Genomic DNA, 230686 nt, shown 5'->3' on the forward strand with positions numbered 1-230686 from the left:
ACGCCAGCGCTTCGGGGGTCAGAATGGCTTCGTATTCGGGACGGATATCAGTGGCGTCGACATGCAGTTGCATGCCTGGGGGCAGACTCAAAGGCATCAGGGATCTCCAACAGCTTGTTTATGTTCGGAAGCACGCCGCAAGGAAGGGACTTCAGGGGCTTTGCACAGGGCCCTCACACCTCATCGGGCGTGTAGGACGCGCACTTCCGTCAATGCCGGGGGGATCGCGCGATCCGACAGCATTGCCCGCCGATTTTATTATTGATGCCGATCATCATAAAGATGCATAGAAATCACTTTATCTATGACTTTTTAGTACATAATCGCGATCATGGATCGCTTCAAACAAATCGAAACGTTCGTTGCCGTGGCCGCCAGGGGCAGTTTATCCGGGGCTGCGGCGCTGGAAGGCGTGGCCCCGGCCGTGATCGGACGGCGTATCGACGCGCTCGAATACCGGCTGGGCGTGAAGCTACTCGTACGCACCACCCGGCGCGTGACGCTGACCTTCGAAGGCTCCGCCTTTCTGGAGGACTGCCAGCGCATTCTCAACGAGATGCACAACGCCGAAGCGGCCGTGTCGGCCGGAGGCGTGAAAGCCAGCGGGCATTTGCGACTGTCTGCCCCCGCCGGGTTCGGGCGACGCCACGTCGCCCCGCTGCTGCCGGTGTTCATCGCTTCGCATCCGGACGTCACCGTCACCCTCGATCTGTCGGACCGGCTTGTGGATCTGGTCAACGAGGGCTTCGACTGCGCCATCCGGCTCGGTGAGTTGCCCGACTCCAGCCTCGTCTCACTGCGTCTCGGCGACAACCGGCGCGTGTGCGTGGCGTCCCCCGACTATCTCGCTGCGCACGGCCGTCCCGAGTCGCTCGACGACCTCGCCGATCACAATTGCCTCGCGTTCGGCTCGACCGCCAACCAGCAGCGCGGCTGGACCTTTGCGAAAGACGGCAAAGTCGTCACCATTCGCGTGAACGGGACGATGGAATGCACCGATGGTGCGGTGCTGCACGATTGGTGCCTGGAGGGCTACGGACTGGCGTGGCGCTCGTGGTGGGAGGTGGGCGACGACATTCGCGCTGGCCGGCTGACGACGGTGCTCGATGCATTCGCCGCGCCGCCCATCGGCATCCACGCCGTGTTTCCTCAGCGCCGTCACCTGCCGCTGCGTGTGCGCCTGTTCATCGACCATCTCAGGCATCACTACGGCAGCTCGGCGTACTGGCAAGACGACGCGTCTCAAAATTTGCACGAAAGCGTGCACCAAAGCGCGTAGACGCACGCATCCGCGCGCGTCGATTTGACGCATGACGCGAGACGCCCGGCCAGCGGGGGCGCGGACTGCAGGCCAGTCCTCGACGAGATACGTACGAGGAACGTTTGCTGCGGATAGCCCCTCTCAATATCGGGTTTGCCCCCGTTGTTGCGTCGCGCCAAAGCCATAAAATCGAAGCGAAGGGTCCGCAGGCGATGCTCGGCAGGCATCGGAAGCTGCAAGACAGCGGACTGGGTGCAAGACCGTGATACCTGCGCGAGCCTGTGAACGCGTGTTCAGCAACGCCAACTGCGGGAGGTCATATGTTGTTTACCCACATCCTCATTCCGACTGACGGCTCGGAGCTATCCCAAAAGGCTGTGACGGGCGGGCTCGAACTGGCCCGCGCCCTGAACGCCAGAGTCACCGGCTACTGCTGTCTCGCCGAATATCCCTACTCCCCTTTCAGCGAATACGTGCTCGAAGCACCGGCTACGTTCAGCGAACGCATTGCCGAAGAAGCCTGCGCGCATCTCGACAGTCTCGCCCAGGCGGCCGCCGCAGCGGGCGTGCCCTTCGACCGCGACAGCTCGACCTTCCCCGCCCCTTATCTGGGCATCATCGACGCAGCGGAACGTCACGGGTGCGACGTCATTCTGATGGCCTCGCACGGGCGGCGTGGCCTCACCAGTCTGCTGCTCGGCAGCGAGACGCAACGCGTGCTCGTGCACTCGAAGATTCCGGTCCTCGTGTACCGTTGATTGCGTTGATGAAGCGGATGGCCCCGACGCCATCGACATCGTCGACACGATGAAAAAAGGCCCGTGAGCGGGATACGCTCACGAGCCTTTTCTCGTTCAGGCGTGCAGCGCAGTCAGGACGACGACGGGAACGCCGCCCCAACTGCCCCGGCCGGATAAGCCGGACGCGCGGTCCTGACGCGATACTGTTCCGCCAGCGTACGACGTGCCCCCACGCGCATCGTCGCTGACGGGCGCATCGCGCCCTCCCTCAGCCCTGTCAGGCTGCCTTGACCTGCGCCTTCTTTTCGTCGAAGAACTGTTCGTCCTCCGTCGAACCCTTCAGGGCCGTGGTCGATGCGTCGCGCTCGATCGTTTGCGTGACGGCATCGAAGTAGCCCGTACCCACCTCGCGCTGGTGCTTGACCGCCGTGAAGCCCTTGTCGGCAGCGGCGAATTCGGCTTCCTGCAACTCCACGAAGGCGCTCATCTGACGACGGGCGTAACCGTGCGCCAGGTTGAACATCGAGTAGTTCAGGCTGTGGAAGCCGGCCAGCGTGATGAACTGGAACTTGTAGCCCATTGCACCGAGTTCCTTCTGGAACTTGGCAATGGTCGCGTCGTCGAGGTTCTTCTTCCAGTTGAACGACGGCGAGCAGTTATACGAGAGCATCTTGCCCGGGAAGTGCTTGTGGATGCCTTCCGCGAATTGCTTGGCGAATTCGAGATCCGGCTTGCCCGTTTCGCACCACACCAGATCGACGTACGGTGCGTAGGCCAGACCGCGAGCGATGGCCTGATCCAGACCGTTACGCGTGCGGTAGAAGCCTTCGACGGTGCGCTCGCCGGTGCAGAACGGCTGGTCGAGCGGGTCGACGTCGGCCGTGATCAGGTCGGCCGCTTCGGCATCGGTACGAGCGATGAGCACGGTCGGCACGCCGAGCACGTCAGCCGCCAGACGCGCCGCAACGAGCTTCGCGACAGCTTCACGCGTCGGCACGAGCACCTTGCCGCCCATGTGGCCACACTTCTTGACCGAGGCCAACTGGTCTTCGAAGTGAACGCCACCGGCACCGGCTTCGATCATTGCCTTCATCAGTTCGAAGGCGTTAAGTACGCCGCCGAAGCCAGCTTCCGCGTCGGCCACGATCGGTGCGAAGTAATCGATGTAACCTTCATCGCCCGGGTTCTTGCCTTCCGACCATTGAATCTGGTCAGCGCGCGTGAAGGTGTTGTTGATGCGGCGCACGACCTGCGGCACCGAGTTGGCCGGGTACAGCGACTGGTCCGGGTACATCTCACCAGCGAGGTTGGCGTCGCCAGCGACTTGCCAGCCCGACAGATAGATGGCTTCAAGACCCGCCTTGACCTGCTGCATGGCCTGATTGCCGGTGAGCGCGCCGAGCGCGTTCACGAACGGCTTCTCATTGATCATGTTCCACAGACGCTCGGCGCCACGGCGGGCCAGCGTTTGTTCCGGCTGGATCGAACCACGCAGGCGCACCACGTCTTCGGCCGAGTAGCCACGCTTGATGCCCTTCCAGCGCGGGTTGTTCGCCCAGTCCTGTTCGAGTTGCTTCACTTGCTCTTGGCGCGTCGTCATGATGATCTCTCCTGGTTTCTCGATACAAATAAAAGGGGGTGACTCTTTGCTGCCCTGGGATCGCCGGCCCCGCGGTTGACCGCGCTCAGCGTCTCCAAATCGGCAGGTCTTGTATAAGAGTTTAGGGATTTCTCACGCAACGCAACAGAACGAATCTGCGTTCAATCACATCTTTTTTATTTATATAAATCAAATACATAACAAAATAATTTCTTAATATGAAACGCTGTTTTCCTTCCTGAAATCATCATGTTGTGCCAAGCAGCGCAAATTTTTACGCACCGCAAAGACATTCCACATCATGAAAAAAGGCCGATGACACAGGTCATCGGCCTTCGAGAGCGGAATGCGGACAGGACTTATGAGGCAGCGCGGCTCGTCGACGGTAGCGCCTTCGGCGGCTTACATACCAACCAGACGGCCAGCGCGATAAAACATCCGCCGAAGAAGTGAGCCATTGTGACGGCTTCGTTCAGGAACAATGCGCCCCAGAGCACGCCGAACGGCGGAATCAGGAAAGTGACGGTCAGCGAGCGCAACGGTCCGAGATCGGCGATAAGACGGAAGAACAACATATAGGCGACGGCGCTGCACAGGAAGCCGAGCGCTGCCATGGCGGCCCACACGCCACCGGTCACGGGTCCGGGAATGCCTGACGTCGCCGACACGTAGCCAAAGAACGGCAGCAGGACGACGGCCGCGCCGAGTTGGCTGCCGAATGCCACGAGCTTCGCATCGAGACCCCCGCGCTCGGTGATCCAGCGCTTGGTCAGGTAACCGGCAAGGCCGTAGCACGACGTGGCGACGAGACACGCCAGCGCCCCCATCAGAACGGGTCCGGACATCGTGACCGGGCCGGTGCGCGTGAGCACGGCCACGCCGATCAGCCCCAGCAGCACGCCCAGACTCTTGGCACCCGTCAGACGCTCACGGAAAAACAGCGCGCCGATCACAACGCCCATCAGCGGCGTGGTGGCATTGAGAATCGCGGAATATCCGGCGGGAAGCACGCGCGCGGCAAGGCAATACATGACGAACGGAATGCCCGAATTGATAACGCCGAGCACCATCGCGGCCCCGAGCAACCCTTTGAATTCCCAACGAACGCGCATCGCCAGCAGAATGACCGCTAGGCCGATAGCCCCGAGCGTCACGCGAAAGAACGCGGTAGGCAACGGCCCGAGCGCAGGCACGATGATGCGCATGAAAAGAAAGCTGGCTCCCCAGATGGCGGAGAGCGCCAACAAACGGGCGATGTCGGATGAACGCATGGTCGGACTGACGGCCCAAGCGGCCGCCACGAAAGGATCGGAATGCCTGAATCCTCCCACATCGGAACGGGGAGCGCTGGTCATAATCGGACATGGCGACGTCGCCCGACGAAGGTGCTGCGATGGGTCGCCACCATCAAATGGTGAATCACCCCATCCGCTTTTCGGAATCCGCGCATTGAAGGGCCAAAACGTCGTGCGATATGGTCGTGAGTCGAACCTCCGGAGCTTCACACGAAATGACGTATCGAAATTTGCAGGCGCTCTCTCATCGAACGACTCTCCACCCGATTCCCCGATCCCGTTTGCAATATCGCCCCCCCGCAAGCACGAACGTCCCGCGAGGATACGACCTGTGGAATCACTATGAAGTCAGTTGGATGGACATGCACGAGCGCCCCCAGATCGCCGTTGTGGAAATGGTGATTCCGTGCGACTCGCCTTACACACTGGAGATGGCAGATGCACAGCGCTATTTCCTTGCGCTTCGAGAGTGTCGTTTCGAATCGCCGGAAGCACTGGAATCGCATATCGCGTCGGAGTTGTCGCGATCTCTTCAGGCCTATGTCCTCGTGCGTAGCACGCCGGTGCGCCAGGCGGTGCGAACGACCGCCGCATGTGGGCCGGTAGCGCGATCGCTGGATACTGAGCCCGTTGGCGTGATCCGAGGTGGCGTCGATGCCCATCTGTTGCGCATCCATCGCGACGCCACGACCTTGCCAGCGTCACCGGCCCGCGAATGTCTGACCTCGGATCTGTTGAGCGTACGATGCCCGCTTAGCGGGGGCGTCGACTATGGCACGGTATGGTTTGACTACACGGGCCTGCCAATTTGCTCACGTTCGCTTATGGCGTACGTTCTCTCGTTTCGGGATAGCGAGATGTACATCGAGCAATGCGTGGAGACGCTCTTTGCCGATATCCTCACGCAATGCACGCCGTCACGCCTGTCCGTTCGCGCACGCTTTACCCGGCGCTACGGGCTTGACATCAATCCCGTACGCTCAACGCACGGCGTCGCCATCACCAATCAACGCACCGTTCGCCAATGACCGTATGACTGATCTTGCTTCGACGCTGTCTGCCGAGAGCCTCGTTCCGTCGCAACAGGCGACACACATCACACCGGCCGTGATTGTGCTGGCCATCGGCTTTGTCAGTTTTCTCCTGATATCGAATGCGCTGGGCGCGCGCGTGTGTGAAGTCACGCTGCCATGGACCGTCGCGGGCGAGCCGTTCCGGCTCACGTTTTCTGCCGCGCTGATCAGTTTCCCGTTCGCCTATCTCTTCTCGTCGGTACTGACCGAGGTCTACGGTTATCGCATCAGCCGGGTTGTGATCTGGAGCGGCCTTGCCGCAAATCTCGTGATGCTTGTATTCCTGTGGTTGACGGCCATGCTGCCGACCGACCCCACATGGGCCGCCCAAACCGGCTTCACGGACGAGGTACAACGTCACTGGTTCGAGTCGATCGCACACATGTTCCTGGCGTCGGTCTCGGCCTGTCTCGTGGGTGAATTCGCCAACGCAGCAACGCTGGCCCGTATGAAGATCGCGATGCACGGCAGACTGGCGAGCCTTCGATTCATCGTCGGCAGTGCGTTGGCGGCATTGCTCGATTCCGTCGTCTTCGTGGTTGTGGCGTTCGCTTACGTGCTCGACCTCGACGCCATGACGCGCATGGCCGGGCTCGAATTCGTCTTCAAATGTGCCCTGCAATGGCTCGTTTTGCCGATGACGGTCGGCCTCGCCCGATGGCTCAAACGCACAGATGGTATCGATCATTACGACATCGGCACGTCGCTGAACCCGTTCGGCTTTCGCTTGTCACGCACGAAAGCCTCGGGTAGTCGTCAATAGCGGCGGCCTCGCCAACTACGCTGCGTCGGCGTCCCGTGCCCGGCGATAGGCGATCCAGTCGCCGCCCGGGATACGAGGCAACTGGCTGACGGCTGCTGCATCCACCGGATAGACGATGCACGCGTACGTGGCACCGGCGCACGCGACGTCCAGCATCTCTCGCACGAATAGGCCTGCCTCGCCCGGATAGACGGCTTCGATTTCGTCGAGCACGGGGATAAGCGCCGCATCTATCCGGTAGACGTCACCGGTCACGCGCTCGTCCATGCCTACGCCCAACACCATACCCGGATAGCTACCAAAGTCGTAAAGCTGCCCGCCTAGCGTCGAAGTGCCGACGTACGTCGGTGCCGCAATACCGTGACGCTCCGCCGCGCGCATCATGTCGTTGATCTCTCCCGCGCGCAACGTCCCGTAGACGAAGACGTACACGGCATCGGTTCGCGCATCGACCGGCACGGATTCGACAGACACCGCTGGAGCAGAGGGCGTAGCGGGCGTAACAGGCGCATCGGGCGCGAGGTTAGGCATGGCATGCATCCGGTTCGAAAGTGACAGGCAACGAGTTTACACTTACAAAATTCCAATTGTCGCCATCACACGTCATGCCGACCCTCATGTCCGCGCCAGCCGGTCCGATGGATACCGAGGCGCCGGGCCTCGGCCCCCTGCCCGCCGCTCAGGCCGAGTTCGACAACTACGTCGTACCGGACACCTTCATGCCGACACCGTCGCGCCCGGTGCGTTTGCGCGCCCGGCCGTTACGCGATGGCATCCGCGTTCCGAATCATCGCCACGCATGGGCACAGGTCGCTTACACCCCGCGAGGCGTCATCCAGATCGCCGTGGCCGACGCCGCGTGGATCGTGCCGCCCTCACGGGCCATCTGGATTCCCCCCGACATCGAACACAGCCTGCTGGTCAACGAGCCGTCGTATCTGCGCACGCTGTACGTGCATCCCGACGTGATCCCGTCGGGTCTCGATCAGTGTCGCGTGGTGGAAGTGTCCGCGCTGCTGCGGGAGTTGATCGCCGCGATCGATGTGCCCAGCCCGGATCTCGATCCGCCGCGCGAGCAATTGCTCGGCGCGCTGATTCTCGACGAACTGCGACGCGCCTCCCCGCTGCCGCTGGAAGTCCCGCTTCCCCGCGACAAGCGCCTGCTCACGTTATGCACGGCGATGCTCGCCGATCCGGCCCGCGCCTGGACGCTCGATCAATGGGCGCGCTTCGCCGGTGCCAGCCCGCGCACGATCGGACGCCTGTTCCGTCAGGAACTCAATATGAGCTTCGTGCAATGGCGTCAGCAGGCGCTGCTCGCGCAGGCGATTCCGCTGGCGTCCAAAGGCTATCCGCTTTCGCGTATCGCGCGCGAACTCGGCTATCGGAGCCAGAGCGCCTTCTCCGCGATGTTCAAGCGCACCTTCGGACGTACGCCGACCGACTTCTTCGCCACGGCCCCCGACACTACATTTGTCGGAACAGATGAGCGTACTGACGACTGACCGCCACGCGGTCTTTGCGGCGTTTGAGTTTGAGTGTCAGGCGTCCGAGCGGCGTATGCTGCGCGCTCACGACTTCCCCCACATTGACGACCGTACTGCGATGCACCTGCCAGAATCGCGACGGATCGAGCTGCGGCAGTAGCTCGCGCAGACTCGTGCGGATGAGCAGGTCACCTTCGACCGTTGCCACCACGACATACTTGTCCGCCGCTTCGAAAAAGCAAATTTCTTCGACGGGCACAATCCGGATTTCGTCGCGCACCGATGCACGCACGAACTGGAGATATTCGCGGGGCTTCTGTCCATTTTGATTCGCCTGTCCCGCAGGCGCGCTCTCGGATGACGCGGACGGCCGCCCTTCTCCCGCATCCAGATGCGTACGTAATGTCGTCAACAACTTCGATAGCGTATCGCCCGTCGGCGCGGCCAGCCGTTCGCGCACGCGCGCAACCGTGCGCGCCAGGCGCTCAGGCGCCACCGGCTTGAGCAGGTAATCGACGGCCGCCGCGTCGAAGGCCTCCAGCGCGAACCGGTCGAACGCCGTCACGAACACGATCTGAGGCGGTCGGTTCATTCGCGCACACGCCTGCGCAACCTCAATGCCGGTCGCACCCGGCATCGAGATGTCGAGAAACACAACGTCCGGTTGCGATCGGGCGATGGCCGCAATCGCCGACGTGCCATCGGGTGCAATGGGCAGCATCTGCAAGTCGGGCCAGGCCTGCGCGAGCATGGCGCGCAACGCGTCGGCAAGCAATGGTTCGTCTTCGGCGATCAGGGCGACGGGGGATGTCATGCACTCCACTCTCTGCGACTAGAAACCTGTGCCATTTGCGCTGCCCGCCTCGGCTCCCTGCCCGGGCAACGCCACAGGCAAGCGCAGTGTGGCAACGACGCCTCGCGGTACGCCCTCGGTGAGCGTGAGTCGTGCGTCGTCGCCAAAGAGCACCCGCAGGCGCTCCCGGATATTCGTCAGGCCGATGCCGAACGTACGTCCCGCCGCATCGCCGCCAGCATTCGTACCTGCGACGGGAAAGCCTGCACCGTCGTCCGTCACGCGCACCACGATCTGGTCCACGCCGGAGGCCGTCCGTTCGCACCAAGCGCTCACCGCCACGCTTGCGCCACCCGACAGCGGTTCGACGCCGTGCTTCACCGCGTTCTCCACCAGCGGCTGCACGAGCATAGGGGGCACACGCACAGCGCGACATTCGTCAGGCAACTCGAACGTGTAACGCAGACGCTCACCGAAGCGCACCTGCTGAATGGCCAGTAACGCTTCGAGCAACGCAAACTCGTCTGCGAGCGGCGTTGTCTCCGAGCGGGTCGCTGCCAGCGATGCACGCAAGAAACGATTCAGGTGCCCGAGCAGTACTCGCGCCCGGGCCGGGTCGCTCGCGATCAACGAATCGAGATTCGCCAGCACGTTGAACAGGAAGTGCGGCTCCAGTCGCGCCTGAAGCGTCCGCAGTTGCGCGTACACCAGTTGACGGTCGGCCGCGGCCTCGCGCAACGCCTGATGCGCCGTCTCTTCACGCAACTGTGCGATGCGCGCCCGCGACCAGCCGTGATAGGTGCCAATCGCCGTCGCGATCAACGCGATCAGCAGGACGATGGGCATCGAATGGCCGTTGACCGGACGCCACATCGTGATCGGCAGACCGAGCAGCATCGTCCCCGTCGCAATGCCGAGCGCCAGACCAGCGGCGCAACCGAATGCGACGAGCAGCAGGAACCCCGCCATCGACGGCCGCGCATCACGCCAGATCAACCGGCGTCCGCCGTCGATAAACACCGTGATGGCAATGCCGATGCACTGCGCAAACACCAGATTCTGGATGAACGAGCCGCCGAAGCCGATGAACCAGAGCGCCAGCGCGATGGCCGTATTGAAAAGCAGCACACCTACAAGTTCACGCACAAAACGAAGCCACAGGCCACGCGTCTCGATGACGCGGCCCGCCTGAGTGGTCTGAGCGGCTTGCGATGATTTCATTGTCGACGTCATTGTTGTGCGCCTCCGGCTTCGCCCCAGCCCGATCCTGCGATCATGGCGAGCAGGCCCGGCCCGGACTTCGGCCGCGTGGGTGCTATATCGAGTATCTCGTCGTGTGCTTCGGCTAGCGGATTGCTTTGCGCCCGGCGAAACACTGCACTGCGCTCGTCATCCACCGTCTCTCTTTGCGTCTGTTTTAGTGTCCCTATCGGCCGTGCGTCATGTTGCCACATCTGCGCGAACGCGTTGCTGAGCGTGCGCCCGGGCACCCCCACAGCCGCAACGCCCGCGATGACCAGCCCGGTAAAGAGCCCCATCATCTGCCGCCGGTGCGCCATCACGTCGCCGCGTCGAATCGCCAGCACGGCGAGCGCCAGCCCGACCAGCACGTACACCGAAAGCGCATGCAGCCACGAAAAGTTGCCGTGCCCCAATTCGCGGATGCCGAAGCTCGTCGCCGCCGTCGCCGTCATCGCCGACACCCACAGGCGTCCCGCCCACCGGTGCCGGGGCGTGCCGCGTCGCATGAGCAGAATGCCCGCGCCTAACAAGACGGCAGCCGTCGCTACAGCCACGTGGATCGCTACTATCGTCGTCATGACGTCCTCACAGGGTTCGAATCATGACCTGACGATAAGCAAGCACGGCGCGACTCGCAGCCCGCTTGCGACGAACGGTTTGCCGTCGACGCCAACCGCAGCCTCTCCGGCGCGAGCGGTGCCCGGTTTGTCGCGCCAGCACCCGCCCACCTGGAAGGCGATGCGGTGGTCGCGCATTTTCGCCGACGATTGTGACAGGACGACGCATCGCCTCACACACGAAAAAAATCCCCGCGCCTCTTGCGAAACGCGGGGATGGTTCGGCCAGTCAACCGGTAAGGCTTACTCGGCGGCGGCCTCGGTCGCCTTGTTCACCTGCGCGGCGGTTTCGCCATCGAAGGTGAAGCGGCCATTGCGCCAGTCGACCGGGATCGTGTCCTTCGGGCCGAACGTGCCGGCGAGCACCAGCTTGGCGACCGGGTTCTCGATCTCCTGCTGGATCGCGCGCTTGAGCGGTCGTGCCCCGAACACCGGGTCGAAGCCTTCGCGCGCCACATGCGTGAGCGCCGCCTTGCTGACTTCGAGATTCATGTCGAGCTTCGCCAGACGCTGACGCAGGATCTCGATCTGAATCGTGGCAATCGACTCGATATGCTTCTGATCGAGTCCGTGGAACACCACGACTTCGTCGATCCGGTTCAGGAACTCCGGACGGAAGTGATCCTTGATCTCCGTCCACACGGCGTCCTTGATCCGTTCCTGCGGCTCGCCCACCATCGACTGAATCATCGACGAACCGAGGTTCGACGTCATCACGATCACCGTGTTCTTGAAGTCCACGGTGCGCCCCTGACCGTCGGTCATACGGCCATCGTCCAGCACTTGCAGCAGCACGTTGAAGACGTCCGGGTGCGCCTTCTCAACTTCGTCGAGCAGAATCACGCTGTACGGCTTACGACGCACGGCTTCCGTCAGATAACCGCCTTCTTCATACCCGACGTAGCCCGGAGGCGCTCCGATCAGACGCGCCACGCTGTGCTTCTCCATGAACTCGCTCATGTCGATACGGATGAGGTGATCCTCCGAATCGAACAAGAACATCGCGAGCGCCTTGCACAGCTCGGTCTTGCCCACACCGGTCGGCCCGAGGAACAGGAACGAACCGTACGGACGGTTCGGATCCGCCAACCCGGCACGCGAACGACGGATGGCGTCGGCCACGGCCGTAATGGCCTCGTCCTGTCCGATCACGCGCTCGTGCAGCTTGTCTTCCATCTTGAGCAGCTTCTCGCGCTCGCCCTGCATCATCTTCGACACCGGAATGCCCGTGGCACGCGAGACGACGTCCGCAATCTCTTCCGTGCCCACCTGCGTGCGCAACAGACGCGGTTGCGACTGCTGCCCCGCCGCTTCGGCGGCATCGGCATCCTTCAACTGCGCTTCGAGCTGCGGCAGCTTGCCGTATTGCAACTCGGCTACCTTGTCGAGCTTGCCTTCGCGTTGCAGCTTGGCGATCTCGGCACGCACGCGGTCGATCTCTTCCTTGACCTGCGCACTGCCCTGCACCGCCGCCTTTTCAGCCGTCCACACCTCTTCGAGGTCGGCGTATTCACGCTCCAGACGCGAAATTTCTTCCTCGATCAGCGCCAGACGCTTCTGCGACGCCTCGTCCGTTTCCTTCTTGATCGCTTCGCGCTCGATCTTCAACTGGATGAGACGACGGTCGAGCTTGTCCATCACTTCCGGCTTCGAGTCGATTTCCATCTTGATCTTCGACGCAGCTTCGTCGATCAGATCGATGGCCTTGTCCGGCAGGAAACGATCGGTGATGTAGCGCTGGCTGAGTTCAGCCGCCGCGACGATGGCCGGGTCGGTAATCTCCACGCCGTGGTGCAGTTCGTACTTCTCTTGCAAGCCGCGCAGAATCGCAATCGTCGCTTCGACGCTCGGCTCTTCGACCAGCACCTTCTGGAAGCGACGCTCCAGTGCGGCGTCCTTCTCGATGTACTTGCGATATTCGTCGAGCGTGGTGGCCCCGATGCAATGCAACTCGCCGCGCGCAAGCGCCGGCTTGAGCATGTTGCCCGCATCCATCGCACCTTCGGCCTTGCCCGCGCCGACCATCGTGTGAATTTCGTCGATGAACAGGATCGTGCGGCCTTCGTCCTTGGCAATGTCGTTGAGCACGCTCTTCAGGCGCTCTTCGAACTCGCCGCGGAACTTCGCACCGGCCAGCAGCCCGGCCATGTCGAGCGCCAGCACGCGCTTGTTCTTGAGCGACTCCGGCACTTCGCCGTTGACGATACGTTGTGCGAGCCCTTCCACAATGGCCGTCTTACCCACCCCCGGCTCGCCGATGAGCACAGGGTTGTTCTTGGTACGGCGTTGCAGGATCTGGATCGTGCGACGAATTTCGTCGTCGCGGCCGATCACCGGATCGAGCTTGCCGGACGCGGCGCGCTCGGTCAGATCGAGCGTGTATTTCTTGAGGGCTTCGCGCTGGTTCTCGGCATCCTGACTGTCGACGGATGCGCCACCGCGTACGCCTTCGATGGCAGCTTCCAGCGATTTACGGGTGAGGCCACGGCCGCGCGCGAGCTTGCCCGTGTCGCCCTTGTCGTCGGCGAGCGCGAGCAGGAACATTTCGCTGGCGATGTAGCTGTCGCCATGCTTCTGCGCTTCCTTGTCGGCCTGATTGAGCAGGCCCGCGAGTTCGCGGCTGACCTGCACATTGCCGTCGGTGCCTTGCACCTGCGGCAACTTCGCGATGGCCGTTTCGATGTCGTGCGCCAGCGGCTGAACCTGCACGCCTGCGCGCTGCAACAACGAGCGCGCAGCGCCCTCGGGTTGTGCGATCAGCGCGGCGAGAAGGTGCAGCGGCTCGATGTATTGCTGGTCGCGACCGACTGCCATGCTTTGGGCATCAGCCAGCGCTTCCAGGAACTGCGTGGTGAATTTGTCTTGTCGCATCTAGTGCTCCGGTAAGAAATCTCTCTGGATCGGATGTGCGGACAAGCCCCTGTGGTTTCAAGGGGCATTACAGCGCGACGTTTGACATTTCGCGCAATGCCTGACGAGACGCCGGCTTCAGGCTTGCCGGGCGGGGAAGACGACGGAATCGCTCCCCTGCGCCGGACGCGTGGTGCGTTGGAACAACCGCAGGACACGCCCGGGTTTGAGGCTCATAATAGCTACTTTCAGCACGCCGCACCATGCGTCATCCGGGCGCCTAAACATCCCAAATGACGTCGCCGTCGGCCCCCGTACCTGCCGAAATGTCCGCCGAATCCACGCTTCCGACGACCTCGAGATCTGCCAGCCAGGCCGTCATCGACCCACTGGAATGGCCGACGGCCCCTGTCACCCGTATTGCCGATATCGACGAGGATGCCGTACGCCTGCTCGTCCACACGTTCTACGGACGCGTTCGCGACGACGACCTGCTCGGCCCGGTATTCCGGCAGGCTCTTGAAGGCCGCTGGGACATGCATCTGGAAAAGATGGTCGCGTTCTGGTCGAGTATCGTGCTCGGGGCCAAAAGGTATCGCGGCAATGTGACGCAGGCGCATCAGCCATTCGGGCATCTCAGCGGCGAGCACTTCAGCCGCTGGCTCGCGCTCTTCTTCGATACGCTCGACAAGCTGTTCGAACCGCAAGCGGCGTTCGCCTTCGCGGAACCGGCCATCCGCATTGCGGAGAGCCTTCAATTAAACCTATTCGGATGGGAATACACGTTGCCGCCCGCGCAGCGCGCCTTGCTCGACAGCATCAAGCAAAGACGGCCGACTCGGCAGCACGATTGATACGATCGACGAAAATAAGAGCAGTTCGACGACGTTATTTGATGTTCCAGCGCTCGCGGGCAGCCGTGTCGGTCTCACGGGCGTCGACCCAGCGCTCGCCTTGTGGCGTGGATTCCTTCTTCCAGAACGGCGCTTCGGTCTTCAGATAGTCCATGATGAACTCGCAGGCGGCAAAGGCGTCGCCCCGGTGCGCCGACGTGACCGCGACCAGCACGATCTGATCGCCGGGTCCAAGGTCGCCGTAGCGGTGGATGACCAGCGCGTCGAATAGGCGCCAGCGCTCGCGCGCTTGCACGACAATCGCCTCCAGCGCCTTCTCCGTCATGCCCGGGTAGTGTTCGAGCGTCATGCGCGAAACGTCCTTCCCGTCATTCAGATCGCGCACCGTTCCGACGAAGGTCGCCACCGCGCCAACGCGCAGATCGTCTGCACGCAAGCGCCGGACTTCCTCCGACAGGTCGAAATCCTCGGTCTGCACTCGAATCGGCATGGAATGACGTCTCCTTGGCTATGGACCGCGCGCGTGGCTCAGCCGCCCGTTACCGGCGGGAAGAACGCGACTTCGCAACCTTCCGTCAGGCGGGTAGACGCGGGCACCATCGTATGATTGAGCGCCATGCGCAGCGAGCGCTGCGGGCCGAGCGTCTCGGCCCAGACCGGGCCGCGCGCGCACAGCCATTCCCGCACGTCTCCCACCGTGGCAATCCCGGCAGGCAGCGCGTCCACGCGCTCCTCGGCGACGTTGAGCGCCTCACGGACACTGGCGAAAAAGCGAAGATCGATCTGCATAGTCTGTCCGGTGCATGACCCGAGATGTCGCGCCATGCACCTGTCTCTCAATATAGAAGGTCGGAGAACGGCAGGAACGCCACCGTCTGCCCCGCTTCGATGCGATGTCCCGGCGGGTTATCGATGAGGCCGTCGCCCCACACGGTCGACGTGAGGACTGCCGAACTTTGGTTCGCAAAGGCGTCGAGGCCGCCCTGATCGTTCAGGCGCGCCCGCACGAATTCGTTGCGACGATCGGCCTTCTTCTGCGTGAAATCGGCGCGCATCGCGATGCGGCGCGGCGTCACGTCCGTCACCCCCTGTAAACGCAGGATGAACGGGCGCACGAACAGCAGGAACGTCACGAAACTCGACACCGGATTCCCCGGCAGGCCAATGAAGTGCGCCGTGCCACCGCCCATACGGTTGACCTCGCCGTACGCGAGCGGCTTGCCCGGCTTGAGTGCGATCTGCCACAGGTTCAGACGCCCCTCGGCTTCCACCGCCGGCTTGACGTGATCCTCCTCGCCCACCGACACACCGCCGGACGTGATGATCAGATCGTTGCCGCGAGCCGCGTCGCGCAGAATCGCGCGTGTGGCCGCCAGATTGTCGGGCACGATGCCGTAATCGGTCATCTCGCAGCCCAGATTCTCCAGCAGGCTGCGCAGCACGAAGCGGTTGGAGTTATAGATGCTGCCCGCGCGCAACGGTTCACCGGGCATCGTCAGTTCGTCGCCCGTGAAGAACACGGCGACGCGCAAACGCCGGGCCACCTGAAGCTTCGCGATGCCGACGGATGCCGCCAGCCCCAACGATTGCGCGCGCAGCCGGGTACCGGCCGCCAGCACCACGCTGTCGCGACGAATGTCCGCGCCCTGACGGTTCACGAACTCGCCCGCTTCGGGGGCGTGACGAATCACGACCGTCCCATCCTCACGCGCCTCGCACTGCTCCTGCATCACAACGGCGTCAGCCCCCGGAGGCACCGGCGCCCCCGTGAAGATGCGCGCTGCGGTGCCGCTGGCGAGCGGGTCGGGCGCGTGCCCGGCGGGGATACGCTGGGAGACGGGCAACACGGTGGCGTCGCCCGTCAGATCGGCCGTGCGAACGGCGTACCCGTCCATCGCGCTCGTGTCCATCGGCGGGACGTCGAGCGTAGCGACAACGTCGGCCACCAGCACGCGTCCGTTGGCCGCGAGTGTGTCGACCGTCTCACGCGCGTCGAGCGGATGCGCCGCCGCCAGCACGGCGTCAAGGGCTTCTTGTGTACTCAGCATGCAAATGGCCCGGGAGTCAGTAAGCGCAGAATGCGAAGCACCGTCTTACAGGCCGGTATGCTCTGCGATGTAAGCCTTCACGCGTTCCACGTCGTTCGGCACGGTCTCGAAGCGCTGCGGCAGCGATTCCAACTGCTCGAAGCCCGCCGGACGCGGCGGCTCGCGATGCAACGCCTCGCGAATCGTTTCGGCGAACTTCGCCGGCTGCGCCGTCTCAAGCACGACCATCGGCACGCCGGGTTCGAGCGCTTCGCGCGCGACCTTCACGCCGTCTGCGGTGTGCGTATCGATGACCACGTCGTAACGCTTGGCCACGTCCTGAATCGTCGCCAGACGATCCGCGTGCGTGCTGCGGCCCGACACGAAACCGAACTTCGCGACGCGCGCAAACGCCTCGCTGCCCGACAGATCGAAACCGCCTTCGCGCTCGACCTTCTTGAGCAGGTCAGCCGTTGCCGTGGCATCGCGGCCCAGCAGATCGAACAGGAAGCGCTCGAAGTTCGATGCCTTCGAGATGTCCATGCTCGGGCTGCTCGTGTGAAACGTCTCAGCCGACTTGCGCACGCGGTAACGGCCGGTGCGGAAGAACTCGTCGAGCACGTCGTTTTCGTTGGTCGCCACGACCAGCTTGCGAATCGGCAGGCCCATCATGCGCGCGATGTGACCGGCGCAGACGTTGCCGAAGTTGCCGGACGGCACCGTGAACGATACTTCGCCATCCTGCCCGGACTTGCCGCCCGTGGCCGCGAAATAGCCCTTGAAGTAGTACACGACCTGCGCCACAACGCGCGCCCAGTTGATCGAGTTGACCGTGCCGATCTTGTAGCGCGCCTTGTAGGCGTGATCGTTCGAGACGGCTTTGACGATGTCCTGCGCGTCGTCGAACACCCCTTCGACCGCGAGGTTGAAGATGTTCGGGTCTTGCAGGCTGTACATCTGCGCCGTCTGGAATGCGCTCATCTTGCCCGCAGGTGAGAGCATGAAGACGCGAATGCCTTCCTTGCCGCGCATGGCATATTCCGCCGCGCTGCCGGTGTCGCCGGAGGTCGCACCGAGAATGTTGAGCGCGTCGCCGTGCTGCGCCAGCGCGTATTCGAACAAGTTGCCAAGCAGTTGCATGGCCATGTCCTTGAACGCCAGCGTCGGGCCGTTCGAGAGCGCGAGCAGCGACAACTGCGTGTCGCCCTCAACACCCAACGGCAGCAACGGCGTGATGTCCGCCGCGTCTTCGCCCGGACGCACGTTGCGGTACACCTCGGCGGTGTACGTACGCTTCGTAAGATCGGCCAGGATCTCGGCCGGAATGTCGCCCGCGAACTTGGCCAGCACCTTGGCGGCCAGTTCGGCGTACGACAGCTGACGCCAGGCACGCAGCTCGTCGGCCGTCACCTGCGGGTACTCTGTCGGCAGATAAAGACCGCCGTCCGGGGCGAGGCCGCCGAGCAGAATGCTGGAGAACGACTGCGGTTCGCCAGAGGTCAGGCCCGCGCCGCGCGTGGAGATGTATTTCATGGGGATCGTGTCCTGTGGTATCGGTGACCTGTACCGCTCAGCTCAGCGCTTCCATACGGATGCGGGTGACATTGGACAGCACCGTGTCCATCGCCTCGATCTTCGCGATGGCCGCGTTGATGTGCTTCTCGAGCGTCTGGTGCGTCAGGATGATGATGTCGGTCTGGTGCTCGCCTTCGCGCGATTCCTTTTGCAGCAGCGCATCGATGGAGATGTCCAGGTCGGCCAGAATGCGCGTGAGTTCCGCCATCACACCGGCACGGTCCACCACCCGCAGACGCAGGTAGTAGCTCGTCGTGACTTCGTCGATCGGCAGCACCGGCGTGTCGGACAGCGAGTCGTGCTGGAACGCCAGATGCGGCACGCGATGTTCCGGGTCGGCCGTCTGCAGACGGGTCACGTCGACGATGTCGGCCACCACGGCGGAGGCCGTCGGCTCAGCGCCCGCGCCCTTGCCGTAGTAGAGCGTGGCACCCACGGCGTCGCCCTGCACCAGCACGGCGTTCATCGCGCCTTCCACATTGGCGATGAGGCGCTTGGCCGGGATCAGCGTCGGATGCACACGCAGTTCGATGCCGTTTTCCGCGCGGCGCGTGATGCCCAGCAGCTTGATACGGTAGCCGAGTTCCTCGGCGTACTTGATGTCGAGCGCCGACAGCTTGGTGATGCCTTCGACGTAGGCGCGGTCGAACTGCACCGGCACGCCGAATGCGATGGCGCTCATCAGCGTGAGCTTGTGGGCGGCGTCGACGCCTTCGATGTCGAACGTCGGATCGGCTTCCGCGTAGCCCAGACGCTGCGCGTCGGCGAGCGCCACGTCGAAGTCGATGCCCTTGTCGCGCATCTCCGAAAGAATGAAGTTCGTGGTGCCGTTGATGATCCCGGCGATCCACTGAATGCGGTTAGCCGTGAGGCCTTCGCGCAGCGCCTTGATGATGGGGATGCCGCCGGCGACGGCGGCTTCGAACGCCACCATCACATTGGCTTTGCGGGCCGCCGCGAAGATCTCGTTACCGTACACGGCCAGCAACGCCTTGTTGGCGGTGACCACGTGCTTGCCGTTCTCGATCGCCTTCAGGACCAGTTCCTTCGTGAGATCGTAGCCGCCGATGGTTTCGACCACGACGTCGATGGCCGGATCGTTCACAACCTCGAACGGGTCGCCCGTGACGACCGCCGCGTGGCCCACAAGACCCTTGGCCCGCTCGACGTTACGCACCGCGACCTTCGTAATTTCAATACCCCGGCCGGCGCGACGTTGGATTTCTTCCTGGTTGCGAGCCAGTACCTGGAAGGCGCCGTAGCCTACGGTGCCCAGGCCCAGCAGGCCCAATTTGATCGGTTTCATGCAGTTTTACTCAAAAGTCGGAATCGGTTGGCGCGCATCACTTGCCGTGGCGACGGCGATAACCGTCCAGGAAGCGGGCAATGCGACTGATGGCGTCTTCCAGGTCGCCCTCGTGAGGCAGGAACACTACTCGGAAATGGTCGGGGTGCATCCAGTTGAAGCCGCTGCCCTGCACCAGCAGGACCTTTTCTTCGAGCAACAACTGGAGAATGAAGTCCTGGTCGTTGGCGATGGGGTACACCGCCGGATCCAGACGCGGGAACAGATACAGCGCCGCCTTCGGCTTCACGCAGGTCACACCGGGGATGTCGGTGAGCATGCGGTGGGCGATCTCGCGCTGCTCGTACAGGCGTCCGCCCGGCACGATCAGGTCCTTGATGCTCTGGTAGCCGCCCAGCGCCGTCTGAATGGCGTACTGACCGGGCACGTTCGGGCACAGGCGCATCGAGGCGAGAATGTTCAGCCCTTCGATATAGTCGCGCGCCGGACGCTTGTCGCCCGACACGACCATCCAGCCCGCGCGGTAGCCGCACGCACGGTAGCTCTTGGACAGGCCGTTGAAGGTAATCGTGAGCACGTCTTCGGAAAGCGAGCCGATGGAGGTGTGCTCTTCGCCGTCATAGATGATCTTGTCGTAGATCTCGTCGGCGTAAATGATCAGCTTGTGTTCGCGGGCGAGCGAGACGATCTCCTTGAGGAGTTCGTCCGAATACAGCGCGCCGGTCGGATTGTTCGGATTGATGATGACGATCGCGCGGGTGTTGGGCGTGATCTTCTTGCGGATGTCCGCGAGATCCGGCTGCCAGTCTGCCTGCTCGTCGCAGACGTAGTGCACCGGAGTGCCGCCCGAGAGACTGACGGCGGCCGTCCACAGCGGATAGTCGGGCGCGGGCACAAGCACTTCGTCGCCGTCGTTGAGCAGCGCCTGCATGGCCATCACGATCAGCTCGGACGCCCCGTTGCCGAGGTAGATGTCGTCGAGCTGAACGTCTTTGATGCGCTTTTGCTGACAGTAGTGCATGATCGCCTTGCGCGCCGCGAACACCCCCCGCGAGTCCGAGTATCCGGCCGAGTTCGGCAGATTGCGGATCATGTCCTGAACGATCTCGTCAGGCGGTTCGAAGCCGAACGGCGCCAGATTGCCGATGTTCAGTTTGATGATGCGATGACCTTCGTCTTCCATGCGCTTGGCATGTTCGAGCACGGGCCCACGAATGTCGTAGCAGACATTCTGCAATTTCTGCGATTTGAGGATCGGTTTCACGGCGGTTGTGGTCTTGACGGGCGGCGCAGCGATCCGGACGGGCCGGCAACAGGCGGGAACGCACGGCGAACCCGCGGGAATTATCGAGCGCGTACGATCAATCGGTCGATCGGTGCGTCGGTGTGCGATAAATGCGCGTGTAAAACGCACATGACACCGCATTTTTCCTGGATTCGGCGTAACAAATGCCGCACTGCAACGGTTTTGCCGTGCTGCGTACGGCAAAAAGCTATAATTTAGCCAATTATGACAGACTTCGGCAATGCATCATTGACGGTTTGCGGCACGCAGGGCAAGATGCCCGCCCGTTAAACGATCTGCCGATCGCTCAGCCACCACTGGGTAGGGAATCTCCGAAAGTGAAACTGCATCAAGATCCGTCACAAGCGGCATTGAACACGGTCACCGGCTACGGCCCCGGCTATGTTGAAGTCAACAAGGTTCGTTACAACCACAGCGTGATGATTGCCCCCGAGGGCGATGTGACGCCGTGGCCGGTGTCGCGCTTCGAAGCGCTCGACACGTCTCACTTCGACCTGCTGCGCGCGCGCGAACCGGAAGTCGTCATCTTTGGGAGCGGCGAGCGTCTGCGCTTCGCCCACCCGCGTCTGACCACGGCCCTGACGAGCCAGCGGGTCGGCGTCGATTCCATGGACACGCAGGCCGCATGCCGCACGTACAACATTCTGATGACCGAGGGGCGCCGCGTCGTCCTCGCAGTGCTCATCGAAACCGAGGCGACTGAGTGAGCCGCCGCCCGCTCGCTCCCGGCCTGATGGCCGCAGACCCGATCGCGTCGCCTCCCCCGCCTCCTGTGCCCACGCTTTCCGCCGCCGGCACACCGTCCGTTGCCTATCCGCTGTCCCCGGCCGCCTTCTGGCTGCTGCTCCTGGCGTTTGCGCTCGTCTGGTTCGGCGTGCTCGACTATCGTCACCTGATTTCGAGCGACGAAGGCCGCTACGCCGAGATGGCGCGCGAGATGTGGACGACCGGCGACTGGATTACGCCGCGCTACAACGGCTACAAGTACTTCGAGAAACCGCCGCTGCAAACCTGGATGAACGCGCTGACCTTCGCCGCCTTCGGGCTGGGTGAGTGGCAGGCCCGGCTCTGGACCGCACTGACCGGCTTTGCAGGCGTGCTGATGGTCGGTTTCACGGGACGACGCGTATTCAACGCCCGCGTGGGCCTGTTCGCCGCCGCAGCGCTGGCTGCAGCTCCCCTGTGGTCGCTGCTCGGGCACTTCAACGTGCTCGACATGGGCCTGTCCTTCTTCATGGGGCTGTCTTTGTGCGCGCTGTTGCTCGCGCAACGCCCCGGGCTCGAACGCTCCGCCGTGCGGGGCTGGATGTGGCTGTGCTGGGCCGCCATGGCGCTGGCCGTACTGAGTAAAGGCCTCGTCGGCATTGTGCTGCCGGGGGCCGTGCTCGTCCTTTATACGCTCGTCACGCGCGACTGGGCCTTGTGGCGACGTCTTTATCTTGGCAGCGGCCTGATCGTCTTCTTTGCCGTTGCTGCGCCGTGGTTCGTGCTCGTGCAGATGCGCAACCCCGAGTTCTTCGACTTCTTCTTCATCAACGAGCACTTCCGCCGCTTCGCGATGGAGGGCCACAACCGCGACGGCGCGCCGTGGTACTTCGTGCCGGTCTTCATCGTCGGCTTCCTGCCATGGCTGTCGATTCTGCCCGGCACAGTGCGCGCCACGCTACGCATGCCGCGTCAGCCCAACGGATTCGCCCCAACGGCCCTGCTGTGGGTGTGGTCGGTGTTCATCTTCGTGTTCTTCAGTGCGTCGCACTCGAAGCTCATCTCGTATTTGCTGCCGATCGCCCCGGCGATGGCGCTCCTGTTCGGGCTGTATCTGGCGCAATTGCGCCGCGATACGGTGCGCGTTCATATGGCGGGCTATGCCGTCTTCCTGATTGCCGCGCTCGTGATGGTCGCCATCTTTGCCGGTCGCGCTGGCAGCGTGCGCAACCCCAACGAGCTGTACAAGGCCTTCCAGGTCTGGCTGTACTTCGCGGTAGGTGCAGGTCTTGTCGGCACGCTCATTGCATGGCGCCTCGCGCGCCACAGCGCCCGTCGCGCCTTGCTGGCGTTCTCCGCTGGCATGCTGCTGCTCGTGACCATCGGGGGGATGGGACATGAAGTCTTCGGACGCCAGAGCACCGGCGTGCTGCTCGTGCCCGCCGTCAAGGCCGAGATGCAGCGCCTCGGGCCGAACGTGCCGTTCTATTCGGTGAACGTGCTCGATCACACCATGCCCTACTACCTCGGGCAAACGATGATCATGGTGCAACATCCGGACGAACTGGAATTCGGCGTGAAGCAGGAACCACAAAAATGGGTGCCGACGCTCGACGACTTCTATGCACGCTGGCGTGCCGATCCGAAAGCGCTCGCGCTGGTCGATCCGGACACGTTCGGCAAGCTCGAAGCGGCGCATTTGCCGATGCGTATCGTCGCGCGCGACGCCCGCCGTGTCGTAATCTCGAAACCGCAGCCCGAAGACAACGTAAAATAGCGCGCTTGGGGTTTCCCGAGACCATTTGCGGCATCCATAATTATTCACAAACGTTCACAAACGTTCCATGAATCTCGCGACGTTTTCCCTTATTCTCACCGGCGTGCTGCTCAATGCGTGCGCCCAGCTGTTGCTCAAAGCGGGCGCCAATGCCATCGGCGCCCTGGAATTCACGCGCGCCAACATTGTGCCCATCGGTATCAAACTTGCCACGCAGGTGCCGATCATGGGCGGGCTCGTCTGCTATGCCATCAGTGTGGTCGTCTGGATTCTGGCGCTCTCGCGCGTAGAAGTCTCGATTGCCTACCCGATGCTCTCCCTGGGCTATGTCGTGAACGCGTTCGCCGCGTGGTATCTGTTCGGCGAAACGCTGTCCATGCAGCGCGTGGTGGCCATCGGCATCATTCTTGTGGGTGTTTATATTCTGGCGCGCAGCTAAGTCTGCCGTCAGAGGAAATCGCCGTACGCGCGCCCCACAGGGCTTGCGCGCTTTCCATGCACATTCGAGCTAACTTGAGGCTTAGTCATACATCATGAGCGACTCGGCAACCTCCCAACCGAATCAACCGTTCATCCCGTTCACGCGCCCGAGCATCGACGAAGCAACGATCGCCGGCGTGACCGAAGTGCTGCGCTCGGGGTGGATCACCTCGGGGCCGCAAGTACAGGCTTTTGAAAAGGCGCTTTCCGAATATTTCGGCGGACGTCCGGTACGCGTCTTCAATTCGGGCACGGCCACACTCGAAATCGGCCTGCGTATCGCTGGCGTGCAAAGCGGTGACGAAGTCATCACCACGCCGCTGTCGTGGGTCGCCACGTCCAACGTCATTCTGGAAGTGGGCGCCACACCGGTGTTCGTCGACGTCGATCCCGCCACGCGCAATATCGACCTCGACCTGCTTGAGAAGGCGATCACGCCCAAGACCCGCGCGATCATCCCCGTCTACCTCGCCGGCCTGCCGGTCGACATGGACCGTCTGTACGACATCGCGCGCCGCCACAAACTGCGCGTAGTCGAAGACGCCGCTCAGGCCATGGGCGCGAGCTGGAACGGCAAGCGCATCGGATCGATTGGCGATCTCGTCTCGTTCAGCTTCCACCCGAACAAGAACCTCACCTCCATCGAAGGCGGTGCGCTGGTGTTCAACACCGACGACGAAGCGCGTCTTGCCGAGAAGTACCGCCTGCAGGGCGTGACCCGTTTCGGTCTCGACGGCATGGATGTCGACGTGCTGGGCGGCAAGTACAACCTCACGGACGTGGCCGCGCGTGTCGGCCTCGGCCAGATGCCTCACCTGGCGGCATTCAACAACCGCCGCACCGAACTGGCACGCCAGTATTTCGACAAACTCGCGGGCGGCGCCGCCGTCAAGCTGGGAGTGGGTTTGCCGCATGCTGATTTCAAGAACTCGAACTGGCATATGTTCCAGATCGAACTGCCGCTGGCGCAGCTTACGATCGACCGTGCGGGCTTCATGGAACAGTTGAAGGCGCGCGGCATCGGCAGCGGCGTGCACTACCCCGCCATCCACCTGTTTACAATGTATCGTGCGCTGGGTTTCAAGGAAGGCCAGTTCCCGCATACTGAACGTCTGGGCCGTGCCATCCTGACGCTCCCGCTGTACCCCGCCATGACGGATGCCGACGTTGCGCGCGTCTGCGAAGCCGTAAATGCTATTTGCGCTGATCACAAAAAATGAATCGACCACAACTCTCCGTCGTCATCCCGGTATACAACGAAGAGGCTGGCCTCGCCGCCCTCTTCGCACGGCTTTACCCGGCGCTAGATAAGCTGGGTGTGACCTACGAAGTGGTGTTCGTCAACGATGGCAGCCGCGACCGTTCGGCGGCCATGCTTGCCGAACAGTATCGCGCGCGCCCGGACGTCACGCGCGTGGTGCTGTTCAACGGCAACTACGGCCAGCACATGGCCATTCTGGCGGGCTTCGAGCACACACGCGGTGAATGGGTCGTCACGCTCGACGCCGACCTGCAGAACCCGCCGGAAGAAATCGGCAAGCTCGTGGCGCAACTCGCCGCAGGACACGACTACGTGGGCACGGTACGTATGAACCGTCAGGACACGTGGTTCCGTCGTAATGCCTCGCGCGCCATGAACCGTCTGCGCGAACGCATCACGCGCATTCGTATGACCGATCAGGGCTGTATGCTGCGCGGCTACAGCCGCCACATCGTCGACACGGTCAACCAGTGCCGCGAGATCAACACCTTCATTCCGGCGCTGGCTTATACGTTTGCCCAGAATCCGACGGAAGTGGACGTCGCCCACGAAGAGCGTTTTGCCGGGGAGTCGAAATACTCGCTCTATGCGCTTATTCGCCTGAACTTCGATCTTGTCACGGGCTTCTCGGTCGTACCGCTGCAATGGCTCTCGGGCGTGGGCATCACGCTGTCGGCCGCCTCGGGCGTACTGTTTGTCGTGCTGATGGCGCGACGCTTCCTGTTCGGCTCGGAAGTCCAGGGCGTGTTCACCCTGTTCGCCGTGACGTTCTGCCTGCTGGGTGTGATCCTGTTCGGTATGGGCCTGCTCGGCGAGTACATCGGCCGTATTTATCAACAGGTTCGCCAGCGTCCCCGCTATCTGGTGCAAGCGGTGTTGCAGGCCCACGAATCGCATGACGCCCACCCCGTTTCCCATGGCGACAAATCGGGCTCGCAAAGCGCCACACTGAGCACCGGCGCGACCGAGCTGGGGTCGCACACGTCATGAGCAATACGCCCGTAACGTCGGCAGCCAAAGCGGTTGTCTTCGCGTATCACAACGTCGGCGTTCGCTGCCTGCAAGTGCTGCTCGCACGCGGCGTCGACGTCGCACTCGTCGTCACGCATCAGGACAACCCGAACGAGAACATCTGGTTCGGCAGTGTCGCGGGCGTCGCCGCCGAGCACGGTATCCCGGTCGTCACTCCCGACGATCCGACCGATCCCACGCTCGCCGAGCGTATCCGCGCCATCGCGCCGGACTTTATTTTTTCGTTCTACTACCGCCATATGATCCCGGTGGCCGTGCTGGAAATCGCGCCGCGCGGCGCTTTCAACATGCATGGTTCACTGCTGCCGAAGTATCGCGGGCGGGTGCCCGTCAATTGGGCGGTTCTGCGAGGCGAAACAGAAACGGGTGCCACGCTGCACGAAATGGCGCTGAAGCCGGATGCCGGGGCGATCATCGACCAGACGTCGGTGCCGATCCTGCCGGACGACACGGCGGGCGAAGTGTTCGAGAAGGTCACGGTCGCGGCCGAACAGACGCTCTGGCGCTGCCTGCCGGGCCTGATCGCCGGGAGCGCCCCTCGCCTGACCAACGATCTCGCCGCCGGCAGCTACTTCGGAGGGCGCAAGCCCGAAGACGGCCGCATCGACTGGACGCAGTCGGCGCAGAGCGTCTACAACCTGATCCGAGCCGTCGCACCGCCCTATCCGGGGGCCTTTACCGATGTCGGGGAGCGCCGTTTCGTGATCAATCGGGCCCGTCTGTCCCGCTCGCCCGCCCCGGCCGGTTTGCCCTGCGGACTGCAAGTAGTGGATAATGCGCTCCTCGGCATTTGCGGCGACGGAAATGCCATCGTCATTCATGAACTAACGCTGGACGGCAAGCCTCTCGCGCCGGCACAGTTTTCCCAGCTCAATCACTGACCGTAATATGAAAAAAGTCCTGATTCTCGGTGTCAACGGGTTCATCGGCCACCATCTGTCGAAGCGCATCCTGGAGACGACCGACTGGGAAGTTTATGGCATGGACATGCTCACCGATCGCCTCGGCGATCTGGTCAACCACGAGCGCATGCACTTCTTCGAAGGCGACATCACGATCAACAAGGAATGGGTCGAGTACCACATTCGCAAGTGCGACGTGATCCTCCCGCTGGTCGCCATCGCAACGCCGGCCACCTACGTGAAGGCCCCGCTGCGCGTGTTCGAACTCGACTTCGAAGCGAACCTGCCGATCGTGCGCTCGGCCGTGAAGTACGGCAAGCATCTGGTGTTCCCGTCGACCTCCGAGGTCTACGGCATGTGCACCGACGGCGAATTCGATCCGGAAAACTCGCCGCTGATCTACGGCCCGATCAACAAGCCGCGCTGGATCTACGCTTGCTCGAAGCAGCTCATGGACCGTGTGATCTGGGGCTACGGCATGCAGGAAGGCCTGAACTTCTCGCTGTTCCGTCCGTTCAACTGGATCGGTGCCGGCCTCGACTCGATCTATACGCCGAAGGAAGGTTCGTCGCGCGTGGTCACGCAGTTCCTCGGCCACATCGCCCGTGGTGAGAACATCAGCCTGGTCGACGGCGGCAACCAGAAGCGCGCCTTTACCGACATCGACGACGGTATCGACGCGCTGGTTCGCATCATCGACAACAAGAACAATGTTGCGAGCGGCAAGATCTACAACATCGGCAATCCGACGAACAACTTCTCGGTGCGCGAACTCGCCAACATGATGCTCAAGCTGGCAAGCGAGTATCCGGAATACGCCGAAACGGCCAAGAAGGTTCAGCTCATCGAAACGACGTCTGGCGCCTACTACGGCAACGGCTATCAGGACGTGCAGAACCGCGTGCCGAAGATCGAGAACACGATGCAGGAACTCGACTGGAAGCCGACGACGTCGATGGAAGATGCCCTGCGCAAGATTTTCGAAGCGTATCGCGGTCACGTTGCCGAAGCTCGTCGTCTGGTCGAGGGCGAATAACGCCAGTGCCTGCGCCAGTCTGCTGCTGCGACACGCTCGCGACATGGCGGCATGACCGGAACACCGCACGACACGCCCGGTGCGCCCTCGGCGCATCGGGCGTTTTTGACTCAGCAGTTCGACTGTGTAATTTGATTCGACATTCGAGACATCGCGCACCTCGGCGGCGATGGCTTCGATGTACTACTCAAGGGCGGCTATGGCCAAGATTGTCTTGAAGATCGACGTCGACACGCTGCGCGGCACCCGCGAAGGCGTGCCCAATCTACTCGCCGCGCTGGCCGAACACGAGGCAATGGCGACGTTCCTGTTCAGCCTCGGACCCGATCACACCGGCTGGGCGCTCAAGCGTGTCTTCCGTCCCGGCTTTCTGAAGAAGGTCTCGCGTACGTCGGTGGTCGAGCATTACGGCTTCAAGACGCTCATGTACGGCACGCTGTTGCCCGGCCCGGATATCGGCAAGCGTGCAGCGGATGTCATGCGCACCGTGCAAAGCGCTGGCCACGAGACGGGCATCCACACCTGGGATCACACGTACTGGCAGGACAACGTGCGCACGCGCGACGCGGCATGGACGCAGCATCAGATGGCGCAGGCGCATGCACGCTTCGCGCAGATATTCGGTGCGCCCCCGCTCACGCATGGTGCGGCAGGGTGGCAAATGAACAACCACGCTTTCCGTCAGATCGACGCCTGGGGCATGAAGTATTCGTCGGACGGACGCGGTGACGCCCCGCACTACCCGATCGTCGACGGCGTGCGTCTGAACCATGTCCAGATGCCCACCACCCTGCCGACGGTAGACGAGCTGCTGGGCGTCGACGGCCGCGACATCAACGGTGTGGCCGAGCATCTGCTTGCCCTGACCCGCGATCCGGCGCAAGATCACGTGTTCACGCTTCACGCAGAACTCGAAGGTCAGAAGCTGGCGCCGCTGTTCCGTCAGTTGCTTGCCGGTTGGCGTCGACAGGGCCACGATCTGGTCACGATGGGCGACTATTACGCGACGCTGGATCTGGCCGCACTGCCCGCACATCCGGTCGTGTGGGGAGAAATTCCGGGCCGCTCCGGCGATCTGATTCTGGAAGGCCAGGCCGCCTGAACCATCCCCCGTATTCGAAAAACTTTCCGAACCGGCCCTACGAGGCCACCCAAGGAGACCATAGTGACGGTAGCCATCGACACTCCCGTGCCCGATTTCACCGCACCGGCCACCGGCGGCGATTTTTCGCTCAAGGCCCATCGCGGCCAGAAGGTGGTGATCTACTTTTATCCGAAGGACAACACGCCCGGCTGCACGACGGAAGGCATGAACTTCCGCGACAGCTACGACCAGTTTCAGGCGGCCGGCGCACAGATCGTCGGCGTGTCGCGCGACAGCCTGCGGTCACACGAGAACTTCAAGAACAAGCTCGAACTGCCCTTCCCGCTGATCTCCGATGGCGATGAAGCGGTCTGCAAACTGTTCGGTGTCATCAAGCTGAAAAAACTGTATGGCAAAGAACATCTTGGGATCGAACGCAGCACGTTTCTGATCGACGAGAAAGGGGTTCTGCGCAAGGAATGGCGTGGTGTGCGTGTGCCCGATCACGTGGCGGACGTGCTGGCTGCCGTGCAGGCGATCTGAGTCGGCAAGCGCGCGCGACACTCGCATGAGGCGGGTCGTCGGGCGCGCGTACGAGCGCTATTCGGGCCGGTGTTGCGCAGGGGCCGATAGCGACCGCCAGTGAGGGCATTCGACGCTATACAAGCACGGCAAGAGACGTTATAGTCGGCCGTAATGATCAAGCGCATTGAACGAGACTATTGCAGGCGTCGCCACGGCGGCGCCTTCAGCCAAGCCGCCTCTCCGGTGCGTCCGGGCAGGCGGCTTTTTTGTTGCCGGGACGTGATGTATTGCCGTTTGTCCCGGCCGAGTAGTGTTGTGTTTTCTTGAACGGGAAATCTATGCCATTGCCATCGGCGCCGACCAAACCGGGCTCGCTGCTAGCCCCGGAACAATTCCCCACTCGCCTCAAACCTTCGCGCACGGAGGCCAAGAAACCGATCCCCTCGTCTGAACAACAAGCACTGGGCGAAACGTCCGGTGCCTCGGGAGCCGCCAGCGCGACTGAGTTGAAGGTCGTCCCCAAAACCGCTCCGGCGACGCAGACTGCACCACAGCCGTCGCCTGCTGCACGTTCGCCCCAGTCGCCGCCTTCGGCAGACTCCAGCGGCGCCAGCCCGTCCCTCAAGGCCGTGAAGTCGACGGCGACGGGCCAGGGTTCGAAACGTACACGCGGCAAAGATCAGGAACCGGCGAAGCTTTTCGTACTCGACACCAACGTGCTCATGCACGACCCGAGCAGCCTGTTCCGCTTCGAAGAGCACGACGTCTATCTCCCGATGATGACGTTGGAAGAGCTCGACAATCACAAGAAGGGCATGTCGGAAGTGGCGCGCAATGCGCGTCAGGTGAGCCGAACGCTCGACGGGCTGGTCGCGGAAAGCGGCTCGAAGTCGATGGCCGAGGGCATTCCGCTCTCGCGACTCGGCAACAAGGACGCCATCGGGCGTCTGTACTTCCAGACCGATCTGCCCGACGTTCCGCCGCTCGAAGGTCTGCCGCAAGGCAAGGCCGACAACCAGATTCTGGGTGTCGTGCGTGCGCTGCAGGACAAGTTCCGCGATCGTCAGGTCGTGCTGGTGTCGAAAGACATCAACATGCGCGTCAAAGCGCACGCGCTCGGTCTGCCCGCAGAAGATTACTTCAACGACAAGGTGCTCGAGGACAGCGATCTGCTCTACTCGGGTGTGATGGCTCTTCCGCCTGACTTCTGGACGAAGCACGGCAAGGGCATGGAGAGCTGGCAGGACAACCGGACCGGCACCACGTTCTATCGAATCACCGGGCCGCTTTGCGCGAGTTTCCTCATCAATCAGTTCGTCTATCTGGAAACGAACAATGGTGAGGCACCTTTCTACGCACAAGTGCGGGAGATCAACGGCAAGACGGCGTTGCTGCAAACGCTGCGTGACTACGGCCATCACAAGAACAATGTGTGGGGCATTACGGCACGCAACCGCGAGCAGAACTTCGCGCTGAACCTGCTGATGAATCCGGAGGTGGACTTCATCACCCTGCTGGGACAGGCAGGCACCGGCAAAACGCTGCTGGCGCTCGCCGCCGGTCTGGCGCAGACGCTCGACGAGAAGCGTTACAACGAGATCATCATCACGCGCGCGACCGTGCCCGTTGGTGAAGATATCGGCTTCCTGCCGGGCACTGAGGAAGAGAAGATGCAACCGTGGATGGGCGCATTCGACGACAACCTCGAAGTGCTGCAAAAGACCGACGACTCAGCTGGCGAATGGGGCCGTGCGGCCACGCAGGAACTGATTCGCTCCCGACTCAAGGTCAAGAGCATGAACTTCATGCGCGGCCGTACGTTCGTGAACAAGTTCGTCATCATCGACGAGGCGCAGAACCTGACGCCGAAGCAGATGAAGACCCTCGTCACGCGCGCCGGTCCCGGCACCAAGCTGATCTGCCTGGGCAACATCGCGCAGATCGACACGCCGTACCTGACCGAAGGCAGCTCCGGCCTCACCTACGTGGTGGATCGCTTCAAGGGCTGGGGACACAGCGGACACGTTACGCTCGCGCGCGGCGAACGTTCGCGTCTGGCGGACTACGCAGCAGAAATTCTCTGACGCCAGTCCATGCCATCGAGCGCTTCGACGCTCCACGCAACGGCGCCTTCGGGCGCCGTTTTTTATAGCCAGGACACTACGTGCAACACCCCATAATGCATCGGCTCAAGATGGCAAAATCGTCCGGCAAGCGGCGAATTTGTGACGTCGATGCCACAGAACGCCCGGATTTGGGCACTTTTGCGATGCATTCGTGCGCTAAGCGTCGTAAACTCGGCGCATGCGAATCCAGCGCCCTCTGAGCATGTCTCGAACTCCGACTCGTCCGATGGCCCGATGCACGACGCAGCTCGCAACGTCCGCCCAGACTGCATGGGTGCCGTGGCGTTCGGCGGGGGTACTGGCGCTCACGCTGCTGGTCGCCGCATGCTCCTCCGGCCCGACGGTCCGGCAAGGCGGCAACGCGAACTTCGGCAATCGCACGGTCGGCCCCGAGCGCAGCGCAGGTCAGGAGGAGATCACGCTCGAAGCGATGAGCCTCGTTGGCATTCCTTACCGCTACGGCGGCAACACCCCCGACTCCGGATTCGATTGCAGCGGCCTCGTGCGCTATGTGGTGGCGCGCGCAGCTGGCGTCAATCTGCCGCGCACGACCGCCGACATGAGCGGCATCGGCACCGTGCTCGAACGCGACGACCTCGCCTCAGGCGATCTCATCTTCTTCAATACGACGGGACGCGCCCACTCGCATGTGGGCATCTACGTGGGACAGGGGAAATTCGTGCACGCGCCGAATTCGGGCGGCACGGTGCGGCTGGAGAGCATTTTCATCCCGTATTGGGCGAAGCGTATCGACGGTGTACGACGCGTCGCGGCCAACAAGGCGCCGGCGGGCAATACGACCTACGTCAATCGCTCGGCACCCGAGACGGTTGCGGTGACGCCAGCAGCGACCGCGGCACCGACGCTCACGGCGACACCGGTCAGCCCTGCACCGAACCGTCCGCTAACGGCAGCGACGCCCTCACCGCTTGGCGCACCGCAGACGGCATCCCCGAGCAGCACGGCCAATCTCACGTCGCCGCCGTCGCAGGACGACGATCCGATTGCCCGCTTCGCCAACAGCGCGATGTAATCACTTCCGCCCGACGAGATACTGCACGCCCGCCGGACCATAACGTTCGGCATGCGGCTCTCCGGCGGCCAGATGGAAGACGTCTCCCTCGCCATATCGACGCTCGACGTCGCCCACCCGAATCACGATCGCGCCGGACAGAATCAGCGCCTTCGCTTCGAATGGATGCGTATGCGTGTCGAGCCCGCCTGCTTCTCTCGTCACGGTGACGAACGCCGTGAAGCCTTCATTGGCAAGTTCTCGCTCGAATGCGTCGCGTTGCATACGCCCTCCGTTCTGGCGGCTGCGATGCGCCGGGGGATCAGCGCAGATGGCCAAGCAGCGTTGCCGCACCACCGATATTAATGGCAGCGCCCATCAGTATGCTCAGCGGACGGTGGCGCAAGGAGTGGATCAATGTCGTCATGGTAGCCTCCGATGTGATTGAATAAAACACTATGGAAAAATGATAATCAATCGCAATAATCTATTGAAATTGATTCTCCCGATGGCATCGATTGGCGCTTTCAATCCTCCCGGCCAGCACTTGGCACAGACGTAAAAAAAGCGGCCGAAGCCGCTTTTTCTATTCCGTAGCCCGATCCGTCAGAGGATCTGCTTGCCCACCCACCAGGCGATGGCGGCGATAAATGCCGATGCCGGGATCGTCAGCACCCAGGCCCAGACGATGTTGCCTGCCACGCCCCAGCGCACTGCCGACAGCTTGCGGGTCGCGCCCACGCCGACGATGGCACCCGTGATGGTGTGCGTCGTCGAGACCGGCACGCCGAGCCACGATGCGAAGAAGAGCGTGAACGCCCCGCCCGTCTCGGCACAGAAACCACCGACCGGCTTGAGCTTCGTGATCTTCTGCCCCATCGTGCGCACGATACGCCAGCCACCGAACATGGTGCCCAGACCGATCGCCAGATAGCAGCCGATGATCACCCACAGCGGCGGCTCGGCAGCTTCCTGCGGCCACATGCCCGCAGCGATCAGCAGCATCCAGATGATGCCGATGGTTTTCTGCGCGTCGTTGCCGCCGTGGCCGAGGCTATACATACCGGCGGACACCAGTTGCAGGCGACGGAACCAGCGGTCCACGCGCGCAGGCGGCGTGCGGAAGAACAGCCACGACACGAGCAGCATGAAGAACGAACCGAGCACGAAACCGAGCAGCGGCGAGACGAAAATGAATGCCACGGTTTGCAGCAGGCCACTCGCCACGAGCGAGCCCGTGCCCGCCTTTGCCACCGCCGCGCCGACCAGACCACCGATCAGGGCGTGCGACGAACTCGACGGAATACCGTAGTACCAGGTGATGATGTTCCAGGCGATAGCGCCCACGAGCGCGCCAAAGATCACATAGTGATCGACGATCTCGGGGTGCACCGTGCCCTTGCCCACCGTCGCCGCGACTTTCAGGTGAAAGACGAACAGCGCGATGACGTTGAACATGGCGGCGAAAGCCACCGCCTGATGCGGTTTGAGCACGCCCGTCGAGACCACCGTAGCGATCGAGTTGGCGGCGTCGTGAAAACCGTTCATGAAGTCGAACAGGAGCGCCAGTGCGATCAATAGTCCGACCAGCCAAAGGCTGATGTGCAGCGTTGCCATCGAAAGTCTCCGCTCAGGCGTTTTCCAGCACAATGCCTTCGATGATATTGGCAACGTCCTCGCATTTGTCGGTCACCGACTCGAGCAATTCGGACACAGCCTTCTGCTTGATCAGCTCTTTCACGTCAGCCTCTTCACGGAAAAGCTTCGACAGCGATGCGCGCAGCAACCGGTCGGCTTCCGATTCGAGACCGTCGATCTCTTCGCAGAACTTCAGAATTTCGCGGGCACGATCCATGTCGTTGAGCAGTGCGACGGTGCTTTGCACACGTTCGCAGCACTTCACACAGATTTCGCCCAGCATGCGGGCTTCAGCCGGCACGCTCTTGATGTCGTACATCCACACGGCCGTCGCCACGTCTTCCATCAGATCCAGGATGTCGTCCATCGTGCTGATCAGCTTATGGATCTCGTCGCGGTCGAAAGGCGTGATGAACGTCTTGTGCATCAAGTCGATGGTCTCGTGCGTGATGCGATCCGCTTTCTTCTCGTTGTTCTGCACGGCAACGGTGCGTGCCTCGGCGTTTGGCAGGTCGTTGAGCATGGCTGACAGCTCGCGGCTGCCTGCGACCATGCACGCCGCGTGCTGGTTGAACAGGTCAAAGAACTTGCCCTCGGTGGGCATGAAGCGACCGAACATTATGAGGAAACTCCGGGTATTAATAGGGGACGGGTCGACACAAAAACGTCACATTCTACCTCGTCGGAGGCATGCGATGCCGCATGCGCATCCGAACAGATAGAAATCGAGGCGTCAGTATTGCGGACCGGCCAGATTATCGAACTTCGTGTAGGCACCGATGAACGCCAGACGGACGTGGCCGATAGGACCGTTACGCTGCTTCGCGATGATGATTTCGGCCGTGCCTTTGTCTGGGGTGTCGGGGTTATAGACTTCGTCGCGGTAGATGAACAGGATGATGTCCGCATCCTGTTCGATAGCGCCCGATTCGCGCAAATCCGACATGACCGGACGCTTGTTCGGGCGTTGTTCGAGACTTCGGTTGAGCTGCGAGAGCGCGATCACTGGCACGTTCAGCTCTTTGGCAAGGCCCTTGAGCGAACGCGAAATTTCGGAAATTTCGGTCGCACGGTTTTCGCCGCCGCCCGAACCGCTCATCAGCTGCAAGTAATCGATGATGATCAGACCGAGCTTGCCGCACTGACGTGCCAGACGTCGCGCACGCGCACGCAGTTCCATCGGGTTGAGCGCGGGTGTTTCGTCGACGAACAGTTGCGTCTCGTTCATCTTCTGCATCGCGTGCGTGAGCTTGGGCCAGTCTTCGTCGACCAGCTTGCCGGTGCGCAGACGATGCTGATCGAGGCGCCCCACCGAACCCAGCATACGCATGGCCAGCTGCGTCCCCGGCATTTCCATCGAGAACACGGCAACGGGCAAGCCCTCTTCCACCGCGATGTGCTCACCGATGTTCATCGAGAAAGTCGTCTTACCCATCGACGGACGACCGGCCACGATGATCAGATCGCCGCCGTTGAAACCGGACGTCATGCGATCCAGATCGACGAAGCCCGTCGGAATACCGGTAATGTCGCTGCCGCCTTCACGGTGGTATAGCTCGTCGATACGCTCGACCACTTGCGTGAGCAGCGGTTGCAGTTCGAGGAAGCCGTTGGTGCTGCGCGAGCCCTCTTCCGCAATCGCGAAGACTTTCGCCTCAGCCTCGTCGAGCATCTGACGCACTTCCTTGCCCTGCGGATTGAAAGCATCCGAAGCAATTTCGTCGGCGACCGTCACAAGCTTACGCAGCACGGCCCGGTCGCGCACGATTTCCGCATAACGGCGAATGTTCGCCGCACTCGGGGTGTTCTGCGCGAGGGCGTTCAGGTAGGCCAGCCCGCCCACGTCCTCGGCTTTGCCGGCAGAAGTGAGCGATTCGAAGACGGTGATGACGTCGGCAGGTCGGTCGCTGGAGATCAGACGCCCGATGTGCTGATAGATCTGACGATGGTCGTAGCGGTAGAAGTCCGATTCGGACAAGAAGTCGCCGATACGATCCCAGGCGCCGTTATCGAGCAGCAGACCGCCGAGCACGGATTGTTCCGCTTCGATGGAGTGCGGTGGCACCTTGAGCGAATCGAGCTGGGGATCGGGGGCGTTCATGCCGGGCATTATACCGTCCCCGCGATCCCGGTCAGTCCCGGCAAAATCGCGCTTGCGCGACGACTTTTCAGGACGTTGTTTGTTCAGCAGTTTCCCTGGAGGCAGCATAAGGTGGCGCTATCGAACGATGACTTGGATGGAAGGGAGAGCGAGCAACCGGGAGGCGGTCGGCGTACGGCAATGCGAGACCGGCGACCGGATATTCCGGCAGCCAACACAACGGAACGGACAGACATAAAAAAACGGAAGCCGGTACTCCGACTTCCGTCTTTTAATCGCGTCGGGAAGCTGACGCGGGTACGACTTAGGCGTGCTCGCCCAGCACCGACACGGTGACGTCGATCACGACGTCGGTGTGCAGCGCCACTTGAACCGGGAAATCACCCACGGTCTTGAGCGGGCCGTTCGGCAGACGCACTTGCATCTTCTCAACCTTGAAACCTTGGGTACCCAGGGCTTCGGCGATGTCGAAGTTGGTGACCGAACCGAACAGACGGCCGTCAACACCAGCCTTCTGCGAGATTTGCACGGTCAGACCCGACAGCTTTTCGCCTTCGGCTTGAGCAGCAGCCAGCTTGTCGGCGGCAGCCTTTTCCAGTTCGGCGCGGCGAACTTCGAATTCGGCGATCGCGTCCTTGGTGGCGCGGCGAGCCTTCTTCGTCGGGATCAGGAAGTTACGTGCGAAACCATCCTTGACCTTCACGATGTCGCCCAGGTTACCCAGGTTGACGACCTTTTCCAGCAGAATCACTTGCATTATCTATTCTCCTTCGTCGACTGGCGATTAAGCACCGTGCAGATCGGTGTACGGCAGCAGCGCGAGGAAACGCGCGCGCTTGATAGCCGTATCGAGCTGGCGCTGGTAGTGCGCCTTGGTGCCCGTCAGGCGAGCCGGGGTGATCTTGCCGTTGTCGCCGATGAAGTCCTTCAGCGTTTCGACATCCTTGTAATCGATCTGCTCGACACCAGCGACGGTGAAGCGGCAGAACTTCTTGCGCTTGAACAGCGGGTTTTGCTGTTGGCGGCGGCGATCAAACTTCTTGTTTTTACCGTTAGGACGCGGCATGTTCAACAATCCTTTTCAAATGCTTGCAATGCTGTGATGTGAAACACCAGGGTGCGACTATTGCGATGCTTCTTAGCCAGAAACCCTGCCCACTGGGCCGGTTTCTCGAGTCCCAGCGCCATGACTTTGGCACTCATCGGACCGATCGCAACTGCGGGTATCGAGAACTCGACCTGACGGGCCACGCCCGCCTCTTCGGCTGTTCCCTCGTGCGCCAGCGTGACATCGATCACGGGAAGCCCGGCCGGGGTATAGCGCAGCGTGCCGATTTCGACGATGCTGGCCTCGAGCCGTAAGCGATTCACGCGTTCAATGTTTCTGTTGGCACCCTGATGCGTTCCGGTGCGCTAATTACGAAGCGGCAGCTTCGGTCGCGGGCACGGCGGCAGCCTTCTTGGCTTCTTCGCGGGCCACTTCCTTCATCATCGGCGACGGTGCGGTCTCAGCCTTCTTCATCTTGACGACGAGGTGGCGCAGAACGGCGTCGTTGAACTTGAATGCGTGTTCCAGCTCGTCCAGGGTTTCCTGGTCGCATTCGATGTTCATGCAAACGTAATGAGCCTTAGCCAGCTTTTCGATCATGTAGGCCAGTTGACGACGGCCCCAGTCTTCGACGCGGTGGATCTTGCCCTGACGGGTTTCGACCGTGCCACGATAGCGCTCGATCATTGCAGGCACTTGCTCGCTCTGATCGGGGTGAACGATAAATACGATTTCATAATGACGCATAGGGTGCTCCTTATGGACAAAGCTGCCTGGGCGTCAGAACCAGTGCAGCAAGGTTGCAGAACCCGCGATTCTAGCGGATTTCGTGTCGAGCATCAACTCCCTCTCCATCAACCGTTCTCCAGCCAGTAATTCGGGCGCGCATAAATCTGCCGCAACTGTTCGATGAACAGCCGCACCCGCGCGGGCTGGAAGCGCTGTTGCGGATACACGGCGAGGATGTCGTAATCGGGCAGCGCGTATTCGTCCAGCACAGTCTCCAGCTCCCCGGACTGCAACTCGCGCTGGATTTCCCACGTCGAGCGCCAGCCGAGCCCCAGCCCTTCGAGCGCCCATCGGTGCAGCAACTCGCCGTCGTTGCAGTCAAGACTACCGGCTACGCGGATCGTCACGAGCTTGCCCTGCCGCTTGAAGTACCACCCGCGCTGTTGCCCGCCCTGAAGGTTGAACGCCAGACAGTTGTGCTTGGCCAGATCCTCCAGGGTCTTGGGACGGCCGTGACGCGCAAAGTATGCCGGTGTGCCGCACACCACGCGCCGGTTCTGCGCGAGTTTGACGGCCACGAAGTTCGGGTCGACGGAGCCGCCGATACGAATCCCCATGTCGTAGCCCTCGCGCACGATATCCACCACACGATCCGTCAGGTTGAACGAGATCTGCACTTCGGGATGTAAGCGCAGGAACGCCGGTGCGTGCGGGGCGACATGCTTGCGGCCGAACGCCGCCGGGGCTGAAACGATCAGGTGACCGGACACAGCATGTCGGCCTGCGCTGATTTCGTTCTCTGCCATCTCCCAGTCGCCGAGCAACTGCTTGCAGCGCTCCAGAAAAGCGCCGCCCTCTTCCGAGAGCGCCAGTCGGCGCGTCGAACGGTACATGAGCTTGATGCCGAGACGCTTTTCGAGCGCATCGATGCGCCGCCCGAGAATCACCGGCGACACCCCCTCCTTGAGCGCCGCCGCGGCCAGACTGCCGGCTTCGGCCACCTGCACGAAGGTTTCGATCTGTTTGTAGCGGTCCATCACGTCTCCATTCGATACTTTTTGTTCTTAAAAAAACGATCTTTTGTGATCTTATCAAACAAATCGTACCGGCTTAAAGTGACCTCCAACAAGATTCATCCCTATAAGTCCCGTATTCGTCATTACCCATTGGAGGAGTCACATGGCCAAGATGACCGCCGTAGAGGCCGCCGTCCGCGTGCTGGAGAAGGAAGGCATCACTACCGCATTCGGCGTGCCCGGCGCCGCCATTAACCCGTTCTACTCGGCCCTGCGCAAGGCGGGCAGCGTCGAGCACGTGCTCGCCCGCCACGTCGAGGGCGCATCGCACATGGCCGAAGGCTACACCCGTGCCGAGGCCGGCAATATCGGCGTTTGTATCGGAACGTCGGGCCCCGCAGGCACGGACATGATCACCGGCCTGTACTCGGCACAAGCCGACTCCATCCCTATTCTGTGCATTACGGGTCAGGCTCCGCGCGCTCGTCTGTACAAGGAAGATTTCCAGGCCGTCGACATCGAGTCGATCGCCAAGCCGGTCACGAAGTGGGCCGTGACGGTCCGCGAGCCGGCCCTCGTGCCGCGCGTGTTCCAGCAAGCGTTCCACCTGATGCGCTCGGGCCGTCCGGGTCCGGTGCTCATCGATCTGCCGTTCGACGTGCAGGTCGCCGAGATCGAATTCGATCCCGAGACGTACGAACCGCTGCCGGTGTACAAGCCTGCCGCGACGCGCGCTCAGGCCGAGAAAGCCATTCAGATGCTGGTCGCGTCGGAGCGTCCGCTTATCGTGTCGGGTGGCGGTGTGATCAACGCTGACGCCGCCGATCTGCTCGTCGAATTTGCCGAGACGGTGAACGTGCCGGTCGTCCCCACGCTCATGGGCTGGGGCACCATCGCCGACGACCATCCGCTCATGGCCGGCATGGTCGGTCTGCAAACGTCGCACCGCTTCGGCAATGCCACGATGCTCGCGTCCGACTTCGTGATGGGCATCGGCAACCGCTGGGCGAACCGTCACACCGGTAGCGTGGATGTCTTCACGCAGGGTCGCAAGTTCGTGCACGTCGATATCGAACCGACGCAAATCGGCCGCGTGTTCGGCCCCGACTACGGCATCGTCTCCGACGCCAAGGCCGCGCTGACGCTGTTCGTCGAAGTCGCCAGGGAGCTGAAGGCCGCCGGCCGTCTGCCGGACCGCTCGCAATGGGTTACGGACTGCCAGAAGCGCAAGCGCACCATGCTGCGCCGCACGGACTTCGATCAGGTGCCGATCAAGCCGCAACGCGTGTATCAGGAAATGAACGCCTTCTTCGGCCGCGACGTGCGCTACGTCTCGACGATCGGTCTGTCGCAGATCGCCGCCGCACAGTTCCTGCACGTGAACAAGCCGCGTCACTGGATCAACTGCGGTCAGGCAGGCCCGCTGGGCTGGACCGTGCCGGCCGCCATCGGTGCGAAGGTCGCATCGCCGTCGTCGGACGTCGTGGCCATCTCGGGCGACTACGACTTCCAGTTCATGATCGAAGAACTGGCCGTGGCTGCACAGTTCAAGGTGCCGTACATCCACGTCGTGGTGAACAACTCGTACCTGGGCCTGATCCGTCAGGCACAGCGCAACTTCGACATGGACTACTGCGTGCAGCTCGCGTTCGAAAACGTGAACTCGCCGGAAGTGAACGGTTACGGCGTCGATCACGTGAAGGTGGCTGAAGGCCTCGGCGTGAAGGCGATCCGTGTGTTCCAGCCGAACGACATTCAGCCCGCGTTCGCTCAGGCACGCAAGCTGATGGCCGAGTTCTCCGTGCCGGTGATCGTGGAAGTGATTCTCGAGCGTGTGACGAACATCGCGATGGGCACTGAAATCAACAACGTCAACGAGTTCGAAGAAATCGTCGACGTCGTGGAAGAAGACGACGCAGTGTCGGCATAAGCCGGCCAGCACTGTCAACGGTTTGCGGGGCGCATGCGTCCCCTCCGCTTTCGGCTAGACCCCGTGAAACGGCCAAAGCATGCGCTCCGCAACCTTGCAGTACCTCGCATGACCTTAGCTTCACCCAGCATTCACCCTTGCATCGAATCGTCGAAACCACCCCCTAAAAAAGAGAGAGAGGAGTCAGCGCAATGCCGAAATTTGCCGCCAATCTGACCATGCTGTTCAACGAGGTGCCGTTCCTCGACCGCTTCAAGGCGGCCGCCGCAGCGGGCTTTCGCGGCGTGGAGTTCCTGTTCCCGTACGCGTTTCATCGCGACCAGATCGCCGACAAGCTGAATCAGTATCAGCTCGACCTCGTGCTGCACAACCTGCCCGCCGGTAACTGGGACGCAGGCGAGCGCGGCATCGCCATCCTCCCCGATCGCGTGGCCGAATTCCGCGACGGCGTTGGCGAAGCCATCACCTACGCCAAGGCGCTGGGTGTGAAGCAACTGAACTGCCTCGTCGGCAAGCAAGGCGCCGATCTGTCGACGCAAGCCGCCACCGAAACGCTCGTGGGCAACCTGCGCTTCGCCGCCGACGCGCTCAAGGCCGAAGGCATCCGCCTACTGGTCGAGCCGATCAACACATACGACATTCCGGGTTTCTTCCTGAACCGTACGAAGCAGACGCTGGAAGTCTTCGACGCCGTCGGCTCGGACAACCTGTTCCTGCAGTACGACATCTATCACATGCAACGCATGGAAGGTGAACTCGCCAAGACCATCGAGACGAATCTGGCGCGCATCGCTCACGTGCAGCTCGCCGACAATCCGGGCCGCAACGAGCCGGGCACGGGCGAGATCAACTACGCCTACCTGTTCGCGTTCCTCGACCGCATTGGCTACTCGGGCTGGATCGGCTGCGAGTACAAGCCCGCGACGACTACCACCGACGGCCTCGGCTGGTTCAAGGCGGCAGGCCTGCGCGAAGCTGCATAAGTCGGCTTAAGCCGACTTAAGCCGACTTAAGCCGACGCAAGTCAGCGTAACCCTCGCAACAACCGACCGGGTTTCGACGAGGAAGGGCCCCGCCGGCCGCATGCAGGGGGCATGCGGCCGGAGCACGGGGGATGCGTGAACGCTCATTGCCTGTAGCGCTAACGCAGCCATGCCCTGCCCGTCCAACGGTCGGCAACAACAACTTCAAACTTTGGCAATAAGGAGTCTCGAAATGGCACAACTCGGTTTTATTGGTCTGGGCATCATGGGCGCGCCGATGGCGAAGCATCTGCAAAACGCCGGTCACAAGCTGTTCCTGTACGAGCGTCGCACGCCCCCGCAAGACCTGATCGACGGTCAGGCCACCGTTTGCACGTCGGCCAAGGAAGTCGCCAAGCGCGCCGATATCGTGTTCGTGATGGTGCCGGACACCCCTGACGTCGGCGCGGTGCTGTTCGGCCAGGACGGTCTGGCAGAGGGTCTGACGGCGGGCAAGATCGTCGTCGACATGAGCTCGATCTCGCCGATCGAAACGAAAGAATACGCCAAGAAGATCAAGGCACTCGGCTGCGAATACCTCGACGCCCCGGTCTCGGGCGGCGAAGTCGGCGCGAAGGCCGCGTCGCTGTCGATCATGGTCGGTGGCTCACAAGCCGCATTCGACGACGTGAAGCCGTTCTTCGAACTGATGGGCAAGAACATCACGCTCGTGGGCGAAAGCGGTGCGGGCCAGACCTGCAAGGTCGCCAACCAGATCGTGGTGGCACTGACGATCGAAGCCGTGGGCGAAGCCCTGCTGTTCGCGTCGAAGGCCGGTGCAGATCCCGCGAAGGTGCGTGCAGCCCTGATGGGTGGTTTCGCTTCGTCGCGCATTCTGGAAGTGCACGGCGAGCGCATGGTCAAGCGCAACTTCGAACCGGGCTTCCGCATCGCGCTGCACCAGAAGGATCTGAACCTGGCGCTGCAAACGGCGAAAACTCTCGGTGTATCGCTGCCGAATACGGCCACGGCGCAGGAACTGTTCAATGCCTGCGCAGCCAATGGCGGCGCAGCATGGGATCACTCGGGCATGGTCCGCGCGCTGGAAATGCTCGCGAACCACACGGTCGCCTGAGACTGAAGGACAGGCCCCGCCGCGACGTCGTGTCGCGGCGCGAAGCCGCACCGCGTATTTCGCGAGAAGACGAAGAAAGCGGCCACAAGAAAAGCCGCAAGTCATAGCAGGCAGAGGAGAAAGACGGGGCGAGCGCGTCGACAGACGCCACGCCGAGCGTCACGGCGCCAGTCAAGCGAAAGCGGGACTCGCGCCGTATTTTTTTGCCTCGATCAATATTCGTCGAAAAGACTCTGCATGCGCTCACGCGGCACGCCCGCTTGCAGCGCCAGCATCAGCAGTACGCGCGCCTTGTACGGATGCAGGTTGCCGGCGCTCACGAAGCCGTACTGATCGTCCGGCGCAGCGCCGTTATGCATCACGTGACCGCTACCCACGCGCGACGCACGCACCACCGTCACACCGCGTTGTACCGCCTCGGCCAGCGCCTGTTGCAACAGCGAGTGCAGCGAGCCGTTGCCGGTACCTGCGACCACAATGCCCTGCACGCCCGCTTCCACCAGCGCGTCAACCGCGATGCGCGACACGCCCGCGTAGCTCGATACCACTTCCACCGCAGGCAACTCGCCGGACAGCCCGACGAATTCGCTCTCGACAGTGTGGTACTGGAGCGGCTCGCGCTGAAACGCCACGCGCTCGTCCTGCACCCAGCCGATCACGCCGATTTCCGGCGAATGGAAGGCGTCGACCTTGTAAGTGCTCGTCTTGATGACGTCGCGCGCGCAGTGAATCTGATTGTTGATAGCGACCATCACACCGCGTCCGGCCGAAATCGGATCGGTTGCCACCCGCACGGCGTTGAGCAGATTGAGCGGGCCGTCGGCCGAGAGTGCCGTCGCGGGCCGCATGGCTGCCGTCAGGACGACCGGCTTGCGGCTGTTGATCGTGAGATGCAGGTAATACGCCGTCTCTTCGAGCGTATCGGTGCCATGCGTAATCACGGCGCCGGCCACATCGGGCTGCGCCAGCAAAGCGTTCACGCGGGCGGCCAGCTTCTGCCACAGCGAAACGCTGATGTCCTTGCTGTCGATCTGCGCGACCTGTTCGGCGTGAATATGGGCCACGTTACCCAGCGCGGGCACGGCGGCGAGCAGATCCTGAACACCGAGCGCTCCGGCCTGATAACCGGCGGTGCGCGTGGCGTCGGCCGCGCTGCCCGCAATCGTGCCGCCTGTGGCGAGCAGCGCGATGCGCGGCAATTCGCCCGAGGACACCGTGTAATGAGGAATCGGGTTGAATGAGGTCAATGTCATGCCAGCGATTGTATCCAATACTGCCGCGCTTCCCAATCCTCCCGACCCTCCCAATGGCTGAAAACATCGATCCCGCCACCAGGGCGGGATCGGCTCAGCAGCATGCCAACATCCGGCGGGAAACGTCAGGCCGCAAACTCCAGCGCCTCGCGCAACTGCGTCGAGATTTCCTGCTCCTTGAGCGCAGGCGCAAGCATTTCGATGAAACGGTACGCGTACGAGCGCAGGAACGCACCGCGTCGCAGGCCGATGCGCGTCGTGCTCGGCTCGAACGCATTTTCCAGTTCCAGCACGGCCAGATCCTGATCCTTGCGCGGATCGACCGCCATCGCCGCCACAATGCCGATGCCCAGCCCCAGTTCGACGTACGTCTTGATGACGTCCGTATCGAGCGCGGTGAGCACGATATCCGGCACCAGCCCCTGATCGGTGAACGCCTTGTCCACGTGCGAGCGGCCCGTGAAATCGCCGTCATACGTGATGATCGGGTATTCGGCGATGTCGGCGAGCGTCAGGTTCTCGCGTCCGACCAGCGGGTGCTCCTTCGGCACGACAGCCACGTGATGCCATGAATAGCACGGGAACGTGACGATATCGGGAAAGCGGTCGAGCGCCTCGGTCGTAATGCCGATATCCGCTTCGCCGTCGATGACCATCTGCGCGATCTGACGCGGGCTGCCCTGGCGCAACGCCAGATGCACCTTCGGAAAGACGCTCGTGAACTGCTTGATCACCTGCGGCAGCGCGTAGCGCGCCTGCGTGTGCGTGGTGGCGACCACAAGGTGCCCGCTGTCCTGATCGGCGAACTGACGCGCCACGCGGCGCAGGTTCTCGGCATCGAGCAGCATGCGCTCGATCAGTTGCAGCACCGCCTTGCCCGGTTCGGTCAGGCCCGTGAGACGTTTGCCGCGGCGCACAAAGACATCCACGCCGAGCTCGTCCTCCAGATCCTTGATCTGCTTGCTCACGCCCGATTGCGACGTGTACAGCGCACTGGCCGCTTCCGTCAGATTGAGGTTCTGCCGAACCGCTTCGCGCACGTAGCGCAATTGCTGGAAATTCATGATCTAACTCCGCCCTGTTACTTGTCTGTCCGTGACGCCTATGGATGAAGTACCGCTTGTAGTTTTGACGTGTACCGCCTGGACCGCCTGGACTGCACGTACCGCTCGTTATGCCTGCGCCGAAAACACCCGCAACTGACGCGGCACTGCGCGCAGCGTCGTGCCCGCATCCGCGCCGAGGGCCTTCCAGCCCGAGCGCGTGAGTTCGGCTTCCCACACGGCGTCGCCGGGTGCGGCAAGCTCAACGCGCACCGTGCCACCCAGCGGAATCGCGCGGCGCACCGCCACGTCGATGCCCGGGCCGCCAGCGCCTGCCGGGACCAATGCCAGATCGTGCGGACGCACATACGCAATCGCGCGCCCGTCCTGCGGCACGGCAGGCAGATCGTCCTTGTGTACGGTGACGCGATACTTGCCCGCGTCCGCAATGAAATCGTGCGTCTGCAACTCGCCCGACAAGCGGTTCGCCGCGCCGAGAAACTCATACACGAACGCACTCTCCGGGGTGTCATAGACGTCCTGGGGTGCGCCGATCTGTTCAACCTTGCCGCGATTCATCAGCACGATGCGATCGGCCACTTCGAGCGCTTCTTCCTGATCGTGCGTGACGAAAATCGTCGTGATGTGAAGCTCATCGTGGAGACGGCGCAGCCAGCTGCGCAACTCCTTGCGCACCTTGGCATCGAGCGCGCCGAACGGCTCATCGAGCAACAGCACCTTCGGTTCGACAGCCAGTGCACGTGCGAGCGCGATACGTTGACGCTGCCCGCCCGACAGCTCAGCCGGATAGTGATCGGCCAGCCAATCGAGTTGCACGAGGCCCAGCAACTCATGCACCTTGGTGCGAATCTGCGCGTCCGAGAGGCGATCGCGACGCGACTTCACGCGCAGACCGAACGCCACGTTCTCGAACACCGTCATGTGACGGAACAACGCATAGTGCTGGAACACGAAACCGACCTGACGCTCGCGCGTGCCCACCGAAGCGACGTCCTCGCCGTTGAGAACCACGCGCCCCGCGTCAGCAAATTCCAGCCCGGCGACGATACGCAGCAGCGTCGTCTTGCCGCACCCCGACGGCCCGAGCAGCGCGACCAGTTCCCCCGTGGGGAATTCGAGACTGACGTCGTCGAGTGCGGCGAAATCGCCGAAATGTTTGGAAACCTGTTGTACCTGGATGCTCATTTGTCTTGCTCCTCGATGCTGTTCGACGCGACGTGTCTGCTGTGCGTATGTACCCGCTCAGTACCCGCTCAGTTCCCGCTCAGGCCTGCACAGCGTCTTCACGACGCGCAGCCTTGTCCTGCGCCAGCTTGTGCTCCGCCCAGAGCTTCAACCCGAGCGTGGCCAGTGCAAGCAGCGCCAGAATCGACGCCGCCGCGAATGCGCCGACCGTGTGGTAGTCGTTGTATTCAATTTCTACGTGCAACGGCAGCGTGTTCGTCTCGCCGCGAATGTGCCCCGAGACAACCGACACCGCCCCGAACTCGCCCATTGCACGGGCGTTACAGAGGATCACGCCGTACAGCAAACCCCACTTGATCTTCGGCAGCGTGACGCGCGTAAATACCTGCCAACCGCTCGCGCCCAGCACGCGGGCCGCTTCTTCTTCCTCGCTGCCCTGCGCCTGCATCAACGGAATCAGTTCACGCGCCACGAATGGGAACGTGACGAAAACCGTCGCAAGCACCAGTCCCGGCAACGCAAACACGACCTTCAGGTTGTGCGCGTCGAGAAAGTCCCACAGCGGCCCCTGACGGCCAAAAATCAGCAAGAAGGTCAGGCCCGCAACGACCGGCGACACCGAAAACGGCAGGTCGATCAGCGTCGTGAGAATGCTCTTGCCCTTGAACTCGAAACGCGCGATCGCCCACGACGCCGCCACGCCGAATACCAGATTCAGCGGTACGGCAATCACGGCGATCAGCAACGTCAACCGAATCGCCGAAAGCGCATCGTCGTTGGTCAGCCCGTCCCAGTATGCGGCGAAGCCCTTGCCCAGCGCCGTGACGAAGACCGACGCGAGCGGCAGCAGCAGAAACAGCGTAAAGAACAGCAGGGCCACACCGATGAGGATGGCTTTGACGAACGCGGGCTCGTCGGTCGGATCGGATTGGCGGACCTTGGCGACTTGCGGCAAGGCCCGCGACAGTGCGAGTGAATCGGACATGATCGAAACGTTCTCTTCGTTGTTTTCTCGTGCGCCTGGTGGCTTCGTTCTGCTGGCTTCGTAACGTCACGCGCCGCGGGTGCGACGCCCCGAATGACGGCGTTGCAGCCACCATTGCAGCGTATTGATGAGGAGCAGCAGCACGAACGAGATCAGCAGCATCACCACGGCCAGCCCCGCCGCGCCTGCAAAGTCGTACTGTTCGAGCTTGGTGATGATCAGCAGCGACGTGATTTCGGAGACCATCGGAATGTTGCCCGCGATGAAAATCACCGAGCCGTACTCGCCGACTGCACGCGCAAACGCCAGCGCAAACCCGGTCAGCAATGCAGGCAGCACCGCCGGAAGAATCACGTGACGCAACGTCTGCCAGCGCGTCGCGCCGAGGCATGCCGCAGCCTCCTCCTGCTCGCGCTCGAACTCTTCGAGCACCGGTTGCAGGGTGCGCACCACGAACGGCAGGCCGATGAATGTGAGCGCCACGAAAATGCCCAGCGGCGTGAAGGCGATCTTGATGCCGAGCGGCTCGAACCAGCGTCCGATCCAGCCGTTCGGCGCGTAGATGGCGGCCAGCACGATGCCCGCGACCGACGTCGGCAAGGCGAACGGCAGGTCGATCAGCGCGTCGACGAAGCGCTTGCCCGGGAACGTGTAGCGCACCAGCACCCACGCCAGGATGAAGCCGAAAAATGCGTTCAGCGTCGCCGCCGCGAGCGAGATACCGAACGTGAGGCGATACGACGCCAGCACGCGCGGCGAACCCACTGCGGCGACGAAGCTCGCCCAGTCGAGCGAGCTTGCCTTGATGAAGACCATCAGCAACGGCACCAGCACCACAAGGCTCAGGTACGCGACGGTGTAGCCCATCGTCAGGCCAAAGCCCGGCAAGGCACTTGGCTTGCGCCACATTGGAAAGAGTGCGGTACTCATGCGATGGTCCCTGCCCTTACTTCTTGGTGTAGATCTGGTCGAAGATGCCGCCGTCGGCGAAATGCTTCGCCTGCGTCTTCGTCCAGCCGCCCAGATCGGCGTCCACCGTGTAGAGCTTGAGCTTCGGATACTGCGACTCGTACTTCTTAGCGATCTCCGGCGAGCGCGGACGATAGAAGTGCTTCGCCGCGATCTCCTGACCCTGCGGCGAGTACAGCCATTGCAGGTAGGCCTCGGCGGCCTTGCGCGTGCCGTGCTTGTCGACGTTCTTGTCGACGATGGCCACCGGCGGTTCCGTCAGGATCGACGACGACGGCACCACGATGTCGAACTTGTCCGGACCGAGGTCCTTCACCGACAGCAGCGCTTCGTTTTCCCAGGCGATCAGCACGTCGCCGATACCACGTTCCACGAAGGTCGTGGTCGCGCCCCGCGCGCCCGAATCCAGCACGCCGACATTTTTGTAAATGGCCTTCACGAAATCCTGCGCCTTTTGCTCGTTACCGCCCGGTTGCTTGAGCGCGTACAGCCATGCTGCGAGGTAATTCCAGCGCGCGCCCGCCGACGTCTTCGGGTTCGGCGTCACCACGCTGATGCCCGGCTTGGCGAGGTCGTTCCAATCCTTGATGCCCTTGGGGTTGCCCTTGCGCACCAGCAACACGATGGTCGACGTGTACGGCGTGGCGTTGTCCGGCAGACGCTTCTGCCAATCCTTGTTCACGAGACCGGCGGCGGCCAGTTCGTCGATATCGGCGGAGATACCGAGCGTGACGACGTCAGCCGGTGCGCCGTCGAGCACGGTACGGGCTTGCTTGCCCGATCCGCCGTGCGAAGCCTTCACCGTCACCGTGTCGCCAGCGACTTGCTTGTAGTGAGCCTCGAAGGCCTTGTTGTAGTCGGCGTACAGCTCACGCGTCGGGTCATACGACACGTTGAGCAGCGACAGGCTGGCGGCCTGCGCCTGAATCGTCATGCCAGCGGCCAGCGCCAGACCACCCAGCGCGACTGCCAGCTTCTTAGCTTTCCATCCCCGTGCTGCTTTGTTCATGACTTGCACTCCTTGTTTGCTTCTCGTGTGTAGGAGGCCAGTCTATGGGGGCGTCTAAATAATTAAAAATAATATTTTTTCTTTTGTTTATGCCGGAATAAGGATTAGAGAAATTGTGCTGACGGGGTGGCCATCAGACGTACGGAGTGCCGTCCAGTGCAGCGGCAACGCCTGCACACCCCCGGTCTACAAGGCTCAGGAAGGTTTTCTGTGCGGCAGCGGTGTCCTGTGTCAGGCCGAACGTGCGATGGGCGTTGAGGAAGGCGACCGTCCATGCGGCGAGCCATAACGCTGCGGCCAGTTGGGCGTCAACGTCCGGCGCCGGTCGGTCGACCGTATCGGCAAGCGCCTGCGCCACAACCTCGGCCAGTTCGTCCCGGATCGCCCGGGCGCGCGCCTTGAGCGTCTCGCTACCCTCGATCGTCCGGATGAAGTCCTGGCTCTGGGCCGAAAAGTTCACGAAGGGGCTGTTCTGCGCCACCAGACGGTGCGCCAGCCCCCGCAGCGCCTCCACGGGCGAAACACCCGCATCCCGCTCATGGATGGCTTGCCGAAGCGCGTCGCGCCCCTCTTCGTCCCGGTCGAAGAACATGTCTTCCTTACGGGGAAAGTGATTGAAGACGGTCATGCGCCCGACATCGGCGGCCGCCGCGATCTGGTCGACCGTCACATGATCGAAACCGTGTTCGTGGAAAAGCCGTGTCGCGGCGTTGGAAATGCCCTGCCGGGTGGCGAGGCGCTTTCTCGATCTCAAATCGGTTGGCGTTGACATGAGGTTCCTGATGGCCTAGTTTACATGTACTCAGTACATATTTATACGAAGTATATGACAAACTCCATTGATGTTGTAGTGGTCGGTGCCGGTCCCGTCGGGCTGCTCGCCGCCATCGAACTGACGCTCGGCGGGGCATGCGTGCTCGTGCTCGAACGGCTGGCGTCGCCAAGTCAGGCGATGAAGGCGTTGTCCTTCGGGCCACTTGCGGGCGAAGCGCTGTTGCGTCGTGGCATGCGCACCGCCATCGACGACGCACAGCAGCGCAGCGCACAAGCCATGCAGGCGTTCACCCAACAGACGGGTGCGGATCTGCGCGTCCGTGCTTCGAAGTTTAATGGCCATTTCGCCGGGCTTTCCCTCATTCGGCGCGATGCACAGGTCGACCCCGACAGGCGGCCACGTCACGTCGATCAGCCTGCGCTGGAAGCGATGCTGGCTGCGCGGGCGCTGGCGCTCGGCATCGAGGTGCGGCGCGAACATGAGATCACCGGGATTGACGCGGATGACCACGGCGTCGAAGTCTCGTGGATGTCGCCAGACGGACCGGGCCGGGTCAAGGCGGCCTACCTCATCGGCTGTGACGGCGGCCGTAGCACCGTGCGCAAGACGTGCGACTTCGCGTTTCCCGGGACCACGCCAACGCTCACCTTCTATCAGGCGACAGCCGATGTCGATCATCCGGAGCGCTTGTTGCCGATCGGCTGGAATCGCACCGAGCGGGGCGTATTCTGCTACGGCCCCGTGCCCGGACGTCTGTTCATGCTCGACTTTTCCGGGCCGCCTGAGGACCGGCAAGCGCCCGTCACGCGCGAGGAGATCGAAGCGGTTCTGCGCCGCACCAGCGGTCAGGAGGTGCGCTTGAACGCGCTGCATGCCGCCAGTCGCTGGGCGGACAACACGCGCCTCGTCGACACCTACCAGCAGGGACGCGTGTTCCTCGCAGGCGACGCCGCACACGTTCACTCGCCCTTCGGCGGTCAGGGCCTGAGCCTCGGCCTGCTCGACGCCGCCAACCTTGGCTGGAAACTCGCCGCCGTCATTCGCGGCGATATGCCTGAAAGCCTGCTCGCTACTTACACGGCCGAGCGTCGCCCGGTCGCCGAAGCGGTGCTGGCGAACACGCGGGCGCAAGTCGCCATACTGCGGCCGGACCCACAATCGGGTGCGATGCGCGATCTCATCGCGAAGCTGATGGATTTCGATGACGTGAACCGCTACATCGGCGAGATGATGACCGGCGTGTCGACGCGTTATGACCTTGTGGCGTCTGAGGGCTCGCACCCGGATATCGGACGTCTGGCGGCCGATTGGCAACTCCCTGACGGCATGTACCTTTTCGACACTATGCAAGACGGGTGCGGTGTTCTGCTCGACGGATCGAGGGACCGGCGAGCATCGCAGCGCGTGACATCTATGACGCCACGGGTACGCTGCATCCCTGTTGCAGAAGGCCCGTCCTGGTTGTTGCGACCTGACGCTTGCATTGCATGGCGCAGTGAGCCGGATTGCGCCGACGAACTCGTCGGGCTGGAAGACGCGTTGCACCGTTGGTTTGCCGTCTGAATCAGCCCCGTGGATGAACGACGTAGCGATACACGACGACGCACTCGGTGTCTCAATATTGGCGCTATACTCCGCGACGTGAAACTGCTTCGTCTCATTCTCGTGCTGCTGTTGTGTGCCGTGCTTCCCCTTAGCGGGCTGGCGGCGAGCGGTATGGCAGGCGATTGTCCGATGCAAATGACCTCTGCGTCGGACGATGCCCCCGAGATGGCCGCCATGCCAATGACGACGACAGCGGCGCCCTCTACCATGGCGCCATCGGCGACGCCGACACTGACCATGGATCACTGCGACGGCATGCCGATGCCAGCCGGAGGAAAGCTCAAGGGCCCCTTCTGCAAGGTGACGGCGCAATGCAACCTCGGCAGCCTCTACCACCCGGCGATCACGCCTGAAGTCGCGCGTCCGGTGAGCATCGCTCGCAAGACCGGCTTCCACTACACCGACTCCCTGCGTTTGCGCGCTCCCGACGGCCTCTGGCGCCCACCCACCTCGCTGTAACCCTCCGCAGGCGTCTGTCCATCTCGTTCGACCGTGTCACGCACAGCCTCGCCGGCTGACGGCGCGCACGCGCCGACGCCATCGACAGCCCCTGCCCGTCTCCGGGTTCGCCGCTTCAGCGGCGAGATCGTCCTGATGAGGACGCGAATGCCACACGGCATTCGTACGCGTGGGGTTTCACATGCACTCGATTTTCAACGCGCCGGGCTACCGGCGTGTCAGCGCACGCACATGCGCCGTCTTAGTTTTGTTATGCGTCACTGGCACGGCCAGTGCCGCCTCGGCGCAGGAAACGGGGTTATCGCTCGATGCGTCCCTGCAATCCGCGATGGACCATTCCGCCGCGCTGCAAGCAGCGCAGGCATCAGTACGTGCGCGCGCGCAAGCCGCGGCGCGCGTTGGCCAGTTGCCCGATCCGACCCTCAAGGCAGGCATCGACAATCTGCCCATCAATGGCGATCAACGGTTCGCAGTGGGCAGCGACTTCATGACGATGCGGCGCATCGGCATCGAACAGGAATGGGTATCGTCGGATAAACGGCGCTTACGCTCCGATCTGGGCGAGCGCGTCGTCGACCGGCAGCGCTCCGGCTATCTGGCCCAAGTCGCCAATGTTCGTCAGCAAACGGCCATCGCCTGGCTGAACGCCCTCTATGCCAAGAAGTCGGCCGCCGTCGCTCAGGCGCTGGTCGAGCACATGACGCATGAGCTGGACGCGACCACTGCGTCGTATCGCGGCGCGAAGACCACAGCTTCCGATGTCACACAGGCGCGCCTCATGCTCGCGCAGGCACAGGATCAGGCGCTCAAGGCGCAGCAGGCCGAGCGCGCTGCGCTCATCGGCCTGACGCGCTGGACGGTCACGCCGGTGAGCGATGTCTCCGGCGAGCCGCCGTCGCTCGAGAGCACCGTCCCGTCGCTTCCCCCCGATCAGTTGGCGCGCGTACAACCGATGCTCGTGACGGGGGCCGACGACATTGCCATGGCCAACGCGGACACCGCAGTCGCCACCAGCAACCGCTCGTCGAACTGGACCTGGGAAGTGGCGTATCAGCAGCGGGGTCCACAGTTCTCGAACATGGTGTCCATCGGCGTCAGCATTCCCCTGCCGATCAACCGTTCGCAACGTCAGGACCGCGATGTCGCAGAGAAAGCCGAACTCGCCGAGCGTGCACGCCTGAGCTATCAGGACACACAACGCCAGGTGGAAGCCGACATCCGCACGCTCGGCACGTCGCTCACGAACGGACGCGAACGCATTGCGAATCTGCAAGGTTCACTGCTGCCTGCGGCGACACAACGCGTCGCCCTTGCCAACGCAGCCTACCGCAGTGGGACCGGCGCACTCGCCGACGTTTTCGCCGCGCGTCGCAGCCTGCTCGACGCTCAACTGCAAGTCCTCGATCTCCAGCGCGACGTGTCGCTGATCTGGGCGCAGCTTGAGTATCAGGTGCTCCCTCCCTCGCTGGCCGCCCGTTAATTGAGATTCCCCATGACAAAGAAGACTGTGATTTACGCCTGTACGGCATTGTTCTCCGCTTGCGCCTTGCTTGCGCTGGGCTATATCGGCGGACGGTATTTTGTGACGGGAGACGTCGGCACGAGCGCCCCCTCAGCAACAGCTGAAGCTGGCGGCGCCACGGCGGGCGCCACGCGTCGCGTGCTGTACTGGCACGACCCGATGATGCCGAATCAGCACTTCGACAAGCCCGGCAAGTCGCCCTTCATGGACATGCAACTGGTGCCCGTGTATGCCGACGAAGCCAGTACCGACGGTGTCCGGATCGATCCGGGCCTGCAACAGAACCTCGGCATCCGATACACGAAGGTCCGACGCGCTAACGTCTCACCGGGCTTCGATGTCGTCGGTACCACGCAATTCGATGAATCGCTGGCCGATGTCGTGCAATCGCGCGTGACCGGTTACATCGATCGTCTTTACGCAAACGCGCCGATGCAGCACGTCGCGCAAGGTGCGCCGGTTGCGTCTCTGTTCGTGCCCGACTGGCTCGCGCCGCAAGAGGAATATCTCGCGCTCGTGCATAGCCAGATGAGCGGTGCGCTGCTCGACGCCGCACGTGCCCGCATGCGCGCCCTCTCGATACCGGACGCCCTGATTGCCAACCTTGCGCGCACCGGTCAACCGCAAACGCATGTCGTGCTGAGTGCGCCACGCGCGGGTGTGGTGACGGAACTCAACGTGCGCAACGGCTCGATGGTTTCGCCGGGGCAGACACTGGCGAAGGTGGCGGGCCTGTCGAAGCTCTGGCTCGTCGTCGAGATTCCCGAGGCAATGGCGCTACGCGTGCGTGCCGGCATGAAGGTCGAGGCCACGCTCGCCGCAGACGACACGCAGCACATCGTCGGACGCGTGCGCGAAATCCTCCCCGGCATCAATTCCGGCAGCCGGACCTTGCAGGCGCGTCTTGAACTGGACAACACCGGCGAGCGCCTCACGCCGGGCATGCTCGTGCGCGCCCACATGAGCGACGAGAAGGCGGTGTCGCAACTGCTCGTGCCGTCAGAAGCGGTGATCGCCACCGGCAAGCGCAGCGTCGTCATCGTGCGCAATGCAGACGGTGGCCTGCAACCCGTCACGGTGACGACCGGCAACGATGTCGGCGCAGACACGGTAGTCCTTCAGGGATTGACGCAGGATCAGGAAGTCGTCGCGTCGGGACAGTTCCTGATCGATTCAGAGGCCAGTCTGAAATCGGTGTTGCCGAAGATGGGCACCAGCGGAGGCACCCAATGATCGCCCGCCTCATTCGCTGGTCGATACACAACCGGTTGCTGGTGCTGCTCGCATCGTTGCTCCTGGCGGTGTGGGGCGCTTACTCGCTCACACAGACGCCGCTGGACGCCCTGCCGGACCTCTCTGACACGCAAGTCATCATCAAGGCATCGTATCCGGGCAAAGCGCCGCAGGTCATCGAAGATCAGGTGACCTATCCGCTGACCACGACGCTGCTCGGCGTGCCCGGTGCGAAGTCGATCCGCGCGTATTCGTCGTTCGGCGATGCCTTCGTCTATGTGCTGTTCGACGACAAGACCGATCAGTACTGGGCGCGCTCACGCGTGCTCGAATATCTGAATCAGGTGCAGAGCCGTCTGCCGCAAGGCGCGAAGGTCTCACTCGGGCCGGACGCCACGGGGGTCGGCTGGGTCTACGAGTACGCACTCGTCGATCGCACCGGGCGTCACGATCTCGGGCAACTTCGCGCGCTCAACGACTGGTTCCTGAAGTTCGAACTCAAGGCAGTGCCCGACGTCGCAGAAGTCGCATCGATCGGCGGCATGGTGCGTCAGTACCAGGTCGTGCTCGATCCCGACAAACTGCGCGCGTTCGGCATTTCGCAGGCCACCGTCGCCGATGCGCTTTCGAAGGCAAACCAGGCGTCCGGCGGCTCGGTCGTCGAGATGGCGGAATCGGAATACATGGTGCGCTCGACGGCGTATCTGCACTCGCTGGACGACTTCCGTCGCGTGGTCATTCGCACGGATGCCAGTGGCACACCGGTGTTGCTCGGCGACGTTGCCCGCATCCAGATCGGTCCGGAAGCACGCCGCGGCGTGGCGGAACTCAACGGTCAGGGCGAAGTGGCGGGCGGTGTCGTGGTGATGCGCTCGGGCAAGAACGCCCTCACGACCATCGAAGCCGTCAAGGCGAAGCTCGCCGACCTCCAGCGTTCGCTGCCGCCCGGCGTCGAGCTGGTTACGACGTACGACCGCTCGCAGTTGATCGAGCGCGCCGTGGACAACCTGAAGGACAAACTCCTTGAAGAGTTCGTCATCGTCGGGATCGTGTGCGCCATCTTCCTGTTCCATCTGCGCAGTGCGCTGGTCGCCATCTTGTCGCTGCCACTCGGCGTGCTCACCGCGTTCATCGTCATGCGATATCAGGGTGTGAACGCCAACCTCATGTCGCTTGGAGGGATTGCCATTGCCATCGGCGCGATGATCGACGCGGCCATCGTCATGATCGAGAACGCGCATAAACACCTCGAAGCGTTCGCGCACGCGCATCCCGGAGAGACGCCGAGCGCATCGCGGCGTTGGACGCTCATTGCCGAATCGGCGGCGGAGGTCGGCCCGGCCCTGTTCTTCTCGTTGCTCATCATTACGCTGTCGTTCATCCCTGTCTTCTCGCTCGAAGGACAGGAAGGCAAATTGTTTTCTCCGCTCGCCTTCACGAAGACGTACACAATTGCCGCCGCCGCTGGGTTGTCGGTGACATTGGTGCCTGTGCTGATGGGCTACCTGATTCGCGGACGCATCCCGGAAGAAGCGGCCAATCCGATCAACCGCGCGCTGATGGCGATGTACCGCCCGCTGCTCGACGCGACGTTGCGGCGTCCATGGATCGCGCTCGGTGCGGCACTCGTGGTGCTGGGACTCACCGTGATTCCCATCTCACGCCTTGGCGGCGAGTTCATGCCACCGCTCGACGAAGGCGATCTGCTCTACATGCCGACGGCATTGCCGGGGATCTCGGTGGAGAAAGCCTCCGAGCTGTTGCAGCAGACCGACCGGCTCATCAAGACGGTTCCCGAAGTGGAAACGGTGTTCGGCAAGTCGGGACGCGCCGACTCCGCGACCGATCCCGCCCCACTGGAAATGTTCGAGACGACCATCCGGTTCAAGCCGCGCAGTCAGTGGCGCGCAGGGATGACGCCGCAAAAGCTGATCGACGAACTCGATAACCGCGTGAAAGTGCCCGGGCTATCGAACGTCTGGGTGCCGCCTATCCGCAACCGTCTGGACATGCTCTCGACCGGCATTAAGACGCCGGTCGGGGTGAAGATCTCCGGGCCCGATCTTGCGGGCATCGACAAGATCGCATCACAGATCGAGGCGACCGTGAAGCATGCACCGGGCGTGACGTCGGCACTCGCAGAGCGACTGAACGGCGGAAGGTATGTCGACGTCGACATCGACCGGCTTGCCGCGGCACGCTATGGGCTGGCGATTGCCGACATTCAGGCGGTTGTCTCGTCGGCGGTCGGCGGCGACAACGTGGGCGAAGTCATTGCCGGACGCGAACGCTTCCCGATCAGCCTGCGCTATCCACGCGACTTCCGCGACTCGGTGCAGGCACTTCGTGACCTGCCGATCGTGACGGATCGCGGGTCTCAGATTCGCCTTGGAGACGTCGCCACGCTCCACGTCGAAGACGGACCACCAATGATCCGGAGCGAAAACGCTCGTCTATCCGGCTACGTCTACATCGATATCCGCGACACCGACTTGCAAACGGTCGTGACTGGCATGCAACGTCTTGTGGCCGACAAAGTCGTCGTCCCGGCAGGGTATTCGATTGCGTGGTCAGGGCAGTTCGAGTACCTCGAACGCGCAGCGGCAAAGTTGCGCACGGTGATTCCGATCACACTCGCCGTGATCTTCGTGCTGCTCTTCCTGACATTCAACTCGGCGGTCGATGCGCTGATGCTGATGTCGACGATCCCCTTCGCACTCGTTGGGGGCTTCTGGCTGATTTGGGGCCTGGGTCACGCCGTGTCAGTGGCGACTTCGGTAGGCTTCATCGCGCTGGCGGGTGTGGCGGCGGAGTTCGGCGTCGTGATGCTGCTGTATCTGCGTGGCGCGCTGGAAAGGCGATTGGCCGACGGCGAGACGCTCGACGAAGCGCTGATCGTCGACGCGATTCGTGAAGGCGCCGTACTGCGCGTGCGGCCCAAAGCGATGACGGTCGCGGTGATTCTTGCTGGCCTCATCCCGATCATGATCGGTCACGGCGCAGGCTCGGAAGTCATGCAGCGTATCGCCGCGCCGATGGTCGGCGGCATGGTTACCGCGCCCCTACTTTCGATGTTCGTCATTCCCGCCGCCTGGCTGCTGTTGCAGCGGCGGCGTCTCAAGCGCTCGGTGTCGGTCGATCCGGTGGATCTGCCGAATGCCCACGCATCTGCGGTTGTCCCCGCTGTTGTTTCACACGGCACCGATGTGCCATCCACTTCTTTTGGAGAAAAACAATGAAGCAAGTCCTTATCGTTTCCGGCGTTCTTTTGGCTGCCTCGGGTATTGCGGCATCGTCGGCGTTCGCGGCCGGAGACATGAACAATATGGCGATGTCGGGCAAGCCCGCCGCTGACGTCGACGCTAACGCGGCACTGACTGACGCGACGGTCAAAAGCGTCGACACCTCGACCGGCATGGTCATGCTCGCCCACGGCGCGATGAGCAACATCGCCATGCCTGCCATGACGATGGCCTACAAGGCGAAGGACGTTGCCATGGCAAAAAGCGTGCACGCGGGCGACAAGGTCCGGGTACGCGTGGAGAACATGGGCGGAACGCTGACGATCGTTCGTATGGATAAGTAAGCGCGACCGTTGTACTGCGCCGGGCGACAGGCTTCCCGTGACGGAAAGCCGGTCGTCCGGCCCGCGACGGCGGGGACATGTGGCGGAAACTTCACGCAGTACATGAAGTTTTCCCTTGCGTTTTTGCAAACACTGTACAAAAATACAGCCACCTGTGCTTCCATACAGTGATGCCATGATCAAACTTACCGCCCGTCAACAGCAGGTCTACGAACTGGTTCAGCAAGCGATCGAGCGCACCGGCTTTCCGCCGACGCGCGCGGAGATTGCCGCAGAACTGGGCTTCTCCTCCGCCAATGCCGCCGAGGAGCACCTACGGGCACTGGCGCGCAAAGGTGTCATCGAGCTTGCCGCAGGTCAATCGCGTGGCATTCGTCTCAAGCGTCTGGACGACGCGGGCGGCACGCATCAGTTCACGCTGCCGCACATGGGCCTCATGCAGTTGTCGCTGCCGCTCGTCGGCCGTGTCGCTGCAGGCAGCCCGATCCTGGCGCAGGAACATATCGAACGCAACTTCCAGTGCGATCCGAACATGTTTGCGCGTCAGCCCGATTACCTGCTGAAGGTGCGAGGAATGTCGATGCGCGATGCAGGCATTCTCGACGGCGATTTGCTTGCCGTGCAGAAAGCTGCCGACGCGCGCGAAGGTCAGATTGTCGTGGCACGTATTGGCGACGACGTGACCGTCAAACGTTTTCACCGCGTGAAGGGCGGCGTAGAACTGATTGCCGAGAACCCCGACTTCGAGAACATCAATGTCGATGAAGGGAGCGGTGATTTCGCGCTGGAAGGGATTGCAGTCGGTCTGATCCGCAACAATGATCTATGAACGATCTATGAGCGGCCGCTGACGGTCGCCCATCGCGAACCGGGGTAGCGCGACACAGCGACTTGCCCCGACCCCTGAAGATTTGCATTTGATTGCGCCGGGCTGGGTCCGGCGCCCGTGCCCTGCTGCGCCTGCGATTTGTGACATGAACGCCGTTCGCAGCAAGACACGTCCCTCCGACCCGCTTTGAAAGAAGGATCGCATCATGGCTCGACTCTTTGGTTTGCTGCGTACGTCTCTCGGTCAATCGCACGTTCGCGTGTCATCGCAGACGCGACTCTCCGCGGTATACGGTCTCTCGGCGCTCTCTGGACCGTTCGCTTCGGCACCCGCCATCGCCCGCTCCTACACCGTGCCCACCCGCACTCGCACGACCACGCTGCCGCGCACGATTGCAGCCGCCGTCGCTTCGGCGACCCGCCGGGGCTGCCCCGCAGGAAAAGCTGTGAAAGCGTCGCGCAACGTTCGGGAACAACAGGCACGTCGTGACGCGCATGACACGCAGGAGGGTCACGATGTGCGCGTCTATCGAGACAGATCGCACATCGTGATGGTCGGCACGTTTGCCGACATCTGCCGCAAACTCGATCAGGCCGTTGGCGAACATTTCTGCCAGGCGGCGGTTTGATGTTTTGTGCTGGCCCGTCAACGCATTGCGCGAAGACGGGCTGAAACTAGCAGAGCGTGCTGGTTCCTGCGGCTTATTCGCTACGACCGGCATACAGGCTCACTTGCCTTGCAAGGCGCTCGCCGTGAGTCACTGCCCCAGCGCAAGCAGCGGATTATCGGCACTGTGACGCTCACCATCGAAGAAGCGCGCAACGTCTTCCGGCTTCACGGCTTCGATGTTCGCGTGCTGCCAGCGCGGCTTGTGGTCTTTGTCGATCACCATCGCGCGAATACCCTCGACGCCTTCGGCACCGGTGCGGCCGTCGAGGTTGAAGACGCTGCGCATCATTAACCACTCTTCACGCAGTTCGTCCGCGAGAGACAACTTGCGGGCACGACGCACCTGCTCAAGCGCCACGCATGTCATCAGCGGCGACCGCTTGGTGCGCAGCAGGTCTTCCGTCTCCTCTGCCCAGCCCGAGTATTCACAACGCGCTTCGAGTTTGAGGCCCTTCAGAATCGCGGGCATGTCTGCGAGACCGAAGTGCTCATCGATCACGCTGCGCAACGGTGCGAGCTTACCGGGTGCGAGACCACTCGGCGGCAGACTTTCGCGCGCGAACGTACGTGCAGCGTCGAGCACGGCATCGCTATCCTGCCAGTCGCCATTGGCCAGCCGGTCGCACAACGCGGGTAATGACGCGCGCGGCACAACCACGTCCGCCAAGCCGATTTCACACGCGTCGACGGCGCCAAACACGATCCCCGTGGTGCCAAGGTACTCACCGAGATGCCCCGCGAGGTTCGCCAGGAAGAACCCGCCGCCGACATCCGGGAACAGACCGATAGCCGTCTCTGGCATCGCCATGCGCGTCGCCTCGGTGACGATGCGCAACGTCGCGCCTTGCGAGATACCCATGCCGCCGCCCATCACCACGCCGTCCATCAGTGCGATATACGGCTTCGGATAAGACGCGATCGTGTAGTTGAGCCGATACTCGTCGGTGAAGAAATCCATGATGTCGGTGCGGCCTGCACTGATGGCCTCATGGAAGTAGCGAATGTCGCCCCCCGCGCACAGTCCCTTCTCGCCCTCACCTTGCAGCACGACACCCAGCACCTTGGGATCGTCGCGCCACTGATCGAGCGCGGTGGCCATCGCACGAATCATGTCGTGCGACAACGCGTTGAGTGCCTTCGGGCGCGTCAGCGTGATGAAGCCGATACGGCCACGGATTTCGGTTCGAACAAAATCGGTCATGTCAGGCAAGGACTCCGGAAACGTCAACGGATTGGGGGATGAAAGTTCGGGATAACAAATGCAAAAAGCCGGCGCATGGCACCGGCTTTTCTTCCAACAGACAGATCCCGCAGCGCGACGGACTTCTCATCCGTTGCGCCGCGCTTCCATCGCCGGCTTTACTTCTCTTCGCGCGAGGCGCGCTTGCGCTCGTGTTCGATCAGGTGACGCTTGCGCAGGCGAATCGTCTGCGGCGTGACTTCGACCAGTTCGTCGTCGTCGATGAACTCCACGGCGTATTCGAGGCTCATCGCGATCGGCGGCACCAGACGCACGGCTTCGTCGGTACCCGACGCACGCACGTTCGTGAGCTGCTTGCCCTTGATCGGGTTGACCACGAGGTCGTTATCGCGGCTGTGAATACCGATGATCATGCCTTCGTAGAGGGCGTCACCCGGCTTCACGAACATGCGACCACGATCCTGCAACTTCCACAGTGCGTAGGCCACGGCATCACCGTTGTCCTGCGAGATCAACACGCCGTTACGACGCTCACCCAGCGAACCATCCTTGACCGGTGCGTAAGCATCGAAGATGTGGCTCATCAGGCCCGTACCACGCGTCATCGACAGGAAATCGCCCTGGAAGCCGATCAGGCCGCGAGCCGGAATGCGGTATTCAAGACGCGTACGGCCACGGCCGTCCGACACCATGTCCAGCATTTCGCCCTTGCGACGACCGATTTCTTCCATGACGCCGCCCTGGTGTTCGTCTTCCAGGTCGATGGTCAGCATTTCGTACGGCTCGTGCTTCACGCCGTCGATTTCCTTGATCACCACGCGCGGACGCGACACGGCCAGTTCATAGCCTTCGCGACGCATGTTTTCGATCAGAATCGTCAGGTGCAATTCGCCACGGCCCGACACTTCGAAGACCGAGTCGCTGTCGGTGTCCTTCACGCGCAGCGCCACGTTGTGATTCAGTTCCTTGTCCAGACGGTCGCGGATCTGACGGCTCGTCACGAACTTGCCTTCACGGCCGGCCAGCGGCGACGTGTTCACGCAGAAGTTCATCGTGAGCGTCGGCTCGTCGACGGTCAGCAGCGGCAGCGCTTCCGGCGCATCCACGTCGCAGATGGTCACGCCGATACCGACGTCTTCAATACCATTGATCAGCACGATGTCGCCGGCTTCGGCGCCTTCGTCCGACATCACGCGCTCCAGACCCTTGAAGGTCAGGACTTGATTGATCTTGCGCTTGAGAATTTCACCGTCCGGGCCCGAACGCATCACCACTTGCTGGCCCGGCTTGACGCGGCCACGCGTAATACGGCCAATACCGATACGGCCGACGAACGTCGAGTAGTCGAGCGAGCTGATTTGCAGCTGCAGCGGCGCATCCGGATCGGCAGCGCGAACCGGAACGTGTTCCAGAATCGCATCGAACAGCGGCTTCATCGTGCCTTCGCGAACGTTCGAATCGAGGCTCGCAAAACCGTTCAGGGCCGAAGCGTAGACGACCGGGAAGTCGAGCTGCTCGTTGGTGGCGCCGAGTTTGTCCATCAGGTCGAACGTCTGGTCGATGACCCAGTCCGGACGTGCGCCCGGGCGGTCGATCTTGTTGACCACGACGATCGGCTTCAGACCGAGGCCCAGGGCCTTGCGGGTCACGAAGCGCGTTTGCGGCATCGGGCCTTCGACGGCGTCGACCACCAGCAGAACGCTGTCGACCATCGAGAGCACACGCTCCACTTCACCGCCGAAGTCCGCGTGTCCCGGGGTATCGACGATGTTGATGTGCGTGCCTTCGTATTCGACGGCGCAGTTTTTGGCGAGGATCGTGATGCCGCGCTCTTTTTCGATGTCGTTCGAGTCCATCACGCGTTCAGCGACTTGCTGATTTTCGCGGAAGGTGCCCGACTGGCGCAGCAACTGGTCGACGAGCGTGGTTTTGCCGTGGTCGACGTGCGCGATGATGGCGATATTACGGAGAGCGCGGGTCATGAAAGGGGTGCTCGAAAAAGCCTTTGAGGAATCCGCGATTCTACCACTTGCGCATGTCTCGCGTCATGGCCTTTCTGCATTGCAACAACGACATGCACCATTGATTCGCCGATTGACCCACATTCGTCACGAAACAGACCGGCGAATCTCCCCGCTTCCCGTCCCCGCGTTTTCGATGCCACGCACCAAATTAGAGCAATTCGTCTAATTTCCATCGAAATATTTGCCTAGTCAACTATTGCATCGACTTGAATTTAATTAAGTAACCGCTATAATCGTGACAAGTCAACTATTGCAGCTGCACGAAAATGTCCGATCCTTCCGTCACTTTCTCCGCGACCGCGCCGACGTCTCAGCCGGAAGCGCCGCAAGCCGATCCCCCGCGCAACGGTTACAACATCGACGATTCCCTTGGGTATCTCGTGGCGCGTGTGCGTCAGCTGATCCTGGCGGAACTGACGAAGGAAACCTCGCAGTACGGCCTCACCAGCACGCAGGCCACCATGCTTTACAAGGTGGCGACAGGCAAGAGCAAGACGGCAGCGGACCTCGCCCGTGACTACTGTATCGATGCGAGCGCGGTCACCCGCCTGCTCGACCGGCTTGAAGCCCACGGATTGCTCGTTCGCGAGCGCAGCACGAGTGATCGCCGCACCGTGAACCTGAGTGCAACGGAGGCTGGCAATGCAATGGCCGACCGCATGCCCGACATCTTCACCCGCGCAGCCGACCACTTGATGGGCGGCTTCAGCGTCGAGGAAATCGGGTTTCTGAAGAGCCTGCTGCGACGGGTGATCGCCAACGGCGAAGGCGGATGACGGCGCGAGCGCCCGAGAAATCCGCCCTAAATGCCTTGATTCCCGTTCAGAAAAGCTTGTCGAGTCCACTATTGCAAGTCCTCGTCAGCCCTGATTCCCGATTACTGTCAGTACAAGACTTCACTCGTAAAGGTTTTGCGATGAAAGTGGCCTCACCGTTCCTCCCGCACCTGCGGGCCCGCTCAGCGATTTCCGCCCTCTGTCTGGCGGCTGTGACGCTGGGTTTTGCCGGTTGTGCGAACTTCGCCGGCATCCATAGCGACAAGCAGATCACCACGCCTGAGCACTATCAGACCCAGCGCAGCCTGCCCTCCGAGGGCGGCCAGTGGCCGGGCACCGATTGGGCCCAGCGCTTCGGCGATCCGCAACTCGTCTCCCTGATCGACGAAGCCCTCGCCGGCAACCCCGATCTCGCCATGGCCGCCGCCCGTCTGAAGGCCGCGCAGGCGCAGACGGAAGGCGCCGCAGCCGCGCTGCTGCCGTCGGTCAATTTCAACGGCGACGTGTATCGCGAGAAATTCACCGAAAACACCATCTACCCGCCGGGCTACGGTGGCACGTGGTTCACGCAGGGCGATCTGAATGCGTCGCTGTCGTGGGAGCTCGATCTGTGGGGCAAGAATCGTTCGGCACGGGCGCAGGCCACGTCGGCCGAGCGTGCCGAAGAAGCTGAAGACCAGGAAGTGCGCCTCGCGCTGTCCACGGCCGTCGCCCGCTCCTACAACCAGCTCGCCCAGCAATACGCGTTGCACGACGTGCTCGACCGTATCAGCAAGCAGCGCCAGAACCTTGGCAAGCTCACGGCCGATCGCGTGCGCGCCGGTCTCGACACGCAAGTCGAACAGAAGCAGGCCGACAGCAACAGCGCCGACATTCAGACGCAGATCGCACAGCTCGACGGCCAGATTCTGCTCACGCGTCACCAGCTCGGTGTGCTGTTAGGCAAGGGCCCGGATCGCGGTCTGGAAATCGCACCGCCGAAGCTCGCGCAGCTCGCTACGCCGGCCTTGCCGGACAACCTGCCGCTCGCGCTGCTCGCCCGCCGCCCGGACATCGTCTCGGCTCGCTGGAGCGTGGAATCGCAACTGCAAGGCGTAGACGTCGCCAAAGCGCGTTTCTATCCGGACGTGAACCTGAATGCCGCGTTCGGCTTCTCTACCTTCGGGCTGGGCAAGCTGATCGATCCGAGCAGCCAGACCATCCAGGCCGGTCCGGTGATTACATTGCCGATCTTCGACGGTGGTCGTCTGCGCGCCAACCTGAAGGGTCAGTACGCCGCGTATGAAAGCGCCGTAGCGAACTACGACTCGACACTTAACAAGGCGCTCGGCGATATCGCGGACCGCATGTCGTCGATCCGTTCGGCCGACAAGCAGATGGTGTCGCAGCGCGTGGCGCAAGAAGCCGCACAACGCGCCTACGACCTCGCCATCGACCGCTATAAGGCGGGGCTGACGCCGCAACTGACCGTGCTGACGGCCGAGTCGTCGCTGCTGGCGCAGGAACAAGCCCGGGTGAACATCGACAGCGCACGTCGCGACCAGCAAATCGGCCTGATCAAGGCACTGGGCGGCGGATTCGACGCGCAGTCTGCGGGACTGGTCGTGGGCCAGGAGCGCCCGGCAAAGACAGATGCAGACGCGGCCAACGCGCAAACGCACTAAACGTCACGCAAAACAAGACAAACGTCAAAAGCACATTGAGAGATTAGTACGGAGCAAATGATGAGCGACAACCAACAACAAGCGCCTGCCCAACCGGCACCGAACAATGGCAAGCGCCGCCGCATGATGCTGACGCTGACCGCCGTGATCGCCATTGCGGCTATCGGCTACGGCGCCTATTACGCGCTGTATGCGCGCTACTACGAAGACACCGACGACGCGTATGTCGCCGGTAACGTCGTCCAGATCACGCCGCAAGTGGCCGGCACCGTCACCGGCGTGAAGGTCGACGACACGCAGATGGTCAAAGCTGGCCAGCCGCTGGTCACGCTGGATCAGACGGATGCCCGCGTCGCCCTGCTGCAATCCGAGGCCAACCTCGCGCAGACCGTGCGTCAGGTCCGTACGTACTTCGTGAATAACGATGCGTACGCCGCCACGGTCGCCATGCGTCAGTCGGAACTCGCGAAGGCGCAGGCCGACGTAAAGCGCCGTGAAATGGCTATCGCCACGGGCGCAGTGTCACGCGAAGAACTGGCCCACGCACAAGATGCCGTGAAGTCGGCACAGGCCGCGCTCGAACAGGCGCGTGCACAACTGGTGTCGAACAAGGCGCTCACCGACAAGACGTCGGTGACCACGCATCCGAACGTGCAACAGGCGGCCGCGAAGGTGCGTGCGTCGTACCTCGACTACGCCCGTACGTCCATCCCGGCGCCGGTCGACGGCTACGTCGCAAAGCGCTCGGTGCAGGTCGGCCAGCGTGTCGCCACGGGCGCACCGCTCATGGCGCTGGTGCCGCTCAACGAAGTGTGGGTCGACGCCAACTTCAAGGAAGTGCAGATCTCGCACATGCGCGTTGGCCAGCCGGTCACGCTCACGGCAGACGTGTACGGCTCGTCGGTGGAATACAAGGGCACGGTCGCCGGCTTCTCGGCCGGTACGGGCAGCGCCTTCTCGCTGCTGCCGGCACAGAACGCCACGGGCAACTGGATCAAGGTGGTGCAACGTCTGCCGGTGCGTATCGCGCTCGACCCGAAGCAGTTGCAGCAGCATCCGCTGCGCGTGGGTCTGTCGATGCAGGTCAAGGTCAACGTACGTAATACCGACGGCAAGGAACTGGGCGAAGCGCCGACCCTGCCGGTGTATTCGACCGACGTGTACGACAAGGTCGGTCACGACGCCGACGACATCGTCGCCAAGATCATCACCGAGAACGCCGGTGCCGCGGCTGCCAATGCAGGCGCGAACGCAGGCGATGCCAACGACACGCGTAACCAGCCGGCCCGCGCTCGTCCCCTGTAAATCGGAGGGGGGTGCCCCCCACCCCCTTTGACAACTCATGGCAACTCAAAACGCTCCTGCCCCGCTCTCGGGAGGGCAGCTGGTACTCGGCACCATCGCGTTGTCGCTCGCCACGTTCATGAACGTGCTCGACACTTCGATTGCCAACGTATCGATTCCCGCCATCTCCGGCGACCTCGGTGTCTCGTCGAGCCAGGGAACGTGGGTGATTACGTCGTTCGCCGTCGCCAACGCCATTTCGGTGCCGCTCACGGGCTGGCTTACCGAGCGCTTCGGTGCGGTGCGACTGTTCATCACGTCGATCCTGCTCTTCGTGCTGGCCTCGTGGCTGTGCGGCATGGCACCCACGCTCGAAATTCTGCTGGCCGCCCGCGTGTTGCAAGGCGCTGTGGCCGGTCCGATGATTCCGCTGTCGCAGTCGCTGCTGCTCTCGAGCTATCCACCTGCGAAGAGTTCGATGGCCCTCGCTTTATGGGGGATGACGACACTCGTTGCCCCCGTAATGGGCCCGATTCTCGGCGGCTGGATCTCGGACAACTACCACTGGCCGTGGATCTTCTACATCAACATTCCGGTGGGTATCGCGGCCGCTTACGTCACATGGATGATCTACAAGAAGCGTGAAACGCCGACACAGCGCAAGCCTATCGACACCGTCGGTCTGGCCTTGCTCGTGTTGTGGGTCGGCTCGTTGCAGGTGATGCTCGACAAGGGTAAGGAACTCGACTGGTTCAACTCGTCGACGATCGTCATCCTCGCGCTCGTTGCGCTGGTGTCGTTTTGCTTCTTCGTCGTCTGGGAAATCACCGAGAAGCATCCGGTGGTCGATCTCACGCTGTTCAAGCGAGTCAACTTCACCGGTGGCGTGGTCGCCATCTCGGTCGGTTACGGGTTGTTCTTCGGCAACCTTGTGATCCTGCCGCAGTGGTTGCAGATCTATCTCGGCTACACGGCAACGGAAGCCGGTCTCGTGATGGCCCCGGTCGGGTTGTTCGCGATCATCTTGTCGCCGATCATCGGCAAGTTCCTGCCCAAGCTCGACGCCCGCTGGGTCGTGACCGTCTCGTTCCTGTTGTTTGCGCTCGTATTCCTGATGCGCTCGCACTTCAACACGCTCGTCGACACGCGCACGCTGATGATCCCGACATTCCTGCAAGGGGTGCCGATGTCGATGTTCTTCATCCCGCTGACAGCCATCATTCTGTCGGGTCTGCCGGGGCATCGCATTCCGGCGGCGGCGGGGTTATCGAACTTCGTGCGGATTACATGCGGTGCGGTCGGCACCTCGATTGCGACGACCGTGTGGGATAACCGGATTTCACTGCATCACGCACAGCTGACGGAGAATCTGACGCCCTACGATGCCACGTTCAACAGCTCGGTCCAGTCACTCAATCAGCTCGGCATGTCGACCCCGCAGGCTCACGGTTACATCGACCGGCTGGTCACGCAACAGTCGGCGATGCTCGGTGCAAACGATATTTTCTGGATCTCGGCGGTGCTGTTCGTGCTGATGATCGCGATGGTGTGGATCACGCGACCGATTCGAGGTGGCGGTGGCGGCGGCGCAGATGCCGCGGCCGGTGCCCACTGAAGTCAAGGCTTCCCCCCGAGTGCCCGGCCCTGCTCTGTACTACCGGGCACTTCTTGAACCCCGCTGAAGTTAGCGGGGTTTTTTTATGTGCGCTGAACTATTGCGCCGAATTATGTGGGCCGAGAAATGAGCGGCCGTGCAGTTCACAAGGGGAAAGACAGATCGACGCCTAGCCGACGAGATAACGCAATGCCCCTGTCGCCACGATGCTGATGACTACGGTAGGCAATAGCGAAAAGCGCAGCGCGACGAGCAGCGTCACAGCCAGCGCCAGCAGATCGGCTGGGCGGTCCGATACGAAGGATGGCGCAATCACCGAGATAAGCACACAACCCGGCAAGCTCTCCATCACCGAGCGCGTGCGCGGACTCAGCACGCGATCGCGCAACAACAGGAAGCCGACGATACGCGTGGCATACGTCGTGGCCGCCATCAACGCCACCGTTGCAATGGGCAGGAACACTGCGGCATCAATCATGGCGCGGCTCCATCAGCACGGCGGCCAGCAAGCCCGCGACCGCACCGGCGGCCACGTACCACGACCCCGGCACATACAGATACGTCAGCGCAGCGGCGACAAGGCTCACCAGCCACGGCAGACTCTTGCGCATGCCGCGCCACATCCCGCGAAGCAGCACGAGGAAAACGGCGGTAAACGCCATATCTAACCCGTACTGTTCGATGTCGCCGAGCACTGGTCCCAGCACCGCACCGAGCGCCGTGAAGGCAATCCACGCTAGCCAGAGATTGACGGCGACGCCGAGGTAATACGGCAAGCTGATACGGTCGGACCTGCGCGCTTGAGTGTCCGCCAGCGCCATCGCCCATGCTTCGTCGCACATGAGAAACAGCGACGGCAGCGCACGACGCAGCGGCACATGACGCAGCAAAGGCGCGAACGCAGCCCCCATGAGTATGTGACGCGAATTGACCAGGCACGACATGGCGACGATCAGCGCGAGATGCGGCGGCGACGTCCACAAATGGACTGCGGTGAACTCGGAACCACCAGCGAAGTTCATGCCGGTCATGAGCGGCACGAGCCACGCGGGCATACCCTTCTGGGTGGCCTGTGCGCCGAGCACCATCGCGAACGGCACGAACCCCAACATCACCGGCAACGAAGCGCGCATCCCGCGCGCAACTTCGAGTTTGACATCGGACTGCGCTGACGACGCAGCCGAAGAAGACATTCCAGACACAAATACTCCTGCAATAACGACCAATTACGACCAATAGCGACTGTTAACCACTGGCATCGCAGGATAGCGAACCCGGCTTGCCGTCGTCTTGTACGTTCTTGCTGTTTTGAGGTGGATGGCTCGGCGTTTTGGGTTCGTCACTGATCCGGGAGATCACGTGCGTCGACGTAGACACTCTGAAGCGCGTCCGGGTCAATGTCGCCACGCTCGCCCACGTCAACGTCGTCACCACCGCCAGCCTCTGCCTGCGCAGGCTTCACGAGCGACTCGGCGCTGGCCGCCGCCAGCTTTGTCGCGGCCCCCGCCTTCTCCAGCCACGTGTAGAAATCCACCAACCCTGCGGGCAGCGACACCGTGTCGTCGCTGAACGGCAAACGCGCAATCAGAATCACGAACGCCGCAGCAGACGCCTGTCGAATTTGCCTCGCGATGGACTTCTGCCATGCGGGATCGTCGTGATGTGCCAGCGTGTTGCGAAGTTCGTCGCACAGCGCCGATACCGCGCGCTTCGGTAGCGAGATCTTTGCGGGCAATTCGTCTCCTGTGCTCCCATGCGTTCCCGGCCCTAACACATCCAGCACCTTCGCAAATCCGCCACGCGAATTGATCCATGCGATCAGATTCGCCAGACTGTCGCCCTGGAACGGCTGGCTGCCGGGATTCCGGAATTCCTTCCCCCAACAGACCAGGTCGCCTAACGCGAGCACAGCAAAATACGGCGCCACCATCATCCCTGGGGTAAATACCGCGTTACCGACGCGCAGCACCTTGCAACTCGCCTCTCGGGCCACCCGCGTTTTCTCCGGCCGCACCAGTTCGCAGACCATGACGTTTGCCCACCGCGAGAAGAGATCGGGCGCAATGTACGGTGACAGGCAGCTCAGCAGTTGACTCGCCAGATTGGCGACGTGGGTCACCACCACAGTGGTCCCGAGCAGCCTGGAATAGCTGACCGGCGTTGCAACGAGAGCGGGTTCCGATGGCGCGACAGGTGCGGGAGCGTCTGCGGGCGGTGACAACGACGGCAGGGATGCGCCCGAACCCGCGCCCTCGACTTTCGAATTGTTGACGCTGCCCTTGGAATGCAAGGCGGTCGCGGCAAATTGCTGCGACATCACTTCGCGCAGAATTCCCCCCATCCCCGCTTCGATATCCGCCATCGAACAATCGTCGCCAAACTGCGCATAGGACGTTGCAGACGTGCTGGCGTTGCGCGCAAGTTCGAAGTCGTTGAGCAAGGGGACGATCGCAGCGTCCCGCTCATTCGACAGGTCCTCGGACGCAGACGCCTGCCGACACTCGATCGGAATGCAAACGTGTGGCGAACCACCTGGAGTCTGGATCATGACGTAACGCCCTGCTCGTTGGATTCGTCCCTCACAGGCATCGCACCGAATAAAGCCTGCGTTGGCACAACCGCGACACTCTGCGCCGCGCGCCGCACCGAGCGCTTGCGGAATTCGCTCCCGGGCGCTGAGTCGGGAAAACGTGGATCGGGCCGGGCATCGGCAGGTGTCGCGCAATCGCAGTATCATTGCGGATCCCCCGACCCGGCGCCCCCACGGTCAGACACCGTTCGAAGGCCGGGAAAGTACTATCCGTCAGCAAAAACAAAACACCATGAATACCCCGCAGAACCCGATCGAACGCTCCGAAGTCACTTTCCGCTTTCTGGCAGAGCCTGCCGCCGTCAACTTCGGCGGCAAAGTGCACGGGGGCTCGCTGATGAAGTGGATCGACGAAGTGGCCTACGCTTGCGCCGCCACATGGTCGGGCCGCTATTGCGTGACGGTCAGCGTGGGCAATATCCGCTTCCGCCGCCCGATTCTGGTGGGTAATCTGGTGGAACTGCGCGCGCGCATCGTGGCGACGGGCCGCACGAGCATGCATATCCACGTATCGGTTCACGCGGGCGATCCGAAGTGGGGCGAACTGCGTCAGACGACCGACTGCCTGATGGTGTTTGTCGCGGTCGACGAGAGCAACCATCCGGTGGGCGTACCGTCCTTCGAGCCGAAAACCGACGAACAGAAGGCATTGGCGAAATATGCGATGGACGTGAAGGCCGCGCTGGACGCCATCGTCGAACTCAAGCCGGAAAACGTCGCCAGCTGACGCGTCCGATCAGGCCATGCGGACGCCCCATCGTTCGCACGGCAGGTATGCCGACCGTGGTGCGGCAATAGCAGATTCAGGCATCGGGTTTCGATTTGTCGCTTCGAAGGAGAGCAAATCATGCCGCGCGGAACCGTCAAGGATTACTACCCGGAAAAGGGGTATGGATTCATCACGCCGCATGGAGGCGGAGAAATCGTTTTCGTTCATGAAAGCGAGATTTGCACGCCCGGTGCATCAGCGCTTCAGACGGGTCAGATCGTCGAGTATGAAACGACCCGCGGAGACGCCTACCTGCTTGCGACAAACGTTCGCAACGCGTCCAACCCCGACTAAGGCCACCGAGCCGTCTACCTGTCAACGTTGACAGTAACCCGCCACACTCCCCAGTGATCGAATGCCCGTGAGCGCACGCAAGTCGTGCGCGGTGGCCGCTCGTCTCGACAAGGATGTCGACGGTGGGTTCTGTCGCCCCACGCTGAGCGCCACCACACCAGGCTTCACCAGGGCCGGGATCAACGACTTACGAAGGTATCGACTGGTGGCAAGGCGCACGTAGGCTGTCGTGACCTATAGGCGACTTGCAGGCGGTGCGGCTCCGTTGTGCTTCGCCGTCGCACTTTTCCTCAACGCGTGATTGTTTCTGACCGGCTACCGTCGGCAACGCCGTCCGCCCACCGCTCCCGCCTCACCCACCCCGTCGCGCGCAGACTTCATTCTGAGCGACACGATTACCGCTGTTGAACAGGGCAAAACCGATGAATTTCGGCGCAGTTATTGCGTCTTCAGCAACCGTTGCGGTGTGAGCAGCGCTTCGCCGTCCAGTCGGGCGACGCCCAACAGTCGGGCGGTCGCATCGGCGGTGGCTTCGGCGTAGACCTTCACCTCGATGCCGTCATGCGACGCAGCGCACTCGCGCAGCGCTTGCGGGCATCGCACCTCGTCAAGACGCAAACGCTGGCCGTGACTGAACCGCTTAGCTAACGTCTCGTCGAGCGACACCACCGGGAGCGTCTTGAGTAATGCATCGACCGGCGCGAGCTTCTCCACACGTTGTGCATGATCAAGCACGCTCAGGTCATCGAGCGTCACCGCGCCATCGAGCGTCAGCGGGCCGACCGCCGTGCGGCGCAACGCGCGCAGATGGGCGCCACATCCCAACGCTTCGCCGATGTCTTCCGCCAGCGTGCGCACATAAGTGCCCTTGCTGCACGTCACGCGGAAGGTGAATTCGTTCTCGTCCGGCAATGCGCATGCCGTCATCTCCAGCAAGTGGATCGTGACGTTGCGGGCTTCACGTTCGAGCGTCTGCCCAGCACGCGCATATTCGTACAACGGTTTGCCGTCGCGCTTAAGCGCGGAATACATCGGCGGGACCTGCGAAATCGGACCAGTAAAGCGCGGCAGTACCGCACGAATCGCCGCTTCGTCCACCGTCACCGGACGCGCTTGCAGCACCTCCCCTTCCGCGTCGCCCGTCGTCGTCGTCTCACCGAGACGCACGCGCGCTTCGTACGTCTTGTCGGCTTCGAGCAAGTCCTGCGAGAACTTCGTCGCCTCGCCAAAACACAACGGCAGCAATCCCGTCGCGAGCGGATCGAGCGTACCGGTATGCCCCGCCTTCAACGCCTGAAGCAGACGCTTGGCCTTGATCAGGGCATCGTTGGACGACAGGCCCAGCGGCTTGTCGAGCAACAACACGCCGTCGAGCGGGAAACGAGGAAGTTTTTGGCGGGGTGCCTGCGAACGCGGGTCCGTCATGTGCGGGAGTACTTGAGAAATTCTTGTGGGATGTTGCCAGGCCTCCGTCGCGGAGGCGCAGGCATCGCAGGCCTACCGGGCACGCTTCGCGTGGGCCCGGTCGGTCCGGCAGGCGACATCGTGGACGAGCGGCTTACTTGCCTTCGTCCTTGTTGGCGCTGCCATCGTCGCTATCGACGTCGTCACCGCCTTCGCCCGCGGCCGCTTCCGCGTCTTCCTTCGCGCGGGTCGCGTTAGCCGTGTCGATCAGACGCGACATTTCGATGGCACGTTCAATCGACTGATCGAAGTGGAAATGCAACGTCGGCACCGTATGGATGTGCAACCGCTTGAACAGCAGATTGCGCAAATAGCCGGCCGCTTCGTTGAGCGCTTCGCCGGTCGCTTTCGGATCGCCGGTGAGCGTCGTGTAAAACACTTTCGCATGCGCGTAGTCGGGCGTCACTTCCACGCTTTGCAGCGTGACCAGACCAATGCGCGGGTCCTTCACTTCGCGCTGAATCAACTCCGAAAGATCACGCTGGATCTGATCGTTGATGCGAAGATTTCGACCGGGAACGCCACGTTTCTTTGCCATAACAAACTCGCTAATAATGCAATGGCCCACGCCACCGGTTTCCCGGCTTGGTGGGCCATTCCACATCTGTTGTGCAAATCGCGTTACAGCGAGCGCGCAACTTCCGTGATTTCAAACGCTTCCAGTTGGTCGCCTTCCGTAATGTCGTTGAAGTTCTTCACCGACAGACCGCACTCGAAGCCTGACTTGACTTCCTTGACGTCATCCTTGAAGCGCTTGAGCGAATCGAGCTCGCCCGTGAAGATGACCACGTTGTCGCGCAACACACGCACGTGCGACGAACGCTTGACGAAGCCGTCGAGCACCATACAGCCGGCCACCGTACCGACCTTCGGCACCTTGAACGTCTGACGCACTTCGACCATACCCGTGATTTCTTCCTTCTTCTCCGGCGCCAGCATGCCCGACATTGCTGCCTTCACCTCATCCACTGCGTCATAGATGATGTTGTAGTAGCGAATATCGATACCGTTCGACTCGGCCAACTTGCGGGCCAGTGCATCGGCACGCGTGTTGAAGCCGATGATGACCGCCTTCGAAGCCGTCGCCAGGTTGACGTCGCTTTCGCTGATGCCACCGACCGCAGCGTGCACGATCTGCACGCGCACTTCCGGCGTCGAGAGCTTGTTGAGCGACTGAGCCAGTGCTTCCTGCGAACCCTGAACGTCTGCCTTGATGATGAGGGGCAGCGTCTTGACTTCGCCTTCGGCCATCTGCTCGAACATGTTCTCGAGCTTCGCAGCCTGTTGCTTGGCCAGCTTCACGTCGCGGAACTTGCCCTGACGGAACAGCGCGATTTCACGTGCCTTGCGTTCGTCCTGAACCACCAGCACTTCTTCACCGGCGCCCGGCACTTCCGACAGACCCTGGATTTCGACCGGGATCGACGGACCTGCGTCCTTCGTGTTCTTGCCCGTTTCGTCCAGCATGGCGCGAACGCGACCGTAAGCCTGACCTGCCAGCACCATGTCGCCGCGCTTGAGCGTGCCCGACTGAACCAGAATCGTGGCGACCGGACCCTTACCCTTGTCCAGCTTCGCTTCGATCACGATACCCTTGGCCGGGGCTTCCACCGGTGCCTTCAACTCCAGCACTTCGGCTTGCAGCAGCACGTTCTCGAGCAGATCGTCGATACCCGTGCCCGTCTTGGCCGACACAGGCACGAACGGCGAGTCGCCACCGTACTCTTCCGGCACGACACCCTCGGCCACCAGTTCCTGCTTCACGCGGTCCGGGTTGGCTTCCGGCTTGTCGATCTTGTTGATCGCCACCACGATCGGCACACCGGCCGACTTCGCGTGGGCAATCGCTTCCTTCGTCTGCGGCATCACACCGTCGTCCGCCGCGACCACGAGAATCACGATGTCCGTTGCCTGCGCACCGCGAGCACGCATGGCCGTAAAGGCCTCGTGACCCGGCGTGTCGAGGAACGTCACCGTACCGCGCGGCGTGTCGACGTGATACGCACCGATGTGCTGCGTAATGCCGCCGGCTTCGCCCGACGCCACCTTGGCGCGACGGATGTAATCCAGCAGCGAGGTCTTGCCGTGGTCGACGTGACCCATCACGGTCACCACCGGCGGACGCGGCAGCGCTTCGGTTTCCGTCACATCGTTGCCCAGGTCGAGCAGCGTTTCCGGATCGTCCAGCTTGGCGGCGATTGCGCGGTGGCCGAGTTCTTCCACCACGATCATCGCCGTTTCCTGATCGAGCACCTGGTTGATGGTCACCATCTGGCCCATCTTCATCATCAGCTTGATGACTTCAGCGGCCTTGACCGACATCTTGTGCGCCAGATCGGCAACGCTGATCGTTTCCGGCACGTGCACGTCGCGCACCACCGGTTCGGTCGGTGCCTGGAATGCATTGCGATCGTCCTGCGAATGACGGTCGCCACGACGGCCGCCACGGCCACCGCCACGCCAGCCATCCGAACCGCCGCTCGCATCGCCACGCGTCTTCATGCCGCCACGCTTGTTGCGGTTGTCCGTATCCTTCTGCCACGCGCCCGGCTTCTTGTCCTTCTTGTCCGCTGCGCCCGCCGTCGTCGACGCCGGTGCGGCGGCCGGCTTCTTGTCTGCCGGTTTTGCTGCGGCACCTTCCGGCTTGGCCGGCTTGTGCAGCGTGCCCTTGGCGGCGTCCGCCTTGGCCGGTGCGGCCGCAGCAGGTGCCGGCTCCGGTGCCTTAAGCACGCGGCGCGGGGCGTTCATCATTTCGCGAATGGCGCGCGCTTCGGCTTCCGCCGCGGCACGACGCTTGCGAATCGCTTCCTCTTCGGCGCGGGCCTTGTCGGCAGCAGCGCTCGCCTTTTCGGCGGCAGCGCGGGCTTCCTCGCTGGCCTTGCGGGCCTGCTCGCGCTCGGCGTCGGCCTTGGCAGCCGCAGCCTTGTCGGCTTCCGCGGCCTTTTCGGCGTCGGCCTTGGCGACCTTGTCCGCTTCTTCGCGGGTTTGCTGCACCTGCTTCTCGGCTTCGGCGTCGGCCTTGGCTTCCGCCTTGGCCTTCTGCTCTTGCGCCGCCTTCTCAGCGGCTGCAGCGCGCTCAGCTTCCTCACGCGCACGGCGCTCGGCAGCTTCCTTCTCTTCGCGCTCGCGACGCTCGGCTTCTTCGCGCTCCAGTTGTTCCTGGCGACGCTTCAGTTCGGCCGCTTCCGCAGCCAGACGCTCCGCTTCGCGGCGTGCGTCTTCCTCACGCAAACGAAGCGCTTCGTCTTCTGCTGCGGCAGCAGCGTTGTCCGCGCCTTCGGCGACGTCGTCACGCTTGACGAAGGTGCGCTTCTTGCGCACTTCGACCTGAATCGTACGCGCCTTACCGGTCGCGTCGGCCTGCTTGATTTCCGAGGTCTGGCGACGCGTCAGAGTAATCTTCTTTTTGTCGCCGTCGCCAGCGCCGTGCGAACGGCGCAGGTGCTCCAGCAGACGGGCCTTGTCGGCTTCCGTCACGGAATCGTCGGCGCTGAGTTTGTCCACGCCGGCGGCTTTGAGTTGCTCCAGCAACACGCCGGCCGACATTTTCAGTTCTTCAGCAAATTGGGCTACGTTGATGCTCGCCATTCAAACCTCTTCAAGCAAGGCCAGGCGCCTTGCGGTTAACTTCAAAGTTCACTGTTCCATATGCATGCCGGGGCAGGTCATCATTGGAACCAGTGCTCTCGCGCTTTCATGATCAGGGCCTTTGCGGCTTCCTCGTCGACGCCGGTCATTTCGGTCAGTTCGTCGACGGCCAGCTCGGCCAGATCATCGCGCGTCTGAATTTCATGCTCGGCCAGCTTGGCCAGCAACTCGGGCGTCATGCCGTCGAGGCTCTTCAGATCGAGCGCAACGCCCTCAACCCTCTCCTCGGTGGCAATCGCCTGCGTCAGCAATGCGTCGCGTGCACGATTGCGCAGCTCATGGACCGTGTCCTCGTCGAACGCTTCGATTTCAAGCATTTCGTTCAGGGGCACGTAGGCGATCTCTTCCAGGCTCGAGAAACCTTCCTCGATCAGGATGTCCGCCACTTCCTCGTCCACATCGAGACGCTGCATGAACAACGTGCGCAGCGTGCCGCGCTCTTCGTTCTGCTTCTCGGCCGATTCGTCCGGCGTCATGATGTTGATCTGCCAGCCAGTCAGTTCCGACGCGAGACGCACGTTCTGACCGCTGCGACCGATCGCCACCGCCAGTTCGTTCTCGTCGACGACGACGTCCATGCTGTGCTTCTCTTCGTCCACGACGATGGACTGCACCGCCGCCGGCGCCAGCGCGCCGATCACGAATTGCGCGGGGTCTTCCGACCACAGCACGATGTCGACGTTCTCGCCACCGAGTTCGTTACGCACAGCCTGCACACGCGTGCCGCGAATGCCCACACAGGTGCCGATCGGGTCGATACGCTTGTCGTAAGCCACCACAGCGATCTTGGCGCGCATGCCCGGGTCACGAGCCGCCGACTTGATCTCCAGCAGACCTTGCTCGATTTCCGGCACTTCCATGCCGAACAGCTCGATCAGGAATTCCGGCGCGGTACGCGAGAGTTCGATCTGCGGGCCGCGTGCCGTGCGGTCCACCTTCACGATGTACGCGCGAACGCGGTCACCGATACGCAGGTTTTCCTTCGGGATGAGTTGATCGCGACGCAGCAGTGCTTCCACACGGCCCGACTCGACGATCAGGTTGCCCTTGTCGAGACGCTTGACCGTGCCGGTCATGATCTTCTCGCCGCGCTCCAGGAAGTCGGAGAGGATCTGCTCGCGCTCGGCATCGCGAATGCGTTGCAGAATCACTTGCTTGGCCGCCTGAGCACCGATACGGCCGAACTCGACCGATTCCACCGCCTCTTCGACGAAGTCGCCGACTTCGAGGGACGGATCGTCTTCCTTGGCTTCGAACGACAGAATCTGCTTGTCCGGCTCCTGCAGACCCGCTTCGTCCGGCACTACCAACCAGCGACGAAAGCTCTCGTGCTCGCCCGACTCACGGTCGATGTGCACGCGAATGTCGACGTCTTCGCTGTAGCGCTTCTTCGTGGCCGAAGCCAATGCCGCTTCAAGCGCGCCGAACACGACATCCTTGTCGACGTTCTTTTCGCGCGCGAGCGCATCGACCAACAGCAATACTTCGCGACTCATCGTTTGCGACTCCTAAAATCAATCTGCGGCACAAGGCGCGCACGGTCAATATCCGCGAGGGTGAATTCGAGCAGCGCCGGGCCGCCCTTGCCTTCGAACTCAAGGCTCAAGTTTTCGCCTTGCGGTGCCTGCAAAATGCCGCGGAACTGCTTGCGGCCTTCAAGCGGCACACGCAACGTGAGACTTATTTCGACGCCGGCAAAACGCTCGAAGTCACGCAGCTTGCGCAGCGGACGGTCAAGCCCCGGCGACGACACTTCAAGTCGGTCGTAATTGACGTTCTCGACCATCAGGACGTGCGAGAGCTGACGGCTCACCGTCTCGCAGTCATCGATAGAGATGCCTTCCGGCTTATCGATATACACGCGCAGCAGTCCGCCGCCCGCGCGCTCAAGATCGACCAGCTCGTAACCCAGGCCTTCGACCGTGGTCTCGATCAGTTCTGGCAATTGCAACTTTGCTCACCCTAGAAAAACTCGCGCGCATCAGCAGCGCCCGACATGTCTGCGCGCCCCGCATGGGACGTCGCACGATACCTGCCTCGACCGTCCGGGCCGGTGTGCCTGAGTCGACACACCCACTCCCCGACGTGGCGGCATCGGCCGCGCTAAACGCTCGCGGCAAAAAAAAATGGGCGAAACGCCCATTTCTTACAGCCTCATTGCGCATGAGGTGCGCATCGCAGCAGAACGCCCGACACGCAAACCAGCTTATTCGTTGATTTTATATGGTTTTGGGCCGATTTGCAACGCTTGACGCCCGAAATGCCTGAGGAACAGGCCACAGTGTCACATTGCCGCAATGCAAGATCGGCACCCTTTAGCGAGAACGGTTGCCGCCGCGATTGCCACGGTTGCCCTGGCCTCCGCCGCCCGTCCGGCTGCCGCCACGGCTGCGATTGCCGTTAGCGTTGCCACCACCATAACCTCCGCTTCCGCCGTTGCCGCCGCTGTTACCACCGCGCGACTGACCGCCGAAACCGCCCGTGCTGTTGCCACCACCGAAGCGGCGACCTTCGCCACGCGGCGAAGGCGTCTGCCCCGGATAGCCGCCGCTCGGACCGACGAACGCGGTCAGCGGATTGGGGCGCGGACGACGCGACTGCCCCGGCTCGCGAGCGAACACGCCCAGCGCCGTTTGCATCGGATCCGGCTGACGGCGCGGCTCCTTCGCGGCGCCGGCCTTACCGCCACGGCCACCGTTTGCGCCATTGCGCGCACCCTTTTCATCCGAAGCTGCGCCGGGCATCTTCATGCCGACGGCGGCGAACAGCGAACGCACCTGCGCTTCGTCCATCTCTTCATAGCGACCGCGCTTGAGGCCGCGCGGCAGCGTCAACGGGCCGTAACGCGTGCGGATCAGACGGCTCACCATCAAACCGGCCGCATCGAACATGCGACGCACTTCGCGGTTGCGGCCTTCGGCCAGTGCGACGTGATACCAGTGGTTCGAGCCTTCGCCGCCGCCATCTTTCAGGCGCAGGAAGTTGGCTTCGCCGTCGTCCAGCTTGATGCCATGCAACAGTTGCTGGCGCGACGCTTCGGTCAGTTGCCCCACGGTGCGCACGGCGTATTCACGCTCGATTTCGTAACGCGGGTGCATGAAACGGTTGGCCAGATCGCCCGACGTCGTCAGGATCAGCAGACCTTCCGTGTTGAAGTCCAGACGTCCGACGGCGAGCCACTTGGCCGTCTTCATCGGCGGCAGACGGTCGAACACCGAGCTGCGGCCTTCCGGATCGGCATGGCTGACGATTTCACCCGCAGGCTTGTGATAGAGGAGCACGCGCGGCGGCTTGCTGGTGATCCGACGCTTAACGAGCTTGCCGTTGATGCGAACCTGATCGGTCGGCAAAATGCGCTGCCCGATGTGTGCCGGCTCGGAATTCACCGACACGCGACCAGCGAGAATCAGTTCTTCCATCTCGCGACGCGAGCCCATACCCGCCTCGGCCAGCACCTTATGCAGCTTCGGCGCTTCGTCGTCGGGTGAGAGCACGCGACGATCGGCCGGACGGCGACCGCGCTTGGCGGCTGCGTTGTCGCCCTCGGCGTCGTCACCATCGAAACCACCGGAAGTCACGAAGGCGAACAAATCGTTGTCGCCCGCATTCCCTGCGCCACCCTTGCCACCGGCACCGCTGCGAGCCCCGCCGGCCGGGCCCTTGCGGCCACGCCCCTGCGTCGTCTTGTTCGCGGCACCCTGGCCGCCTCGATCACCCTGCGCATTTTGGGCGCCCTGAGCACCGCGTCGCTGACGGCCACCCGGCGCAGCACCGCCGGCCTGTGCCGGTTGCGCAGCCTGCTGGGCGTCGTCACGCTTGCCGCCACGCGGCTTGCGCGTATTGGCACGGCCTCGTGGCTGCGCGGCAGACGGCGCGCCTTCGGCACCTGAAGCCGGGCCTTGCTGAGCCTCGGGGGAAGATTGACCTGACGCGGCGTCCGAGCCAGCGAACTCGCCGGTGTCGTCGCCTTCGCGCTTGGCTTGCTGAGCCGCACGGCGGCGCGCAATCAGACTGCGCGGGCCACGGCGCAAACCGCGGCGCGACGCCTTTTCATCGCCACCCTCGCCTTCCGGCGAACGCGCTTCGGCACCGGCATCGCGTGCGTGCAGGTCCTGGGATTCTTCGTTTTGTTTCAACACAACCTCATTGGAAAACGGGATCGTCGTGGGCAGGCTTAGGTCGCTGCCCTGATCCGTGTTCGCACCATGAATGCGCGGCAAAAGCCTGCCGCGACTTCGTTCTTATCGCTAACGGCCCCGAAGGTGTGCGTGGCGCAGAGCGCCACCGCCTCAGGTACCAGTGACGAGACTCTTGTCGTCCCCGTCGTTCTCGTCGTCATCCATCGCACCGGGCGTCGGCTGCCCGGCGGCGGCTTCGTTCGCTGCCGGGTCGACAGCGTGCGGGGAAACCTCTTGCGCCAACGACGCTGCGGGATCTGCCGACTGCGTCGCACCTTCTTGCGCGCCTTCTTCTATACCGACGCTCTGCACATCTTGCGGCGAATCGTCACCGGTAGGCGCCGCAGATTCCGATACTTCGGAAAATTCCTCGTGTTGCGCATCGACAGACACCGCCGATTCGATGACGATGTCATCGCCCAGCGCTTTGACGGTTACGGCAGTTTCGGCATCACGGGTTGCGAACGATGCATCGTCCTCCCCATCTTCCTTGCTGCGCACCGTCTCATCGGCGTCGCCCTGCTCACTGACGTGCCCCGTGTCCGCGAGTTCCGCCACATCGGACGAAATCTCTGTCGATGCATCGGCGTCGAGCGCCACAACATCGGTGGATGCCTGCACTTCGCCTTCGGCCAGCACGGCATCGAGCAGCGCGTCTTCCGACAGTGCGTCGCCGCCGACCGGTAGCGGGCGCTGGCCTTCCGGCAGCCCCTGCGCGAGCGGCAGATCGTCGGCACGCGATTGCGCCAGACGGGCCAGCGCCTCGGCATCGGCCACCGGCGCGTCGTCCGAGGCTTGCGCTTCGCCTTCTTCGCCCTCGGCACGCTCACCGAACTCGATGTTCTGCTGCGCCAGCAGATCGATCTGCGCCTGCGCGGCCGGGTCTTCCAACGGCGGCAACGCATCGAGCGCGCGCAGGCCGAGGTCGTCAAGGAAGTCCTTGGTCGTCGCGTACAGACCGGGGCGTCCCGGCACGTCGCGATGACCGATCACTTCGATCCAGCCACGATCTTCGAGCTGCTTGATGATCTGCGTATTGACCGTCACGCCGCGAATCTCTTCGATATCGCCACGCGTGACCGGCTGACGGTAAGCAATGATCGCCAGCGTCTCCATCACAGCGCGCGAGTACTTCGGCGGCTTCTCCGGATTGAGGCGGTCAAGGTATTCACGCATGCGCGGACGGCTTTGGAAACGCCAGCCGGTGGCCAACGCCACCAATTCCACACCTCGGCCATCCCATTGCACGCGGATTTCCTCGAGCAGCGCACGCACCGTGTCACCAGACACGGCGTCATTGAAGAGCTTACGCAGATCGCCGACCTTGAGCGGCTCCTGCGCGCAAATCAACGCGGTCTCGAGGACGAGTTTCGCCTCTTGGGTATTCATGTGCGACTATGCAGACCGGGGGCTTGGCAACCCGGTATCAGGAATAAATGGATGCTTGGAACCAGAAAACGGTCGTCGATAGAAGACTACCGTTTCGCATAAGCGCGCGCCCTATTGTGTTCGGTCGTAGTGACGGCGGCGCGACCAGAATGCTTCGAAACGACCTGCCGGGAAAACGCCCAGGCCGATAGTGCGGCAAGACGGACGTCCGGTATGTGCGCAATTATTACTGAAACATCCACGCCCGTAAAGCGCCGTCACAAACCTTGACGTCCCGGCTGCCGAAACGAAGGGTCGACGCCTCATGGTAAACTCTCGAAATAACTTCAGGGGCCTCCATGACCACCGACATCGGTCGCATTCCCGGCAACCCCATCCCGGTTGCCCAGCCTCGTTGTTCCACGTGCTCGCTGGGGCAGTTCTGTCTGCCCGTCGGCATCCCTGAGCCGGAGCTGGAACGACTTGACGCACTCGTGAGCGAGCGCCGCCGCCTCAAAAAGGGCGAAGTGCTTTATCACGCCAACGATGACCTCACCGCCGTCTACGGCATTCGTTTCGGGTCACTCAAAAGCTGTGTCACGGCCCCCGACGGCCGCGAACAGGTCGTCGGCTTCCACCTTCAGGGCGAACTGATCGGCCTCGACGCCGTGGCCGACAACCATCACCCGAGCACCGCTGTGGCGCTCGAAGACAGCGAACTGTGCATCGCCCGCTTCGGCGAGCTTGAGACGCTCTCACGCCAGGTGCCGTCGCTGCAACGCCAGTTGCATCGTCTGATGAGCCAGGAAATCCGCAACGAGCACCAGCAACTGCTCGCCCTGGGGACGATGCGCGCCGAGGAGCGTCTGGCCGTCTTCCTGCTGAACCTCTCCGAGCGCCTGTCCGCACGGGGTTACGCTGCCAACGAATTCGTGCTGCGTATGAGCCGTGAGGAAATCGGCAGCTTCCTGGGTCTCAAACTGGAAACGGTCAGCCGCCTGTTCTCGCGTTTCGCGCAGAATGGGATGATCGAAATCCGTCAACGCCACGTCAAGATCATCGACGGCGCCGCCCTGCGCGAACTCGCCGGCGTGCAGCACTGCTGATCCGGTTGCCGGGGGTGCGGAGCGCCCCCGCTCACACATCCCCACACAACCCCGCACCCTCTGCGCTGCGACTTTCTCGCGTTGCCGATCTGTCGCCAATTCGCTACTGATCCGTTACCGATAAGCTACCGGCCCGGCCCTCCCGGTGCCTTGCGCCAGATCAAAAGGACCGACGTTCGACAAGCATCGGCAAACGCTCCATAATCGGCGCGTTCGCCGCCCCGCCTGTCGGTCGAGGGCGACCACGCATACGACACGCGCTTGTATCCGATGGAGGACGCCGTTATGCCCGCTGCCATATTTCTCAGTCCGGAAGACGCCGAACATGCGTTCTACGAAGCCCTGCGCGCTGGCGATACGGACTTGCTGATGGATGTCTGGTCGGAAGACGAGGAAGTCGTGTGCATTCACCCTGCGGGGCCACGGCACGTCGGCCCGGCGGCGGTCAGAGCAAGCTGGCAAGAGGTCCTCGCCAAAGGCGGCTTGCAAGTGACGGCGAATCAACTTCAAGTGGCCCACAATCCGTTGTGCGCCGTTCACAACGTTCTTGAGCAGATTCAGGTCGAGAGTCGGCCGGAAGCGCGCTTCGCTTTCGTGCTCGCCACGAACGTCTATCTGAAAGAAGCCGACGGTTGGCGATTGGTGCTACATCATGCCAGCCCGGCCATCGGTCACGAAGACACCGGCTCGCAGTTGCCGAGGACGCATCGGCTCCATTGAGCGGGCCTAATGGGCATTCGTCGGCATTCATCAGCCCCCCCGTCAGCCCTCATCGGACCTTAATCCCCCGCCGCAGGCCACTGCGCCTCCCAGTACGGCACCGGACTGAAGCGCGCCTGCAGGAACTCGATCATCGCCTGCGTCTTGGGCGGCACGAACACCCGGCTCGGATAGACGGCCCAGATGGCGACCTCCTCCGCGAGCGGATACGCTGGCAACACTGGCACCAGTTCTCCGCGCTGCAAATGGGCCGCAACATCCCACGTCGACTTCAGCGCAATACCCAACCCTGCCAGCACGGCGTCGCGCAGTACCTCCCCGTTATCCGACACCAGACGCCCGGACACGCGCACGCTCATCGGGCCGCCCGGCGTCACAAACCGCCAGTCGCGCTGGTCGCCGAGCGTCAGACACTCGTGCTGCGCGAGATCGCCGGGATGCTTCGGTGCGCCATGCGCCGCGAGATACGCGGGCGACGCGCAAAGCGTGCGCCGGTTGGCCGCGAGCTTGCGCGCGATCAGCGTCGAATCGCGCAGTGCCCCGACGCGAATCGCCATGTCGACGCCCTCTTCCAACAGATCGACGACACGGTCCGTCAGTCGGAAATCCAGCGAAATACCGGGATAACGGGCCAGAAACTCAGGCAATGCGGGCGAAATATGCTGACGCGCAAACGACGACGAACACGACACCCGCAACAGGCCCTGCGGCGCGGCAAATCCCTGCCCGACGCTCGCCAGCGCCTGCGCCTCTGCGGCGAGCAACGTCTGCGCCTGCGCGAGGAACACCTCCCCCTCCTGCGTCAACGCCACGCGCCGTGTCGTGCGGTGCAGCAGTCGAGCACCCAGCACAGCTTCGAGTTGTACAAGCCGTGTGCTGGCCGTCGCCGGTGACAGCCCCCGCTCGCGCCCGGCCGCCGACACATTCCCCAGCGCGGCAACCCGAACGAACAACGCTACGGTATCGAGGTCCAATGCCATTTGATGGATTTTCCAAAAAATCTTTTCCGCATTATCCGAATTATCAAAGCAATCGACTAGCCGTAATCTCTCGCTATCGCATCCGGTGCGCCGCCCAATGCCCCTACGCGGGCGTTGCACCCCACTTTCAGGAGAAAACGATGAAAGCCATTGCACTGACCCGATATCTGCCGATCGACGACCCGAAGTCGCTCGAAGACGTTGAACTGCCCACGCCGACCCCGGCAGGGCGTGATCTGCTGATCAAAGTCGAGGCCATTTCCGTGAATCCGGTCGACACCAAGGTGCGCGCCCCGAAGGACAAGGTCGAAGCGAGTCCGCGCGTGCTGGGCTGGGACGCCGCAGGCACCGTCGCGGCGGTCGGCCCCGACGTCACACTCTTCAAGGTCGGCGACCCCGTGTACTACGCCGGCAGCATCACGCGCCCCGGCGCGAACAGCGAGTTCCATCTGGTGGACGAACGGATCACTGGCCATATGCCCGCGTCGCTCGACTTCGCGAACGCCGCTGCCCTGCCACTCACGACGATCACCGCGTGGGAAGCCCTGTTCGACCGCCTCGGCGTGGCGCCCGATGGCAGCGACGAAGGCAAGTCGGTCCTGATCGTCGGTGGTGCAGGCGGCGTGGGTTCCATCGCCATTCAGCTCGCACGACGTCTGGCCAAGCTCACCGTCGTCGCCACAGCCTCGCGTCCGGAGTCGGCCGACTGGTGCCGTCAGCTCGGCGCGCAACACGTCATTGACCACTATCAGGACATGCCGACGCAGCTCAAAGCCATCGGCTTGCCACAAGTGGACTTCGCGCTGTGCCTGAACGACACCGATACGCACTTCCCGGCGATGGCCGAGGCCGTCGCACCGCAAGGCAAGATCTGCTCGATTGTGGAGAACGCCGGGCCGCTGGAAATCGGTCTACTCAAGAGCAAGAGCGCCACGTTCGTCTGGGAGTTCATGTTCACGCGCGCCATGTACGAGACGCCGGACATGATTGCGCAGCACACGCTGCTGACCGAAGTCGCCCGTCTGGTGGACGCGGGCACGTTGCGCACGACGGTCGGCCAGGTCATCGGTCCGATCAACGCCACGAACCTGCGTCGCGCCCACGCGCAACTGGAAGGCGGACGCACCATCGGCAAGCTCGTGCTCGCCGGATTCTGACCGGGTTCCGACGCCAGGGCCGGGCAGCGCCTCTTCCGCGCCTGCCCCTTCCCGTCGCGCCACTGCGCAAACGAAAACGGCGCTTGCCCGCAAAGGCAAGCGCCGCTTTGTCGTCGATGAGTCGATGAGGCGTCGACGGGACGTCGGTGGGGCGTCTATGAGGCATTTGTCAGACACCTCAACGCACCGCCATCACTTCGCGGACGGCACCGTCCCCTCCGGCAACGCCACCGCCTGCGCCGGATGGATGATCTCGCCACCGAGCGCCTCTACACCGGCGATCAGTCGCTCGAAAGCCGCGCCCACCAGCGACGGGTCGCCCTTCACGCCGAGATCGATGTGGCGACGCGCATACACCGCGCCGCGCTCGGCATCGCCCACGCTCGGCAGGCTGAACACCTTGATGCCGTCGTACTCGGCTTCGATGGCTTCCATGAGCGGCGTGAGCGTCGATTCGGCCAGTCCGAAGACCAGCACCGAGCGTTCGGTGTGTTTCGTCAGGTGATGCAGATCCGCGTAGTACGTGTCGAGCACCCACGCCATCATCGGCCACGCCATGACCGGGAACCCGGGCATGAAGTGGTGTTGCTCCACGGAGAACCCCGGGATCTTGTTGTACGGATTGGGCAGCACGCGCGCGCCGACCGGAAATTCGCCCATCTTCAGACGATGACGGTTATCGGCCTGCGTCATGTCGGCGCGGCCGTCAGGGCTCGTGTCGGCGATGCGCTCCATGATCAGCGCCTCGGCTTCGGGCGTGAGCACCAGCGGCACATTGAGCGCCGCCGCCGCGCATTGGCGCGTGTGATCGTCCGGCGTGGCCCCGATGCCGCCCGTCACGAAGACGATATCGTCGCTCGCGAACGTACGGCGCAGCGTGGCCGTAATACGCGCCGGATCGTCGCCCACATACTCCGCCCAGCCGAGCTGCATGCCGCGTTCGGTGAGCAATTCGATGAACTTGGGCAGATGCTTGTCGTGACGGCGTCCCGAGAGAATCTCGTCGCCGATGATGATGATGCCGACCGCCATGATGCTTCCTTTTCTCTTGTCGTCAGACCGTGGGGGCCCCGGATGCCCCGGGTGAAATTGCGGCGCTGCCCGACGGCAGCGCGCAGTGTGACGATTGTGCCACTTTCAGGGCGAACCGTTCGGCGACCCCGACGACTCGGAAGGCCCCGGCAGCAGCGGCGGCAAATCCTCGCTCTCCGGCTGCGGCGCACCCGCCTCGGGCAGGACGGTCGCGGCGAAGGTCGGTTCCCGATGCGCGTCCTCAGCACGCATGCGCGACAGTGCGCGCAGGCAATAGTGAGCGAACCACAGTGCCGAGAACACGAAGATCACCACGTAGAGCCAGATCGCGAGCAGCGCAATGACCGGGAACAGCACGATCATGACGACGGACGAGACCCACAACAGGGTCGGCAGCGAGCCGAGCAACCCGGTCGCCACGCCGATCACCAGCAACGGCAGCCGCTTCTCGCGCACCAGTCGACGCCGCTCCTCCGGACTCGCGTGATACGCCAGCGCGTCGTACGTCATTACGCGGTACGTCAGCCAGCCCCACAGCAGTGGCGGCACGATGGCGAAGAACGGCGGCACGAGCCACAGCGGCAGCGTAATGAGGGCCGCAATCAGGAAGACGAGCGTCGCGCCGAGCGATTGCCCGAGGCTGCCCCAGAACGAGCCGCCCTGACGCGCCTCAAGATGAATGAAATGCCGCCGTGAGAGATGGCGCAACACCGCTGGCATCGACCATCCGGCAATGAGTAGCAGTGCGGTGACGACAATCAGTGGAACGAGCAGCGCAACGAGAATGAAAGGCGCGAGCGCCATGCGCACGCTGTCGACGCCAAAATAGCCGAAGAAGCGGTAAATCCACTGCGTGAATTCCCACTGTTCGAGCCAGACGCGAAGGAAATCGGTGAACGGTTCCCATCCGAACCAGATCACAGCGCCCCAGAGAAGACCGGAGACGATGAAGGGCATTGCGGTGAGCCAGAGCATGCGGGGATGCAGCAGACTCACGAGCGCGCGGCCAAGCGCGCGAAGTATATCGTTCATGCAGGTGCGGTACGAACCGGTCCGGGTGTCTGCGCGACGCCCGGACGGTCAGGCCTTGGAAAGTAAGGCCTTGATGTTACAGCACCGGCGCGCGGTCGTAGAAATAGATCCCGTGGGGGAGCGTCCGACCGGAATGGTGTTGATCAGCTTGCGCGACGCCAGATCGATGATGCCGACCTTGCGCGCCCAACGGAACGTCACCCACAGTTGCTTCTTGTCGGCGGTCAGTTCCATATCGTCCGGTCCCGGCAGCAGCCCGGTGATGTTGCCGACATTGGTCAGCGACTCCTGATCGATGATGCTGATCGTGCTCGACACGCGGTTCGAGATCAGCACATGCTTGCCGTCGGCCAGCGAACGGAAGTTGTGCGCGCCCTTGCCCGTCGGAATCGTCTTCACGACCTTCTGGTTACGCCAGTCGACCACGGCCGCGTAGTCCGCACCGGTCATGCCCACGAGCAAATACTTGTCGTTCGGCGTGAGCCACACACCGGCCGGGCTATCGCCGACCTTCATCTTCCAGATCACCTTTTGGGTCGCCAGATCGATGGCAGCGACTTCATTCGATTCCTGCAACGAAATGAAGACAAGCTTGCTGTCCTGCGTGAACACCAGATGGCTCGGCATTTTCTTGATCGGAATGCGCTGCGCCACGCTCAGATTCTTGCCGTCGAAGCGATAGACGTCCACCCGGTCCAGACGCAGCGCGTTCGCCACGAACCACTTCTTGTCCGGCGAAAAACCGATCTGGTATGGATCTTCGATGTTCTCGATCTTGCGCTGGATCTGCCCCGTCTTCGGATCGAGGAAGACGAGATTGTTACCGACCGAGTTGGCAACGATGAGCGACTGGTTGTCCGGCGTGGCCATCAGGTGGTGCGGCTCTTTGCCGACGGGGAACGTCTGAACGACCTTCTGCGTGGCCTTGTCGATCAGGCTGACACTCGCATCGGCCGAATTGAGCACGACCACGACGCTGTCGGGCGCAGGCGTCGCAGCCCGCACGGGACCGGCCAGCGCCGCCAGACCGAAGGAAGCCGCCAGACTGGCAGCGATCAGAAGTTTGCGCATTACGGAGTCTCTCGAAAATCGCTCGGAAAAGTCCCGCTATTGTAGGCCGGGAACGCGCTACCAACCCGCATCCTGCGGACTTTTTTGATCAGGCGAAACACAATTCCAACACTTCATGACGCAACGCAAACGGTCGCGAAGATTGGAGACGAATCAGTGACAAAAATGGCGTCCGGCACGACTGCCAGACGCCACAGAATGTCCACGTCTCACAGCCCTCAGCGCTGCAACGCTTCCCAGACCTTGTGCAAACGTTTCACCGACACCGGCATGGGCGTGCGCAACTCCTGCGCGAAGAGCGACACCCGCAGCTCTTCGAGCAGCCAGCGGAACTCGTCGAGCCGTGCGTCGTGCGAGTCACGGCGTTGAGAGGTCGCCCGTTGCCAGTTCTGAAGCAGCGGCCCGAGTTCGCTCATGGCGCGGGCGTCGCGCGTCGGATCGGCCTTGAGCTTGTCGATGCGCCCCGCCATCGCCTTCAGATAACGCGGGAAGTGCGCCAACTGTGCATAAGGCGTGTCGATGAGAAAACGCTTGCCGATCAGGCGTTGCAACTGCGCCGTCATATCGGCGTGCGCCTGCGCGAACGGTTTGGCCTGCGCCAGCTTCTTCTGGAGCGCAGCGTACTCGGTGAGGATCTGTCCGGCGAGCCGGGCAATTTCCTGTGCGAGCAACGTCAGACGGCCCCGCCCTTCGTCCTTGCGCGCGACGAACGACGCGTTATCGCCCGGCCACGGCAGTTGCAGGCAGGCCCGCTCCAGCGACAGATCGACGATCTGGTCGCGCAGTTCTTCCTGCGTACCCAGCCCCATGTACTGCATCGCCATCTGCTGCAAGCCGGGGATGTTCTTCTCGAGATACTTCACCTGTTCGCGCAGTTGAATGGCGAAAAGACGTCGCAGCCCGGCGCGATGCTGGCGCTGCGCCTCGTCCGGATCGTCGAAGACCTCAAGATCGCAATGGTCGCCACGGTCGACCAACGCCGGGTAGCCGAACAGCGTCTGCCCGCCCCGACGAATCTCCAGCATCTCCGGCAACTCGCCAAAGCTCCAGGTGGTGAGATTGTCGTAGCGACCGGGTTCGACGGCGGCGGCCGGGGCAGCACCTTGCACCGGCGACTTGCCACCCTCCTTGCCTGCCTTGCCCCCTTCGGACGCCTGTCCCCCCTTCGGCACGCCGCCCGCTTGCGACTCGGCGGCGACGTTGCCCGTGGGCGTCGCGCCGCTCCTGGCTGCGATTTGCTGGAACGTGCGTTGCGCCTGCTGGCCGAGTTCGGCCCGCAGTTGCGCCAGATTGCGTCCCATGCCGAGCTGACGGCCGTGCTCGTCGATCACCTTGAAGTTCATCGACAAATGCGCCGGGAGCATTTCGAGCTTGAAGTCGCTCGACTTGAGCATGACGCCGGTCAACTCACGCGCGTCGGCCATCAGCGCATCGAGCAGCGCGCCCTGACCGAACGTCGCCCGGTCGAGGAAGCCCGCAGCGTACTCCGGCAGCGGTACGAAGTGGCGACGCAGCTTCTGCGGCAGCGACTTCATCAGCAGATGCGCCTTTTCCTTGAGCATTCCGGGCACGAGCCACTCGCAACGGCGTGCATCGACCTGATTGAGCGCATAGAGCGGCACAGCGAGCGTCACGCCGTCGCGCGGCGAGCCCGGCTCGAAGTGGTAGGTCAGCGCCATCTCTACGCCTGCGATAACCGTCTTCTTCGGGAACAGATCGGTCGTCACCCCTGCCGCCTCGTGACGCATGAGATCGTCGCGCACGAGGTAGAGCAGCTTGGGCGATCCCTTGGCCGTCTCCCGATACCAATGCTCGAAACTCGCGCCGTCGTACAAATCGGCGGGCACGTGAGCGTCGTAGAACGCGTAGATCAGTTCGTCGTCGACGAGCACGTCCTGACGGCGCGACTTGTGTTCAAGCTGTTCGATGTCCGCAATAAGCTTGCGGTTATGAGCGAAGAACGGGAGCTTCGTCTCCCATTCGCCTTCCACCAGAGCACTGCGCAGGAAGATTTCCCGCGCGCGACGCGGATCGCGCGGACCGAAGTTCATGCGTCGACGCGCGTAGATCGTCAGGCCGTACAACGTGCCACGCTCATAAGCGGTGACCTGCGCGGGCTTCTTCTCCCAGTGCGCGTCGGACAGCGACGTCTTCACCAGATGCTTGCCCACGCGCTCGATCCACTCGGGCTCGATGCGAGCAATGCAGCGCGCGTAAAGACGACTGGTCTCCACCAACTCGCCTGCCATCACCCAGCGTCCAGCCTTCTTCACCAGCGACGAGCCCGGCCAGATGTGAAACTTGATGCCGTGTGCGCCGAGGAAGTGCGGATCGTCGTCGGCCTTGCAGCCGATGTTGCCGAGCAGACCCGCGAGTAGTGCCAGATGCACTTGCTCATAGGTGGCTTCCGATTCGTTCAGACGCCAGCCCTGCTCGCGCACCACGGTGAGCAACTGGCTATGGACGTCGCGCCATTCGCGCAGACGCAACTGCGACAGGAAGTTCTCCCGGCAGGCTTGCGCCAGCAGCCGGTTGGACTTTTTGTGCGCAATCGCCTCTTCGAACCACTTCCAGATCTTGATCCACGACAGGAACTCGGACTTTTCGTCGGCGAACTTCTTGTGCGCGTTGTCGGCGGCGTCCTGCGCTTCGATGGGCCGATCGCGGGGGTCCTGTACCGCCAGACCGCTCGCGATGATGAGCACCTCGCGCAGCGACTGCTGGTCGCGCGCGGCAAGAATCATGCGGCCCACGCGCGGATCGAGCGGCAGACGCGCCAGTTCGCGCCCAAGTGGCGTCAACTGGTTGGTGTCGTCGACCGCACCCAGTTCGTTCAGCAGTTGGTATCCGTCGGCGATGGCGCGCCCCGGCGGCGGTTCGATGAACGGGAATTCCTCGACCTTGGCCAGTCGCAACGACTGCATGCGCAAAATGACCGCAGCCAGCGACGAGCGCAGGATTTCCGGGTCAGTGAAGCGCGCACGCGACTGGAAGTCGGTTTCGTCATAGAGACGGATGCAAATGCCGTCTGCGACACGACCGCATCGCCCGGCCCGTTGGTTGGCCGCCGCCTGCGAGATCGACTCGATCTGCAGTTGCTCGACCTTGTTGCGGTACGAGTAGCGCTTCACGCGCGCGGTACCGGCGTCGACCACATAGCGGATGCCGGGCACGGTCAGCGACGTTTCCGCAACGTTGGTCGCGAGCACGATGCGTCGCGCGTTGGATGGCTTGAACACGCGCTCCTGATCGGTCGCGGACAGACGCGCGAACAGCGGCAGAATTTCGGTGTGCGGCGGATGGTGCTTGCGCAGCGACTCAGCCGCTTCGCGAATCTCGCGCTCACCGGGCAGGAAGACGAGCACGTCGCCCGAGCCTTCGCGACAGAGCTCGTCGACCGCGTCGACGATGCCGTCCATCAGATCGCGCTCCCGGTCTCTCGCGCTGGCGCGGCTGCCCTCGCGGCCTTCGGCGTTGGCAATGCGCACATCGTCCTGAATCGGGCGGTAGCGCACCTCCACCGGATAGAGACGACCGCTCACTTCGATGACCGGCGCGGGACGCAGCGTCTCGCCCTCGCCTGAGCCGAAATGGCGGGCGAAACGGTCGGCGTCGATGGTCGCCGAGGTGATGATGACCTTCAGATCCGGGCGACGCGGCAGCAGTTGCTTGAGGTAGCCGAGCAGAAAGTCGATGTTCAGACTGCGCTCGTGCGCTTCGTCGATGATGAGGGTGTCGTACGCACGCAACAGCGGGTCGGTCTGCGTCTCGGCGAGCAGAATCCCGTCCGTCATCAATTTGACGGACGCGCCGTTGGAAAGCGTGTCGTTGAACCGGACCTTGAAGCCGACGATTTCGCCCAGCGGCGAGTTCAGTTCGTCGGCAATGCGACGCGCGGTGGCCGATGCAGCAATCCTTCGCGGCTGGGTGTGGCCGATGAGACCGGTGCCGCCTGCGCCCAGACCACGCCCGAGTTCGAGACAGATCTTGGGCAACTGGGTCGTTTTCCCCGAGCCGGTTTCCCCACTGACGATCACGACCTGATGGCCAGCAATGGCGCGGGCGATCTCCTCGCGCCGGCCGGAGACCGGCAGCGCTTCGGGGAACTGAATCTCGGGCACGCGGTTGGCGGCGGCCTGTCGGGCGGCAAGCCGCTGCGCGTCAAGCGCGGCGCGCTCAGCGGGCGACAAGCGGCGCGAGGCGTCGCCCCGGCCACCCTGCTCGCCCTGCCCGCCCGGTTGGCGCGCACTGCGTCCACCGCCCTGTGCGGCGTTCGTCGCCGACGTTTGCGGCTTGCGCGGCTCGGCCGGATTGACCGATTTTTTGGGGTTATGAGTTTGCGCGGTGCCCGATGTTTGGGCACGCGTCTGCCCCGGCGCCGTCACTTTCGGCTTCGGGGGCTTAGATTGTCGATTTCGTTCATCACTTGCCATGGGCGCGCATTATATAATCTGCGCATGTTTGCGCACGTACACCCATGCTGACCGAACCCGACCCCGCCCTACAAGACGAAGAGACCGCCCATCAAGCCCAGTTCGTGGACTGGCTGCGCTCGGTCGCTCCTTACATCCATGCCTTCCGTGACAAGACCTTTGTGGTCGCCTTTGGCGGCGAACTGGTCGCGGCCGGTGGACTCGACTCCCTGATTCAGGACGTCGCGCTGCTGTGCGCCATGGGCATGCACATCGTGCTGGTGCACGGCTCGCGACCCCAGGTCGAGGAGCAGATGCGCCTGCGACATATCGAATCGCACTTTGCTCAGCAGTTGCGCATCACGGATGCCGCTGCGCTCGAAGCGGTGAAGGAAGCTGCGGGCGAACTGCGTCTGGATATCGAGGCATCGATCAGCCAGGGGCTGCCAAACACGCCCATGGGCAACGCGCGCATCAGCGTCGTGTCGGGTAACTTCGTGACCGGCCGCCCGGTCGGCATCGTCGACGGCGTGGACTTCCAGCACACGGGCGTGGTCCGCAAGGTCGACGCCGAGTCGATACGCCTGTCGCTCGCGAACGGCAAGATCGTGCTGCTCTCGCCGCTCGGCTTCTCGCCGACCGGCCAGTCGTTCAATCTGACGATGGAAGACGTGGCATCGTCCGCTGCCATCGCTTTGCGCGCGGACAAGCTGATCTTCATCACCGAGACGCCTGGCGTTCTCAACGAATACAACGAGTTGCAGCGCGAACTGACGTTGGAAGACGCCCAGCGCATGCAGTCTCAGGGCACCATCGACCGCGACTCGGCCTTCTATCTGAAGTACGCCACGCGCGCCTGCCGCGCCGGCGTAGGCCGCGCCCACATCGTACCGTTCTCGCTCGACGGCAGCATGCTGCTCGAACTCTTCTCGCACGATGGCGTGGGCACGATGATCTCGTACGAGAATCTGGAAAGCCTGCGCGAAGCGACCATCGACGACGTCGGCGGTATTCTGCAACTCATCGAACCGCTGGAGTCGGACGGCACACTGGTGCGCCGCGGCCGCCATCAGCTCGAACGCGACATCGACCACTTCTCGGTCATCGAGCACGATGGACGCCTCTTCGGTTGCGCAGCGCTCTATCCGTACCCCTCCGAGCGCATCGGCGAGATGGCCTGCCTGACGGTCGATCCGGAAGCGCAAGGCTCTGGCGACGGCGAGCGTCTGCTCAAACACATCGAGCAACGCGCCCGCGCCCGAGGTCTGGAACGCCTGTTCGTGCTTACGACCCGCACGGAACACTGGTTCCTCAAACGCGGTTTCGTCAAAGCAGGTGTCGACGATCTGCCCGCCGACCGCCGCCGCCTCTACAACTGGCAGCGCCGCTCGCTGGTGCTCATCAAGAAACTGTAAACAAGGCGGGCAGGTCCCGCGTGACGCTCGGTCCAATCCCTTGCATCCCGCGCCCCTGCCCCCATATCCGGTTTTCGGCCGCCGCCGTTGGTCCTCGGGACGTGACTTTCGCGAGTTTCCGCTCGCCCCCTCCCGTGAACAACGCGCTGCCCCCATTCACACTACACTCGACGATCACGAAGGAGTTCCCTCATGGCCCGCATGGTTCAATGCATCAAACTCGGCACCGAAGCCGAAGGTCTCGATTTCCCCCCCATGCCCGGTGAACTCGGCAAACGCCTGTGGGAAAGCGTCTCGAAAGAAGCCTGGGCCGGATGGCTCAAGCAACAAACCATGCTCATCAACGAGAACCGCCTGAACATGGCCGATCCCCGCGCCCGTCAGTACCTCGTGAAGCAAACCGAGAAGTACTTCTTCGGGGACGGCGCCGATGTCGCGCAAGGCTACGTGCCGCCGCCCTCCGAGTGAGCCAAAACCTCCCTCCGGGCAGATCGGCACCCTATTCCGGCGCTCAGACATAGACCCAACTCGCTCCAGAACAGGGTACCGATCCGCCCCTCATACGTCCTCAGTGCTTCCTCTCGGGACGTATGGGACAACGACAAAGGGCACATGCCGTCACTCGGCATGTGCCCTTTGTCTATGCCGCTGATCACCCGATGTGCGGGTGTCGGCAGTCCATCTCTGCCATCTCAGCGTTATGCGGGATTCGCCTGCGATTGCGGATCGGCATTCACGCCCGTCGACCGCGCGCCACACTGATGGCAGAAATGCGCAAACGCATTTTTGCGCGTCTTGCACGTGCCGCAATGGTCGAAAAGACAGATGCCGCAGTGCACGCAGTAGTCGCGCGTCGGATCGTCCAGTTTCACCGCCCTCTCACACCCCGGACACACCGACTTCGCCAGCCTTGCCTGCGCCAGATCGTATGACAGTGTCTTGCGACGCTGCTCGTCCGGCAACTGCTCTTCCGCCTTTTGTCGCGCCAGATATCGCTGCAGCGAAACAATGGCGTATCGACCAATCAGCACCGTCAGCACTATCCCGACGAGATACCGCACATAGCCGCCATAGTCCGGCAGGTACGGCACCAACTCGACGAAGAACGCGAACAGCGCGAAGAAGATGAAGCCCCAGACGAATGGCCACCACGTACTCTTGCGCTGACGCACGAATAACCAACCACCAATCGCCAGCAATGGCAGAGTCAGCGCCAGGCGGATACCGAAGACCTTGAGCTCCTGCGAGCGCTGAATCGCCGCCAGTTGCTCACCTGCCGTCACGTCGAGTGCGACGCGCGCTGTACGGGCGGCCTGCACGGCACGCTGAGCATCCAACTGCTTCGATTCGAGCGTGTCGACCTGCGTTTGCGCATCGCGCTCCGCTGTCTTGAGCGCATCGAGGGCACGGGTGCGGGAGACGAGTTCGGCGTCCTGACTGGCCTGCGCCGTCGCGGTTCGCGTTGCCACCCAGTCGTTGAACGACTCGCGCGCATTGCGATAGGCGGTACTGCGCGCCTTGAGCTGCAAACGCGCGGTCTCCAACTGCGCGCCGACGTCTTCCTGCTTCGTCTGCGCCTGTTTGATCGCGGCGTCGGCACGTTCGGCCTGCGCCCGGTCAATGAAGGAATCGAGTGTCGGCGCGGGTGCTACGCCCGGCAATTTGTCGACGACAAGACCGCCCAGCCCGATGAGGAACGCCGCGAACAACACGGCGATCAGCCATAGGCCACGGCGGAACCAGGTTTCGGGGAGACGACGCGATCCAGCCATCCTGCCCTCCCGGGATCAGTTCTTATAGTCGATGGTGCGTACGCCTTCGGGCGTACCCATGAGCGTAATATCCGCGCCGCGTTGCGCAAACAGACCGACCGTCACCACGCCGGGAATCTGGTTGACCTTGGTCTCGAACGCGACCGGGTCGAGAATCTGCAACCCATGCACGTCGAGAATAGCGCAACCGTTGTCGGTCATGTACGGGCTGCCGTCGGCACGCACGCGCGCCTGCGGCTTGCCGCCCAGCGCTTCGAGCGCGCGAGCGACACTTGCCTGCGCCATCGGAATCACTTCGACCGGCAGCGGGAAGACGCCGAGCACGGCGACCTCTTTGGAGGCATCGACCACGCAGACGAATTCCTTCGCCACCGAAGCGACGATCTTCTCGCGCGTAAGTGCGCCGCCACCGCCCTTGACCATGTGGCCGAGCGCATTGATTTCGTCGGCACCGTCGACGTAGACGGGCAGGCTGTCGATCTGGTTGAGATCGAACACTTCGATGCCATGCTTGCGCAGACGCTCGGTGCTCGCTTCGGAACTGGAGACCGCGCCGCGATACCGGCCCTTATGGGCGGCGAGCGCGTCGATGAAGCAATTAGCGGTGGACCCGGTGCCCACGCCGATCACGCTGCCCTCGGGCACGTGTTGATTCACATAGTCGGCAGCAGCCTGGCCGACCAGGCGTTTGAGTTCGTCCTGGGTCATGGGGAATTCCGGCAAAGTTTGGTAAAGTCGGAAGTTTACCGGAGTCGGGCGTGACGCGCCGTTTTTCGTCATCCCGTCGCCGTCTTGCTGTTCCGGCCCCGCGCCGGATGTCATGTCACGCAGTGCTTATCTCGCAAGGCCGCTCTCATGAATCTGCTCGATCAACTCAAGCGTCACACCATCGTCGTTGCCGACACTGGCGACTTCCAGGCGATGGATGCCTACAAGCCCCAAGACGCCACCACCAATCCCTCGCTGATCCTCGGCGCCGTCCAGAAGGACGCCTACCGCCCGATCCTCACGCGAGTGGTCGGCGAGCATCGTGCCGCGTCGATGGACGAGATCATCGACCGTCTGCTGATCGCCTTCGGTAAAGAGATTCTGGATATCGTGCCGGGCCGCGTCTCCACGGAAGTGGACGCCCGCCTGTCGTTCGATACGGCAGGCACCGTCGCGCGCGCCCGCAAGCTCATCGCCATGTACGAAGCCGAAGGCATCGAGCGCGATCGCGTGCTGATCAAGATCGCCTCGACGTGGGAAGGTATTCGCGCCGCCGAAATTCTGGAGCGCGACAAGATTCGCTGCAACATGACGCTGCTGTTCTCGCTGGTGCAGGCCGCCGCGTGCGCTGAAGCCGGGGCCCGGCTGATTTCGCCGTTCGTCGGGCGCATTTACGACTGGTACAAGAAGTCCGCCGGTGCGAACTGGGACGAAGCGGCAAACGCCGGCGTCAACGATCCGGGCGTTCGTTCGGTATCGGCGATCTATCGCTACTACAAGCACTTCGGCCACGACACGGAAGTGATGGGCGCGAGCTTCCGCTCCACCGGCCAGATTCTGGCGCTCTCCGGCTGCGATCTGCTGACGATCAGCCCTGCCCTGCTGGAACAACTGCGTACGACCGAAGGCGAAGTCAAACGTCAGCTCGATGTGAAGGACGCACGCTCGGCCGACATCGCGCGCGTCAAAACGGACGAACCGTCGTTCCGCTTCGCCCTCAACGACGATGCGATGGCGACCGAAAAACTCGCGGAAGGCATTCGCGCGTTTGCGGCCGATGCCATCAAGCTCGAAGGGCTGATCGACGCCGCACGCTAAGATCCGGCGGGCCGCGGTCGACGAACGACAGCGGCCCGTCTTCGACGTCAGTGCGCGTTATGGGGCAGGCAAGACGGTGCGTCCCGATGACGTCACATTGCTGCCGGATTGCGGACTGCGCAAATTTGCAAATCTGCGCTCAATTTGGCTGGTCGACGGTATTCCTCTTAGCGCATCCAGTCTCTCCTGAATTGCCTGATCTGTCGGATTTGCTCTCAAGGCATTCAGCCGCGCATACATGCTCTTGATGTCTCGATCGAACTGAGCGGCCGCCTCTTGTTTGAATTGGTTTCTCGTCATCGCCAGCGCAGATTGCCTCGCCTGTTGCGCCGCCGACTGCCGGGCGCGCGTCGCCGCATCGCGCCGCACCTGCGCAGACACTTCGTGTTTGAGTTGCGTCTCCACTTTCTGCTTCGACGCTTTGCATGCTTCGGTATAAGCCTGAAGCGATGCCGCTCTTGCAGCGTCCAGCGCCATTTGCTTTGCCTGACGTCCGGCGGCGTTTTTTGCCGCGCGACTCGACGCCTGTTCGGCCCGAGATTGCGCGGCTGCCGCCGCCCCGTTTCGGGCCGCGAGCGCCGCATCTTCGGCTTGCTGTCGAATCTTCTGTCTGGCTAGCGTCGTTTTCGCACTTTGCGCCGCCTGACTTGCGGACGCCGTCAAATTTTCCGATGCAGTAGCGCTTGCGCCGGAAAGCACCGCCCGATATGCCTCCCGTGCCGCCTGGACCTGCGCCTCGAACACGTCCCGAAGCGCTTTCTGAGTTGCCGTGGGATTACGCTGTTGGAAATCCGCGTAGGCTGCGGTTCGCTGCGCGATGATGGCGTCAACGGCAGCTTTGCGACTACCGATGAGCGCACTGCCGTACGATGGCCCCAGATCTTCGATCAGAGATTGGGCAATGTGTGACGCTGGCTGAGTGTTGGGCAGGACCTTTTGCCACGCCTCGTTCAGCGTGTCGTGAATCATCTCGCGAAACTCCCGCTGCTCCCCGACCGTGATGGTGGGCATCACCTCCCGCAGTCGATTGGCGAGTCGCTGGTTGTCTGCGGCGTTGAGTGCGGACATGGAAAGCGCATCGCGCGCCTCGACGAGGACCTTCTTGAGCGGGACATGGTTGAACTCAAGGCATTTCGTCGGCTGAATTTGAATGCGCAGACGTGTTGCCAGTGTTAGCGCCCGACGCAAACTGACATAGTGTGACAACTCTTTGATGCCTGGAACGAGGTGGGCCTCTTTGAGCCACGCGACCAGCGGGTCTCGCCCATCGCGCGGCGCATGCGGCGCGCGTAGCAGTTCTACATAGAAGCACCGTGCAGAGCCGGTCGGCTTGCTTAACATGACTTCGAGCAGCGTACCGCGAGGCACCCCGGCTTCCTTGAGTTCATGCAACAGACTGGCCCATGCCTGAGCAAGCATGGGATTGGCGGCGACACGTCTTCCAAGCATCGATACGTAGGCACGACCTTCCGGGGATAGCAGTGCATCGGTGACGTTGTCAGGGCGCACCACTTCCGTTCGCGTCAACACGCCCAACACGCGCAGATAGTGACCATTGCCGAAGATCCCCAATTGCGTCGCATTCATGTAGCTGCCACTCTCCCCAAGAAGACTGTCCGTCAATGCAGCGAGCATCTCCGGTGTCGGCAGGCGGAGGCCGGTTTTGTACATTTGCGCGTAATTGCCCGTAATGAGATGTCCGTGAAGCTCGTTGATCGAGGCGCCGAATTCCTGCATGACGCGCACTACCGGATTCCGGCTGTTTACTGCCGTGACACCATAATCGCTGTGATAAACGACGCGGACCGACTGCTTCGTTTGTGTTTGCAGCATCCCCAGCGTACCGGCGCAGGAATCGCGGGTATCGAGCAGCGTGTTGACGTGGATGCTACCGGTCAGAGGATGCTCGCGCGCTTCGTGCGCGATGATCGCCGCGAGAATCTGCCCCGCGTCGTATCGGCGGTTGATGTTCGTGTTGCACTCGGTGTCCAGCACCGGCAAGTTCGTCTGCACACCGGACCCACTCGATGTGCCTGGCTCACTGCGGGTGTACTTTGCCAGACGGCGCCTGGCATCGATAAATGTGAGATGGCCGATACGGATCTCGTCGGCCTCGCCCATCGAATCGTGTATTGCGAGCTTCAGGCCGTCTGTTCGAGCACCTCCGGACAACGAGAAATAGACTTTACGCCCTGCGGTGGTATCGGCGGTGGCAAATGCAAAGTTGTTTTCGCGCAAACTCGCTTTCAGATCCGCAACCCCTGCGGGGTTCCCGATGTTCCACTCGCCCCCCGTTTCAAACACTCGCTCCGATCCGAGCACCGTTCGATAGACAGTCAGATCGAAGTCGTCGCGCTCGGCGTTGAATAGCTCACGACGCGACAGGCTGGCCTTGCTGCCTTCCACGACGGTTCGCTGCGCTTGCTCCGAGGTGAAAATCCGGCAGGCGTCGTCGCTAACAACGGATAACGGCCTTGTTTTTCCCGAGCGAATTTGTTCAGCCTCGGGTTGATGAACCACGTTACGAACGCTGTTCGTGGGATCGGTTTCGGCGACATCAGCCTCGACCTGATGCCTGATCTCCCGAAACCGGTCGATCAGACGCGCGTCTTCCGGCACGTCGGGATCCAGCCACTCGAAGGTCACCTGCCCGGCAGGGTCATGCCGCAAATGTGAGGCATGAAAGCGATTCGGCTCCACCTGGACAACCACGGTCGACCTCGCACCGGGAATGCGCGCGCCGACGACTTTTTTTTCGAATGGCACACCCTGCACGATGTCGGAAAGGAGAAGCGGCAGCAACAACGACGCGGGACGCCATACCCCTTCCTCTTCCATCGGGCCAAGATCGGTGGGACTCGGCGTAGGTCGCTCGCCAAAAAGCCTCCCCTTGATCGAATCGCTGAAAGCCATTGTTCGCGCAGCACCGTGCGCGCTGGTGTCCACCCAAGGGAATGCGCTAAGACGAGCGCTTGCGGGATCGACCTTGATGTATTGCTGCTTGTGGACAGAAGGACCCATCGGATTCGCATGGCTATCGCCGTTCATTGCGACGCCATGAGATGGGCCAGGTCCTATCTCAGATGTTGACAGCGGGGGAATTACCGGGCTGACACGGAAACGCGACAATGCCGACGCGATGTTGGTCGGGGCGGGCGGCGCAAAGCGCTGATGCGTCGCTGTGGGCAGATTGGGTGGCGTGGATGCTTTTGGCCGGAGACCAAAATCGCTGATCTTTCGCGGCGTCTTATTCGTGCTCAATGTCGGCCACTCGGGCGGGCGGTAGCGCGAGGCGGCATCGGTGGGTGGCCGGACAAACTCACTCAAATCCCGGGTCCCGGTGGATATCCGTGGGGTGTCGTCTTGTGGATGATTGTCGAGCGTGCGGGCGGTCGTCGGCTGCGCCGAGGGCGAGACCACTGCTGAGTTTCGATTAGTGGAAAGCAAAATGTCAGCGCCGCTTTTCGGCTCGTGGGTGGAGGTACTTGTGACACTAGTACCGCTCAAGGGCAGAGCCTTCCATAAATCGCTGTGCGAATTGGTATAAGCGCGGCACGAGAGAAGATGTGAAGCCTTCCGATGCACGATCCGCGGCAGCGCAGACCCGATCGCGAGCTGATCGCGGCCAGGCGTCCGGGCAATTTTTGAAAGTCACCGCTCGGACCGAGGCAGACATTGGCGTTGTTCGCAACTCATCGAGCGCCATGGAACTGCCCGGTGACAGCAAGCTGCTTTCGAGCAAGACTCGAAGCCAGCCTGTCGCGGGGCGCAGGGCGCCAAGCCGTTCATGCGCCCAGGTTTGATCAACAACCGGCTTCCGGCGCCCGTGCGCGAATCGTCTTCAGATGATGTCGACGGCCCACGCCCCCGGACTCGTTCAAGCAGCGACTTCATTGCCGTCGGTAGGTCATGGGACGGCGCGTCCGCCTCGACACGGACCTGGCCGCGCTTGACCGCAAGTAACTCGCACCCGCGTCTGAGCGAGCTTCTTCATGCTTATGACGCCTCCAGCGAACCCGATGTGGCCACCAGCAACGACGACCTTCCCGAGCGTCTGTTCCGCACGCGCTCGTCGATCTCGGAAGTCAGCGTTGTCCCCGCCTCGATACCTGAGCAGACACGTCCTGTGCCGCACAGCGGTATGTCGAGAGCCAAACGCCACACAGCGCGCGCCTTCTTTGCCAGCGAGGGACTGTTCGCCACGGTGTCGGAGGAGGACTTACAGCCAAGCGCATTATCCGCACGCGGTGCGCGACGTTTCGGACTGTCCTCTAAGCCCGATTACCATCCCCACATCATCGGCGTCGTCTCGGCAAGAAACGCTCCGTTGAGCAAAGCGCAAGGCGATGCGGCGCTCGTTCGCGTGGAACTGTCGGATATCGTCGACGGCGTACCGTTTGAAAAATCGGTGGTCGGCGTACAGCTCACGAACACCGGGCACATCGTTGTTTGTGCCGATGCAAACGCCTTTTACGCCACGAGTACGATTCCCCCCAAGGCCACGCAGGTGCGCTTTCGGCGTCTGGACGCGGGCAACCGGGACGACCAGCTAAAAATCGATGAATACCTGGCGCATAAGCGTCAACTCAAGGCCGACGCCATGGTGAACAATCCGCCGCTCACGGCAATGAACGTGGCGCGCACGTTAACGCGACGCGCCGGCAGCCCCGACAAAGAGACCGTCCGCACAGCCTTAGACACACTCATCTCTCCCGTCGAACTGACGAGCTACGTCGAGAACTGCCGTGCACAGCTACGTAGCCGTAAACGCTTTGACGCCCATTTCCACAAACGCGATCTGGAGATCTACAGGACGTTGCTGGGCAACGACCTGGTGTTCAAGGAGAACGGTCAATGGAACATTTCCCACGATGCAGGCATTGCTGACCTACGAATGCATTTGATGTCTGGCAACCTCGCGTTTGCGGTGGTCGGGGCCGAATCCGGCGTCAACGTCTACTTCGCAACCTCGGACAGTGAACGCCTCGAAGGCTTGCGGCTGCATATCCACGAAGCCATGGGCGACGCAGATGCCGTCGATATCGGTGACACCACTTTCATCGATGCGAAGCGGCGACTCGCACGGATCGCGACACTCTCCAACGCGCCGGGCCCCTCGCGGGCACGTGTCAATCTGCCCACCCTCGCGCCGCCCGGCGCCCGGCAACCCGAGCGATGTCGCGACGCCGAGCAGATTCTGGCGGCGGCTATCGAACACGATATGCGAGAGGACCCCATCATCACCGGCATTCACGTGAACAGTCTTCTCGATACTTGCGACTCTTGCGCGGTGGCACTCCCCATACTCGGACAGATCACCGGCCAGGACATCACATTTGTCTATCACCGCGACTACGGCGTCACGAGCGCGATCAGCGAAGATCGCCGAATTCGGATGCTGAAGATGCTGGCGACAACCGGCAACCAGCTGCGCGGTGCACTCGTGAACGGCGATCACCCGACACTGCGCCGTGTGTCGAACGCCCTGCTGGTGCCGGAGATGCTCGGCGTGATTGCGAGCACGCTTCACATCTCGTCAAGGTCGGAAGCACACCCGAAAATCTATCCCATAGCCAATGCGTTGTACCTGCACTTACTCGCCTCGCTCATCCGTGAGGATGCCATCTTCGGCAACGATACCGTTGCCATGCTTCGTTCCAACGAAGGCAAAACCTACGTCGCGCTGATCGGTTATCGGATTCGTAACGACCCATATCTGGCACGCGCCTGGTGCACCTTGATGCGAGAACTGACACTTGCGGGCGTCCCGGCTGAAGCGTTGCGAGCGATTCTGCTCGCCAGAGCGAACCAACACCTTCGCAGCTTCTGGCTCGAGCTGTTGAGCGCGCGCTCGACCACGCGTGAGAATCATTTGGATCAGGTTTACCACCTCCTGAAACAGGACGACCTGAACCCATCGCTCGCGAATTCACGCCGTGAGTGCGGCCTTCTGGATGCACTGCGGATTCGGGCGCTACGTTACCTGAAAATCTCACGTCGGGCGCCCGTCAAAGAAGATCGATCCCAGGGGGTCGGAAGTCCGATTCCCGAAGTGCTCGAAGCGATCCGAACGGTGATCTCCGAGCGTAGCGTGATTGAGTTGGAGCAGGAACGTCTGCAAAACGAGCTGCGCGAGGCAATGCCGACGATGACACTAGGTGAACAGCGCGAGTTGAGAAACATGATCACGAGCCTGGTCAACGAGGCATGGCGGGCTGAGCTTCCTGGAGAATCGCCGCCGTCCGATATCGTGCAAAGCGTGCTCGCGAGCGTTGGGCCAGGACTCGGCAGACATCTAAGCGCATACCGAGGGCCCGCCATTCGTGAAATCATCGATGCGACGATTGAGCGCTACGGAAAGCATTTGTACCGATACGCCGATGCGACGGAAGAAGAGATGGCTGCGGCGTATCGCGAGCACGTGAAATCAGCGAGTACGCAATATGAGGCATTGCTCGCCGACAAGGTGAGTTCCGACACGCAGAGTTCCGGTGGCGTACAGACTGGGATTCAGGCTCAGGTTAGCGCCGAGGCCCGTATCGTCAAGGAAAGGCTGGATCGTAAAGCGGCGAAAACCGCCCAACAGACGGCTGCCAGAGCGCGTAATGAGGCTCAGCGAGCGACGTCTTCCGCATCGAATCGCGCCAGAGCACAGGCACAGTCACGCGCCAGGGAGGAGATCCGCCGGGCCGCGATGTGGGCGACGAGCGACGCAACTCGCACGTTGCTGGAAAACGCCAAAAAGGAGGCGTACCTCAAAAGTCAGCGCGAAGCCCGCGAGGCCGCGGCAAGAATTGCGGGAGATCAGATCCGGGCGGCAACCGCAGCCGCGAAACGAGACGCGCGCATCCGCGCCGAGACGGTTGTCAAACAGAGAATCGCCGAAAGGCGGCAGACCAGCATCGAAGCCACGCAAAGCCGGGGGCGGCCTGCGCATGACAAGTGCGCCGACGCGCGACTTCAGTTCAGGCTGGACGTGCTACGGCTCGAACGACTTCCCGTCGAATCCAGCCCCGTCGGTGAGGCCAACAACGCAGGCGAGTCCTCCAGAGCGCGCTCAAGAGTGACGCAGGCGTCGACACAGTGACGCCAGTCCGCAAGGCAAAGCCGCCCCCGGCTTCACGCTTGCCGGAGGCGTGTACAACGCTTACTTGCCCTTGACCGCGACCTTGCGCTGACGCACGGCCTCGTAAAGACACACGGCGCTCGCGACCGACACGTTCAGGCTTTCGCAGCCGCCGGCCATCGGAATACTCATGAGTTCGTCGCACGTCTCGCCCACGAGGCGGCGCATGCCCTCGCCTTCCGCGCCCATGACGATCGCCATCGGGCCGGTGAGCTTCGTACCGTAGATATCGGCAGGTGCGTCGTCGGACGTGCCGACGACCCAGATACCGCGCTCCTTGAGGTCACGCAACGTGCGGGCGAGATTCGTCACCATGATGTACGGGACCGTCTCAGCCGCACCGCTCGCGACCTTGGCCACAGTGGCGTTCAGACCGACCGCGCGGTCCTTGGGGGCGATCACGGCATGCGCGCCCGCACCGTCGGCCACGCGCAGGCAGGCACCGAGGTTGTGCGGATCTGTTACGCCATCGAGGATCAGCAGCAACGGGTCACCCGAGATGCCGTCGAGCAGCTCATCGAGATTGAGCGCAAGCGAGATTTCCTCCGCCTGTGCCACAACGCCCTGGTGGCGCGACGTGCCGGTCATCCCGTCGAGACGCTTGCCATCCGCCTGAACCAGCTTGATCTTGACGCCCGGTGCATTCTTGTACGACTCCACGGCCTTGAGGAAATCCGTCATGCGACGGTCGCGACGGGTCGGGTCGTAGTAGATCTCTTTGACGCTGGTGGCGTCGTGTCGCAGGCGTGCGGTCACGGCATGGAAGCCGAACAGCATTTTCAATTTACTCATTTCATTTCCTCAAAATAGCGTGTGCCGTGGCGTCTGTTGCCGTGACGGGGGATGTTGCCGCTTGTCACGCACAACTGTCGTCGCCTAAAGCACGACGGCGGCGGGAGCCACATGGGCCACCGCCGCCGCAATCCATCGCGGGTACCGGATGCCGGTGATTTCCGGCAAAGGCGCCCATCTTACTGCAAACCGCTCACTGCGCCGTCGTTCGATGCATCGTGCCGTGCGCAGCGCGGGGGCTGGGCATGGCACGGGCATCGATTAACGACGCGGCTTCTTCGTCTGACCACCGGGGCCGCCCTGACCGCCCTGACCGCCTTGCCCGCCCTGTCGCTTTGCCGGTGCCTTGCCGCCGCCGTGTTTCGCGGGGGCTGCGCCGCGCTCGGCACGCGCGGCTTTCACCTTCGCGGACTTGGGCTTCGCGGGCCGTTTGCCAGCCGGTGCGGGTTGCACGCCGTTGAGCAGTGCGCCGCCCTTGGGCAGTTGACGGATGGTCGGGCCAGCGCTGGCGGAGCCTGCGATGCCGGGCGTGCCGGCGGCGGGCGTCGGCACCGGAGCACCGCCGCGTTCGCTACGGCCGGACGTCTTCGCGAGCGAGCGGGCGTTCGGTTCGCGCACGAGTCGGAAGTCGATCTTGCGGGCGTCCAGATCCACGCGGCTCACTTGCACGCGCACGCGGTCGGTGAGTCGATAGCGGATGCCAGTGCGTTCGCCGCGCAGTTCGTGACGCACTTCGTCGAACTGGAAATAATCGCTGCCCAGTTCCGTGACGTGCACGAGACCTTCGATAAAGAGATCGTCGAGTTGCACGAAGATGCCGAACGATGTGACGGCGCTGACTGTGCCGCCGTACTCTTCGCCAAGCTTGTCGCGCATGAAGTAGCACTTGAGCCAGGCTTCGACGTCGCGCGACGCTTCGTCTGCGCGGCGTTCGTTAGCGGAGCAATGCAGGCCGAGTTCGTCCCAGATGGCGTCGCGCTTTTTCGCGCTCGGCGACTTCTTGTTCTTGTCGTCGTCCTTTTGCAGCTTGCGTGCGTGGGGCGAGAGGCCCGTGGTCAGCTCGACACCGGCGGGAATTTCCGGCTCATACTTCTTGCCCGCGAGAATGGCCTTGATGGCGCGGTGCGTGAGCAGGTCCGGATAGCGGCGAATCGGGCTGGTGAAGTGGGTGTAGGCCGGGTACGCGAGACCGAAGTGGCCGATGTTGTCCGGGCTGTAGACGGCCTGCTGCATCGAGCGCAGGAGCATCGTCTGGAGCATGGGCGCATCGGGCCGGGACTCGATTTGCGTCATCAGTTCCGAGTAATCGGACGTGGCCGGTTCGTCCCCGCCGCCAAGCGTGAGCCCGAGGGTTTTGAGGAACGTGCGCAGTACCTGGAGGCGTTCGCCCGAGGGTCCGGCGTGAATACGATACAGCCCGGGTTGTTTGTGACGCTTGAGGAAGTCGGCCGCACAGACGTTGGCTGTGAGCATGCATTCCTCGATGAGGCGGTGGGCGTCGTTGCGCGTACGAGGAAGGATCTGTTCGATCTTGCCTTGCGCGTTGCAGACGATGTACGTCTCCGTCGAATCGAACTCGATGGCGCCGCGCGACTTGCGCGCCTTGGCGAGGATCTTGTAGAGGTCGTACAGATTCTGCAGGTGCGGCAGCAGCGTTGCGCGGCGTTGTGCTTCGGCGCCCTTCGTATTGCCGAGGACGGCGGCGACTTCCGTGTAGGTCAGGCGCGCGGCGGAGTGGATGACGGCCGGATAGAACTGATAGGCCTTCACTTCGCCATTCGGTGCAACGAGTGCGTCGCAGACGAGTACGCAGCGGTCGACGTCCGGGTTAAGGGAGCACAGGCCGTTTGAGAGCTTTTCCGGGAGCATCGGGATGACGCGTCGCGGGAAGTAGACGGAGGTGCTGCGCGTGAGGGCGTCGGCGTCGAGCGGGCCACCGGCGGCGACGTAATGCGAGACGTCGGCGATGGCGACAAGCAGGCGGAATCCGTTGGTACGACCGACCTTCGCGGGTTCGCAATAGACGGCGTCGTCGAAGTCGCGGGCGTCTTCGCCGTCGATGGTGACGAGGGGGACATCGCGCAAGTCGATGCGGTGTCGCAGATCGGGGGCGCGGACTTCGTCGGGGAGTGCCCCGGCGGCGGCGAGGGCTTCGGCGGAGAACTGATGGGGCACGCCGTACTTGCGCACGGCGATTTCGATTTCCATGCCGGGGTCGTCGATATCGCCGAGGACTTCCGAGACGCGGCCGATGGGCTGGCTATAGCGGCTGGGGTAATCGGTGAGTTCGACGGAGACGACCTGTCCGACCTTCGCTTTACCTTGGGCACGGGGTGGGATCAGGATGTCATGGCTGATGCGTTTGTCTTCGGGCGCGACGACCATGACGCCGTTCTCGTTGAGGAGGCGGCCGATGACATGGGTATTGGCGCGACTGACGACTTCTACGATATGGCCTTCGGGGCGACCGCGGCGATCATAGCCGGCGATACGCAGGAGGACGCGATCGTTGTGCATGACCTTCTTCATTTCCTCGGTGGGGAGGAAGAGGTCATCGCCGTCATCGTCGCGCACGGCGAAGCCGTAGCCATCGCGGTGGCCGATAACACGGCCTGCGATGAAATTGGACGGGTGGGTCAACTGATAGTAACCGCGGCGGTCGAGACGAATTTGATCGTCGCGCTCCATGGCGGCAAGACGTTTGAAGAAGCCTTCGCGTTCCTGCTTTTTAATGGCGAGGGCTTCGGCGATATCGTTGGCGGACAGCGCGGAGTCTGCGGTGCGCAGCACACCGAGGATCTCTTCGCGACTCGGGATCGGATAGGGATATTTGCTCAAAGGTCGGTAGCGTTACTGTGCCGGTTGAGTCCGGCCGAGTGGCGCACCATGCGCCCGACGGTCCGTGGGGTTGTAAGGATGCGCGGATAGCGACGTCTTACAGTCAGGGACAATCATACGGCAAACCTCACGAAAACTGCCACCTGTGCGGAATTTGAGCGTGGTGGTGGAGGTCGGTGAGAGAAACGAAAATTTTTTGTGCGAAAGTGTTGACACTCCCGCGTCGCATCCGCATAATCTCACTTCTTCGCAGCGAGCAAGCAGTAAGCGAGCTGACGGGGCCCAGATGGCGGAATTGGTAGACGCACTAGTTTCAGGTACTAGCGGGTAACACCGTGGAGGTTCGAGTCCTCTTCTGGGCACCAAAAAAATACAAAAAAAGCCGATGATCGAAAGATCATCGGCTTTTTTCATGCTTGCCCAGAAAGCAATGTGCCGGTGCACATTGCGTGGGGACTCGAAAGGCATCGCTTGCAAGCGATGCCGGGGTCGCGGAACGTGACCGAGTCCTCTCGGCGCCGGGGGCGCCGTATGGGAATGCAGGGGCACTGCTGAGGCAGGGCCTCATCGATGTTGTCGACGGTTTACCTCCTCAGCCCTCAGCCCCCCCCTACCCTTCCACAGCTTCTTTCAGCACTCCCTGCAGCCGGATCGCTAGCGGATTCCCCGAGCGTTTGCGGTGCCATCCTATGGCCGTGGTAAACGTCTCCGGCAAAGGATGCAACTGTAGCCTGGTCAGTTGAAACGCATTGGCGATGGCTGAGGGTAAAAACGCGACCACGTCATTGAATTCAAGATACGGTTTAAGCGAGATTTAGAGAGATATAGCGAGCGTTTCAACGGGACGGATCAGTGCGTCATGCGAATAGCTGGCGCCATCTGCGCAATCGACGCGAGGAAACATCGCGACATCGGTGACATTACGAAGCCCGCCGACAATCCCAAACGTCGCAATAAACCTCGGCAATATGAGAAGTTGCGCGTGTTCATTCGCAACAATCCCAACACTCCGCGCCATCGCCGTCGGATCGAAATCCGCGAGTACCACGTCATCCACATCCGAAAGAATCCGCTCAAACTTCGTAGCAATATCGAGCGCGAAGTCCGTGGGTTCGATTCCAGTATTGGGCCGAACAAATATCTCATGCAGCAGTGCTGCCGCGAAGTCTTTTCAAATATCCGCCGATTGGCTGCGGCGACACGCCCAATTCTGTGACAACTATGGATGCGCCTCTTTCACGCACCAAATTCGATGCAGTGGTGAGTGCCAGAGGGCATTGCGGAAGCCACGACGGGTGACGCGATCGATACGTTCGTCAAATGCGTCACGCAAGAATTTCCGCACGGCATTCGCCTTACCGCCGTCAATCCGACGGTCATCGCAGAAGCCTGGTGGGTGTATGGCGAGATGATGCCGAGTTAACAACCGGCGCCTGGTGCGCTAGTTGGCAAGGCATTCGAGCGATGCGTCGACAGCCTCATCATGGGGCAGGTCATTTTCGTGGACGCTAAATCCGTCGTCCATTCCGCCCTTGTTGCACGCCAGAATCCCATCGATCGAAGACACACGCATCGGCGGTGCTGCAGAACGAAACAGCCAAGCCAATGCGTAGTGAGAATGTGTAGCGTTTCCGTCACGACGGCTATGGCGTCGCTCCAGGGCATAGGGAAATCGGTAGAATTTACCTCATAAAAAATTGAATATTGTTCAACGGACACTTAATTCGTTGAGCTTGTCGGGTGTTTTTGGTTTTTGTTGCTTGATACTTGTTGGGAAATACATGCCTGCCTTCACTCGCGGCGAGCTTGCCGATTTGAACGTGTTTGTCACCATCTGCCGCCGGCAGAGTTTCCGGGAGGCCGCCACTGAGTTGGGCGTGACGACCTCTGCCTTGAGTCATGCGATGCGCAATCTTGAGGCGCGTCTGGGCGTGAAGTTATTGAATCGCACGAGTCGTTCCGTGTCGCCGACGGCGGCGGGATCGGCCTTGGCGAAGGAATTGGAGCAGGGCCTTGAGCAGATCGCGTCGGCGATTGGTGCATTGGACCGATATCGCGCATCGCCGGCGGGCCGGTTGCGTCTGAACGTGCCACGCGATGCGGCCCGATTGCTGTTGGATCCTATCCTGCCCCGCTTTGTCTCGTCATATCCGGACATTGAGCTGGATGTCACAGTGGATGACCGGATGCTGGACATTGTGGCGGAGGGGTTCGATGCGGGGATGCGTTACGGCGACACGGTGCCTGGCGACATGATTGCGACGCCGTTGACGCCGGCATTGAAGTGGATCGTGGTGGGTTCGCCGGCGTACATTGCGCGTCATGGCCGACCGAAGGTGCCACAGGATTTGATGTCACACAATTGCATTCGGATGCGGCTGGGCGATAACACGTTGTACAAGTGGGAGTTGGGCAATGGGTCGACGGCGGTGGAATTGGATGTGCCGGGGGCATTGAGCATCAACGAGAGTGACGGCGTGATTGCGGCGGCCGTGGGTGGCTTGGGTTTGGGATATGTGTTGGAGCGCAACGTGGCGGCCGAGTTGGCGAATGGCACGTTGGAGGCGGTGTTGACGGAATGGGCAGTGGATGGGCCACCGTTGTCGATGTATTACCCGAGTCGGCGTCAGACGTTGCCGGGGTTACGGCATCTGATCGACATGATTCGCGCTGAGCATATGGGGCGGGCTGCTTGAGGTTTTTTGGGGGGGGGGTGTTGGGGTGATTCGTGAAAGTTTTTTGAATTTTTTAGCCCCCCAGTATTGACAGCATGTAACACCCTCGGCATAATCTCACTTCTTCGCAGCGAGCAAGCAGTAAGCGAGCTGACGGGGCCCAGATGGCGGAATTGGTAGACGCACTAGTTTCAGGTACTAGCGGGTAACACCGTGGAGGTTCGAGTCCTCTTCTGGGCACCAAAAAAATACAAAAAAAGCCGATGATCGAAAGATCATCGGCTTTTTTCATGCTTGCCCAGAAAGCAATGTGCCGGTGCACATTGCGTGGGGACTCGAAAGGCATCGCTTGCAAGCGATGCCGGGGTCGCGGAACGTGACCGAGTCCTCTCGGCGCCGGGGGCGCCGTATGGGAATGCAGGGGCACTGCTGAGGCAGGGCCTTTTCGATGTTGTCGATGTTGTCGATGTTGTCGATGTTGTCGATGTTGTCGATGTTGTCGATGTTGTCGATGTTGTCGATGTTGTCGATGTTGTCGACGGTTTGCGTTTTCTCTGACGCATCCAATCCCCCGCCTTGCGCCCGACCGACCGTCCCAACCCACCCAGCCCCATCCCCATCCCAGTAATAAGCATCCAACGAAAAAATAGTTGTCTGCGGGAATGTCGGTGGGGAGGATGTTTGTTTTGCCGTTGAGGGCACGACAGCGTGGAGCGGGTTATGTTGCAAGAGGTGTTGGGAGCGAACGAGACCGACCGCGTTGCCGACTGGTTGCTGGCGGGATTGGAATTAAAGAGCACGTTATTCCACGTGGGCGAATACTGCGGTGTTTATCAGGCGTCGACGGGTGGGCATCAGCGGGCGAGCTTCCATGTGGTGCTGGATGGCGGGTGCTATTTGCATGTCGGTGCAGATGGGGGCCGTGAGGCGAGCACGACCGAATTGAATGCAGGGGATGCTGTGTTTCTGCTTTCGGACGTCCCGCACGCGCTGACGCCATCCGCGACACCTCCGGCGGACCTAAGCGTCAGATTGGGCAAGATGACCCCCCTGCCGCCCAAGCCTCGCGCAAGCTCGGCGACCACCGGAGCCGCAAAACCTTCCGTCGCCCTTGCCTGCGGCTTTTTCGAATTTCGCACCGATCTCGACACACTGGTACTTGGCTTGCTGCCGAACCCGATCATTGCGCGTCATGCGAGCGGTAGGCTCGATGGCATGACGCAGGTTTTCGCGCTAATCCAGGCAGAGGCACGTCGCCCCGGCGACACGCCCTCCCCACTACTCGCCCGCCTCACCGACCTGCTCTTCTACTACGCGTTACGTGAGGCGGTACACGCGGAAGATGTCGCCCCGGGGATGTGGCGTCTGATGCGCCGCGACGCCTTCGGTCGGCTGGCCGCAGCGATCATCGAGTCCCCGGGCGAGCGTTGGACGACGGATAGCATGGCGGACTTCGTGAACATGTCGCGCGCGCGATTCTGCAAGCAATTTGCGGAGGTTGGCGGGCAACCACCGGCGCACTTCGTGACGTTGGTCAGAATGAAGACGGCGGCTGCGCTGCTGCGCGCAGGCGTCTCCCTACCCGAGGCGGCCGAGCAGGTGGGCTACCAATCGGAGTCGGCCTTTGCGCAGGCTTTCAAACGTGTGACTGGAATCCAGCCAGGGGCGTGGCGTCGTCAGGCGGCCAGCGCGGGTGCTCAGCCAGCTGCAACCGCCTTGGCCACGTACCCGGTGCACTAACACCAGCGAAGGCCATCACCGGCAAACACTCGCCCACCTTGGCTTTACGTGTAATGGCTTGCCCACCTTCTCATCCGGGACACGCGTACGCTTCGGGAGTGCTCCCCGCCTACCTCGGAAATTTCCGTCCCCCGATGAGACGAATCCGCAGAATTTCCAGACGAGCGCGCATTGAGCAAGCGCCCGGCCTTGCGCACAATGGAGGCTCGACTGTAAGGAGCCCGATATGAGCCGACTGCCATTGCACACTGTTGAGACCGCCCCGGAGGCGAGCCGTCCGTTTTTGGAGAAGTCACTGGCGGCGAATGGTTTTCTGCCGAATCTGGTGGCGTCGCTGGCGAATGCACCGACAGCACTCGAAACGTATCTGACGGTGGGCGCGATCAACGGTCGCGCGAGCCTGACACTGGCCGAGCGCGAGGTCGTACAGATCACGGCGGCCGGGATTCACGGGTGTGGCTTTTGCGTCGCCGGTCATACGGCTGTGGCGCTGAAGAAGGCACAACTTCCCGAAGCCCTCGTGAATGAAATCCGTGATCAGGGCAAACTCTCCGATGCCCGCCTCGACGCCGTTGCCAATTTCACGCGTGCCGTGATCGCCACCCGCGGCGCAGTGTCGGATGCCGAATTCACCGCTTTCAAATCGGCGGGTTTCGACGATGCCGCCGCCCTCGAAGTGGTGCTTGGCGTATCGCTCGCCACGCTGTGCAACTTCGCGAACAATCTTTCGCAAAACGAACTGAACCCGCAACTGGCGGCTTATCGCTGGGAACCGAAGGCGCACGCGGCATGAGCACCACCGCCAGCCAGCAGGGACTCACCGCCCGCGCTCCGGCACTTGCTTCGTGGCTTGACGCCCACGCGGAGACGCTCGATACGGACGCCACGCTTAGCGGCGAGGTCGTACCGCAGCTCGCCAGCGCGGGATTACTGCGCGTTGGCGTTCCGGTTGAGCTGGGCGGTACTGGCGGCACAATCGGCGATGCGATCGACAGCGTTGCCGACGTTGCCGCGCATTCGTTCGCCGCGGCCTTCGTCCTTTGGGGACAGCGCACGTTCATCGAGTACTTGCTGCAAAGCCCGAATCAGGCGTTGCGCGATCGTCTGCTGCCTGCATTGCTCTGCGGTGAACTGGCTGGCGCGACCGGCCTGTCGAACGCGATGAAATACTTGTCGGCCATCGAACCGTTGCAGATCCGGGCGACGGACGTAACCACCTTATCGTCGTCTGGCGTAGGTGGCGGCGACACATCATCGTGGCGCGTGAACGGTGGCCTGCCGTGGATCACGAACCTGCGCAAGCAAGGCTTCGTTGCCGCCGCCGCCGTCGACCACGAGGCAGGGGGGCCGCCGTCGATCTTCGCCATCGCGCACGACGCGCCGGGCGTACACCGCAGCGACGATCTCGATCTGATCGGTCTGCGCGGCACCAACACCGCCGCGCTTCAGATGACCGACACGCCGCTGCGCGAAGACGACCGTATCACCGACAACGCACCGGCGTGGCTCGTGCGCGTGCGACCGGCCTTCCTGGGGCTGCAATGCGGCATGTCGCTGGGCCTTGTGCGGCGTAGCCTCGACGCCACGAACGAAGGCGGCCCGGCAGCCCGTTCCGCAGTGGCAGACGACGTGGCCGCGTTGACCGATCAGCTCGCGTCTCTCACGACGCGTCTGAAGTCTGGCGTCCTGCGAGGCGAATTTGTCGACACGCCCGCAAGCCTGTTCAAACTGCGCATCTCGCTCGCGGAACTCGTTCACGACGCTGCCACGCTGGAAGTGCAGACTGGGGGCGGACGCGGTTACCTGCGGGGACTCTCCGGCGTCGCCCGACGTCAGCGCGAGGCCGCTTTTGTGCCTATCGTGACGCCGAGTCTCGTGCAATTGAAGAACCAACTGGCGGCGCAACGCGAACAGCAACTCAAGACCGGAACGGTTACATGACCCAACCCACGGCGACGCAACGCGCGCACGCATCCGCACCCGAGCACGCCCATTTCGCCGCAGCGCGCGAGGACACCTCGCGCGCCTCGCCATTCCTGACGCTTCGTAACATCGGCCTGTCTTACGGCGAACGGGCAATCCTTCGCGGCGTCGATCTCTCGGTCGCGCCGGGCGAACTCGTCTCGGTTCTCGGCCCGAGCGGCTCGGGCAAATCCACGTTATTGCGCATCGCGGCCGGGCTGCTTGCACCGAACGACGGCACCGTCGATGTGGATGGCACACCGCTCACGGGCCCACGCCCTGACGTGGCCCTCGCCTTTCAGGACCCCTGTCTGCTGCCGTGGCTGTCGGTGGAGCGCAACGTGGCGTTCGGCCTGACGTTCGCGCGCCAGCCCGCACTCTCGCGCGAGACGCGGCGCACGCGCATCGACGCCGCGCTGACCGAAGTCGGCTTGTCCCATGCGCATCATCTGCATCCTCGCCAGCTTTCCGGTGGCATGGCCCAGCGGGTGGCACTCGCGCGCTGTCTCGCGCGTCAGCCGCGCGCGCTGCTCCTCGACGAGCCGTTTGGGGCACTTGACGAAGTCACACGCACCGACATGCAGCGTCTGCTGGTGACCGTGGTGCGAGACACTGGCGCGGCGACGGTCCTCGTCACGCACGATATCGACGAGGCGTTGCTCGTGTCGGACCGGATCGTTCTGCTCGGCAATCAGGGGCGCACGCTTGCACAATGGCAAATCGACGTACCTTCGCCGCGCGAAGCCCAGGTGCAGGCGCTCGGTGCGTTGCGCATCGAAATTCTGCAAGCGCTGCAACTTGCGATGTCCCGCGATAAGACGTCCGCTCACGCAGCACTTCACACCACACCTCACACACGTTAAGCACTACCTTCGGGGATTCTCAGACCATGTGCCAAATTTCCCGCCGCGAATGGCTCAAGCTCGCTTCGATGATGACGGTCGCAGGGGCGGCCCCGTTGCTCGCCTCGGCCGCTGCGCGTGCCGCAGCCGAGCCTGACGCACCGTTGCGCATCGGCTATCTGCCGATTACGGACGCCACGCCGCTGCTCGTCGCGCATAACAACGGCTACTTCGAACAAGCTGGCATCAAGGCGGAAAAGCCGACGTTGTTGCGCAGTTGGGCACAACTGATCGAAGCGTTTCTATCGGGACAGGTCAACGTCGTTCACCTGCTCTCGCCGATGACCGTCTGGGCACGCTACGGCAGTCAGGCACAGGCCAAGGTCGTGGCATGGAATCACGTCAACGGCAGCGCAATTACTGTGGCCAACGACATCAACAAGATTGGCGATCTGGGCGGCAAAACCTTTGCGGTGCCGTTCTGGTACTCGATTCATAACGTGGTGCTGCAAGGGTTGCTTGCCGCGAACGGCCTGACGCCCGTGCTCCAGAAGAGCGGCGCGCCCGCCGCCAACGAAGTCAATCTGATCGTGATGGCGCCGTCGGACATGCCGCCCGCCCTCGCCGCAAAACAGATTGCGGGCTATATCGTCGCCGAGCCGTTCAATGCGGCGGCCGAGAACCTGAAGGTCGGCAAAATTCTGCGATTTACCGGCGACGTCTGGAAGAACCATGCGTGCTGCGTTGTGACGATGCACGAGCGTGACCTGACCTCGCGCCCGGAATGGTCTCAGAAGGTTGTCGACGCTATCGTCAAGGCGCAGGCCTGGACGCGCGAGCACCCCGCAGATGCGGCCCGCCTGCTGTCCAAGGAAGGCCAGAACCGCTACACGCCGCACCCGTTCCAGGTGTTGCAGCGCGTGCTGGCGCCGGACGCTTCCGAGCAGGGTCGCTATCTCGCCGACAAGGCCATCGTGCATGCCGACTGGCACGAGAAGCGTATCGACTTCCAGCCCTACCCCTATCCGAGCTACACCGAGGCGCTTGTACGTCACATGCAGAAGACACAGGTCGAAGGGAATGCGCAGTTCCTCGCGAAGCTCGACCCATCATTTGTCGCACGTGATCTCGTCGACGACCGCTTCGTGAAAAAGAGCATTGCCGCCGCCGGTGGCATGAAGGCTTTCGGCCTGCCGGACGGTTTCACCCGTCAGGAGGTGATCGTTGTCTGATCTCGCGCCCAGCCGCGTGCAACAACCGACCGGTTCGGTGGAGGCTGCCCCCGGCACCGCAACCCCGTCCCCGTCGAACGCGGGCATGGTGACGCCACGCCCTGCGCGCCGTGCGTGGCTCGGCCTTGCGGGGCTTGCAGGCATCGTGCTGATCTGGTGGTTGGGCATTTCGCTATTCACGACGCCCGGCTCTCTTGCGTCGCAGTTCTCGCCTGCGGCAGCACTGAACGCCCTGCCCGACCTGATCCGCGACGAGCAGCTTGGCCTGCACATCCTCGCCAGCTTGCGACGTATTGCGGTCGGGCTGGCGTGGGCCGTTGTGCTGGGCGTGCCGCTGGGCTTTCTGATCGGGCGCGTCCGGTGGCTGGACAAAGCACTCACGCCGTCGCTGCAATTCCTGCGTATGGTGTCGCCGCTGTCATGGATGCCGATTGCCGTCATGTCGCTCGGTGTGGGCGACCCCGCCGTGTATTTTCTGCTGGCCTTCGCCGCCCTGTGGCCGCTGGTGATGAGCACGGCCGCAGGCGTGACGCACATCGATCGACGCTGGGTACAACTCGGCGAGAGTCTGGCGGCGACGCGCTGGGAAATGCTCTGGCACGTCTATGTGCCGGGCATTGCAGCGCATGTCCTCACAGGCGTGCGGCTGGCCATCGGTATCTTGTGGATCGTGCTGGTGCCCGCAGAGATGTTGGGCGTGAATGCGGGTCTGGGGTATCTCATCCTCGACACGCGCGACCGACTGGCGTACTCGGAACTGACCGCCGTAATTCTGGTGATCGGCGTGCTTGGCTTCGCGCTCGACTGGGCAGCACGCTTCATCTACCGGCGCTTCAGCGGCGCGATGCAGGACGAGTAAGCAAGGGACGAGCACGAACGGGCACAACGGGCGTAAACGGGCATACACGGGCGTACACGGGCGTACACAGGCTTATACGGACGTACACGCGGACAGGCCGCTACAATAGCGGCCTGAACCCAGATGCCTGACGGAGACGCATCATCGAGCTAGATCGTTTACTGCAATCGCAGGGCTTCGGCAGTCGCAAGATGTGCCGCAAGCTCATTCAATCCGGTGCTTTCGCCATCGACGGCGTTGTGCACGACAACTTCCGGGAGTCGGTGGACCCGAAAGGCCTTCAGTTCACACTGGACGGCGAGTCCTGGGACTACCGCGAGCACGTCTACATTCTGCTCAACAAGCCCGAAGGTTTCGAGTGCTCCACGAGCCCGACGCATCACGAGGGCGTGCATTCGCTGTTGCCGCTCCCGCTCGCCGTACGTGGCGTGCAACCGGCCGGTCGTCTCGATCAGGACACCACGGGTATGCTGCTGCTCTCCGATGACGGCCCCTTCCTGCACGCCATGATGTCGCCACGCCGCCACGTCCCCAAACGGTATGTCGCGACGACAAAGCATCCCGTGACAGAAGAGATGTTACAGGCCCTGCGCGACGGCGTGCTGTTGCGCGACGAGACTGAGCCGCTCGCGGCAACAGACGTCATGAGCCCGTCATCCCACGAAATCGCACTCACGATCACGCAAGGGAAATACCATCAGGTCAAGCGAATGGTGGCCGCCGCAGGTAATCGCGTGGAAGGTCTGGTGAGAACAGCCATCGGCGGCTTGCCGATGGGCACACTCGAGCTCGGTGAATGGCGTTATCTCTCGCCGGACGAATTGCTGTCGTTGCCGTACGAGATTCCGCAGTCCGCCAGGTGATCGGACTCGGGGATGCGAAGCATCATCCCAGCACGGCCAAACACAAAAAACGCCCAACGTCGGCATTTAAGCCAGCGTTGGGCGTTTCCGTTTGGGTTACCGATATTCGCGCAGATCGCCTCAGCTCTGCTTACCTTCCAGCAAGAACTGCGCGCCCTTGTCCTGTCCGAGCGCCTTGACGAGATACGGCATCGTCGTCTTGAGCGTGTCTTGCAGCATGTACGGCGGATTCACGATGAACATGCCGCTGCCGTGCAAACCCATACCGCCCGGCACCGGATTGCAGACCGTCAGCGAAACGTGCAGCCAGTTCTTGATCGGCTTCTCGTCGATTGTCAGCCGCTTCATGCGCTCCGGCAATTGCGCTGCTTCGCGACGTTGCACGAGCGGATACCAGACGGCGTACATGCCCGTCGGAAAGCGGTCGAGCGCTTCCTGCACCGTCTGCGTCGTGCGCGTGTAATCGCGCTTGTCCTCGTAGGACGGATCGATGAGCGTGAACGCCCGGCGCGGTGCCGGCGGCAGAATCGTCTTGAGTCCGGCAAATCCGTCGGCTCCGAAAATCATCGTGCGACGTGCGACCGCACGCCCCTGCGCTTCGAAGTTCTCACGCAGCACTTCCTGTTCGGTCGGATGCGCCTCGAACAAGCGCAAACGGTCGCGGTCGCCCAGCAGTTGCAGCGCAAAGTACGGCGAGCCGGGGTAGTAGCTCAGCTTGCCGTCCGGGTTGAACTCACGGACCAGCGCAACGTAGTCCGCCAGTGCTGGCGGCAAATCGTTACGTGTCCACAGACGGCCGATGCCCGTCTCGTACTCGCCTGTCTTGTCGGCCCACTTGCCGTCGAGCGCATAGCCGCCCGCGCCGGCATGCGTGTCGATATACCAGAACGCCGTGTCTTTCTGGCGCATGTAATCGATGCATTCAACGGCGATGAAGTGTTTCAGTACGTCGGCATGGTTGCCGGCGTGGAAGGCGTGGCGGTAGCTAAACATTAGGCAGATCCTGATTCGTCAGGCGCGATTGTAGCCGACGACGCCCCTGCCCGGCGTTTCCGGGCCGATGCGCCGCCGCTTTTGACCTCGTTGGTCGCAAGCGCCTTCACCGCTTTATGACGCGGGCACGCGACGAGATGGTCGTTCACCATCCCGGCGGCCTGCATGAACGAATAGCAGATGGTGGAGCCCACGAACGTGAATCCCGCCTTCTTCAGCGCACGACTCATGGCGTCCGACACGGCGGACGTTGCCGGAACTTCGCTCAGCGACGTCCAGCGGTTTTGCAGCGTCTCACCGCCCACGAACTGCCAGACAAAGTCGCTGAAGCGCGTGCCCGATGCCTCCATCGCCAGATATGCCCGCGCCCCTTTGATGACGCCGTTGACCTTCAGGCGATTGCGCACGATGCCGGGATCGGCCATCAGCCGTGCTTCGTCCTCCGGTCCGTACTTCGCAATACGCGCCGGGTCGAAATTGTCGAAGGCCTTGCGGTAGGTATCGCGCTTCTTGAGGATCGTGGACCACGACAACCCGGCCTGTGCCCCTTCGAGCATCAGCAATTCGAACAACTCGCGGGAGTCGCGCAACGGCACGCCCCATTCCTGATCGTGATACTGACGATATTGCTCGAAGCCTTCACTCCACGGACAGCGTTCCATTTGCCCCTCGATAGTTGTGCTCGCGCCCCGATGTGGCCGGGGCATACGGACGAATGGGGCAAGTGTGCCAGCAATTACCGAATAAGCGAACCCGCAACCGCGCATACCGCGCGAAATTGGGCCACCAGGCAATGCCGATGCGGAATTTTCCGAGTCTCCGACGTCGGCCGCACCTGCGTGTTACAGCATGAGTTGTCCGCCATTGACCTCGATGATCTGGCCGGTCACATAGCTCGCCAGCGTCTCCGAAGCGAGATACAGGAACGCCCCCGAACACTCGTCGGGTTCGCCAAGGCGTCCCATCGGAATGCTTTGACGGAAGGCGTCGATCTGCGCCTGCGTGCTGAACTGTTCGTGGAACGGCGTCATGATCACGCCCGGCGAGACGGCATTCACACGAATACGGTCGGGCATCAACTCCTTGGCCATACCTCGCGTGAGCGTGCTCACGAAGCCTTTCGCCGCCGCGTAAATCAGCGCGCCGGGGCCACCGCCGTGACGCGCCGCAATCGACGTTACATTGACGATCGCACCGCCGCCCTGCTTGCGCATGGCGGGTACGACAGCGCGCGAGAACGCAACGACGGAGCGCGCGTTGACCTTGAGGACGTCATCGAAATAGGCGTCCGTCACTTCCGTGAACGGCGTGCGTTTGACGAGACTACCCGCGTTGTTGATCAGTACGTCGATACGGCCAAAGCCGTCGAGCACGTGTGCCACGGCAGCATCGATGGCACCGGTGTCCTGCACGTCGGCCGCGACCGTCATGGCTTTCACGCCATGCGCGCGTACCGCTTCTGCCACCGCTTCCGCCTTGTCGGCCGACCGGTTGTAGTGCACCGCCACGTGTGCGCCCTGTGCGGCGAACGCCGTCGCCGCTGCCGCCCCGATACCGGTACTCGCGCCCGTGATCAGCACGAACTTGCCTTTCAAATCTTGCATGATGAATCGCTCCGAAGAAGGTCGTCGATGGGCTGCGCCTGACGTTGCGAAGCGGCACGTGGCTGCGCGATCGGTGCGCCTGGCGTTGTTCGCGATGTCAGGGGGAGGCAGCTCGCGCCGCCGTCCGTGCCTATCAACTTACTGGATGGATGTGAAATGCTTCGGACACGCACTCAGTCGAGCAGGCTTGCGTCGTACGCGTGCACCTGCTGCGTCTGCTCGCCCAGCCCGTCGATGCCCAGTCGCATGACATCGCCCGGTTTCAGGAAGACCGGTGGCTTCTGCCCGAGGCCCACACCCGGAGGGGTGCCCGTCGTCACGAGATCACCGGGTTTGAGCGTAGTGAACTGGCTGAGGTAATGCACCAGATAGGCCACGCTGAAAATCATGGTCGACGTGTTGCCCGTCTGGCGGCGAACACCGTTGAGGTCGAGCCACAGGCCGAGTTGCTGCGGGTCGCGGATTTCGTCGGTCGTCACCAGCCACGGGCCGACCGGACCGAAGGTGTCGAAACCCTTGCCCTTGTCCCACGTACCACCGCGCTCGATCTGGTACTCGCGCTCGGAGACGTCGTTGACCACACAATACCCGGCGACATAATCGAGCGCGCGCTCCAGCGGCACGTAACGCGCGGTTGTGCCGATCACGAAGCCCAGTTCGACTTCCCAGTCGCCCTTGACCGAGTCCTTGGGCAGCACCACGGGGTCGTTCGGCCCCGTCAGGCAGTTGTCCCATTTGGTGAAGAGCACCGGCTCCGACGGCACAGCGAGGCCCGCCTCTGCCGCGTGATCGCTGTAGTTCAAGCCGACAGCGAGAAACTTACCCAGTCCCGAGAACGGCACGCCCAACCGGCCCGGCGACGCCACTACCGGCAACGCCGTCACATCGAGCGAGCGCAGCGCCGCCAGCCCCTGCGGGCTCAGCGTTTGCGGCGTAATGTCGGCCATCACGCCGGAGAGGTCACGCACCTGGCCATCCGCATCGAGCAGGCCCGGCTTTTCCTGGCCCTTCGGGCCGTAACGCAGCAGTTTCAAAGCAAATCTCCTTGCGAAATCAGTTGGACCAGCCGCCGTCGATCAGATGGATGGCGCCAGTAGTGAACGAGGATTCGTCCGAACCCAGATAGACGGCGAGTGCCGCAATTTCTTCGGGCGCGCCTACACGCCCCATCGGCTGACGCGCCACAAACTGCTCGCGTACGGCCGTCAGACTCGTGCCCGCAGCATCTGCCTGCGTGGCGATGCGTTGACGCAGCGACGGCGACTCGACCGTGCCCGGGCAGATCGCGTTGCAGCGGATGCCGCGCGCGACGAAATCGGCCGCGACCGACTTCGTCAGCCCGATCACGGCCGCCTTGCTCGTGCCGTAGACGCAACGATTAGCTACCCCCTTCACGCTGGATGCCGCCGACGACATATTGATGATCGCCCCGCCGCCTGCGGCCAGCATCGCGGGCAGGAACGCGCGCGTGGTGCGGTACATGCTCTTCACGTTCAGGTCGAACGAGAAATCCCAGGCAGCTTCGTCGCACTCGAGAATCGAGCCGTGATGCACGAAACCCGCGCAGTTGAACAACACATCGATCGCGCCGAGTTCATTCGCAAGCGTGGTCACGGCCGCGCCGTCGGTCACGTCGAGTGTTCGCCGCGTCAGGTTCGGGTGATCGTCCAGTTGCGCAAGCGCGTCTGCGCTCAGATCGGTGGCAATCACGCGCGCGCCTTCACGCAGATAGGCTTCGACGCATGCGCGTCCGATGCCTTGTGCCGCAGCAGTCATGACGGCGGTTTTGCCCGTCAGTCGGCCAGTCATGAGTGTCTCCTCGTGAACCAGTGGGTCGTTAGGGATTTAGGGAGGTGCCGGGGGTGAGCCGACTTAGATGTTCGTGGCAGCGTGCGCGGCTACAGCGGCGTCTTCGTCATTCGCCGTCACGGCGGACTCGGCCGACACGACGGACGCCGCATAGGCGTCGCGCACGCGGCACAGATGCTGACGCATCGCCTGTGCGGCCCGCTCGGGGTCTCGCGCCTCCAGCGCGTCGAGAATATGGCGATGATCCTGCAAGCTGCGTTCGAGCACACCATCCACTTGCGACGTCACACGGCGGCTCTTCTTGCCTAGCAGGTAGAGACTGTTCGCGATACTTTGCAGGAACGGGTTCTCGCAGGCATCAATGATCGTTTCGTGGAAGGCCATATCGGCCGCCGAGAACGTTTCAGGATCGCCCAGCAGCGCCTGTTCGTCATCGACGAGTGCATGCAGACGTACGATGTCCTCGTCGCTGATCTGCGTGGCCGCCAGCGCGGCGACGCCGGGCTCGATGACCAGACGCGCGTCGAACAGCGATTCAAGCGTGCCAGCGTTGAGCTCGATGACCATCTCCAGCGGTTCGAGCAACTCCCGCATTTCGAGCGAACCGACGAACGTCCCCTCACCCTGCCGGATGCGCAGCAATCCAAGCAGCGCCAGCCCGCGAATCGCCTCGCGTACGGCCGGGCGTCCGACGCCCAGCATGCTGGCGAGGTCGCGCTCGGGCGGCAGTTGCTGGCCGGGCTTGAGCAGCCCGGCGCGGATCATCGTGAGCAAGCGCTGCGCGACCTGCTCCGAGACGGAAACCTGCACGATGGGATCGAATGACATGATGCCGTTCAGTGGTAAGACCAATGAACGGCATGTTGCGCCTGTCACCTATCGGGTGTCAACGCAAACTTTTGCGTACTCCATCGACGACATCACCGGCTTTCGATTTTTGACCAGGTCATTGGAATTTATCGAGCGTTTCCGACTCGGAGTCAAACACGCGATCTCGTAAGATCGTTTGTTCATGCGGATCTCCGTAAATTTGCATCGCGAGATTGCACTGCGTCGCAAGTCAACGCCTTCTTGTTGTCTGGGTGTCACTTTTCTGCGACCATGATTCGTCGCTCCGAGGTTCTCATCGGGGCAATGTTCCCGCCGTCGCTTGATCTGCCGTACCCCTGGCTGCACCCGTTCCCCGAAATTCTGGAGTCTCCGACGATGTCCTCCTCAAAGACCGCCAAGCTGGGCCACTGGACGATGTACATGCCAATCGTGGCCCTCATTGCCCTCGGCGTTGCCGCGTTTTTGCCGAACGCTGCGGCGCTCACGTTGTGTGCAGCGGCGCTCGCCGGGGCCGTGTTCTCAGCCGTGCACCACGCCGAGACCGTCGCCCACAAGGTCGGCGAACCATTCGGCACGCTGGTCCTTGCCGTGGCCGTGACCATCATCGAAGTGGCGCTGATCGTCTCGGTGATGCTCTCCGGCGGACCGGACAAAGCGGGGTTGGCGCGCGACACTGTGTTTGCCGCGATCATGATCGTCTCGACGGGGATCGTCGGCTTATGCCTGCTGTTCGGCGGGGTGCGTCACCACACGCAGGGCTTTCACGTGGAAGGCGCGAGCGCAGCGCTCGCCGTGCTCTGCGCGCTGTCCGTGCTCACGCTGGTCCTGCCGAACTACACGAATTCCGTGGTCGGCCCGGGGCTCACGGCGTCGCAACTCGCGTTCGAAGGCGTGATCTCGCTGGTGCTTTATATGGTGTTCGTGTTCGTGCAGACGGTGAGCCATCGCGATTACTTCCTGGCGAAAGCGCCGAGCGAAGAAGTCCACGTGCCGCCGCCCTCGCGCCGTACGGCAGTGTTGAGTCTGGGCTTGCTGGTCGTGGCGCTGGTGGCAGTGGTGGGACTGGCGAAAAAGCTCTCGCCCGCCGTGGAACAGGCGGTGGCCACGGCAGGCGCGCCGAAGGCGGTGGTGGGGATCGTGATTGCTGCGTTGGTGCTGCTGCCCGAGGGGCTGGCCGCGCTGCGCGCCGCTCGTGCCAACAAGCTCCAGACGAGTCTGAATCTGGCACTCGGTTCGGCGCTGGCCAGTATCGGCCTGACAATTCCGACGGTGGCCGCAGTGTCTCTATTGCTCGATCAGCAGATCGAACTGGGACTCGCGCCGAAAGAGACGGTGCTGCTCGCCATCACGCTGCTGGTCAGCGTGCTCACGCTCGGCACCGGACGCACGACCGTGTTGCAAGGTGCCGTCCACCTGGTGCTGTTCGCGGCGTTTCTGTTCCTGGCGATCGTACCGTGATGCGGTGATGCGTTCGTGTCTGAAGCGCAGGCGTTAGTCCACCGGCGCTTCAGCGCTCCGGTTGCATCAGGCCTTGGACGCCTTCTTGTCCGCCGGGGTGGCTTCATCCTTGACGTCATTGGCGTCGGTCGATTCCGTCGCATCCGACGGTGTGCCGAGCAATGCACCCAGCAACTTGCTGCCACCGCCACCGCGCTTGCCCTGCGCGCCTACGCCCTTGCCCGTCGGCGGGCCGCGACGCACACCGGCGTCGATCTTCATGCCGCGACGCTTCTGAATCTCAAATTTAGTCTGTGTCATGGTGTTGTTCGGGTGTTGTTCGTTACTTCAGGGGTCGATGCCCAGATCGCCCTCGGCCGCCAGCGTCTTGGCCAGCGCGTGCGCGGCTTCCAGCGCGTCGCTTGCCCAGCGGTAGGCGTCGGGCGTGGTGTGAGTGAGCGGCGGATCGAGCGATTCGATGACGTCGTCCACGTCTCGCCATCCGGTAAAGTGCACCACCCCGTAGAACTGTCCTTCCGGCGCAGGCGAGGTCTCCGCCCAGTAATAAAAGTCTTCCGCCAGCAGGCAGCCTTCGAAACCCATAGCGATCTGTCGAGATCCCGTGAAAAGGCGGCATCGTAGCACGACGCATGACGAGCGGCATACCGTCCCTACGCAGTAGAATACTGCGGCATAGCAACCCACGACTCTTTATACCGACATCACGATGTTCACCGGAATTGTTCAAGGCACGGCCACGCTGTCGTCCATCGAAGATCGCGACGGCATGCGCACGCTCGAACTGGCGTTTCCCGAAGGCTTCTGCGAAGACCTGACCCTCGGCGCCAGCGTCTCGGTTGACGGCTGCTGCCTGACGGTCACGCAACTGCTCTCGCCCACCGCCGCGTCGTTCGACGTCATCCTCCAAAGCCTGAACGTGACGACGCTCGGCAGCTTCGGCGCCGGCGCACAGGTCAACGTAGAGCGCGCCGCCAAGGATGGCGCGGAGATCGGCGGCCACCCGCTCTCGGGCCACATCGACTTCTCGACCGAAATCCTCAGTGTGCGCACCTCGGATACGAACCGCGTGCTGCGCATCGCGATTCCCGAAGCGTTCCGCAAGTATGTCTTCGCCAAAGGCTACATCGCGATCAACGGCGCGAGCCTGACGGTCTCGGAAGTGAACCGGCAGGAAGGCTGGTTCGAGGTGTGGCTGATTCCGGAAACGCGCCGCATGACGACGTTCGAGGAGAAGGGGGCCGGCTCGCGCGTCAATATCGAAATCGAACGTAGCACGCAGGTGGTCGTCGACACGGTCCGCGAAGCGGTGCAGGAAAGCCTCGGCCGCCTGCAGCCGGTGCTCGAAGCCCTGCTCAAGGAAAAGGGACTCTCGCTCGACGACTTCGTCGCGGTGCCGAAGCTGCCCGCCGACAAGGCATAAAGCGGCTTAGGGGATAAGACCCGAGCCCTGCGTTCATTTTCAAAGGACTTTCATGCAACTTGCCACCTGGAACGTCAACTCGCTCAAAGTTCGCCTCGGACATGTGCAGGACTGGCTGCGCAGCAACCCCGTCGACGTGCTCTGCCTTCAGGAACTGAAGCTCACCGACGAGAACTTTCCGATTACGGAAATTGCCGCGCTCGGCTACACATCGCACTTCACCGGGCAGAAGACGTATAACGGCGTTGCGCTGCTCGTGAATCACGCCAAGGTCGGAGAAGCGACCGATCTCGTCAAGAATCTGCCGAATTTCCCCGATGAGCAACAACGTCTGATCACAGCGACCATCGGCGGCGTACGGGTCGTCTGCGGCTACTTCCCGAACGGTCAGTCGCTCGATTCAGACAAGTTCGTCTACAAGCTGAACTGGCTGGACGCCCTCACCCACTGGCTGTCGGACGAATTGCAGCGTCACCCGCAGCTCGCGCTGCTCGGCGATTACAACATCGCGCCGGAAGACCGCGACGTGCACGATCCGGCGAAATGGGAAGGCTGCAACCTGGTGTCGCCTCAGGAGCGTCAGGCGTTCGCGCGCCTGCAAGGGCTCGGTTTGCGCGACACGTTCCGCATGTTCGAGCAGCCGGAAAAGACGTTCAGTTGGTGGGATTACCGCATGGGCGCGTTCCGACGCAACGCCGGACTGCGCATCGATCACGTGCTCGCTTCCGCCGCACTTGCCGCGCGCTGCACCGGCTGCGAGATCGATCGCGTGCCCCGGACCTGGGAACAGCCGTCGGACCACACGCCGGTCGTTGCCACGTTCAAGGACTGACGCACCGCTTGTCCGCAGTCGGGCAACGGCCCGGCGGCAGCGTCGGCGACAACGAAAAACGGCACCCGTGGGTGCCGTTTTCTTTCGGGCCACGACATTGCGATGGCGTATGCCTGCCGCATCGCAGTTCGCGACGTGTTCACTACTGGCTCGCGCGTGGATCCGTGAGTCTCGACTCGTAGACGAAACAACGAATCGCGGCCTTGTTACGCGTCTCCATCTGCATGAACTCGAGACCATAAGCCCACGTGCCGTCCGCCCGTGGTCCTTCGACGCTGCGCACTGCCGCCATCCCGACGATCGGCACGATATCCGCCCCTATCGGCACCCGGAACTGCACCGCAACGTGAAGGCATCTGTCCGGCAACGGGGCCTTCGCCACGATGCCCGCGCCGTCTGCACTGATGTCGCGCACCAGCACCAGCCACTCCGGAGTGTCCTGCGGGTCGGCCAGCATGCGCGTAAGCGACGCTCGCGACGTCTCGTCGATAGGCGATAGCCGCGCCACGAGTCGTGTGTCGACACGCGGTGTACGACGCACCGGCGTCTCCCGCACTTGCGACGGACGCGACAGCACCACGTAATCGAACGGACCGTGGTGCACGCTATGCACGTCGCACGTGAATTCGTAGAGGTTGTCGCCCGGAAACGTCCACAGCGCCAGTCGATCTCCCGCCACCATCGGCATGCGCGAGTCTCCCGCCGCGGGAGGCGTGATGATCAGCATGCCATTGGGCGCCCGACCGATCAGGCGAGCCCGCACGCGCGTCATCTCGGCGTCCGGTGCCACTCGCACCTGAATCCACGCACCGATCGGTAGCGGAACGGGCAACCCGTGCAAATAGACCGTCGATGCCCCTGCACCGAGCGGCGACGCCGAATTCGCAGCCTCCGTCCGACCAGCGGCCTCACCTGTTGCCGCGCCCTCGGGGAGCGGCCGGTGAGGTGCAAACATCGTGAAAAGCCAGTCGAGATCGGCTTCGGACGGCAGACGCTCGCCCGCCGCCAGCAATGGTGTGCCGTCGGCGTCGAACAGTGGCCAGGAGAGTGGGACGTGAGCGTCAAGCTCGCGACGATTGACCGCCACGAACCCCGGATAACCTGACGCAATACAAGTCGAGTGCATGATGCCTGGAAGGGGTAGACACCCCGGAAAGTCTCGGATTAAGGAGGCGCGACGTACTGAATGCGGCGTCATGAAGCTGGAGAGACGATTCGTGACGTCGTGTGACGAACATCTGGCGTAATGCAACGTAAGGCGCGTACGTATTTTTACCATGAAAGTGCGGTCGCGCTGACGGCGGAATATCAGGCAAAACGCCCCTCAATCTACCGCAACGCTATCCGAGCCTTGCCGGGGTGAGGCACCGGCGCGGGTCGCGTCCGTGATGACGTGGGCCGAAAGCGGGAGTCGGATGGCCCAGAACCATGGGAGCGTCTGACGACAAGCGTCCGCCAGCCCGGGAAGCGCCATGATCTCCGGACAGGTCAGCCATTGGGTCAATCGCTCGGCCAGATGCCGCGACACGACGGTGTCGTCCGACAGGCAGGTTCGTAGCGCTATCGCCTGCGGCAACACGCGCCAAATGGCCTCCCCGGTCATCGTCTCATTGAGCACGGCGAGTGCGTAGCGGCAGCAGGCAACGCGCGCGCCGTCTGCGCTCGAATTGTCCACATCGATCGACGACAGCGAGAGATACCACTCCGGTTGCGTCGCCAGCCAGGCCAGACCGGCAGCGACGGAAACGAGCCGAACTCGGCGCAACGGGGAGAGACGCGACGTCACATCGGTGGCGGACGTCGAGAGAGGATGATCGCGAAACACTTCGTCAATATCGGCGCGGCCTGCGGGCTGCAATCGCACGTGGGCAGGTGACCGGGACGTGTAAACGGTGGCGTCGAGGCGCTCTGCAGGACTCAACTTGGCCAAACCCAATTCGGCGCGCTGCGACAGCGGCACCACCGTTGGCATCGCATTCACCCCACTGGCTAGCGGGCTGACGGCAGGCGGCCATCCGCCCCGGCACGCGGCGCTGGCGCGCACCTCCCCCTCGTCGCCTAGCCACCGGCCAGTCAGACGGACAAACGCATCGAGCGGTCGGTCGACCGGCCATAAACCGGCGAGGCACCCGAACTCCCTCAGCAACCCCTGAAGTTGCCGCATGGTCCCGGGCACATAGTCGCCGGGAAACAGCCGGTCGCGCACGACCCCCAATGTACCCGCCCATTGCCAGCCGGGGAGCGGGTGCCCGGCGAAGCCCACGTCCCCTTCCTTCGGCTGGCTGGCACCCGCCGATCCCCATAGGGCCGCCGTCAACGCTTTCGGCAGACGCACAGCCACCTCGCCGTCGGCCCGGATCCACACAAGGTAGGCGGGATCCCGCGCGTCGATACCGTCCGCCGACAGCGCAACGTGCACCTGCGCCGGCAGCGCGTTAAACCACGCCGCGCGCAGGGCCGCCGTGCGCGAATCGCTGACACCGCCCAGTCCCTGCCCCGCCCAATAGAGCGTCTGACAGATCGCGCCAGCGTGTGCCCAGACTGCCTCGGGAGACCCCGTCAGACACAAGCGGAGCAACGTGACCGTCAGCGCGTCGGTCGCCCACGAAGCCTCTTCGCGCGTCAGACGCACGTCTCTCATCATGTCGAGCTTGCGCGCCAGCCATTGCGCGCGCAAAGTCGAGAACCATTCATGATCCAACAGACCGCCCGCCTCCCCCGGCGCAACCAGCAGACGACCGAGCCAGTCGCTGCGCTGAACGTGTTCAGGCAAGCGATGCAGAGGCGGCGCCATCCCGTCAGGGGTATCGGCGCTGGCCGAAAATGCAGACCGATGACGCAGCGCATTCAGCAATTGCAGGAAGACGTCTGCGCGCGTGTTCGGTTGGTCCACAGGAAAGGTCATCCAGGACCGCACCACCGGCTCCAGTTCGGATGGCGTCAATTGGCGTAACCAAGCCTCATCCAGCCGGAGTCGGGCACCTTGCCATTGCGTCGCGCCCAGATCGCAGTCGCGCCCGATGCACACCCGCTTGAGACTCGCACCGCAAAAGCGCGCGCGACGCATGTCGCACGACTCGAAGAGCGCACCATTGAGCTGCGCACCTCGCGCATCCCACGCCACGAGGTTGCATTGGCGAAATTCGGCACCCCGTAAGTCCGCGCCGGACGCCCTTCCATCGCACATCGTGACCGAGGTCCATCTCGAACGTCTCGCTCGAGTGCCAATGAGCATCACGCGTTGCGCACTGCCGTTCGCGAAACATGCCCCGTCCATTCGCGCCCGATGAAAGGTCGCGTCATCGAGGCGCATCTTCTCGAAAGTCACCCGCTGACAGCGCGTTTCACTCAGATCGGTGCCGTCCATTACGGTATGCAAAAATTCCGCGCCACGAAGATCGGCCCCGACCGCGCGTGCACCGCTCAGCACCGCCGCGCGAAAACATGCCTCACGCAAATCCGCCCGTTCGAAGTTGGCACATACCTGATTGGCGTACGCGAACCCGGCGCGACGCAGCCGTGCGCCCGACCAGACCGTTCCATCGAACTGGCCACCGCAAAACTGTGCACCCGGTGCGTGAACGCCCCGCAGGTCGCTGTTCGGCAGCGAGAGATCCGGCAGCACGCCGTCTCGTAGGTTCGTTAGCGCCAACGCGATGCTCAGGACGTCGGGCGGCCACTCGCGCACCGGCCAATCGGCCAATGCCGCTGCGTCAAAGGCGACGGCGTCCACGGAGGGCAGCCAATGCCACTGCGGTGCGCGTGAACTATCGTCGCGAGACGACGAACACCACGTCACCATGTCTCGTGCGACACCTGCGGCACGCGCGCCGTGCAAAAGATGCGAATAGCGTGTGTTCCACACCCGCGTCAACGCGGCTTTGTCGAAGGGCAAGTCGCCTCGTGCTGCGTCGGCGCGCACACACAAGCGCTCGATGCTGCCGCAGCCCTCTCGCCGGTGTGCAGCCTGCGCAAGTGTGTGTGTCAGCCATGAGACCAGCGATGCGATCGCACGACGCTCAGCAGGATCGGCCCGCAGAATCGCGAAACGCAGTGCCTCGGGGGGCGCTTCGCTAGACGATGCCGGACAGGAAGACGGCAAGCCATCGCTGCCGTTGGCTCCCCCCTCGACGTGTTCCGAAGGAGACGAAGCCGTAGCGCCTGCTTGCGTGTGTTCGCCACGAGTGACAGCGGACTGTGACCACATGATGCGTCGCTCCTCGGCACACGCTGGGGCGCGTGCGCAAAAAGCCACCATGTTGCCGAAAGAACCCGGGGCTGCGCGCTAAGGAATTTCCGAATTAGTCGTACAGCCCCGAGAGGGACGGTCGTGCCTCAGGCGAGGCAGAGTTTGAGGGCGTCGCGCCAGTCGGGCGCACGAACGCCAAAGTTTCGCGCAAGCTTGTCGTTGTCGAGCACGGAAAAGGCAGGGCGTTTGGCTGGCAACGGATAAGCAGATGTCGGAATCGGCACAACGTTCGGACGCTTTTCCGGGGCCGTCAGATCGAGAATAGCTTCGGTGAAACCGTGCCATGTCGTCTGACCGGCGGCCGTCAGATGGTAGAGACCGCCACGCTCACGCCAGAAGTCGGCGTCAATGCCGCCCTCGTCTGCATCACCCAATCCCTGCACCAGCATCTGCGCGGTGAGTTCCGCAATCGTGCGGCACCAGGTCGGCGCGCCGTGCTGATCGTCGACGATACGCAGTTCGTCGCGCTCGCGCGCCAGACGCTGAACCGTCAGCAGAAAGTTCGCACCGCGCGAGCCGTACACCCAACTCGTACGCAACACCAGATGGTTAGCGCCGCTGGCGGCAATAGCCGCTTCACCGGCGAGCTTGGTACGCCCGTAAGCGTTTTGCGGATTGGTCGGTTCGTCTTCACGATACGGCGTGGATGACGTGCCGTCGAATACATAGTCGGTGGAGTAGTGAACGACGAGCGCACCTAAACGCTTCGCCTCTTCCGCCATGATGCCGGGCACCACGGCATTCACCTGATAGGCTGCCGCTTCTTCCGTCTCGGCACGGTCGACGGCCGTGTATGCGGCCGGATTGATGATCAGGTCGGGCGCGAAGTCGCGCACGGTCCGCACCACGCTGTCGGTGTCCAGCAAATCCATTTCGCTGCGTCCGGGGGCGTGCACGTCTCCCATGCCTTGCAGGCAACGTGCCAATTCCCAGCCCACCTGTCCGGTAGCGCCCGTCAACAGGATGCGTCTTGCCATGATACGGCTCCCTTGTCGCGATATGAGGAAACAAGGGAGCCTACCCGGTTTCGCTTCAGGTTTCCAGCCCGAGCTCCTGTATCTTGCGCGTGATCGTGTTGCGCCCGATCCCCAGACGGCTTGCGGCTTCGACCTTGCGCCCGCGCGTGAAGTCCAGCGCTTCGTTGATCAGCGCAGTCTCGAAGCGGCGTGTGAGTTGGTCCATCACGTCCGGCGAGGCCGAACGCAACAATCGCGCGACTTCGCGGCGCAGGATCGGCTCCCAACTCTCCACGCCCTGTGCACCAGGCATGCCCGGCATGCCCGCCGTCTCGCCTGCACTACCGCCCATGCCACTCACTGGCACCGACGGCACCGCACTCACGTTGCCATATCCCGCCGCGCCCTGTGTCGGGTCAGCGCCACCTGGCGTCACGGCGCCGCCATGCGACGCACCGTTCGCGTACGCAGGCATACCGCTTACCACCGCAGCGGGCGCGGTCGTCGTCTGGAATTCCGGCGGCAAATCCTTGATCTCTACTGTCTGCGCCGGTGCCATCACCGTCAGCCAGTTGCTGAGATTTTCCAACTGACGCACGTTGCCCGGGAACGGGAAACGCGTCAGATGCGTAAGCGCCGCCTCGCTGATGCGTTTGGTTTCGACACCCAGTTCGCGTGCGCTCTTCTGCAGAAAGTGACGCACCAGCAGCGGAATATCTTCGCTACGCTCGCGCAACGAAGGCAAGCGCAGCCGGATCACGTTCAGCCGGTGATACAAGTCCTCGCGGAACAGCCCCTGACGCACGCGATCTTCCAGATTCTGGTGGGTGGCCGCGATCACGCGAACGTTCGCCTTGATCGGGCTGTGGCCGCCAACACGGTAGTAGTTGCCGTCAGAGAGTACCCGCAACAGACGCGTCTGCAAATCCAGCGGCATATCGCCGATTTCATCGAGAAACAGCGTGCCGCTCTCCGCTTGCTCGAAGCGTCCGCGACGCGTTGCCTGCGCCCCGGTGAACGCCCCGCGCTCGTGACCGAACAGCTCGGATTCGAGCAAATCTTTCGGAATGGCCGCCGTGTTGAGCGCAATGAACGGCCCCGAAGCGCGCGGCGAATGTCGATGCAATGCGCGTGCGACCAGTTCCTTGCCCGAGCCCGATTCGCCCGTGATGAGCACCGTCGCGCTCGAATGCGACAGACGGCCGATAGCGCGGAACACGTCCTGCATCGCACTCGCCTGTCCGAGAATCTCGGGCTCTTCGGTAATGCGTTCGTCGTCCGTCGCTTCGCGCAGGCTTTCCTCGACGGCGCGCAGAATCAGTTCAACCGCGCGATCCACGTCGAACGGCTTGGCCAGATACTCGAACGCACCGCCCTGAAACGCGGCGACGGCGCTATCCAGATCCGAGAACGCCGTCATGATGATGACGGGCAGACCGGGATGCCGTTGCTTGACCATTTGCAGCAATTCGAGGCCGGAACCGCCCGCCATGCGGATGTCCGACACCAGCACTTGCGGCGAATCGTGTTCGAGCGCGGCGCTGGCTTCGCGCGGGCCGGTGAAGCTGCGCACCGGCAGATTAGCTCGCGAGAGTGCCTTTTCCAGCACCCATCGGATGGATTGGTCGTCGTCTACTATCCAGATCGGCTTCATTGTTCACCGTGTAACGTCTATGCCCGGCCGCAGGTGTTACGGCCGACGGCGTGAGGGCCGCATCAGCCCAGGGGCAGCAGGATTCGGAAATCCGTCCGTCCGGGCCGGCTTTCGCATTCGATCAGACCGTCGTGGCGCTGAACGAACGATTGCGCCAGTGTGAGTCCCAGACCGCTTCCACCCTCTCGCCCGGAGACGAGCGGATAGAAGATGCGATCGCGAATGTCGGCAGGTATGCCTGGCCCGTTGTCGATCACATGCAATTCCAATGCCAGCTTGTGCAACCGCTTGGCAATCGTGATCTTTCGCGCCACTCGCGTGCGCAATACGATGCGTGCATCGCCGCGCGCGATCTGCTCGCGCAGCGCCTCGGCACCGTTGCGCACGATATTGAGTAGCGCTTGAATGAGTTGCTCTTTGTCGCCCCGAAAATCGGGCAGGCTGACGTCGTAGTCCCGCTCGATCGACAAGCCTTGCGGGAATTCGGCGAGTACCACCGAACGCACACGCTCGCAGACTTCGTGGATGTTCACGTCCGTCGCGATATACGGATGGCGATGCGGCTCCAGCAAGCGATCCACCAGCGTCTGAAGTCTGTCGGACTCCTTAATGATCACCTGCGTGTATTCGCGCAATTCGCGCTGATCGAGCTCGAACTCCAGCAACTGTGCCGCACCGCGAATGCCGCCGAGCGGGTTCTTGATTTCGTGCGCCAGGTTGCGGATGAGCTGCTTGTTCATCAACGCCTGATCGATGATCCGCTCTTCGCGCTCGTTCTTGAGCTTCTGCTCGTTCTCGATCAGCTCGACGATCACGAAATCGGGCGCTGCCTCGGGGGCGGCCACAATCGCGTGTGTGTGCAACGGCTCCTGCGCGGTGCGTTCCAGCACCAGATCGAGGCGCGTGGTCTGGAAGTGATTCGCGATGAGCTCTGTCATCGTCGACGACAGCACTTCGCCGTTCGTGAACACATCGTTCCACGTCATCTGCGAAAGCGAGCGACGCGACAAAGCCAGTAACGCCTCGGCGGCCGGGTTTGCGAAGACCACGCGCAACGAGTGCTTTTCCAGCACCAGCAGCACAGTCGGCAACGCTTCCAGCCCGGGCAGAATGCCGGTCGCGGCAAGCTTCACTTCCCACGGGTCGACCAAGGCATGCACCGCAGACAGGGGCGCGGGAATGCCTGCGGCGTCAGCCGTCAATTCGGCAGCAACTTCGGCGGCATCAGCGGAATGCGAGGCCCGCTTCGTCTGCCCTTTCTCACCAGCGCGGACACTTTTCATCAAGGATCTAGGCGTTAGGTTCGTGGCAGGCCGCTGGCGCGATGCACATTGGCGATGCATGGCGCGCGCTGCGGATAAAAAAGGGGGACGGCCGCGGCCATCCCCCGTGCTTGTCGAGCATGACGGTCGGCCGCAGGCGTTCCGTCATGCCGGCGCATTGCTGCGCAGCGACCCGATTACAGCGAGTAGTACAGTTCGAACTCGAGCGGGTGCGTGGTCATGGCCACACGGCGAGCTTCGTCCGTCTTCAGCGCGATGTACGAATCGAGCATGCCGTCGGTGAACACACCGCCACGGGTCAGGAACTCGCGGTCTTCGTTCAGGTATTCCAGCGCCTGTTCGAGGCTCGAGCACACGGTCGGGATCTTTGCGTCCTCTTCCGGCGGCAGGTCGTACAGGTTCTTGTCGGCAGCTTCGCCCGGGTGGATCTTGTTCTGCACGCCATCCAGACCGGCCATCAGCATGGCCGAGAAGGCCAGGTACGGGTTGGCCATCGGGTCCGGGAAGCGCGCTTCGATGCGGCGGCCCTTCGGGTTGGCAACGTACGGAATACGGATCGATGCCGAACGGTTACGGGCCGAGTAGGCCAGCTTCACCGGGGCTTCGAAGTGCGGCACGAGACGCTTGTACGAGTTCGTCGACGGGTTCGTGATCGCGTTCAGGGCACGGGCGTGCTTGATGATGCCGCCGATGTAGTACAGCGCGAATTCCGACAGACCGCCGTAGCCGTTGCCTGCGAACAGGTTCTGACCGTCCTTCCAGACCGACTGGTGGATGTGCATGCCCGAACCGTTGTCGCCAACGATCGGCTTCGGCATGAACGTGGCCGTCTTGCCGTAGCTGTGTGCCACGTTGTGCACGACGTACTTCAGGATCTGCGTCCAGTCGGCGCGCTCGACCAGCGTCGAGAACTTCGTGCCGATTTCGTTCTGGCCCTGGCCAGCCACTTCGTGGTGGTGCACTTCAACCGGCACGCCGAGTTGTTCGAGCAACAGGCACATTTCCGAGCGCATGTCCTGGAACGTGTCGACCGGTGCGACCGGGAAGTAGCCGCCCTTCGTGCCCGGACGATGGCCGGTGTTGCCGCCGTCGAAGTCCTTCGACGAGGACCACGGCGCTTCTTCGGAGTTGATCTTCACGAAGGTGCCCGACATGTCCGTGTTCCACTGGACCGAGTCGAAAATGAAGAATTCCGGCTCCGGACCGAAGAAGGCGGTGTCGCCCAGGCCCGTGCTCTTCAGGTAGGCTTCAGCGCGCTTGGCGATGGAGCGCGGATCGCGGTCGTAGCCCTTGCCATCGGCCGGCTCGATCACGTCGCAGGTCAGGACCAGCGTGTTTTCTTCGTAGAACGGGTCGATGTAAGCGGTGTTGGCGTCCGGCACCAGCAGCATGTCCGAGGCTTCGATGCCCTTCCAGCCAGCGATCGACGAACCGTCGAAAGCGTGACCGCTCTCGAACTTGTCGGCGTCGAAGTGCGACACGGGCACCGAGACGTGTTGCTCTTTGCCGCGCGTGTCCGTAAAGCGGAAGTCGACGAACTTGACGTCTTCTTCCTTAACCAGGTTCATCACATCTGCCACAGATTTGCTCATGCTATCTCCCGAAAGATTCAATCTGGCGCTGCTGGCGCTCATCGCCCGCGTCGCCGCACCCTCTTAACGAACTCCGTGTTCGGATTCGTCAGTGATAAGCAGGAAGCGTGCCAGCGCATCACTTCACTGTCGTGCCTCACCCTCGCCCACTGATTTCTAAGGAAATATTCGATGCTGGTGCGTCCAGTGCCGAATTCCCGCTAGCGGGCTTTAATTCTCCGTTTTGGTGCGCCATGCGTCAAAACATCACTAAATTGGTGCATTTCACGATTATGCACCTTTTGAGTGCCAACGTGCCGCGTCACTGACCCGAAGTTGTGCGTCATACTGCACCGTCGTCGGGCGCGCTGCATTTGGTCCGCAAAATATCCAGACGACTCCCAATGCCGCTGGATGTCACTTAAAGCGCATCTTTGCGTCTGCCGCACGCTAGAATGAAGGACAACCATCGACCAACGAGATCACAGCAATATGACAAGCGCAAAAGCCATTCTCGATCAAGCAACGCAGCGTCGCGCCACGGGTCAGCTCGCCTACGCAGGCGCAGTCACGCCGGAAGAAGCGCTGGCATTGCTCAACGCCGATGCCAACGTTCGTCTGATCGACGTGCGTACGCGCGCTGAACTCGATTGGGTCGGCCGCCCGCAGGTGCCGGATGGGCAGTACGCCAACGTCGAATGGGTGCGCTATCCCGGTGGTGTGCCCAATGAACACTTCCTCGAACAATTGACGTCGCAGACAACGGACAAGACAACGCCGCTGCTGTTCCTGTGCCGCAGCGCCGCCCGCTCGAAGGCAGCCGCAAAGGTCGCTTACGAAGCCGGCTTCACGCAAGCGTTCGACATCCTCGAAGGCTTCGAAGGCGACAAGGACGGCAACGGTCACCGCAAGAATGTGAGCGGCTGGTGCTTCCGCGGCCTGCCCTGGCTCGGCGCATAACATCCGAGACACCGGATTGACTGGCACGGCCGCAAGGCCACGATCGCGACCGGTAACCGGACGGCATCGACTGCGCACCAACGACGTATCGACGAACACCGAAACACATCAACGCGGGGAGACGCCGAGATGGACTGGACTCACTTGCTGACTTTCGCGCTCGCCCTGTTCGTGGGCGCGGGCACACCCGGCCCCGGGATTGCGGCCATCGTCGCGCGCGTCCTCGGTCGTGGCACGCAAGGCGCGATTGCCTTCACTGCTGGCGTCGCGATTGGCGATGTCGTGTGGCTCACACTCGCCGTACTCGGTGTAGCTGCACTGGCACATACGTTCTCCGGCGTGTTCCTCGCGATCAAGTACGCGGGCGCTGCTTACCTTCTCTATCTCGCCTGGAAGATGTGGCACGCTCCGGCCATTGCGCCCACGGAGCCATTGGCCGCCGCACCGCGCGAGAAGTCCTGGCGTCTGTTTCTGGGCGGTCTGTCGGTCACGATGGGCAACCCTAAGGTCGTCGTGTTCTATTTCGCATTGCTGCCCAACTTGCTCGATCTGCAACGCGTGACAGCGCTCGGTTATATCGAAGTCGTCGGCGTCACACTGACGGTGCTTGCCATTGTGTTCGGCAGTTATATCGCGCTGGCGTCCCGCGCGCGGCGACTGCTCAGCTCGGCACGCGCCGTGAAGCGCCTGAATCGCGCGACAGGCACCGTGATGGCCGGTGCGGCCGTAGCCATCGCCACGCGCTGAGCGCATCCTAAATACTTCCGCATCGCCGCCGCAGCTCTACATCAGGAACGCCACCTTCGGGTGGCGTTTTTCATTGATGCCGCGCCACGGAGCGCGTCTCATCGAGTGAGAACGCGTATCGCATTGTTGCGGTTCGCGTAATGATTCATTCGCTTAATTGCCGTTTTTCCGTGATAGCCGGAGGCATAGACTGGCTTCACCGGTCGCGCACAACGCATACCGCGTCGTACTAACAGTCTCTCGGTACCGATGCATTGCGAGCCCCCGCTACACAGAAGAACAGGAATTAACGTCATGAATCGCATCCTCAACCGCAAAGTCATTGCATCCGCACTGATCTCGGCCACCATGGCCACCGCAGCAGGTTCCGCTTTCGCGCAATCGCATCTGTCGAGCGACGCTTACCCCGACGGCTCACCGTTCGGCTGGGTGCCGCAAACGTCACAGCTCACCCGCGCACAGGTGCGCGAGGAACTGGTCGACGCGCGCGCCAAGGGCTTGATTCCGCAGAACGACTACGACTACCCGGCGTTCAACACGATGAATAACGCCAACGTGCCGGGCAAGACGCGCGCGCAGGTCTACGACGAACTCGTGCGTGCACGCCAGAACGGCGAGATGAAGTACTCGAATCCGTAAGCAACCGAACCGGCCCTCGTCATGCTGCCTCCCTCGGGCAGCGTGACTGACGCACGCAGACCGAACGGCATCTTCAGCCTGCGTTGCGTCAACTTATTGCATCACCCCATTGCGTCTTAGTCCCGCCGACAGGCGCGCGCCCCCGCCCAACGACGTTTTGCCGGGCTATTCGTGGTGCGTCGGTCCAGTGCTTCCCCTCTGGCCCGGCAGTCACACACGGCTTCGCACGGGCGCATCTCCTGTCGCCATGCGTTCCCCGTCATCGCATGGGACTTTCGCCCGCGCTCCCGCCCTGGAGCGCGGGCTTTTTTCATGGCGACGTTGGTGGACGGCGGTGGACTGCGCAGGCTGCGTGCTACCATGCAGCCGTTTCAATTTGCATAGACAGGATCATCCGGTGAGTGACATCCAACTAGATATCGAGTGGACCGAGCGCGCAGCGAAGAAGGCCGAACGACTCGTTCCCAAGGACACCCCGCTCGGGTTGCCGCCGCTCGAATGCCTGCCGCAGGAAGGTGACGTGATGTTCCTCGGCAAGGGCGACAAGAAGCAACCGTTCGTTGTGGTGGAACGTCAGTACCACCACGAAGGTGAAGACGCCTGGACGATCATCCTGATCCTGGATCTTCCGGAATAACGAAGACGTCCCCTGAGGGGCATGCATACGTTCGACGCACCGGCTGAGCAACGCTTGCCGCTGATTCGAACGGATCGCAGACCTGTACGGAAAGCTCGGCGCGGCCACTGGGGAAACCCCGGTTGTCGCGCCGCTTTGCTTGAGGGAAGCCGTTTTCTATACTTGAGACGCGACTTAACTCGAGCATCGCCTGGTGGCGACAGGGAGATCCAAAATGATCGCGCCCCACCTTTCCAATGCCCAACTGGTCTGCATGTTTGCGATCGCAGTATTCGGCGCGATCGTTGTCGGCGCAATGCCGTGCAAAGGGACTGTTCGAATGTGCTGGCGATCGCTGCTCGTGGTCGTGGGCGCAGTGCTCGCGGTGCTGGCGTTCGAGATGGTTCCGCTTCTCGCCTGAGACCTTTTTTGCGGATTTTCACCATTAAGGGTTGACCCCATGCGGAAGAGCCGATATTATCTCGGTCTCGTTGGGGCGTTAGCTCAGTTGGTAGAGCAGCGGACTCTTAATCCGTAGGTCGAGTGTTCGAGTCACTCACGCCCCACCAAACGAATTTTTAAAAAAGGCTGCGATGCCGTGCAGCCTTTTTTATTCCCGGTAGCATCGGGGCGTTAGCTCAGTTGGTAGAGCAGCGGACTCTTAATCCGTAGGTCGAGTGTTCGAGTCACTCACGCCCCACCAAAGCATTACAGGAAGGCTGCGACGCTTGCAGCCTTTTTTGTTCCCGGTAGCACCGGGGCGTTAGCTCAGTTGGTAGAGCAGCGGACTCTTAATCCGTAGGTCGAGTGTTCGAGTCACTCACGCCCCACCAAGTATTGATGTAACGAAAAAGGGTCTGCGCATGCAGACCCTTTTTCGTTTCCTCGCGAAACTTCATCATGCATGGTGGCGCCCTTAAGAAGCGCGCACCATGTCATCCAATTCCTACAGCCAATTCAGTCGCTGCCGATAGTGCACAAAACACCCGCGCACTAAGCTGAGATCATGCTGCCGCGCGATGCGCGCCCGGCACTCGCTACAGGAGACGCATCATGAAATTGGCCAAGTCGATTCTCGTTGTCATCACCGCGCTTGCGATGGGTTCATCCATCATCGGGTGCACGCTGGGTGGCGCAGCGGCAGGCGGCGTCATCGGTCACGAAGCCACCGGCGGCAGCACCGCCGGGACCATCGGCGGTGCCGTCGTCGGTGGCGTAATCGGCCACGAACTCGGCAAGTAACTCGAAGAATTCGAAGCAACCCGCCGAATCAATTCACCGCCCCTTCCACCCCGGTCCGAGCACCGGATCGGCTACGCCGTCACCGCCCCACGATGTATAGCGGGCCGTTGGCGGCGTAGCCGTACATGATCAGTACGTCGCCCACCAGTGCATCTCCCGCCGCCCTCGCCTGCACCACGCTGCCATAGCGCTTTGCATGCGCCGTGCAGGGCGCATAGTGACGCACGCCGCCTTTGAGCAGGCCCCGCGAATCGCGCGCTTCACAAGTGTCGCGAGCGTTGTCGTCGCGACCGATGAAGGCCGCCTGTCTCACGCTCCAAACGAAATATCCCTCGCACTTCGCCAATTCGGGCGGACGCCGTACCGTCGGATCTTCTTTGGCCGACGGCTCTCCCTCCTTGTGCAAACGCCATTGACGCCGGGCCGCGTTATCCGACCAACGTCCTATCCCGATGTCCTTTCCTTTCGCTCTCGCCATTGTGTCCTCCTGGTTTCGGTTACGGCACCGCGCTCGCGGGCACTCCGATAATGGTGAAACATAATGGGGTGAATGGGGTTGGGGAGTGTCCGATATGCGATGCCGCACCCTACGATCACGCTTCACGCGCCTCGAAACTCGTCGGCCGTCATGCGAAGGACACCAAATCGCGCCCCGCATGTCGCGCTCGTCCGCAACATGCGTTATTTCCCGACATACATAGCGCGGCGCACACGCAACACTCGTGCGACGAATTTGGAAGGCTCCCGCCGCAGATGATCCTCATTGTCTACACTGAAAGTCGAACTATCGAAGGCGGACAGCCTCGCACGCAAACCTTTCGAACGTTTGTCGGCATCAAGACAACGCACAAGCACAAGCGAGCCACTACTCGCAAAACACGCACAAGCCCAACATGGCGACCGTCACTTTTGCGCCCGCAATACAGCGTCACGTGCCCGTCGACGAGCAACGCGTCGACGGCGCGAACGTGCAAGAAGTGCTGGCGCAATGCGTGGCGCAAACCCCCGCCCTGCGTGGCTATCTGTTCAACGATCAGGGACGGTTGCGCGCGCACGTCGCAGTCTTTGTGGACGGACGACTGATTCGCGATCGCCGCACCCTGGGCGATGCACTGACCGGCGCGAGCAGCGTCTACGTCGCGCAGGCGCTGTCGGGCGGATGAGGAGGAGAGACAACATGGAACACGTCATTGGCGCGACCCTCCTGGTCGCCACGCGCAAGGGTCTGTTCACATGGCAGCGCGACGGCGTCGAATGGCGAATGACGTCGAGCACCCCGGACTTTCCCGGCGAACCGGTCAGCATGGTGTTGCACGACGCCCGCGACGGCACCGACTACGCGGCGCTCAACCTCGGTCACTTCGGCGTGAAGCTGTGGTGCCGCGCGCGTGACGCAAGCACATGGGCGGAACTTGCACCGCCCGCGTTCGCGCAAGCGTCAGATACCGAAGCCCCGCAGTCCGAGTCCGCAGCATCAACGGCGCAAGCGCCCTCGGTGGCGCTTCTCTGGTCCCTCGAGGCTGCAGGCCCCGACGCGCCCGGCGTGCTGTGGGCGGGTACCATTCCCGGCGGGCTGTTTCGCTCCGGCGATCACGGGCAAAGCTGGCAACTGATCGAAAGTTTGTGGAATCGGCCGGAACGTGCCGAATGGATGGGCGGCGGCTACGATCATGCGGGTATTCATTCGATCTGCATCGATCCACACGACAGCCGACAGGTGATGGTCGCCGTGTCGACGGGCGGTGTCTGGCGCACGCGCGACGATGGCAAGACATGGGCGCTCGCTGCGTCGGGCATGGAAGCCGACTACATGCCCCCCGAGCGACGACTCGATCCGAACGCGCAGGACGTTCACCGTCTCGTGCAGTGTCGCGACGCCCCCAACGCGCTGTGGGCCCAGCATCACAACGGCATCTTCCGCACCCTCGACTACGGCGCGACGTGGCGGCGTATTCAGGCCGCACCGTCGAGTTTCGGCTTCGCGGTGGCGGTCGATCCTCATGACCCCGACGTCGCATGGTTTGCCCCTGCGCAGCGCGACGCGTGCCGCATTCCCGTCGACGCGCGTCTCGTCGTCACACGCACGCGCGATGGCGGCGAGTCGTTCACCGCGCTCTCGCATGGTTTGCCCGAGACCCCCTCCTACGATCTCATCTACCGGCACGGACTCGACATCGACGCCACCGGCCGCACGCTCGCGATGGGGTCGACCACCGGCGCGCTATGGATCAGTGACAACGCAGGCGAGCAATGGCAATCGCTGTCGGCGCACTTGCCGCCGATCTATGCCGTGCGTTTTGTCTGAGCGCTCTAACTCGCACGCAGGTGCGCCGAAGCACACGAATTCGCCGGCCACATCGCACCAAACCGCCTGAATCGTTGCATTCGACAACGCCGCGTGCGTCGCGCGCCGCGCGTCCCGATTTTTTGCTCAACTCGTCGTTTACCCCTTCGCGCTAAAAGTAGCCTTCAGTTCGCATATTTCCGGTCGTATACGAAATCAGACGGACTGGCTTCATCGAATCCCCCCGTCACGCGTCGCCGGACATGTCACACGTGTCGCTCCCGGCGCGTGAGCTGCGTCGCGTCGCGCCTGATCCGGGTACCGATGCTTATACGCAGCAGACCGGCGACCACTCCTCGAAAACGCCGACAGTTACACGTCACCCGTGTTGTCCTGGCATCAAATCACTACAAGGAGTTTCTCCCTATGCGAATCGCCGACCTCAAGATCCGAACCCGGCTGGCCATTGGCTTCGGCACCCTGCTGTTGCTGCTACTGACCATGCTGGTCATTGCACTGGTGCGCTTCATCGCCATCGAACGCTCCAACGAAGAGTTGCTCACCCGCGCGTGGGCGAAAGCCGACGCAGCGCACAGTATCGACGCCATGGTGCGGGGCAACGCCCGGCGCTTGCTCGAAGTCGCCACTGCGCAGGATCCCGCGCAACGTAAAGCCTTCAACGAACGCATCGACGCCAATCTCGGCCGCATTGCTGCGGCGCAGGAAGTGCTCGACAAATATGTGACGTCGGGACGCGGCAAGGAATTGATCGCGAGTCTACGTAAGCACAACGATGCATTCCAGGCGTCGCGCAACAAGGTCATCGCCGACCTCAATACCGACCAGCGTGCAGACGCCATCGGTCTCGTGGAACGCGAAGCGCTGCCCGCGCTCGACGCCATGCAGGCCGAAGCCGCCGATCTCGTCTCGTTACAACAGAAGATCGTGGACGAAACAGGTGCCGCCACGGCCGCCGACATCGCCTTCGCCAAATGGTTGCTGGTTGCGCTCGGCGCAGTGGCCGCAGTCGTCGGCATCGGCGCGGCGTACTCGGTTACGCGCAGCATCACGCGCCCGATCGCGCGTGCCGTCGAAGTGGCCGAGCGTGTCGCGCAAGGCGATCTGACGAGCCGCATCGAAGTCACCAGCCGCGACGAAACCGGGCAACTGATGGCAGCCCTCAAACACATGAACGAAAGCCTCGATCAGATCGTGCGACGCGTGCGCAGCGGCACCGCCGCCATCGCCTCGGCCTCGGGCGAACTGCTGGCGGGCAACACCGACCTTTCGTCGCGCACGGAGGAGCAGGCAGCATCGCTCGAAGAAACGGCGTCGTCCATGGAGCAGTTGACGGCGACCGTCAAACAGAACGCGGACAATGCACGGCAGGCGAGCCAGCTCGCGGCGAACGCCTCGGAGATCGCCGGTGAAGGCGGCCGCGTGGTCGAACGCGCAGTAAGCTCGATGCAGGACATCGCGGCCAGCTCGACCAAGATCAACGACATCATCGGCGTGATCGACGGCATCGCTTTCCAGACCAACATCCTTGCGCTGAATGCGGCCGTCGAAGCCGCGCGCGCCGGTGAACAGGGACGCGGTTTCGCCGTCGTCGCCGGTGAAGTGCGCACGCTCGCCCAACGCAGCGCTGCGGCGGCCAAGGAGATCAAGTCGCTCATCGAAACGTCCGTGGGCAAGGTCGAGGACGGCTCGGCGCAAGTGCGCGATGCAGGCCGCACGATGACGGAAATCGTGCAGGCGGTGCAGCGCGTGACGGACATCATGGGCGAAATCTCGGCTGCATCGAGCGAACAGTCGGGCGGTATCGAGCAGGTCAACACAGCCGTGATGCAGATGGATCAGGTCACGCAACAAAACGCCGCATTGGTCGAGGAAGCGACGGCGGCCGCCGGCTCTCTCGAAGATCAGGCGCGCAATCTGCGTGAAGCCGTGGCAGTCTTCCGTCTGCCCGGTGGCGACACGGCAAATGCCGGTTACGAAGACGATACCGGCATCGCGTCCCATGGCCCGCGCGGCGCCGTGCTGGCATTTTCGCGTGAACGCCAGGTCGCGTGATGTCGCGCGCTCTGCGGCGCGTCTCACCACATTAGTGCTCGCTTAGACGTCAACCTGACCGTCAATGTCAAAGCCCCGGCCTCCCCGCCGGGGCTTTGCCTTTTTTGCGCTCGCGCGCCGTGCGACGCATGGCCGCGCCCTCGCCGCAAAGCCCCGTCTGCGCTGGACTTGCGGACGATGTGACCGTCAGCGAGGTATCGGGACATTGGAGTATGATGGCGGCTCCTGTTCTTTTTCCTCACCGTCTGAAAAGAGGTGCACTGTGGCCCGAAAGACCCCCATCGAGCGCTACCGAAATATCGGCATCAGCGCTCACATCGACGCTGGCAAGACAACGACGACCGAGCGGATCCTGTTCTACACGGGCGTCAATCACAAGCTGGGCGAAGTCCACGAAGGCGCTGCCACGATGGACTGGATGGAGCAGGAACAAGAGCGCGGCATCACGATCACGTCCGCCGCGACGACCTGCTTCTGGCGCGGCATGGCCGGCAACTTCCCCGAACACCGCATCAACATCATCGACACGCCGGGACACGTCGACTTCACCATTGAAGTCGAACGCTCGATGCGTGTGCTCGATGGCGCCTGTATGGTCTACGACTCGGTCGGCGGCGTGCAGCCGCAGTCGGAAACGGTCTGGCGTCAGGCCAATAAGTACAAGGTGCCGCGCATCGCGTTCGTCAACAAAATGGACCGCGTGGGCGCCGACTTCTTCCGCGTGCACAAGCAGATTCACGAACGTCTGCGTGGCAATGCCGTGCCGCTTCAGATTCCCATCGGCGCCGAAGACCATTTCCAGGGCGTCGTCGATCTCGTGAAGATGAAAGGCATCGTCTGGGACGAAGAGTCGAAAGGCGTGAAGTTCGAGTACGTCGACATTCCCGACGACCTCAAGGATCTCGCGCAAGAGTGGCACGAGAAGATGATCGAGGCTGCGGCCGAAGCCGATGAGACGTTGCTCGAAAAGTATCTGGGCGGCGAATCACTGACCGAGGACGAGATCAAGGCCGGACTGCGCAAGCGCACGGTCGCCGGTGAGATCGTGCCCATGCTGTGCGGCACGGCCTTCAAGAACAAGGGCGTGCAGGCCATGCTCGACGCCGTGATCGAGTATCTGCCCTCACCGGTCGACGTACCCGCCATCGCCGGTCACGACGAAGACGACAAGGAGATCGAGCGTCATCCGTCGGACGACGAGCCGTTCTCGGCACTCGCCTTCAAGATCATGACGGACCCGTTCGTCGGTCAGTTGATCTTCTTCCGCGTGTATTCCGGCGTGATCGAGTCGGGCAGTACCGTGCTTAACGCTGTCAAGGGCAAAAAGGAGCGTCTGGGCCGCATCTTGCAGATGCATGCAAACACGCGCCAGGAACTCAAGGAAGTGCGCGCGGGCGACATCGCCGCCGCCGTGGGCCTGAAGGAAGCGACGACCGGCGATACGCTGTGCGATCCGGACCACTTCATCATTCTGGAAAAGATGGAGTTTCCGGAGCCCGTGATCTCGCAAGCGGTCGAGCCGAAGACCAAGGCCGATCAGGAAAAGATGGGCCTCGCGCTCAACCGTCTGGCGCAGGAAGATCCGTCGTTCCGCGTGCAGACCGACGAAGAATCGGGCCAGACGATCATCTCCGGCATGGGCGAGCTGCACCTGGAAATTCTGGTCGACCGCATGCGCCGTGAGTTCGGTGTGGAGGCGACCGTCGGTAAGCCGCAGGTCGCGTATCGCGAAACCGTCCGCAAGAAAGTCGAGGACGTGCAGGGCAAGTTCGTCAAGCAGTCGGGCGGGCGCGGCCAATACGGCGACGTGGTCATCACGCTTGAACCGGACAAGGAAAAGCCCTACGAATTCGTCGACGCCATCAAGGGCGGCGTGGTGCCGCGCGAGTACATCCCGGCGGTCGACAAGGGTATTCGCGAGACGCTCAACAACGGTGTCGTCGCTGGCTATCCGGTCGTGAACGTGAAGGTCACGCTGACTTTCGGTTCGTACCACGACGTCGACTCGAACGAAAACGCGTTCCGCATGGCCGGTTCGATGGCCTTCAAGGAAGCCATGCGCCGCGCCGAGCCGGTGCTGCTCGAACCGATGATGGCGGTGGAAGTCGAGACGCCCGAGGAGTTCATGGGCAACGTGATGGGCGACCTCTCCGGGCGTCGCGGCATCATGCAGGGCATGGACGACATCGTGGGCGGCGGCAAGATCGTGCGCGCGGAAGTACCGCTGTCCGAGATGTTCGGCTACTCGACCTCGCTGCGTTCGCTCACGCAGGGACGCGCCACTTACACCATGGAGTTCAAGCACTACGCCGAGGCGCCAAAGAACGTGGCCGAGGCCGTCATGACGTCGAAGAAGTAATCAGTTCGACGAGAGCGTCGACGGAAGCGTCGATGGAAGCGCCGACGGCAGGTGCGATGGCCTCGCGCCGCGCCCCTGCCGCTAGTTGCGTACTCGGCAACGCAATACGTGCCAACGTTTAAACCTCGCCCGCAATGCTCACGCCCCCGATTCTCCTGACTCGGGCCGTGCCGCTTGCGGGCATTGTTCGTTCTACGTAGTTTCCGGGTATTGTTGGCGTACTCTGCGCGCTTCGCTTCGAGTGCCTCCCCCGCTTACCGCACCCCCAACATGAAAAACGTCCTCAGCATCCAGTCCCACGTCGTGTTCGGCCACGCAGGCAACAGCGCCGCCGAGTTTCCTATGCGACGTCTCGGCGTGAACGTCTGGCCGATCAATACCGTTCAGTTCTCGAACCATACGCAATATGGCAAATGGACGGGACAGGCATTGCCGAGCGACGAGATCCTGCGACTCGTCGACGGCATCGCGGACATCGGCGAACTGGGCAACTGCGACGCCGTGCTCTCGGGCTACCTCGGCGCGCCGGAGCAGGCGGGCTTCGTGCGCGCGGCGGTGCAACGCGTCAAGCAGGCCAATCCGGCTGCGATTTATCTCTGCGACCCGGTGATGGGCCATCCGGAGAAGGGCTGTCAGGTCAAGCCGGGCATCGAACAGTTTCTGGTCGAGCACATGCCCGAAATTGCAGACATCATGACGCCCAACCATCTCGAACTCGAAAAGCTCTCGCAGCATCCCATCGATTCGTTCGACGACGCCGTCGCCGCCTGCCGCGCCCTGCTCGCGCGCGGACCGAAGATGGTGCTCGTCAAGCATCTGGAATACACCGGCAAGCCCGAGGATCGCTTCGACATGCTGGTGGTGACGCGCAACGAAGCCTGGCACGGCTCGCGTCCGCTCTACCCGTTCTCACGTCACCCAGTCGGGGTTGGCGATCTGACGTCGGGTGTATTTCTGGCCCGCTTGCTCAAAGGCGATACGGTGCGGGCGGCGTTCGAACATACGCTCGCGGCCGTCGATGCGGTGCTGTCCGTCACGCACCTCGCAGGACGCTACGAACTGGAGATCGTGCGTGCGCAGGACGAGATCGTCACGCCGCCGCGCCATTACGAAGCGCGGGCGGTGTAACGTCGCGTCTGACCTCGCGATACGAAGAAAGGAAGACGGCGGTTCAGTACGCGCGCAGATGCTCGGCGTGATGCGACAGATGATCTGCCATGAACGTCTGGATGAAGTAGTAACCGTGATCGTAGCCGTTGTGACGACGCAGATTCAACGGCTGCCCCGCTTTCTGGCAGGCGCGCTCGAAAATGTCCGGATGCAGTTGCGCTTCGAGGAACTGATCGTTCAACCCTTGATCGATCAGAATGCCGCCCGGAAACACCACCGTTCCCGCCTTCGCGATCAGTTCGCTGGCATCGTACGGACGCCACGTCTCGCGGTCCGTCCCCAGATAGCCGGTGAACGCTTTTTCGCCCCACGGACAATGCATCGGCGCGGCGATCGGTGCGAACGCCGACACCGAGCGGAATTTGTCCGGATTGCGTAGCGCCAGCGTCAGTGCACCATGCCCCCCCATCGAGTGACCGAAGATGCCAATACGCCCGGCATCGATAGGTAGCGACTGCGTGACGAGGCCGTACAGTTCGTCGACGATGTAGCTGTACATCCGGTAGTGCTTCGACCACGGATCCTGCGTAGCGTCGAGATAGAAGCCCGCGCCGACGCCGAAATCCCACGCGTCGGTCTCGCCGGGCACCCCCGCGCCTCGCGGGCTGGTATCAGGGGTAATGAGCGCCACCCCGTGTTCTGCGGCCAGCCACTGCGCCCCGCCCTTGATCATGAACGTTTCTTCCGTACACGTGAGGCCCGCGAGATAGAACAGCGCGGGCACGGCACGCCCGTCACGCGCCTGCGGCGGCACAAACACCGAAAAACGCATCGGCAAACCGATCACGGACGAAGTGTGGCGATAGAAGCGCTGCACGCCACCAAAGCAGCGGTGTTCGGAAATGAGTTCGAGCATGGCGAAATCCAGGAAATGTGACAGCTATCTTACCTCGCGATGTGACGCGTGACATTGCCTAGGCACTCGATGAGCGCATCTCGCCGATCAACGTATCGGACGACGACAGCTATGTCGCGCTTGTCGTCGCTTGTCGTCGCTTGTTGTCTTGCGACAGGTGAATGCGCGTGGCTACGGTGAGCCTCCCGTATTCGATACCAGGAGCACCCCATGCCGATGTCACCGTTCGATCTGGACGACGTCACCAACCTCGTACAACGCAACGGCATCGCCGCGCGCCTGTCGGAGCAGGAAAAGCGTTTGTTGGTCCTGCTTGCCGCCCGGGCAGGCACCGCGCTCGACAAGCACGCGCTGATGTCGGCCCTGTGGGGCAAGCGCGCGCAATGGATCGAAGACGCCGCGCTCGTGCAACTCGTCTCCCGTTTGCGACGCTCGCTCGCCCCGCTCGGCCTGCAACGCGCCATCGTGACGGTGGCGCGCGTCGGCTATCGCTTCGACGTCCCGTCGTCCGTGGCAGCGACCGCCTCGGATATGACTCCCGCGGATGACACAGCGCGCGAAACCTCGCCGGTTTACATAGACAGCCGTGATGACGGCGTGACCGTTGTCGACGCCACAGCGTCCGCATTGCGCGCACCGCCGCTCTCGCACGGTGTCGCATGCGAGGGGCACGGCGAGGTGCGACGACACGGCGTGATCGTCCGGATTCCGCAGATGGAGTACCGGCTGCTGCGCGCATTGCGCTCACCCGCCAATGTCGCGCATGACAAACGTACGCTGATCGCGATGCTGTGGCCGACGCGCCCCAATCAGGACGACACCAATCTGATGCAGGTGGTCTCGCGCCTTCGCCGCAAGCTGATTCCACTCGGACTGCATCGTCACATCGTGACGGTGCCACGCGTCGGCTATCGCTTCGAGTCATGTATCGAGGCTGACACAGCGCCCATGCCCGAGGCACCGGGTACGTCATCACCATCATCGACGTCATTGGCGTCGTCCTCGAAGGACAGGCCCGACCGCCTTCGGGACTGGCTGCCGACGACGCTCCCGCGCGCCCTGCGCACGCTGACACGTCATTTGCGCTGGCGAAGCCGCTGAGCGAACGCGACGCTGGTCACGCCGATGTCGCCGCGAGCCTCATGTTTCATCGCCCGGCAACGGCACCTGTCCATTCACTCTCAGGAGCCACATCATGACTGCACCGCGCAATTCATCTCCCGCTTCCGCGGCTTCCGCCATCGACACCACTGGCACCACCAGCGAACTCGTCTACCCCACAGATCCGCTCGACGGCGCAACGGAAGCCACCTATGCGCAGAACGGGCTCGATTCGGCGACGAGCACGACGCAACTGTCGTACACGTCGGCGCGTGTTGCCAAGCGCGTCTACAACCGTTACGCGAAAAACGCGCTCGAAGTCTCCGGCTATTACACCGATTGGTCGCAATACGATGGACGCCTCGACGGCGACTTCAGCAATGACGCGGCCGGACGCGGCGTCGATCTGATGTTGCTCGATCCGTTTGCCTACGACCGGCTGATCATCGGTTTCGCGGGTATCGTGGGCGACCAGGGAGAGAAGGCGCAAACCGTCGCCCGTGCGGCCGCCGACTTCGTGCGCAAGCCGGATCAGGCCACCTTCGTCGACAGTTGGGGGGACGTGCTCTCCTATCGCAATTGCGGCTTTCCCGGTTGGGTGAGCAACGACGTGATGCCGATGTTTCAGCAGTCGCGGGCACAGGGCATACTCGGCGGATTGCGCCTGCTGCACGCGAAGAACCCGGCACTGAAACTCGCCATCGCCATCGGCGGATGGACGATGAGTCAAGCGTTTCACGGGCTGGCGGGCAGCAGCGCGCGACGCAAGACGTTCTGCGCGAGCGTCGTCGATCTGCTGCGCCGCTTCCCGATGTTCACCGAGATCAACATCGACTGGGAGTATCCCGGCTCGCCGGGTGATGACGGCAACGTCTACGACGACTCGGACGGCCCGAACTACGCAGCGCTCGTGAGCGATCTGAAGCAGGCGCTCGTGGCTGCCGGTCGCAAGGATGTCGAAATCTCGATTGCGGCGTCGGCCAACGTGGCCGACATGCAGAAGGCCAACCTGCCGGGCCTGATCGCTGCAGGCGTGTCACGTCTGAATCTGATGACGTATGACTTCTTCGGCACGCCGTGGGCACCCACGCTCGCCCATCACACGAATCTTCACGACACGGATCCGGCGGCACCCGACGGCTTCTCGATCGATCGCGCAGTCAACTGGCTGCGTCAGGCGGGCGTTCCGCTCGGCAAGGTGCACATCGGTTACGCGGCGTACTCTCGCAACGCACTTCAGGCGCAGATTACACAAGTCGCAGCCCTTTGCGGCACCTACTCTGCGGGCGACGACATCACCACCGGCACGTTCGAATCAGGGACAACGGAGTATTACGACGTGCTGCGCAATTACCTCGATCTGGAGCACGGTACGGCGCGCAACGGCTTCGTTCTGTACACCGATACGGTGGCCGACGCCGATTTCCTGTACCAGCCGTCGACGGGCATGTTCATGTCGCTCGACACGCCACGCACCGTGCGCGCCAAGGGCGACTACGTCAGGCGCAACGGGCTTGGCGGCCTGTTCACCTGGACCATCGATCAGGACAACGGCGTGCTGGCGAATGCGGCGCGTGAGGGGCTTGGGCAGAAAGCGACGGCCTCGCATATCGACATGACGCCGTTCTACTTCAGTGGGAAGACGTCGCTGGACGATGCTTCGACGGGGGACTGACCATGCGCTTCCTCTTGTCCCGGCTGCTTGAACCGTCGACGTGGGCGGGCTTCACGGGCCTCGCTGTCTCGCTCGGCACCTCGCCCGACGTCATGCATGAGCTGGCGCAGGCTGGGGCGGCACTGGCGTCGCTCGCGGCCATGGCGTTGCCGGAGAGTGCGGCGCGAGGCCGCCTGAGCGACGGCATTTCCCGGCAGCCGTAAGCCTTACCTTCCCTGCGCACGACGGGTTTGGCACGGGCTGCAGGCGCATCGCTGACGCGCCATCGGCCCGTGTCGACAAAAAAGTGTCACGATTTCTAAACTTTTCGCTGCGCGTGTCGCTATACGTTTCAAGGCGTGCTGCGCCGCTGCACGCCTCGAGTTTGGGAAGTCCGGGAAAGTTGTCACATTGGCAGACTATGATGCCGTCGATGCGAGACGTCCCGAGGCCCCCGCCCCATCAGGCAGTTGCGGCACCGAAGTCCCTCAGCAGTGCATGACAGAAGCGTCGCGGCAAGATCGTCGGCACGGCTCCCCTTTGAGGCGAGACGGTCAGGACGACGGCAACGACGTAAGACAAACAAAAGACAGACCAGATTCACCAGAGATTGACCGGGGGCCCTATGAAACTGATCCTGCTGGCGCTTGCCGCCTCGTTGTTTACGCTCGTCATGATGGTACAGGCGCGCAGCGAAGCCAACGAAGTTGCCGCCTCCTCATCGCGTTCGCAGCCTGCGGGCATCAACGTCGGCGAACGCATCCGCACCCGTAAGGACATGGCGATGTGGAACGCACGCCGCAAGATGCACGCCGTTCGTCAGGAAGACTGAACACGCGCAGCAACATGCTGCGTTGCACCAAATTTGGGCATCTCCGAAGACCGTCCTATAGTGGAAAGGCACATAGGAGAGGAGATAAGAAAGATGCCCGCAATCCACTTCAATCTCTACGACCTGACTTTGTTCCTGCCGATGGCAGTGGCGGGTGCGCTACTCGTTGGCGGCATCCCCGTGGCCACGCGCTCGACCCGCTATGGTCTGCGCGCCGTCGGTGCGGTGGTTGGGGCGCTCGTTGCGTTCCTTGTGGTGGAAGCGTTGCCCGTGCTCGTGTAGCTCGTGTAGCCGACACACGCTTCAGTCACTCTCGAACGAGTTAGGGTGAAGAACGCGCGTTGCGCGCGGCGGACGGCTTTTCCCCCAAGATTTTCCCAACCTCGCTCCTGGATACCCCTTCGCAGGCCGTCTGTGGTTTGCGATGTAAAACGCGCGCGCTATCGACCGAAAACGCAGGTGCGCCGGTCATGCCATTGTCATCGCCACGATTTAGTCTCAATTACGGCAACTTCGGTTGCGCTGTCACCCTCTCTGTTGCGCCGCCGACCCGCTCGGCGGTTTTTTTATGGGAATGTCCTGGCGAACCGACGCTCTGTTTCCTCAGTGTTTCCACCGTCATCGTTTTGCCCCGACACGCGTCGCCCCATCGCCTACAATCACCGGAAGTGCAACGCCATGTGCGCGCCTCCGACTTACGACGCCGGGGGTGTGCGCAACGCAGACAGAGGAGGTTTCCGAATGTCCGACGCGTTCTCCCGCGCCTTCGCCGTTGTCGTCAACCAGTACCGTTCACCGCGCCAGTACACTGTCTCGGTCGAGCGGGCGAGTGAGATGATCGCCAAGAACATCGGCCTGTTTTCAGATGGCTTCGCCGCCGAACCGCATCTGATCGTGGGCCTGTTCGAGACCGAAGCCGAAGCCTGGGCACTGGCCCGGCGTCTCCAGCGCACCCGCATCACCATGCAGACGTTGCTCCAGACGCCCGCGCGCGCCACTTCCGTCTCCCCGCCGGAACTTGATCCAAGCGAGTGACCCCGTGAGCGCGGCAGCGGACCGCCGTCTCGTCGCGGTCCGACTTCCCGACTCTCCCTGCGTCCCACCTCTCCAACGATAGCCTCCCCCAAACGGACGTCCACGGAAATAAACCGCGTCGACATCCGCCATCAGGCGTAGAATTCGGAATTCCAGATATCACGGATACCGGCAAACGCCGGAATGCCATGTCTCAGCCCGCGCCATCCTCCGCTTCGTCCGCCACAGAGGCCGTCGACGTCGACGGTAATGCCTGTAACGCCTCCCCGACGACCGACGCGATGCCCTCGCCAATGGCTCCGCTGGCTCCGCTGGCGCCGCTTGCCAGCACGCCGGTGCTCATCGATCAGGTGTACTCGCGACTGCGTGACGCCATCGCCGACCTCACGCTCCCGCCCGGCGAGCGCATCCGGCAGGCAGAACTGGCCGACTCGCTGGGCGTCTCGCGTCAACCTGTGAGCCATGCATTGCAGTTACTCAAGCGCGACGGACTGGTGTGCGACAGCGGACGTCAGGGGCTCGAAGTGGCGCCGATCGATGCGGATCATCTGCGTCAGCTCTATCAGGTGCGCACGGCACTCGATAGTCTCGCCGCGCGACTGGCCGCCCTGCGCCGCGCCGCAGGAACACTGCCCGACGATGCGATGCGCCGTCTGGAAAACGCCGTCGCCGCAGGTATGGCGATGACGAAAGGGACGCCGGTGGCACGACAGGTCCGTATCGAAGTCTCCTTCCACACAGCCTTGCACGACGCGTCAGGCAACCCGCTGATTGCACAAACGGTGGCGCCGCAGTGGCCGCACATCATGCGCGCGATGGCCGCCACGCTGGGTGCGATGCCGATGCAGGAAGTGGTCTGGCATGAGCATGGGGAAATCGTCGCGCGCATTGCGGCGGGCGATGCCAATGGCGCCGAAACTGCCGCCCGCGAACACACGGAAGCCGACGGCGGCAATGCGCGTCGCGAATGGTTGATCCGTCTCGCGCAATCGAACTGATGAACTGACGAACTGACGACGCAATCCATGCAAGCCGTTATCTCTGCCGCCCTGCCCGTGTTCGGGCTAATTTTTCTGGGGTATCTCTGCGCTCGCCGGGCCTGGCTTGGCGATGCCGCACTCGATGCGCTCAATCGCTTCGTAGTCTATCTTGCGTTGCCCGCCGTCCTGTTTCAGTCGATGGCGCAGATCACGTGGGCCGAGCTGGTCAACCCCGGCTTTCTGGGCGCGTTCGGCGGCGGGATGGCTGCGACCTTCGCGCTGTCCTTCCTGCTCGACCGGACGGTGCGCGGACGCCTGACCGACGCGAGCATCGAGGGCATGGGCGCGGCGTACCCGAACGCTGGCTTCATGGGGCTGCCGCTGTGCCTCGTAGCATTCGGTCCGGCGAGCGTGCCCGCTGTCGTCGTCGCCATGCTGCTCACGGCGACGGTGCTCTTCGCGATCTCCATCGGGATTATCGAAACGGATCTGCAAGCCACGCCGAACTGGCGTCGCACGGCGGGTTTCGTTGCGCGTGCGCTCATTCGCAATCCGCTGGTCGTCTCGCCGTTCGCCGGTATGGCGTTCGCGGCGTTCGGCATCACACTGCCCGCCCCCGTCCTTCACTTCACGACATTGCTCGGCGGCGCGGCCAGCCCGTGCGCGCTGGTGGCCATCGGCATGTTCCTCGCACAAAGCTCGGGCGCAGCGAAAGAGCCGCGGATCGCACGCGCGGTGGGACGCCTCGTCGGTCTCAAGCTGATCTTCCAACCGGCCATTACCGCGTTTCTGGCGTTTCGCGTGTTCGATCTGCCGACGATCTGGGCGCACAGCGCGTTGCTGCTGTCGGCACTGCCCATCGGCACCGGGCCGTTCATGCTGGCACAGTTGTACGGCCGTGAGGCAGCCGTGGCTTCGCGCGCCATCCTGATTTCGACGGTGCTGTCGGTGGTGACGGTGTCGTTGCTGATCGGCTGGTTTAGCGTTCGATAACAGCCCGGCCTGCCACGATTCTGAACGATGCAGGGTTCGGTCGGCTGGTTCAGTCGACTGGTTCGGTCAACTACCGCAGGCTCGCCGTCGGGGCGACGACCACGCGGTCGCGTCCCGAGCGCTTCGCGGCGTATAGCGCGGCGTCGGCAGCGCCCAGCAGGCGCATGGGCAGCGATTCCGGATCGGCGATGTCACGCGGATCGACGCTGGCCAAACCAATGGAAATGGTGAGCGGCACGAGAATCCCGTCGTCGTCGGGCACCTCAAGGCGCGCGACCGCACGACGCACTCGCTCGGCCACCGTCCCCGCCCAGTTCTGCTCGGTCTGCACCAGGAGTGCGGCGAACTCTTCCCCGCCGTAACGCGCGAGGGTATCCGTCACCCGCAATTGCGCACGCATGCAGACACTTGCGGCACGCAATGCACGATCGCCGGTTGCATGACCGTGACTGTCGTTGACACGCTTGAAATGGTCTATGTCGATGAGCAGGCACGCGAGCGGTGCGCCATAGCGCGCGCCCCGAATCACTTCCTCTCGCAGGCGCTGATCGAAGTAGCGACGGTTGGACAAGCCCGTGAGTGGGTCCGTCAGACCGATACGCTTGAGGCGCTCGCGGTTCCACATGTTCTCGAGACACACAGCGACGACTGCGCCGAACCGTTCGAGGAAGTCGGTGGCCATGTCGGGGGCGAAGCGGCGTGCATCGCGACTGCCCAGTGCGATCACGCCGATGTAGCGTCCATTACGCGCCAGCGGCATGACGACAGCACTCGCCGGTGCACGCGCACCGAATAGCGCCGAGTGACGCTCGCGTGGTGCGCCGATCCAAAGCTGACCGTTGCCGCAGACAGCGGAGAACGTCCCGGTGTCCTGCGCGATGCACAGGCCGCCGTCGAGCGCGCGGATGCCCTCGGCCGTGTCGATCAGATCGCGAAGGGTATCGTCGACCTCGGCCAGCATCAGACGCACACCCGACAGGTCAAAGTCGTGGCGCAGACGATTGAGCACCACTTCCAGGAATTGACCGAAGTCCGGCGCGCCCATAAGCGCCAGCTCGATATCCTGAAAACGTTTTAGCGAGCGCTCGTTGCGCTGGACGGTCGCCAGCAGCGATTGCAAAGAGTCGAGCGTCGGTGCCTGATTGGTTGCCACGTAAGGTCTCGAAAGACACGCGGCACTGCGCGGCCGCCTAGCGTGTTTGCCCCACGATGATGGCCTCGCAAATGCGCGTGTTGCAACGCCGTCGTGAGGCGACCATGAGGCCGTTAACGGCAGGCATTTGCTAAAACTGAGGGTAATGAGAATCTATTTTGACGTCTCGAAAGCGAGCACTGGCGCGCGGTATCTGTCTGACTAGGGAAAATACCTACCTTCTATGACGACCGTGTCGCGATGCACAAGACATGCATTCGATCGACATCGGATTTCCGGGCGGTCGGCCGACCGCTTTGCATTCGATGCCTGTCTGATCGCCACTTATCGGTCGGCTGCGCTGGGGTCAGAGCACGGTGACGACCCGGTGACACGCGACGATGTCGCTCCCCCGTTGTGCCCGCGCCACATACGTGCATATCGGACGGGGTATTCATCGAATGCTTAACGCGTTAAGTGAAACGCAGGCAAACATCGCCCCCTTCTCACTTCACCGTCCCAACTTCCCGGCGAACGGGAAGTCATCCCCGCCGACAATACAAAACGCTTCGACGCGCAACTCAATGATTCGGAATCTGGATTATCGCAAAGCGAGGTGACTTAGCGTGGATCGCAGAGCGATTGGAAGGGACAGCGATCAGGACGACGTCCGGCCGTCCGGCATGACCGATTGCATGTCGCAACGCAGCGAAAATCGGCTGGAAACTGGCGTGGATCAACAATCCCACAGTTTCCCTGCTTGACACCTTCCCACCTTTCCCGTAAAAAAACGGGTGCATGAACGTTGTATGGCGAGTCTTGTGTCATCTAATGTCGCCCTCTGCGTCAACTCGGTTGTACCTGATCAGCTTTAATGTCATGCGCTCGCTGAGCATCTCGCTCGCTCATTTGAAAACTTTAAGGATTTAAGAAATGGCAACTGGTACCGTCAAGTGGTTCAACGACGCCAAGGGTTTTGGTTTTATTACGCCGGACGAAGGCGGTGAAGATCTCTTCGCCCACTTCTCGGAAATCCAAGCGAAGGGCTTCAAGTCGCTGCAAGAAAACCAGAAGGTCAGCTTCGAAGTGAAGATGGGACCGAAGGGCCGTCAAGCCAGCAACATCCAGCCCATCTAAGGTCTGTGATTCGCTGAGCGGTCGCTAACGCGATCGACGCGCCTCGGGCAGTACGCTAAACCCTAGTGACTGCCCGAACTGAAAACCCCGCCAAGGCGGGGTTTTTTCGTTATGGGATGCAACCGGACGGAGGCTCAGACAGCGCGCGGCTTCACCCGGCTCGCCGCTTCCACGGCGTTGCTGCGCGCGACATCCAGATTCTCGTCGTACGCCAGCGCCACCCCCATACGACGCTTCACAAAGCTTTCCGGTTTGCCGAACAGACGAATGTCCGTCTGCGGCACCTGCAAGGCCTGATCGACGCCGTCGAACACGATGCCCTTGGCATCCACGCCACCATAGATCACCGCACTCGCGCCAGGCGTCTTCAGCGTGGTGTTCACCGGCAAACCGAGGATCGCCCGCGCATGCAGCTCGAACTCGTTCTGCCACTGGGTGATCATCGTCACCATGCCCGTGTCGTGCGGACGCGGACTGACTTCGCTGAACCACACGTCGTCACCCTTCACGAACAGCTCGACACCGAAAATGCCCTGCCCGCCCAGGTTGTTCGTCACGTCACGTGCAATGACACGCGCACGTTCAAGTGCGACAGACGACATCGGATGCGGCTGCCAGCTCTCCACGTAATCGCCACTGACCTGCTTGTGGCCGATCGGCGCGCAGAAGTGCGTCTCGACCTGCGCATCGGCGCCGCGTGCGCGCACGGTCAGCAGCGTGATTTCGTAATCGAAGTCGATAAAGCCTTCGACGATGATGCGGCCGTGACTCACGCGTCCGCCTGCCATGGCATAGTCCCATGCGGCTTTCACGTCCGCTGCGCTGTCGATCTTGCTCTGCCCCTTGCCCGAGCTGCTCATCACCGGCTTGACGATGCACGGATAGCCGATGCCACCGTCGATGGCCGCTTGCAATTCTTCGAGCGAATCGCAGAACTGATACGGGCTCGTAGGCAAGCCCAGCGTCTCAGCGGCCAGACGACGAATGCCCTCGCGATCCATCGTCAGACGCGCCGCACGCGCCGTCGGAATGACACGCACCACGCCGTCCGCTTCCAAGGCTTCGAGCATTGGCGTGGCGATAGCTTCGATTTCCGGGACGACGAGATCGGGCTTCTCGGCTTCGATCAGCGCCTTGAGCTGTTCGGGATCGGTCATCGCGATGGTGCGCGAATGATGCGCCACCTGCTGGCCGGGGGCGTTCTCGTAGCGATCGACGGCAATCGTCTCGACACCGAGACGCTGCAAGGCGATCAGCACTTCACGGCCGAGTTCGCCAGCGCCCAACAACATGACCTTCGTCGCGCTCGGCGACAGCGGGGTTCCGATAGTGGTCATTTGCGACCTTTGGAGAGTGAGAAATTAGGGTGGACGACGGGGACGGCGAGTCCTCAGCCGCTTCATAGCTGCTTCACAGCCGTCGTACGCGAAAGCCGTATTGTAGCGAGCCATGCCGTCGCTGCGGCACCTCGCGGCATCGATGGCCGCCTTGCGCGTCGGTCACAGCTGAGCGTCGCGCGACACGTTCACCGGGTCAGCCAGATCGGGCAAATCACATCAGCGCGCCTCGCAGCACGCGACGGCAGCTCGCCACCATGCACGCCTGCGTGTCCTGATAGCCCATGAGGACCCACGCCGTTCCCGCGTTGGTCATTGCGCCCACTAGCGCCAGCCCGACGATTCGGGCCTGTGCCTGCGCGTCGTCATCGGTCGGCGGTGGCGTCTCGGCCATGGCGAGGATCAGTTTCGCGAATTCGAAGATGTAGCCCTGATAGGTCAGGTCCGTCTCCGGGCTCACGCCCATCACTTCAAGCAGCAACACGCGGGCCGCAAGCGGCTGACGCAGGAACGCGAAGAAGGCGTTCAGCCCAGCGTCGAGCCGCGCGTCGAGCGTCGGTGCACTGTCGGAGATGGCAGTCTGCAACCGTTCGAGCAGCGTCTGCGCGTGATGCGCGTACGTCACTCGCAGCAGATGCTCCATGTTGTCGAATGCTGCATAAAAGTACCGGTCGTTGAGCTTGGCCAGACCGCACACGGCGCGCACGGTGGCGCGGCGAAAGCCGACAGTGCCGAACACCTCGGTGGCGGCGGCGATCAGCGCAGTGCGACGCGCCTGCTCCCGCTGCGCATGCGCCACACCGCCATAGCGCCGCCCGCCCTCCCGGGCCGTCGGTGCGACATCCTTCGATTCGAGTCCTTGTTCCATTGCGATATTTGACAACACCTTAACGGAAAACTAAAGTGGTGACACGCAACACCAAATTTGCGTAACCTCATTATAGGCAACGCGAGCGCCGCCGCAAGACGACTTAAGCACCATAAGAGGCGACGCGCGTCAGGCGCCCTCAGGGGAAACAGGGAGACGGCACGATGAAGACGTTCACGGACAAGGTAGCGGCCATCACGGGTGCGGGATCGGGCATGGGACGATCGCTCGCCCTGGAACTGGCGCGCCGGGGCGCGCACCTCGCGCTATCCGACATCGACGAGGCCAGCGTCACGCACACGGCCATCGCCTGTCGTGCGCTCGGCGCGCGCGTGACGTCGCAACGCCTCGACGTCGCCGATCGCGACGCCGTTTTTGCGTGGGCGCGCGACACCGCCGCCGCACACGGCAAGATCAACCTCGTGTTCAACAATGCGGGCGTGTCGTTGTCCGTGCCGGTTGCGACCGCGCGTCTTGAAGACATCGAGTGGCTGATGAACATCAACTTCTGGGGTGTGGTGCACGGCACACAGGCGTTCCTCCCCTACCTCACCGCTTCCGGTGACGGTCATATCGTCAATACATCGAGTCTCTTCGGCATCATCGCCATGCCGACGCAATCGGCCTACAACGCCAGCAAGTTCGCCGTGCGCGGTTTTACCGAAGCGCTGCGTATGGAACTGGAACTGGCGGGCTCCCCCGTGTCGTGCACATGCGTGCATCCGGGGGGCGTTGCCACCAATATCGTGACGGCATCGCGCATCGACGACAGCATTGCCGCGTTCACCGGCATCGACGCGCAAACGCATCGCCGCCGCGCCAACAAGCTCATCGACGTGACGAGCGCCGACGCGGCCGCGCGCCAGATGCTCGCGGGGGTCGAGCGCAATGCGCGGCGCGTACTCGTAGGCCCCGACGCGCGCCGCGTCGACAAGCTTGCCCGCCTGCTCGGCGCAAGCTACCAGGCAATGGTCGTCTGGTTCTACCGGCGCTCGGCCATGTCGGGCAAACGGTCTGCGGACGCCGCAAACGCGCGCACCGCCGCGACCGATTCATCCACGAACTGAAGATTTCCGGCCGGAGGATTTCGTCATGACGGCAAATACAAACGTGTCCGATATTGCGAGCGCGTCCCGCACACGCAGGGATCTGGACGTCATCATTGTGGGCGCAGGACTCTCGGGCATCGCCGCCGCGCACTATCTGCGCGAGCGCTGTCCCGGTACTCGCTTCGCGATGCTCGAAGCCCGTCAGTCGTTGGGCGGCACGTGGGATCTGTTCCGGTACCCCGGCGTGCGCTCCGACTCCGACATGTACACGCTCGGCTTCAGCTTCCGTCCGTGGGCGAGCGATCAGGCCATCGCCGACGGCGGCAAGATTCTCGACTATCTCAAGGAGACGGCCCACGCCGAAGGTCTCGATGAGGTGATCCGTTACGGACACAAGGTGAGCGAAGCGCGCTGGGACTCCGGCATCGCCCGATGGACGCTCGACGTCGAGCGCACGTACGAGGACGGTCGTTGCGACACGGAGACGCTTACGTGCCGCTTCCTCTTCATGTGCAGCGGCTACTACGCCTACGACGCCGGCCACGCCCCCACCTGGCCCGGCATGGAGACGTTCGGCGGCACCGTGGTCCACCCGCAGCATTGGCCCGCCGATCTCGACTATCGTGACAAGCGCGTCGTCGTCATCGGCAGCGGCGCGACGGCCGTCACCCTGCTGCCGAGCCTGGCGACCCGTGCGTCGCACGTCACGATGTTGCAGCGCTCGCCGAGCTACATCCTGTCCATGCCGCAGCGCGACGGCGTCGCCGAACGTCTGCGCAAATGGCTACCTGCAGGGGTCGCGCACCGGCTCGTGCGCACGAAGAACGTACTGATCACACTCGGCTTCTACAATGCAGCGCGACGCTGGCCGAACGCCATCCGCCGCGTATTGATCAAGCGCGCGGCACAACAAGCGCAGGGGCATGCGGACGTCGAGCGCGATCTGACCCCTCGCTACAACCCGTGGGATCAACGGCTGTGCCTCGCACCGAATGGCGACATCTTCAAGGCGTTGCGCAGCGGGCGCGCCGAGATCGTCACCGACGAGATCGCGGCATTCACGCCTGCCGGCCTCACGCTCAAAAGCGGCAAGACGCTCGACGCCGACATCGTGGTGACGGCCACCGGCCTGCGCGTGCAACTGATGGGCGGTGCGCAACTGCGGGTCGACGGCCAGCCCGTGACGCTCGCCGACACGGTCGCCTACAAGGGGATGATGTACAGCGGCGTACCGAATCTTGCGTCGATCTTCGGCTATACGAACGCCTCTTGGACACTTAAGGCGGAGCTGATCGCGCAGTACGTCTGCCGTCTGATCAACCATATGAATGCGCATAACGCCGATACGTGCGTGCCCTATCTGCGTGACGGCGAACACGGCGAGTTGCCCGCTATCGGTCTGACGTCAGGGTACATTCAACGCGCCGCCGGCGTGCTGCCCCGGCAAGGCGGACGCAAGCCTTGGGTGTTCTATCAGAACTATCTGCGCGACTTGCGTTTGATGCGCTGGGGGAGCGTCGACGACGGGGCCATGCATTTCGAGCGTCGCGCAACGTTGCGACGTGCCGTCGCATCGTCGGACCTCGCAACACCTTGATAGGATGCGTTCTTGATGCGTTCTTGACGCCTTCGACTCGCACGTCGCACGTTCTACGCCCCCTCTTTGCCTGCTCTTCGGTCCGACATCATGCTCATCGTCTACTTGCTCGCCTGCCTCGTCATCGCCTTCGCCGCGGTGGTGCTCGTGCTGATGCGTTTTACGCGTCGCGTCGCCAGACGCGCCGAAGCGGCCGTGCCACCGGACGGACAGTTTCTCGATATTGACGGCGAACGACTGCATTACGTCGATTTCGGACACGGCCCCGCCATCGTGTTCATTCACGGGCTCTCGGGGCAATTGCGCAACTTCGCATATTTGCCGCTGGCCGCGCTGGCGCGCACGCATCGCGTGGTGCTCGTCGACCGCCCCGGCTCCGGCTATTCCACACGTGGGCCGCAACACGACGCCGCTATCGCATGGCAGGCGAACGTCGTTGCGCGACTGATCGACACGCTGGCGCTGGAGCGTCCGCTGGTGGTCGGGCATTCGCTGGGCGGTGCGGTATCGCTGGCGCTCGCGCTCGACCATCCGCAACGCGTAGGCGCGCTCGCGCTGATCGCGCCGCTGACGCAACCGGTGTCCGAAGTGCCTGCGGCCTTCCGTGCACTCGCCATTCGGCGTGCCTGGTGGCGTCGCTGGGTTGGACGCACGCTCGCCGTGCCGGTCGGCATGATGACGGGACGCGCGACGCTCACGTATGTCTTCGGCCCTGAAGACGCGCCCAAAGACTTCCTCATTCGCGGCGGCGGCGTGCTGGGCTATCGCCCCGGCAACTTCGAAGCAAGCAGCGTCGACATACTCGCAGCAGAGCGGGACATGCCCGGGCTGGCGGCGAGATACGCCGACCTGGCGGTGCCCGTCGATGTGCTTTACGGCCGCAGCGACCGCGTTCTCGACTACCGTCAGCACGGCGAAACCCTGCCGGTGGCGAGCCCATGTGCGCAACTCACGCTCATCGACGGAGGCCACATGCTCCCCGTCACGCAGCCCGAGTTGACCGCCCAATGGCTGAGTGAGGTCGCTGCGCGCATGCCGTCTGCACAGAACTATCGCCCTCGTCACGATGTGACGATGGTGTCGACCCACGCCGCAAACGATGCCGCCTGATCGTCGCGAAAAGCATCGCGATCCCCGTCCCGCCGTCCCGCCGTCCCGATTTCGCCTGTTCGGTGACGTAACGCACAGCACGCCGCAAGTTGGGGATCGCCCCGCCTGCGGCGTCTTGAATCCGATGGCACACTAGGGACTTTCCGATATCGCGCGCCCCCAGTGCGCACGTCTCATGGCAGATCGTCCCGACGCGCAATCGCCTACGCCTGACGGCCAGCATTCCTCGCTTTCCCAGCCGCCCTCACGGCACTCGCCAGCGTCCTTGCGGATGGCGGCGAGTCTCGTCGTATTACGCGAACGCCCGAGTGGTCTGGAAGTGCTGCTGTTACGGCGTGCCGTGCGGGCCGGTGACTTCAGCTCCGACGCTTACGTCTTTCCCGGCGGCGTCGTCGATGCGGCCGATCGACAAGGACATGCAGTGTGCATCGGGATGGACGACGCCACGGCGAGCGAACGTCTCCAACTGACCGATCATGGCCTCGACTACTACGTCGCGGCCGTGCGCGAATGCTTCGAGGAAACGGGGGTGTTGTTCGCGGTCGATGCTACGGGTGTGCCCATCGGCGCCTCCGCGCTCGACGACATGCGCGCGCAACGTAACGCGCTGCACGACGGCAAGATCGATATTGCATCGTTGTGCCATGCGTCCAACGTTCGGCTAGCGCCCGACCATCTGCATTATCTGAGTCACTGGGTCACGCCGCTCGCGCTGCCGAAGCGTTTCGACACGCGCTTCTTTCTGGCGATGCTCCCCGAGGGTCAATCCGTCGAAGTCGATCAGATCGAGACCGCGGCGCACCGTTGGATGCGTCCGCACTATGCACTGACGCATGCGGACCAACTGCGTCTGTTGCCGCCCACGCGCAAACTGCTCCAGTGGCTCGAAAGCATGGGGACTGCCGAGCGGGCGATGGCGACGGCGTCGACGCTGGCCGCGCGGCACGAAATCCCGCGTATCCAGCCGCGACTCGCCAACGGCAAACGCGGCCGCTGGCCCGTCACGCCGGACGAGCCAGCGTGGGCCGAACTGACACTGACCGATCCACAGGAGCAAGGCATCGGCAGCTACGACATCGTGCCGGGGAACGTCGTGACGCTCATGCCTGGTGTGCTTCGCGTCACCGCATCGAATCCGGGGATGATGACCGGCCCCGGCACCAACACCTATCTGATTGGCGGAGGGCCGCAGAACGAATGGGCGGTTATCGACCCCGGCCCCGACGATCCCGCGCACACCGACACGATCCTGCGTGCAACGCCGGGCGTCATCCGACAGATTTTCGTCACGCACACGCATCGCGATCATTCGCCCGGTGCCCTGTTGTTAAAGGTAAGGACCGGTGCAGTGACGTATGGCATGCAAGCGCGTCACGACGAGGGGCAAGACACGGCATTCGTACCGGACATTGCCCTCTGCGACGACGACGAAGTGACGCTGCCGGATGGACGCACGCTGCGCGCCATCCACACACCGGGGCATGCGGCGAACCATCTGTGTTATTCGCTTGACGACGCAAAGCTGGTCTTCACCGGCGATCACGTGATGCAAGGCTCGACGGTGGTCATCAACCCGCCGGATGGCCATATGGCGACCTATCTGGAGTCGCTGGAAAAGCTGGCGGCGTCAGCGCCACAGTGGCTCGCGCCGGGGCATGGCTTCGTGATAGATCGTCCTGCGCAGCGCATCGCGCGGCTGGTGGCACATCGGCTTGCGCGGGAAGCGAGCACGCTGGCGGCGCTCGCGGACGTCGGTCCCGCGAGCATCGACATGCTCACGCCGGTGGTCTATGCGGACGTGCCAGCAACGCGGCACGGTGTCGCGCGACGTTCGCTGCGCGCGCATCTGGATAAGCTCGCAGAAGACGGGCGCGCCGTCGTCTCGGCGGACGGGATATGGCGCTTGCGTGGCGAGACGGAGGCGGGCTGAAGGCGCGCAAAAGGTCACGCGTCCCCGTCACCCAGCAGTTCGTCGACGATGCGCTCTCCGGCCTTGCGTCCGGCCATTTCGGCGTCGAGCCGGTTGTCGCGATGACCGTCGGGAGAGCGCACTTCCGGCCCTTCCGGCTTGTCGTGCCGCAGCACTTGCACCAAATAGTCCCACGGTCCGGCGTACTCGTTCTGAAACGCTTGAACGCGGATTCGATAGCCTGCGCGATAGTCGTAGACCTGCTCATGCGATGCGTAGCTCATGAAGGACTCCGTGGTTCCGGTTAGCGGGATGCCGCCTGTCTGGCGGCAAGGCACTGCAACGTCCGGTTTGAATCTCAAACGCTCATTGCTTGCCGACTTCGATTGGCTCGACGTTGGCCCCCTGTGCAATCGCCCTGGCGGCAAGGTCGACGATTTCGTCTTCGAAGTCGACGAACTGATCGAACAGCGCTTCGCCCCCGGCATCGACGCCTGACAGGCGATTGAGCGCCACTCGACCGATCTGGCACGTCCAGACCTTGCCGTCGACATGCACATTGAAACGCACGGACTCGCCGTCACTCCCCAAGCCGAGGCCACCGTGCAAAAAAGTACTCATTGCTGTCTCCACGCTGTCCTGAAAGTCGAAAAACGCCCCGCATTGCCAAAAATCGTAGCACGTTCGAATTTCATAGGGGACATCATAGCGTTACGCAAAGCGCACATTTCGGATCATTCGGGGCATAAAAAAAGCCCGCCTGAGGGAGGCGGGCTTCAAAACCGGGACGCATGGGGCACCATGAGCACCGGGAAGACAGGGTCATGAAAACATGACGAGTTCATTATGGACCGCCCTGTGCGGCCCGGCGTACCCCATCGAGCGGGGAATTAGATGTAGATCAAACTTTGGCAGCACCATAAAACGAATAACTGTCAATTATCGACGGGACACTCGGGAATAATGGGAACTTGCACGCCTGCCAGCGCGCCGTCGCCTACGGCCTTAACGTCCCTAACGACCTTATGCGCCGCCCGGTTGCGCCTGCGGCTTAAGCGCTCTTAAATCAGTTGGCGTCATGGCGTACGCGAGGGTGTCACTTTGCGGCGCAATCGATTTGATATCGATCTTCACTTCGTATCGCTTCGCCGGCTTGGGAGGTGCGGCCGCCGCCAGGAATTCGCTATCGACGTCGGCTTGAAAAAATAGCGTACTGTCGGCCTGAGACCAATCCTCATAGTCCGTTTCGTGGTCCTCGACGAGATCGAGTGATTTTGAAAAGTTGAACGTCTTTTTGAGGAGCGATGTCAGTTCGGTCTGAAGTAAGGTCCGCCCCGCTGCGCTATCGAGATAGGTGAAAGGGTCCTGCTTCCAGAAGGTATTGACGGCCTGAATGTCCCACGCGAATGTCGGGAGATAGTGGCGCTTGAAAATATGACTCCATGTCTCGGACGGCACGCTCGCCGTCACCATGACGGGGACGTTGACCAGTGTCGGTCTCGCCCCGACCCGCGTCATGGATTTGACGATGAAGGTGAACTCGAGGTCGGCCCAGTCGTCCTGCTCCTCCACATCATCCTGCCCGATGTCCGCCGCCTCGTCACTTTCGCGGGTGAGCCATGTGGCGCCCCGCTTCTTCACCCAACTTCCGTCGAATTGGTACCAATGCTCCTTCGTATAAGACGAAATGGGTGCGGCATTGAGCTTGACCATTTGCGCGGTGGCCTCTTTCAGCAGCGCGACCAGATGATCTTCCACGCCTGAATCGTGATGCGTCGCTTTTTTTGAGTCAGCCACTTTCGTTGGCAGAAAATCGTGCACCACAAGCTGATTGATCTGACGTATCGCGTCGTCGAGCTTGCGCATCTCCAGCGAGAATGCCGTCTCTTGAACTGTCGCGCCCTTCCCACTCATTTCCGGATCGAAGAAGTTTTTTGCACCTTGCACCTGATTTGCCCGTCCCGGAACAATGTTCTCGGGAATGTTGATCAGGTGTTGCTCACTAAGTACCACGTGCGCTCCGGCGGTCTTGTTCGCCTCCGTTCTGAACGCAGCAAGCGCCGCTCCCAAGTCCGCCCAACGACTGCTCCCGTCCATTGTCATTGGCGCCAGTGTCTTGATTAGCGTTTCACTGAACGTCCGCCAACTTTCTTGCGACACCATGTGGTCGAGCTGTACGTCGTCCTTCTCGATGACTTGCGCCCCCCTGCGTGCGTCGTTCACCGCATCGGGGAAGTTGCCTTGCAGCACGCGGGCCCCGCTGGTGACTTCCCTGAGCGTAGACGATGGCGCTTGCCCCTGCCCCATCGCCAGCGCCCCCATGAGATCTGCTTCACGTTCGAGGGCGGGATCGTCGTTAATCTGCGTGGCGTGCAATTGCATTGTCGGCTGAACACGACCCTGCGCCTGTTGCACGATGTGCCAGGCCTCGTGCGGGAGATGCTGTTCTTGCCCGGGGGCCAGGTGGATGTCGGTGCCTTGCGCGTAAGCATGCGCATCGAGTTGCGCTGGCTGCGATGAGTTGTAGTGCACCTTCACCGCATCCATCGACATGCCGCTGAGGCTTTCGATGCCCGACTTTAGCCCGTCGGGAATACCTGTGTTGTTCGGCCTCGCCTCGCGCTGGGCGGCGGAATCGGCAGATGTGCCGCCCGCCGTCAGCCCCTGAAGCGACTTCAGTTGCACGGCACGGGGACTGTGACGAGCGATCGTCTGGAGTTGACGCAGCGCCGCCGTCGAAGGCCGGTTATCTGTCAACGGTGCGTCGGTCGCCTGCGCTTCATCGCGCCCTTGGCTCGCCGCTTGCGTCCGATGTTCTTCGTCCTTGCCCGAATCCGAATACGTTCTCATGAGTTCGCACTCTCAGGATTTCCGCGGTCAAACTACAAACAATTGTGAAGTACGACGCACTATCGACGCGATGGCCGATCGTGAAAACCATGGAGCGCTTGACGTGATTCATTCCCCGCCTTCGCCGCCTTTTGTGATTCTGATTGGCTGCGCGATATGCCGCGCAGACGGCAGCATAGCAGAGTTACTTGTACGTCCCTTCACTCGAAAACACGGTCAGGGAATCTCTCGGTGTGCTGCAAGATTCATGTCCAAACAGACGCGTCTCGAGCCGCCTGGGCTGGATTTGATGCGCCCGCATCGGGGGCCATCATCCCGACGGACGAGACGCCCCGAATTCCACCCGCGTAACTTCAAAGGTTCTTGCGGTACATCACAAACCCGGGCTTCTCGGCGACATCGTCGTAGAGCCGCATGGCGGTCAGGTTCGTTTCGTGTGTGTGCCAGTACACCCGCGGCGAATTGGATGCCTTCGCGTGTGCATAGACGGCCTCGATCAGCGCGCGCCCCACGCCCTGACCGCGCGCCGCTTCGATGGTAAAGAGATCCTGCAAATAGCAGATCGGCCCGTCCATCGTCGTGCTGCGGTGATAAAGGAAGTGCACGAGACCGAGCATATGTTCACCACGTTTGGCGATGATCGCGTGCATGGGCTCATACCCGTCGAAGAAGCGTGACCAGGTCGTGCGCGTGATGTGTTCCGGGAGAGCGGTTGCGTCGAAGCGCCCGTAGAAACGGTTGTAGCCGTCCCACAGCGGTCGCCATGCATCGAAATCTTCCGGTGTGACGGCGCGGACTTCAAGCGTCGAATCGGTCATGCGTTATCTCCATTTGTCGGCTGATTCAAACCGCCAAGCGTAAGCGACACATGGTTCGCGTGTTAGTCCCAGGCAAACCAAAAACTGTGGGGCCAAGAGTTGGGAGAGCGTATGCGTGGTGGCGACCGATGCGATGAACTCCACGCGCGCGGGACCCGCGACGACGCACAAACACGTGAGCGTCGCTCGAGCAGAGCGCATGTCGACTAGCGACTGAGCAGGAAAACGTTGTTTCTTGGGGAGGATTTCCCGGAGCGGGAAAATGAGGCGCGTCTAATGCCGAGAACTACAACGGCTTTGGTGATGAAGGCGTGCACGTGCGCGGGGCCACGTGCACGCCTTCGTCCAGCACATTGCACGTGTCCCGTCGGTCATTCGAAGGCCTGCCGTGGTGACGGCGTAGTCTCGCTTAAACCGGCTTCGCTCTCGCGTTAGTTAGTTTTAACGATGTCGTCAGGCTTCCACGTCTGATCGAAGAATGCCTTTTGCGGAGAATAGAGCCGGAAGATCACGAAGTATCCCTTGCCGGGTACGGTGCGCAACCAGTTCTTCTCCTTGCCTGCAGGTGCCATTGGCCCGAAGTAGAGATCGAGAGATCCGTCGGCATTCTGTAGCGGCTTATCCATCTGGTTAAGCGATGGGAACGATTGCCCGTTGGCGAGCCCCGAAGCAGTGGTCCCGTCATATACCGTAGCCGACCAGAAGTTCTTCGCCGGAATATTCGGCGGCAGATGCAAAGTGTAAGTATTGCCCCCGTCAAGGAAGTTGCCGTCTTTGTCGCGAAAAGTCACCGGGTACTTGGCGCCCATATCAACGAGATTGACGACCATACCCGGACTTGCCGAGTAGGCACTGGTATAGAAGCCGGTGCGCTGTTCGAGGTTCGTGAACATGCCGCCCGCCTGGAAAGAGGTGTTTTCACCGGCAAACACGTTGATCCACTGACGATCGGGGTAATACTTGCTTCCGGGCTCGTTTGGAACCATGTCCACCATGACGACCTTGCTCATCTTGAACGCGGTTTGAGCTGCCTGGTCGAGCAAGGTACGTCGCTCTGGCGTCGGGTTGAACGGCTTGCCTTTCTCAATACCGATCGTGTGGAGAAAGCCTCGCATATCCAGATCACTCGGATCGACGTATTCGCTTTCGATCAGACGCGACAACATGCCGAAATACGCACCATCTCTCGGGAAAAGCATATTCGCCGGAGTCTGGTTTGCGTCAGGGAATTGCATTGGCTTCGCGCTGCTCTTCTTTCCGAGCGGATAGATGCGCGTCGAGGCGATCTCCGCGTTCGGCTTGGAGAGGTCTTTCGGGTCGGAGAAGAAAGCGCGCCAGAAAAGGAACACGTTGTATGTGCGCGAGCGATAGACAAACGATCCTTTGGGCACATCTTTCGGCTCCCCCTTGAAATCGGGAGGAAGCAGCACATAGATGCCCCCTTTCCCTTTATCGGGTCCGGCAAAGCCGACATCCCCCGTCCACGTATGACTGTTGAGCGTCGGGCCGACTAATGGGCGCTGAAAAAAATCGTCGAAAATGCCTTGCACGCCAGCGGGTACTTCAACGACGAGCGGACCATCTTTATGCAGGTCGAGATACCCCATGGCGTAAACAACGTCGGAATTCGGTGTCGTCACCTGAGTGGTTGCCTTGATGCGCTCCTTCCACACCGGAAGCACGTTGTAGCCCGCCCCAAAAGTCTTCTCCGAGCCTTCCTTCATCGCCCACATATTCACCGCGGGCAGCGACCAGAGATATGTCTGGGTCGCGCGCTGAAAAATCAGTTCATCCTGAAGCGTGCGCGAAGTGCTCGCGCTCGGATAATCCCTTTCGAATGGCAAGTCTGCCAGAGACTGATACCGCGAATTAGACGTTTGCGCATGGCCCGCCGTCGCCAGACAGAGCATGATTGCTGTGATTGCAATTTGAGTGTGCGTGCTTCTTAGCGGCTTCATGAACGTGGCTCCGGAGTGCGAAAGTGAAAACTTTCCTATGACGCTCGACTACCGCCAGCCGTCCGGGTGGTGGCATGACAGAGAGCAGCAGCTTGTCTGTGGGGAATTTAGCGAGCCGTTGGCAAACATGGAAGACGTTTGCCCAAAATTGCACCAAAGGGCAGATGCATTGCCCCAACTCCCTATCGCTACGGAGAAACGCGCCGTTGATACTGCAAATTGTCTTGATTTGTGTTCAGAGCGCACATACCGCGACAGGCGGGAACCACAGTGATATTGCGAGGGTGATATGGCGGATCGTGAAGGCGTTAATCTGGCCCGTAGACTAGTGACAGTACTGGGTGGCATCGCTCCGGTCGTGTACGCATCCACCTTTGCGGGTGTGCGCGACGCAAGCGCAGCTACGCAGGCGAAGCGTACGGAGACGGACGCAACTGAGTCCGCAAGGACTGGTCCGTCCGCCGCGACGCAAGTTCAGCCGCCCAAAGGCATCGACATGCACGCGGGATATGCGCAGGTCGTCGCACGGTTGGCGTATGTCTGGGGCTGGCCGATGGTCAACATGTTGAACCGCTTCGCACGCATTACCCAGGCCCCGCATCCCGGATTACTCAACGGTGTACTTCCGGCCGCGCCACGTGGGCAGATCGCCATGCTGCACGACTACATCGATCCGGCCGAGACGTTCGTTACCTGTCCAAATCAGGATGTGGTGTACGGTCTGGGATTCTTTTCGCTTGATGAAGAGCCGGTGGTGATTCAGGTGCCGGATTTCGGCACTCGCTTCTGGGTCTATGCACTGTATGACGCCCGTACGAATCAGTTCGGACACGTCGGCAAGCCGTACAAATCGCGCCGTGGATTCTACTTACTGGCAGGACCGAACTGGAAAGGAAAAACGCCGACAGGCATCACCGAAGTCGTGCGCTGCCCTACGGCGCTTGCCAACGCGATTCCGCGAGTCTTCATGAACGACACCGAAGAGGACCGCAAGGCGATTCAATCCGTGATCAATCAGGTCGTCGCTTATCCGCTGACGCAATTCGACGGAAAAATGAAAACTATTGCGTGGCGCGACGCCCCTGACATCACGCCGCCAACTCAGGCGAATGCAGAGAAAGCGGAAGCTGGAGAGACAAAATGGGTGATCCCGGAAAAGTTCTTCGATCAGTTCGATCAGGTCCTGAGTACTGTGCCGCCTCTGCCGGGAGAGGAAGCGATGTATGCCCAATTCCGGTCATTGATGGAAGTCGCTGGGCGCGATGCTGAAATCAAGAAAACGATCGTGCAGACTGCCATCGATACGGAGCGCGATGCTATCGATCCGTTTTTCCAATGGCGCCATAACGGTGTGCCGGCAGGCAATGGTTGGAATCGCTCAAAGAACAACGCGCAGAGCGGATTCGACTACTTCGATCGCACAGGCACGGCCAAGTCGAACATGTTCGACAATCGCCCCGAGGAAACACAGTATTTCTACACCGACGTTGACGCCTCGGGCGCGCAATTGGTCGGTGGCAGCACCTACGAGATCGTTTTTGCAAAGGGAGAGGAGCCGCCAGTCAATGGCTTCTGGTCACTCACGCTTTATAACGACAAGCACCTGTTCCATCCCAACGATCTGAAGCGGTATTCGCTTGGAACAAAGAACACCACGCTCAAGCGAAATCAGGACGGCTCGCTGTCGCTATACGCTGGCATTAAGTCTCCAGGCGCGGATAAAGCGGCGAATTGGCTACCGGCTCCCGGCGGGAAATTCTCTTTGTACATCCGTGCGTACTGGGGCAAGTCGCCGATTCTCGACGGCTCGTGGAAGCCGCCCCGAATCAACAAAGTTGGTTGAGGTAGCTTGACCCGCCCCCCAGAAAACAGTGCCGCTGAAAGATAGAAAATCCGACATGATTTTGACCGTTTGAAACGCAAGACACGCCATGAAGACGAGCAAGTTCACGCAAACACAGATCGCGTTTGCCTTGGAGCAGGCGGAGCTGGGTGCGAAGGTCGAAGAGGTGTGTGCCGTAAGCTGGGAATCAGCGAAGCTGACATTCTGCAACTGGAAGTGAATCCGTCGATCGACCGCTGCAGGAAGGAAATGCGAAATCTCGCCACTGCTCTGTGATCCCGCCTACGGACCGTTGAACGCCGGTCTTTATCGCGGCATAGGGGTTAATCCACACCACACAAACACTGTATGCAAATACAGTATTTGTGCTGATTTGCCTCCCGCATTAGCGCCACGAGGGAGGCGACCATGCGAGATCCACACACAGCACGATTCATCGTCATCCCTTTCCGCAAAGGGGGCGGCGGTGATCTGCTGCGCATCGAAGTGTGGCCAGTCGGGAGGTGAACGTGCGTCGCGCAGTCGAAGAACGGGTCTTTCGCAGGCGCGAAGCCGAGCACATGGAGTTGGGTCTGCACGGCATCGAAATCTCGTGTGTGGCAATTCACCAAGCCCGGGAAGAATAGATGGGCGCGACAAAACTCATCGCGCTTGAATGCTTTCTGGGGGGATTTCGGGGAAGTAAGGTGCCGCAGGGATTGTTACCGCAAATGCGAGGCGAGTCAGCGCGATGAGGGCACAGCGACACCGTTACACGAATTGCATTGTGATCAGTGCATAACCCGCGTATAAGTGGAGTATCGAACATCAAGTCTGACTTTTATCGATCCAGCGTCGATCACAGCGATCTTTGCGAGACACTTCCGATCTCTGAATTTCTTGTTTGTCCGCCACTGGCGACCAGTCACGCATCCCGTGATGACAGTTCGTCGGGAAAACCAGGGGTTCACATGAGCACCGGAATTGTTAAGTGGTTCAACGACAGCAAAGGTTTCGGCTTCATCAAGCCGGATGATGGCAGCGAAGATCTGTTCGCGCACTTCTCGGAAATCCAGCCTCAAGGGCGCACGGAATTTCGATCTCTCCAGGAAAATCAGCACGTCTCGTACGACGTCACGCGTGGCCCAAAGGGCTTGCAGGCCTCAAACATCAAGCCCGCGTAACTTCTTCCTTTGCTTTCCCGAATCATCGTGCACGCGCGCGATGATGTGGGTCCGCTCGACCTGCCGGAGGAAATATGTCCCAAGTCACATCGTCATACAGGGGCTTTCGCTTAGTAACGTTGGTGTTTCACGACCCCGCCGGAGATCCCTCTGGGAAGAAGCACGAAAGGTTGCTCGCCGTTTCTGTACGCGTAACCCCGGACGATTCAGATGATCGCGTTCCGTCACCGGAATCGCGCGTATTTCGGCTTGAAAGTGTTCTGTTTGATTCAATCGGTGACGCGCGGCGTGCCGGTGATAAATTTGGGCGCACGTTGGTCGATCAATTAATCGACCAGACGACGGCGCACGCATCATGATGTTCGCCGCCCCCAACTGGTTCCTATACGCCGAATACACTCCTCCAGACAGGACGAGGTTCTGCTCAGTCCTCGCCATTGGCCGCGCAATAGCGATGAGCCGGCGAACCGTAGCCACACGATTTGCGCAACACGGTCGCATAGGCAAGTGGTTCCGTGAGCGGTCCTTGGAAAAGCAATATCAGCCCAACTGAGTTTCGAGTCTAAGCGAAACACCGGGCCCCCTAAAACTCTTATAGGAGCATGAAATGCTCGCCCTTTCAGTGAAGGCCATAACGGCCGCGCTACAACACATCACCGAGAAAAACCCTAAACAGCCGTCCGAGGCAGTCATTAACGCCTTGTTGGCTAGAGAACTGATCCATCGAGTTGGCAGACACTTCGAACCCACCCAGTTTGGCCGAGCGTATTGTCGGCATGCGAATACACTCAGGCCGTCGTGGTAACGCCTGAGCACCAGGTCATTGCGACACTGGCTGTTAGTGCGCCGTGCACAACGGTTGGGGGCGATTCAATGCATGGTCGCCATGTTGAATATCGTCAATGCGGCCCTATTCCGAGAAGGAATGGCAAAGAGAATAGCTGCGGACATCAGCCAACGTGGGGTGTATCGCACGTAGTCTGCATTTGCGCTATTTGAGTCTTACCCGCTATGCCGGTAGAAACAGAGTGTTCATCGACTTCCGTTGATCGACTGCAAAAGTGCCTGGAGACGGTCCCGGCATTTTCTGCGTTCAGGAATGCGTTTCTGAGCGCTCCCCACGCGGCCAAATACTCCCCTTAGATGTGAACGGGACAGCTTGTTTGGCTATGTAGTCGTCATCAGTCATCCATTGGATCGCTATGACGATGTAGTCATGGGCCCGTTGCAACGTATCGGTGGTCTGCTTTTCGCGGGCCGGGAGTCACAGCCGCAAGCCGATCGGCCCAACATCGACATCATCGGCGCATCACCCTCGCGGATCCGTCGTACCGTCAGGAATGATGTCGTCCACGTCAGCTATGCGGACCGTGAAAAGGCTGGTCAGCAGTGCAGTGGTGAGATCATTACCGGTTACGAGCGCAGCCCCATCGAGTACCTAGTCAACTCTGGGTACTCGATTGGGCTGGGTTCAACGTGGCGGGACGCGATGTACACGTACGTCAGCACACGCGACTCGACTATCGCGGTGGAATATCAAACGAACAAGGGTTGGGAAGCCGCATAGCGGCAAAAGAGAACGGCGGAAGGCGATTTCGAAATCACGCGCACGCTGCACGATGCTTATCTCGCGCAGCAACACCTCCGCCCCGCTTCAATTTCCGCGAAGCTGGTCAGCCGCGCCAAAGACGCATACGATTTTGCTGAGCACGCTAACCCTGCGACAACACATAAGCACTATGATCGTCGTCGAGTAGAACGGGCGTCGGCTACCGAATGAGCGGGAAAATTTGATTTTCTGCGGGGAAATTTCCCGGAACGGGAAAATGAGGTGCGTCTAACGCTGAGAACTACAAGGGAATTTTGGGGTGACCGATGGGACTCGAACCCACGACGACTGGAATCACAATCCAGGACTCTACCAACTGAGCTACGGCCACCGCCGTGATCAGCGCTTTGACTTGCTCGCTGAACAGAAACAAGATTATAGCGACGTTTTTATCGCGTTGCCAACTCTTTTTTCATTTCTTCGAAATATTTCTTCTCTCACGTGCACGATCGATGCGCGACATCGTCATCTCACGCGGCGAACGCTCGTCGCCGAACGTCGCCTCTTACACATTGCATGTCACGCGGCAACGATCGATTGCACTTCGTCACGTTCGGAGAATGCGCCTGCACGCAGTTGGGCGCGCGCCTCTTCGAACGCACTCACGCCAGCCTTCAAACGCTTCGGGTCCGACAGCACGCGACGCCATCCGCGCGCGCCCGGCACGCCACGATATAGGCCCAGCGCATGACGCGTGATCGCGCCGAGATACTGCCCCTTCTCCACTTGCGACGCCGCGTATTCGATCAACGCATCTTCCACTTCCTCACGCGACTTCACCGGTGACGCATCGCCATAAAAGCGCGCGTCGACCTCAGCAAGTACATAGGGGTTGTGATAGGCCTCGCGACCCAGCATTACGCCATCGACGTGCTGCAAGTGCAGCTCGACTTCATCGAGTGTTTTGACGCCACCGTTGATCAGAATTTCAAGCTGCGGGAACACTTGCTTGAGACGGTAGGCATAGTCGTACTTCAGCGGGGGAATCTCACGATTTTCTTTCGGACTCAGGCCCTTAAGAATCGCGTTGCGCGCGTGGACGATGAACGTGGAGCATCCGGCTTCCGCGATCTTGCCCACGAAGTCCTCGACGAACGAGAAGGACTCGACGTCATCGATGCCAATGCGATGCTTGACTGTCACCGGCACCTGCACCACGTCGCGCATCGCCTTCACACAATCCGCGACCAACGTCGGTTCAGCCATCAGACACGCACCGAATGCGCCGCGCTGTACGCGTTCCGACGGGCAACCGCAATTCAGGTTGATCTCGTCGTACCCCCACTGCTCGCCCAATTTCGCCGCGCGAGCCAGATCCTGCGGTTCACTCCCGCCCAGTTGCAACGCGACGGGATGCTCCACAGCATCGAAATCGAGATGACGCGCAACGTCGCCATACAACAGGGCACCGGTCGTCACCATCTCGGTATACAGCCACGTGTGACGCGAAAGCTGACGATGAAAGACGCGACAGTGCTTATCCGTCCAATCCATCATCGGTGCGACGCTGACGCGGCGGGGAGGCAAGTTCATGCAAATTCCTTAGATACGGCAAAAACGCCGCCTCGCGCGCGTCAAACATCCTTTGCGCGACTGAGACGGAGTCTCTTAATAAGCAAAACCCAAAGTATACGTCATGACCTCATCGTCCGCCGGGACCGCAGGCACCGAGGACGCACGGCCATCGCCCCACCAGCAAGCCTTCCGACAGGTTTTTCCGCAGGACAGGTCGACGCACCGGGAGTACACTTTCGCCTTCCGTCGATAACAAATTAACTATTCGGCAACAGGAGACGCCAACATGGCACCGAAGGACCTCTTGCAGGCACTGATCGTCGTACTCGCCTGGGGCGTGAACTTCGTTGTCATCAAAGTCGGCCTGCATGGCGTTCCGCCCATGCTGCTGGGTGCACTCCGATTTTTGCTTGCCGCGTTTCCCGCGATCTTCTTCGTCAAACGCCCGCAAGTGTCGCTCGGATGGCTGATCGCCTACGGCGCCACCATCTCATTCGGTCAGTTCGCCCTTCTGTTTACTGCGATGTACGTCGGCATGCCCGCCGGACTCGCGTCGCTCGTGTTGCAAGCGCAGGCCTTCTTCACGCTCGGACTCGCGGCGATTTGCCTCGGCGAACGTTTCCGCGCACAGAACGTCATCGGCCTGTTGATTGCTGCGGCAGGGCTCGCCGTCATCGGCATGCAGGGCGGCGGCGCCATGACACTCGTCGGTTTCGTGCTGACGTTGTGCGCCTCGCTCAGTTGGGCCACCGGCAACATCGTCACGAAGAAAATCGGCAAGGTCGATCTCGTCGGACTCGTCGTCTGGGCCAGCCTGATTCCGCCGATTCCGTTCGCCCTGCTCTCTTACTGGTTCGAAGGTCCGCAGCAGATCGCGCAATCGCTCGAGCACATCTCGGCGTCGTCGATCTTCGCAATCGCCTACCTAGCCTTCATCGCCACACTCGTCGGCTACTCGCTGTGGGGCCGCCTCATGACCCGCTACCCCGCCAGCCAGGTCGCACCGTTCTCGCTGCTGGTGCCAATCATCGGACTGGCGTCGGCAGCATTGCTGCTGGACGAACAATTGACGACGTCGCAAATCGCCGGCGCCGTGCTCGTCATGACAGGCCTCGTGGTGAACGTCTTCGGCGCGAAGATCAAACAGCGTCTGCTGCCGGCGTCGCAGTAGGTGCAGTCGGCGCAACGGGTTCTGCCGTTGCAAGCCGCATGTGAAGAATCGGGAACGGACGCCCCTGACCATCGAGCTCAGAGCGCCCCGTCACCTCGAAGCCCTCGCGACGATAGAACGCCAGCGCCTGCGGATTCTGTTCGTTGACGTCGACATCGACACAGTCCAACTCACGCACGGCATACGCGAGCAAAGTCGCACCGATCCCCTGCCGACGCGCCTCGGGGGCGACGAACAGCATCTCCACATTGCCCGGCGACACCCCGAGAAAACCGCGAATAACGCCGTCATCATCACGAAACACGCGCAACGTCACCGCGCCGAGATACTCGTTGCGAATGCGCGGACGCAACCACGCAATATCCTCGTCGCCTAGGAAATCGTGCGTGGCACGCACAGACGCCTCCCAAAGTTCGGTGATGGCGTCGAATTCGTTTTCATGGGGAGTGAAGATGCCAGACATGGAGACCCGTGGTTGGATTTCGTTAGTGTGACCGTCCGAACTGCGCCGCTTTGCCAATTTGCCAACAATGATCCCTAGCGCAATCGAGGGGCCAATCGCGCACATCACGCAAAGCAGAAGCCGAAACGCAAAAAGCCTGATTTCTTGTGGAAATCAGGCTTTCGAATTTGGTTGCGGGGACAGGATTTGAACCTGTGACCTTCGGGTTATGAGCCCGACGAGCTGCCAGACTGCTCCACCCCGCGTCTGAAGAATTAGATTATATGACAATTGCCATCGCAGTGCAACATAACGCGCCGAATATTTTTCCTGTAATGCGTTCGCCCGTCCCGCGCGCATCGTTGCAATCGGCCCTACATCGCCAATACCGGGGTTATCCCGGCACCCGGTGTGCGTCGCCGCACAGCGCGCGTCGCCGGTGATACACTCGCAGCAACCATGAACCGACGTCCTCCCATCCAATTCTGTTCCGCCTGCGGCCATACGGTCGAGTTGCGCATTCCGCCCGGTGACAACCGCGAGCGGCACGTGTGCACTAATTGCGGCACCATCCACTATCAGAACCCGCGCAACGTGCTCGGCACGGTGCCTGTCTGGGGCGATCAGGTGTTGCTGTGCAAGCGCGCCATCGAGCCACGCCTCGGATACTGGACGCTGCCCGCCGGCTTCATGGAAATCGGAGAGACGACGTCGCAAGCCGCCGCACGCGAAACGCTGGAAGAAGCCGGCGCCGTCGTCGAAGTCGGTGCGCTGTTCTCGCTGCTCAACGTGCCGCACGTCAATCAGGTGCACATCTTCTATCTGGCTCAGATGCGCGAGCCGCAATTTGCCGCCGGCGAAGAAAGCCTGGAAGTCGCTCTCTTCTCGGAAGACGAAATCCCGTGGGACGACATCGCATTTCCAACCGTCGCCAAAACGCTGCGCTTCTTCTTCGAAGATCGTCGCGCGGGTGCCTTCGGTGTGCACGTCGAGGCTTCGTCAGACGCCGCCATCCCAGGCGCGCCGGTCCCCTCGCTGCCCGTGCACACGGCGCACACCGAGGACATTCTCACGCCGATGCTGCGTGTCTGAACGCACCGTCGCCCGCTTCGTCGACATCTGCGTGCGTCCTGTGATGTCGACGAGAACCCCGCTAGGTTGACGTCGTCATGGTCGTCTGGCTAGAAGCAAACGATCCCTTCCCTTCCGTAGACGAAGCGCTCGACGCATCGAGCGACGCGCCGGGATTACTCGCGGCCGGGCTCGACCTCTCACCACAACGCCTGCTTGCCGCGTATCGGCAAGGCATCTTCCCGTGGTATTCGCAAGGCCAACCGGTACTCTGGTGGAGCCCCGATCCGCGTATGGTGCTGCGACCCGAGAACTTCGTCGTTAGTCACAACTTTCGAAAATTGCTGCGCCGCGTGCTGCGTGACGATGCCTGGGAAATTCGCCTTGACGTCGACTTCCCCGCCGTCATGCAGGCGTGCGCCCAAGCGCCACGTCGCGGTCAGGACGGCACGTGGATCACCCCCGCCATCGTCAACGCCTACCGCGCGCTGCACGACGCCGGACTCGCGCACAGCGTAGAGACGTACTACGAAGGCGAGCGCGTCGGCGGCCTCTATGGTGTCGCGCTCGGGCGCATGTTCTATGGCGAATCGATGTTTGCCAAACGCACCGATGCGTCGAAAATCGCGCTGGCCGCGCTCGTCTCGTTTGCACGCAAACACGCAATAGAGGTGATAGACTGCCAGCAAAGTACCGCGCACCTGGCGTCACTTGGCGGTGGTGAAATCCCCCGCCAGGCCTTTCTGGCGCATGTGCAAAAGGCGGTCGTGGCCCCCGCGCCGGTCTGGCGTCTGGACAAACAGATGCTCAGCGCACTGGCCTACGGTAACGCAGCAGACAAGGCTCACGAGGTTTCGCAGTGACCCATCCGAACGAACTGCCGCTCTCCCCGCTGTCCGCCCTTCAGTTCTACGCAACGGCGCCGTATCCCTGCAGCTATCTCGACAATCACACCGCACGCTCGCAGGTCGCCACCCCAAGCCATCTGATCAATTCGGACGTCTATAGCGAACTCGTGCGCTCCGGCTTTCGTCGCAGTGGCGTGTTCACGTACCGCCCGTACTGCGACGGCTGCCGCGCCTGCGTTCCCGTGCGTGTGCCGATCGCCCGCTTCGCCCCCAACCGTACGCAACGTCGTATCTGGAAGCGCCACGCGGCACTTGCCGTCAACGTCTCCTGCCTGCACTACACCGAAGAACACTACCAGCTCTACATGCGCTACCAGTCGCGACGCCACGCGGGTGGCGGCATGGATCACGACAGCCGCGAGCAGTACGAGCAGTTCCTGCTGCAAAGCCGCGTGAATTCGCGTCTGGTGGAATTTCGCGAGCCGCCGGGGCATCAGGGGGCGGGCACGCTGCGCATGATCAGCATGGTCGACATCCTGAGCGACGGCCTGTCGTCGGTCTACACGTTCTTCGATCCGGATGTCGAAGGGGCGTCCTACGGCACGTACAACATCCTGTGGCAGATCGAACAGGCGCGCGCGCTCGGACTACCTCACGTCTACCTCGGCTACTGGATTCAGCAGAGCCGCAAAATGGTCTACAAGGCAAATTTCCGCCCACTCCAAGGCCTGCTCGAGGGGCAATGGCAAGACATGCCCGAGGCTATGCTCGACGCAGCCGGTCAGTCGCCAGGTCAATAGTCCGCCCACCTGTCGCACGGGTCGCATCGCGTCAGTGCGCATCGCGCTCATCCGCCCTCCGCACCTACGCAAAACAGGGGTACGCAGAGCGTAGAAAAAGACGCGCTCCGCACCCGGGATACCGGTAAAATGGCGACTTTCCGATTCTGCCGAACCCGACATCGTGCTTGCGCCTCTCTACCCTCTGGCCCGTCGCGCCCTGTTCTGCCTTGACGCCGAACAAGCCCACCATCTGACGCTGGCTACGCTGCGCGGCGCCGCCTCGCTCGGCCTGGCCGGCCTCGTCGGTCAGACGCTCCCCGAATCGCCGCGCACGGTCATGGGTATCCGCTTCCCGAACCCCGTCGGCCTCGCGGCCGGTCTCGACAAGGACGGCAGTTGCATCGACGGCCTCGCCGCTCTCGGCTTCGGTTTCGTTGAAGTGGGCACGGTGACGCCGCGTCCGCAGGCGGGCAATCCGAAGCCGCGCATCTTCCGTCTGCCGCAAGCCGAAGCCATCATCAACCGCATGGGCTTCAACAACGGTGGCGTCGAGCAATTCCTGCAGAACGTGCAGTCCGCGCGCTACAAGGGGCCGCTGGGCCTGAACATCGGCAAGAACGCCGATACGCCCATCGAGCGCGCCGTCGACGACTATCTGATCTGCCTCGAGAAGGTTTATCCGTACGCCACCTATGTGGCGGTGAACATCTCGTCGCCGAACACCAAGAACCTGCGCCAGCTGCAAGGCGGCGACGAACTCGACGCGCTGCTCGGCAAGCTCAAGGACAAGCAGCGCGCGCTGTCCGACCGTCACGGCAAGTATGTGCCTATCGCCTTGAAGATCGCACCAGATCTCGACGACGAGCAGATCAAAGTGATCGCCGGAACGCTCACGCGCCACGGTTTCGACGGCGTGATCGCAACGAATACCACGCTCTCGCGCGAGGCCGTCGCCGGTCTGCCGTACGCCAACGAGACGGGCGGGTTGTCGGGACGCCCGGTATTCGACGCGTCCAATCGCGTCATCCGCGCGCTCGCCGCCGAGCTGGGCGGCGCACTGCCGATTATCGGTGTCGGCGGCATCCTGTCGGGTGCGGACGCGCAAGCGAAGCTCGATGCCGGTGCCAGTCTGGTTCAGGTGTACAGTGGCCTGATTTACCGCGGCCCCGAGCTGGTGCGAGAATGCGTGCAAGCGCTGCGTACGGTCTGACCGACCGAACGCCAGCGTCCCCCCTTCATTTGACACAGGGATAACCAGACATCATGAAATCCTGGCTCAAGACGCTTTGCCTCGTACCGCTGGCCGCCGCCGCCCTCATCGGCACGTCGCCCGCTCGCGCCGCTGACCTGCTCGACACCGTGAAGTCTGCGGGCGTGCTGAAGATTGGCATCGAAGGCACCTACCCGCCGTTCAACTATCGCGACAAATCCGGTCAGCTCGACGGTTTCGATGTCGACGTCGCCAAAGCCGTTGCCCAGCGCCTCGGCGTAAAGCCACAGTTCGTCACGACCGAGTGGAGCGGCATCATCGGGGGTCTTCAGGCGGGCAAGTTCGACGTCATCGTCAATCAGGTCGCCATCACCGACGAGCGCAAGAAGTCGCTCGACTTCAGCGAGCCCTACACGTACTCGGCGGCGCAACTGATTCGCCGCAAGGACGACAAGCGCGAATTCAAGACGCTTGACGCACTCAAGGGCCACAAGCTCGGTGTGAGTCTCGGCAGCAACTACGACAAGATGGCGAAGGCCGTGCCGGGCATCGACGTGCGCACTTATCCGGGCGCGCCGGAGTATCTCGCCGACCTCGCTGCAGGCCGTGTCGATGCTGCGCTCAACGACCAGTTGATGATGGCGTATCTGCTCCAGAACGCTAAGCTGCCGCTCGAAGCCGGTGCCGTATTGCCGGGCACCAATCAGGCGGTCGGCATTCCGTTCCGCAAGGGCAATCCGGCATTCGCCAAGGCCATCGACGACGCGCTGACCGGCATGAAGCAGGACGGCTCGCTCGCCAAGATTGCGCAAAAGTGGTTCGGCAAGGACACGTCCAAACCGGCGCAGTAATTCGGTAACGACGGCGACAGAGACGACAATCGCGTCGGACTCACGGCCGGCATCACGCCCACGTCGCGGATGCCGGCCGTTGTCTATCCGTCGCAAGACATCCCCTAAGACACTCCCCCATGAATCCATTCGAACTCGCTGCCCAATCCTTGCCAGTGCTGTTGCAGGGCACCGTGCTCACCATCAAGTTCGCATTGATGTCGATGGTGTTCGGTCTGGCGATCGGTATCATCGTGGCGGTCATGGGCATCGGCAAGGTGCGCGTGTTCCGGGCCATCGCGCGTGCTTACGTCAGCATCATGCGCGGCACGCCGCTGTTGGTGCAGATCTTCGTCATCTATTACGGCCTGCCTGGCGTCGGCATCTCGCTCGAACCGACGGCCGCAGGCGTGCTCACGCTCAGCCTGAACGTCGGCGCGTATTTGTCGGAGAGCATGCGCGGCGCGCTCGAAGGCATGCCGCGCGGACAATGGCTCGCGGCGTACAGTCTCGGACTGTCGTACTGGCAAACATTGCGCTACATCATCGGGCCGCAAGCGCTGCGCATCGCAGTGCCGAGTCTCGGTAACAGCCTGATCAGCCTGATCAAGGACACATCGCTCGTCTCCGTAATTACCGTGACGGAGTTGCTGCGCTCGGCACAGGAAGTCATCGCGTCGACGTATCAGCCGTTGCCACTGTACCTCGCGTGCGCCGCGATCTATTGGGTGCTATCGACGGGACTGTCGGCATTGCAACGTCGCATTGAGAAGCGCCTTGCCCTGCCCTCACGTACCTGAGCGGACCTGAGCACAGCCGAACACGATCGACTTCGGTGGGATGTAAAAAAAGCTGGCACTCCGCAGGGAGGCCAGCTTTTTTATTCGGTGTCGACGCGATCAGCGTGGCGCGCGACGCTCGCGATACATCGCACGGAAAGTCTTGCCACTAGGCGCAGGCATCTCGCGCGTATCCGTCCATCCGCCAGCGAAGGGCAGCTTGGAAATACTCCCGCGATCGCGGCCCATACGCTTTAACGCCCACGAACCGAGGCCCGACAAGGTGGCGTACAGACGCGGTCGACGCGCAGTAAAGGCCCACGCCGCCAACGCCGCCCGCTCGCGCCACGGACGCAGCCCCCGATCCACCTGACGCTCGCGCAGCTTACGCAGCAGATCCGAAATCGGAATCCCCACCGGGCAAACGCGATTGCACTCACCGCACAGGGTCGCAGCCTGCGGTAGATCAAGCGTCTTCTCCAGCCCGACGTAGCTCGGGGTGAGCACCGAACCCATCGGCCCCGGATACACCCATCCATACGCGTGGCCGCCGATCTTCTGATACACCGGGCAGTGGTTCATGCACGCACCGCAGCGAATGCAGCGCAGCATCTCCTGGAACGCGCCGCCGATCAGACCGGAGCGGCCACCGTCGACAATCACGAAGTACATGTGATCCGGCCCGTCAACCTCGCCCTCGGCGCGTGTACCGGTGAGCAACGAGAAGTAGTTCGACGTGCCCTGCCCCGTAGCCGAGCGCGGTAACAGGCGCATTGCCGTGGCGAGATCCTCCAGCGTCGGCAGCACCTTCTCGATGCCGGTGACGGCCACGTGCACACGCGGCATGATGGTGCACATGCCTTCGTTGCCCTCGTTGGTCACCACGGCCACCGAACCAGTTTCTGCGACGAGGAAGTTACCGCCCGTCACGCCCATGTCCGCCGACAGGAACTGCGGGCGCAGCATCTCGCGCGCTTCGCGGGTCATTAGCGGGATTTCAGTCAGACGCGGCTTCTGATGCACGCGTGCGAACAGGTCGGCGACCTCGTCCTTATCCTTATGAACGACCGGTGCAATGATGTGCGACGGCGGCTCGTTGTCGTTGATCTGAAGAATGTACTCGCCAAGGTCGGTCTCGACCGACTGCACGCCCATGTCGGCGAGCACCTTGTTGAGTTGCAGTTCTTCGGTGACCATCGATTTCGATTTGATCACCTTCTTGACATCGTGCTTGCGCGCGATCTCCGCAATCAGACGCGCTGCGTCCTGCGTCGATTCGGCGAACAGGACGGTCGCGCCGCGACGGGTGGCTTCGCGCTCGAAGATCTCCAGCCAGACGTCGAGATTCTCGATCCCGCGATTACGACGCTCCTTGAGCGCCTCACGCGTCGCTTCGAAATCGATCTCTTCCATGGCGCTCGCGCGCGCCGTCACAAACTTGGTCGAGAGCTTCTTGAGGTTGGCTTGCAGGCGCTGGTCGGCAAGCTTCTGCCCGGCACGCGCCTTGAATTGCATCGATTGAACTTGCATCGCGACTCACGTGAAGTGATGACGGCCCGCGCGCGCAATGGTGTCGGCGCGCACAAGCCTGATGGTCCGGAACACGGCGGTGCGCTCAGGCATCGCCAGCGAGCACCTGCGCAATGTGCAGCACGCGCGTACGCGTGTCGCCGGTGCGGCGCAGCCGCCCTTCGATGTTGAGCATGCATCCCAGGTCGCCCAGCACGACAGCCGGTGCACCGCTGGCGGCGATGTTGGCGCACTTCTCGTCGACGATTGCCGTCGAGATGTTGCCGTACTTGAGCGCGAACGTACCGCCAAAGCCACAGCACGCCTGACAGTCCTTCATCTCCGTCATCTTCACGCCGGGCATTTTGGCGAGCAGCGCGCGCGGTTGTGTCTTCACGCCAAGTTCGCGCAGACCGGAGCAGGAATCGTGATACGTCACCTCGCCGTTGTAGTCGCCGGGCACGGTGTCGACATGCAGCACATTGACGAGGAAGTCCGTGAGTTCGTATACGCGCGGACGCAAACGCTCATAACGGCCCATGAGTTCGGGATCGTCGGCAAAGAGGTCGCCGTAATGCGCCTTGACCATACCGCCGCACGAGCCGGACGGCACGACGACGTAGTCGAACGATTCGAATTCGTCGAGGAATTTCTGGGCGAGATCGCGGGCGATGGCGCGCTCACCGGAGTTGTAGCCCGGCTGGCCACAACAGGTCTGGGAATCGGGAATCACGACCTCGCAGCCGGCTGTCTCGAGCAGCTTGAGCGTAGAAAAGCCAATCTCCGGCCGCATCATGTCGATCAGACACGTGACAAACAGTCCGACGCGCATTGGGGGAATCCTCTTTTCGGGAATAATGCGCCATTATAAGTCGCCGGGCCGAACCGGCCCAGCGTAGATTCCCGGACGTGAGGCGGGTGCGCGGCGATGCGTCACGCTCTTTGCTGCGGCGAAACCGGGGACGAGCGGAACGTGTCGAGCGATGTTGCACGCGCCATGGATACGCGGGGCACGTCGTCCTCTGCACCGCACGACACCGGCCTTCCCTCCGGCGCCGAGGGTTTGCGCGATGATGTATCAAACAGAATCGTGTTACGCAACTTGTTGAAATCGTCACGCAGCGACTTGGTGGTCTGATCTAGCGAACCGATGTCTTGCTTGAGCTCCCTGACGGCGTCACACGTCGTTTGAAGCCTCTCCGAATTACTTTGGAGCCTCTCCGAATTACTTTGAAGCCTCTCCGTATTACTTTGGAGCCTCTCCGTATTCTTTTCAAGCCGCTCTGAAATCTGATTGACCGCATTCCAGTTTTTTCGCAGTTGCGTCCAAACCAACCGATCCTGGTCGGCCTGCGCCATCGAAATCCCTTGACTCAAAGATAAGTACATAGCGTTCTCCTCTCTATTGATGAAGTCCTTCGTCTGATCGAGAAGGCCCTCTACAGCCTTCCAGCCTTTCTCTCTGTCGAAGCCACGGATACTGCCTAAACTGACACACCGGATCATCATGGTGATGCAAAAGCCGATGATCGCCACGGCCCACGTCGAAACGAGTAGTGCAATACCGGACGCGATGGCCGCAATGGTGTAAAGCCCACCGTTGATCGCCTCACGCTTACCGTGATGCTTCTTCTCCGGCCTGACATTTGAGCGTGCCTCGTCCACTGCGCGTCGCATGTCCTCGATGAGCGATGCCGTCTCAGCGCGGAACAACATATGTCCGCGCTTTCTATCGTCCAGCATCCGCCAATCAGCATCGACATCGTCCGGTGCACTCTCCCGTCGTGCATCAGGTTGCGCCAGCAGCGACTCGTACCCACGCAACATTTCGCGCTGGTGCGAGAGCGCCTCGTTCAGACAGGTCAGAATCTTCAAGAATCGCTTTGCAGACGGCGTCAAGCGCTCCTCACATGCTTCATTGAGTTGCTCAGCGACCATCGAGCATATGAATCCCGGCGAATCCGGTACCAACAGGCATCGCCAAAACGGGTCGCGAAGGCCGCCGCGCCAGTATCCGGCTGTCGCCTTGCTGTACGATTTCTCAAATGCGGCCGACAGGTTGTCGACCGAATAGGTACTGCCTCCCCTCGCCTGCTGCGCGTTTCGAATTTGCGCCAATTGCGCAACGATCTCGTCACGCTTTTGCGCGATCGACGCCCCCCTTTCGTACACCCTCATCGGGATATCCATTCGATCGATCACCATCGGGAAATGGGAATACCCCGGATAATTCAGATATTCGTGGTGCATGCCTCCCCTCACTTTGCTGATGTCGACGCCCCCAATGCGGCACAGGACTCCACATCGTTGCTGAACTGAAGTGCATGGTAGTGAGGCGATCGACGGTTCACTTTAGATTTCTGGCACCGAATGAACGCTACTCGCCACTTAAATGGGTCAGGCGCGCCTTGTTGTCACGCAAATTGCGGTCACAACCTCGGTGATGCACTGGCTTTTTGCAGGATTCATCTAGCCGAAACCTGCGAATTTTTCACAATATGATATAGAATCGACGCTATACGAAACTCGGCCCTACCTCATGAAAGACGACACCAGTCAAGGCGCGGAGTCGCGCACGTCCATTCAGGTGATCGAGCGCATGATGCGTTTGCTCGACGCCCTTGCCGGGCATGCCGATCCCGTGAGTCTCAAAGAGCTGGCGCAAGCCACCGAACTTCATCCGTCGACCGCGCACCGCATCCTGAACGACATGGTGGCGTGCCGCTTCGTCGATCGCTGCGATCCCGGCACCTACCGTCTCGGCATGCGCTTGCTGGAACTCGGCAATCTGGTCAAAGCGCGCCTGTCGGTGCGCGACGCGGCGCTCACGCCCATGCGCGGCCTGCACCGTATTACCGGACAAACGGTCAATCTGTCGGTGCGTCAGGGCGACGAAATCGTCTATATCGAACGCGCTTACAGCGAGCGCTCCGGCATGCAGGTGGTGCGCGCCATCGGCGGCCACGCGCCACTGCACCTCACGTCGGTCGGCAAGCTGTTTTTGGCTGCCGACGAAGCATCGCGCGTGCGCGCCTATGCCACGCGCACCGGACTCTCGGGCCACACGCGTAACAGCATCACCGATTTGCAAAAACTCGAACGCGAGCTCACCCACGTGCGCAAGTCAGGTTATGCGCGCGACAATGAGGAACTTGAGTTAGGCGTGCGATGCATCGCTGCCGGGATCTATGACGACAGCGGCAAGCTCGTGGCAGGCCTCTCGCTCTCCGCCCCGGCAGACCGCCTGCAAGACGCCTGGCTGGCGAATCTGAACGAGACGGCGCTGCAAATCTCGTCGTCGCTCGGCTTTCATTCGCCGAACCCGAATGTCGGTGGCGGCATGTCGCAGGCTGCAACGGCGGAGTGATTCGCCGCAGGGCGTAGGGCGTGATTTGCTTGCGCCCTGTCACGATCGTCCTTCTCGTCGCACAAAACAAAAGGCGCTCCCGAGGGAGCGCCTTTCTTTTACATCTGCCGCGTAACGCGAATTACAGCGGCGAATTACAGCGCGTGTCCGTTGTTGGTCGCCACTTGTGCCGTCGGCGTGGTACCGGCCGTACGTTGCGGCGTAGCGCCGCCGCCTTCCAGCAGCCACTTACGAACGCGCGTGGCGTCGGCGAAACGCGAATACTTGCCAGTCGAATCCAGCAGAATCATGATCACCGGACGGCCTTCGACGTTGGCTTGCATCACGAGGCACTGCCCTGCTTCGTTGATATAGCCCGTCTTCTGCAGGCCGATCTCCCAGCCCGAATGACCGATCAGGTGGTTCGTGCTCACGTAGTGCAGTTCGCGACGACCGGTGTTCACGTCGTAATTGCTATCCGTCGAGAAACGACGAATCATCGGGTACTGATAAGCCGCCTTAACCATCTTCACGAGGTCACGGGCGCTCGACACGTTCTGGCTCGACAGCCCCGTCGGATCATTAAAGTGCGTGTCGTTCATGCCCAGTTGCTTCGCCTTGGCGTTCATCGCGGCGAGGAACGCCGGACGGCCGCCCGGGAAGTAACGCGACAACGCTGCGGCTGCACGGTTCTCCGACGACATCAGCGCGATGTGCAGCATGTCCTCGCGCGACAGACGCGAGCCGACCGACAGGCGCGAACCCGTGCCCTTCTCGTAGTCGCGATCTTCGTCGGTCACTTCCATGACATCGGTCATCGGCACACCGGCGTCGAGCGACACCATCGCCGTCATCAGCTTCGAGATCGAGGCGATCGGCAGCACAGCTTGCGAGTTCTTGTCGAACAACGATTCGCCCGTGCGCTCGTCGACCACGTAGGCGACCGAGGAACGCAGCGCGAGCGCGTCCGGCGTTTCATGCAGACCGAAAGCGCGGCCCGTCGACAGACGCTCCGGGGCTTGCGGTGCAAAGTTGACGGTGCGATACGACGTTACGACACGGCGCTTGCCGTTCTTGTAGACGACGCGTTTGACGGCGACCTTCTTCGCTGCGGGTCCGTCATCCTCGACGGCAGCGAGCTTACGGGCCTTACCGCCAGCCTTCGCGCTCTTCGTTTCACGAGCGGCAGGTGTGGCGGCAGCGCGTTTGGCACCGGATCTGGAAGTGACGACGGCTTTCGTCGCCTTGGGATTCGCGCACGCGCGTTTCTGAGCGGCAGTCTTGGCCGTCTTCGGCGAGCATTCGCTCGTTTTACCGGCGGCGTGAACGACTGCCGGGGCTCCGGCGGCGAGCGAGATCGCCACGACGGCAGCACCCCAGAGACGGGAGCGGCACAGACGCGCAAGGGTGGTGATCGCGTACATAGATTGGGAGTAGCGTAAGGTTGGCAGGCAACGAGTTTGGGAGAAGTTTAGTAACTTCCGAAAAAATAAGCAATATGAACGACTTAGCTGAAATACTTAAACCGGCATCTGGCAGTTTTGTGCAGTGCAACGCGTCAAATTACACATCCGCCAAATTTTGCCAAATAACGCCAACCTCTTGATATACGTTAGGTCAAAAAGTGCGCCCACTCGTCCAGCGGCGCGCGCTCGGTGACGAGGCCGTTTTCCACAGCAGCAGGGTCCGCATAGCCCATCGCCATACCGCACACGACCATGCGACTCTCCGGCAGATGCAGCTCCGCGGCAATGACCTGATGAAACGTGGCAAATGCCGCCTGCGGGCAGGTGTCCAGCCCCCGTGCCCGCGCTGCGACCATCACGCTTTGCAGGAACATGCCGTAATCCAGCCAGCTCCCCTGCTCCAGGTGGCGATCGATTGTGAAGAGCAACCCGACTGGCGCGTCGAAGAACGTGAAGTTGCGGGCGTGCTGTCCATGCATGCGCGCCTTGTCGGCACGACCGATACCCAGCAGGCCGTACAGATCCCAGCCCACCTTGCGACGCCGCGCCTGATACGGTTCGGTCCATTCGCGCGGGTAGTACGCGTACTCCTCCTGATGCATCAACCGCTGCGCCGGATCGTTGAACGCCTCCAGCAGACGTGACGTCAACCGTTTCAATGCCTGTCCGGTGAGCACATAGGTTTGCCACGGCTGGATGTTGCTGCCGGAGGGCGCTCGCGATGCCACCGACAGGATGTCCGCGATCACAGCTTGCGGCACCGGCGTCGGCAAATAGGCCCGGATCGAACGTCGACTACGAATCGCTTCGTCGACATATTTCACGCGCAGCCCGGCGTTCTCGTTGACAGACGAGGGATGCGTACTTTCCCCAGCCAGTTGCGTCGGTGCCGAAGTTGATGTCGCGGCTGGGGCGCCATAGGGGCGCGCAGAGTGATGCTTCATAGCAATACGCTCACAGCAAACTTTGAATGGAAGGCGGCGCCTGCCCGATCCGGGCAAGGCGCGCAAAGTGGATATCGCGCGAGGCTCACGTCCCCGATGACGTCGCGGCGGCTGTCGTCGCCCGCCGTTCGATGACGAGCGCGACGCCAAGGGCTGCGACGACCATGCCGGCAGCGCTCAGTGGCGAGAGCGTCTCGCCGAACAACAGCCACGCCATCACGGCGGTGGTCGGGGGCGTCAGATACATCAGGCTGGAGACCTTGGTCGCCGCGCCGTGACGGATCAGCAAAAAAAGCAGCGAAATCGCGCCGATGGACAGCGCCAGCACCGACCAGGCGAGCGCCCCGATCATCTCGAGATTCCACCGCACCTGCATCGTCTCCAGCGCCCACGCGGCCGGCAGCGTCACCACGAAGGCCGCGCCGAACTGTACGACGGTGCCCACGCGTAAATCGAAATGCGCACAGAAACGCTTCTGGTAGAGCGTACCCGCCGTAATCGCGAACAGGCTTAGCACGCACAGCAGCACGGCACCAGCACCGACGCCGCGAACGCCCACCTTGTTCGACACCACCAGACCAACGCCGATAAAGCCGCAAAGCAACCCCAGCCACTGCCGACGGGACACCGGCTCACCGACGACGCGCGCGAAGATTGCCGTCAGAAGCGGCTGAATGTCGACGATCAGCGCCGCCAATCCTGCGGGTGCCCCGTGTTTGATCGCCGCCCAGACGCCACCGAGATACACGGCCTGAATGAGGATGCCGGAGACGGCCAGGTGGGCGAGCAGTGGCAAGTCGATGCGTTGGTGGTGAGTTGCCGTCGTCGCAGGCGCGCGCGTCACGCCCCCCTCTATCGCGACCGGACGCATCGGCCAGGGGGTGCGCGTGAGCAGCGCAATCGGCAGCATGACGACCAATGTAAAGCCGAAGCGCCACGCGAGGAAGGTCAGCGGTTCGGCGTTCGGCATGCCGTACTTCGCGACGATGAACCCGGTACTCCAAATCAACACGAACCACCACGGCATGGTCGCGCTCCAGATCGCCGCGACCGGACTGGTCGAAGCCATCGGGGATGCCGTCGGCGGTGTCGGCGGCGGTGTCGTCGGCACACGTGCTGAACTTGACGCCGAAGCGGCCGACGGGGGCTGCGCAGGCGGGGCCGTTCGATGCTCGCTCATACGAGAACACCGCCAGCGCTTGCGTGAAATCTACCGCGAACGGTCCGATGGAACCGACTGGCAAGACGAATCGTGGCGAAATGTGCGGCAACCGTCTGGTCGATATCTCGACCGTACCCGCCCGCCATCGCAATCGCCACCGGCAACCCGCGCTCGGCGCAAGCCGTCAGCACATGATGGTCGCGTGCGAGCAGGCCATCGTGCGTCAAAGAGAGACGGCCGAGCCTGTCGTTTTCCAGCGGGTCTGCGCCAGCCAGGTAAATGACGAGCGTTGGCGTGAATTGCGCGAACAGATCCGTCAGCGCATGACCGAGTGCGACGAGATATTCTTCGTCGCCGCAACCGTCGGGCAACGCCACGTCGAGATCGCCGGTCGCCTTATGAAATGGGTAGTTGTGTTCGCCATGCAGCGAGAGCGTGAAGACGCTCGGATCGTGCTCGAAAATGGCTGCGGTGCCGTTGCCCTGATGCACATCGAGATCGATGATCGCCACGCGTGTCCCCGGCCCCACCTCGGCTTGCATCGTTCGAGCTGCAACGGCCGCGTCATTGAAGACACAGAAGCCCTCCCCTCGATCGGCATAGGCGTGGTGCGTACCGCCGGCCAGATTCGCCGCCACGCCGTCGATCAACGCTGCGCGACACGCGGCCACCGTTGCCCCGGCGGAGCGTCGGGAGCGCTCGACCATCTGCGGCGACCATGGAAACCCGATACTGCGCTGCTCTTTCGGATCCAGCTCACCTGCACTTACGCGCTCGACGTACTCCCGCGAGTGGACTCGCCCGAGCATCGCGTCATCTGCGGGCAGCGCCTCGGTCAATTCGACGTGCGGAAGCTCACCGGCGACGCGTTCGCGCAGCCGAGCGTACTTTTCCATCGGGAAACGGTGTCCGGGGGGAAGCGGCAGAACGAAGTGATCGCTGTAAAACGCTTGCATCGATGCGAGAGGCCGACGGAACGGCACGCGAAAAAGCGTTGAATGACAGCGGCACTGGAGAGCGGCAGTCGCGAGGCACTCCTCCAAACGCAGGCATGCCAGACACACGTGACCGCTCCGCCAGTGCCGGAACGAATCGATATTACCATCGGCCGTCGGGGTCCGTCGGGGCGCCAAAGTGGTGCAAAATCCGATGCCGAATACGGTGCAAAGCCGCACCACGACAGGATTTGCGTCTTAATGAAGGTTCGCCGCAACGCGGTGTCATCAATCCGCCACAGGATCCCAAACCACTGATTTTGTAAGCTTTTGTTGAATTTGTGCAACGCACAAAAATGACTTGACAGTCACAGAAATATCTCTAAACTTGCAATTGTGCGATGCACAAAAGAGATCGCACTTAATGAGAAGGCCCCAACCGTGTTTTCACCGGGATAAGGTGAGAACCAACGAGCGAACACGGAGTGGGTCGATATGTTGTGTATGACACCATAGGAGAACGCCATGTCGTTTCTGACCCCGAGCAACTCGCCGCCGCACACAAAGCCAATCTGGAAACCCTGTTCGGTCTGACCAACAAAGCCTTCGAAGGCGTTGAAAAGCTGGTCGAACTGAACCTGCAAGCCGTGAAGGCATCGCTGGCCGAGTCCGCATCGACCGCACAAAAGGCTTTCGCTGTGAAGGACGCGCAAGAGTTGCTCGCCCTGCAAGCCAACCTGGTTCAGCCGGCTGCCGAAAAGGCACTCGCGTATGGCCGTCACCTGTATGAAATCGCTTCGTCGACGCAAGCCGAAGTGACCAAGGTGGCTGAGGCTCAACTGGCCGAAGGCTCGCACAACGTGCAAGCGCTGTTCGACAACCTGGCCAAGAACGCCCCGGCCGGTTCGGAGTCCGCCGTTGCACTGGCCAAGTCGGCCCTGTCCGCCGCCAACAGCGCGTTCGACAGCGTCCAGAAGGCCACCAAGCAAGCCGTCGAAATCGCCGAAACGAACTTCGCTGCTGCGACGAACGTCGCCTCGAAGGCTGCGGCTCAGGCTTCGCGTGCTGCCAGCGCCAAGAAGTAATCGATAGCGTCCTGTCAGTCGTTACTCGGGACGCCAACCGTTTGTCGCTGCACCCCAAGTTGTAGCAACACCCAGTTGTCTCCTCGGTACCGCAGGTACCTTTCGAACCCGGCCCTGAGCCGGGTTTTCTTTTTTATGCCGCATCATTCGCGGAAGTACAAAGCACGCCCACACGCTTGCGACGCCCAACAAAAAAACCGCCACTCCAAGGGGAATGGCGGTTTTTTGTTCCTGTGCGCGCACGCGCACAGGATGCCGAATGCGCAGTCTTACTTCTTGCGCGGCGGAGGAACGTCGGTGCAAACGCCTTCGTAGATTTCGGCGGCCATACCGACCGACTCAGCCAACGTCGGGTGCGGGTGAATGGTCTTGCCGATATCGACAGCGTCCGCGCCCATCTCCACAGCCAGGCAAAGTTCGCCAATCAGATCGCCTGCATGCGTGCCGACGATAGCGCCGCCGAGAATACGGTGAGTCTCTTCGTCGAACAGCAGCTTGGTGAAGCCTTCGTCGCGACCGTTTGCAATCGCACGTCCCGATGCTGCCCACGGGAACACGGCCTTGCCGAACTTGACGCCTTCCGCCTTAAGCTGATCTTCCGTCTTGCCCGCCCACGCCACTTCCGGATCGGTGTATGCCACCGACGGGATCTGGATCGCGTCGAAGTAAGCCTTCTCACCGTTCGCGGCTTCGGCAGCGACATGCGCCTCATGCACAGCCTTGTGCGCCAGCATCGGCTGACCGACGATGTCGCCGATCGCAAAAATGTTCGGCACGTTAGTGCGCATCTGCTTGTCCACGGAGATGAATCCGCGATCGCCCACCACCACACCAGCCTTCTCTGCGCCGATCTTCTTGCCGTTCGGGCTACGACCCACGGCGACCAGAACGAGGTCGTAACGCTGCGGCTCTGCCGGAGCAGCTTCGCCTTCGAACTTCACGTAGATGCCGTCGGCCTTGGCTTCCGCCCCCACCGTCTTGGTCTTGAGCATGACACGACCAAAACGCTTGTCATTCATCTTTTGCCAGACCTTGACCAGATCGCGGTCAGCCCCCTGCATCAGACCGTCGAGCATTTCGACGACATCGATCTCCGCGCCCAGCGCACTGTAGACCGTGGCCATTTCAAGACCAATGATGCCACCACCGATCACCAGCATCTTCTTCGGAATCTGGCGCAGTTCAAGTGCGCCGGTCGAATCGACGATGCGCGGATCTTCCGGCAGGAATGGCAGCTTCACCGCTTGCGAGCCCGCAGCGATGATGGCCTGCGCGAACTTCACGACCGTCTTCTTGCCGTCCTTGTCGACGACTTCGACGTGGTTCGCATCAAGGAACGCACCGACGCCAGTCACGACTTCGACCTTGCGCATCTTCGCCATGCCGGCCAGACCGCCGGTCAGCTTGCCGACGACGCTTTCCTTGTATGCACGCAGCTTGTCGAGATCGACCTCGGGCTTCGCGAACGAAATGCCGTGATGACCCAGCGACTGCGCCTCTTCAAGCACGGCCGCCGTATGCAGCAATGCCTTCGACGGAATGCAACCCACGTTCAGGCACACCCCGCCGAGCGTTGCGTAGCGTTCGACGAGCACCGTCTTGCGCCCCAGGTCCGCGCTGCGGAATGCAGCCGAGTATCCGCCCGGGCCTGCGCCCAGCACGAGCACTTCACATTCGATGTCGGCGCTGCCGCTATGCTTGGCAGCAACCGGGGCCGGTGCGCTCGCTGCAGCAGCGGGTGTGGCGGCAGGTGCCGGCGTTGCCGCAGGTGCGGCTGCGGGCGCGGCAGCCTTCGCGGCGCCGGCATCGTCCGCTTCCACGATGGCGATCAACGTCCCTTCGCTGGCCTTATCGCCCACTTTGATCTTCACTTCCTTGACCGTGCCCGCTACTTCGGAAGGCACTTCCATAGAAGCCTTGTCGGATTCGAGCGTGATCAACGACGCATCCTTGGCAATCTTGTCGCCGGGCTTGATCATCACTTCGATGACGTCTACGCCCTCTGCGCCGATATCCGGCACTTTGACTTCAATGAGACTCATGCGGGGTCTCCCTGTCGCATTTATGACTTGATGGTGGTATCGATCGGAAACTCATGTACCTGAAACGGGCCGGCCGAACTCTTGTCGAATTCCGCCCCCGCCTTCACGCCTGCTTCGGCGATGGCACGTGCGCTCAGATCCTGGTCGTAGAGGGCATACATGGCGCCGAGCGCAAAATTGCGCCCCGAACCGATCCCCCAGAACCGATCGAAAACGAACACTTCCCGGTAGGAATAGACCCCGTAGATCCCTGTCGGATTCGCAATCACACTCGTGATTTGCGACGACTCGTACGGGTCGTCTTCCTCTTCCTTCGTGTTGAGGAAATACTCTTCCTTGAGCTTCTGATGGACCCGGCAGAACGTGCGGAAAACTTCGTCTCGCGAGTGGAGACGGCACTCATCCGCCATACCGGAAAGAATGGCGCGCATGACCGGAAAATGTGCCGTCGTGCCGGCCAAACCGACATAGGAATCCCCTACGAGAAAAACCTTGCGGTTCTCTTCATAGGATTGCGACAGCCGGGTATCGCCGAACGTGACGAGCGAATCGGCGGCAATGGCGATTTCCCCTGCCTTCTTGACGACTACCACGGTGGTCATGATGCCCTCCCCGTCCAGAATCCTGAAGCTTGCGCGAATGCCGCCGGTGCGCTCACGCGCGGCCGGCGGCAAAAACCATTACAGCATCGCGCGACGGAAGTCCGCCAACAGTTGACCCAGGTAGGCGTTGAAGCGAGCGGCTTCTGCGCCATCGATCACACGGTGATCGTAGGACAGCGAAAGCGGCAGCGTCAGTTGCGGCAGGAACTGCTGCTTGCGCTCATCCCACACCGGCTTCTGATACGAACGCGACAGACCCAGAATGGCGACTTCCGGTGCGTTGATGATCGGCGTGAAGGTCGTGCCACCGATGCCGCCAAGCGACGAAATCGAGAAGCAGCCACCTTGCATCTGATCCGGCTTGAGCTTGCCTTCGCGGGCGAGCTTTGCCAGTTCCGACGTTTCGCGAGCGATCTCGAACACACCCTTCTTGTCTGCGTCGCGAACGACCGGCACCACGAGGCCGTTCGGCGTGTCAGCAGCAAAACCGATGTGGAAGTACTGCTTGAAGACCAGATTGTCGCCGTCGAGGCTTGCGTTGAACGTCGGGAATTTCTTCAGGGCCAGCACGCACGCCTTGATGACGAACGCAAGCATCGTGACCTTGATGCCAGCCTTTTCGTTTTCCTTGTTCAACTGCACGCGGAACGCTTCGAGTTCACCGATATCCGCTTCGTCATTGTTCGTGACGTGGGGGATCATGACCCAATTGCGATGCAGGTTCGCGCCGGAGATCTTCTTGATGCGCGAGAGCGCCTTCGGCTCGACCGGACCGTACTTCGCAAAATCGACCTTCGGCCACGGCAGCAGATTCAACTCGCCACCACCTGCCGGCGCAGCGCCTGCAGCGGCCGGACGGTTGCCGGAAAGCGCGCTCTTAACGAAGTTGCGCACATCGTCGATGACCACGCGGCCCTTCGGCCCCGTGCCCTTGACCTGCGTGACATCCACACCCAGTTCGCGCGCGAACTTACGCACCGACGGGCTAGCGTGGCTGATCGGCTGGCTGCCTTGCGCTGCCGTGGGGGCAGCGACCGGTGCCGGTGCTGCCGCAGGAGCCGGTGCCGGTGCGGGCGCTGCGCTTTGGGTGGCGGGTGCCGGTGCGGCGACCGGGGCTTCTGCCTTGGCAGTTGCTGCAGCTGGGGCCGCAGCCGCGCCTTCGAGCACGAGGATCAGCGAACCTTCGGAGACCTTGTCACCGACGTTCACCTTCAGTTCTTTCACCACACCTGCGGCCGGGCTCGGCACGTCCATCGAGGCCTTGTCCGATTCCAGCGTCACGAGCGATTGCTCGGCCGTGACGGTGTCGCCCACCTTCACCAGCACTTCGATTACGGGCACGTCGTCGTAACCGCCGATATCCGGCACTTTGACGTCGATCTTGCTGGTACCGCCACTGGCCGCCGGGGCAGCCGCGGGTGCAGCAGCTTGCGGTGCCGCAGCCGGAGCGGCGGCCGGTGCAGCCGCGCCGTTGGCCTGTGCGCCCGAGCCGTTGGCGGTCTCGAGCGTCAAAATCACAGAACCTTCGGACACTTCATCGCCGACCTTCAGGCTCAGCGCTTTAATGACACCTGCGGCCGGGCTCGGCACGTCCATCGTGGCCTTATCCGACTCCAGCGTGATCAGGGCCTGCTCGGCGTCGATCTTGTCGCCCGCCTTCACCAGCACTTCAATTACGGGCAAGTCCTTGAAGTCACCGATATCCGGGACTTTCACTTCGATCACTTGACTCATTTTCCACAGTCTCCTCGAGGCTGCGCTTGACGTGCAGCTCACGCCGGTCTGTCGCTGGGGGGCGACTGACCGGCACGCTCACCGCACGCAGCGGCCTTTAGACGGTCATCGGGTTGGGTTTGTTCGGATCCAGGTTGTACTTGGCAATCGCCTCGGCAACCTTGCTGGCAGGCAGCGTGCCTTCGTCGGCCAGTGCCTTGAGCGCAGCAACCGTGACCCAGTTACGATCCACCTCGAAGAAGTGACGCAGCTTTTCGCGCGTATCCGAACGACCATAACCGTCGGTGCCAAGCACAACATAACGGCCACGAACGAACGGACGAATCTGCTCGGCATACGTACGAATGTAGTCGGTCGATGCGATGACCGGACCACGCGTATCGTTCAGGCACTTTTCGACGTGCGACAGGCGAGCCGTCTCGGTCGGGTGCAGCAGATTGTGACGTGCCACGTCGTTGCCTTCGCGAGCCAGTTCCGTGAAGCTCGGGCAGCTCCACAGATCCGATTCGACACCCCAGTCGTTCTTGAGCATTTCGGCGGCGGCGATCACTTCGTTGAAGATCGTACCCGAACCCAGCAGTTGCACGCGCGGTGCCTTGCTGTTGTCCGTGCCGCGACGGAACGCGTACATGCCCTTCAGGATGTCGTTCTCCACGCCTTCCGGCATCGCCGGGTGTGCGTAGTTTTCGTTCATCACGGTCAGGTAGTAATACACGTCTTCCTGATCCTGAACCATGCGGCGCAGACCGTCCTGAACGATCACAGCAAGTTCATAGGCGAACGTCGGATCGTACGGCAGGCAGTTCGGAATCGACGACGCCCACAGCAGCGAGTGACCGTCTTCGTGCTGGAGACCTTCGCCGTTAAGCGTCGTACGACCGGCCGTACCACCCACCAGGAAACCGCGCGCACGCATGTCGCCAGCGGCCCAGGCCAGATCGCCGATACGCTGGAAACCGAACATCGAATAGAAGATGTAGAACGGGATCATCGTCTCGCCGTGCGTCGAATACGACGTTGCGGCAGCGATCCAGTCGCACATACCACCGGCTTCGTTGATGCCTTCCTGCAGAATCTGACCGCTTTCAGATTCCTTGTAGAACATCAGTTGATCCTGATCTTGCGGGATGTAGCGCTGGCCGACCTGGCTCCAGATACCGATCTGGCGGAACAAGCCTTCCATACCGAACGTGCGTGACTCATCCGGCACGATAGGCACGATGCGTTGACCCAGCGCCTTGTCCTTGAGCAGCACGTTGAGAATACGCACGAACGCCATCGTCGTCGAAATCTCACGGCCTTCGGCGGTCGCCTTGAGCAGTGCGTCGAATGCGTTCAGCGCAGGCACCGGCAGCGAAGCGGCCTTGGTGCGGCGTTGCGGCAGGTAGCCACCCAGCTCCATGCGGCGAGCGCGCATGTATTCCAGTTCCTTCGAACCTTCCTCGAACTTGATATACGGCACGTCGGCAATCTGATCGTCCGAGATCGGCAGCTTGAACTGGTCGCGGAATTTCTTGAGCGACTCCACCGGCATCTTCTTCTGCTGGTGCGTGATGTTCATGGCCTGACCGGCCTCGCCCATGCCATAACCCTTGATGGTCTTGGCCAGGATGACAGTCGGTTGACCCTTGTGCGTCGTGGCCGAGTGATAGGCCGCGTAGATCTTGTGCGGATCGTGGCCACCACGATTCAGCGCCCAGATGTCCTCATCCGACCAGTCTGCAACCATCGCCTTCAATGCCGGTGTGTTGAAGAAGTTCTCGCGCACGAACGCGCCGTCCTTCGACTTATACGTCTGATATTCGCCGTCCACGCATTCCATCATGCGCTTCATCAGCAAGCCCTGCTTGTCGCGGGCAAGCAGCGAATCCCAACGGCTGCCCCAGACCACCTTGATGACGTTCCAGCCAGCACCACGGAATTCCGATTCGAGTTCCTGGATGATCTTTCCGTTACCGCGCACCGGGCCGTCCAGGCGCTGCAGGTTGCAGTTGATCACGAACACGAGGTTATCGAGCTGTTCACGGCCAGCCATGCCGATCGCGCCAAGCGATTCCGGCTCGTCCGTCTCGCCGTCGCCGAGGAATGCCCAGACTTTGCGGCCTTCGGTCTTCACGATGTTGCGCGACTCGAGGTACTTCATGAAGCGAGCCTGATAGATCGCCATGATCGGGCCCAGACCCATCGAGACCGTCGGGAACTGCCAGAAGTCCGGCATCAGCCACGGGTGCGGGTACGACGACAGACCGCCGCCGTCCACTTCCTGACGGAAATTCTCAAGCTGCGTCATTTCCAGACGACCCAGCAGGAACGCGCGGCTGTACACGCCCGGCGACGAGTGGCCCTGCACGAAGACCAGATCGCCACCGTGCTTGTCGGACGGGGCGTGCCAGAAGTGGTTGAAACCGACGTCATAGAGGGTCGCGGCCGAGGCGAACGAAGCGATGTGACCGCCAACGTTCGTATCCTTACCGGCACGCAGCACCATCGCGATCGCATTCCAGCGGGTGTACGAGCGAATCTTGTGCTCGATGTCCTGATCGCCCGGAATACGGGCCTGCTGGTCGACGGGGATGGTGTTGATGTAGGGGGTATTTGCCGAGAAAGGCAGATGCTCGCCGTTGATGCGGGCGAATTCGATCAGCTTTTCGAGCAGGTAGTGCGCGCGCTCCGGGCCTTCGGCAGCCAGCACGCCTTCGAGCGAGGCCAGCCATTCTTGCGTTTCTTGGGGATCGGCGTCCGCAGGGGATACGATCTTCAGGGCTTCTTCAGGTACGGCGGACATGGTGTCTCCTTGTCTGTCGTTAGCGGGTTGGCGTAATGGTCGTAACCCGCTTCATGGACGGGCCTACCGGCATTTTTACCGGGGCATTGTACGAAGGTTATTCCCGCCTTCGCAAGCGAAATTTCAGATTACGATAGCAATTTTCATAATACGGAAATCTGCTGCACTGCACATAAAATCAATGGGTTGCCGACACCATCAGATCATGATTTTTGAACGTACCGATCGGTCTCAAGAGTGATTTAAGCGGCCGTCTTACCAAAAAAATCGGACGCTTCCGAAAAGCAGTGCCCGACAGACTCGGACAGCGGGAAACCGGTCGGCCTGCGCTACAATCTCGCCATGCTTTCGCCACGCCTCGCAAACTCATCCCCGCCGTCCCGGTCCGCTGCTACGCCAGCCCGCTCCAACCGTTGGTTGCAGGGGTTTGCGGAGTCGCACTACTACTTGCTGGTACCGCTCGTCTCCATTGTGATCTTCCTGGTGGTGATGAGTTTGATTCTGTGGAGCCTGAACCGTCGCGAAACGGAGCAGCAACAGGACACGCTTTATCGAAACGTCGCGTGGGCGCAGCAGCAGATTCGTCTCAATATGCTGGCCATTCAGGACCAGATCAGTTCCCTTGCGCGCGATACGGCGGCCAAACCACAGGACGTTGCGCACTTCCAGAACACGGCAAGCGAGCTGATGCAAAATCATGCAGACATCGTCTTCATGAACTGGCTCGATGCATCGCAACGGCCAAAGTGGGCCGTTCCGGCGGACTCCCCTTTCGCCTCGCGACTACAAGGCTCGGCCCAGCACCCCATGGAGGACGAGCTGTTAGTGGCGTTTCGCGCAGCGCGCGATTCGCGTCGCTCTGCCTACTCCACGTTAATCTACGACGCCTCGGGGGCCAGCTACATCGTCGTTCAGGTACCCGTACTGCGCGAGCGTGAGTTCCTTGGCACGATCAGTGCGGTGTATTCCGTCGAGGGCCTGCTGATTCACGAGTTGCCTCAGGAGCTCGGCGACAAATTCAAGGTGTCGTTCATCGACACGCACAACAACGAACTGGCGACGACGTCCACGCGACCACCGCTGCCACGCGACGTGTCGTACGAGTTGTTACTCGATCCACCCGGCCACAGTCTTGCTGTGCGCATCTACTCGTATCCGGCGGTCGGTAACTTCGTCAACAACACGCTGGTCTGGTTGATCGCCGGGTTGTCCTGCTTCGTGCTCTGGAGTCTCTGGAGTCTGTGGCGCCATACGCGTCAGCGCTTCGAAGCACAGCAAGCGCTGTTTAATGAGACGTCGTTCCGCCGGGCGATGGAGAACTCCATCGTGATCGGCATGCGAGTCCTCGACCTGCAGGGCCACATCACCTATGTGAATCCCGCGTTTTGTCGGATGACGGGCTGGGATGAGCCGGATCTCATGAATCGCGCGCCTCCCTACCCGTACTGGCCGAAGGACGATATTCACGAAATGCAGCGTCGCATCGACATGACGCTGCGCGGCAAAGCCCCTTCGCACGGTTTCGAAATTCGGGTGCAGCGCAAGGACGGCACGATTTTTTACGCGCGGATGTTCGTCTCGCCGCTGGTCGATGCCCATGGCCGCCAGACCGGCTGGATGTCCTCACTAACCGACATCAGTGAGCCCAAACGCGCCCGCGAAGAACTTGCGGCTGCGCACGAACGGTTCACGACGGTGCTCGAAAGCCTTGATGCCTCGGTATCGGTGCTGGCCGTCGACAAGGCAGAGTTGCTCTTCGCCAACCGCTATTACAGGCAATTGTTCGGCACGCGTCCTGAAGGTCACCTCGAGCTGTCGGGCGGGGGCGAGTTGTCGCCGACATCGCTCGACCACATCGACATGGTCGATGCGTTTGCCGGACTGCCCGCCGCGTCGTTAACCGATACGGCGGCGGAAACGCAGGAAATTTACCTGCCGACACACCAGAAATGGTTCGAAGTCCGACGTCAGTACATTCAGTGGGTGGACGGCCATCTGGCGCAATTGCAAGTGGCGACGGACATTACGGCGCGCCGTCACGCGGAAGAACTGGCCCGCCAGGAAGAGGAACGCCTGCAATTCACCGGCCGTCTGACGACGATGGGTGAGATGGCATCGTCGCTGGCTCACGAACTGAATCAGCCGCTCGCGGCCATCAACAACTACTGCATGGGCACGGCCGCCCTGGTGCGCGCTGGCCGCACGTCCCCTGAAACACTGCTGCCGGCGCTCGAAAAGACGTCTCAACAGGCGGTGCGGGCCGGGATGATCATTAAGCGGATTCGCGCCTTCGTGAAACGAAGCGAGCCTAAGCGACAACCGTCATCCATTTATGAGATCGTGGCGGACGCGGTCGGTCTAGCAGAGATCGAAGCTCGTAAGCGTCGGATTCGTATCGTCACAGAGCTTCCGGCAGGACTGCCACAGATCAATGTCGACCCGGTGCTGATCGAGCAGGTTCTCATGAACCTGCTCAAGAATGCCGCCGAAGCGATGCATGGCTATACGCCCCCGCCAGGGCAACGACGCGACCCGACGGTGCGTTTGCATGTGGAGCGGCGGGATAAATCTGTTGAATTCCAGGTGTCCGATCACGGGCCTGGGGTTGACGAAGCGACTATCGAACGATTGTTTGAACCGTTCTTTAGTACCAAGTCGGACGGCATGGGCATGGGCCTGAATATCTGCCGTTCGATCATCGAATCGCACCACGGCCGTCTGTGGGTAGAAAACAATGAAATCGACGGCGTGCGGAATGGTTGTACTTTTTGTATTCTGTTACCGTTAGAAAGCGATACGACATCCGGATCCGGGGGAGGACTATGACGACACCCAATATCAATACCGATCAAGAAACCGTCTTTGTTGTCGATGACGACGAAGCTGTCCGCGACTCGCTTCGCTGGCTTCTCGAAGCCAATGGATATCACGTGCGAGGGTTTGGCAGTGCAGACGATTTTCTGCAGTTTTGCGCAGACGTTACGCAAAGCAACCGCCCGAACAACCTGATTGGCTGCCTGATTCTCGACGTCCGCATGCCGGGCATGAGCGGACTGGAGCTTCAGGACGCCCTGATCGAGCGCGGCATCAACTTGCCGATCATCTTCGTGACGGGACACGGCGATGTGCCGATGGCTGTCGAAACGATGAAGAAAGGTGCTACGGATTTCATCGAAAAGCCTTTCGACGAGGGCGAGCTGCGCAAGCAGGTCGAAAACATGCTGAGAACCGCTCGCGAGGAGGCGGGCCGCCATCGCGAACAGCAAGCTGCGGAAGAATTGCTCAGGAAGCTGACGAGCCGTGAGCACCAGGTGCTCGAGCGCATCATCGCTGGCCGCCTGAACAAGCAGATTGCCGACGATCTGGGCATCAGCATCAAGACGGTCGAAGCGCACCGCGCAAACATCATGGAGAAGCTCAACGTTAACACCGTTGCTGATCTGCTCCGCCTGGCGCTGTCCAAGCGATAAACTGGATCGCCCTGCACCTTAGGGTGCAGGGTATCGAGCCTTCGGGCACTGTGCTGATGCCAAGTTCGGCGCCCTGCCGAGCCCTTCCGCCGAGCGGCCAGTGGCCGCGCCACTCGGGTTACGTATTTCCTTCCCCTCGCCAACGGCACTTGCGCCAACGTGGACGTTAACGCGTTCGCCATGCACCCCGCTCCCGTGAGCCCCAGCGCGTCGGTATAATACGGTCTTTGCGCTTGTCGCCCGCCCGACCCGCGCCGCTGTATACGGCCCCTTGGGCCAGCCCCCTTCCTTCATACGATATCCACGCATCATGACCGCCACCCTCATCGACGGCAACGCCCTCGCCAAACGTATTCGAGCCGAAGTCGCCACGCGCGCCGCCGCACTCACCGCCCGAGGCCATCAACCCGGCCTCGCCGTGGTTCTGGTCGGCGAGGACCCGGCCAGCCAGGTCTACGTTCGCAACAAGGTCAAGGCTTGCGAAGACAATGGCCTGCATTCGTCTCTCGATCGCTACCCGGCGGATCTGAGCGAGAGCGATTTGCTCGCACGAATCGATGAGCTGAATCGCGATCCGAAGATCAACGGCATTCTCGTGCAACTGCCGCTGCCGAAACACATCGACAGCCATAAGGTGCTCGAAGCCATTGCGCCGGAAAAGGATGTCGACGGCTTCCACGTCTCGAACGCCGGGGCACTCATGACGGGCGCACCGCTGTTCCGCCCCTGCACCCCTTATGGCTGCATGAAGATGCTCGAATCCGTGGAATTCCCGCTGCGTGGCGCGGTCGCTGTCGTGATCGGCGCGTCGAACATCGTCGGCAAGCCTATGGCCATGATGCTGCTTCAAGCCGGTGCGACCGTCACGATCTGCAACAGCAAGACGCGCGATCTGGCCGCGCATACACGCAATGCCGATGTGATCGTTGCCGCAGTGGGCAAGCGCAATATCGTCACGGCAGATATGGTCAAACCGGGTGCTGCGGTGATCGACGTCGGCATGAATCGTGACGACGAAGGCAAACTCTGCGGCGACGTCGATTTCCACGGCGTTAAGGAAGTCGCTGGCTTCATCACACCGGTGCCCGGTGGCGTGGGCCCGATGACCATCACGATGTTGCTGGTCAACACGATCGAAGCTGCGGAGCGCGCGCTTGGCTGATCGCCAGGTGGACCGTTGACCAGAAGCAACGGTTTTCCCCGCATCAACGCCTTATGGGGCGCGCACGGCCAACGAGTCGTACGCGCCCTCTTCATTCGTGGACCACTCGCCACGCGATTCCATGAGAAATCCCCTAGCGGGACGTCGGAATCCACCGAAAACCCGGTCTGCACTGAGTGACAAAGTAGATCCTCACATCAACGCTCTGCCTCCGCAAGACTCCGTCAAGCCAATCCCGCTAAGGCTTTGCGCGTAATTCCCGGTTGGCGACGTCAATGACATCAGTTGAAAAAAACGACTGGAAAATTCGACAGGTTGCCCCCACACTCTTCGTAAGCCCCTTCAAGTGGATAACGAACGCATGAATACGCCGAAAAGCAATCCTCTTCTCGACATCGAGGGACTCCCCCGTTTTTCCGAAATTCGCCCTGAGCATGTGACACCTGCCGTCGATGTGCTACTGGAGCAGGCCCGTGCAGCCGTCGAGCGCGCAGCAGACCCAGCAACGCCGGCGACATGGGCCAATATTCTCGACGCGGTCGAAGATGGCACGGAAGGCCTTGGACGCGCCTGGGAAATCATCGGACACCTGAACGCGGTCGCCGACACCCCCGAGCTGCGCGCTGCCTATAGCGAAAATCTGCCGCGGGTCACCGAGTTTTCGGCCAGTGTCGGCCAAAATCTCGCGCTGTTCGACAAGTACAAGGCGATTGCCGCCGGACCGGAATTTGCCGGACTATCCACCGCTCGCAAGAAGATTCTGGACAATGAGATGCGCGGTTTCCGCCTGGGCGGCGCAGAACTTCCAGAAGATCAGAAGCCGCGATTTGCCGAGATTCAGGAAGAACAGGCCAGCCTCGCGAAGAGCTTCTCCGATCACGTCCTTGATGCGACCAACAAATTCTCCCTCGTCGTGACCGATGAAGCGGAGATCGCGGGTCTGCCTGAAGACGACAAGGCGGCCGCGCGCGCCGCCGCCGATCGCGATGGCGTGGAAGGCTGGAAGTTCACGCTGCACTTCCCGTCGTACTTCCCCGTGCTCCAGTACGCCGATAATCGCGCCCTGCGCGAAAAGCTGTATCGGGCGAACGTGACGCGCGCCTCCGAACTCGGACCGAAGTTCGGCGACGGCGACGCGGGTTGGGACAACACCGGTATCGTCGTGGAGCAACTCGCGCTGCGCCGCGAAGAAGCGCAAATGCTGGGCTTCAAGAACTACGCTGAGGTCTCACTCGAGCCGAAGATGGCCGAATCGCCCGCGCAAGTGCTCGAATTCCTCGAAGACCTTGCGCGCCGTGCCCGTCCGTATGCCGAGAAGGACTGGGAAGAGCTTCAGACATTTGCGGCCAAGTCGCTCGGCCTCGACAAGTTGCAGCCCTGGGATACGGCATACGCATCAGAAAAACTGCGTCAGCAACGGTACGCATTTTCCGAAACGGAAGTGCGTCAATATTTCCCGCTCCCGAAGGTACTTGATGGCTTGTTCCGTGTTGCGGGCACATTGTTTGATGTGACAATTCGTCCGCAAGAGGCGGAGACGTGGCACCCCGACGTGCGCTTCTTCCGCATCGAACGCCATGGCGAACTGGTCGCGCAGTTTTACATGGACCTGTTCGCCCGCGAAGGCAAACGCGGAGGTGCATGGATGGATAGCGCGCGCACGCGCAAGCGTCTGCACGACGGCGCACTTCAAACCCCGGTCGCCTACCTCGTCTGCAACTTCCCCGCCCCGGTCGGAGAAAAGCCCGCTCTGCTGCCGCACGACGATGTCATCACGCTGTTCCACGAGTTCGGTCACGGCCTGCATCACATGCTGACGCAAGTCGAAGATGCCGGTGTTGCTGGCATCAATGGCGTCGAATGGGACGCCGTGGAATTGCCGTCGCAGTTCATGGAGAACTTCTGCTGGGAGTGGGATGTCCTTGAGCACATGACAGCGCATGTCGATACGGGGGCCACCCTGCCGCGCTCGCTGTTCGACAAGATGATCGCCGCACGCAATTTCCAGAGCGGCCTGATGATGCTGCGTCAACTGGTCTTCTCGGACTTTGACATGCACCTGCATTACGACTTTGATCCGCGTGGCCCGGAGTCGGTGCTTGAAGTCTCGCGACGCATCAACGATCGTCTGCACGTCACCCCGCAGGTGGATTTCTCGCGCTGGCCGAACACGTTTAGCCATATCTTCGCGGGTGGCTACGCCGCGGGTTACTACAGCTACAAGTGGGCTGAAGTGCTGTCGGCTGACGCCTATGCCGCTTTCGAAGAGGCCGCCAAGGTGAGTGGCACGGTGCTGGATACTGCAACCGGTGCACGCTACCGCGACGAGATTCTTGCCGTGGGTGGCAGCCGCGAGGCGATGGAGTCGTTCATTGCATTCCGAGGGCGCGCACCGCAAGTCGATGCATTGCTGCGCCATAGCGGAATGTCCGCGAGCTGATGCTTTGCATCACATGAGGAGCGGGGGCTGACTGGCGTCGGCCCTCAGCACTCAGCACTCAGCACTCAGCTATCGTCGTCGCAACCATTCGGCCGCCACGTATAGCTGTGTGTCTCCTTATCGAGGCAACGCGCGGCCTGAAAGCGAATGGTGCAGCCGTTCTCATACGTTCGCGTGCACTCACCATTGACGCATTGGGTGCGCATGCGGACCACCTGCCCAGTGGGTATCCGACACTGAGTCGGGGCCGCCTGAGCGGCTTGCGGTGGGGGCAAGCGCTTCCCGGGACGCTGACCGCTGTCGAACCACACCTGCGCACCGTCCGTCGAGCACTGTCCACCACGCTGGCAAACGACAAAGGCATCTTGCAGCGCAGAATTCTGCGTGTCACCTAGCGCCACCCCAACCTCTCCATTGCTGGCATGCACGACCGCCCAGTATGCCGGACCATTTCCCGCCATCAAGACTTCGCAGCGCCCTCCTCGACTTCCCGATGCGAGTTGGGTTCTGCATCGATTCAACGCGGACAATTTGGCCTTCGCCATCGACGTTTGATTGGTGACGTAGACATATCGAAGCCCGCTCGCCGTGTGGACGCCCGCCACAGCTGACGCCGCGAGACTTGACGGGCTCACCGAGGCCAGCAGGCCTGCAAGCACAATCGCGCACATCGCGGGAAAGAAGCGAAACAAGCTGATCATGGCAAGACGGCGAGAGTAGCCCTGCAAGAGATGGTGAGAACCCCATCAGAACACGGGGCGAAACCGACAGAAGCGGCAATCAAAGGGGGAATTGACCGCTTATTGCGTTTGAGGTGGGTTTTTTAGCGCAGAGCCAAGAGACTGAAGGCGGATCAAAGGCAGATACAGCGATCCAAACAAAACAAGCGGTGCATCTTTCGATGTCACCGCCTGTGTCGCCCGAAGTCTCCCTCGGGCGGGGCGTCACCTCACGGTGCGCCAAATGCGCCGGAACGACTTAGGTGCCGCGCTTGATCCAAGCCGCCAGATTGTGCGGGCGCAGTGTGTCGTACTCTTCGAACGGCTGATGAATCCACGGGTTCGTCGGCAGGAAGTCGACTGCGTAATCCGGCGCCACCTTCGAGCAGGCCTTATGCCAAAGCACGGCCGAGCGCACATCCGTCACCTTCGCGAAACGCTCCTTCAGGTGTTTGCCGACGCGCTCGAGCGTCACCCCCGAATCGACCAGATCGTCGACCAGCAGCACACGGCCTTCCAGCTCGCCGCGCGTAATGGTGATGTACTGAGCGATATCGAGGTCGCCACGAATGGTGCCTTCGGCTTCGCGATACGAACTCGTCGCCAGGATCGCAAGCGGCACGTCGTAAATGCGTGCGAGCTGGTCGCCCACACGCAAGCCGCCACGGGCCAGACACAGGATCTTGTCGAACTTCCAGTTGGACTCGTGGACCTTGAGCGCCAGGCGCTCGATCAGTCGATGATATTCATCCCACGAGACCCAGAGGTTCTTGTCGTCGTTTTGGGGCAGATTCATGGTGTGTCTTGCTTGTCGTGCTGTTTTTAGTTCTTGAAGGGGTGGCGCAGCAGGATCGTTTCGTCACGATCCGGGCCGGTCGACACCATATCGATCGGAATACCGCTCACTTCTTCGATACGCTTCAGGTAGTTCTGCGCCTGAGCCGGCAACTGATCCCACGACGTCACGCCAACGGTGCTCTGCGTCCAGCCCGGGAAATCTTCGTAGACCGGCTCGCAACGGGCCACGTCCACAGCACCGCGCGGCAGAATGTCGATCGCCTTGCCGTCGATCTTGTAACCGACGCACAGACGCACCGTTTCGAGACCGTCGAGCACGTCGAGCTTCGTCATGCACAGACCGGTCACACCGTTGATCTGAATCGAACGCTTGAGCGCAGCGGCATCCATCCAACCCGTGCGGCGCGGACGGCCCGTGACCGAACCGAATTCCTTACCCACCGTTGCGAGTTGCAGACCAATGGCTTCCTGACGGGCGGGGTTATCCGCGTCGTACAGTTCGCTCGGGAACGGACCGGCGCCAACACGCGTGCAATACGCCTTGGTGATACCGAGCACATAGTGGAGTTGTTGCGGACCGACACCTGCGCCAGCCGAAGCGGCACCTGCCACGCAGTTGCTGCTGGTGACGAACGGATATGTGCCGTGATCGATGTCGAGCAGTGTGCCTTGCGCACCTTCGAACAGCAGCTTCTTGCCTTCGCGGTTGACGGCGTACAGCTCTTGCGACACGTCGGCAATCATCGGGCGCAGACGCTCGGCGTAGCTGAGCATCTTGTCCAGCGTTTCCTGGAAGTCGACAGCCGGCGCGCCCAGATATTGCGTCAGGACGAAGTTGTGATAGTCGAGGTTTTCGCGCAGACGTTCAGCGAACGCCTTCGGATCGAACAGATCCTGCACACGCAGCGCACGGCGGCCGACCTTGTCTTCGTAGGCCGGGCCAATGCCACGACCGGTCGTGCCGATCTTGCCCGCGCCGCGGCGTGCTTCGCGCGCCTGGTCGATGGCAACGTGGTACGGGAGAATCAGGGTACAGGCTTCGGAAATACGCAGACGGCCGCAAACGTTCAGGCCGGCGCTTTCGAGCTCTTCGATTTCCTTGAACAGGGCTTCGGGCGACAGCACCACACCGTTACCGATGTAGCACGTGACTTCCTTGTGCATGATGCCCGACGGGATCAGGCGCAGGATCGTCTTCTTGCCACCGATGATGAGCGTATGTCCGGCATTGTGGCCACCCTGGAAACGCACCACGCCTTGCGCGTGATCGGTCAGCCAGTCGACGACCTTACCCTTACCTTCGTCGCCCCATTGGGTTCCGATAACGACGACGTTGCGTCCCTGATTCAAAGCATTGCCGGACATAACAATAGTTGGTTTGGTTAAAAACGTATTCTACCCGTGTTGGCGCAGGGGAGTGCCGCTTTTTTCAGCGAATTCACCGGGGCGTCACAACCCACTGGCCATTTTTCTCGACAAGTACGCGGTCTCCCGTGAACTCCTCGAAATCCTGGTCGTGCCCCGGCAGCATGCGGATCACAACCTCACCCGCGTCGCGCAGGCTATCAATCTTGGTGCGCAGGCCCGGCACGTCGTCGGCAGGGGCTAAAATCGCGTTACTGCGCGCTTCCACCGGCGAAATTGCCGCCAGTTCACGCAAATCGAGCGAAAAACCGGTCGCCGGACGGTCTCGCCCGAACGCCTGCCCCACCTTGTCGTAGCGCCCGCCGCGCGCAATCGCGTTGGGAATGCCGTCGACATACGCCGCGAACATCACGCCGCTGTGATACTGGTAGCCACGCAAGTCCGCCAGATCGATCGACAGCACGGCCGGACCGTCCTTGCTTTGCGACGTTGCCAGATAGGCCAGATCGTCCAGCGCAGCCTTCACACCCGGCAGATCCGGCAAGACCTTACGGGCACGCTCCAGCGTATCTGCCGGGTCGCCATACAACGTGGTCAGGCTCAGCAAAGCGTCGCGCACGTGCGCCGGCAGTTCGCGCGTCAATTCCTGCAACTGAGGCACGTCCTTCGTTGCCAGCGCTCCGAACAACTGGCTTTCGATGGCCTCAGCCGCCGGCACGCCTTCCAGCAGCGCCTCAAGCACGCCAGCGTGGCAAAGATCGATACGAATCTGCTTCAGGCCGGCGAGTTGCAGGCAGAACAGCAGCAATTCCTGGATTTCCAGATCCGCCTCGAGACCGCTATGACCGAAGATTTCGGCGCCGATCTGGAACGGCTCACGGGTTGCCAGCAAATTACGCGGACGGGTAAACAGCACGCTCCCCGCATAGCACAGGCGCGTCACGCCCTTGCGGTTGAGCAAGTGGGCGTCGATACGGGCGATCTGCGGGGTGATGTCGGCACGCAGGCCCATCGTGCGCCCCGAGAGCTGATCGACGAGCTTGAACGTGCGCAGGTCGAGGTCGTGTCCGGTGCCGGTCAGCAGCGACTCGACATACTCGAGCATCGGCGGCATGACGAGTTCATAGCCGTACGTACGGAAACGATCGAGCATCAGTCGGCGCAGATCTTCGATCTTGCGCGCCTCGGACGGCAGCACGTCGGCGATATTTTCGGGAAGGAGCCAGTTCGGCATGGGTATTTCGGAATTCAGACGGCGCGTGAAAGCGCCTTTTAGTAATCGGCCAGCAGCATCAGAATCAGCCCCAGCAGGACGGCGGCCAGGCCGAAGAAGCGAATCTGGCCGGACGGCATTTCCGTTATTTTACGAAAACTTTGCCGCCACCGTTCCGGCGCGGCAAACGGAAACAATCCCTCCACGATCAGCATGAGGGCGAAAGCGAGAATTATCGTGCTGCTGGTCACAGGAGGGCTCGGCCAAAATGCCACCGCCCGCGTTGACGCGGGCGGTGGCAGCTACTCGGATGTCAGAAGGGCTATTTTCCCGCTTTTCCGGCCGACGCGCCAGCACCACCGGAACCGCGCATAAATCGGAAGAAGTCGCTGTTCGGGTCGGCGATGATGACGTCCTTCTTGTCACGGAAGGTTGCCTTGTACGCTTCAAGGCTCTGATAGAACTGGGCAAACTGCGGATCGCGGCCAAACGCCTGAGCGTAGATGCCGGCGGCAACGGCGTCGCCCTCGCCCTTGACCTGCTGCGCCTTTGCATACGCCTCGGCGACCACCACATCACGTTGACGATCGGCGTCGGCACGAATCTGCTCGGCTTCGGCCGCGCCCGTCGAACGCAGTTCGTTCGCCACGCGCTTACGCTCGGCGGCCATCCGGCTATACACCGAATCGCTGATACCGGCGGCCAGGTCCACGCGGCGCATGCGCACGTCGACAATCTCGATACCGACTTGCGCGGCTTCGTCGCCCACCTTCTGCTTCACCCATTGCATGACCTGATCACGCTGCGTCGAGACCACTTCGGTCACGGTGCGCTTGGTGAACGCTTCCTGCAACGCCGAGCGAATCTGCTGCGTCAAACGATCCTGTGCGAGGCGGTTATCACCCTTGAAGCTCACATAGAACTTGCGCGGGTCGATGATGCGCCACTTCACATACGAGTCGACGATCAGGTTCTTCTTCTCGGCCGTGATGAAGCGCTCCGGCTCCGGGTTGTCGATGGTCATGATGCGCTTGTCCAGATACAGCACAGTCTGGAGCGGCGGCGGCAACTTGAATTTCAGGCCGGGCTGGTTGTAGACATCCTTGATCTCGCCAAGCGAGAACACCACGGCATAACGGCGCTGGTCCACCACGAACATGGTCGAGGCGAGCACGATCAGCAAAACGATCAGCGCGACGATAACGGTTCCAATACGGTTCATGCGCTTATCCCCTTAGCGTGAATCGCGGTCGCGGTTGCGCAGTGCCGCGCGCGATCGATCATGGTCGACATCACTGCTGTCGCTCGCGGCAGGCGCACCTGCCGCAGCCCCCGTGCCTGCACCGGATGCCGGCGCCGGGGACGATGCGTCGCTACGCGAACGCTCCATGATCTTGTCCAACGGCAGATACAAAAGGCTGTTGTTCTTCGAATCCACCATGATCTTCGTGGTGCGCGAGTAGATCTGCTGCATCGTATCGAGATACATACGCTCGCGGATCACGCCCGGTGCCTTGGCGTAAGCCTCCTGCACCGACTTGAAGCGATCGGCATCGCCTTGCGCCTGTGACACGACACGCGCCTTGTAACCGGCCGCCTCTTCCGTCAGACGCGACGCCGTACCCTTGGCACGCGGAATCACGTCATTGGCATAGGCTTGCGCTTCATTCTTCGCGCGTTCGAGATCCTGCCCGGCCTTCACGGCGTCGTCGAACGCTGCCTGCACCTGCTCGGGCGGCTGAACGCTTTGCATCGTCACACTCGTGACGAGAATGCCCGTCTTGTAGCTATCCAGAATGCGCTGGATCGACGTGACGAGTTCGTTCGCGATTTCTTCACGACCGGCATAGAGCACGAAGTCCATCTTGCTCTTGCCGACGATCTCGCGCACGGCCGTCTGCGCAGCCAGATTCACCGAAGATTCGGCGTCCACGTTATTGAACAGAAATTCGGTCGCGTCCTTGATGCGGTACTGCACAGCGAAGCGAACATCGATGATGTTCTCGTCGCCCGTGAGCATCGACGAATCCTTCAGATCAGTATCGCGAATCGTGTTCGAGCGGCCGATTTCCACCGATCGGATCTGCGACATGTTGACGATCTCGACCGACTGGAACGGATACGGCAAGCGCCATTGAATACCCGAGGTGGTCGTGTACTTGTACTTGCCGAACTGGGTGACGACACCGACCTGACCTTCCTGGACGATGAAGACGCCTGTGGCCAGCCAGATCAGGAATGCCAGCGCGACGACAACGCCCACGCCGATACCCGAGCCACGCGAGCCACCGGAGAAATTGTTCGAGCCGCCATTGTTGCCGCCTCCACCGTTCTTACGGCCGAAGATACGGTTCAGACGGCGATTGAAATCGCGCCACAGTTCGTCGAGATCAGGGGGGCCATCTTGCTGCGGCCCTTGCGGTCCGCGCTGCGGCTCCTTCTGATCCTGCGAATTCGGATTATTCGCCCGATCGGGGCGGTTGGACTCCTGATTGCCGGACGGCGAATCACCGCCGCCGTCCCGCCCCCAGCGCGGGTCGTTCAGGGAGAAAATCAAGCCAACTCGTCGCATCAAAGCTCTTGGAAGCATAGGTAGAAGCGTGGTGACTGAAGCGGGTTGGGCGTTGCGACCGGCGCGCCTCGTATCGGAGCGCGCATGTTGCCGGTTCGCGCGTGTTTCCCGAATCTGGTTTGCCGATCGGCGGCCTTGCCCGGCCTCCGTCTAGTCTCTTGCCAGTTCGTCACCCGAGTCGAAGCGTGCTGCCGGTGTTCCCCGTGGCAACGCGCCCATCACGGTGCGACGTCTCGTGTTATCTGTCTTCTGCGCGCGGCACATCGTCCCAACGGTCGATGAGCCGGACATCGGGCGCTTCGAGCTGCGATTGTAACCCACCAGTGCCAGCCACAACCGCCTCGCTGATGGCCTCACGCAGCAGATCGAGGCCCTGACCGGTGCGCGCGCTCAAAAAGACTCGCGTAATGCGCCCGGCCTCGTCCCGTTCGATTCTCGGCCCTTGTGCAGCCAGTTCCGGCACCGCGTCGATCTTGTTCCAGACGAGAATCTGCGGGATGTCGGCCGCGTCGATCTCCGCCAGCACGGCGTTGACCTCGGCCATCTGCTCCTTGCGCACCTGACTCGACGCGTCCACCACATGCAGCAGCATGTCGGCGTGCACCGTCTCCTCAAGCGTCGCCCGGAATGCCGCCACCAACTGGTGAGGCAACTCGCGGATGAATCCGACAGTATCAGACAGCACGATGTTCCCGACATCGCCAAGATAAACGCGACGCGAGGTCGTATCGAGCGTTGCAAACAGCTGATCGGCGGCGTAGGCGTTGGCCTTCGTCATCGAATTGAACAGCGTGGATTTGCCCGCGTTGGTATAGCCGACGAGCGAGATCGACATCGTCCCGCTACGCTGACGCGCACGACGCTGCGTATCGTGCTGACGCTGCAATTTCTCGAGCCGCACTTTGAGAGACTTCACACGCTCGCCCAGCAAACGACGGTCGGTCTCCAACTGCGTTTCACCCGGACCACGCAAACCGATACCACCCTTCTGACGTTCAAGGTGAGTCCAGGCGCGCACGAGGCGCGTGGACAGGTACTGCAACTGTGCCAGCTCGACCTGCAGCTTGCCTTCGTGACTCTTCGCGCGTTGGGCGAAGATGTCGAGGATCAGGCTGGTACGGTCCACCACGCGGCGTTGCAGCAGGTGTTCGAGGTTACGCTGCTGACCCGGAGTCAGTGCGTGATTGAAAATGACCAGTTCGACGTCGTACTCGGCAATAGCGTCGCGCAATTCTTCAGCCTTGCCGCTGCCGATAAACAGCTTGGCGTCCGGGCTGTGGCGACGGCCGGTAATGGTCACGACAGGCTTGGCGCCTGCGGATTGCGTCAGAAGGTCGAGTTCCTGGAGACTGGCTTCGAAATCGAGTTTACCGAAATCGATGCCGACGAGCGCGGCGTTGATGGTCAAGCTACGCTGAGATTGGGAATTGGGACTGTTGGACAAGAGCGGGCGGCGGGGAAGAGAAATTCGCCCGGCCGGAGACTCCCGGTCGGGCGAGCCTGAATCAGGACTGCTCGGCTTCCGGATGGAAATTCACCGGACGCGCAGGTACGACCGTCGAAATGGCATGCTTGTAAACCATTTGGGTGACCGTGTTGCGCAGCAGGACGACATACTGGTCGAACGACTCGATGTTTCCCTGCAGCTTGATACCGTTGACCAAATAGATCGAGACGGGAACATGCTCCTTACGCAAGGCGTTCAGAAACGGGTCTTGTAGAAGTTGCCCTTTGTTGCTCATAAGTTACTCCATTGTATTTTTAGCAAATGACCGTAAGCCAGGGCGTGTGCGCGCTTCCCACCCTGACTTCCACACTATAGCCGATTTTGCTAGCGTCGCCAGCAAAACCCCGCCCCAGGCGGGCTTTCACTCGCCCTTGGCGTAAGGGTTCGCACTGTTGCGGAACTCTATGCGTAATGGAGTGCCCTTCAACTTAAAAGTTTCGCGGAAACGGTTCTCAAGGTAGCGGCGATAGCTATCGGTCACGCCATCCAGACTGTTCCCGTGAATGACGATGATCGGCGGATTCGAGCCGCCCTGGTGGGCATAGCGCAGTTTCGGGCGCGAGAAGCCCGCACGCCGCGGCTGCTGGTGCTCCACGGCCTCGATCAACGCCTTCGTGAGCTTCGGCGTCGGCAACTTCGTCATCGCTGCGGCGAACGCTTCGTCCACCGAGCGCATCAACGGACCAATGCCCGTCGCCTTCGCGGCAGAAATGAAGTGGAAGTTCGCAAAACCGAGGAATTTGAGCTTTCTCTCCAATTCCTGTTTCGCCTGATCGCGGGTGTATTCGTCCAGCCCGTCCCACTTGTTCACGCCAACGACCACCGCACGGCCCGACTCCAGAATAAAGCCGGCGATATGCGCGTCCTGATCGGAAATATCCTGACGCGCGTCGAGCATGAGAATCACGACGTTAGCATCGGCAATCGATTGCAGCGTTTTCACTACCGAGAACTTCTCGATCGCTTCGAACACTTTGCCCCGACGGCGCAGACCCGCCGTATCGATCAGCGTGTAGTTCTTGCCCTGACGCTCGAAGTCGATGTGAATCGAATCGCGCGTGGTGCCCGGCATGTCGAACGCGATCACGCGCTCCTCACCCAGCAGCGTGTTGACCAACGTCGACTTCCCGACGTTCGGACGCCCAACAATGGCGATCTTCACCCGGCCATCGTGCTTATCGTCGTCTTCGTTCTCGTCAGGATTCGCATAGAACGGCGCGATGGCTTCGTCGATGACTTCCTTCACGCCGTCGCCATGCGCGGCCGAAATCGCAAGCGGGTCACCCAGACCGAGCTCGTAAAAGTCGTTCGCGACCGCGGAGTACTTCATGCCCTCGGCCTTGTTGACCACGAGCATGATCTTGCGCCCCGTCTTGCGCAGATAGTCGGCGATGATCTGGTCTTGCGGCGTGAGGCCCTGACGGCCGTCCACGATGTAGATCACCACATCGGCCTCGACCACGGCCTGACGCGTCTGCTTGGCCATCTCGTGGAAGATGCCTTCCTTGGCCACGGGTTCGAAGCCGCCGGTATCGATCACCAGATACGGATGGTCGCCAACACGCCCCTCGCCATAGTGACGGTCGCGCGTGAGCCCGGGCATATCGGCGACGAGTGCGTCGCGCGAGCGGGTCAAACGGTTGAATAGCGTCGATTTGCCGACGTTGGGGCGCCCTACGAGCGCGATCACGGGTTTCATGAATAAGCCCTAAAAACGAAGACGGCCGGCGCGCTGCCGGCCGTTCCCGGAAAATGCCCGGGTGCTTGCCGGTTACCGGTTATTCCGGACGGAAGCCATAAATGTTGCCGTCGCGGGTTTGCACAACCAGCGTCTGACCGGCGATGACCGGCTGCGCGCTGATGGCTCCGCTCAGCTTGACGCGGGCGAGGAACTCGCCGTTGTCGCGAGACAGGAAATGCAGATAGCCCTGCTTGTCGCCCACGACCACCACACGGCCGAGCGCCAGGGGCGCCGACAGGTCGCGGTACTTGAGCTTGTCGTTCTGCCACAGTGTACTGCCATCGGCAGCGTTGAACGCGTACACGGCGCCATCGGTATTGACCGCAGCCACGACACGCTCGTCCTGCGACACACCGTTCGGCGACGAAAAATCGCGCGCCCACAGACCGTTGCCGGTCTGCACGTCGGCGCAACCCACGCGGCCCTGGAACGTCGCGCCACACACCTGACGACCGAACACGACCGGCGAGCCCGTGACGTCATTCACACGCTCGACTTCCGTCACACCCTTCGGGTACGACAACGGCGTGATCCACTGCGGATTGCCGGTATTGGCGTCGAGTGCCACCAGTTTGCCACCCGGGAAGCCCGTAATGACCGAACGGTCACCCACGAACGCCATGCCGGTGCCGGTACGCAGCGTAAGCGACGTTGCCGGTTGCGAGTACGACCAGCGCACCGAACCCGTGCCCGAATCGAACGCGGTCACACGGTTGTTGATAGCACGCACCACCACCAGGCCACGTCCCACCAGCGGTGCCGTCAGCACTTCGCTGCCGGCGTTCGCCTTCCACGACTGCTTGCCGTCGTGATCGAAGGCAATCACATCGCCCTTATGCGTGGCGACCACCGTCGTCTCGCCGTCGCTGCCCGGACCTGCGGTGATGTTCGTATCTGCCTTGGCCGACCAGGTCGACGCTCCCGTTTCCGCATCCACGCGCACGACGCTGCCATTCGCGCCAGCCGCAAACACGGCATTGCCCACGGCAACCGGCGCAAAGCTGTAAGCGCCGGCCTTGCCAACGCTCGCCGTCCACATCTGCTTGACGGTCAGCGCCTGCTTGATCTCCGTGAGCGGCGTGGGCTCGTGCGCCGGCTTGCTGCCGAACAGCCCGCAACCACCCAGCGTGCCCAACACTGCCAGCGTCAGCACAGCGGTGCTCGCGCGCTTGAAAATGCCACGGCGCGGCGAAACCATCTGGGCGACCTGCTCGGACTGTGACATGGCCATCGTTTGCGGCATCGATCGACGGAAGTCGTTAAGGATCATCATGTACCCGGTTATGCGTTATGGGAGGGTAATACTTGCCAACGGAATGCCGACGCGCGTCAGGCCCCCAGCGCGTCGAGCTTGAACTGCACGAACTGGCGCATGCCCGAATCCTGCTTATCGAGCTTTTCGAGCGCCAGCTTGTAAGCGGTCCGTGCGTCGGCCACCTTGCTCTGGGCGACGAGTACATCGCCCCGGCGATCGGCAAACAACGCAGCGTACGGCGCCGGTGGGTTGTCGAGCATCTTGAGCGCTTCGTCGTAGGCCTTCTCGTCGAGCAGCACACCCGCCAGACGCAGCTTGGCCAGTTGCTTGTACTCGTCGTCCTTGGCGTTCGACGCAGCCCATTGCAGTTGCGCCTTCGCACCGGCCGTATCACCGGCATCGGCCAGCGTTTTGGCGGCGAGCAACGCGGTCATCTGCGCATACGGCGTGCCGCTGAACTTGCTTTCCATATCAGACGCGATACGGGCAACCTTCGCCTTGTCCTTCGCGTCGACAGCCGTTTCCAGTTCGCGGTACAGCACGCCGGCTTCGACCGCCTGCTTGCGCTCGTAATAGCGCCACAGGTTCCAGCCGCCATAGGCAAGCATGATGATGACGAGCGTCCAGATAACGTAATTGCCGTACTGCTTCCACCAGGCCTTTACGTTCTCGATCTGTTCCTGTTCCTCGTGATAGCTGCTCATTCGCCGGGGTTCTCCGTGTCTGGCGTCGTGGATTAATGAAGCGTTTCGTTGCCTGCGCCGCCATCGGCCAGGCTTTCGTTCACGCTCTCGTCAGCACTGGCGACGATCGCGTCGATCAGATACTCGGCAAGGCCGTCGAACGGCACGCTTGTCTGGTTATTCGTCTGCTCGGCGGCACGCAGATGCTTGACTTCGGCAGTACCGGAGGCGACTTCGTTCTCACCAATGATGACGGCGAAGTTGGCACCACTGGCGTTCGCGCGCTTCATTTGCGACTTGAAGCTGCTGCTGTTTCCGTCCGGACTGCAATGGAACACGACGTTCAGACCGGCATCGCGCATGCGCTCTGCCGCAATCAGCGCCGGTGCCACGGCCGATTCGCCCTGATGCACAACGTAGACGTCAGCGCCTTCTGCCTGCGGCACGAGATCATCTTCGCGCAGCAGTTCGAGAATACGTTCGACGCCCATTGCCCAGCCGCACGCCGGCGTAGCATCGCCACCCAGTTGCTCGATCAGCGGGTCGTAGCGACCGCCACCGGCGACCGTGCCCTGCGCACCCAACTTGTCCGTCACCCACTCGAACACGGTCAGATTGTAGTAATCCAGACCACGCACGAGACGCGGATTGATCGTGAACGGGATGTTGTTCGCCTTGAGCAGCGACTGCACGCCCTCGAAGTGCTTGATCGACGCTTCGCCGAGATAGTCGATGAGCTTCGGCGCACCTTCGACCATTTCCTGCATCGCCGGGTTCTTCGTATCGAGCACGCGCAGCGGGTTCGTGTAGAGGCGACGCTTACCGTCTTCATCCAGCAGATCGACGTGCTTTTCGAGATAGGCAATCAGATCGGCACGGTGACGCGCACGCTCTTCGCCCTGCCCCAGCGAGTTCAGCTGAAGATGGATTCCGGTCAGACCGAGATCGTCCCACAGGCGCTGGCACATCAGAATGATTTCGACGTCGGCATCCGGGCCAGCCAGACCGAGCGCTTCCACGCCGACCTGATGGAACTGACGATAGCGGCCGCGCTGCGGCTTCTCGTGACGGAACATCGGGCCGAAGTACCACAAACGCTTCGGGCCACCGTACAGCAGATTGTGTTCGAGCGTTGCGCGAACCGCTGCCGCCGTGCCTTCCGGACGCATCGTGAGTTGTTCGCCATTAAGCGAGTCAGTGAAGCTGTACATCTCTTTCTCGACGATGTCCGTCACTTCACCGATACCGCGCGTGAACAGTTGCGTCTGCTCGAGGATCGGCGTACGGATCTGCTGATAGCCGTAGGCGCGCAACATGGCGCGCACCGATTCCTCGAAAAACTCCCACAGGGCTTCGTCCTGCGGGAGGATGTCGTTCATGCCTTTGACCCCGGCCAGTTTGGCGAGGCGATTCTTCTTTGCGTCAGTCATATTCTCTTGTGTTCTGCCCGCGTCCCTGCGACGCGCTGCTCACCGTGTGTCGGCGCGCTTTGTGCAAGCCCGCGCATGCCGACTTAGGCGGCCACTGCACCTTCCGCCTGACCGTAATGCGTCTTCACATAATCGTCGACGATCTGCTGGAATTCCTCAGCAATGTGATCGCCACGCAGCGTGCGCACCTTTTCGCCGTCGACGAAAACCGGCGCAGCCGGCGATTCGCCCGAACCCGGCAAGCTGATGCCGATGTTCGCATGCTTCGATTCGCCGGGACCATTCACGATGCAACCCATGACCGCGACGTTCATGTTCTCGACGCCCGGATATTGAGCCTTCCACACCGGCATTTGTTCACGCAGGTATGTCTGAATATTCGATGCCAGTTCCTGGAACACCGTGCTCGTCGTACGGCCGCAGCCCGGGCAGGCAATCACCATCGGCGCGAACGCACGCAGGCCCATCGTCTGCAGGATTTCTTGCGCCACGACGACTTCGCCCGTACGCGCGCCGCCGGGTTCCGGCGTCAGCGAAATACGGATCGTGTCGCCGATGCCTTCTTGCAGCAGCACCGACAGCGCGGCCGTCGAGGCGACGATACCCTTCGAGCCCATGCCTGCCTCAGTCAACCCGAGGTGCAGTGCATAGTCGCAACGCTTGGCCAGTTCGCGGTACACCGCGATCAGGTCCTGCACGGCGCTGACCTTGCACGACAGCAGAATCTTGTCGGCCGCGAGACCCACGCGCTGCGCCAGTTCGGCCGATTCGAGCGCCGAAGTGATCAGCGCTTCGTACATCACGCTCTGCGCGTCCCACGGCGTGGCACGTGCGGCGTTTTCGTCCATGATGCGAGCGAGCAACGACTGATCCAGGCTGCCCCAGTTCACACCGATACGCACCGGCTTGTCGTACTTGATCGCCATCTCGATCATTTGCGCGAACTGCGTATCGCGCTTGGCGCCCTGCCCGACGTTGCCCGGGTTGATGCGGTACTTCGACAGCGTCTCAGCGCACTCCGGATAGTCAGCGAGCAGCTTGTGGCCGTTGTAATGGAAGTCGCCCACCAGCGGCACCATCACACCCATGCGATCGAGTTGCTCACGGATATGTGGCACGGCAGCGGCCGCTTCCGGCGTGTTCACCGTGATCCGCACGAGTTCTGAGCCGGCCTGCGCCAGCTCCTTGACCTGAATGGCCGTGCCGATCACGTCCGCCGTGTCGGTGTTGGTCATCGATTGCACGCGAATCGGCGAATCGCCGCCAACCGTCACCAGTTGACCGCCCCAACGAATCCCGACTTTGCGGGACTGACGGCGGGGTGCCGGACCACCGATGATCGGCATGCATTCTACAGAAGCCATGATTACCCTCTTTCGGTCTTACTGGAGCGTCAGACGCGCCACGTTGCCCGCATTGCGGGACTTGATCTCGACCGGTTGACCGTTGAATTCCAGCGACTCGACGCCCGCGACGTTACCCACAACGATCTTGAGCGGCGCATCGCCCGTAATTTCCTGTTCGGCACCCGCACGCATCAGTTGGGAGAACAGCACCTTGCCGTCCTTCGAACGCACTTCCACCCAGCTGTCCGCCTTCAGATGCAACGCAATCTTGCCATTACCCGGCGCACCGGCGCTCGACGCCTTTGTCTCGGCCGACGCCGCGGGTGCGGCCACGCTCGTCGCGGCCGCAGCGCTCGCGATCCCGGCGACCACGTGCGTCGGATCGACCGCTGCGATCAGACCCGGGCCTGCCGCCGCCGCACTGGCCGATGCGTTATTGACCGTGCTTTCCGTATTCCCGTTGTTCGTCGCATTGGCGACGTTCGTGGCGGCACCGCCTTCTGCCCCCGGCGGCGTGCCGTTGGCGTCGGCGACCACCGGCTGGCTTGCCGGCTCAGCAGCATCTGCCGCTCCTTGCGCCGACGCACCGCTTGCCAGGTCAGCCGCCTCGATGCTCCCGCGCCCGGCCTTGTGGCCATTGCCGAAGTACCATGCAGCCCCCGCGATCACAACCAGCGCAGCCAGTGCCCAGGGCCACTTGGCCTGAGACGCTGCGACCGGCGAACGGAAACGCACCGGGCTCTTCGGAATGCTCGGCTGCCCAGACTGCGGTTGCGGAATATCGATCGGGACCGGCGCCGTGCCGCTCACGCGACGCAGCGATTCAATCATCGGCTCGGGGTCACCCCCGACCATGCGCGCGTAGCTACGCACCACACCCTGAATAAACGGCATTTCAGGCAAGGCATCCCACTCGCCGGCTTCGAGACGCTTGAGCTTCTGCACCGAGACCTTCAAACGCGCCGACACGTCCTCGATGGACATGCCACGTTTCTCACGCAAAGCGGCCAGTTGCGCACCCACTTGCGCACCCAGCTCAGCCCATCCGGCAGGTGCTCCCTGCGGCAAGCCCTGGCCTTGAGCCCCGGATTGCCCGCCCGCATCCGCCTGATTCTGGTTATCCATCGATACGCCCCCGTTCGTAAGCAGCCGCCCGCAGCGGCTGAGGATATGCTCGCGACAGTTTCGCTACATCGTCTCCCGTGCGCGCGGCGTGCAGATCTGCGCGGCGCATCGAGCGATTTTGCATGTCACTGACGAAATTGCGCGGAACGCGAAACGCGCCCCGCGCAAGGAATGCTTTAGTGCACGACTGATCCGACGCAAGGCATGGCACGTGCGGAGCCGACGGCCCTCGCCACGGTCCACGCCTGCTCATGCGCAGCCTCATACGCTACGCACCTCGACCGCGATTTTCCCGAATTTGCCGCGCTGTGCAAGCCGCGTACGATCCTGCACTTCGCCGGCCAGCTGACCACAGGCGGCGTCGATGTCGTCACCGCGCGTCTTGCGCACCGTCGTGACGAGGCCTGCGTCGAGCAAAATCTGCGCAAATCGCTTGATTTGCGGATCCTTCGAGCGAAGCAGACCGGATTCGGGGAACGGATTGAAAGGGATCAGATTGAATTTGCACGGCACGTCGCGCGTGAGTGCGACAAGCTCGCGCGCATGCGCTTCGGTGTCATTCACACCGTCGAGCATGCAGTACTCGAACGTGATGAAATCGCGCGGCGCCACTTCCAGGTAACGCTCGCACGCGCCCATCAGTTCGCGTAACGGATATTTTTTGTTGAGCGGCACGAGCACATCGCGCAGCGCATCGTTCGGCGCGTGCAGCGAGACGGCAAGCGCCACAGGCAGTTCCTGACCCAGGCGATCCATCATCGGCACAACGCCGGACGTCGACAAGGTCACGCGGCGACGCGACAACCCGTAGGCGTTGTCGTCGAGCATCAGGCGCATGGCGCCGACCACATTGTCGAAATTGAGCAGCGGCTCGCCCATGCCCATCATCACCACGTTGGTGATCACGCGCTCGTTCTTACCTTCGCGCCCCAGATCGCGGCGCAATGCGAACTCGGCCATCCACAACTGACCGATGATTTCGCCAAGCGACAGATTGCGCGAGAAACCCTGCTTGCCGGTCGAACAGAACCGGCAATTGACAGCGCAGCCCGCTTGCGATGAAACGCAAAGCGTGCCACGCGTCTCCTCAGGGATGTAGACGGTCTCGACGGCATTGCCGTTGCCCACATCCAGCAACCATTTGCGCGTACCGTCCGCCGACAGATGGTCGGTGATTGCGGCAGGCGCGGCGATGTGCGCGCGCGTTTTCAACTTCTCGCGCAGCGACTTGGCCAGATCGGTCATGCCATCGAAATCGGCGGCGCCCATCTGGTGGATCCAACGCTGGAGCTGGCGAGCACGGAACGGTTTTTCACCGAGCGTGCCGCAATAGGCGGCCAGACCGTCCGGATCGTAATCAAGCAGATTCGTAAGGTTGGTCATGGCCCTGGTCCGTCAACATCCCTTCGGTAACTTCCTGCGATTGAGCGACTATACGCGGCTTAGCGCGAGTAGACGTTCATGCCCGGGAAGAAGAAAGCCACTTCAACAGCGGCCGTTTCAGCAGCGTCCGAACCGTGCACGGCGTTGGCGTCGATGCTGTCGGCGAAGTCGGCGCGGATCGTGCCCTTTTCTGCCTTCTTCGGGTCGGTGGCGCCCATCAGTTCGCGATTCTTCGCGATGGCGTTTTCACCTTCCAGAGCCTGGATCATCACCGGACCCGAGATCATGAAGTCGACCAGATCCTTGAAGAACGGACGCTCCTTGTGAACGGCGTAGAACTGCTCGGCCTCGGCGCGCGACAGGTGCACCAGCTTGGCAGCGGCGATCTTCAGGCCGGCGGCTTCGAAGCGGCTGTAAATCTGGCCGATCACGTTCTTAGCAACGGCATCGGGCTTGATAATCGACAAAGTGCGTTCGACTGCCATGAAAAACTCCAAAAAATTAAGCAGTTATATAACCAACATGAACCCATAATTGTAGCACGAAGGCTGTTATGATGGGGATGGAACCTATAGCGCGCGTACCGCTCAAACGCAGGACGGCCGGGACGATCCGGCTTTTCGCGAAGTTGACACAAGGGTGTGATTCCGGCACCTTCCCTCGATAGGAGGGTTGGCGGGCGTAACGGCCGATTGAAATTGGGACTTTTGCCCCGAGATTTCAAGAATCGTCCGAGCGCTTTGCGCGGGAGATTTCGGTATCCTTGCACTTCGACGACAAGCCAGACTAACGGCTGCGGGGGATTCGCCGGCAAGGGTTGCCGGTCATCGTATGCGTCATCAGGCGCCTGCCGGCCCCGCCAACAGGCATAACGACCACGGAGAACACAATATATGAACC

201 protein-coding genes, 7 tRNA genes and 4 pseudogenes (2 of these 212 running past the window's edge) are annotated in these 230686 nt (G+C 62.0%); 101 read left to right on the forward strand and 111 right to left on the reverse strand.

Annotated elements, in window-relative coordinates; translation table 11 throughout:
• Positions 1-97, reverse strand: the 5' end (the start) of a protein-coding gene (gene aceB / locus NA29_RS13390) for a malate synthase A (RefSeq protein WP_039398779.1). It extends 1499 nt beyond the left edge of the window; the window shows 97 of its 1596 coding nt (coding positions 1-97); it begins with the start codon at positions 95-97; the stop codon falls past the left edge of the window.
• A gap of 234 nt (positions 98-331) precedes the next feature.
• Here aceB and NA29_RS13395 point away from each other — a divergent pair, with 234 nt between their 5' ends.
• Positions 332-1279 (forward strand): LysR family transcriptional regulator, encoded by a 948-nt coding sequence (locus NA29_RS13395; protein WP_052252916.1) that lies wholly within the window; start codon positions 332-334, stop codon positions 1277-1279.
• Positions 1280-1584: 305 nt separating this feature from the next.
• A complete protein-coding gene (locus tag NA29_RS13400) occupies positions 1585-2019 on the forward strand; it encodes a universal stress protein (protein ID WP_039403430.1) in 435 nt (144 codons plus the stop codon).
• 259 nt (positions 2020-2278) lie between these two features.
• Here NA29_RS13400 and aceA read toward each other — a convergent pair whose 3' ends face one another.
• Together aceA and NA29_RS13410 are read right to left on the reverse strand one after the other, a co-directional pair.
• Positions 2279-3601, reverse strand: a complete 1323-nt coding sequence (aceA, locus tag NA29_RS13405; protein ID WP_039398781.1) for an isocitrate lyase — start codon at positions 3599-3601, stop codon at positions 2279-2281.
• A gap of 359 nt (positions 3602-3960) precedes the next feature.
• Positions 3961-4872 (reverse strand): DMT family transporter, encoded by a 912-nt coding sequence (locus tag NA29_RS13410; protein WP_039403433.1) that lies wholly within the window; start codon positions 4870-4872, stop codon positions 3961-3963.
• 239 nt (positions 4873-5111) lie between these two features.
• Between NA29_RS13410 and NA29_RS13415 the strand changes: the two genes are divergently transcribed.
• Both NA29_RS13415 and NA29_RS13420 read left to right on the forward strand, forming a co-directional pair.
• Positions 5112-5924 (forward strand): hypothetical protein, encoded by an 813-nt coding sequence (locus tag NA29_RS13415; protein WP_072633288.1) that lies wholly within the window; start codon positions 5112-5114, stop codon positions 5922-5924.
• A 4-nt stretch (positions 5925-5928) separates the two neighbouring features.
• Positions 5929-6732, forward strand: coding sequence for a VUT family protein (locus NA29_RS13420; RefSeq protein WP_039398783.1), 804 nt, complete (start codon positions 5929-5931; stop codon positions 6730-6732).
• Between the two features lie 15 nt (positions 6733-6747).
• Here the strand turns inward: NA29_RS13420 and NA29_RS13425 are convergent, their stop codons facing one another.
• Positions 6748-7116 carry a gamma-glutamylcyclotransferase family protein gene (locus NA29_RS13425; RefSeq protein WP_052253264.1) on the reverse strand — a complete coding sequence of 123 codons (369 nt, stop codon included), beginning with the start codon at positions 7114-7116 and terminating at the stop codon, positions 6748-6750.
• A gap of 254 nt (positions 7117-7370) precedes the next feature.
• On the opposite strand from NA29_RS13425, the gene NA29_RS13430 reads away from it, so the two are divergent.
• Positions 7371-8237, forward strand: coding sequence for an AraC family transcriptional regulator (locus NA29_RS13430; RefSeq protein WP_084104229.1), 867 nt, complete (start codon positions 7371-7373; stop codon positions 8235-8237).
• Here the strand turns inward: NA29_RS13430 and NA29_RS13435 are convergent.
• The 4 genes from NA29_RS13435 to clpB all read right to left on the reverse strand — a co-directional run bounded on the left by NA29_RS13435 (position 8200) and on the right by clpB (position 13742).
• The gene (locus NA29_RS13435) at positions 8200-9033 is read right to left on the reverse strand and encodes a LytR/AlgR family response regulator transcription factor (RefSeq protein ID WP_039398787.1); all 834 of its coding nucleotides are present in this window, start codon (positions 9031-9033) and stop codon (positions 8200-8202) included. The genes NA29_RS13430 and NA29_RS13435 overlap by 38 nt on opposite strands.
• 18 nt (positions 9034-9051) lie before the next feature.
• Entirely contained in the window at positions 9052-10233 is a 1182-nt protein-coding gene (locus tag NA29_RS13440; RefSeq protein WP_072633289.1) for a sensor histidine kinase, read from the reverse strand.
• An 8-nt stretch (positions 10234-10241) separates the two neighbouring features.
• A complete protein-coding gene (locus NA29_RS13445; RefSeq protein ID WP_052252920.1) occupies positions 10242-10832 on the reverse strand; it encodes a DUF2306 domain-containing protein in 591 nt (196 codons plus the stop codon).
• 282 nt (positions 10833-11114) lie between these two features.
• Positions 11115-13742 (reverse strand): ATP-dependent chaperone ClpB, encoded by a 2628-nt coding sequence (gene clpB / locus NA29_RS13450; protein ID WP_039398788.1) that lies wholly within the window; start codon positions 13740-13742, stop codon positions 11115-11117.
• 272 nt (positions 13743-14014) lie between these two features.
• Here clpB and NA29_RS13455 point away from each other — a divergent pair, with 272 nt between their 5' ends.
• Positions 14015-14575 (forward strand): group III truncated hemoglobin, encoded by a 561-nt coding sequence (locus tag NA29_RS13455; RefSeq protein ID WP_231965069.1) that lies wholly within the window; start codon positions 14015-14017, stop codon positions 14573-14575.
• A gap of 34 nt (positions 14576-14609) precedes the next feature.
• Here the strand turns inward: NA29_RS13455 and moaE are convergent, their stop codons facing one another.
• The 6 genes from moaE to NA29_RS13485 are packed head-to-tail and all read right to left on the reverse strand — an operon-like array spanning position 14610 to position 20747.
• Positions 14610-15065 (reverse strand): molybdopterin synthase catalytic subunit MoaE, encoded by a 456-nt coding sequence (moaE, locus tag NA29_RS13460; protein WP_039398791.1) that lies wholly within the window; start codon positions 15063-15065, stop codon positions 14610-14612.
• Positions 15066-15103: 38 nt separating this feature from the next.
• Complete coding sequence (gene moaD / locus NA29_RS13465) at positions 15104-15364, reverse strand: molybdopterin converting factor subunit 1 (protein WP_039398793.1); 261 nt, start codon at positions 15362-15364, stop codon at positions 15104-15106.
• A 47-nt stretch (positions 15365-15411) separates the two neighbouring features.
• Complete coding sequence (locus NA29_RS13470; RefSeq protein WP_052252921.1) at positions 15412-16623, reverse strand: molybdopterin molybdotransferase MoeA; 1212 nt, start codon at positions 16621-16623, stop codon at positions 15412-15414.
• Between the two features lie 45 nt (positions 16624-16668).
• The gene (thrC, locus tag NA29_RS13475; protein ID WP_039398797.1) at positions 16669-18135 is read right to left on the reverse strand and encodes a threonine synthase; all 1467 of its coding nucleotides are present in this window, start codon (positions 18133-18135) and stop codon (positions 16669-16671) included.
• A 37-nt stretch (positions 18136-18172) separates the two neighbouring features.
• Entirely contained in the window at positions 18173-19483 is a 1311-nt protein-coding gene (locus NA29_RS13480) for a homoserine dehydrogenase (RefSeq protein ID WP_039398799.1), read from the reverse strand.
• Between the two features lie 37 nt (positions 19484-19520).
• Positions 19521-20747 carry a pyridoxal phosphate-dependent aminotransferase gene (locus NA29_RS13485; protein WP_039398801.1) on the reverse strand — a complete coding sequence of 409 codons (1227 nt, stop codon included), beginning with the start codon at positions 20745-20747 and terminating at the stop codon, positions 19521-19523.
• Positions 20748-21106: 359 nt separating this feature from the next.
• On the opposite strand from NA29_RS13485, the gene NA29_RS13490 reads away from it, so the two are divergent.
• From NA29_RS13490 to NA29_RS26570, 11 genes are all read left to right on the forward strand, one after another.
• Complete coding sequence (locus NA29_RS13490) at positions 21107-21496, forward strand: Mth938-like domain-containing protein (protein WP_039398803.1); 390 nt, start codon at positions 21107-21109, stop codon at positions 21494-21496.
• A complete protein-coding gene (locus tag NA29_RS13495; RefSeq protein ID WP_224786936.1) occupies positions 21493-23271 on the forward strand; it encodes a glycosyltransferase family 39 protein in 1779 nt (592 codons plus the stop codon). Before NA29_RS13490 ends, NA29_RS13495 begins: the two co-directional genes overlap by 4 nt.
• A 67-nt stretch (positions 23272-23338) precedes the next feature.
• Positions 23339-23710, forward strand: coding sequence for an SMR family transporter (locus NA29_RS13500; RefSeq protein WP_039398805.1), 372 nt, complete (start codon positions 23339-23341; stop codon positions 23708-23710).
• 94 nt (positions 23711-23804) lie between these two features.
• Positions 23805-24971, forward strand: coding sequence for a DegT/DnrJ/EryC1/StrS family aminotransferase (locus NA29_RS13505; RefSeq protein WP_039398808.1), 1167 nt, complete (start codon positions 23805-23807; stop codon positions 24969-24971).
• Positions 24968-26002, forward strand: a complete 1035-nt coding sequence (locus NA29_RS13510; protein WP_039398810.1) for a glycosyltransferase — start codon at positions 24968-24970, stop codon at positions 26000-26002. The genes NA29_RS13505 and NA29_RS13510 overlap by 4 nt, the downstream gene beginning before the upstream one ends.
• The gene (locus NA29_RS13515) at positions 25999-26925 is read left to right on the forward strand and encodes a formyltransferase (protein WP_072633290.1); all 927 of its coding nucleotides are present in this window, start codon (positions 25999-26001) and stop codon (positions 26923-26925) included. The genes NA29_RS13510 and NA29_RS13515 overlap by 4 nt, the downstream gene beginning before the upstream one ends.
• Positions 26926-26932: 7 nt before the next feature.
• On the forward strand, positions 26933-27982 hold the full coding sequence (locus NA29_RS13520; RefSeq protein ID WP_072633291.1) for a bifunctional UDP-4-keto-pentose/UDP-xylose synthase: 1050 nt from the start codon (positions 26933-26935) through the stop codon (positions 27980-27982).
• 199 nt (positions 27983-28181) lie between these two features.
• Entirely contained in the window at positions 28182-29084 is a 903-nt protein-coding gene (locus NA29_RS13525; protein WP_039398812.1) for a polysaccharide deacetylase family protein, read from the forward strand.
• Between the two features lie 63 nt (positions 29085-29147).
• The gene (locus tag NA29_RS13530) at positions 29148-29609 is read left to right on the forward strand and encodes a peroxiredoxin (RefSeq protein WP_039398814.1); all 462 of its coding nucleotides are present in this window, start codon (positions 29148-29150) and stop codon (positions 29607-29609) included.
• A 320-nt stretch (positions 29610-29929) separates the two neighbouring features.
• Positions 29930-31675, forward strand: coding sequence for a PhoH family protein (locus NA29_RS13535; protein ID WP_039398817.1), 1746 nt, complete (start codon positions 29930-29932; stop codon positions 31673-31675).
• 268 nt (positions 31676-31943) lie between these two features.
• Positions 31944-32750, forward strand: coding sequence for a C40 family peptidase (locus NA29_RS26570; protein WP_084103734.1), 807 nt, complete (start codon positions 31944-31946; stop codon positions 32748-32750).
• Here the strand turns inward: NA29_RS26570 and NA29_RS13545 are convergent, their stop codons facing one another.
• The 9 genes from NA29_RS13545 to NA29_RS13585 form a co-directional block, all read right to left on the reverse strand.
• Positions 32751-33014, reverse strand: a complete 264-nt coding sequence (locus tag NA29_RS13545; protein ID WP_039398819.1) for a cupin domain-containing protein — start codon at positions 33012-33014, stop codon at positions 32751-32753.
• 321 nt (positions 33015-33335) lie between these two features.
• The gene (locus NA29_RS13550) at positions 33336-34346 is read right to left on the reverse strand and encodes an inorganic phosphate transporter (protein WP_039398821.1); all 1011 of its coding nucleotides are present in this window, start codon (positions 34344-34346) and stop codon (positions 33336-33338) included.
• A 13-nt stretch (positions 34347-34359) separates the two neighbouring features.
• Positions 34360-34986, reverse strand: coding sequence for a DUF47 domain-containing protein (locus tag NA29_RS13555; RefSeq protein ID WP_039398823.1), 627 nt, complete (start codon positions 34984-34986; stop codon positions 34360-34362).
• A gap of 114 nt (positions 34987-35100) precedes the next feature.
• Positions 35101-36468: a replicative DNA helicase gene (locus NA29_RS13560; RefSeq protein ID WP_039403454.1), complete on the reverse strand. Its 1368-nt coding sequence runs from the start codon at positions 36466-36468 to the stop codon at positions 35101-35103.
• A 304-nt stretch (positions 36469-36772) separates the two neighbouring features.
• Positions 36773-37225, reverse strand: coding sequence for a 50S ribosomal protein L9 (gene rplI, locus NA29_RS13565; RefSeq protein WP_039398825.1), 453 nt, complete (start codon positions 37223-37225; stop codon positions 36773-36775).
• Positions 37226-37252: 27 nt separating this feature from the next.
• Positions 37253-37534: a 30S ribosomal protein S18 gene (gene rpsR, locus NA29_RS13570; RefSeq protein WP_010803800.1), complete on the reverse strand. Its 282-nt coding sequence runs from the start codon at positions 37532-37534 to the stop codon at positions 37253-37255.
• 2 nt (positions 37535-37536) lie between these two features.
• The gene (gene priB, locus NA29_RS13575) at positions 37537-37839 is read right to left on the reverse strand and encodes a primosomal replication protein N (protein WP_039398828.1); all 303 of its coding nucleotides are present in this window, start codon (positions 37837-37839) and stop codon (positions 37537-37539) included.
• Between the two features lie 46 nt (positions 37840-37885).
• Entirely contained in the window at positions 37886-38263 is a 378-nt protein-coding gene (rpsF, locus tag NA29_RS13580; RefSeq protein WP_039398830.1) for a 30S ribosomal protein S6, read from the reverse strand.
• 107 nt (positions 38264-38370) lie between these two features.
• Positions 38371-39282: a LysR family transcriptional regulator gene (locus NA29_RS13585; protein WP_039398832.1), complete on the reverse strand. Its 912-nt coding sequence runs from the start codon at positions 39280-39282 to the stop codon at positions 38371-38373.
• A 142-nt stretch (positions 39283-39424) separates the two neighbouring features.
• On the opposite strand from NA29_RS13585, the gene gcl reads away from it, so the two are divergent.
• The 3 genes from gcl to glxR all read left to right on the forward strand — a co-directional run bounded on the left by gcl (position 39425) and on the right by glxR (position 43288).
• Complete coding sequence (gene gcl, locus NA29_RS13590) at positions 39425-41191, forward strand: glyoxylate carboligase (protein ID WP_039398834.1); 1767 nt, start codon at positions 39425-39427, stop codon at positions 41189-41191.
• 191 nt (positions 41192-41382) lie between these two features.
• Positions 41383-42174, forward strand: coding sequence for a hydroxypyruvate isomerase (gene hyi / locus NA29_RS13595; protein ID WP_039398837.1), 792 nt, complete (start codon positions 41383-41385; stop codon positions 42172-42174).
• A gap of 232 nt (positions 42175-42406) precedes the next feature.
• On the forward strand, positions 42407-43288 hold the full coding sequence (gene glxR, locus NA29_RS13600; protein WP_039398839.1) for a 2-hydroxy-3-oxopropionate reductase: 882 nt from the start codon (positions 42407-42409) through the stop codon (positions 43286-43288).
• A 212-nt stretch (positions 43289-43500) separates the two neighbouring features.
• Here glxR and NA29_RS13605 read toward each other — a convergent pair whose 3' ends face one another.
• The 8 genes and pseudogenes from NA29_RS13605 to NA29_RS13635 all read right to left on the reverse strand — a co-directional run bounded on the left by NA29_RS13605 (position 43501) and on the right by NA29_RS13635 (position 50525).
• Positions 43501-44541: an asparaginase gene (locus NA29_RS13605; RefSeq protein ID WP_052252922.1), complete on the reverse strand. Its 1041-nt coding sequence runs from the start codon at positions 44539-44541 to the stop codon at positions 43501-43503.
• 125 nt (positions 44542-44666) lie between these two features.
• Positions 44667-45605 carry a CysB family HTH-type transcriptional regulator gene (locus NA29_RS13610; RefSeq protein ID WP_039398842.1) on the reverse strand — a complete coding sequence of 313 codons (939 nt, stop codon included), beginning with the start codon at positions 45603-45605 and terminating at the stop codon, positions 44667-44669.
• Between the two features lie 108 nt (positions 45606-45713).
• Positions 45714-45980 carry a TOBE-like domain-containing protein gene (locus tag NA29_RS26575; RefSeq protein WP_371328976.1) on the reverse strand — a complete coding sequence of 89 codons (267 nt, stop codon included), beginning with the start codon at positions 45978-45980 and terminating at the stop codon, positions 45714-45716.
• 74 nt (positions 45981-46054) lie between these two features.
• A pseudogene (locus NA29_RS13615) lies at positions 46055-46790 on the reverse strand (sulfate/molybdate ABC transporter ATP-binding protein); the annotation flags it as partial.
• 79 nt (positions 46791-46869) lie between these two features.
• Complete coding sequence (gene cysW / locus NA29_RS13620) at positions 46870-47775, reverse strand: sulfate ABC transporter permease subunit CysW (protein WP_052252923.1); 906 nt, start codon at positions 47773-47775, stop codon at positions 46870-46872.
• 66 nt (positions 47776-47841) lie between these two features.
• The gene (gene cysT / locus NA29_RS13625) at positions 47842-48705 is read right to left on the reverse strand and encodes a sulfate ABC transporter permease subunit CysT (protein ID WP_052252924.1); all 864 of its coding nucleotides are present in this window, start codon (positions 48703-48705) and stop codon (positions 47842-47844) included.
• Positions 48706-48721: 16 nt separating this feature from the next.
• Positions 48722-49753 carry a sulfate ABC transporter substrate-binding protein gene (locus NA29_RS13630; protein WP_039398846.1) on the reverse strand — a complete coding sequence of 344 codons (1032 nt, stop codon included), beginning with the start codon at positions 49751-49753 and terminating at the stop codon, positions 48722-48724.
• 133 nt (positions 49754-49886) lie between these two features.
• Positions 49887-50525: a TetR/AcrR family transcriptional regulator gene (locus tag NA29_RS13635; RefSeq protein WP_039398848.1), complete on the reverse strand. Its 639-nt coding sequence runs from the start codon at positions 50523-50525 to the stop codon at positions 49887-49889.
• A gap of 54 nt (positions 50526-50579) precedes the next feature.
• Between NA29_RS13635 and NA29_RS13640 the strand changes: the two genes are divergently transcribed.
• The 8 genes and pseudogenes from NA29_RS13640 to NA29_RS13675 all read left to right on the forward strand — a co-directional run bounded on the left by NA29_RS13640 (position 50580) and on the right by NA29_RS13675 (position 60390).
• Entirely contained in the window at positions 50580-52091 is a 1512-nt protein-coding gene (locus tag NA29_RS13640; protein WP_039403467.1) for an FAD-dependent oxidoreductase, read from the forward strand.
• Positions 52092-52169: 78 nt separating this feature from the next.
• Entirely contained in the window at positions 52170-52592 is a 423-nt protein-coding gene (locus tag NA29_RS13645) for a hypothetical protein (protein WP_039398849.1), read from the forward strand.
• A 181-nt stretch (positions 52593-52773) separates the two neighbouring features.
• Positions 52774-54072, forward strand: coding sequence for a TolC family protein (locus tag NA29_RS13650; protein ID WP_039398851.1), 1299 nt, complete (start codon positions 52774-52776; stop codon positions 54070-54072).
• A gap of 12 nt (positions 54073-54084) precedes the next feature.
• Positions 54085-55338 (forward strand): annotated as a pseudogene (locus NA29_RS13655) (efflux RND transporter periplasmic adaptor subunit); the annotation flags it as partial.
• 5 nt (positions 55339-55343) lie between these two features.
• The gene (locus tag NA29_RS13660; protein ID WP_039398854.1) at positions 55344-58586 is read left to right on the forward strand and encodes an efflux RND transporter permease subunit; all 3243 of its coding nucleotides are present in this window, start codon (positions 55344-55346) and stop codon (positions 58584-58586) included.
• A complete protein-coding gene (locus NA29_RS13665; RefSeq protein WP_039398856.1) occupies positions 58583-58933 on the forward strand; it encodes a copper-binding protein in 351 nt (116 codons plus the stop codon). The genes NA29_RS13660 and NA29_RS13665 overlap by 4 nt, the downstream gene beginning before the upstream one ends.
• A 175-nt stretch (positions 58934-59108) precedes the next feature.
• Positions 59109-59762, forward strand: a complete 654-nt coding sequence (gene lexA, locus NA29_RS13670; protein ID WP_039398858.1) for a transcriptional repressor LexA — start codon at positions 59109-59111, stop codon at positions 59760-59762.
• Positions 59763-59967: 205 nt separating this feature from the next.
• Positions 59968-60390, forward strand: coding sequence for a hypothetical protein (locus tag NA29_RS13675; protein WP_039398861.1), 423 nt, complete (start codon positions 59968-59970; stop codon positions 60388-60390).
• 129 nt (positions 60391-60519) lie between these two features.
• Here the strand turns inward: NA29_RS13675 and NA29_RS13680 are convergent, their stop codons facing one another.
• Complete coding sequence (locus NA29_RS13680) at positions 60520-61632, reverse strand: enoyl-CoA hydratase/isomerase family protein (RefSeq protein ID WP_039398863.1); 1113 nt, start codon at positions 61630-61632, stop codon at positions 60520-60522.
• A 158-nt stretch (positions 61633-61790) separates the two neighbouring features.
• A complete protein-coding gene (typA, locus tag NA29_RS13685; RefSeq protein ID WP_039398865.1) occupies positions 61791-63614 on the reverse strand; it encodes a translational GTPase TypA in 1824 nt (607 codons plus the stop codon).
• 308 nt (positions 63615-63922) lie between these two features.
• On the opposite strand from typA, the gene NA29_RS13690 reads away from it, so the two are divergent.
• From NA29_RS13690 to NA29_RS13705, 4 genes are all read left to right on the forward strand, one after another.
• On the forward strand, positions 63923-64432 hold the full coding sequence (locus tag NA29_RS13690; RefSeq protein WP_039398867.1) for a MarR family winged helix-turn-helix transcriptional regulator: 510 nt from the start codon (positions 63923-63925) through the stop codon (positions 64430-64432).
• A gap of 140 nt (positions 64433-64572) precedes the next feature.
• Positions 64573-66096: an efflux transporter outer membrane subunit gene (locus tag NA29_RS13695; RefSeq protein WP_039398869.1), complete on the forward strand. Its 1524-nt coding sequence runs from the start codon at positions 64573-64575 to the stop codon at positions 66094-66096.
• Between the two features lie 60 nt (positions 66097-66156).
• Complete coding sequence (locus NA29_RS13700) at positions 66157-67401, forward strand: HlyD family secretion protein (RefSeq protein WP_039403474.1); 1245 nt, start codon at positions 66157-66159, stop codon at positions 67399-67401.
• Between the two features lie 37 nt (positions 67402-67438).
• Positions 67439-68995 (forward strand): DHA2 family efflux MFS transporter permease subunit, encoded by a 1557-nt coding sequence (locus tag NA29_RS13705; protein ID WP_039398872.1) that lies wholly within the window; start codon positions 67439-67441, stop codon positions 68993-68995.
• Between the two features lie 169 nt (positions 68996-69164).
• Here the strand turns inward: NA29_RS13705 and NA29_RS13710 are convergent, their stop codons facing one another.
• The 3 genes from NA29_RS13710 to NA29_RS13720 form a co-directional block, all read right to left on the reverse strand.
• Positions 69165-69473, reverse strand: coding sequence for an AzlD family protein (locus NA29_RS13710; RefSeq protein WP_039398874.1), 309 nt, complete (start codon positions 69471-69473; stop codon positions 69165-69167).
• Positions 69466-70188, reverse strand: coding sequence for an AzlC family ABC transporter permease (locus NA29_RS13715; RefSeq protein WP_039398876.1), 723 nt, complete (start codon positions 70186-70188; stop codon positions 69466-69468). Before NA29_RS13715 ends, NA29_RS13710 begins: the two co-directional genes overlap by 8 nt.
• A 146-nt stretch (positions 70189-70334) precedes the next feature.
• Entirely contained in the window at positions 70335-71543 is a 1209-nt protein-coding gene (locus NA29_RS13720) for a hypothetical protein (protein ID WP_072633293.1), read from the reverse strand.
• A gap of 274 nt (positions 71544-71817) precedes the next feature.
• Here NA29_RS13720 and NA29_RS13725 point away from each other — a divergent pair, with 274 nt between their 5' ends.
• Complete coding sequence (locus tag NA29_RS13725) at positions 71818-72312, forward strand: acyl-CoA thioesterase (RefSeq protein ID WP_039398880.1); 495 nt, start codon at positions 71818-71820, stop codon at positions 72310-72312.
• 120 nt (positions 72313-72432) lie between these two features.
• Positions 72433-72648: a cold-shock protein gene (locus NA29_RS13730; RefSeq protein WP_039398882.1), complete on the forward strand. Its 216-nt coding sequence runs from the start codon at positions 72433-72435 to the stop codon at positions 72646-72648.
• 438 nt (positions 72649-73086) lie between these two features.
• Here NA29_RS13730 and truB read toward each other — a convergent pair whose 3' ends face one another.
• The 7 genes from truB to scpB all read right to left on the reverse strand — a co-directional run bounded on the left by truB (position 73087) and on the right by scpB (position 83327).
• The gene (gene truB / locus NA29_RS13735) at positions 73087-74073 is read right to left on the reverse strand and encodes a tRNA pseudouridine(55) synthase TruB (protein ID WP_039398884.1); all 987 of its coding nucleotides are present in this window, start codon (positions 74071-74073) and stop codon (positions 73087-73089) included.
• A gap of 133 nt (positions 74074-74206) precedes the next feature.
• Positions 74207-74650 carry a 30S ribosome-binding factor RbfA gene (gene rbfA / locus NA29_RS13740; protein WP_039398886.1) on the reverse strand — a complete coding sequence of 148 codons (444 nt, stop codon included), beginning with the start codon at positions 74648-74650 and terminating at the stop codon, positions 74207-74209.
• 83 nt (positions 74651-74733) lie between these two features.
• A complete protein-coding gene (infB, locus tag NA29_RS13745) occupies positions 74734-77700 on the reverse strand; it encodes a translation initiation factor IF-2 (protein WP_039398888.1) in 2967 nt (988 codons plus the stop codon).
• Between the two features lie 80 nt (positions 77701-77780).
• Entirely contained in the window at positions 77781-79256 is a 1476-nt protein-coding gene (nusA, locus tag NA29_RS13750) for a transcription termination factor NusA (protein ID WP_039398890.1), read from the reverse strand.
• The gene (gene rimP / locus NA29_RS13755; RefSeq protein ID WP_039398892.1) at positions 79253-79711 is read right to left on the reverse strand and encodes a ribosome maturation factor RimP; all 459 of its coding nucleotides are present in this window, start codon (positions 79709-79711) and stop codon (positions 79253-79255) included. Before rimP ends, nusA begins: the two co-directional genes overlap by 4 nt.
• Before the next feature lie 364 nt (positions 79712-80075).
• Positions 80076-81896, reverse strand: a complete 1821-nt coding sequence (locus NA29_RS13760; protein WP_442756984.1) for a pseudouridine synthase — start codon at positions 81894-81896, stop codon at positions 80076-80078.
• Positions 81897-82049: 153 nt separating this feature from the next.
• A complete protein-coding gene (gene scpB / locus NA29_RS13765; RefSeq protein ID WP_039398894.1) occupies positions 82050-83327 on the reverse strand; it encodes an SMC-Scp complex subunit ScpB in 1278 nt (425 codons plus the stop codon).
• Between the two features lie 338 nt (positions 83328-83665).
• Here scpB and fnr point away from each other — a divergent pair, with 338 nt between their 5' ends.
• Together fnr and NA29_RS13775 are read left to right on the forward strand one after the other, a co-directional pair.
• A complete protein-coding gene (gene fnr, locus NA29_RS13770; RefSeq protein ID WP_052252926.1) occupies positions 83666-84412 on the forward strand; it encodes a fumarate/nitrate reduction transcriptional regulator Fnr in 747 nt (248 codons plus the stop codon).
• Between the two features lie 285 nt (positions 84413-84697).
• Positions 84698-85132, forward strand: a complete 435-nt coding sequence (locus tag NA29_RS13775) for a YybH family protein (RefSeq protein WP_039403480.1) — start codon at positions 84698-84700, stop codon at positions 85130-85132.
• Between the two features lie 59 nt (positions 85133-85191).
• On the opposite strand, the gene NA29_RS13780 is transcribed toward NA29_RS13775, so the two are convergent.
• A complete protein-coding gene (locus tag NA29_RS13780; protein WP_052252927.1) occupies positions 85192-86112 on the reverse strand; it encodes a LysR family transcriptional regulator in 921 nt (306 codons plus the stop codon).
• A gap of 140 nt (positions 86113-86252) precedes the next feature.
• Here NA29_RS13780 and NA29_RS13785 point away from each other — a divergent pair, with 140 nt between their 5' ends.
• Complete coding sequence (locus tag NA29_RS13785; RefSeq protein ID WP_039398896.1) at positions 86253-87269, forward strand: zinc-binding alcohol dehydrogenase family protein; 1017 nt, start codon at positions 86253-86255, stop codon at positions 87267-87269.
• Positions 87270-87461: 192 nt separating this feature from the next.
• Here the strand turns inward: NA29_RS13785 and NA29_RS13790 are convergent, their stop codons facing one another.
• From NA29_RS13790 to hrpA, 4 genes and pseudogenes are all read right to left on the reverse strand, one after another.
• Complete coding sequence (locus tag NA29_RS13790; protein ID WP_039398899.1) at positions 87462-88301, reverse strand: competence/damage-inducible protein A; 840 nt, start codon at positions 88299-88301, stop codon at positions 87462-87464.
• Positions 88302-88406: 105 nt separating this feature from the next.
• Positions 88407-89333 carry an EI24 domain-containing protein gene (locus tag NA29_RS13795; protein ID WP_039398901.1) on the reverse strand — a complete coding sequence of 309 codons (927 nt, stop codon included), beginning with the start codon at positions 89331-89333 and terminating at the stop codon, positions 88407-88409.
• A gap of 76 nt (positions 89334-89409) precedes the next feature.
• A pseudogene (locus NA29_RS13800) lies at positions 89410-90404 on the reverse strand (YVTN family beta-propeller repeat protein).
• A 218-nt stretch (positions 90405-90622) separates the two neighbouring features.
• Positions 90623-94837, reverse strand: coding sequence for an ATP-dependent RNA helicase HrpA (gene hrpA, locus NA29_RS13805; protein ID WP_084103736.1), 4215 nt, complete (start codon positions 94835-94837; stop codon positions 90623-90625).
• Between the two features lie 44 nt (positions 94838-94881).
• Here hrpA and argA point away from each other — a divergent pair, with 44 nt between their 5' ends.
• Complete coding sequence (gene argA / locus NA29_RS13810) at positions 94882-96231, forward strand: amino-acid N-acetyltransferase (RefSeq protein ID WP_039398905.1); 1350 nt, start codon at positions 94882-94884, stop codon at positions 96229-96231.
• Positions 96232-96423: 192 nt separating this feature from the next.
• Positions 96424-96699 carry an oxidative damage protection protein gene (locus tag NA29_RS13815; protein WP_039398907.1) on the forward strand — a complete coding sequence of 92 codons (276 nt, stop codon included), beginning with the start codon at positions 96424-96426 and terminating at the stop codon, positions 96697-96699.
• Positions 96700-96929: 230 nt separating this feature from the next.
• On the opposite strand, the gene NA29_RS13820 is transcribed toward NA29_RS13815, so the two are convergent.
• Both NA29_RS13820 and rpiA read right to left on the reverse strand, forming a co-directional pair.
• Positions 96930-98003 (reverse strand): serine endopeptidase, encoded by a 1074-nt coding sequence (locus NA29_RS13820; RefSeq protein WP_052252929.1) that lies wholly within the window; start codon positions 98001-98003, stop codon positions 96930-96932.
• Positions 98004-98018: 15 nt separating this feature from the next.
• Positions 98019-98711 carry a ribose-5-phosphate isomerase RpiA gene (gene rpiA, locus NA29_RS13825; protein WP_039398909.1) on the reverse strand — a complete coding sequence of 231 codons (693 nt, stop codon included), beginning with the start codon at positions 98709-98711 and terminating at the stop codon, positions 98019-98021.
• 147 nt (positions 98712-98858) lie between these two features.
• On the opposite strand from rpiA, the gene tal reads away from it, so the two are divergent.
• Positions 98859-99809, forward strand: coding sequence for a transaldolase (gene tal, locus NA29_RS13830; RefSeq protein ID WP_039398911.1), 951 nt, complete (start codon positions 98859-98861; stop codon positions 99807-99809).
• Positions 99810-99866: 57 nt separating this feature from the next.
• On the opposite strand, the gene NA29_RS13835 is transcribed toward tal, so the two are convergent.
• Entirely contained in the window at positions 99867-103229 is a 3363-nt protein-coding gene (locus tag NA29_RS13835) for a cell envelope integrity TolA family protein (protein ID WP_157127403.1), read from the reverse strand.
• Between the two features lie 529 nt (positions 103230-103758).
• Here NA29_RS13835 and NA29_RS13840 point away from each other — a divergent pair.
• Positions 103759-106896: a hypothetical protein gene (locus tag NA29_RS13840; RefSeq protein ID WP_039398915.1), complete on the forward strand. Its 3138-nt coding sequence runs from the start codon at positions 103759-103761 to the stop codon at positions 106894-106896.
• 60 nt (positions 106897-106956) lie between these two features.
• Here the strand turns inward: NA29_RS13840 and rlmB are convergent, their stop codons facing one another.
• Together rlmB and rnr are read right to left on the reverse strand one after the other, a co-directional pair.
• Positions 106957-107727, reverse strand: a complete 771-nt coding sequence (gene rlmB / locus NA29_RS13845; RefSeq protein WP_039398917.1) for a 23S rRNA (guanosine(2251)-2'-O)-methyltransferase RlmB — start codon at positions 107725-107727, stop codon at positions 106957-106959.
• A gap of 261 nt (positions 107728-107988) precedes the next feature.
• A complete protein-coding gene (gene rnr, locus NA29_RS13850; RefSeq protein ID WP_084103738.1) occupies positions 107989-110565 on the reverse strand; it encodes a ribonuclease R in 2577 nt (858 codons plus the stop codon).
• Between the two features lie 280 nt (positions 110566-110845).
• Between rnr and NA29_RS13855 the strand changes: the two genes are divergently transcribed.
• From NA29_RS13855 to NA29_RS13870, 5 genes are all read left to right on the forward strand, one after another.
• Positions 110846-110930: transfer RNA gene (locus tag NA29_RS13855), tRNA-Leu, on the forward strand.
• A gap of 494 nt (positions 110931-111424) precedes the next feature.
• Entirely contained in the window at positions 111425-111781 is a 357-nt protein-coding gene (locus NA29_RS25775) for a hypothetical protein (RefSeq protein WP_150777642.1), read from the forward strand.
• Between the two features lie 48 nt (positions 111782-111829).
• Positions 111830-111988 (forward strand): Rossmann-fold NAD(P)-binding domain-containing protein, encoded by a 159-nt coding sequence (locus NA29_RS26095; RefSeq protein ID WP_174555907.1) that lies wholly within the window; start codon positions 111830-111832, stop codon positions 111986-111988.
• Positions 111989-112346: 358 nt separating this feature from the next.
• Positions 112347-113261 (forward strand): LysR family transcriptional regulator, encoded by a 915-nt coding sequence (locus NA29_RS13865; RefSeq protein ID WP_039398921.1) that lies wholly within the window; start codon positions 112347-112349, stop codon positions 113259-113261.
• 137 nt (positions 113262-113398) lie between these two features.
• A tRNA-Leu gene (locus NA29_RS13870) sits at positions 113399-113483 on the forward strand.
• 45 nt (positions 113484-113528) lie between these two features.
• On the opposite strand, the gene NA29_RS13875 is transcribed toward NA29_RS13870, so the two are convergent.
• Positions 113529-113807, reverse strand: a complete 279-nt coding sequence (locus tag NA29_RS13875; protein ID WP_039398923.1) for a hypothetical protein — start codon at positions 113805-113807, stop codon at positions 113529-113531.
• A gap of 153 nt (positions 113808-113960) precedes the next feature.
• Between NA29_RS13875 and NA29_RS13880 the strand changes: the two genes are divergently transcribed.
• The 7 genes from NA29_RS13880 (at position 113961) to NA29_RS13910 (ending at position 120738) form a co-directional block, all read left to right on the forward strand.
• Positions 113961-114980, forward strand: a complete 1020-nt coding sequence (locus NA29_RS13880; RefSeq protein ID WP_052252930.1) for an AraC family transcriptional regulator — start codon at positions 113961-113963, stop codon at positions 114978-114980.
• A gap of 226 nt (positions 114981-115206) precedes the next feature.
• Complete coding sequence (locus tag NA29_RS13885) at positions 115207-115773, forward strand: carboxymuconolactone decarboxylase family protein (RefSeq protein ID WP_039398925.1); 567 nt, start codon at positions 115207-115209, stop codon at positions 115771-115773.
• Positions 115770-116921: an acyl-CoA dehydrogenase family protein gene (locus tag NA29_RS13890; protein ID WP_039398927.1), complete on the forward strand. Its 1152-nt coding sequence runs from the start codon at positions 115770-115772 to the stop codon at positions 116919-116921. The genes NA29_RS13885 and NA29_RS13890 overlap by 4 nt, the downstream gene beginning before the upstream one ends.
• Entirely contained in the window at positions 116918-117805 is an 888-nt protein-coding gene (locus tag NA29_RS13895) for an ABC transporter ATP-binding protein (RefSeq protein WP_084103742.1), read from the forward strand. Before NA29_RS13890 ends, NA29_RS13895 begins: the two co-directional genes overlap by 4 nt.
• Positions 117806-117831: 26 nt before the next feature.
• Complete coding sequence (locus tag NA29_RS13900; protein ID WP_039398929.1) at positions 117832-119016, forward strand: ABC transporter substrate-binding protein; 1185 nt, start codon at positions 117832-117834, stop codon at positions 119014-119016.
• A gap of 85 nt (positions 119017-119101) precedes the next feature.
• On the forward strand, positions 119102-119875 hold the full coding sequence (locus tag NA29_RS13905) for an ABC transporter permease (protein ID WP_039398931.1): 774 nt from the start codon (positions 119102-119104) through the stop codon (positions 119873-119875).
• Positions 119876-120066: 191 nt separating this feature from the next.
• Positions 120067-120738, forward strand: coding sequence for a 16S rRNA pseudouridine(516) synthase (locus NA29_RS13910; RefSeq protein ID WP_052252931.1), 672 nt, complete (start codon positions 120067-120069; stop codon positions 120736-120738).
• Between the two features lie 120 nt (positions 120739-120858).
• On the opposite strand, the gene NA29_RS13915 is transcribed toward NA29_RS13910, so the two are convergent.
• From NA29_RS13915 to NA29_RS13940, 6 genes are all read right to left on the reverse strand, one after another.
• Complete coding sequence (locus NA29_RS13915; RefSeq protein WP_039398936.1) at positions 120859-121731, reverse strand: 23S rRNA (adenine(2030)-N(6))-methyltransferase RlmJ; 873 nt, start codon at positions 121729-121731, stop codon at positions 120859-120861.
• A complete protein-coding gene (locus NA29_RS13920) occupies positions 121731-122393 on the reverse strand; it encodes a DNA-3-methyladenine glycosylase I (RefSeq protein ID WP_039398938.1) in 663 nt (220 codons plus the stop codon). Before NA29_RS13920 ends, NA29_RS13915 begins: the two co-directional genes overlap by 1 nt.
• 180 nt (positions 122394-122573) lie before the next feature.
• Complete coding sequence (locus NA29_RS13925; RefSeq protein WP_039398940.1) at positions 122574-123335, reverse strand: SDR family NAD(P)-dependent oxidoreductase; 762 nt, start codon at positions 123333-123335, stop codon at positions 122574-122576.
• A gap of 173 nt (positions 123336-123508) precedes the next feature.
• Positions 123509-124369 (reverse strand): fumarylacetoacetate hydrolase family protein, encoded by an 861-nt coding sequence (locus NA29_RS13930; protein WP_039398942.1) that lies wholly within the window; start codon positions 124367-124369, stop codon positions 123509-123511.
• A 19-nt stretch (positions 124370-124388) separates the two neighbouring features.
• A complete protein-coding gene (locus tag NA29_RS13935; protein ID WP_039398944.1) occupies positions 124389-125144 on the reverse strand; it encodes an SDR family oxidoreductase in 756 nt (251 codons plus the stop codon).
• A 63-nt stretch (positions 125145-125207) separates the two neighbouring features.
• Positions 125208-125972 carry a FadR/GntR family transcriptional regulator gene (locus NA29_RS13940; protein WP_052252932.1) on the reverse strand — a complete coding sequence of 255 codons (765 nt, stop codon included), beginning with the start codon at positions 125970-125972 and terminating at the stop codon, positions 125208-125210.
• Positions 125973-126350: 378 nt separating this feature from the next.
• Here NA29_RS13940 and NA29_RS13945 point away from each other — a divergent pair, with 378 nt between their 5' ends.
• Complete coding sequence (locus NA29_RS13945; protein WP_039403493.1) at positions 126351-127433, forward strand: calcium:cation antiporter; 1083 nt, start codon at positions 126351-126353, stop codon at positions 127431-127433.
• Positions 127434-127499: 66 nt separating this feature from the next.
• On the opposite strand, the gene NA29_RS13950 is transcribed toward NA29_RS13945, so the two are convergent.
• Together NA29_RS13950 and NA29_RS13955 are read right to left on the reverse strand one after the other, a co-directional pair.
• Complete coding sequence (locus NA29_RS13950) at positions 127500-127733, reverse strand: hypothetical protein (RefSeq protein ID WP_039398946.1); 234 nt, start codon at positions 127731-127733, stop codon at positions 127500-127502.
• Positions 127734-127760: 27 nt separating this feature from the next.
• A complete protein-coding gene (locus NA29_RS13955; RefSeq protein ID WP_039398948.1) occupies positions 127761-128015 on the reverse strand; it encodes a hypothetical protein in 255 nt (84 codons plus the stop codon).
• A 124-nt stretch (positions 128016-128139) separates the two neighbouring features.
• Here NA29_RS13955 and NA29_RS13960 point away from each other — a divergent pair, with 124 nt between their 5' ends.
• Positions 128140-128853 carry a riboflavin synthase gene (locus NA29_RS13960; RefSeq protein ID WP_039398950.1) on the forward strand — a complete coding sequence of 238 codons (714 nt, stop codon included), beginning with the start codon at positions 128140-128142 and terminating at the stop codon, positions 128851-128853.
• 52 nt (positions 128854-128905) lie between these two features.
• Entirely contained in the window at positions 128906-129685 is a 780-nt protein-coding gene (gene xth / locus NA29_RS13965; protein WP_039398952.1) for an exodeoxyribonuclease III, read from the forward strand.
• Positions 129686-129827: 142 nt separating this feature from the next.
• Here xth and NA29_RS13970 read toward each other — a convergent pair whose 3' ends face one another.
• The 6 genes from NA29_RS13970 to glnA all read right to left on the reverse strand — a co-directional run bounded on the left by NA29_RS13970 (position 129828) and on the right by glnA (position 139419).
• Positions 129828-130811, reverse strand: a complete 984-nt coding sequence (locus NA29_RS13970; RefSeq protein WP_039398954.1) for a flagellar brake protein — start codon at positions 130809-130811, stop codon at positions 129828-129830.
• A 198-nt stretch (positions 130812-131009) separates the two neighbouring features.
• Positions 131010-133892, reverse strand: coding sequence for a pentapeptide repeat-containing protein (locus NA29_RS13975; RefSeq protein ID WP_167370898.1), 2883 nt, complete (start codon positions 133890-133892; stop codon positions 131010-131012).
• Between the two features lie 128 nt (positions 133893-134020).
• Positions 134021-134911, reverse strand: coding sequence for a dTDP-4-dehydrorhamnose reductase (rfbD, locus tag NA29_RS13980; RefSeq protein ID WP_039398956.1), 891 nt, complete (start codon positions 134909-134911; stop codon positions 134021-134023).
• 55 nt (positions 134912-134966) lie between these two features.
• Positions 134967-136544 carry a nitrogen regulation protein NR(I) gene (gene ntrC, locus NA29_RS13985; protein ID WP_039398958.1) on the reverse strand — a complete coding sequence of 526 codons (1578 nt, stop codon included), beginning with the start codon at positions 136542-136544 and terminating at the stop codon, positions 134967-134969.
• A gap of 62 nt (positions 136545-136606) precedes the next feature.
• The gene (glnL, locus tag NA29_RS13990) at positions 136607-137827 is read right to left on the reverse strand and encodes a nitrogen regulation protein NR(II) (protein WP_224786939.1); all 1221 of its coding nucleotides are present in this window, start codon (positions 137825-137827) and stop codon (positions 136607-136609) included.
• A 176-nt stretch (positions 137828-138003) separates the two neighbouring features.
• On the reverse strand, positions 138004-139419 hold the full coding sequence (gene glnA / locus NA29_RS13995; RefSeq protein WP_039398960.1) for a type I glutamate--ammonia ligase: 1416 nt from the start codon (positions 139417-139419) through the stop codon (positions 138004-138006).
• Between the two features lie 471 nt (positions 139420-139890).
• On the opposite strand from glnA, the gene NA29_RS14000 reads away from it, so the two are divergent.
• The 9 genes from NA29_RS14000 to NA29_RS14040 all read left to right on the forward strand — a co-directional run bounded on the left by NA29_RS14000 (position 139891) and on the right by NA29_RS14040 (position 143602).
• A complete protein-coding gene (locus tag NA29_RS14000) occupies positions 139891-140358 on the forward strand; it encodes a rhodanese-like domain-containing protein (protein WP_039398962.1) in 468 nt (155 codons plus the stop codon).
• A gap of 129 nt (positions 140359-140487) precedes the next feature.
• Entirely contained in the window at positions 140488-141105 is a 618-nt protein-coding gene (locus tag NA29_RS14005; protein ID WP_039398964.1) for a LysE family translocator, read from the forward strand.
• A 294-nt stretch (positions 141106-141399) separates the two neighbouring features.
• Entirely contained in the window at positions 141400-141744 is a 345-nt protein-coding gene (locus NA29_RS14010) for a DUF4148 domain-containing protein (RefSeq protein ID WP_039398967.1), read from the forward strand.
• Positions 141745-142141: 397 nt separating this feature from the next.
• Entirely contained in the window at positions 142142-142381 is a 240-nt protein-coding gene (locus NA29_RS14015) for a hypothetical protein (RefSeq protein WP_039398969.1), read from the forward strand.
• 214 nt (positions 142382-142595) lie between these two features.
• Positions 142596-142781 carry a hypothetical protein gene (locus NA29_RS14020; protein ID WP_039398971.1) on the forward strand — a complete coding sequence of 62 codons (186 nt, stop codon included), beginning with the start codon at positions 142596-142598 and terminating at the stop codon, positions 142779-142781.
• A 72-nt stretch (positions 142782-142853) separates the two neighbouring features.
• Positions 142854-142929, forward strand: a tRNA-Lys gene (locus NA29_RS14025).
• A 58-nt stretch (positions 142930-142987) separates the two neighbouring features.
• A tRNA-Lys gene (locus NA29_RS14030) sits at positions 142988-143063 on the forward strand.
• A 54-nt stretch (positions 143064-143117) separates the two neighbouring features.
• Positions 143118-143193 (forward strand) — tRNA-Lys (locus tag NA29_RS14035).
• A gap of 220 nt (positions 143194-143413) precedes the next feature.
• Entirely contained in the window at positions 143414-143602 is a 189-nt protein-coding gene (locus NA29_RS14040) for a glycine zipper 2TM domain-containing protein (protein ID WP_039398973.1), read from the forward strand.
• A gap of 79 nt (positions 143603-143681) precedes the next feature.
• Here NA29_RS14040 and NA29_RS14045 read toward each other — a convergent pair whose 3' ends face one another.
• Positions 143682-144080, reverse strand: coding sequence for a hypothetical protein (locus NA29_RS14045; RefSeq protein WP_150660664.1), 399 nt, complete (start codon positions 144078-144080; stop codon positions 143682-143684).
• 415 nt (positions 144081-144495) lie between these two features.
• Between NA29_RS14045 and NA29_RS14050 the strand changes: the two genes are divergently transcribed.
• The 5 genes from NA29_RS14050 to pdxY all read left to right on the forward strand — a co-directional run bounded on the left by NA29_RS14050 (position 144496) and on the right by pdxY (position 151446).
• A complete protein-coding gene (locus tag NA29_RS14050) occupies positions 144496-144765 on the forward strand; it encodes a ubiquitin family protein (RefSeq protein ID WP_039398978.1) in 270 nt (89 codons plus the stop codon).
• 14 nt (positions 144766-144779) lie between these two features.
• Positions 144780-145907 (forward strand): VPS10 domain-containing protein, encoded by a 1128-nt coding sequence (locus tag NA29_RS14055; RefSeq protein ID WP_039398981.1) that lies wholly within the window; start codon positions 144780-144782, stop codon positions 145905-145907.
• Between the two features lie 405 nt (positions 145908-146312).
• Complete coding sequence (locus NA29_RS14060) at positions 146313-147959, forward strand: methyl-accepting chemotaxis protein (RefSeq protein WP_039398983.1); 1647 nt, start codon at positions 146313-146315, stop codon at positions 147957-147959.
• A 262-nt stretch (positions 147960-148221) separates the two neighbouring features.
• On the forward strand, positions 148222-150318 hold the full coding sequence (gene fusA, locus NA29_RS14065) for an elongation factor G (RefSeq protein ID WP_039398985.1): 2097 nt from the start codon (positions 148222-148224) through the stop codon (positions 150316-150318).
• Positions 150319-150588: 270 nt separating this feature from the next.
• Positions 150589-151446 (forward strand): pyridoxal kinase PdxY, encoded by an 858-nt coding sequence (pdxY, locus tag NA29_RS14070; RefSeq protein ID WP_039398986.1) that lies wholly within the window; start codon positions 150589-150591, stop codon positions 151444-151446.
• Positions 151447-151489: 43 nt separating this feature from the next.
• On the opposite strand, the gene fghA is transcribed toward pdxY, so the two are convergent.
• A complete protein-coding gene (gene fghA / locus NA29_RS14075; protein ID WP_039398988.1) occupies positions 151490-152344 on the reverse strand; it encodes an S-formylglutathione hydrolase in 855 nt (284 codons plus the stop codon).
• Between the two features lie 210 nt (positions 152345-152554).
• On the opposite strand from fghA, the gene NA29_RS14080 reads away from it, so the two are divergent.
• The 8 genes from NA29_RS14080 to NA29_RS14115 all read left to right on the forward strand — a co-directional run bounded on the left by NA29_RS14080 (position 152555) and on the right by NA29_RS14115 (position 158939).
• Entirely contained in the window at positions 152555-153445 is an 891-nt protein-coding gene (locus NA29_RS14080; protein ID WP_052252934.1) for a winged helix-turn-helix domain-containing protein, read from the forward strand.
• Between the two features lie 94 nt (positions 153446-153539).
• A complete protein-coding gene (locus NA29_RS14085; RefSeq protein WP_084103762.1) occupies positions 153540-155120 on the forward strand; it encodes a glycoside hydrolase family 18 protein in 1581 nt (526 codons plus the stop codon).
• 2 nt (positions 155121-155122) lie between these two features.
• Positions 155123-155323 (forward strand): hypothetical protein, encoded by a 201-nt coding sequence (locus NA29_RS14090; protein ID WP_039398989.1) that lies wholly within the window; start codon positions 155123-155125, stop codon positions 155321-155323.
• Positions 155324-155724: 401 nt separating this feature from the next.
• Entirely contained in the window at positions 155725-155931 is a 207-nt protein-coding gene (locus NA29_RS14095; RefSeq protein ID WP_039398991.1) for a hypothetical protein, read from the forward strand.
• A gap of 93 nt (positions 155932-156024) precedes the next feature.
• Positions 156025-156213 (forward strand): hypothetical protein, encoded by a 189-nt coding sequence (locus NA29_RS14100; protein ID WP_039398993.1) that lies wholly within the window; start codon positions 156025-156027, stop codon positions 156211-156213.
• Between the two features lie 459 nt (positions 156214-156672).
• Positions 156673-156966, forward strand: a complete 294-nt coding sequence (locus NA29_RS14105; RefSeq protein ID WP_039398995.1) for a hypothetical protein — start codon at positions 156673-156675, stop codon at positions 156964-156966.
• Between the two features lie 188 nt (positions 156967-157154).
• The gene (locus NA29_RS14110) at positions 157155-157964 is read left to right on the forward strand and encodes a GntR family transcriptional regulator (protein ID WP_224787025.1); all 810 of its coding nucleotides are present in this window, start codon (positions 157155-157157) and stop codon (positions 157962-157964) included.
• A gap of 27 nt (positions 157965-157991) precedes the next feature.
• Positions 157992-158939, forward strand: coding sequence for an AEC family transporter (locus NA29_RS14115; protein ID WP_039398997.1), 948 nt, complete (start codon positions 157992-157994; stop codon positions 158937-158939).
• 70 nt (positions 158940-159009) lie between these two features.
• Here the strand turns inward: NA29_RS14115 and NA29_RS14120 are convergent, their stop codons facing one another.
• A complete protein-coding gene (locus tag NA29_RS14120; RefSeq protein ID WP_039398999.1) occupies positions 159010-160092 on the reverse strand; it encodes a GGDEF domain-containing protein in 1083 nt (360 codons plus the stop codon).
• Positions 160093-161004: 912 nt separating this feature from the next.
• Here NA29_RS14120 and NA29_RS14125 point away from each other — a divergent pair.
• Entirely contained in the window at positions 161005-161208 is a 204-nt protein-coding gene (locus tag NA29_RS14125) for a cold-shock protein (protein ID WP_039399001.1), read from the forward strand.
• Positions 161209-161342: 134 nt separating this feature from the next.
• Here NA29_RS14125 and purT read toward each other — a convergent pair whose 3' ends face one another.
• Both purT and NA29_RS14135 read right to left on the reverse strand, forming a co-directional pair.
• Complete coding sequence (gene purT / locus NA29_RS14130; RefSeq protein WP_039399002.1) at positions 161343-162545, reverse strand: formate-dependent phosphoribosylglycinamide formyltransferase; 1203 nt, start codon at positions 162543-162545, stop codon at positions 161343-161345.
• 214 nt (positions 162546-162759) lie between these two features.
• Positions 162760-163413 carry a TetR/AcrR family transcriptional regulator gene (locus NA29_RS14135; RefSeq protein ID WP_039399003.1) on the reverse strand — a complete coding sequence of 218 codons (654 nt, stop codon included), beginning with the start codon at positions 163411-163413 and terminating at the stop codon, positions 162760-162762.
• A gap of 164 nt (positions 163414-163577) precedes the next feature.
• Here NA29_RS14135 and NA29_RS14140 point away from each other — a divergent pair, with 164 nt between their 5' ends.
• The 4 genes from NA29_RS14140 (at position 163578) to NA29_RS14155 (ending at position 169099) form a co-directional block, all read left to right on the forward strand.
• On the forward strand, positions 163578-164480 hold the full coding sequence (locus NA29_RS14140; RefSeq protein ID WP_039399004.1) for an SDR family NAD(P)-dependent oxidoreductase: 903 nt from the start codon (positions 163578-163580) through the stop codon (positions 164478-164480).
• A 25-nt stretch (positions 164481-164505) separates the two neighbouring features.
• Positions 164506-166059: a flavin-containing monooxygenase gene (locus NA29_RS14145; RefSeq protein WP_039399005.1), complete on the forward strand. Its 1554-nt coding sequence runs from the start codon at positions 164506-164508 to the stop codon at positions 166057-166059.
• Positions 166060-166149: 90 nt separating this feature from the next.
• Positions 166150-167169 carry an alpha/beta fold hydrolase gene (locus NA29_RS14150; RefSeq protein ID WP_052252935.1) on the forward strand — a complete coding sequence of 340 codons (1020 nt, stop codon included), beginning with the start codon at positions 166150-166152 and terminating at the stop codon, positions 167167-167169.
• 175 nt (positions 167170-167344) lie between these two features.
• On the forward strand, positions 167345-169099 hold the full coding sequence (locus NA29_RS14155; RefSeq protein WP_052252936.1) for an MBL fold metallo-hydrolase: 1755 nt from the start codon (positions 167345-167347) through the stop codon (positions 169097-169099).
• 14 nt (positions 169100-169113) lie between these two features.
• Here NA29_RS14155 and NA29_RS14160 read toward each other — a convergent pair whose 3' ends face one another.
• From NA29_RS14160 to NA29_RS14180, 5 genes are all read right to left on the reverse strand, one after another.
• Positions 169114-169362, reverse strand: a complete 249-nt coding sequence (locus NA29_RS14160) for a hypothetical protein (RefSeq protein WP_039399007.1) — start codon at positions 169360-169362, stop codon at positions 169114-169116.
• A gap of 82 nt (positions 169363-169444) precedes the next feature.
• Entirely contained in the window at positions 169445-169699 is a 255-nt protein-coding gene (locus tag NA29_RS14165; protein ID WP_039399009.1) for a DUF1488 family protein, read from the reverse strand.
• A gap of 402 nt (positions 169700-170101) precedes the next feature.
• A complete protein-coding gene (locus NA29_RS25505) occupies positions 170102-171928 on the reverse strand; it encodes an eCIS core domain-containing protein (protein WP_084103764.1) in 1827 nt (608 codons plus the stop codon).
• A 353-nt stretch (positions 171929-172281) separates the two neighbouring features.
• Positions 172282-172746: a GNAT family N-acetyltransferase gene (locus tag NA29_RS14175; RefSeq protein ID WP_039399011.1), complete on the reverse strand. Its 465-nt coding sequence runs from the start codon at positions 172744-172746 to the stop codon at positions 172282-172284.
• A 431-nt stretch (positions 172747-173177) separates the two neighbouring features.
• Complete coding sequence (locus tag NA29_RS14180; RefSeq protein WP_039399012.1) at positions 173178-174704, reverse strand: DUF1254 domain-containing protein; 1527 nt, start codon at positions 174702-174704, stop codon at positions 173178-173180.
• Positions 174705-174993: 289 nt separating this feature from the next.
• Between NA29_RS14180 and NA29_RS14185 the strand changes: the two genes are divergently transcribed.
• The 3 genes and pseudogenes from NA29_RS14185 to NA29_RS14190 all read left to right on the forward strand — a co-directional run bounded on the left by NA29_RS14185 (position 174994) and on the right by NA29_RS14190 (position 177710).
• Positions 174994-176547 (forward strand): DUF1254 domain-containing protein, encoded by a 1554-nt coding sequence (locus NA29_RS14185; RefSeq protein WP_095178454.1) that lies wholly within the window; start codon positions 174994-174996, stop codon positions 176545-176547.
• 88 nt (positions 176548-176635) lie between these two features.
• Positions 176636-176764 (forward strand): annotated as a pseudogene (locus NA29_RS25510) (transposase); the annotation flags it as partial.
• A 733-nt stretch (positions 176765-177497) separates the two neighbouring features.
• Complete coding sequence (locus NA29_RS14190; RefSeq protein WP_039399016.1) at positions 177498-177710, forward strand: cold-shock protein; 213 nt, start codon at positions 177498-177500, stop codon at positions 177708-177710.
• A gap of 1093 nt (positions 177711-178803) precedes the next feature.
• Here NA29_RS14190 and NA29_RS26580 read toward each other — a convergent pair.
• A complete protein-coding gene (locus NA29_RS26580) occupies positions 178804-178941 on the reverse strand; it encodes a hypothetical protein (protein ID WP_150777938.1) in 138 nt (45 codons plus the stop codon).
• On the opposite strand from NA29_RS26580, the gene NA29_RS26340 reads away from it, so the two are divergent.
• Positions 178927-179277, forward strand: a complete 351-nt coding sequence (locus tag NA29_RS26340) for a hypothetical protein (RefSeq protein ID WP_039399019.1) — start codon at positions 178927-178929, stop codon at positions 179275-179277. The genes NA29_RS26580 and NA29_RS26340 overlap by 15 nt on opposite strands.
• A 297-nt stretch (positions 179278-179574) precedes the next feature.
• Here the strand turns inward: NA29_RS26340 and NA29_RS14205 are convergent.
• Both NA29_RS14205 and dusA read right to left on the reverse strand, forming a co-directional pair.
• Positions 179575-179650 (reverse strand) — tRNA-His (locus tag NA29_RS14205).
• Between the two features lie 188 nt (positions 179651-179838).
• A complete protein-coding gene (dusA, locus tag NA29_RS14210; protein WP_039399021.1) occupies positions 179839-180852 on the reverse strand; it encodes a tRNA dihydrouridine(20/20a) synthase DusA in 1014 nt (337 codons plus the stop codon).
• Between the two features lie 268 nt (positions 180853-181120).
• Between dusA and NA29_RS14215 the strand changes: the two genes are divergently transcribed.
• Positions 181121-182005, forward strand: a complete 885-nt coding sequence (locus NA29_RS14215) for an EamA family transporter (RefSeq protein ID WP_039399023.1) — start codon at positions 181121-181123, stop codon at positions 182003-182005.
• On the opposite strand, the gene NA29_RS14220 is transcribed toward NA29_RS14215, so the two are convergent.
• The gene (locus NA29_RS14220; RefSeq protein WP_052252937.1) at positions 181974-182468 is read right to left on the reverse strand and encodes a GNAT family N-acetyltransferase; all 495 of its coding nucleotides are present in this window, start codon (positions 182466-182468) and stop codon (positions 181974-181976) included. The genes NA29_RS14215 and NA29_RS14220 overlap by 32 nt on opposite strands.
• A 168-nt stretch (positions 182469-182636) precedes the next feature.
• Positions 182637-182713 (reverse strand) — tRNA-Met (locus NA29_RS14225).
• A gap of 211 nt (positions 182714-182924) precedes the next feature.
• Between NA29_RS14225 and NA29_RS14230 the strand changes: the two genes are divergently transcribed.
• The 6 genes from NA29_RS14230 to NA29_RS14255 all read left to right on the forward strand — a co-directional run bounded on the left by NA29_RS14230 (position 182925) and on the right by NA29_RS14255 (position 187988).
• Positions 182925-183539: an NUDIX hydrolase gene (locus NA29_RS14230; protein WP_224787027.1), complete on the forward strand. Its 615-nt coding sequence runs from the start codon at positions 182925-182927 to the stop codon at positions 183537-183539.
• A gap of 77 nt (positions 183540-183616) precedes the next feature.
• Positions 183617-184381, forward strand: a complete 765-nt coding sequence (gene aat / locus NA29_RS14235) for a leucyl/phenylalanyl-tRNA--protein transferase (RefSeq protein ID WP_039399025.1) — start codon at positions 183617-183619, stop codon at positions 184379-184381.
• The gene (locus NA29_RS14240) at positions 184378-185166 is read left to right on the forward strand and encodes an arginyltransferase (RefSeq protein ID WP_039399027.1); all 789 of its coding nucleotides are present in this window, start codon (positions 184378-184380) and stop codon (positions 185164-185166) included. Before aat ends, NA29_RS14240 begins: the two co-directional genes overlap by 4 nt.
• Positions 185167-185329: 163 nt before the next feature.
• On the forward strand, positions 185330-186358 hold the full coding sequence (locus NA29_RS14245) for a quinone-dependent dihydroorotate dehydrogenase (protein ID WP_039399029.1): 1029 nt from the start codon (positions 185330-185332) through the stop codon (positions 186356-186358).
• A gap of 53 nt (positions 186359-186411) precedes the next feature.
• Positions 186412-187209 carry a transporter substrate-binding domain-containing protein gene (locus NA29_RS14250; RefSeq protein WP_052252939.1) on the forward strand — a complete coding sequence of 266 codons (798 nt, stop codon included), beginning with the start codon at positions 186412-186414 and terminating at the stop codon, positions 187207-187209.
• A gap of 119 nt (positions 187210-187328) precedes the next feature.
• Positions 187329-187988: an amino acid ABC transporter permease gene (locus NA29_RS14255; protein ID WP_039399031.1), complete on the forward strand. Its 660-nt coding sequence runs from the start codon at positions 187329-187331 to the stop codon at positions 187986-187988.
• 99 nt (positions 187989-188087) lie between these two features.
• On the opposite strand, the gene NA29_RS14260 is transcribed toward NA29_RS14255, so the two are convergent.
• The 3 genes from NA29_RS14260 to NA29_RS14270 all read right to left on the reverse strand — a co-directional run bounded on the left by NA29_RS14260 (position 188088) and on the right by NA29_RS14270 (position 191726).
• Positions 188088-189497 carry a lactate utilization protein B gene (locus NA29_RS14260; RefSeq protein WP_039399033.1) on the reverse strand — a complete coding sequence of 470 codons (1410 nt, stop codon included), beginning with the start codon at positions 189495-189497 and terminating at the stop codon, positions 188088-188090.
• Between the two features lie 85 nt (positions 189498-189582).
• Positions 189583-190308 (reverse strand): (Fe-S)-binding protein, encoded by a 726-nt coding sequence (locus NA29_RS14265; protein ID WP_039399035.1) that lies wholly within the window; start codon positions 190306-190308, stop codon positions 189583-189585.
• 101 nt (positions 190309-190409) lie between these two features.
• Entirely contained in the window at positions 190410-191726 is a 1317-nt protein-coding gene (locus NA29_RS14270; RefSeq protein ID WP_039399037.1) for a hypothetical protein, read from the reverse strand.
• 289 nt (positions 191727-192015) lie between these two features.
• On the opposite strand from NA29_RS14270, the gene NA29_RS14275 reads away from it, so the two are divergent.
• Complete coding sequence (locus NA29_RS14275; protein ID WP_039399039.1) at positions 192016-192843, forward strand: IclR family transcriptional regulator; 828 nt, start codon at positions 192016-192018, stop codon at positions 192841-192843.
• Positions 192844-192977: 134 nt separating this feature from the next.
• Here NA29_RS14275 and pbpG read toward each other — a convergent pair whose 3' ends face one another.
• The 4 genes from pbpG to NA29_RS14295 all read right to left on the reverse strand — a co-directional run bounded on the left by pbpG (position 192978) and on the right by NA29_RS14295 (position 197350).
• On the reverse strand, positions 192978-194246 hold the full coding sequence (pbpG, locus tag NA29_RS14280) for a D-alanyl-D-alanine endopeptidase (RefSeq protein WP_039399042.1): 1269 nt from the start codon (positions 194244-194246) through the stop codon (positions 192978-192980).
• A gap of 188 nt (positions 194247-194434) precedes the next feature.
• Positions 194435-195232 carry a nitroreductase gene (locus NA29_RS14285; RefSeq protein ID WP_084103766.1) on the reverse strand — a complete coding sequence of 266 codons (798 nt, stop codon included), beginning with the start codon at positions 195230-195232 and terminating at the stop codon, positions 194435-194437.
• A gap of 85 nt (positions 195233-195317) precedes the next feature.
• Positions 195318-196301, reverse strand: coding sequence for a DMT family transporter (locus NA29_RS14290; protein WP_039399043.1), 984 nt, complete (start codon positions 196299-196301; stop codon positions 195318-195320).
• A 107-nt stretch (positions 196302-196408) separates the two neighbouring features.
• Positions 196409-197350 carry a histone deacetylase family protein gene (locus tag NA29_RS14295; RefSeq protein ID WP_039399044.1) on the reverse strand — a complete coding sequence of 314 codons (942 nt, stop codon included), beginning with the start codon at positions 197348-197350 and terminating at the stop codon, positions 196409-196411.
• A 479-nt stretch (positions 197351-197829) separates the two neighbouring features.
• Between NA29_RS14295 and NA29_RS14300 the strand changes: the two genes are divergently transcribed.
• Positions 197830-198414, forward strand: a complete 585-nt coding sequence (locus NA29_RS14300; protein WP_257125700.1) for a phasin family protein — start codon at positions 197830-197832, stop codon at positions 198412-198414.
• Between the two features lie 269 nt (positions 198415-198683).
• Here NA29_RS14300 and lpdA read toward each other — a convergent pair whose 3' ends face one another.
• The 4 genes from lpdA to aceE all read right to left on the reverse strand — a co-directional run bounded on the left by lpdA (position 198684) and on the right by aceE (position 205577).
• Complete coding sequence (gene lpdA, locus NA29_RS14305; protein WP_039399045.1) at positions 198684-200456, reverse strand: dihydrolipoyl dehydrogenase; 1773 nt, start codon at positions 200454-200456, stop codon at positions 198684-198686.
• A gap of 20 nt (positions 200457-200476) precedes the next feature.
• Entirely contained in the window at positions 200477-201058 is a 582-nt protein-coding gene (locus tag NA29_RS14310; RefSeq protein ID WP_039403532.1) for an Ntn hydrolase family protein, read from the reverse strand.
• Between the two features lie 78 nt (positions 201059-201136).
• Positions 201137-202792 carry a dihydrolipoyllysine-residue acetyltransferase gene (aceF, locus tag NA29_RS14315; RefSeq protein ID WP_039399046.1) on the reverse strand — a complete coding sequence of 552 codons (1656 nt, stop codon included), beginning with the start codon at positions 202790-202792 and terminating at the stop codon, positions 201137-201139.
• A 97-nt stretch (positions 202793-202889) separates the two neighbouring features.
• Positions 202890-205577 (reverse strand): pyruvate dehydrogenase (acetyl-transferring), homodimeric type, encoded by a 2688-nt coding sequence (aceE, locus tag NA29_RS14320; protein ID WP_039399047.1) that lies wholly within the window; start codon positions 205575-205577, stop codon positions 202890-202892.
• 342 nt (positions 205578-205919) lie between these two features.
• On the opposite strand from aceE, the gene NA29_RS14325 reads away from it, so the two are divergent.
• The 4 genes from NA29_RS14325 (at position 205920) to NA29_RS14340 (ending at position 212649) form a co-directional block, all read left to right on the forward strand.
• Positions 205920-208403, forward strand: a complete 2484-nt coding sequence (locus NA29_RS14325) for a PAS domain-containing sensor histidine kinase (RefSeq protein ID WP_224786829.1) — start codon at positions 205920-205922, stop codon at positions 208401-208403.
• Complete coding sequence (locus NA29_RS14330) at positions 208400-209047, forward strand: response regulator transcription factor (RefSeq protein ID WP_039399048.1); 648 nt, start codon at positions 208400-208402, stop codon at positions 209045-209047. The genes NA29_RS14325 and NA29_RS14330 overlap by 4 nt, the downstream gene beginning before the upstream one ends.
• Before the next feature lie 310 nt (positions 209048-209357).
• Entirely contained in the window at positions 209358-210209 is an 852-nt protein-coding gene (folD, locus tag NA29_RS14335; RefSeq protein ID WP_039399049.1) for a bifunctional methylenetetrahydrofolate dehydrogenase/methenyltetrahydrofolate cyclohydrolase FolD, read from the forward strand.
• 361 nt (positions 210210-210570) lie between these two features.
• Positions 210571-212649 (forward strand): M3 family metallopeptidase, encoded by a 2079-nt coding sequence (locus NA29_RS14340; RefSeq protein ID WP_039399052.1) that lies wholly within the window; start codon positions 210571-210573, stop codon positions 212647-212649.
• A 65-nt stretch (positions 212650-212714) separates the two neighbouring features.
• On the opposite strand, the gene NA29_RS26585 is transcribed toward NA29_RS14340, so the two are convergent.
• The 17 genes from NA29_RS26585 to ndk all read right to left on the reverse strand — a co-directional run bounded on the left by NA29_RS26585 (position 212715) and on the right by ndk (position 230271).
• Positions 212715-213350 (reverse strand): DUF4189 domain-containing protein, encoded by a 636-nt coding sequence (locus tag NA29_RS26585; RefSeq protein WP_039399054.1) that lies wholly within the window; start codon positions 213348-213350, stop codon positions 212715-212717.
• Positions 213351-213627: 277 nt separating this feature from the next.
• The gene (locus NA29_RS14350) at positions 213628-214164 is read right to left on the reverse strand and encodes a phosphoribosyltransferase (RefSeq protein WP_039399056.1); all 537 of its coding nucleotides are present in this window, start codon (positions 214162-214164) and stop codon (positions 213628-213630) included.
• A gap of 26 nt (positions 214165-214190) precedes the next feature.
• A complete protein-coding gene (locus NA29_RS14355; protein WP_039399058.1) occupies positions 214191-215531 on the reverse strand; it encodes an adenylosuccinate synthase in 1341 nt (446 codons plus the stop codon).
• Positions 215532-215604: 73 nt separating this feature from the next.
• Entirely contained in the window at positions 215605-216765 is a 1161-nt protein-coding gene (locus tag NA29_RS14360) for an ATP phosphoribosyltransferase regulatory subunit (protein ID WP_039399061.1), read from the reverse strand.
• Positions 216766-216803: 38 nt separating this feature from the next.
• The gene (locus NA29_RS14365) at positions 216804-216959 is read right to left on the reverse strand and encodes a DUF2065 domain-containing protein (RefSeq protein ID WP_039403536.1); all 156 of its coding nucleotides are present in this window, start codon (positions 216957-216959) and stop codon (positions 216804-216806) included.
• A 107-nt stretch (positions 216960-217066) separates the two neighbouring features.
• On the reverse strand, positions 217067-217966 hold the full coding sequence (gene hflC, locus NA29_RS14370) for a protease modulator HflC (RefSeq protein ID WP_039399063.1): 900 nt from the start codon (positions 217964-217966) through the stop codon (positions 217067-217069).
• A 12-nt stretch (positions 217967-217978) separates the two neighbouring features.
• Positions 217979-219301, reverse strand: coding sequence for an FtsH protease activity modulator HflK (gene hflK / locus NA29_RS14375; RefSeq protein WP_084103768.1), 1323 nt, complete (start codon positions 219299-219301; stop codon positions 217979-217981).
• Between the two features lie 253 nt (positions 219302-219554).
• Positions 219555-220724, reverse strand: coding sequence for a GTPase HflX (gene hflX / locus NA29_RS14380; RefSeq protein WP_039399068.1), 1170 nt, complete (start codon positions 220722-220724; stop codon positions 219555-219557).
• Positions 220725-220821: 97 nt separating this feature from the next.
• Positions 220822-221058, reverse strand: coding sequence for an RNA chaperone Hfq (gene hfq / locus NA29_RS14385; protein WP_010807283.1), 237 nt, complete (start codon positions 221056-221058; stop codon positions 220822-220824).
• 126 nt (positions 221059-221184) lie between these two features.
• A complete protein-coding gene (gene der / locus NA29_RS14390; RefSeq protein WP_039399070.1) occupies positions 221185-222522 on the reverse strand; it encodes a ribosome biogenesis GTPase Der in 1338 nt (445 codons plus the stop codon).
• A 79-nt stretch (positions 222523-222601) separates the two neighbouring features.
• On the reverse strand, positions 222602-223762 hold the full coding sequence (gene bamB / locus NA29_RS14395) for an outer membrane protein assembly factor BamB (protein ID WP_039403537.1): 1161 nt from the start codon (positions 223760-223762) through the stop codon (positions 222602-222604).
• Between the two features lie 131 nt (positions 223763-223893).
• Positions 223894-224523: a tetratricopeptide repeat protein gene (locus NA29_RS14400; protein WP_039399072.1), complete on the reverse strand. Its 630-nt coding sequence runs from the start codon at positions 224521-224523 to the stop codon at positions 223894-223896.
• 32 nt (positions 224524-224555) lie between these two features.
• Positions 224556-225932, reverse strand: a complete 1377-nt coding sequence (gene hisS / locus NA29_RS14405) for a histidine--tRNA ligase (RefSeq protein WP_039399074.1) — start codon at positions 225930-225932, stop codon at positions 224556-224558.
• 83 nt (positions 225933-226015) lie between these two features.
• Positions 226016-227296 carry a flavodoxin-dependent (E)-4-hydroxy-3-methylbut-2-enyl-diphosphate synthase gene (gene ispG, locus NA29_RS14410; protein WP_039399076.1) on the reverse strand — a complete coding sequence of 427 codons (1281 nt, stop codon included), beginning with the start codon at positions 227294-227296 and terminating at the stop codon, positions 226016-226018.
• Positions 227297-227314: 18 nt separating this feature from the next.
• Complete coding sequence (locus NA29_RS14415) at positions 227315-228403, reverse strand: helix-turn-helix domain-containing protein (protein ID WP_052252942.1); 1089 nt, start codon at positions 228401-228403, stop codon at positions 227315-227317.
• Positions 228404-228664: 261 nt separating this feature from the next.
• A complete protein-coding gene (rlmN, locus tag NA29_RS14420; RefSeq protein ID WP_039399078.1) occupies positions 228665-229786 on the reverse strand; it encodes a dual-specificity RNA methyltransferase RlmN in 1122 nt (373 codons plus the stop codon).
• 59 nt (positions 229787-229845) lie between these two features.
• On the reverse strand, positions 229846-230271 hold the full coding sequence (ndk, locus tag NA29_RS14425; protein ID WP_039399079.1) for a nucleoside-diphosphate kinase: 426 nt from the start codon (positions 230269-230271) through the stop codon (positions 229846-229848).
• A 408-nt stretch (positions 230272-230679) separates the two neighbouring features.
• Between ndk and NA29_RS14430 the strand changes: the two genes are divergently transcribed.
• Positions 230680-230686 carry the beginning of a Bax inhibitor-1/YccA family protein gene (locus tag NA29_RS14430; protein ID WP_039399081.1) on the forward strand. The gene runs 695 nt beyond the window's last position, so only the first 7 of its 702 coding nucleotides appear in the window; its start codon is at positions 230680-230682; its stop codon lies beyond the right edge, outside the window.

It is taken from the genome of Pandoraea sputorum (assembly GCF_000814845.2).
Lineage (GTDB): Bacteria > Pseudomonadota > Gammaproteobacteria > Burkholderiales > Burkholderiaceae > Pandoraea > Pandoraea sputorum.

Coding starts and splice junctions, on each gene's coding strand:
- NA29_RS13900 (WP_039398929.1), top strand. CDS start 117,832: ATGTGCCAAATTTCCCGCCGCGAATGGCTCAAGCTCGCTTCGATGATG.
- NA29_RS14365 (WP_039403536.1), bottom strand. CDS start 216,959: ATGCTGATCGTGGAGGGATTGTTTCCGTTTGCCGCGCCGGAACGGTGG.
- NA29_RS14270 (WP_039399037.1), bottom strand. CDS start 191,726: ATGCACCACGAATATCTGAATTATCCGGGGTATTCCCATTTCCCGATG.
- NA29_RS14260 (WP_039399033.1), bottom strand. CDS start 189,497: ATGCAAGTTCAATCGATGCAATTCAAGGCGCGTGCCGGGCAGAAGCTT.
- NA29_RS14350 (WP_039399056.1), bottom strand. CDS start 214,164: ATGAATCTGCCCCAAAACGACGACAAGAACCTCTGGGTCTCGTGGGAT.
- NA29_RS14020 (WP_039398971.1), top strand. CDS start 142,596: ATGATCGCGCCCCACCTTTCCAATGCCCAACTGGTCTGCATGTTTGCG.
- NA29_RS14285 (WP_084103766.1), bottom strand. CDS start 195,232: ATGAAGCATCACTCTGCGCGCCCCTATGGCGCCCCAGCCGCGACATCA.
- NA29_RS14145 (WP_039399005.1), top strand. CDS start 164,506: ATGACGGCAAATACAAACGTGTCCGATATTGCGAGCGCGTCCCGCACA.
- NA29_RS13535 (WP_039398817.1), top strand. CDS start 29,930: ATGCCATTGCCATCGGCGCCGACCAAACCGGGCTCGCTGCTAGCCCCG.
- NA29_RS26585 (WP_039399054.1), bottom strand. CDS start 213,350: ATGATCAGCTTGTTTCGCTTCTTTCCCGCGATGTGCGCGATTGTGCTT.
- NA29_RS13430 (WP_084104229.1), top strand. CDS start 7,371: ATGGATACCGAGGCGCCGGGCCTCGGCCCCCTGCCCGCCGCTCAGGCC.
- NA29_RS14220 (WP_052252937.1), bottom strand. CDS start 182,468: ATGTCTGGCATCTTCACTCCCCATGAAAACGAATTCGACGCCATCACC.
- rbfA (WP_039398886.1), bottom strand. CDS start 74,650: ATGGCAAAGAAACGTGGCGTTCCCGGTCGAAATCTTCGCATCAACGAT.
- argA (WP_039398905.1), top strand. CDS start 94,882: ATGCTGACCGAACCCGACCCCGCCCTACAAGACGAAGAGACCGCCCAT.
- scpB (WP_039398894.1), bottom strand. CDS start 83,327: ATGAATACCCAAGAGGCGAAACTCGTCCTCGAGACCGCGTTGATTTGC.
- NA29_RS13440 (WP_072633289.1), bottom strand. CDS start 10,233: ATGAAATCATCGCAAGCCGCTCAGACCACTCAGGCGGGCCGCGTCATC.
- rpsF (WP_039398830.1), bottom strand. CDS start 38,263: ATGCGTCATTATGAAATCGTATTTATCGTTCACCCCGATCAGAGCGAG.
- NA29_RS13510 (WP_039398810.1), top strand. CDS start 24,968: ATGAATCGACCACAACTCTCCGTCGTCATCCCGGTATACAACGAAGAG.
- glnL (WP_224786939.1), bottom strand. CDS start 137,827: ATGAAAAGTGTCCGCGCTGGTGAGAAAGGGCAGACGAAGCGGGCCTCG.
- NA29_RS13525 (WP_039398812.1), top strand. CDS start 28,182: ATGGCCAAGATTGTCTTGAAGATCGACGTCGACACGCTGCGCGGCACC.
- aceE (WP_039399047.1), bottom strand. CDS start 205,577: ATGTCCGCCGTACCTGAAGAAGCCCTGAAGATCGTATCCCCTGCGGAC.
- NA29_RS13885 (WP_039398925.1), top strand. CDS start 115,207: ATGAGCCGACTGCCATTGCACACTGTTGAGACCGCCCCGGAGGCGAGC.
- ntrC (WP_039398958.1), bottom strand. CDS start 136,544: ATGAAGCCGATCTGGATAGTAGACGACGACCAATCCATCCGATGGGTG.
- NA29_RS13915 (WP_039398936.1), bottom strand. CDS start 121,731: ATGTTTAGCTACCGCCACGCCTTCCACGCCGGCAACCATGCCGACGTA.
- nusA (WP_039398890.1), bottom strand. CDS start 79,256: ATGAGTCGCGAAGTATTGCTGTTGGTCGATGCGCTCGCGCGCGAAAAG.
- hrpA (WP_084103736.1), bottom strand. CDS start 94,837: ATGGCAAGTGATGAACGAAATCGACAATCTAAGCCCCCGAAGCCGAAA.
- lexA (WP_039398858.1), top strand. CDS start 59,109: ATGATCAAACTTACCGCCCGTCAACAGCAGGTCTACGAACTGGTTCAG.
- aceF (WP_039399046.1), bottom strand. CDS start 202,792: ATGAGTCAAGTGATCGAAGTGAAAGTCCCGGATATCGGTGACTTCAAG.
- NA29_RS26570 (WP_084103734.1), top strand. CDS start 31,944: ATGGCCCGATGCACGACGCAGCTCGCAACGTCCGCCCAGACTGCATGG.
- NA29_RS14185 (WP_095178454.1), top strand. CDS start 174,994: ATGGCGGATCGTGAAGGCGTTAATCTGGCCCGTAGACTAGTGACAGTA.
- NA29_RS13775 (WP_039403480.1), top strand. CDS start 84,698: ATGCCCGCTGCCATATTTCTCAGTCCGGAAGACGCCGAACATGCGTTC.
- NA29_RS13710 (WP_039398874.1), bottom strand. CDS start 69,473: ATGATTGATGCCGCAGTGTTCCTGCCCATTGCAACGGTGGCGTTGATG.
- NA29_RS13640 (WP_039403467.1), top strand. CDS start 50,580: ATGACAAACTCCATTGATGTTGTAGTGGTCGGTGCCGGTCCCGTCGGG.
- NA29_RS13730 (WP_039398882.1), top strand. CDS start 72,433: ATGCCGCGCGGAACCGTCAAGGATTACTACCCGGAAAAGGGGTATGGA.
- NA29_RS13605 (WP_052252922.1), bottom strand. CDS start 44,541: ATGACATTGACCTCATTCAACCCGATTCCTCATTACACGGTGTCCTCG.
- NA29_RS13975 (WP_167370898.1), bottom strand. CDS start 133,892: ATGTGGTCACAGTCCGCTGTCACTCGTGGCGAACACACGCAAGCAGGC.
- hfq (WP_010807283.1), bottom strand. CDS start 221,058: ATGAGCAACAAAGGGCAACTTCTACAAGACCCGTTTCTGAACGCCTTG.
- NA29_RS13665 (WP_039398856.1), top strand. CDS start 58,583: ATGAAGCAAGTCCTTATCGTTTCCGGCGTTCTTTTGGCTGCCTCGGGT.
- NA29_RS13970 (WP_039398954.1), bottom strand. CDS start 130,811: ATGCACTCGACTTGTATTGCGTCAGGTTATCCGGGGTTCGTGGCGGTC.
- NA29_RS13695 (WP_039398869.1), top strand. CDS start 64,573: ATGAAAGTGGCCTCACCGTTCCTCCCGCACCTGCGGGCCCGCTCAGCG.
- NA29_RS13660 (WP_039398854.1), top strand. CDS start 55,344: ATGATCGCCCGCCTCATTCGCTGGTCGATACACAACCGGTTGCTGGTG.
- folD (WP_039399049.1), top strand. CDS start 209,358: ATGACCGCCACCCTCATCGACGGCAACGCCCTCGCCAAACGTATTCGA.
- NA29_RS14255 (WP_039399031.1), top strand. CDS start 187,329: ATGAATCCATTCGAACTCGCTGCCCAATCCTTGCCAGTGCTGTTGCAG.
- hisS (WP_039399074.1), bottom strand. CDS start 225,932: ATGACTGACGCAAAGAAGAATCGCCTCGCCAAACTGGCCGGGGTCAAA.
- NA29_RS14000 (WP_039398962.1), top strand. CDS start 139,891: ATGACAAGCGCAAAAGCCATTCTCGATCAAGCAACGCAGCGTCGCGCC.
- NA29_RS14190 (WP_039399016.1), top strand. CDS start 177,498: ATGAGCACCGGAATTGTTAAGTGGTTCAACGACAGCAAAGGTTTCGGC.
- xth (WP_039398952.1), top strand. CDS start 128,906: ATGCAACTTGCCACCTGGAACGTCAACTCGCTCAAAGTTCGCCTCGGA.
- hyi (WP_039398837.1), top strand. CDS start 41,383: ATGCCGAAATTTGCCGCCAATCTGACCATGCTGTTCAACGAGGTGCCG.
- NA29_RS13815 (WP_039398907.1), top strand. CDS start 96,424: ATGGCCCGCATGGTTCAATGCATCAAACTCGGCACCGAAGCCGAAGGT.
- NA29_RS13550 (WP_039398821.1), bottom strand. CDS start 34,346: ATGGCAACGCTGCACATCAGCCTTTGGCTGGTCGGACTATTGATCGCA.
- NA29_RS14045 (WP_150660664.1), bottom strand. CDS start 144,080: ATGGCGAGAGCGAAAGGAAAGGACATCGGGATAGGACGTTGGTCGGAT.
- NA29_RS14400 (WP_039399072.1), bottom strand. CDS start 224,523: ATGAGCAGCTATCACGAGGAACAGGAACAGATCGAGAACGTAAAGGCC.
- NA29_RS13455 (WP_231965069.1), top strand. CDS start 14,015: ATGACGTCGCCGTCGGCCCCCGTACCTGCCGAAATGTCCGCCGAATCC.
- rpiA (WP_039398909.1), bottom strand. CDS start 98,711: ATGACCCAGGACGAACTCAAACGCCTGGTCGGCCAGGCTGCTGCCGAC.
- NA29_RS13895 (WP_084103742.1), top strand. CDS start 116,918: ATGACCCAACCCACGGCGACGCAACGCGCGCACGCATCCGCACCCGAG.
- NA29_RS13790 (WP_039398899.1), bottom strand. CDS start 88,301: ATGGCGGTCGGCATCATCATCATCGGCGACGAGATTCTCTCGGGACGC.
- NA29_RS13890 (WP_039398927.1), top strand. CDS start 115,770: ATGAGCACCACCGCCAGCCAGCAGGGACTCACCGCCCGCGCTCCGGCA.
- tal (WP_039398911.1), top strand. CDS start 98,859: ATGAATCTGCTCGATCAACTCAAGCGTCACACCATCGTCGTTGCCGAC.
- clpB (WP_039398788.1), bottom strand. CDS start 13,742: ATGCGACAAGACAAATTCACCACGCAGTTCCTGGAAGCGCTGGCTGAT.
- ispG (WP_039399076.1), bottom strand. CDS start 227,296: ATGGCTTCTGTAGAATGCATGCCGATCATCGGTGGTCCGGCACCCCGC.
- bamB (WP_039403537.1), bottom strand. CDS start 223,762: ATGGTTTCGCCGCGCCGTGGCATTTTCAAGCGCGCGAGCACCGCTGTG.
- NA29_RS13630 (WP_039398846.1), bottom strand. CDS start 49,753: ATGAACAAAGCAGCACGGGGATGGAAAGCTAAGAAGCTGGCAGTCGCG.
- gcl (WP_039398834.1), top strand. CDS start 39,425: ATGGCCAAGATGACCGCCGTAGAGGCCGCCGTCCGCGTGCTGGAGAAG.
- NA29_RS13705 (WP_039398872.1), top strand. CDS start 67,439: ATGGCAACTCAAAACGCTCCTGCCCCGCTCTCGGGAGGGCAGCTGGTA.
- NA29_RS25775 (WP_150777642.1), top strand. CDS start 111,425: ATGCGAATAGCTGGCGCCATCTGCGCAATCGACGCGAGGAAACATCGC.
- NA29_RS13880 (WP_052252930.1), top strand. CDS start 113,961: ATGTTGCAAGAGGTGTTGGGAGCGAACGAGACCGACCGCGTTGCCGAC.
- moaD (WP_039398793.1), bottom strand. CDS start 15,364: ATGCAGATCGATCTTCGCTTTTTCGCCAGTGTCCGTGAGGCGCTCAAC.
- NA29_RS13960 (WP_039398950.1), top strand. CDS start 128,140: ATGTTCACCGGAATTGTTCAAGGCACGGCCACGCTGTCGTCCATCGAA.
- NA29_RS14080 (WP_052252934.1), top strand. CDS start 152,555: ATGCCGATGTCACCGTTCGATCTGGACGACGTCACCAACCTCGTACAA.
- NA29_RS25505 (WP_084103764.1), bottom strand. CDS start 171,928: ATGAGAACGTATTCGGATTCGGGCAAGGACGAAGAACATCGGACGCAA.
- moaE (WP_039398791.1), bottom strand. CDS start 15,065: ATGCCGATTCGAGTGCAGACCGAGGATTTCGACCTGTCGGAGGAAGTC.
- NA29_RS14415 (WP_052252942.1), bottom strand. CDS start 228,403: ATGGATAACCAGAATCAGGCGGATGCGGGCGGGCAATCCGGGGCTCAA.
- NA29_RS14360 (WP_039399061.1), bottom strand. CDS start 216,765: ATGCCGAACTGGCTCCTTCCCGAAAATATCGCCGACGTGCTGCCGTCC.
- purT (WP_039399002.1), bottom strand. CDS start 162,545: ATGACCACTATCGGAACCCCGCTGTCGCCGAGCGCGACGAAGGTCATG.
- NA29_RS14055 (WP_039398981.1), top strand. CDS start 144,780: ATGGAACACGTCATTGGCGCGACCCTCCTGGTCGCCACGCGCAAGGGT.
- NA29_RS13935 (WP_039398944.1), bottom strand. CDS start 125,144: ATGACTGGCCGACTGACGGGCAAAACCGCCGTCATGACTGCTGCGGCA.
- NA29_RS14135 (WP_039399003.1), bottom strand. CDS start 163,413: ATGGAACAAGGACTCGAATCGAAGGATGTCGCACCGACGGCCCGGGAG.
- NA29_RS13435 (WP_039398787.1), bottom strand. CDS start 9,033: ATGACATCCCCCGTCGCCCTGATCGCCGAAGACGAACCATTGCTTGCC.
- NA29_RS13785 (WP_039398896.1), top strand. CDS start 86,253: ATGAAAGCCATTGCACTGACCCGATATCTGCCGATCGACGACCCGAAG.
- truB (WP_039398884.1), bottom strand. CDS start 74,073: ATGACGGACCCGCGTTCGCAGGCACCCCGCCAAAAACTTCCTCGTTTC.
- NA29_RS13520 (WP_072633291.1), top strand. CDS start 26,933: ATGAAAAAAGTCCTGATTCTCGGTGTCAACGGGTTCATCGGCCACCAT.
- NA29_RS13635 (WP_039398848.1), bottom strand. CDS start 50,525: ATGTCAACGCCAACCGATTTGAGATCGAGAAAGCGCCTCGCCACCCGG.
- NA29_RS13555 (WP_039398823.1), bottom strand. CDS start 34,986: ATGTTCGGTCGCTTCATGCCCACCGAGGGCAAGTTCTTTGACCTGTTC.
- NA29_RS13675 (WP_039398861.1), top strand. CDS start 59,968: ATGGCTCGACTCTTTGGTTTGCTGCGTACGTCTCTCGGTCAATCGCAC.
- rplI (WP_039398825.1), bottom strand. CDS start 37,225: ATGCAAGTGATTCTGCTGGAAAAGGTCGTCAACCTGGGTAACCTGGGC.
- NA29_RS13480 (WP_039398799.1), bottom strand. CDS start 19,483: ATGAAACCGATCAAATTGGGCCTGCTGGGCCTGGGCACCGTAGGCTAC.
- NA29_RS13470 (WP_052252921.1), bottom strand. CDS start 16,623: ATGCTGAGTACACAAGAAGCCCTTGACGCCGTGCTGGCGGCGGCGCAT.
- dusA (WP_039399021.1), bottom strand. CDS start 180,852: ATGAACTTGCCTCCCCGCCGCGTCAGCGTCGCACCGATGATGGATTGG.
- NA29_RS14340 (WP_039399052.1), top strand. CDS start 210,571: ATGAATACGCCGAAAAGCAATCCTCTTCTCGACATCGAGGGACTCCCC.
- aceA (WP_039398781.1), bottom strand. CDS start 3,601: ATGACGACGCGCCAAGAGCAAGTGAAGCAACTCGAACAGGACTGGGCG.
- NA29_RS14165 (WP_039399009.1), bottom strand. CDS start 169,699: ATGAGTACTTTTTTGCACGGTGGCCTCGGCTTGGGGAGTGACGGCGAG.
- NA29_RS13715 (WP_039398876.1), bottom strand. CDS start 70,188: ATGTCTTCTTCGGCTGCGTCGTCAGCGCAGTCCGATGTCAAACTCGAA.
- NA29_RS13420 (WP_039398783.1), top strand. CDS start 5,929: ATGACTGATCTTGCTTCGACGCTGTCTGCCGAGAGCCTCGTTCCGTCG.
- NA29_RS13795 (WP_039398901.1), bottom strand. CDS start 89,333: ATGAACGATATACTTCGCGCGCTTGGCCGCGCGCTCGTGAGTCTGCTG.
- NA29_RS14060 (WP_039398983.1), top strand. CDS start 146,313: ATGCGAATCGCCGACCTCAAGATCCGAACCCGGCTGGCCATTGGCTTC.
- NA29_RS13820 (WP_052252929.1), bottom strand. CDS start 98,003: ATGGCTGGATCGCGTCGTCTCCCCGAAACCTGGTTCCGCCGTGGCCTA.
- NA29_RS13500 (WP_039398805.1), top strand. CDS start 23,339: ATGAATCTCGCGACGTTTTCCCTTATTCTCACCGGCGTGCTGCTCAAT.
- NA29_RS14040 (WP_039398973.1), top strand. CDS start 143,414: ATGAAATTGGCCAAGTCGATTCTCGTTGTCATCACCGCGCTTGCGATG.
- NA29_RS13680 (WP_039398863.1), bottom strand. CDS start 61,632: ATGACCGATTTTGTTCGAACCGAAATCCGTGGCCGTATCGGCTTCATC.
- NA29_RS14105 (WP_039398995.1), top strand. CDS start 156,673: ATGTCCGACGCGTTCTCCCGCGCCTTCGCCGTTGTCGTCAACCAGTAC.
- NA29_RS13415 (WP_072633288.1), top strand. CDS start 5,112: ATGACGTATCGAAATTTGCAGGCGCTCTCTCATCGAACGACTCTCCAC.
- NA29_RS14290 (WP_039399043.1), bottom strand. CDS start 196,301: ATGGCTTCGACCAGTCCGGTCGCGGCGATCTGGAGCGCGACCATGCCG.
- NA29_RS13950 (WP_039398946.1), bottom strand. CDS start 127,733: ATGACACAGACTAAATTTGAGATTCAGAAGCGTCGCGGCATGAAGATC.
- rpsR (WP_010803800.1), bottom strand. CDS start 37,534: ATGCCGCGTCCTAACGGTAAAAACAAGAAGTTTGATCGCCGCCGCCAA.
- NA29_RS14175 (WP_039399011.1), bottom strand. CDS start 172,746: ATGACCGATTCGACGCTTGAAGTCCGCGCCGTCACACCGGAAGATTTC.
- der (WP_039399070.1), bottom strand. CDS start 222,522: ATGAAACCCGTGATCGCGCTCGTAGGGCGCCCCAACGTCGGCAAATCG.
- NA29_RS13505 (WP_039398808.1), top strand. CDS start 23,805: ATGAGCGACTCGGCAACCTCCCAACCGAATCAACCGTTCATCCCGTTC.
- NA29_RS13585 (WP_039398832.1), bottom strand. CDS start 39,282: ATGGACCGCTACAAACAGATCGAAACCTTCGTGCAGGTGGCCGAAGCC.
- glxR (WP_039398839.1), top strand. CDS start 42,407: ATGGCACAACTCGGTTTTATTGGTCTGGGCATCATGGGCGCGCCGATG.
- NA29_RS14330 (WP_039399048.1), top strand. CDS start 208,400: ATGACGACACCCAATATCAATACCGATCAAGAAACCGTCTTTGTTGTC.
- NA29_RS13700 (WP_039403474.1), top strand. CDS start 66,157: ATGAGCGACAACCAACAACAAGCGCCTGCCCAACCGGCACCGAACAAT.
- rfbD (WP_039398956.1), bottom strand. CDS start 134,911: ATGGCAAGACGCATCCTGTTGACGGGCGCTACCGGACAGGTGGGCTGG.
- NA29_RS14005 (WP_039398964.1), top strand. CDS start 140,488: ATGGACTGGACTCACTTGCTGACTTTCGCGCTCGCCCTGTTCGTGGGC.
- lpdA (WP_039399045.1), bottom strand. CDS start 200,456: ATGAGTCTCATTGAAGTCAAAGTGCCGGATATCGGCGCAGAGGGCGTA.
- fghA (WP_039398988.1), bottom strand. CDS start 152,344: ATGCTCGAACTCATTTCCGAACACCGCTGCTTTGGTGGCGTGCAGCGC.
- NA29_RS13865 (WP_039398921.1), top strand. CDS start 112,347: ATGCCTGCCTTCACTCGCGGCGAGCTTGCCGATTTGAACGTGTTTGTC.
- rlmB (WP_039398917.1), bottom strand. CDS start 107,727: ATGAGTAAATTGAAAATGCTGTTCGGCTTCCATGCCGTGACCGCACGC.
- cysT (WP_052252924.1), bottom strand. CDS start 48,705: ATGAGTACCGCACTCTTTCCAATGTGGCGCAAGCCAAGTGCCTTGCCG.
- NA29_RS13515 (WP_072633290.1), top strand. CDS start 25,999: ATGAGCAATACGCCCGTAACGTCGGCAGCCAAAGCGGTTGTCTTCGCG.
- NA29_RS13545 (WP_039398819.1), bottom strand. CDS start 33,014: ATGCAACGCGACGCATTCGAGCGAGAACTTGCCAATGAAGGCTTCACG.
- NA29_RS14100 (WP_039398993.1), top strand. CDS start 156,025: ATGCCCGCAATCCACTTCAATCTCTACGACCTGACTTTGTTCCTGCCG.
- NA29_RS13780 (WP_052252927.1), bottom strand. CDS start 86,112: ATGGCATTGGACCTCGATACCGTAGCGTTGTTCGTTCGGGTTGCCGCG.
- NA29_RS14215 (WP_039399023.1), top strand. CDS start 181,121: ATGGCACCGAAGGACCTCTTGCAGGCACTGATCGTCGTACTCGCCTGG.
- glnA (WP_039398960.1), bottom strand. CDS start 139,419: ATGAGCAAATCTGTGGCAGATGTGATGAACCTGGTTAAGGAAGAAGAC.
- NA29_RS14010 (WP_039398967.1), top strand. CDS start 141,400: ATGAATCGCATCCTCAACCGCAAAGTCATTGCATCCGCACTGATCTCG.
- cysW (WP_052252923.1), bottom strand. CDS start 47,775: ATGTCCGATTCACTCGCACTGTCGCGGGCCTTGCCGCAAGTCGCCAAG.
- NA29_RS14265 (WP_039399035.1), bottom strand. CDS start 190,308: ATGCGCGTCGGACTGTTTGTCACGTGTCTGATCGACATGATGCGGCCG.
- NA29_RS14085 (WP_084103762.1), top strand. CDS start 153,540: ATGACTGCACCGCGCAATTCATCTCCCGCTTCCGCGGCTTCCGCCATC.
- NA29_RS14180 (WP_039399012.1), bottom strand. CDS start 174,704: ATGAAGCCGCTAAGAAGCACGCACACTCAAATTGCAATCACAGCAATC.
- typA (WP_039398865.1), bottom strand. CDS start 63,614: ATGACCCGCGCTCTCCGTAATATCGCCATCATCGCGCACGTCGACCAC.
- NA29_RS13425 (WP_052253264.1), bottom strand. CDS start 7,116: ATGATGCGCGCGGCGGAGCGTCACGGTATTGCGGCACCGACGTACGTC.
- NA29_RS13445 (WP_052252920.1), bottom strand. CDS start 10,832: ATGACGACGATAGTAGCGATCCACGTGGCTGTAGCGACGGCTGCCGTC.
- NA29_RS13720 (WP_072633293.1), bottom strand. CDS start 71,543: ATGATCCAGACTCCAGGTGGTTCGCCACACGTTTGCATTCCGATCGAG.
- NA29_RS13925 (WP_039398940.1), bottom strand. CDS start 123,335: ATGCAAGATTTGAAAGGCAAGTTCGTGCTGATCACGGGCGCGAGTACC.
- fnr (WP_052252926.1), top strand. CDS start 83,666: ATGACCACCGACATCGGTCGCATTCCCGGCAACCCCATCCCGGTTGCC.
- NA29_RS14150 (WP_052252935.1), top strand. CDS start 166,150: ATGCTCATCGTCTACTTGCTCGCCTGCCTCGTCATCGCCTTCGCCGCG.
- rlmN (WP_039399078.1), bottom strand. CDS start 229,786: ATGACCAACCTTACGAATCTGCTTGATTACGATCCGGACGGTCTGGCC.
- NA29_RS13610 (WP_039398842.1), bottom strand. CDS start 45,605: ATGAATTTCCAGCAATTGCGCTACGTGCGCGAAGCGGTTCGGCAGAAC.
- NA29_RS13920 (WP_039398938.1), bottom strand. CDS start 122,393: ATGGAACGCTGTCCGTGGAGTGAAGGCTTCGAGCAATATCGTCAGTAT.
- ndk (WP_039399079.1), bottom strand. CDS start 230,271: ATGGCAGTCGAACGCACTTTGTCGATTATCAAGCCCGATGCCGTTGCT.
- NA29_RS14155 (WP_052252936.1), top strand. CDS start 167,345: ATGGCAGATCGTCCCGACGCGCAATCGCCTACGCCTGACGGCCAGCAT.
- NA29_RS14310 (WP_039403532.1), bottom strand. CDS start 201,058: ATGACCACCGTGGTAGTCGTCAAGAAGGCAGGGGAAATCGCCATTGCC.
- infB (WP_039398888.1), bottom strand. CDS start 77,700: ATGGCGAGCATCAACGTAGCCCAATTTGCTGAAGAACTGAAAATGTCG.
- NA29_RS14250 (WP_052252939.1), top strand. CDS start 186,412: ATGAAATCCTGGCTCAAGACGCTTTGCCTCGTACCGCTGGCCGCCGCC.
- NA29_RS13940 (WP_052252932.1), bottom strand. CDS start 125,972: ATGTCATTCGATCCCATCGTGCAGGTTTCCGTCTCGGAGCAGGTCGCG.
- NA29_RS14115 (WP_039398997.1), top strand. CDS start 157,992: ATGCAAGCCGTTATCTCTGCCGCCCTGCCCGTGTTCGGGCTAATTTTT.
- hflC (WP_039399063.1), bottom strand. CDS start 217,966: ATGAACCGTATTGGAACCGTTATCGTCGCGCTGATCGTTTTGCTGATC.
- NA29_RS14095 (WP_039398991.1), top strand. CDS start 155,725: ATGAAACTGATCCTGCTGGCGCTTGCCGCCTCGTTGTTTACGCTCGTC.
- NA29_RS14275 (WP_039399039.1), top strand. CDS start 192,016: ATGAAAGACGACACCAGTCAAGGCGCGGAGTCGCGCACGTCCATTCAG.
- NA29_RS14090 (WP_039398989.1), top strand. CDS start 155,123: ATGCGCTTCCTCTTGTCCCGGCTGCTTGAACCGTCGACGTGGGCGGGC.
- NA29_RS13905 (WP_039398931.1), top strand. CDS start 119,102: ATGGTGACGCCACGCCCTGCGCGCCGTGCGTGGCTCGGCCTTGCGGGG.
- NA29_RS13725 (WP_039398880.1), top strand. CDS start 71,818: ATGAATACCCCGCAGAACCCGATCGAACGCTCCGAAGTCACTTTCCGC.
- NA29_RS13910 (WP_052252931.1), top strand. CDS start 120,067: ATGTGCCGCAAGCTCATTCAATCCGGTGCTTTCGCCATCGACGGCGTT.
- NA29_RS13650 (WP_039398851.1), top strand. CDS start 52,774: ATGCACTCGATTTTCAACGCGCCGGGCTACCGGCGTGTCAGCGCACGC.
- NA29_RS13560 (WP_039403454.1), bottom strand. CDS start 36,468: ATGAACGCCCCCGATCCCCAGCTCGATTCGCTCAAGGTGCCACCGCAC.
- NA29_RS14160 (WP_039399007.1), bottom strand. CDS start 169,362: ATGAGCTACGCATCGCATGAGCAGGTCTACGACTATCGCGCAGGCTAT.
- aat (WP_039399025.1), top strand. CDS start 183,617: ATGGTCGTCTGGCTAGAAGCAAACGATCCCTTCCCTTCCGTAGACGAA.
- NA29_RS14295 (WP_039399044.1), bottom strand. CDS start 197,350: ATGCAAGCGTTTTACAGCGATCACTTCGTTCTGCCGCTTCCCCCCGGA.
- NA29_RS13945 (WP_039403493.1), top strand. CDS start 126,351: ATGTCCTCCTCAAAGACCGCCAAGCTGGGCCACTGGACGATGTACATG.
- NA29_RS13690 (WP_039398867.1), top strand. CDS start 63,923: ATGTCCGATCCTTCCGTCACTTTCTCCGCGACCGCGCCGACGTCTCAG.
- NA29_RS14050 (WP_039398978.1), top strand. CDS start 144,496: ATGGCGACCGTCACTTTTGCGCCCGCAATACAGCGTCACGTGCCCGTC.
- thrC (WP_039398797.1), bottom strand. CDS start 18,135: ATGAAATACATCTCCACGCGCGGCGCGGGCCTGACCTCTGGCGAACCG.
- NA29_RS14125 (WP_039399001.1), top strand. CDS start 161,005: ATGGCAACTGGTACCGTCAAGTGGTTCAACGACGCCAAGGGTTTTGGT.
- NA29_RS14325 (WP_224786829.1), top strand. CDS start 205,920: ATGCTTTCGCCACGCCTCGCAAACTCATCCCCGCCGTCCCGGTCCGCT.
- NA29_RS14110 (WP_224787025.1), top strand. CDS start 157,155: ATGTCTCAGCCCGCGCCATCCTCCGCTTCGTCCGCCACAGAGGCCGTC.
- NA29_RS14355 (WP_039399058.1), bottom strand. CDS start 215,531: ATGTCCGGCAATGCTTTGAATCAGGGACGCAACGTCGTCGTTATCGGA.
- NA29_RS13410 (WP_039403433.1), bottom strand. CDS start 4,872: ATGCGTTCATCCGACATCGCCCGTTTGTTGGCGCTCTCCGCCATCTGG.
- NA29_RS14140 (WP_039399004.1), top strand. CDS start 163,578: ATGAAGACGTTCACGGACAAGGTAGCGGCCATCACGGGTGCGGGATCG.
- NA29_RS13955 (WP_039398948.1), bottom strand. CDS start 128,015: ATGGGTTTCGAAGGCTGCCTGCTGGCGGAAGACTTTTATTACTGGGCG.
- pbpG (WP_039399042.1), bottom strand. CDS start 194,246: ATGTACGCGATCACCACCCTTGCGCGTCTGTGCCGCTCCCGTCTCTGG.
- NA29_RS13395 (WP_052252916.1), top strand. CDS start 332: ATGGATCGCTTCAAACAAATCGAAACGTTCGTTGCCGTGGCCGCCAGG.
- pdxY (WP_039398986.1), top strand. CDS start 150,589: ATGAAAAACGTCCTCAGCATCCAGTCCCACGTCGTGTTCGGCCACGCA.
- NA29_RS26340 (WP_039399019.1), top strand. CDS start 178,927: ATGGGCCCGTTGCAACGTATCGGTGGTCTGCTTTTCGCGGGCCGGGAG.